Genomic DNA, 224498 nt, shown 5'->3' with positions numbered 1-224498 from the left:
ATGACACGTGCCATGGATGCAGGCCGTGCGGCAGGGCGCGGGATAGGCCGCATCGGCCACCGTTTGGCAGACGTTGCCCAGCCACAAATCCCTTGGGAGCAGGTCTTGCGCCGCCTGCTGACCCAAGCAGTGATGCAGGCACCCCAGCCCAGCCCACACCGGCCCGCACGCCGTTGGATCGCAGCGACCGCGCAGGCCCAGCATGCGGGCACGCCTGAGCCGGGATTTGAGGCGGGCTGGCGGCCACGCACGGATGTGCCGCTGATCGCGATTGCAATGGATGCCTCCAGCAGTATCGACGATGCCCGCCTCGCGCTATTCTGGGCCGAGGTGACGGGCATCGCGCGGCGGATGCGGGCGCAGCTTTATCTGATGGTCTTTGATGATGAAATTCGGCACCGCGAAAGCCTTGATGCATCGGCCACCCGTTTGTCACTGCCCGAATTGCCGCGCGGCGGAGGGACCGCATTTATTCCGGTTATCCAAGAGGCGCAGCGCATCGGAGCATCGGCGTTATTGGTGTTCACCGATCTTGAGGGTGAGGCAGGGCCGCCGCCGCGCGGATTGCCTGTGATCTGGGCCTTGCCCGACGGCGGCGCCATTCAGCCACCTTTCGGGCGGTTGATTGATCTTTCACGCTAGGGCTGCGGCCAGTCGAGCATGGGCAGAAACGCCGCGCGCATCAAAGGTAATATCGCGTAGGAACACACCTGTGGCCTGATTGATCCGCTGGAGTTTCTTTTCCGTCAGTGGCGGTTGAAACAGCGTCTGCTCGATCATTTCGCGCTCTTGCGCGCTGAGTTTCACCACCTCTGGTCCATCGTCTGACTGCACTGTGACATAGGTGAGCGGGGGAAGACGCCACAGCTCGGACTGCTCAACCACCAGATGCAGGCTGCCTTGTTTCATATCGCGCGCAGCGGCGATTTTGGTAAGGGCTGCACGCGCCTGTACGCGTAGCAAATCAAGGCCCCTCTCTGCTTCGGCCCCTTCGATCAGGCGATGGCGGCGCGATTGGGGGACGCGCAGAAAACGCATTTCCACCCACCAGATCATCGCGATCATCAAGATTGGCGCTTGGGCCATGGGTAGGGCAAGCGCGTTCCAGTTCATCCCGATCAGGATGAGGGGTAATAGTGAGAGCGTATAGCGGATGGCCTGAAATTCGATTATCAGCCGCAAAAAGCCGCTAAATCCCATTTGCCCGCGTGGCCATACCGCGACGCGACCAAAGAACTTGCGTGGCAATTGGCGCACCTTGAGAATTGCAGGATTGCGCAGAGTGTTATGGGTAAGGATCAACATTGGGACTTAACATAACCTGACAAGCCAGCCTTCACAGGGTAAATGCGACCCGCGTGATCATTTGGCGCGCTTTGGGTCACGACCAACCCAATTATGGGCTGCTGCTAGAAAGTGGCGTTTGCCTGCATTGCGAGTGTCCCTTGGGGCGTTGCCGCAACCAGATCAATGCCACCCGCTACTTCGCGCGCGTGCAGAGTGAAGGCAGCGGTATCAAACAGCGGGCTTGCGGCGCGAAATTCGAACGCTTTGGGCGCGGCCCCGTTCCTTAGGCGCTGTGCCATGCCCATCAACAGTGTTGCGATCAGCGGGCCATGCACGACCAGACCCGCGTGGCCTTCCACGTCCCGCGCATAGTCGCGATCATAGTGGATGCGATGGCCGTTGAACGTTAGCGCAGAATAGCGAAACAACATCACTTCGCTGGGCGTCACGGTTTCGCTATGCTGCCAATCCGCGCCGATGTCTCGTGTCTGAAGAGGTGGCGCATTTTTGGTAGGGTCTTCGCGGTAGACGATATCGTGTTCTTCCCAAAATGCGGGTGACGCGCCTGCCTCGCCCACTTCGTGCCGCACGGTGACAAAACATAATGCACCCGAGCGTCCAGTCTTTGAGGCCACATTTTTGATCTCGGAATATTTGACCACATCGCGTCCCAGATGTAGCGGGCGTGCAAAGCCAAATCGCCCGCCTGCCCACATGCGGCGCGGTAGGGCGACGGGTGGCAAAAAGCCACCCCTTGCGGGATGCCCGTCCCGACCCAGCGCGCCCAACGGGGCGGATTGCAGGAAATAAAGCCAATGCCAAAGTGGCGGCAGAACATCCCCTGCCTGCAAGCTGGCGGTGCGATCCAGCGTCATCTGCATCAGATTGGCAGGGCCTGCGTGCAACGTGTCTGTATGCGTTTCCTTGCGGCCAATCCATTGGCGCAGAATATCGGGGTCTTGCGTGGGCTGCATCGGGCCTCCTGCTGTCACAAGCCATGAGTGTCAGGCGGTGATGGTACAACGTCAAGCAGTGCCAGAGAAAATTTGCCCTAAGTCGCTGCCCTTCGCTTCAATTCGTCCTACGTTGGACGACAGATGCACAAGACGGAACAACGCAATAATGACACCACATAGCGACCCGATTGATGCCGTGATAACTTGGGTTGATGGTGCTGATCCTGTACATCGCGCCAAACGGGCGCAATACATGGCAAAAGCGGGTGTGTTGAACGAAAATGCGCGCAATCCGCATCGCTGGGTATCAAGCGACGAGATTTATTTCTGCCTCTTTTCCATTTACAAGCACGCGCCTTGGATACGAACAATCTGGATTGTTACGGACGGGCAAACACCTGAAGTGTCACACCTGCCCGATGCACTGCGGGTCAAGATATGCATCGTGAACCACACAGAGATTTTCCGCGGCTCCGCGCATGTTTTGCCCACCTTTAACTCCCTCGCGATAGAGAGCATGATCTGGCGGATCGAAGGACTGGCCGAGCGGTTTTTGTACTTTAACGATGATGTGTTTCTGACAGCGCCCTTGCAGCCGAGTGATGTATTTACATCCAATGGTCCAGTTCTGCGGGGTCGTTGGGTGGACTATGCGGCGATGCTGTCCGGACCCACTGCGCGGGATGATCCGGCGCTGTTCAACCATTTCATGCATGTCAACGCGGCGGCGATGGTCGGGGTCGCGGCTACGCGTTTGTATGCGTGCGCCCATGTGGTGCATCCGTTTCTGCGCAGTGTCATGGCGCGGTTATCGCAGCAGCATTCCGATGCTTTTGCAAACAACATCACCCATCGTTTCCGTGATCTGAGCCAGTTTTTGCCCCAAGGGCTGCATACCCATGCTTGCATTGCTGATGGATTGGGCGAGGTCACCACTGCTAAAGATAATCTGCATATCACCAGCGGGCAGGGCAATCATCAGCCCCCTGACATCACCCGCACCTTGCTCACTCCCGAGGCACTATCGGACGTGAAATTTCTTTGCATAAACGATCTGCCCCAACTGGAGCGGTTGATCCCTGACGTACGCGGGTTGATCAGCGCGGCAGTAGGGGGCGGGGTTAGCTGGTGAATTCGTCAAAAGCCTCAAGCGCCTTGGCACTGTAAGCAATCGACGGGCCACCACCCATATAACCGATCATTTCCAGCGCCTCGCACAGCTCTTCGCGGGTGGAACCAAGGCGGACCAGCGATTTCACGTGAAAGCCGATGCAACTGTCACAGCGCGTCGAGATGCCGATGCCGAGGGCGATGAATTCCTTGGTTTTTTCGTCAAGCGCGCCTGATTTTTTGGCCGCTTTACCCATCGTGTTAAAGCCCTCGAACATCTTGGGCGTTTGCTGTTGCAATGTACCGATACGGCCCATCGTTTCATCCAGAAATTTGGTCCAGCTCATAGGTTTCTCCTGTTTTAGCGGCTCTCGTCAGCGCCCATTTTGCGTTCCAGCCAGCGCACGAAAAAGCTGATGATAAGCACAAGCACGAGGTATTCGAGGATCAGCAGAGTGTAGATCTCCAGCGGGCGATACTCTGTCACCACCAACTCGTTTGCGCGACGGGTCAATTCCTGCATCCCGATGACGGATGCAAAGGCGCTCATCTTTACGATGTAGATGAACTGGTTGGCCAAGGGCGGCAAAATGCGCCGGATCGCTTGCGGCAGGATCACATAGCGCATCGTCTGGCTGTAGGTCAGCCCGATGGTCTTCGCAGCCTCCGTCTGACCGCGCGCGATGCTCTGGATGCCAGAGCGATAAATTTCGGCAGTGAAGGCGGAATCTGATATGGCGAGCGTGATGATCGCGCCCCAAAAGGCATCAATACTGACCGATATGCCCATGGACTTCAGCACCACAGGCAGGCCGTAGAACACCCAGAACAGCATGGGCAGCAGGGGGATAGCGCGGACAAATTCAATGTAGATACGGCTTGGCAGTCTGATCCAACGGTTGTCGGACATGCCGGGTAAGGCGACCAAGAGGCCAATCACCATCGACATCACCGCCGCAATCACAGACAGCAGGATCGTCGCCCCAAAACCATTGAGCAGGAAGGTAATATTGTTCCAGCCCTGCGTTGTCGTCGGGTCGATCACATACCACCCCCACGTGCCGGACGTGCCACAGCCTGACAGGGCCAGCAGACTAAAAAGAGCTAGAAATTTTTTCATGGATGCGTTCAGTGCTTGAGGATCTGGTTGAGGAAGGTGCGGCAACGCTCGGTCTTTGGGTTCTCGAAAAACTCTTGTGGTGTGCCTGTCTCGACAATGGCACCGTGGTCCATGAACACCATGCGGTCGGCGGCACGGCGGGCAAAACCCATCTCGTGTGTGACCACGATCATCGTCATACCGCTTGCGGCAAGATCAACGATCACGTCCAGCACCTCCGAGATCATCTCAGGGTCCAGCGCCGAAGTCGGCTCGTCAAAAAGCATGATCTTGGGCTCCATGCACAGCGAGCGTGCGATGGCCACGCGCTGCTGTTGGCCGCCCGAGAGCGCACCGGGTTTTTTGTCGGCCTGTTCGGGGATTTGCACGCGCTCCAGATATTTCATCGCACGCGCTTCGGCCTCGTCACGGGTCAGGCCACGGGCCTTCATGGGGCCTAGGGTCAGGTTTTGCAGGATGGTCAGGTGTGGAAACAGATTGAACTGCTGGAAAACCATGCCAACTCGACCGCGGATAGCCTCGATCGAGGCGGCATCGACCATGCGCGTTCCGTCGACTGTGATCTGCCCGCTGTCATGCGCTTCCAGCGAGTTGATGCAGCGGATCAAAGTGGATTTGCCCGACCCCGAAGGCCCGCAAACCACAATCCGCTCGCCATGGGCGACATTCAGATCTACCGACTTTAATGCCTGATAGTCGCCATACCATTTGTTCAGGCCCTTGATCTCGATCGCGTTTGCGTGATCGTCCCCGCTTTGATCTGTCATGGACCTCTCCCTTTCGGAGTGTATACTAAAGTAGACAGTTGCCCAAAGCGCAACCGGCATTAGGTTTGCACTTATTACAAACTGCTGATCGGGCGGTCATAGAACACTCTACAGGGAAATACACATGAAACTATTGAAGAACATCAGCCTCGCTGCGGGCTTTGCGGCAAGCCTGCTGGCGGCACCGGTATCGGCGCAATCCGCGCTTAACGAGATACTGAGCGAAGGCGTGCTGAAAGTCGGTACAACGGGCGACTGGAACCCAATGTCGGTCCGCGATCCTGCGACCAACGCTTATAAAGGATATGACATCGACATCATGACACAGCTTGCTGCCGATATGGGTGTCGAGCTTGAGATGGTGCCGACCGATTGGAAAACGCTGGTGAACGGTGTTGTTGCGGGCAACTATCACATGACAGGTTCCGCCTCTATCAGCCCTGCGCGCCTCAAGGCGGCGGGATATTCGCACAGCTATATCGCGGTCGAGATGTTTCCGTTTACCACAGATGACAAGCTGGCCAATTTTGACGGCTGGGATAGCATCAACCAAAACGGGGTGAAGGTTGCAACCACGCTGGGCACTTCGTTCGAGAAGATGGTCAAGGAATGGTTCCCTGACGCAGAGATCGTTGTGGTCGAAGCGCCTGCGCGCGGTTTCCAAGAAGTGCTGTCAGGGCGCGCTGACGTATTCGTGACGTCCAACATCGAAGGCTCTACTCTGTTGGAGAAGTTCCCGAACGTCCGTCAGGTAGAAGTATCCGAGCCGCGTGCGCCGACACCCATTGCGATGCTGTTGCCGCAGACCGATCAGGTCTGGATCAACTATATCAACAGCTGGATCGAGTTGAAAAAGACCCAAGGCTTCTTCGAAGAAGTTGCCTTGAAATGGGGTCTGTGACATCCTTCTGATATCGATCAAAAGGGCGCCTTCTAGAGGGCGCCCTTTTTCCTTGCCCCTGAAAGCTCTGTCATGATTGAACACGACCTCACCACAGGCCCGTTGAGTGGTCATTTCCGCCGCCTTGCGATTCCTGCCGCCATCGGCATGTTGTTCAGTACCCTGTATAATGTCGTCGATACGTTTTACGCAGGCTTTTTCGGAACGCAGGCGCAGGCAGGCCTGGCTGTGGGGTTTCAGGCGTTCTTTATCCTTGTTGCCATCGGTTTCGGCCTCAGTTCCGCGATGAGTGCGCTGGTGGGCAATGCCAAGGGCCGCAAGGACGACGCAGAGGCGCGGCATCTGGCGGCCCAGGGCATTGGTCTGGCGGGTGTTGCAACGCTGATAATGATCGCGATTGCCGCATTTGCAGGCCCCTCGCTGATCGCCATTGTGTCCGAGCCGGGGGCCTACCGCGATGCGGGGCTGGGGTATTTCAATTGGCTCATCTTCGCGCTGCCCGGTTTTGTCATCGGGCCGGCGGCGAACGGCATTTTGCAAGCGCGCGGCGATACGGTGACCATGCAGCGCGCATTGGTCGTGGCGTTCTTTTTGAATATCGGCCTGAACCCGCTGCTGATGTTCGGAATTCCGGGTGTTATTGGTGGAATGGGATTTAACGGTATCGCCTTGGCCACTATCATCAGCCAGACGGGCGTGGCTCTGTTCATCCTCACGCGGGTGTTCGGACGCGCGATGATGAAAGACCTCAAGCTGGCCGAATTCGTGCCAGTCCTGTCCAAATACTATGAAATCATTGCGCAGGCCTTTCCTGCGGGTTTTGCCCTGCTGGTGACCTTTTCTAGCGGGTTCATCGTGCAATACGCGCTGAAAGACTATGGTGAGGCAGCACTGGCGGCTTATGGCATTACAATGCGGGTCGAGCAGCTGTTTTTGCTGCCCGCGCTTGGCATCACAATCTCGCTGGTGCCGATTGTAGCGCAGAATTATGGCGCGGAAAACAATGCGCGGGTGCGCGCGGCTTTTCACCGGTGCTGGATGATTGGCGTTGTCATGACCACCATCGCATTTCCGTTTTTGTGGTTCGGCGGCGCTGCTGCGACGCGTGTTTTCTCGGACGATCCGGAAGTCATCCGCATCGCGGCGCTGTTCCTCAAGGTCGAGGCTGTGATCCTGCCGCTCTATGTCATTCTGTTTTCAATTAACTCCCTGCTGCAAGCACTGAAAAAAGCGGCATGGACCATGTGGATCGGGATCTACCGTCAATGGATCGGGATCGCGTTCTTTATCTGGCTGTTTGCCTATGTGATTGATGGCGGTCTGACGGGCGTTCGGTTGGGCATCGCCTTTGGTGTGGGAACAGGCCTTTTGCTGTCGCTCTGGATCGCGGTGCGGGTGGCCAACCAGCGAATTGGTGGTTTGGGCTGGCCGGCGCTGAAGGATGAAGCGGCGCGATAATTCGCGCTGCTTTGCGATAAGCGGTTCTAGGCCAAACCAAATGGGGCTAGGCTGTTGTCTGCTGTGATCCTGACGCGAGACATGCTGCTATGCCCAGTCTGCCCATTCCGATGATAAGCGCCCTCGTGTTGGGTTTCTTGCTGATACGCCTTTGGGTGGTGGACCGCAGGCATGGCCCGCTTGCCATGCTTCTGGCGCTATGTGCCGTGCAAGGGCTGGTGATCTCGCTGGCGCAACACTATCAGGTGCCGTTGGCGCGGTTGGTGCAGCCTGTGACGGCCACTATGATCGCGCCTATGGCATGGGTTGCGTTTCAGGCGACTGCGGTGCGCAGGCTCGCCCCTATGGATATGATCCATCTGGCTGTTCCTTGCGTGGTTGCAGTGCTTTTGGCCGTGCAACCGCAGATGTTGGAAGGGGTCATCCCTGCATCGTTCATCGCTTATGGTGTCGCAATTATCTGGAGCAGCCGTTCCAGCGCCGATGCCTTGCCCCGCATGCGATTGGAAGCGGGCAACATGCCTGCCCGCATCTGGCAGATCATCGGTTGGTGCCTGATCGCGTCGGCACTGAGCGACGGGCTGATCGTCGCAGCACAAATCATGGGTATGGGTCATCTGCAGCCATGGATTATCAGCATATCGTCCAGCACCACACTGATCCTGATCGGGGCGCTGACCCTTTCGGGTGCATTGGGGCAGGGCGCAGCAGATGCCGATCAGGAACCGCAGGCACAGACCAGCACAGTCCGCAGCGCCGATCCACAGGATGCAGAGATCATGGCGCAGCTCGAGGCTTATATGGCGGACGCGCAGCCCTATCTAAATCCCGATTTGACCCTGTCGCAACTCTCGCGGCGGCTGCTGGTGCCGGCGAAACAACTGTCGGGGGCAATCAATCGGACCACAGGTGCCAATGTCTCGCGCTACATAAATGCCGCGCGGATCGCGCAGGCGCAGCGCGCTTTGCAGAGCGGCGAAAGTGTCACGTCAGCGATGTTGGGTGCAGGGTTCAACACCAAATCGAACTTTAATCGTGAGTTTTTGCGCATTGCAGGGACCAGCCCCAGTGACTGGCTGGACCGTGCACAATCTGTCCCGCGCTAAAGACCCAAGACATCACCCTCCCGCATTACAGCTGGGTCATAGGCTTTTCGCGCAAACACCTCACGCACCATTGGCGCAAAATGGGACAGGGGCTGTGTAGGATACTCAGGGTCGAACGAGGCCTGATCCCATCGCTCACAAAACGTGGCACAGGTGTCAAAGCAGGGGTGATCACGAAATTGGTCACGGGCGTTTCGGTCCCATCCGTAGTGGTGGCCGTAATAGAGCATCTGGAAAATGCCGTGATGCTCGACGGTCCAAGTTACTTCCCAGCGCACAAAAGGTCTGATGATCTCGGCCGAGAAACGGTCGTGGTTCTGCGGGGCCAGCCCGTCGCCTACATCATGCAGCAATGCGCCTACAATCCAGTCAATATCAGCCCCGTCATTCTCGGCACGTGTGGCCGATTGCAAGCCGTGTTGCAGGCGGGTGATCTTGTAGCCGTCCAGTGTCGCCTGACCTTGCAGGGCCAGCGCGTGCAGAATTCTGTCCGCGGTCTGGGACAAATACGATTTCTCCAATTCCTCCAGCAGCGCGTAATCCTCTGCGGTCCCGTCTTTCATCTGGTTGAAGCTGACTGTCTTTGTCATCTGGTGCTCTCTTTCAACGGGCTAAGGTTTGCGCTGCTGCTTCGCGCAGGGCGGTCTTGATGATCTTTCCATTGGCGTTACGCGGCAGCGGATCATCGCGCAGCGTGACGAAATCTGGCGTTTTGTAATCGGCCAGATGCGCGCGCACAAAACCCTTTACCGCACTTTCGTCAAAGGCAGGGTCGCTTGTTTGCACAAACACATGCAGCTTTTCGCCCAGCACAGGGTCGGGCCGTCCGATGGCAGCACACTCAATTACACTGGGGTGGGCGGTCAGCGCGTTCTCGACCTCGGCGGAGTAGATGTTATAGCCACCGCGGATGATCATATCCTTGCTACGGTCATGCAGACGGATAAAGCCCTCGGCGTCGCGCGATCCGACATCACCGCTTTTCCAGTAGCCTTCTGTGAACTCCGAAGCTGTCTTGTCGGGGTTATCCCAATAGCCTGGCACGACCATCGGGCCTTTGATCCAAAGCTCGCCATGGGTGTCATCGGGCACATCTATGCCTTGCGCATCCACGACCCTGATCTCACCACAAGGCACGGCAATGCCAATGCTGTCCGATCGTGTGGTTCCATATCCGCGCGGCAGAATGGTAGCAGGCGAGGTCAATTCCGTGGCGCCATAGGCGTTCATCAGCGTCAGGTCGGGCAGTTTTTCTCCCAACTCCTCAATCGTGGATTGTGGCATGGGTGAGCCACCGTAGCCTCCGATCCGCCAGTGGCGCAGGTCGTAGTCAGCCACATTGCAGCGCAGCAAGAACAAGTTGTACATCGCGGGCACCATCAACGTCTGCGTGACCTTCTCGGCAGCGGTGAGGGCCAGAAAATCATCCGCCTTGAACGTCTCCATCATCACGGTGCAGCCAGCGGTTTGCAGCATCGTAAAGATCGTCGCGACAAGGCCGGTTACGTGACTGGCAGGCACACAAAGCAACGATCGCTCGCCAGAGCCAAGGCCCATACACATCTCGAAATGCATGGCGGAATGCACAATGTTAAAATGGGTAAGTATGGCGCCCTTGGGGCGACCTGTTGTGCCAGAGGTATAAAGGATCACCGCGGCGTCCTCCTCTGCGACGGGGACCGGACTGGCATGGGTAGCGGTAGACATCGCCGTAAAGGCGGGTGTGTCGACATGAATAATAGTGGTGAGCGCAGGGGTGCTGGCGCTGTCCGGCAAACGCTCGGCCACATCTGCGCCATGGATCAGCAGGCGCGCGCCACAGTGGTTGAGAATAAAAGCCAGCTCTGGCGTGCCTTCGCGGATATTGATCGGCACAGCGATTGCACCTATGCGCAGACAGGCCAGCAGCACAGTCAGAAACTCGGTGCAGTTGCTCAGCAGCAGGGCCACACGGTCACGCTTTGACACACCTTGCGCGGCCATCCCGCCTGCCAGTTGGGCGATACGGGTATCCAGCTGGGCATAGGTCAGGCGGGTCTGACCACTGACCAAGGCCTCACCCTGCGGTGCATGGGCAAGAGCAGCATCGAACATCGCATTCAGATCAGCGGGACGGTCGGCAAAACACTTGATACGGCGGCCGTCGAAATGGGTTTCCTCTCGAATGCCATCCGTGATCTGCGCGGGCCAGTGGGTCATGTTGCGTCCTCCATGACGGGGCAGGTTAGGGAAAACCCGAGGCCGCGCAAGCGGTTTGCAGTCGCTGGCGTGGGGGATCATTTGTTATGTAGAGGCAACCGAGGGAAAACACTTGACTAAACGCCCGTGTCTGAGCCATTGGTTTCTTATAGGAAACACACAGGAGCCTGCGGGAATCATTCCCGCGTAAACACACAGGATCGCTCGGGAGAGCACAGCGTATCTGTCGCCGAAGGAGCAACCGCCCCGGTAAACTCTCAGGCACAAGGGACCGACGATCCTTAAAACTCCGAAGAGTGGCGTTAGGTCGCCCGCCGAAGGAGCAAACCTTTGATCGCTCAAAGGTGAATCTCTCAGGCAAATGACGGAGGGGGCATGATCAGGGAGAGGATATCCCCATGCCTACTATTGCCGTTATCGGTGCCGGTATCACCGGTGTTACTACAGCTTTTGAACTCAACCGTCTCGGGATGGACGTGACTGTCTATGACAGGAACCGGTATGCCGCGATGGAGACATCGTTTGCCAATGGCGGACAGCTCAGCGCGTCCAATGCCGAAGTATGGAACCAGACCAGCACAATTCTTAAAGGGTTGAAGTGGATGATGCGGCGGGATGCGCCGCTGCTGGTGAACATGCGCCCCAGTTGGCACAAGGCCAGCTGGATGGCGGAGTTTGTCGGTGCCATTCCACAATACCGCAACAATACAATTCAGACCACGCGCATGGCTATCGCCGCACGGGACGGCCTTCGCGAGATGGCTCAGATCGCGCAGTTGGATTTCGATTTGTTGCCTGCAGGTATCCTGCATTTCTACACCAAAACCAAAGACCTTGAGCATGCGCGAGAGGTTACCAAGCTGCTCGCTCAAGGCGGACTATCGCGTCAAGAGCTGACGCCAGATGAGGTTAAAGAGCATTGCCCGCAGTTGCACGGCGATCTTGTGGGGGGCTTCTGGACACAAAGCGATATGACGGGCGATATTCACAAGTTCACCAAAGGCCTGGCTGGCTGGCTTGTCACCCAAGGTGTGAAATTCCAGATGGGCCACGGGGTGCAGCGGTTGACCCGCAAAGACAAGGGCATCGACGTGGATGGCACGCATTTTGATGCAGTTGTGATCTGCGCTGGCGTTGCATCGCGCGGGTTTGCGGCACAATTGGGCGAGCGTCTGAACGTCTATCCTGTCAAAGGCTATTCGATCACCGTTAATCTGCACGACGAGACATCGCAGCGCGCGGCACCTACCGTGTCCTTGTTGGATGACGCCGCAAAGATTGTGACCTCGCGTTTGGGTGACGGTCGGTTCCGCATTGCGGGAACCGCCGAGTTCAACGGCGAGAACCGCGATATCCGTGCCGACCGTATTCGCCCGCTTGTCGCGTGGTGCGAGCGGTATTTCCCGCAAGTGGACACAGACAGTGTTGTACCGTGGGCGGGTTTGCGCCCGATGATGCCTAACATGATGCCAAGGGTCGGTGCTGCGCGTAGCGCTGGCGTGTATTTCAACACAGGCCACGGCCATCTGGGCTGGACCCTTAGTGCGGCAACCGCGCGGCTACTGGCAGCCGAGGTAGGGCGCACGATGATCCAGCCTGTGAAGGCCGCTGCATAGGTCGCGAGATGGGGCGTTAACGGCAGATTCATTCAACGGGTCTAGGCAGGCAGGGTGATATTTCATTGCCGAGGCTAGTCTATGTATTCGTTTTTGCGCCTCATTCTTGCAACTTGCGTGTTGTTTGCAGCCTCCCTGTCGGGCTGCATACTATCAGCGCAGGACATGCCTGATCGACCGATCCTGCGGAGCGTTTATGGTGATTTCTACCCCTATAGCTATACAGCAACAGACGGCCGCGCCGAGGGCTATAATATTGATCTGACGCGACAACTGGCCGATCAGGCAGGCTATGACGTCGTGTTCACCCCTGCCAGTAACCCCAAAGAGTTCTTCGCATTGCTAGAACGGGGCGAGATCGACCTGACCCCCTTGCTGGCACTCACACCCGAGCGTGAGGAGATGGGTTTAGCCACGTCTGCCTTGGGGCAATATGATCTGTCTGTATACGTACGCAGTGACAGTGACATCTCCACGATCAATGCGTTGTCAGGCCGTATTGTGGGCGTTGTGACAGGGTCCTTGGTGCAGACGGCGGCGGCCATGATCCCCTTTGTCGAGGTGCGCGAGTTCCAGACCTCCGATGCGCTTATCCTGCCGCTGCTCAGCGGACAGATCGATGCAGTTGTCGCTGTGGTTGAGCCGTTTGAAGCACTGTTGCGGCGCAACTTTGTCAAAGACAAAATGCAACAGCTTGAACCCTCCTTGACGATCTTGCCATACGGGCTTTTTGTGCGCCGCGACTTGCCGCAAGTGCACGCCGAGCTGGAGCGCGTGATCGTGCAATATGCAGACCCCCAGACCCTTGGCCCCTTGCGGAACCGTTGGTTCGGGAAAGATCGCGGTATCGTGGAGCACCCGTGGTTCGAGCGGGTTGCGATGATCGTCGGTGGGATAGGTCTGGCAACAGTTTCTTTGGGTATTTATGCAGTGCGCTTGCGGCGCCGTTCCGCGCGGCTGCTCGCAGAAAATGACGAAAACCAGCTTTTGATTGATGCGCTGGACCAAATTCGTGCAGGTGTTGTCATATTTGACCGTGAGATGCTGGCGGTTCATTGGAACAACGGGTTCGAGAACCAGTTTCCCGATATGGTACCTCTTTTGAGGGAAGGCGTTAATATCGAGGGCATCAGCCTGTATGTTTATGACAGAAATCTGGCAAGATCCGGGGTCACCAAGCAGGAGAATATAGCCGCAGCAGCGAAACTCGCGCGGCAACTGCGCAAAGGTATTACCGAGCAAGGCATTGTTACGACACCTTTGGGCGATACCTTTGATTTGAGCATGTTCAGGCTTGGCACGGGTCATTATGCGGCGATCTGGATGGATGTGACACAGCTGCAACGTCAGCAGGAACATATCGCTAATCAAAGCGTCGAATTGGAGCGCAAAAACAGCCAGCTGCTGGCCTTTTCTGCGATGGCTGCGCATGACCTCAAGGCCCCGCTCTTGCAGCAGGCGGCCTTGATGGAGTTTATTCTGGAGGATGTGGCAGACGCGGATATTGCACTCCCTGCCGAGGTGCAGCGGCATTTTGGAATGCTCTCCGATTTATCGGGCCGCATGAACGCATTGGTGCGGGATCTGTTGGAGTATGCCAAGGCAGATAATGTACAGGCCAAGACACTGTGCTTTCTACCCGAAACACGTCTTGAAGCGGTGCTAAAGCTGTCGGGGGGCAATCGGAATATCAAGATAACAGTCGTGCGCGGGATGCCCGCTGTTCAGGTGGAGCCGAACGCCTTTGACATGGTCATGCGCAACCTTGTCTCAAACGCGATCAAGCATCACGACAAGCCTCTGGGGCAGATCACCCTGAGCGCGAAACGCGTCGATGATATGGTGTTAATCGACGTTGAGGATGACGGCCCCGGTATCGCAACGCAGCATAGAAACAGTGTTTTTGACCCGTTTTGCCGCCTGACGAATGTTGAAGGAACGGGTTTGGGTCTGGCTTTTGTGAAAAAGACTGTTTTGGCATGGGGTGGGCAAGTCACGCTGAGGCCTGCGGCCGAACGAGGTTGTATTTTTCGCGTAACGCTTCCCGCTGCGCCTGATAACGTGATCGCATTGACTGCCCAGCAGGGAGAAGACGGAATGCCCTTTGATCAGCAAAAGGCCATAGGCACTTCGTAGCTGCTTAGGGTGGGGCGTGCTGCGGGGTAAGACACTGGCAGCTCTGTATCAAACAGCTCTGGGAACAGGACGTATAACTCTGCGCGCGGCCCATCCTCCAGACCGGACAAAGTACGCTCTCCCGGCTGGAAACTTTCGCTCCATGCGCCGTCGGACAGGACGAGTTGATGGTGGTCAAACAGAATATGATAGTAAGTCACTTCAGACTGCATATTGGTTTCTATGCCGTTGAGGCATTGCATATGCTTTGCCGTCCCCAGCGCGCCTTCCACGCCGAAATTCAATTGGACTTGCACATTGTCTAGCAAAAAGCGGTGTTGCGGGCTGACGGTCATGTCGCGCAGCGGAACACCGTTGCCCAATGCACCTTTGCGCAACAGAACAGGCCTGAGCGAAGGTTGCGCACGCAGCGCATCTGCATTTAGAGTTTTGGTGCCAATCCAGCGAATTGGCTGCAATCCATTGTCACGGGTCTTGACCATATCCCCGACCTGCAAATTCTCTACTGCGATCCCGCCACGTTGGGTCGCGATGCGGGTGCCTGTGGTAAAGCAGGGCACGATCGCTTCGATGTTGGTAAAGGTTAGCGTCCCCTCCAGAACACCACCTGCGTCAAAGAAATTTACCTGCCCGTCCGTACCATTGCCGTCGCTGTCTGGCCCTGTCGTGACCAGCGTATAAGTGCCACCCGGTGACAGGGTGCCGCTCAGGTCCAGAGTGTCGTTGTCTGTGCCGCCATCTCCGCCATCAATACTGTCGCCATAAGCATCGGCTGGCGTATCAAACGTGAACGTATCCGCATCATCCCCACCAGCGAGGGTATCTGCCCCAGCACCGCTGGCAAAAATATCGTTCCCCGCACCGCCATCGACATTGGTGCCAAGGCTATCGGCAGTTGCGTCAATGGTATCTGCACCTGAGCCGAGCTGGAAATTCTCGATCTCGCTAAACCCCGCAGCGCCGCCCGAGTGGGTGAGGGTGCCTGCTTCATCGGCGCTAAATGTCAGCGTTGAGGCCTGGGTCATGGTGGTGGCGTCGATGCGATCACCCGCAGTCTCTCCTGCTTCGCCGCCAGTGATGGTGTCTGTGCCGTGACCATCGGCCAGAACAAAACTATCGTCGCCGTCCATGCCCAGCATGGTGTCATTACCTGTGCCGCCAATCAGTGTATCGGCGGTATCGCCTGCCGCGACGATCGCAGTGGCATCCCCTGTCAGGGGCGCATCATTCGGGCCTGCAATATCATCCAATGCTGTCCCATCCGCGGAGGGCAACCAGTCTGAAATCAAATCGGGATTGGCCAGCTCTACACCAAGGGGGCCTGCTTCAAACTCTGCAATCTCGTCTGCTGTGCGCACATCCCCCCAAAGTCGGGCCTCTTCGAACTGTCCTTCGAACAGTTGCGCTGTGGAAAACCCGCCGCCGGGGCTGTCTTGCTCTTGCCCGAACACAAGTGTTCCGCCTGATGCGATGGTCGCACCTTGCTGGAATGTGTCTGTGCTGGTCTCGACCCCGTCAACATAAGTGGTCAGCGCGCCGCTGGCACTGTCCCATGTAACGCCGAAACTATGGGTGGTCCCGTCGAACAGGCTGCTGGCAGAAACGCCTGTGTCGATGGTCGCGTCGTTGATATAGATGCGAACGGTGCCGCCCGCCATAAAGACGAGGAAGGCATTGTTGTTTGCCGGCGTCGCATAAGAGACAAGGGGGCTGCTGTTCTGTGTCCCCGGATCACCGCTAAAGCGCAACTCGAAGCTGAGCGCATCATCGGGAAAGTCGCTGATCGGGCCTGCATTGGCCAGCCCGTCGTTGCCGCTTTGGTTGAAGCTGACGCTTTCATATGTGCCGCCTGTCAGCACATCATCGCCAGCGCCGCCTGTCAGGCTGTCGGAATCTGCGCCGCCCAGCAGCGTATCAGCACCCGCGCCGCCCTCTAGGGTATCGTCGCCATCGCCGCCAAAGTGCAAATCATCGCCGGTGCCCGAGGCGACAGAATCCGCGCCCGTGCCTGCATCAACCACATCGCCGCCATCACCTGTGGTAACGGTGTCATTGCCGCTGCCAGTATCAAAAACATCTGCGCCATCACCTGCCTGAACGACGTCAGCGCCTGCGCCTGTATCGGCCACGGTGCCATTGGTTGCTGCTGTTGCGACAACAGTGTCATCGCCAGACCCTGTAAAGAACTGCTCAATCTCTTCGAAGTCGGAGATATCGGTAAACTCGTTATAGATCTCGCCGCCTTCGTCGGAATCGAGGATCAGTCGCACGCGTTGTGTCATCGCGCTGGCATCCAGACTATCGCCGTCTGTCTCGCCGCTCTCGCCGCCGAGGATAAAATCCTGCCCAAAGCCGTCTTCCAGCACGATACGGTCATCGCCGCCTTCGCCGAAAATCTGATCGTTGCCTGCGCCACCCGCCAGCACGTCATCGCCGGAGCCAGTGTTCAGGGCAGGGTTGATGATGGCGGGATAGGTTGCCAGATCTACGGCAGTGCCGCCTGTGTCGGGGCCGCTGATGGTGCTGGTCAGCTGGTTGCCACCATCATTTTCAAAGTAGATGATTTCGACCAAATGCACACCGGGCGTCAGCCCGATGAATCCGGTCTGGGTCTCCAATGCGTGCAGCCCATCGTTATCTACAATTTCAACGCCGTCAATAAACAGCTTTGATCCATCATCCGAGGAGGTTGAAAAGGTATATAGCCCAGCCTGATCCACCACCAGTTCGGTCGTGAATTTGAGCGCAAAGTCGTCTGCTGTGTCATAATCCGCAGGGGTGATTGTGCTGGCAGCACCGGTGCTGGTCGGCGTGCCGGAATGGTCGCGCCCGCCATTCAGCGTGAACCCAGCGTTTGCGAGGTTGCTCGGATTGCCCGTCGGGTCCAGATCGTAATACTCGAACTGCCACGGATCGGTTGTACCCGTGCCGCCGCTGCCATCGGGATTGGCTGGGGCCTGTTGCCTGTCTCCAAAGATGACATCATCACCCGCAGCCGCGATGACGGTATCATCGCCATCACCCGCAAGAACGATATCATCATCCGGCGCTTCGCCTGCAAATACCGCGTCGCCATTGTCGATCTGGTCCAGCTCGGGGTCCGAAAGGTAGCCTGCATCAATCAGATCGTCGGCGGTGGTGCCCTCAACGTAGCCGTCAGCGGCGGGCAGGGCGATTGTCTCGATGTTGCTGAATTGCAGGGTTGAGCCATCGTTAAATGTGACAACGCCGTTCTCTGTCGGGCCTGCAACATTTGCGCCAGCGCCGTTCTGGTACTGGATCGAAGCGACATTACTGAGGTTCAGAATGTCGATATCGCTGCCGTCTAGATCTTCGCCACCGTCCACAGTGTCAGACCCGTTGGCATAGATGACATCGCTGCCTTCGTTGCCCTCGATCACATCGCCAAAATTGGGGTCGCTCGCACCTGCAGCGCCGCCCGTGGCATCATCATCTGCCAAGATCGTGTCATTGCCTGCGCCACCGCGCATCCTGTCGGCACCGCTGCCGCCGATCAGACGATCATTGCCCGCCTCGCCTGACAAATCGTCATTGCCCGCGCCACCCTGAAGGGCGTCTTCGCCATCGCCGCCATTCAGCACATCGTCGCCGCGTTCGCCGTATAGCACGTCATCACCCGCGCCACCGTCGAGCGTGTCGTCACCTACCGTCAGGTTCGCACCTGTCGGATCGGCCTGATCACCCCAGATCGTGTCGTTTTCGGTGCCGCCAAAGATACTGTCGTCGCCGCTGCCGCCGATCAGCTGGTCTGCACCACCATTGCCGACCAGCGTGTCATCACCGGCGTCGCCATTCAGCGTGTCATCGCCTTGCTCGAACAGCACCGTTGTGGCGTTGTCGATGACATCGCCGTTCAGCGTAAAGCCCGAGTTAGCCCCGCGTGTGGTGATTGTGAACTCTAGCTCTGACTGATCTTCAAACAGTCCTGTGAACCATGCGGTCTGATCACTGGGGTCCAGGTTCGTGCCACCCGATGCGCCTGTGGCAGTGTATTCGCCGTTTGTCTGGCTCAGCGCCAATTGGTTCACGGCAGCGGTTTCATAGCCCAGAAACTGCTCGTCACTGATGGTGATCGCTTCTGCGCCACCTACTGCTTCGTCGATGTCGCCCCATGTGGCGCGGCCTGTCAGCACAATGGGTGCATCGGTTGCGCTGTTTAGAAACTCGATTCCAAAGCTGGCTTTTTCACCTTCCATCGCAGGATCGTTGGTGCGGTTGGTGATAATCTCGGCACCAGATAGCCCCACCAGATCAACGGTCAGGTTTTCATTGGTACGGCTGAGAAGCGTAATGCGGGCCGAAACAGCGGTGCCGTCATCCAGAAAACCCACGTTGTCGTATATGACGCTATCGCCCTCAACGGCGGCATCAGGCGCACCTGTTTGGGTGCCTGCGCGTACATCCGCGATGTTGAGCTGTAGGGACGTGACACTCAACCCCTCCATCCCGCTGGAGATCACATCCCCGAACAGCATGTCATTGCCCGCACCGCCATCAACGCTGTCGTCATCAAGGCCGGCGTTTACGGTATCGCTGTCTGCACCTGAACTAACGGTATCATTGCCCGAGCCTGATTTGATGATGTCCTGATCGCCAGTCGTAGCAAAAATGCCGTCACCGTTATCGACTTGCTCTGCATCTGGATCGCCCAGATAGGCTGCATCGATCAGGTCATCGCCACCAGTTCCCGACACGACACCGTCCCCGCCCAGACCCGATGTTGCAAAAGTCTCGGTCGTGTCATGCAGCGAGACATAGTCGATGGTGCCGTTGAAATACTGTTGCAGATTGTCTGCGATGTTATCGCCCGACTGGTTCTGGTTTGCGCCGATTGTGATCGGTTCGTTGAACGTGTTCTGGTCCCACGTGACAATCGCAGGGACGCTGGTGGAAAAGCTGGTCGCCTGTGTGAGGTTCTCGACCGAGAATGTGCCACCAGTGCCTTCGTCCCAGCTGTAGACAGCGCGTATGGTATCGCCTGCAGCATAGAAATTGGTGCCTGTGTTCAGCACTGTGTTCGTGCCGTCACCTGCTTGTGCGCGGGTCTCGACACGCCCGTCCCCTGTCACACGCAGATAGAAATGGCCGCCGTCATCGTTGTTCAGGCTGTCGCGGGAGAAGACTGCGCCCGTGTGCTGTGTTGCGGCAGTGAATTCGGTAATCAGCGTGCCGCTCGACAACTGGAACGCTGTGTCAGGGGCCACTTCGACGTATTGGGTGCTGCCATCCAGCTCCAGCGCGCCAAAGGTGGCGGATGCCCCGTTCTGAAACGCACCGTCCTGCGCGCCATTCGCGGCTGAGGTATCGTCGGCTGTGCCGTTGTCGAACCCCCAAAAACTGATTTGTGCCATGTCTGCCCCTGTCTTGCCGCACACTTCTGGGAGTGTTCGCGGATTTCCTCGGGGTTTCTAATACTGGCGATATTGGGCGGGATTGCGCGGAGTTAGGGATGAATTGTGTCGAATTAGAGAACAATTGTGGCGATTGGCACAAAATGCTCAACCCACGCGCGCATTTGCACGCAAGGCGGGAAATGCATACAGTATCGGCGCGTGAGGGCGTTTTGTGTTTAGCTGAACAAGCTGTCCATGATCTGCGTGGCTTCCGGCATTACCGCCAGCTGGTCAATCCACTGGTGGGGAATGCCGTGATCACCGCCGATCCCGTGTGCGGCCCCCATAACAGCCCCCACCAGAATGGCACGGCCACAGGTATCGCCGCCGCCGTAGATGTTGCGCCTGATCGCATCGGAGAAGGAGGTGGCCGTGGCGATGTTATGTACAGCAGAGGGTACGCCATAGGGCAAATCGCAAGCCATGCCAAAATGCTTGGTCACTGCGGCATTGTCCGTTTCAGGCATATCCAGCGCTTTCGCCAGTAAGGTGCGCGCATCGCCTGTTGCATCCGCCAGCCCGGCCTGAACAGCAGCCTTTGCACTGCCTTGGGTCACAGCAGCCGCCATCATTCGCGCCGAGATTGCTCCGTAGCTTGCCGCAACTGCATGGTCACTCGTGACGCGGACTGCCGATGCTGTGGCGGTGTCAAACACCGCGCCCTGTGCCGCCTCTTGGGCGCAGAGCATGGCCACCAATGCAGGTAGTTTTGCGATAGCGGGCAGTTGCAGGTCGTGGGCGCCTGCGGGTCTTGGAACGGTGCCCAAAGCCTCTATCAGGCGCGGTGCAAATGCGAGCGTTGCTGCATCGCTGTTTGCATCTCGCAGCGATTGCATGAACCGCTTGTTCAGCTCGGTACCTGTATAGCGGACCAGAAGGGGGAGTGCCTTGGCGACCAACCCTTTGAGCTGCTTTGCATCGCCGTCAAAGGGCAGGGCAGTGGCGGCAGCATGGGCTGCATCCTCATATCTGCGAAAATTGTCTAGCGTGTCGCGTGTGGCGTGATCGATATACCCGACATAAGCGCCGCCATAGCCAAAGTGGCTGCGAAAATGCTCGGCGTAGATCGCTTCATCGTATGTACCACCGTTTGTTGCCAGCGCGCGCAACATAACCATTGCTTGTTCGCCATATTGGGACTGCGCGCCCGCAACCCGTTTCGGGTGCGCAAAGAACGCCATCACACCGTCATAGTCCGCTGCCATTGGCGTGCGAAATTCGGGCTCTTTTGGCGCGATTTTACGGATGTGGTCCTGATCGTAGATCCAGTGCAAGCCCATTGCTGCAGCGTCGGCCACCAGTGCGCCTGTGATCATGTTCTTGCATCGGTCGGTTAGGGGATATTGCATGGGTGGCCTTTCTGGCTGCAGGTTCTGAATTGATCCTAACGCAACCGCGCAGGAATGGCAGCCTCGGCAAATGTTGGTTTCGGGATTTACGGATGTTCACGCCGCTGATTTGAGCATGGGGAGTGGCGGTTTTTTACGTGTTCACGACCTAAATCGCGTTTCAGGACGTCCTGAAACCGGTCCAAGGACGCGGCACACCGCAACAACGCCCAGTCTTATGGCATCACAAGGCATGAAAGGAATGCAGGATGTCCAAGATCAGAAAACTCGCAAAAGCAACAGTATTGGCCACCGCAATGGGACTGGTGGCATGGGCAGGATACGAGGTATTCCGCCCTGCATACGAAGGGACAGCCGGCATAAAGTATGGCACGGCCTATGCGCCGGTGCGGGACCGTAATGTGGACTTCCATATCTGGTATCCAGCGCAAGACGGGGGCAAGCGGGTCACGGTCGGCGGCAACGGCGTTTTTTACGGCACCCCCGCAGGGCGCCGCGCGCCACATCAGCAGGGGCGGTTTCCGATGGTGGTTCTATCCCATGGCGCGGGGGGCAATGCAGGGCAGTTCGGCTGGATTGCGTCTGCCCTCGCCCAATCGGGCTTTGTGGTTGTTCTGCCCAATCATCCCGGCACGACAACGGGCAATGCATCAGCCGAAGCTGCCGTGCGGGTGTGGGAGCGTCCGCAGGATGTTACGGCTGTCTTGGACGAGATCACGGGCAATCCAACGGCCTATCCCTATATCGATACAGGCCGCATTGGCGTTCTGGGTTTCTCGGCGGGGGGGTATACCGCCATGGCGCTGTCAGGTGCGCGGGTTGATCCTGATCGTCTGCAGCGGTTTTGCGACGATGGCGATCATGGCATGTCCGATTGCGCCTTTCTTGCTCATTTCGGGATTGATTTGCACCGCTTTGATCTGTCCCCCGCGGCCCAGGATTTGCGTGATCCGCGTATCACGGCTGCGGTTGTGGTTGATCCGGGTATCGTGAGCACGCTGACGGATGAAAGCCTGCGCCAGATCGAAACGCCCATGATGCTAATTAATCTGGGTGATGAGGGCGCAGTTCCAGCAGGTGTCTACGCCAAGGATGCGGCGGCAAAGATACCAGATGCGGCTTACCAGACAGTGCAGGAGGCGACCCATTTCAGCTTCCTCGCGCAATGTAAGCCGCGCGGCGCAGCAATTCTTGAGGCCGAGAGGGAGTTGGACCCACTGTGCGAAGATGGCGGCACGCGCACACGCGACGCGCTGCACGCCGAGCTTGCACAGATGATCGTAGCGCGTTTGCGCGGTGGCCTGTGACGTCACCTATAATCGGGTCGCCCGCATCGTCAGGTGCGGGCGGTCGCCCTAGGCCATATCTGCAGGCAGATACTTTCGGATGGAACTTTCCTTGCGGCTCAGCTCGGCATCGATATCGCGCATCTCTAATGACAGCATAAAGGGCGCGCTGGCCATGTGATCTGCGGTAAACGCTTGCGCGGCTCCAAAGATCGCATCAGTAGCTGCTGATTTCGCCTCTGCCGTGCGGCCAGCGCGCAGGCGCATCGATATGTCGATAAATCCGTGCTTTGGGTCCCCGTCGGCAATAACACTGTGGGTGCAGCGGATTGCCCGCACGCGGATACCAGCGGGGGGGAAGACACCTGTTGCCGCGGCTGCATCTTTCACAACAACACATAGCGCGTGCATATCCAGCGCCTCATCCATGTTGGCCGAGTATTCGAGCGTGATGTGGGGCATGATCGATTGCTTTCTGTTCGGGCTGAGATTTCAGGTTTTGCGGTGATCCTGACGCATCGGGCCACGGTATTTTTCTGTCAGTTCGGGTGCGACTTCGCTGCCATCATACAGGAAGGGCAAGATGCCTTTGCGCATGGATTTACCACCCATCGCTTTGATCTGGTCTTCTGACATGGTGACCCGCTGCGACAGGCGCCGCCCCCACTGGGCAAGCATACCGTACAAACGGTCAATCTCGGCATTATGGGTTTCACCTTTGGCAAGGTCGTAGAATTCATCCGGATCGGTTTCAAGGTCAAACAGCATCGGGCGGAATCCGCCTTCGGCGTGCATCAGTTTGTAGCGACCGTCAAACACCATAAACAGACGTGCATCGCGCGGCTCAAGCCCCAGTTTGACGCGTTGCCCCGTTGGGGAATAGTCGAACTCTGAGATCACGAACTCACGCCATTGCGGTGTTTCACCGTGCAGCCACGGCAGCAGGGAACGCCCTTCGATAATATGATCAGGCACCTGCGCGCCAGCGGCCTCGACGAATGTTGCGGCCAGATCAATGCTTTCGACCAAAGCATCGCAGGTCGTGCCGCGTGTTGCATCGGCGGCATTACGCGGATCAAAGATAATCAGCGGCACCTTCACCGATTGCTCGTGAAAAAGGTCTTTCTCGCCCAGCCAGTGATCGCCCAGATAATCGCCGTGATCCGAGGTCAGCACGATCATCGTGTCCTTTAAGGTGTCTGTCGCTTCCAAATGGTCAAGCAGCCGGCCCAATTGGTCGTCGCATTGCTTGATCAGGCCCATATAGGCGGGGATGACTTTGTTGCGCACCTCTTCCCGCTGGAAGGCTTGTGCGATCTTGTTGCCCTGATATGCACCGAAAACGGGATGCGCGTCCTCACGCTCGACCTCGTTGCGGCGTGCGGGGGGCACATGTTCGGGGCCATACATGTCGTGATAGGGGGCAGGCACGATGTAGGGCCAGTGCGGCTTGATAAAGCTGACATGCGCGCACCACGGCCCCTCGGTCTGGTCCATGAAGTCGATTGTCTGGCTGGTGAGCCACGGTGTCTCGCTGTCTTGCTCCGCGATATTTGCGGGCTGGTCGGCATTGCGAAACATCCAGCCCGAGGCGATCTGTTCGTCGGTCACACCTGCGTTCGCATAATCGGCCCAAGGGTTTTCGCCGTCATAGCCTTTGGATTTCAGGTATTCGTTATAGGGCGAGCGTTTTTCGTCATAGTACCCGTCAGGGCCGTATCCCCAAAGCCCGTCATCACGCACCCATGCGTCAAAACCACATTCGGCCTGACGCGCACCGATTGTGCTGTCAGGTGAAAGGCCCAGCCGTGCCATACCTTCCGCATCGGCTTTCATGTGTGTCTTGCCCAGCAGCCAGCAAGCCATACCAGCCTTGCGCAGATGATCGCCCAAGGTCTGTTCGCCCACGCGCAGGGGAAAACCGTTCCATTGCGCGCCATGGCTGGAGGCATAGCGCCCTGTGTAATAGCACATGCGGCTTGCCCCGCAGATTGGCGATTGCACGTAAACATTGGTAAACCGCACACCCATCGCGGCGACACGGTCAAAATGGGGGGTGTCCAGATGCGGATGACCCGCACAACCTAGATAGTCAAAACGCAGTTGGTCATACATGATGAACAGAATATTCATGGTTTGATCCTCCCCCTTTGGTCGCGTGCAACTAATCACAAAGCTGCGGGAATAATCCAGTGCGGATGCGTGGCAACTATGACGCAATTGCGCGGGGATATTTAAAACAGCGCCTACACCCTTGGCACGAAGCGCGATCCTGTTTTATGTCGTCCTTCACTGCGGGGGCGGTTTCGATAGGATGACCAGATGTATCGATCAGTGGCGGCAACGCTTTTCGCTTTTGCCCTTTGCCTTGTTTTCATCGGGCAATCAGCCCACGCCGAAGGGCGCACGTACCTAGGCTATGGCCGTCTGATTACAAACGATTATATCGGTGACGGCCAAGACAGATGGCGCTCGGGCTCTTGGACATCGTCGCGGGTCTGGGGCAGTGAATGGAACGGCCAGGCACCTACCTCCTTTGGTGACGTGATTGAGCTGCGTCTGTCTGCCGAAATTTTTGCACCCGACAACCTTAACCGTGCCGCAACAGGGGATCGGCCCTATGCCGGCGCTTTGTCGGTTGGTGCGCATACGCATTTTACATGGCAAGGGTTCGAGGCCGCTTTGGGTGCGGACCTTGTCATGACAGGCTCTGGCACGGGTTTGGGCAGTTTCCAGCGCGGTCTGCACAAAGTTCTCGGGGTGGAGCTGCCCTCTGACGCGACTTTGGACAATCAGATTTCGGGGGGCTTTCACCCGACCGTTGTTGGCGAACTTGCCCGTGATTTGACACTGGCACCCGGCGTTTATGCGCGCCCGTTTCTGGAAGGGCGCGCAGGTGCCGAGACGATGCTGCGCGGCGGCGTTGATCTGACGTTTGGTCGTATTGGTCGCGGTACTCTTTCGGTACGTGAAGGGGTGACAGGCCAGCGGTACCGTGTGGTGCCAGCAAACGATCCGATTGCAGGGTTTTCATTTTTGCTCGGGGCAGATGTGGCACATGTGGCCGACAGCATCTTTCTGCCCGAGGATCGGGGTTATACTCTGACCGACAGCCGCGAGCGTGTGCGCGCAGGTGTCCATTGGCAGGGCAAGGACGCCTCGGCGTTTTATGGTCTGACCTATCTGGGGGAAGAATTTGACGCCCAGACTGAAGGCCAGATTGTAGGGTCTATCCGCATCAATCTGAGTTTCTGACTGGCGCAATCGCAACAGGTGACGGCAATATTGCATCGCCTCTTTCCAGAGCCCCTCTAGTTTGTTAACCAGAAGTTAATAAAAAAATAATGAGGCAGGCGAGACAGTAAATGGGAACGGGCTTTCGAGGCACGTTCGTCATCTCCTGGTCGCAAACAGAAATTGATGGTCTTGATGCTGCACCGGTGCAAGCGTTGAGCGTTGGGGCAGCATGGGCATGGCGTGGTGACGCTGTGCGTGTGGACGGGCCATCAGATGTGTTGCGACTGGACGAGGCGGACGGAGCAGAAAATTTGCGCAAACGCGCGGCACGTATGGTTCACAGGTTGGTTGGTGCGGCGCTGGAACGCGAGGCAGGACCGCGCGCACAAGCAGGTGCGGACGATACTTCGCCACTTATGGACAACAGCTTTGTCGTCACAGACGGCGGAAAAAGCTATAGTGTCACACTGATTGAAGTGGGTGGCGGCAGCCAGCCATTGCTGATGTTTCTTGACGAAATGCCGCCGCGCAATTGTGATTTATGGATCGTGCACCATACGTTGGGCACGGTCGGCACAGCCGATCCTGACCAGCAGCAAAGCGGCGTGATCTGCTTTACGCCAGGGACGCGCATACGAACCGAAGACGGCACGCGGCTGATCGAGGATTTGCGCGAAGGTGATGTGGTCCAGACCAAGGACAATGGCCTGCAACCCCTGCGCTGGATCGGCAAACGGCGGATGTCCGGTGCTCGCCTGTTTGCAATGCCCAAATTGCGCCCTGTGCGCATCGCAGGTGGCGCTTTGGGGCTGGATCAGCCTGACCATGATTTGCTTGTCTCGCCCGAGCATCGGATGTTGATCAGGGGAGCCGCTGCGCAAAGCCTGTTCAACACGTCCGAGGTGTTGGTGACGGCCAAAGACCTGATTAATGGCAAAACGATCACAGTTGATATGCAGGTACGCGAGGTCACTTATATCCATGTGTTGCTAGAGCAACATCAGGTGCTCTGGGCCAACGGGTTGGAAACAGAAAGCTTCCATCCTGCATCAGCGGCCTTTGCCACACTGGATCATGCTGATCGGCAACGTCTGTTGGCTGAATGCCCCGAGTTGGAATATGATCCGCATACCTACGGCAGTTTTGCGCGGCGGACTTTGTCAGCTTCAGAAGCTGCCATTCTCAACCACGCGGCCTGAGTGCATCCGCCAGTGGCGGGTGCAGAATTTTTAAAGGTTCTGATTGGAGTTTTCTAAAACTCCGGGCAACTCAACTATCGTTTTTCTGTGCAATCAGGGCTCTGATGATGTTTTTGGCGCTGTCGCTGGCCCAATCCGCATCTCCGCGCAGGCGTGCGATCTCGCGGCCCTGCGGGTCGACCAATACGGTGATAGGCAACCCGAATATGCCCATCTGGCTGGCCAATGCCTGCTTGGGGTCCTGATGGCGCGGCAAGTTACTGATGCCCGTTTCCTTGAAGAACTTTGAAATCCCTGCGGGAGAGTTACGCCCCGTTGCGATTGTCAGGACTTCAAAGTCGTCGCCGCCCAGCTCGGACTGCAATTCCGACAGATGTGGCATCTCTTTGCGGCAGGGCGCGCACCATGTGGCCCAGAAATTTACGAGCACATATTTGCCTTCGTAATCCGCCAGCGTGGCGCGGCCTGCATCATCTGCCAGATCGAAAGGAGCCGAGGAGGTTGCCTTTGGCACGCTATGCACTGCGAGTTTTTTCATATCCCCCGCCACCAAAGGCGCGATGATGTCTGCATCCGCAGCAAGAGCAGGGTTTGCACCCGCCGTGAGGGCCGTATAGACGAGGGCGAGCAAGAGTTTCTTCATGGATTCCTCCGGAGAATAGGCAAATGACAGACAAGACTTCCAACAAGATGTGGGGCGGCCGTTTTGCCGCTGGTCCTGATGCGATCATGGAGGCAATTAATGCCTCGATCAGCTTTGACAAGCGGATGGCTGCCCAGGATATTGAAGGCTCTCGTGCCCATGCAGCGATGCTGGCCGCACAGGGTATCATCCAGACTAGCGACGCGGAGGCCATTCGGGAAGGGCTGCTCACGGTCTTGTCAGAAATTGAGGACGGTACATTCACCTATTCCACAGCTCTTGAGGACATCCACATGAATGTGGAAGCGCGCCTTAAGGAAGTGATCGGAGAACCAGCGGGCCGTTTGCACACTGGCCGTTCACGCAACGATCAGGTGGCGACAGATTTCAAACTCTGGGTGCGCGACCAGCTTGATGCGACCGAGGGCGCGCTCCTCGCTCTTATTCGGGCGCTTCTCGCACAGGCTGACGCGGGTGCGGATTGGGTGATGCCCGGATTTACGCATTTGCAGACTGCCCAGCCCGTCACATGGGGGCATCACATGATGGCCTATGTGGAGATGTTTGGCCGCGATCTGAGCCGTGTGCGCGATGCGCGCGCGCGCATGAACGAAAGCCCGCTAGGGGCTGCCGCACTGGCTGGCACATCCTTTCCCATTGACCGCGAAATGACGGCCAAGGCGCTGGGCTTTGACCGCCCTGCGGCAAATAGTCTGGATGCGGTGAGCGACCGTGATTTCGCGCTGGAGTTTCTGGGCACAGCCAGCATCTGTGCCATGCACCTGAGCCGCTTTGCCGAAGAGCTGGTGATCTGGTCCTCCGCCCAGTTCCGCTTTGTGACCCTGTCGGATCGTTTCTCGACGGGTTCCAGCATCATGCCGCAAAAGAAGAACCCCGACGCAGCAGAGTTGATCCGTGCCAAAGTCGGTCGCATTTTTGGAGCAAATGTGGCGTTGATGATGGTCATGAAGGGGCTGCCGCTGGCCTATTCCAAAGACATGCAAGAAGATAAAGAGCAGGTTTTTGACGCCGCCGATAACCTCATGCTGGCGCTGGCGGCGATGGAAGGCATGGTGCGCGATATGAACGCCAACCGTCCCCAGCTTGCCGCGGCAGCAGGCAGCGGATTCTCCACGGCGACTGATCTTGCTGATTGGTTGGTGCGCGTGTTGGGCCTGCCGTTTCGTGACGCCCACCACATTACGGGAACTCTTGTAGGAATTGCCGAAAAACAGGAATGTGACTTGCCTGATCTGACACTTGCGCAGATGCAATCGGTGCATGCTGGGATAACGCAGGACGTTTTCACCGTTCTTGGGGTGGAAAATTCTGTAAACTCGCGCATCTCATATGGCGGGACAGCGCCCGCGCAGGTGCGCGTGCAGGTCGCCCGCTGGAAGGAGTTGACCGAATGAGAAAGTTGATGATTGCTTCGGTGCTAGCGCTTGCCGCTTGCGGAGTAGACGGCGAGCCTGTTCAGCCCACGGGCGGTGTGAATGTATCGCTCTCGCCTTCCGGTGTGGGGCTGGGCGCGAATGTTGGCCTGAAGAAAGGGCCACTGCGGATCGGGTTGGGGTTGTGAGGGTTCTGTTCGCAGCCATGCTTGTGGTGGCGGTGGCTGCCTGTGGCCCGCCAGAGGCACCGCGCAACGATACTGTATCGCCACGCCAGCAGCCCAGCACGACCACACCGGGAGTAACGGTGTCGGGCTCGGTCGAGTTTGGCGTGAAGCGGGGGCTATAATGTCGGTACTGCGTTTGATCTATCTCGCTCTGGCCATCTGGGGCGCTATCCATCCGATGTATTATTTTATCCAGTGGTTTCAGGTCAACGGCTGGGACATCATGGCGATGGTTGATGCGTGGCACGTAAATACAGCCACCAGCGGTCTGGTCTGGGATCTGACAATTGCGGCGGTCGCCTTGACCGTGTGGATCGTGGCCGAGGTTGCCACGCGCCGCAACTGGGGAGCGCTGATCGCGATCCCCGCGACCTTTTGCATCGGGGTAAGCTGCGGCCTGCCGCTCTATCTATTTTTACGGTCAGCACCTGTTCGCTAGGGCGGAATTGAGTTTAAGGGAAAAATAAAGAAAATGGACCACTTCCTGTACCGCGATGGCGCATTGTTTGCCGAAGATGTGCCTGTGGCCGAGATTGCGGCCGCGGTTGGCACACCGTTCTATGTCTATTCGACAGCCACTTTGCTGCGACACTTCAATGCCTTTGATGAGGCGTTGAAAGGTATGGACCATCTGGTGTGCTATGCAATGAAGGCCAATTCCAATCAGGCCGTTCTGCGTACGCTTGCGCAAGCGGGCGCAGGGATGGACGTGGTCAGTCAAGGCGAATATTTGCGCGCCAAGGCTGCTGGCGTACCTGGCGACAGGATTGTATTTTCGGGCGTGGGCAAGACCGAAGAAGAAATTCGCGTAGCACTTGAGGGGGGGATCCGGCAATTCAACGTCGAGAGCGAACCTGAGATGGAAGTGCTCAACGCTGTAGCTGTGGAACTGGGTAAAATAGCGCCTATCACAGTGCGGGTGAATCCAGATGTGGATGCCAAGACCCATGCGAAGATCGCCACGGGCAAGTCAGAGAACAAGTTCGGCATTCCGATTTCGCGTGCACGCGAAGTCTATGCGATGGCCGCTGCGATGCCTGGTCTGGACGTGATCGGAATAGACGTGCACATCGGCTCACAGCTGACAGACCTTGCACCGTTCGAGCAGGCCTATCTGAAAGTCGCCGAGCTGACCGAGCAGTTGCGCAGCGACGGGCACAGAATCACGCGGCTTGATCTGGGTGGCGGTCTGGGTATTCCTTATGCGACCAGCAACGAGGCGCCGCCGCTGCCTGCCGATTACGGTGCGATGGTGCAGCGTACATTGGGCCATCTGGGTTGTGAAATCGAGATTGAGCCTGGTCGTCTGATTGCAGGAAACGCAGGGCTGATGGTAAGCAAGGTGATTTACGTGAAATCCGGCGAGGGCCGCGATTTTCTGATCCTAGACGGGGCGATGAACGATCTGATCCGTCCCGCGATGTACGAGGCCTATCACGACATTATTCCAGTGATCGAGGCGGCACCCGGCACCGAGAAGCAGCCGTATGACATTGTCGGTCCCGTCTGCGAATCCGGTGATACCTTTGCCAAGCAGCGCGACATGGTGCCGCTGGCTGCTGGCGATCTGGTGGCCTTTCGCAGTGCGGGCGCATACGGTGCAGTTATGTCGAGCGAGTATAATTCGCGGGCACTTATCCCCGAAGTGTTGGTGCATGGGGATCAATTTGCGGTTATCCGCCCACGTCCGACCTTTGACGAAATGATAAATCGCGATACCATCCCTGAGTGGCTAGAGACGCATCCCGCATCTTGAGGCCCGCCTGACAAGAGGTCGCCATGGTTCAGTTCACCCCGAATGATCTAAAGCGCACGCTGGACGGACTGCGCAGGCCCTTGTGGCTGACGCGTATGGGTATGGTTGCCGAAGTTGCCGTGCGCAGCCTATGGCCTCTGCTGACGGTCGTGTTGCTGGCGCTGGCGGCAGCGATGTTGGGCCTGCACGAAGTGGCAGCGATTGAAGGTATCTGGGCGGCAGTCGGACTGGCCGTCGCGGCAGGACTTTGGGCAATTGGTTATGCCGTGCGGCGATGGTCGTGGCCCAGTCAGGCAGATGCCATGATGCGCCTCGACGGCAGCCTTGCAGGGCGTCCTTTGACGGCGCTTTTGGATGATCAGGCGATCGGCGGCGGCGACGATGCTTCGGCTGCGGTCTGGCGGGCGCACAAACGGCGCATGGCCGAGCGTGCGGCGGCGGCCCAGGCTGTGCCTGCTGATCTACGGGTTGCATCGCGCGATCCGTATGCTTTGCGGTTTGTGGCTGTGCTGGCCTTTGCGGTTGCTCTTTTGTTTGGCTCTGTCTGGCGGGTTGGAACAGTGGCGCAGATGGCAGGCGGCGGCGCAAGCACCCTTGCTGCCGGTCCTGTCTGGGAAGGTTGGGCAGAACCGCCGCGTTATACTGGAAAGCCGACACTCTATCTCAACGATTTGGCCGAAGGGCCGCTGGAGTTACCTGTTGGCACACTGATCACCATGCGCCTTTATGGTGAGGTGGGCGCGTTGGGGGTAAATGAGAGCGTATCGGGAACGGCCATAGCTGCCGAGCGCGATACCGATGCTGCAACACCGCCGCAAATGGCCTTTGATTTCAAAGTGAACCAGAGCGGTAGCATTGCCGTTGAGGGACCGGGCGGGCGGACATGGGATGTGACCATGCGGGCCGATGCGGCCCCCGAAGTTGTCATACTGGGTGCCCCCGAGGTTTCTGCGATGGGCGAGATGCGCCTGCCCTTTGCGGCCAAGGATGACTACGGTGTCGAGGCGGGCGAAGCGCGGATCATGCTTGACCTTGCATCGGTTGAGCGCCGGTATGGTCTGGTGGTCGCACCCGATGCGCGCCCCGAGATTACCCTGCCTCTGCCGATGCCCATCGCGGGGGACCGTGCCGCGTTTGAAGAAAATCTTGTCGATGACTTCTCCCAGCACCCTTGGGCGAACCTGCCTGTCACCATAGCGATGACTGCGCTTGATGCCGCAGAGCAACAGGCACAAACGGCCCCGATGCAGATGGTTTTACCGGGTCGACGCTTTTTTGATCCAACCGCGGCAGCCGTGATTGAAATGCGCCGTGACATTTTGTGGAGCCGTGAAAACACCAAACGTACGGCACAGGTGCTGCGCGCAGTCAGCCATTTGCCACAAGATGCGTTCCGCTCGGAAACGACAGCCCTGCGGTTGCGTAAATTGATCGGGCGAATGGAGACATATGCCCGCTTTGGTCTGGGTGAAGAAAACCGCGATGCCCTTGCGCAGGATTTGTGGGATTTGGCACTGGAGCTGGAAGAGGGCGATCTGGAGGACGCGCGGGAACGTATGCGCCGTGCACAGGAACGGTTGAACGAAGCGATGAAGAACGGTGCTTCGGACGAGGAAATCGCCGAGTTGATACAGGAATTGCGCCGCGCCACCGAGGAATTCATGCAGCAGCTGCAGCGCGAGCAGGCTGAGCGGCAAGATGGTCAGCGAGAAGGCCAGCAGCAACAACAAGGCGAAAGCATGCAGATGACGCAGGACGATCTGCAGCGCATGATGGACCGTATTCAAGAGCTGATGGAGCAGGGCCGGATGGCCGAAGCCGAGCAGGCCTTACGCGAATTGCAGGAAATGATGGAGAATATGCAGGTCACGCAGGGCCAGCAGGGCGAAGGCGGCCAATCTCCGGGTGAGCAGGCAATGGAAGGCCTCGCCGAGACCTTGCGCGAGCAACAGGGCTTGAGCGATCAGGCGTTCCGCGATCTGCAAGAGCAGTTCAACCCGAATGCACAGGCTGGCGAAAACCAAGGCAACGAGGGCCGCAATGGCGGGCAGGGGCGCGGTGAGAGCCATGAGGGCCAAGGCAACGGTGAGCAAAACCCCCAAAGTGGCGAACAAGGCGGCGGTGGAGAGCAGCGCCCGGGTGATACTCAGCATGGGCAAGGCCAAGGCCAAGCGCAGGATCTGGCCCAGAGGCAGCAGCAGCTGCGAGATGAGTTACGCCGTCAAGAAGGCCGGATACCCGGCCAAGGCACGCCAGAGGGGGACGCGGCGCGCGATGCTTTGGGTCGCGCGGGCGAAGCTATGGACGACGCCGAGCAAAACCTGCGGGAGGGCCAGCTGGCCGAAGCGATCGACAACCAGTCCCAAGCCATGGAAGCCCTGCGCGATAGCATGCGGTCGCTGGGTGAAGCGATGGCGCAAGAAGAGCGCAACCAGCAGCCCGGTCAGGGCAGTCAGGAAAGTGACCGCCGCGCCGACAACCGTGATCCCTTGGGCCGCGAACAGGGAAGCAATGGTGCCACAGGCAGCGACAACGAGGCCGATCTCAATGATGATGCCTACGGGCGTGCGCGCGAGTTGCTGGATGAAATCCGCCGCCGCTCGGGCGAGGCGGCGCGCCCCGAGGTTGAGCGCGACTACCTCAACCGCTTGTTGGACAGGTTCTAAAGGCGCGGTGCTTGTTGCCGCGCCGCGTGTATTATCATTGGACTGAAGGGGATTAGCTGCCGCTCACCTCGGCCGCTGAATCAAGTGATTTCAACATACCCTGCACTTTTCCGTCCAGCCAAACGCGGCCTTGGTCAATCAGCGCGACGTAGCTCTGTAGTGGACCTTCCAGCGCGGGAACGGCAGCGGACAAGCGCGGTGCCAGAACGTAAATTACGACCAGCACAATGAAAATGAGCAGGACAGTCATAAATCCCGTGCGAAACCCGCGCCGCTTTCGCTGGCGTGTGGGCGCTTCGATTTCGGGTTCAATATCGGCGGCACCTGCGCCCGTACGCGCGCTGCCTGACCGCAAGGTAGAGTTTATTTCTTCGATGTCTGGCAACAGATCACGGCGTGATCCCAGTGCGGCTGCGGCTGCTGCCGCTGTTTCCACTTCGCCAGAACCTCCTGCGGCCTGGACTTCGGCTGTGTCGGCACCACGCAGCCGGGCCATCCGGTCACGGGCCTGCCTTGCACGGCGCTCGGCTTCATCCTCGGGCGGGGTATCTTCAAGGTCCATACCAAGATCGGGTTGGCTTTCCAGCCCGCTTGACTGCACAGCACGGCGCGCTGCTTGCTCTGCCTCGGCCTCTTGGCGCAATATATCTGCCACAGCAGGATCGAGTTGCTTGCGTTCGGGCTGTACCGGAGCGGCAGGCGGGGGCGGCGGCGGGGCCACTTCCTCATCTGGTGCAGGCGTGCTTTCTGCCGTGTTTTCTGTGTCAGGTGTATGATCGGGATGGTGCTGAAACCATGTCTGACCGCAGTTGGAACATTGGACATCGCGACCTGCAGTCGGCATGACATCATCAGGCACTTCGTATTGTGCATCGCAATTTGGACAGATTAGTCTCATGAAACGCCCCGAAACATCGGTCTTTGACCTGTTAACCACTCATTAACGCTACCATAGGAGGTATACTGCGGCGCGAAAAGTGCAATCTGGCAGGTTTGGTCTTTGCGGATGGATTGAAACCCATGCGATGCTCAGGCACAACAGGCTAACTGGAAAGGGTGCTGCGTGATTGACCTTGAAAATGTAGCCTACAGCTATAGCGGTGGCGAGCTGTTGTCGGACATATCGCTCAGGCTTGCGCCCGGCTCGTTCCATTTTCTGACGGGGCCATCGGGATCTGGTAAAACCACCTTGATGAAGCTGTGCTACGGCGCATTGCTCCCCACGGCGGGGCATGTGCGTCTGTTTGACACCGATGTCCGCGCGTTGACCCGCGATGATGTGGCCATGTTGCGCCGACGCGTGGGGGTCGTGCATCAGGATTGCCAGTTTCTGGACCACTTGCCTGTTTCCGAGAACATTGCCCTGCCGCTCCACGTCTCTGGCCGCAGTGCCGAGGCGGGCGGCGAAGACCTGAATGACCTGCTCCATTGGGTTGGCCTGACTGAACGTGCCAATGCGCTGCCTGCCGAGCTATCGGGCGGGGAACGGCAGCGCGCGGCACTTGCCCGTGCTGTAATCATGTCGCCTGATGTTGTGCTGGCCGACGAGCCGACTGGCAACGTCGATTGGGACATGTCCCAACGTCTGCTACGCTTGCTGATCGAATTGAACAAAATGGGTAAAACAGTGCTGATTGCCACCCACGACCTGAGCTTGATCCGCGCGACAAAGGCCCACGTTCAAGCGCGCGTGTTGCGGATTGCCAACCGCAGAATACAGCTGGCGGGAGCGGACCTGTGAAGGCGCTGCGCGAGATATTGCGCCGCGCGCTTCATTCGGATGCGCAGGCGGACCGCGTTGTGCCACCATCTGGATTTACCGCGCAGCTAACGCTGTTTGCAGCGGGAGCGATGGCGTTTCTGGCGGTGTTTGCGCTGGCTTTATCATTGGCGGCAGGGCGACTGGCCGAGCAGTGGGGCGAAGAGCTGGCCCGTTCGGCCACCATCCGCATCGCGGCCCCTGCGGATCAACAACAGGCGCAGACCGATGCGGCCCTGAGGATATTGCAGACCACACGCGGCGTGGCGCAGGCCCGTGCGCTGAGTGACGCGGAGCAAGCTGATCTGTTGGCCCCGTGGTTTGGTGCCGATCTGGCGCTGGACGCGTTGCCCGTGCCACGCCTGATCGAAGTGATCGAGACATCCGAGGGCATGGACGCTGCGGGATTGCGTCTGCGGCTTGCCGCCGAGGTGCCGGGTGCTGTGCTGGATGATCACAGTCGCTGGCGCGCGCCCTTGGTCAAGGCCGCTGCGCGGCTGCGGTTGCTGGGGTGGACGTCTATTGCGCTGATTGCCGCTGTAACTGCCGCGATGGTGACGCTGGCCGCCAATGCGGCGCTCGCGGCTAACGCCCAAGTGATTGCTGTGCTGCGTCTGGTGGGGGCAACGGATGACTACATTGGCCAAGCCTTCATCCGCCGCTTTACGCTGCGGGCGCTGATCGGTGCTGTGGGGGGTATGGTCTTGGGGATGATTGCGGTGGCCTTCATGCCACGGGGCGGCGACGAGACGGCCAGCTTTCTGACAGGACTGGGTTTTCAGGGTGCGCATTGGCTGGTGCCTTTGTTGATACCGCCGCTGGCGGCTGGGGTGGCATTTGTTGCCACGCGTCTGGCCGCACGGCGCACATTGGAGGGACTTTCATGAACCTGTTGCAGTGGGTGCGTTCGATCATCTTTATCGTTCAGGCCACAGTAATGCTGCCCGTTATCGGGCTGCTGTGGGCACCATGGGCGATGGTGTCAAAAAGGGGTGCCTATGCGGGTTGTCATGCCTATGCGGGCTGGGTGATCTGGACAGCAGGCTGGATGATTAACTTGCGTTGCGAAGTGCGTGGCACACCGCCGGATATGGCCGCTTTGGTCCCAGCCAAGCATCAGTCTTTTCTTGATATTCTAATGATCTACCATGCGCTGCCCTCGGCCAAGTTCGTGATGAAAAACCAATTGCGCTGGTCCCCAATTCTGGGCCAGTACGCGACCAAAATGCAGATGGTATTCGTAGACCGTGGCAAGCGTGGTGCCGCGATTACCAAGATGCTGGCGGATGTAGAGGCGGGCCAGCGGGAGCCGGGCCAATTGGTGATCTACCCACAAGGCACACGGTCGCCTCCCGGAACGAAGATGCCCTACAAGGTCGGCACCGCCGTTCTGTATGAACAGCTACAGCAACCGTGCTATCCGGTTGCAACGAACGCGGGGGTCTTTTGGCCCCGTCGCGGACTGTACCGGCGCCCCGGTGTGGCGGTGGTCGATTTTTTGGAGCCGATTGCCCCTGGTCTGTCGCGTGATGCCTTTGTTGCAGAACTAGAGAAGCGGATCGAGGCGGCGTCGGACGCGCTGTTGAAAGAGACTGGGGTGGCGCATCTCTATGAAAAGAATTGAGAATATTGCGGCGCTCGAGGCGCTCTATGGCACACCGGGAGCGGCATCCCTGCGCAAGGTGGCGGACCATCTGACACCGCTTTATGCCAAATGGATCATGGCCTCGCGCCTGTGTGTTTTGAGCACGGTGGGGCCTGCGGGCACCGATGGCAGCCCACGCGGGGATGATGGCCCCGTGGTGATGCCGCTGGATGCGAAGCGGCTGGCCCTGCCTGATTGGCGGGGCAATCAGAGGCTGGATACGCTGCGTAATATTGTCGAGGACGGGCGGGTATCCTGTATGTTTATAGTGCCGGGTTCGAACAATGTAATCCGCGTGAACGGCACGGCTTGGTTGACAGATGATGCAGACCTGCGCGCACAGTTCGACAAGCGGGGACGCCAGCCCGCGACAGTTATTATTATAGAAATTGCAGAGGTTTACAGCCAATGCGCACGCGCCTTGATGCGGGCGAAAACGTGGTCCGGCGTCGATGAGAGCGAGGGCCTGCCGAGCATGGGCGAGATACTCGCAGAGGTATCTGGCGGGGCCGAGGGCGGCGCTGACTATGATGCCGCGTGGGCACCGCGCGCGGCCAAAACCATGTGGTAGGCCGCGCGGGTTAACAAAGGGTTAATCCAACCTCTTATGCGTGAATAGCCCCGTCGCCGCAGGCCAGTGCCGCCTCGCGCACCGCTTCGGAGTAGGTAGGATGCGCGTGGCATGTCATGGCGAGATCTTGGGCAGATGCACCAAATTCCATCGCGACGCAGACTTCGTGGATCAGATCGCCCGCTGCGGGGCCGATGATGTGACAGCCCAGAATACGATCCGTTTCCTTATCGGCCAGCAGCTTTACAAAGCCATCGCCCGCGAAGTTTGCCTTGGCGCGGGCGTTGCCCATAAAGCTGAACTTGCCCACTTTATACGCGCGCCCAGCGGCCTTCAGGCTTTCCTCGGTCTCGCCCACATTTGCGACCTCGGGGTGCGTGTATATCACACCAGGAATGACGGAGTAGTTAACGTGGCCGTGCTGGCCTGCGATATGCTCGGCGGCGGCCATACCTTCGTCTTCTGCCTTATGGGCCAGCATCGGGCCTTCGATCACGTCGCCGAGGGCATAGATGCCTTTGACCGATGTTTCCCAGTGGTCGTTCACTGCGATCTGGCCGCGTTCCGTCATCTGGACGCCCAGCCCGTCAAGGCCGAGGCCATCGACGTAAGGACGGCGGCCCGTGGCAAGCAGAACGGCATCTGCATCCAGCACATGTTCGCTGTCGTCGCTGCGCAATTTATAGGTGACTTTGGCCTTTGATTTGCTGGCCTCGGTGCTTTGCACGGCGGCCCCCATGATAAAGGTAAGCCCCTGTTTCGTCAGCATCTTCTGGAACTGGCGGCTGATCTCGGCGTCCATGCCCGGGGTGATGTGATCCAAAAACTCGACCACGGTCACTTCGGACCCGAGACGTGCATAGACCGACCCAAGCTCAAGCCCGATCACGCCTGCGCCGATAACGACCAGCTTTTTCGGGACCTTGCCCAGCGTCAGCGCACCGGTGGAAGTGACGACCACTTTCTCATCCACCTCGACGCCTTTGAGCGGCGCAGGCTCGGACCCTGACGCGATGATGATGTTCTTGGCGGTGTGGGTGTCGTCGCCCACCTGCACCTTGCCCGCCTCGGGGATGGTGGCCCAGCCTTTGATCCAGTCGACCTTGTTCTTTTTGAACAGGAATTCGATACCTTTGGTATTGGTGTCGATGGTGGATTGTTTGTACTTTTGCATCTGTGGCCAGTCGACAGAGGGGCTTTTGCCCTTCAGTCCCATCTCGGCAAAGTTATGCTCGGCCTCATGCAGCATATGCGAGGCGTGCAGCAAAGCCTTGGACGGGATGCAGCCCACGTTGAGGCAGGTGCCGCCCAGCGTGTCGCGCCCCTCGACGCAGGCGGTTTTCAGACCCAGTTGGGCGCAGCGGATTGCAGCGACATAGCCGCCCGGGCCAGAACCGATGATGATAACGTCATAGTCGGACATGAGAGTCTCCTTGGATAAAATAGGGGGGTGCGGGGCGTACACCGTCTGTACACCCCCTGTGCACCGTCATGGTGTATGTGTTGGTGCAGCGCAGATCACAGCAGCGCCGCGATGAGCATGATAAGTGTCGCGACAAAGCCTGCGAACCAGATGAAAGAGCGCCATGGATTCCAGCCCAATGCATAGGCTGGCACATAGGCGATGCGGGAGAACAGGTAGACCCAAGCGCAAACGGCCGTGAGGCCGGTGTTCTGGCCTGACATCTGGAGGACGCCCACAGCGATGGCAAACAGGATCAGTCCTTCGAAGTGGTTGGACATGGCGCGACCAAGGCGCGCGGTTTTATCCGACATCGTTCTGGATGGTTCGCGGTCGCGTGCGGACATGGTATAGCCTGTGCCCAGCTCAAGGTTCGCGGGCACGGCGTAAAGCGCAAATTGCACATATTGCAACAGTGCGGCGAGGGTCAGGGCAGTGAGTTCGGGTGTCATCTGATATCCTCAGGGGCAGGATGTATGGGCGGTGAAAATTCCCAGCAAGCCATCGGTGGCATTGGCGCGGGGATGATTGACGCGGTAGGCGTCCGAAGTGGACCATCGTTCAGTCCATCCACCGCGTTTGTCGCGGACGGTATCGTTGAACCAAGGGCGGTATCTTGTGACGATCTCTGTCAAAAGAATCCCGTTTTCTGCGACTTTATCGACGTGCAGGCAGATGTCTTGCCTCGCTTGGGGTGTTTCAGACACAAATTGATCGTTGTCGCTGTCATAGCGGGCGGTCAGGGTCAGGTACTGGCCCGCCACAAATGCCTCGACCTGCGCCGCGAGGGGCAGGGGTGCGAGAAGAAATGCGAGGGCGGAAAGCTGTTTCATGCGGTCTGGATGAAGAAGTGGCTGGCGTGGGTAACGGTGGAATTGTCGTCGGAGGTGAGTGCATTGGAACGGGTGATCCACTGCTCTGCACGGGGGCGGTCATTGACCGAGAGCAGCACAAAGGCATGCGTCGTGCTATCTGCATCGCGCCAGATTTGCAGCACACCAAGACCCGCATCGCGGCGGGCTTCGTCATCGGCGGTGAAGGCGGTTTGCCAGTTGTCAAAATCGGTGACGTTGAAGTGGCAGATCATTTGCATGTTCATGGTCGCTCCTTAGGGTGTGCGGCTGCGGCGCGTTGCCTCGGCCTGACAGGACGGGCAGGTGATGATTGTCTCGGCTTGTGTTTGCTCAACCATCCAGTCGCCTTTTCGTTGCACCTTAACATATCCTGTGTCGCTTCCCTGTGGGCCTTGCAGGGGCCGCCCCGTGACCCAAGTGAGCGGGCCTGTATGGCCGCACGCAGGGCAGGTGAGCGTTTTGGGAGAGAGAAACGCCATTGCTACCCCAAAGACATCCGTCGGCCCGTAGCCAGTAACGTACCGCACGGAGTCCACTCGCCCTCCACCTGTATATAGATGTCAGCGGATCCGACGCAGGTGGTTTTGCCTGTCTGGCGGCAGTGGCCCACAGCGCGCAGACGCGTTCCGCGGGCAGTGCCCAGCATTTTCACAGTGAAATCCATAGTCGACATGGCATTTCCAGCGGGCAGAGCAGAAGTGACAGACATCATCGCAGCCATATCGCCCAATGCCCGGACAGAGCTGGCGGCGAATTGCCCCGGTGGTGCTTCGAACGCAGGGGTCAATGGGGCTTCTAGTGTGACGGTGCCATGGGCCGCGCTCACCACTTCCACCCCCAAAGCGGGGGCGAAAGGCATCGCCGACAGCATGGCTGACAGCATTTCGGCGAGCGCGGGATCATGGCTTGTTGACACTTACAGGTCCATCAACAAACGACGTGGATCCTCAAGCGCCTCTTTGACGCGGACGAGGAAGGTTACGGCGCCTTTGCCGTCTACGATGCGGTGATCGTAGCTCAGCGCGAGGTACATCATCGGGCGAATGACGACTTGGCCGTTGATCGCCATTGGGCGGTCCTGGATTTTGTGCATGCCGAGGATGCCTGACTGTGGCGGGTTCAGGATGGGCGAGGACATGAGCGAGCCGTAGACACCCCCGTTGGAGATGGTGAAGGTGCCGCCCTGCATTTCGGCCATGCTCAGCTTGCCATCACGTGCGCGCGCGCCTTTTTCGGCGATTGCTTTTTCGATGGCTGCAAAAGACATTGCATCGGCATCACGGATGACGGGCACTACGAGGCCCGTGGGCGTGCCTGCGGCGATGCCCATGTGAACGAAGTTTTTGTAGACCACATCGGTTCCGTCGATCTCGGCATTTACCTCTGGTACTTCATTCAGAGCGTGTACGCAGGCCTTGGTGAAGAAGGACATAAAGCCCAGTTTCACGCCATGTTTCTTGAGGAACAGGTCTTTGTATTCGTTGCGCAGCGCCATCACCTCGGTCATGTCGACCTCGTTATAGGTGGTGAGCATGGCTGCGGTATTCTGGCTGTCCTTGAGACGGCGCGCGATGGTCTGGCGCAGGCGGGTCATTTTCACGCGCTCTTCGCGGGAGGCATCATCGGCACTGGAAGGCGCGCGTGGGGCCGCTGCGGCAGGAGCAGGTGCGGATTTTGCGGCGGCAAGTGCTTTTGCCACATCATCTTTCATCACACGGCCATCACGGCCTGTGCCTGTCACCTGATCGCGGCTGACGCCTGCTTCGGCCATTGCTTTCTTGGCCGATGGGGCGTCTTCGACGTCTTTGCCACCAGAAGATTTCGCGGCGGCGGGCGCCGGAGCGGCCTCTGACGCGGGTGCGCTGGCTGCGGCACCTTCACCAGACGAAATTACAGCGAGTTTCGCAGAGGCATCGACGGTATCGCCTTCGACGGCGACGATTTCGGTCAGGGTGCCAGCGGCGGGGCTGGGCACTTCGACAGAGACTTTGTCAGTCTCAAGCTCGCAGAGCATTTCGTCTTGGGCGACTGTATCGCCCACTTTTTTGAACCATGTGCTGACGGTCGCCTCTGTGACGCTTTCGCCCAAAGTGGGGACCATAACATCGACGGAGGCACCTGATGCTGCTGCTGGCGATTGGGCAGCAGCGCCGTCGGTTTCAGCGGCTTCTTTGGCTTTGGGCGCAGCTGTCGAGCCTGAATCGCCTTCGGATACCATGGCCAGCAGGGCGTCAACGCCGACAGTCTCGCCTTCGGCGGCGACGATTTCGGACAGGGTGCCAGCAACGGGGCTGGGCACTTCGACGGTGACTTTGTCGGTTTCCAGCTCGCAGAGCATTTCATCAACCGCCACGGTATCACCCGGTTTTTTGAACCATGTGGCAACGGTGGCTTCGGTTACGGATTCGCCCAAGGTCGGGACGCGGACTTCATTGCTCATGGCTCAGGATCCTTTGACTGTCAGCGCATCGTTCACGAGGGCTGCTTGTTGTGCTTTGTGTTGTGAGGCGAGGCCCGTTGCAGGCGATGCTGCGGTGGCGCGGCCTGCGTATTGCGGGCGGGTGTGTGTGGCTTTGATGCGGCCCAAGACCCATTCGATGTTGGGTTCGATGAAAGACCAAGCGCCTTGGTTCTTGGGCTCTTCCTGACACCAGACCATTTCGGCGTTCTTGAAACGCTCCAGTTCTTTCACCGCGGATTGGGCGGGGAAAGGGTAGAACTGCTCGAACCGCAGCAGGTAGATGTCGTCGATGCCGCGTGCGTCGCGTTCCTCCAGCAGGTCGTAGTAGACCTTGCCCGAGCACATGACGACGCGCTTGATCTTGTCGTCAGCCACCAGTTTGGTGTCGGAGTTGCCTTGTTGGGCATCGTCCCACAGCACGCGGTGGAAGGAACTGCCGGTTGTGAACTCTTCGGCTTTGCTGACCGCGAGTTTGTGGCGCAGCAAGGATTTTGGGGTCATCAACATCAGCGGTTTGCGGTAGCTGCGGTGCAACTGGCGGCGCAGGATGTGGAAGTAGTTGGCTGGTGTCGTGCAGTTCGCCACAATCCAGTTGTCGCCGCCGCACATGGTCAGAAAACGCTCTAGCCGCGCGGAGGAGTGTTCGGGGCCTTGGCCCTCATAGCCGTGTGGCATGAGGCAGACGAGGCCTGACATGCGCAACCATTTGCTCTCGCCTGACGAGATGAACTGGTCAAACATGATCTGCGCGCCGTTAGCGAAATCGCCGAATTGTGCTTCCCAGAGGGTGAGGGCGTTTGGCTCGGCCAGCGAATAGCCGTATTCAAAGCCCAGAACCGCATATTCTGACAGCATCGAGTCGATGACTTCGTATTCGGCCTGACCCTTGCGGATATTGTTGAGCGGATAGTAGCGATCTTCGGTTTCCTGATTGATCAGGGCCGAGTGGCGCTGGCTGAATGTGCCGCGCGTGCTGTCCTGACCTGCAAGGCGCACTTTGTAGCCTTCGGTGAGAAGGGAGCCAAAGGCGAGCGCCTCGGCGGTGGCCCAGTCGAACCCTTCGCCTTTTTCCAGCATATTGGCCTTGGCCTCCATCAGGCGGGCCACGGTTTTATGCACGGGATAGCCATCGGGGATGGTGCTGACGGCTTTGCCCACTTCGGCCAGTGTCTCAGGCGCTACGGCAGTTTTGCCGCGCTGGTATTTCTTGTCCTTGGATTTTTCGAGGTTGGCCCATTTGCCATCCAGCCAGTCGGCCTTGTTGGGGCGGTATTCCTTGCCTGCCTCGAACTCGTCATTCATGCGGGCCTGAAACTGGGCCTTCATATCCTCGATCTCGCCCTCGGGGATCAAGCCGTCCTTGACCAGACGGTCGGTATAAAGGGTGAGCGTGGTTTTCTGCTTTTTGATCTTTTTGTACATGACGGGGTTTGTGAACATCGGTTCGTCCCCCTCATTGTGGCCAAAGCGGCGGTAGCAGATCATGTCGATGACCACGTCCTTGTGGAACTTCTGGCGGAACTCGGTCGCCACGCGTGCGGCGTGCACGACAGCCTCCGGATCATCGCCGTTGACGTGGAAAATCGGTGCCTCGACCACCAGCGCATTGTCGGTGGGGTAGGGAGAGGAGCGCGAGAAGTGCGGCGCGGTGGTAAAGCCGATCTGGTTGTTGACCACGATATGCATGGTGCCGCCCGTGCGGTGGCCGCGCAGGCCTGACAATGCGAAACATTCGGCCACAACGCCTTGGCCCGCAAATGCGGCATCGCCGTGCAGCAGGATGGGCATGACGGAGGTGCGGTCTTTGTCGCCCAGCTGGTCCTGCTTGGCACGGACCTTGCCGATAACGACGGGGTTCACCGCCTCTAGGTGCGAGGGGTTGGCCGTCAGGGACAGGTGGACGGTATTGCCGTCAAATTCGCGGTCGCTGGAAGCGCCGAGGTGGTATTTCACATCGCCCGAGCCGTCGACTTCCTCGGGTTTGAAGCTGCCCCCTTGAAATTCGTTGAAAATAGCGCGGTAGGGTTTTTGCATCACGTTTGCCAACACCGACAAACGACCACGGTGGGGCATACCGATCACGATATCGCGCACACCGAGGTTGCCGCCGCGTTTGATGATCTGCTCCATCGCGGGGATCAGGCTCTCGCCGCCATCAAGGCCGAAACGCTTGGTGCCCATGTATTTGACGTGCAGGAATTTCTCAAAGCCTTCGGCCTCGACCAGCTTGTTCAGGATCGCTTTGCGGCCCTGTTTGGTGAATTGGATTTCCTTGCCATAGCCCTCGATCCGCTCTTTGAGCCACGCGGCCTCTTCGGGGTTGGAGATGTGCATGTATTGCAGCGCGAAAGTGCCGCAATAGGTGGCCTTCAGAATGCCCGTGATCTGGCGCATGGTCGCGATTTGCAGGCCCAGCACGTTGTCGATGAAAATCGGGCGGTCCAGATCGGCCTCGGAAAAACCGTAGGATTTCGGCTCAAGCTCGGGGTGGGGGGTCTGGTCACGCATGCCCAGCGGATCAAGATCGGCCACAAGGTGACCACGGATGCGGTAGGCGCGGATGATCATCAGCGCACGGATGGAATCGAGCACAGCGCGCTGGATTTGATCGTCGGTGACTTCGACGTTTTGCGCGCGTGCCTTTTCGGCGATTTTGGTGCCCGCGGCCTTCGCCTCGACGGGCCATTCCCCTGTGAGGGCGGCGGTCAGGTCATCATGGGGCATCGGCGGCCAATCGGCGCGCGCCCATGACGGGCCGGAGGCTTCGGCCTCGACGGCTTGGCCATCATCGCCCAATGCTTTGAAAAACGCCTGCCAGCTTTCGTCCACCGCGTTGGGGTCGTTGGCATAGCGGGCATACATCTGCTCCAGATACTCGGCATTGTGGCCTTGCATGAAGGAGGAGGCGTGGAATTGGTCGTTGGCTGGATGGTCGGTCATTGGGGCACCTCGTTTGGAATGGCAGGATCAGTTAAACGCGCTGCGTAGAGCACTAGGTTCAGAATAAGCGTGGTTGGAACCGCCATCAGCAAAACCAAAGCAGTACCGAAACCCCTACCGTCATCGCTAACACCTTCATTGGGACCAATCGTGACCTGCCAGTAAGCTGGAAGAACAAGAACCATTAATGTGCTGAGAACGATAGGTGAGAACAATAGGGTCAAAGCGGCTTGAAAGCGGATTGCCTTGGGATGCCGGGCAACCAAAAGCGCGCATGCGAATAAGGCAAGGATGTATACAAAAGAAACACCCATCACTTACCTCCTGCCAAGCGGGTTTGCTTGGCATCCCCATCCGTCAAGACGAGTACGATGGGGATGCCTTCAGTTTTTATGAACCTCTTTTGCTGCATTAACCTTTGCTGATCGCTTCTTGGACTGCTTCGCCCAATGTCGCTGGGCTGTCTGCAACCACAATACCTGCTTCGCGCATCGCGTTGATCTTGCTTTCCGCGTCACCTTTGCCGCCCGCAACGATTGCGCCTGCGTGGCCCATGCGGCGGCCGGGAGGGGCTGTGCGGCCTGCGATGAAGCCGGCGGTGGGTTTCCAGCGGCCTTTTTTCTTCTCATCGGCGAGGAACTGTGCCGCTTCCTCTTCGGCGGTGCCGCCGATTTCACCGATCATGATGATCGAGGTCGTCTCGGGATCGGCAAGGAACATTTCCAGCACGTCGATATGCTCGGTTCCCTTGATGGGGTCGCCGCCGATGCCTACGGCGGAGGACTGGCCGAGGCCCAGATCGGTGGTCTGCTTGACCGCCTCATAGGTCAGCGTGCCGGAGCGGGACACAACACCGCAGGAGCCGCGCATGTGGATGTGGCCGGGCATGATGCCGATCTTGCAGGCATCGGGCGTAATCACACCGGGGCAGTTGGGGCCGATCAGGCGGGATTTGGAGCCATCCAGCGCGCGCTGAACGCGCATCATGTCCAGAACAGGAATACCTTCGGTGATGCAGACAATCAGCTCCATCTCGGCGTCGATCGCCTCAAGAATACTGTCGGCGGCGAAGGGGGGCGGCACGTAGATCACGGAGGCATTGGCCTCGGTCACGTGCTTTGCCTCATGGACGGAGTTGAACACTGGCAGGTCAAGGTGGCTCTGGCCGCCTTTGCCCGGTGTCACGCCGCCGACCATCTTGGTGCCATAAGCAATCGCCTGCTCGGTGTGGAACGTACCTTGTGAGCCGGTGAGGCCCTGACAGATTACGCGTGTGTTTTCATCAATTAGTACGGCCATGGAAAGCTCCAGTTCTGGGAAATCGAGTAGGGTGACAAAGATGCGGGGCACCTTGGGGTGTGAGGGCGCGCGGCATTGCGGCGGCGCGGGTTAAGGGGGGCGGTCATGTCTGATGCTCCGCTTGGGCATCTTTGGCAAACGCGACCGTGCGCAGGCGGGCCTGACGGGTCAGCCATTTGATGTAGGTGGAGGCCGGATAGGCCAGCTCGTAATATAGCCGCTTCAGCTTTTGCCGGACCAGCGCCATGCCTTTGGGGCGTTTGCGTTCGCCCATATAAAAGGGGCTTCCCTCAGGCTCGTTGCCTTGCAGGATCATGGCGGGGGAAATCTGGTAGATGTTCATGCCACGTGTGGCGCGGGAGGCGTTGATGTTGAACAGGATGTGGTCGATCACCATGTCAAACGGCTGCGCCGCCAGCAGTTTACGGGCCGCATCGCGGCTGAGCATATAGCCCGCAGCCCCCATGTGGCGCGACAGCAAACGCTGCACCTTGCGGCCACGATGCATGATCGCGTGCTCTTCCAGCAGGATTTTGGTGCTTTTGGAGCGCCAGCGCTCAAGCTTCATGATGTCGGCATCATCGGGCCACCAGCTAAGATCGGCCAGCCATGCGCCCAGTTCGGGGGCGATGAAGATATCGTCCTCCATCACCAGACAATGTGTGGCGTTGGTGGCGAGGAACCGCTCCCACGCTTGGGCGTGACTGATGGTGGCGGCCATGTTGGGGGTGTGGAACGTGCCCCATGGCCCCTCACGTTTGCAGCGGGCAAGGATATCGGCCTCGTCATGTTCGGTGAAATCAAACGCAGGATGGAAGGTGAGATCAAGGCCTGCGCGCTCCAGCTCGGGGCGCATGTGAATGCGGCGATCCTCGGCGCGGGCAAGGTTGGTCATCTCGATGTGTACGCTCATCGCTGCACCCCTTGCATGGCAGCACGCCCAGCGGCCCCTGACGGGGCGCGGGAGTGGCTGTTGGCGAAGAGTGTCGCGTCGAACATGTAATCGGTCTTTCAGCGCGTAGGCGCGGGCGGGGCTAGCCGCCGTATTTCTGGTTTAATCGGGTGCGGCTTACGAGTTCGATCTCGAAGGTGCCGGTGGGTTTGGATTTGGCAGTGCCTGTGTAGGAGACGCCGCCCGAGATTTTGTCGGACTGGAAGTAAAGGCCACCGTGCCAGTAGGTGCGGGCCGTGGAGAACTGCGATTTGTCGATTTTGGAAAACGGGCGCGCAAGGACGAGCGTTTTGTCGAAGGCTTTGAGATAGGCAAGCGCCGTTGGCAGCAGCTTGGCCTCGTCGCGCGGATTGATCCCCATAATGGTGATTTCGCACTTGATGCTGTTGGTGTTCACGTCGATCGAGGGATCAACGGGGACCATGCGCGCCTGCTGGTCGTCGGGCATGCCGCGATTGACCCAATGGGCGCGGTAGTGACCAAAGGATTTGTCGCGCTTGCGGCGGCTGTCAAAGCGGGATTTCAGCATGCGGTCGGTGGAGCGGGAGAAACCCGCCCGCTTGGCCGCGCGGTCTGGCGCGGTGCGACGTGCGATGGTGTCATAGCAAAAGCCTACAGCCTTTTCCATGATCCCGTTGTCGCGGAAGACAAGGGCAGTGCGGTCAATGCTTTGCGCGCTGGCGGGCAGTGCCAATGCCACTGTCAGAGCTGCTGCGGTAACGGCTGTGCGGATCATTGGCTGCCCTCCTCGTTCAACGGCGTCAGGCGTTCGACACTCATAAAGGTTTCGGGGGCGTTTGCGGGACCGCGCACGCCGATTTGTACCACGGCAATGCGGTTGGGGTTCAGCTGGGCTGCTGCAATGAAGGACGTGCCGTCTTGTGGCGTGAAACCATCGGGCACTTGTGCCTTTTTGTTCAGTAGCCCTTCCTCGATCAGACCTTTTTCGAGCCAGTTAAACGCAAGTGCGGGGTCGTAGCCGTCAAAGGCTACTTCGCAACGGCGGTCGGTGCCTGCTGTCGCGGCACGCCCCGTTACCGGCGAAGGCGCTGCACTGGAGAACGGGCGCAGATCGTAGAAGTCAAACCGCGCGCCAGAAGGGGCGAGATTGGCCTGCGCTGTTGCGGCTGTGAGATAGGGGCTAAAGCAATGATCGGCGAATGCTTTGCCAGCCGCATCTGCGTTTTGTGCTGCCACAGCGCTGCCCGCCGCCACAAAGGCAGTTAGGCAGAGGGATGCTGTGAGAGGACGGTGCATTGCGATTAACCCAACCCGTTGAGAAATTTAGCAGCGCTGTTTCGCAGGCTGAGGGCAAAGGCGAGCTTTGATCGAGCTGCGCCAGATATTGAAGCGCCAAAAGGCACGGAAGACTTCGAACGGAGGGTTTGGGTTTTGATCGTCCGCCCATCTGCTGTGCGCAGAGTGAATTCTAATAATGCGTTAGCAGTCATGGTGGTCGCGCCCGTGGGGTTTCCCGGTTCGGCCAGCCGTACTGAGAGGATATAGCGGTTGCCCGGTCCGTACCCTGTGTCGCGCATCAAACCTGTCAGCGCCCTGCGCGTTTCATCGTCGGTGACGGGTGAAAACTGCCCCGGAAAAACCCCCGGCGAGACGAAACCCGTCACCTCGCCGATTGCAATGGCGCCTTTATACCGCGCCGATGGGGCCTTTATCGGGATGCTCTGGCTTGCAACTACCTCGCGCGCGGAAGAGGCATTTGCGGCAGATGCATTGGCGTTTTGCGCGGCCCCGTCAGCTGTTGCGACGGTTTCCGAGCAAGCGGCAAGCAGCCCGGCGATAACCAGGCTGCATGTCAGGGAGCGAAGCGCATGCATCAGTTTAACCCTTAACGGCTTTCACGATTTTCTGTGCGCCGTCTTTGAGATCGTCGGCAGCAATCACGTCGAGACCTGAATTGTTGATGATGGCTTTGCCCTCTGCAACATTGGTCCCTTCGAGACGCACAACAAGCGGCACTTTGAGGCCGACCTCTTTTACAGCAGCGACAACGCCCTCGGCGATCACATCGCAGCGCATGATGCCGCCAAAGATGTTGACGAGGATGCCTTTGACCTGCGGATCGGAGGTGATGATCTTGAAGGCTTCGGTCACTTTCTCTTTGGTCGCACCGCCGCCAACGTCGAGGAAGTTTGCAGGCTCTGCGCCGTAGAGCTTGATGATGTCCATTGTGGCCATCGCAAGACCCGCGCCGTTAACCATACAGCCGATTTCGCCGTCGAGGGCGATGTAGTTGAGATCGTATTTGGAGGCCTCAAGCTCTTTCGCGTCTTCTTCGGTGGTGTCGCGCAGCTCGGATACTTCGGCCTGACGGTACATGGCATTGCCGTCAAAGGACACTTTGGCGTCCAGCACTTTGAGATCGCCGGTGTCAGTGACGATCAGCGGGTTGATCTCCAGCATCTCCATGTCGCGCTCGAGAAACGCTTTGTAGAGCAGACCCATCAGGGCAACGCATTGCTTGACTGCTTTGCCTTCCAGACCCAGCGCGAATGCGATGCGGCGGCCATGAAACGGCTGAAAGCCTGTGGCGGGATCAACGGAAAAGTTGATGATTTTTTCTGGCGTGTTTGCGGCGACTTCTTCGATGTCCATGCCGCCCTCGGTGGAGCAGACAAAACCGACGCGGGATGTTTCGCGGTCGACCAGCAGGGCGAGATAGAGTTCGGTTTCGATGCCCGAGCCGTCCTCAATGTAGATGCGGTTGACCTGTTTGCCTACGGGGCCTGTCTGGTGTGTGACCAGCGTGCGGCCCAGCATTTTCTTGGCTTCCTCGGCTGCTTCGGCCACGGATTTCGTCAGGCGTACGCCGCCTGCCTCGCCTGCGTCTGCTTCCTTGAATTTACCTTTGCCGCGACCACCAGCGTGGATTTGCGCTTTGACCACCCACAATGGGCCGTCAAGTTCGGCTGCTGCGGATTTGGCGTCTTCCGCCTTGAGCACAACGCGCCCGTCGGAAACTGGTGCGCCGTAGCTGCGCAGAAGGGCTTTGGCCTGATATTCGTGGATGTTCATGTGAGACGGTCCCGTTTGGTTCTAATCCCGCGTGGTATACGCGAGAACTCTAACAATTCCTCAACAGCATTTCGTAGGAAGAACGATAAATCCAGCGTAAAGCGACATTTGTGATCACACGCCAAAACAGTGTGATCACAAAATGGGGTAAACTGCGTGTTTTCGATGGGATCGCGGGGGAATCGCCGAATAGTGCGCACAATACTACGCAAATTGGCTAAATCTTTTGGAGATTTTTCGGCCACATTTGGCAAAGATGCGGCTGGATCATGCAGGTAGGTTGCCGCCCGATGCGATGTTCGGGCGGCGCAGATGGCTAGAGGGGAATAAGCGCCCAATAGTCGAGATCAAGAAGTACGGAAGGCAGGTATTTACCGTCTTCGCCGCGCAGATCGAAGGGGGCGCCGCCTTTGGTGGCTACAAGGCGCAGACGAATGGAACCGACACCGGGGGCGGATGTTTCGGCCTTATCGAGGACTTCGGACCAAGCGCGCACTGTATCGCCTGCAAGGCAGGGGTTGGCGTGCGCGCCGCCGTTGAGGCCCACAACCATCTGTGCGTTCGCCAAACCATTAAATGACAGCGCGCGCGCCATGGAGATGACGTGGCCGCCATAAATCAGGCGGGAGCCATCGGGGCGGGCGGAGGTGTCAAAATGCACTTTTGCTGTGTTCTGCCACAGGCGGGTGGCCATCATGTGTTCGGCTTCTTCGATGGTCACACCGTCGACGTGGTCGATTTTCTCGCCGATGTCGTAGTCGCCCCAGCGGTGTGGTTCTCCGGCCAGATCGAAGTTGTAGTTGGTAAAATCGAGGCCCTTTGGGATCACCAGATCGCCCGCCTTAATGGCGGCGGGCAGATCGGGGACTGTGGTTTCGGGCGCGGGGGCGCTTGCGTTGCGTTTGCGCACCATGACCCAGCGGACATATTCCATCACCGCTTCGTCATGCTGGTTCAGGCCTGTTGTGCGTACATAGACCACGCCCGTTTTGCCGTTTGAGTTCTGTTTGAGGCCGATGACTTCGGACTGACTGCGCAGGGTGTCGCCCGGCCAGACGGGCAGCAGCCAGCGGCCTTGGGCATAGCCCAGATTGGCGACAGCGTTCAGGGACACATCCGGCACGGATTTCCCAAACACCACATGGAAGGCGATCATATCGTCCAGCGGGCTGAACGGCAGGCCGCAGTCTTGGGCGAATTGGTCGGATGAATAGAGCGCGTGGCGCGCGGGGTAGAGCGCGTGATAGAGCGCGCGTTCGCCCATCTTGACCGTGCGGGGCACGGCGTGGGTCAGGATTTGGCCCACGGAATAGTCTTCAAAGAAGTTGCCCGCGTTGGTTTTGGTGGTGGGTGTGGGTGTGGTCAGCATTCTAGTGTGCTCCCAGTTTCGTGTCGGGTGTATAGGTGCCTTCGACCTCTTTTACGACCGACTGGCCGCAGCGCATGACGCCTGCGGCGTGGTCCCATGTCTGGGTGGGAGAGCCATAGAGCTCCCAGCCTTTGTTGAGGGCATCGGTGACTTTGTGGCAAAAGGCGGAGGTGTCTTCCTCCGACAGGAAACGGTAGAGTTTCATGGGAATGTCCGTAGGTTCAGGAAAAAGGTGAGACGCCGAGCGCGTAGTGGATGCCGCTGATGACGACCAGCATGACAAAGGTAATCACGGCGAGGCGGGTATAGGTGCTGCGGCCTGCGGGGGCGGGTGGTGTCCAGTCGGGCTCAGCACGGTTGATCAGGATCACAGAGCCTACAGCCCACGCCAGCATCCCGCCGAACAGGATGATCGAGGCCAGATCGCCATTCACCAGCAGGTGTGCCGCTGCCCAGATCTTTACGGCGAGCAGTTGCGGGTGGCGGGTTTTGTATGCGGGCCACGCTTTGGCCCCTTTGGCCGCAGAAGAGCCATAGACCCAAAGCGCCAGCAGCATGGCGAGGTTGTTGATGCCTGTCAGGAAGGCTGGCGGGTTCCAGACGGGAATAAAGTCTGCGCCACGGTAGCCGATAATGATGAGGATCAGCGAGGCGACGATGGCTGCCGCGACGATCCCTTTGCCTGCGTTGCCCATCGCCTCGCGCTGGGCGGGCAGGAAGCGTTTGAAATAGTGGGCGGCGATCCAGAGGATCATGCCGAGGATAAGAAGGGTCATGGGGCTACTCCGTAGCGAGGGCTGCGATTGCATCCAGCTTTGCCAGTGTTTCGCGGGCAGTTGCAACGTGTAGATTCTCTACGATCTTGCCATCGACAACCGCGACGCCTTGGCCTGTGGCCTCGCATTCCTCGAATGCGGCGATCTGGCGGCGGGCCAGCTCGACCTCGGCCTCGGAAGGCGAAAAGGCATCGTTGGCCACATCCAGCTGGGCGGGGTGGATCAGGGTTTTGCCGTCAAAGCCCATGTCGCGGCCTTGGTCACATTCGTGGCGCAGCCCCTCATCATCTTTGAACGCGTTATAGACGCCGTCGATGAGTGCCACACCATGCGCCTTGCCTGCCAGCAAGCAAAGGCCCAGCCCTGCCATCATCGGCAGCCGGTCGGCGCGAAAGCGTGTTTGCAGGTCTTTGGCCAGATCATTGGTGCCCATGACCATGCCTTGCAGCAACGGGTGGGCCGCAATTTGGGCCGCACCCAGCATCCCCAGCGGCGTTTCCATCATCGCCCAGAGCGGGGTATCGCCTGTGATGGCGGCCAGCGCGTCCAGATCTGCGGGGCTGTTGACCTTGGGCAGCAAGATCGCGTCTGCGCCCATTTCTTTGGCGGCTTTTGCATCATCGGCGCCCCATTGGGTGTCTAGACCATTGATGCGGATGATTTTCATGCGGCTGCCATAGCCACCAGTGGCCAAGGCTTCGGCCAGTGTGGCGCGCGCGGTCTCTTTTTCCTCGGGGATTACGGCGTCTTCGAGATCGAAGATGATCGCATCTGCGGGCAGGCCGCGGGCCTTGTCCAAGGCGCGGGGTTTGGAGCCGGGGATATAAAGAACGGACCGCAGGGGACGGGCGAGAGATGGCATGGGCAGGCTCCTGAACACAGTTTGACGCAATAATGTTGCGCGCACAGGGCCATTTTTGGCGGTAAACTTCAACCCCAATCGCGCCGCAGTGCAGCAAAAATTGCCACGCAACGGGCAACGGACGCGGCGTTAACGCCGTTTTCAGCCCTTATGCGGCAGGATCAAGAGGAGTTGCAGATGTCGCGAAAAGATCGCCCGGGCCTGATCAGGCCCCCGTGATGAGGCTGCTGCGGCGTTATGGATCAGGGGGCAGTCCGGTGGCTGTATACCTCTTACACGAAGGGCTTTGATATGACACGTACAGCAAAATTTCTTCACCTTGCCGCACTGACCGCAGCGGCGGTGGTTTATCTGGCGACAACGTCGCAAGTGGCCGCGCAATCGCAGCGCAACTGCGGCCCGCGCGACGCAGTGGTAGAGCGTCTGGCCGAAGGGTATGGCGAGACGCGGCAATCGGTTGGCATCGGGTCCAACAACGCGATGGTCGAGGTGTTTGCGAGCGAAGAGACGGGCAGCTGGACCATTCTGGTGACAATGCCCACGGGCGTGAGCTGCCTTGTTGCGTCGGGCCAGTCGTTCGAGGAAGTGGCCGAGGCCCTGCCGACAAAGGGCAATGACGCCTGAGTCTGCTGGCTATGTCAGCCCGTCCCATATCAGCTTGAACCCTGTTACTGTGAGCAGAACATAGGTGAGGGCGAAAAACGCGCGCTCGGGCACAAGGTTGTGGGCGCGCACGCCAAGCCATGCGCCTGCCAGCGCAAAAGGTGCGAGCAAAAGGTTGGCTTGGGCTGTTTCGAGCGTGAACATGCCGAGAAAGGCATAAGGAATAAACTTGGCGATGTTGATCGCCCAGAAGATCAGCACTGACGTGGCCTGATACCCCGTCTTGCCCAATCCGCGCGACAGCAGAAACACTGCAGCAGGCGGGCCTCCGGCGTGACTGACAAAGCTGGTGAACCCGACGGCCAAACCGGCAACCAGCCCTGCGCCATCAGGCATTTTGCGCGCCCCGATCCGCAGCCAGCCGCGTCTGAGCGATATTTGCCAAACCACAAACCCTACTGACACAAGCCCGATCAACAGGCGCAACAGATCGGGAGAGGCCACACGGTAGAGTGCGGCACCAAGCGCCACACCAGGCAGGCCGCCTGCGATGATTAGCAGCGCCTCGCGCAGATGCCAGCGGCCCCAATAGGGTCTGAGCGATGCGACATCTATCAACATCAAAAGCGGCAGCATGACTCCCAGTGCCAACCCTGGATCGACCACAAGTGCAAGCACAGAGGCAGAAGCAAAAGCAGCACCCGAGCCGAAACCGCCCTTGGACACGCCAGCGAATAAAACCGCCGGTCCGGCAATGGCAAAGAACCAAAGATCGAGAATGAGCATCGGTGCCTCTTGAAATTGCCGTACAATGTTTACGTCTACATCAGACAGAACGCCTATCACAGGCTTTCCCCTGAATTTACAATGCCAAAGGACACGCCCGATGAAAACACTGCTCGCCGCCTCCGCTTTGATGATCTCACTTGGCGGGGCTGTGGCTGCGCAATCCATGCAAACGCAGGTGGGTGTCGTTAAAATGAGCGAGGCCAGCCTGCTGGTGCGTGATATGATCGGGGAGCCTGTCTATAATTTCCGTGGCCGTCCGAACACGGACACGCCCATGGCGCTGGCGGGGGCCAACCGTTTCGAGAGGATTGCGCGGATCAAGGACGTAATGATCAACACGGACGGCACCGTTGAGGCGATTGTAATGAGTGTGGGCGGTTTCTGGGGGCTGGCAGACCGTGAAGTGACTGCGGATATGGACGGCCTGTCTGTGGTGACGGATGTGCGCGGCGACAAATATTTTGTCATCTATACCTACGAGGAAACTCTGGATGATGCGCGCAGATTCAACAAGTTCGATATTGAATAGCGATCCGTGCGCGCGAGGGTGCGGCCAAGTTGAGCCAACTGCAACTTGCATGAATGTGCGGATGGGTTTAAGCCGCCGCCAACGCAAACCTCATGGAGTACTGCAAAATGGCACGAGCCAAAATTGCGCTGATCGGCGCGGGTAACATTGGTGGCACGCTGGCCCATCTCGCCGCTGTCAAAGAACTGGGTGATGTCGTGATGTTCGACATCGCGGATGGTCTGCCGCAGGGCAAAGCCCTTGATATCGCCGAATCCGGCCCCTCCGAGGGGTTTGACGTCGCGATGTCCGGCACCTCCGATTACGCCGATATCGCTGGTGCGGACGTCTGCATCGTGACTGCCGGTGTCGCGCGCAAGCCGGGGATGAGCCGTGATGACCTGCTGGGCATCAACCTCAAGGTTATGAAATCTGTCGGCGAGGGCATTGCCGCCCATGCGCCTGACGCATTCGTCATCTGCATCACCAACCCGCTTGACGCGATGGTTTGGGCGCTGCGCGAATTCTCGGGGCTGCCCCACGAGAAAGTCTGCGGCATGGCGGGTGTGCTTGATTCGGCACGCTTCCGTCACTTCCTCGCGGAAGAGTTCAACGTATCCATGCGCGATGTGACGGCATTCGTGCTAGGCGGTCATGGTGATACGATGGTACCCCTGACGCGCTATTCTACCGTTGCGGGTATCCCGCTGCCCGACATGGTGAAAATGGGCTGGACCAGCCAAGAAAAACTGGACGCGATCGTGCAGCGCACCCGTGATGGCGGTGCCGAGATCGTTGGTCTGTTGAAAACAGGTTCTGCCTTTTATGCGCCTGCGACCTCGGCGATCGAGATGGCAGAAGCCTATCTGAAAGACCAAAAGCGTGTGCTGCCCTGTGCGGCCTATGTTGACGGCGCCTACGGCCTGAACGGTTTTTACGTCGGTGTGCCGACAGTGATCGGTGCGGGCGGCGTTGAAAAGGTTGTCGAGATTTCGATGAACAAAGACGAGCAGGCGATGTTTGACAGCTCGGTCAACGCGGTCAAAGGCCTTGTTGATGCGTGCAAAGGTATCGACGATTCGCTGACCTGAATTGGTTGCGATAAAATTAGAGAAGGGCGCGTCAGGAATGGCGCGCCCTTTTTCGTTCAGCGCCGCGCTTGCGTGACGCAGACGTGAGGTGGCATTTGCAATTTGAGGCTGTAGTCTTTGGCTTATGCGTGTTTTGCCCACCCTTTTCATGGCCCTCTGGCCTGTTGCTGCACCTGCCTGTGATCTGGCGCTGGTGTTGGCGGTGGATGTGTCCGGTTCGGTTGATCCGGCGGAATACCGCGTGCAGATGGACGGGTTGGCGGCGGCCTTGCGCGATGGCACGGTTGTGGACGCGCTGATAGATCAGCGGGCGCAGGTCACATTGATCCAGTGGTCGGGCAGCACGCGACAGCGCCAGACCGTGCCGTGGCACGGGATTGGCAGTGCAGCGGATGTGGCTGGATTGGCGGATAAGATTGCGGCCGATCCGCGGGTATGGCGCAATTTTTCAACTGCGATTGGGGAGGCGCTGGATTTGTCTTTACAGGCGCTGGAGGCCGTGCCGCACTGCCGCCGTAAGGTGATTGACGTTTCGGGGGACGGGATTTCAAATGAAGGGGCCGCACCGCAGACATTTCGCACGGCGTTGAAAGCGGCGGAGGTTACAGTGAACGCGCTGGCCATTGAAACCGATGAGACGGACCTGACAGCGTGGTTTTTTGAGCATCTGATTACAGGGGAGGGTGCATTTGTGATCACTGCGAATGGATTCGAGGATTACCCCGCACAGATCCGTCGAAAATTGCAGCGTGAGACGACGCGGCAGGTCAGTTTGGGCATCCCGTGATCACAGGCTGGTCTGCTGTGATCACAAAATTGCTACTATCGGTCTTTTCTCGCTAATTTTGATCAAACTGCGCCGCTTATCCTGTCTTGTCCCCGTGACAGACCTGAAAAATTTGCTATGGGTATACACAAGTAGCCAAGAAGGAGCCTGATATGGCCGATGTGAACCGGGGCAACCGTCCCCTGTCGCCTCATTTGACGATCTACCGCCCGCAGCTGACCTCTATGACTTCGATCCTGACGCGGATCACGGGCAACGCGATGCTGATCACGGCCTTGCTGGTGGTGTGGTGGTTTCTGGCCGCAGCCAGTGGCGAGAGCTATTTTGCGATTGTGAATGGTCTGCTGACCAGTTGGTTCGGCGATCTGGTCATGTTCTTTTCGGTGCTGGGTTTGTGGTATCACACGCTGGCTGGTGTGCGGCATCTGATCTGGGACAATGCAGTAATGATGGACATCCAGACAGCTGAAAAGTTGGGCTGGGCCTGCATCGGTGGCTCTGTGCTGCTGACGCTGATCACAGTTATCGCGGTTTAAGGAGAGCATCATGGCATTTATGACAGACCGCAAGCGCGCGATGGGTCTTGGCTCGGCCAAGAGCGGCACAGCGCACCATTGGTCAATGACAGTAAGCTCGGTCGCTTTGCTGATCTTGTTGCCTTTGTTTGTGTTCACCTTTGGTGCAGCATTGGGCGGTACATACGAAGAGATCGTTGCCTACTACAGCCGTCCGTTCCCTGCTATCATTGCAGGGCTTACGATACTGATCAGCTTTAAGCACTTCAACGACGGGGTGCGGACGCTGTTGGAAGACTATGTGCACGGGCTGAGCCAGAAGGTGGCGATCATCGTGATGACCTGCATCAGCTATGGCGCTGCTGCGGTAGGTATTTTTGCGATTGCGCGGCTGGCGCTGTAAGGTGCATGCGACAAATGGCGTGGCAATTTTGACTGTGCGATGCTGCCGCCCATGCTAGTTAGTGTATCAAAGGCGGGTTGCTCTGCCGATAGGGAATTCCAAATCCGGCGCAGTTGCGTCGCGTGAAAAAGACAGGGTCCAGTACGATTGCCGGACAGACCCCAAGCATGAAGAGGGCACGATATGGCTGCTTATGACTATGAAACCCATGAATACGACGTTGTTGTTGTAGGCGCGGGCGGCGCGGGTTTACGCGCCACGCTCGGCATGGCGGAGCAGGGGCTGCGCACGGCCTGTATCTCCAAGGTGTTTCCAACACGCTCGCACACCGTTGCGGCGCAGGGTGGCATCGCCGCGAGCCTGAGCAACATGGGCCCTGATAACTGGCAGTGGCATATGTATGACACGGTCAAAGGCTCTGACTGGTTGGGCGACACGGACGCGATGGAATACCTCGCCCGCGAGGCGCCCAAAGCGGTGTACGAGCTGGAGCACTACGGTGTACCTTTCTCGCGCACCGAAGAGGGCAAGATTTACCAGCGCCCCTTTGGCGGTCACACGACAGAATTCGGTGAAGGCCCCCCTGTGCAGCGTACCTGTGCTGCCGCTGACCGCACGGGCCACGCGATCCTGCACACGTTGTACGGCCAGTCGCTGAAGCATAACGCGGAATTCTACATCGAATATTTCGCCATTGATCTGATCATGTCTGATGACGGCGTCTGTGAGGGCGTGCTGTGCTGGAAGCTGGATGACGGCACGATGCACTTGTTCAGTGCCAAGATGGTTGTTCTGGCCACAGGCGGTTATGGCCGCGCGTATTTCAGCGCGACGTCGGCCCACACCTGTACGGGTGATGGCGGCGGCATGACCGCACGCGCAGGCCTGCCGTTGCAGGATATGGAATTTGTCCAGTTTCACCCGACAGGCATTTACGGCGCAGGCTGTTTGATTACCGAAGGTGCGCGCGGCGAAGGTGGCTATCTCACCAACTCCGAAGGCGAGCGGTTTATGGAGCGTTATGCGCCGACCTATAAAGACCTTGCCAGCCGTGACGTTGTCAGCCGCTGCATGACCATGGAAATCCGCGAAGGGCGCGGCGTGGGCGAGAAGGGGGATCACATCCACCTGCACCTCAACCACCTGCCACCCGAAACGCTGGACCTGCGTTTGCCCGGCATTTCCGAATCCGCGCGCATCTTTGCGGGCGTCGATCTGACGAAAGAGCCGATCCCTGTTCTGCCGACAGTGCATTACAATATGGGCGGTATTCCGACGAACTATTGGGGCGAAGTGCTGGCACCAACCAAGGACAACCCTGACAATGTCTCACCTGGCCTGATGGCTGTGGGCGAGGCGGGCTGTGCCTCGGTGCATGGTGCGAACCGTCTCGGCTCCAACTCGCTGATCGATCTGGTGGTGTTTGGCCGTGCTGCGGCCATCCGCGCCGCCGAGATCGTGGACCCCAAATCGGCCGTGCCGACACCCAGCAAACGCTCGATCGAGGCTGCGTTCAGCCGGTTTGACGGATTGCGCTATTCCAAAGGCCACGTGCCAACAGCCGAGCTGCGCCTTGAGATGCAGCAGACCATGCAGGCGGATGCTGCGGTGTTCCGCACCGACAAAACGCTGGCTGAAGGCGAAGAGAAGATGAAGGGCGTGTCTGCCAAGATGTCGGACGTGAAAGTCACTGATACTTCGCTGGTCTGGAATTCGGACCTGATGGAAACGCTGGAGCTGACGAACCTGATGCCGAACGCGGTGGCAACCATCACTGCAGCGGCGGCGCGCAAGGAAAGCCGTGGTGCCCACGCGCATGAGGATTACCCTGATCGTGATGACGAGAACTGGCGCAAGCACAGCCTGATCTGGTTCAAAGGCAACGAGGCGAGCCTCGGCTTCCGCGGGGTGCACACGCAGCCGCTGACCAGCCATAACGAAGGTGGCATCGACCTGAAGAAAATCGCGCCGAAGGCACGGGTTTACTAAGCATGGGCCAAGCGGCGCAGAGCCTTGATACGTGGCCGCAGGCGGGGTTTTCCCCTGTCTGCGCGCTTCAGGTATTCGGGATGCGCCGTTCGGGCAATCACGCGATCATTGACTGGCTGATGCGCAACGCGCCTGACGCGGCCAGTGGCGGCGTGTTTTATAACAACTGCAAATTCGGCAAAAACCCGCTGCGGGCCTATGGCTCTCTGGATGTTTATGATGCTGCGCGGGACGTGACCCCGCATGTGGGCGTCGCTGAGGCCGAACGGATTTCGCAGGCCGGTGGGACGCCCATGGCAATCGTGTCTTACGAAGACCGTATGCCACAGCCCGACGGGCAGCCGCAGAAGGCCAGTAATTATCTGAAAGACGGTGATTTCACCCATCAGGTTATCATTTATCGCAGCTTTTTGAACTGGTCCGCCTCGTTGCTGGCCAAGATCAAAAAGAACACAGGTTTTGGCGCGACGGACCGGATGCGGATTATGACGCTGGCCTTTGCGACCTATATTCAGGGGCTGGACCGTGTGGGCAGCCCCAAGGACGTTGTGCCGATCTGTTATGACGACTGGATGCTTTCCGAGGCGTATCGCGCAGGTATTTTGCGCAAACTGGGCCTGCCGCAGCGCGATCTGGGCCGCGGCAAGGTACAGCGTTACGGTGGTGGATCGTCCTTTCAGAAAAAGGTCAAATCCGCCGATGATCTGGACAGTGTCGCGCGTGACGCGGCCATGGCGGATGATCCCGAATATCAGGTGCTGCTGTGGACTGCTGCGCATGACCTGCGCTTTATGGAACGTCTGATCCCCCATTTTGAACAAGACGCAGAGCGTTTGGCCACTTTGGCCGAGGGCGCAAAGCTGTGCATGACCCTACCGCCGAGAGAGGCAACACAATGATACGAGTAGCGATTTTAACGGCCCTGTTGGCCCTGACCGCCTGTGCCGAGGTGCAGACCGCAGCCGACCGCACCGGACGGCAAGCGGCAACATCAGCCGTGACCGAAGTTATTGCAATCAACTTCCCGCAGGTGCCCAAGCCGCTGATCGAAGCCTTCACCGGCTGTGTGGTGGACAATGCCCAAGCCGTCGAAGTGCGCGAGCTGGCCAAGGCATCGCTGGTGGGTATTGACGATGATACAGTCGCAGTGGTGCGCAACATTCTGTCACGCCCCGCAACACAGACCTGCCTGCGCGACCGCGCACCGCTCACCCTGTAGAGATTAACGAGACATACGCGCCCCTGCGCGCCCGACCCGATAGAGAAGGAACAGCTCATGGTACAACTGACGCTCCCCAAAAACTCCCGAATGACCAGCGGCAAAACGTGGCCCAAGCCAGAGGGTGCGACGAACCTCAAGGAGTTCCACATCTATCGCTGGAACCCTGATGACGGAAAAAACCCGTCGGTAGATACGTATTTTGTCGATCTGGACGATTGTGGCCCGATGATTCTGGACGCGATCATCAAAATCAAGAACGAGATCGACCCAACCCTGACCTTCCGCCGCTCGTGCCGCGAGGGGATTTGCGGATCCTGCGCGATGAACATCGACGGGATCAACACGCTGGCATGCACCTACGGCATGGCCGAGGTCAAAGGTGTGGTGAAGATTTATCCGCTGCCGCACATGCCCGTGATCAAGGATTTGATCCCCGATCTCACGCATTTTTACGCGCAGCATGCCTCGATCAAGCCATGGCTCGAAACGGATACGCCTGCGCCAGCAAAAGAGTGGAAGCAGAGCATTGATGACCGTGAAAAGCTGGATGGTCTTTATGAGTGCATCATGTGCGCATGCTGCTCGACCTCTTGCCCAAGCTATTGGTGGAATGGCGACCGTTACCTCGGGCCAGCAGCCCTGCTGCACGCCTACCGCTGGATCATCGACAGTCGTGACGAGGGCACGGGGGAGCGTTTGGACGAGCTTGAAGATCCCTTCAAGTTGTACCGTTGCCATACCATTATGAACTGCGCCAAGACATGCCCCAAGGGCCTGAACCCTGCGCTGGCAATCAGTCAGATCAAAAAACTGATGGTCGAGCGGACCGTCTAAGCAGCCGCCATGTTCGGCTGGTTCAAAAAGAAGAAAAGCAGCGGCGCGGCCCAGCAAAGGGTCGCGCCGCCGCTGCTTAGGCCCCAAGGTGTCTTGGGCGAAGAGGTGCTGAGAAGGGCGCTGCACCGCCCCTGCGCGCCGCTGATTTTTGACAAGCCTGCAAATATTGACCCGTTCGAGACGATGTTTGGCGCAGTGCGTTTGGCCTACAAAGATGAGCCGTGGCCTGAATATTCCGGTGTGCCGATGTGGCCGCTGTGCCAAATCAATCTCAAAGCTGCGCCAATGGTGCCCAAAGCTCTGCGTGATCTTGCGCTGATTACGATCTTTATCGCGCCTGAGACATCGCATACCCCCACGCGTATTATCAACGCGGCTGATCCCGAGGTGGATGCCACATGGGCGCTGCGCAGTTACCCCTCGCTCAAGGGGCTTACGATCCCTCGGGTGAACGGCGACAGAAGCCCATTGTCCCCGCGATTGGGGGAATGGAGTAGCACCGCGCCGGACTATGCCAATCATGACACTGCGGGCGCGGTTGTTGATACCCAAGTCAATGATGTCTACGCTTATGACTGGGCGCATGGGGTGTATCAGACCAAACTTGGCGGCTGGCCCAGCACCACACAGTCTGAACCGTGGTGGGACTATACCAAAACCGACCACACATGGGACTACGCGCTTCAGATCGCGAATGAGCCTCAGGCGGGTTGGCAGGGCTGGGGCGACAATGGCTCTGCGTTTCTGGCGCGTTCGCGGGAGAATCCGCATTTGTGGGCGATAGAGGTGCAGGGTATCTGATGGTCTTGTTGCTTGCCCCGATCATCATTGGCGTTGTTGCCTATCTGGCTTGGCGAAACCGTGCTGTGCGGGGATGCCGCTGGCGGGCGGATACACAGGGGAACAAGGGCGCGTTACGCATGTACCGCTGTGCTGCTTGCGGGGCAGAGGCGTTCACGGCCAGCAAGGGGCCGCCAGACAGCTGTAAGAAGGGGCTGGGCAAGTCATCGCTATAGACCTTGCGTAACGCTCGACAGGTCCGACATGCTGCGTGTAGCGTGATGGATAGCCACTGAGGGGATGCGCGGATGACCGATTTTTCACCGGATATTATCATTGTTGGGGCCGGTCTGGCGGGTATGACCGCCGCACACGAGGCCATTCTGCGCGGACGCCGTGTTTTGTTGTTGGATCAAGAAGCACAACAGAGCCTTGGCGGTCAGGCCTTCTGGTCGCTCGGTGGCTTGTTTCTGGTGGACAGTCCCGAACAGCGGCGCCTTGGCATCAAGGACAGTGCCGAACTGGCATGGAGTGACTGGCAAGGATCGGCCCAGTTCGACCGCGAAGAGGATGCGAACCCGCGCGCTTGGGCCGAGAAATTTGTTGAATTTGCCGCCGGTGACATGCGCAGCTGGCTGCACGGTCTTGGCATGCGCTGGTTTCCCGTCGTGGGCTGGGCCGAACGGGGTGGTGAACTGGCGGGTGGGCACGGCAATTCGGTCCCGCGTTTTCACATCACATGGGGCACGGGCACAGGCGTGGTTAAACCCTTTGCCGATCTGATGGTGCGTTATGCGGCTGATGGGCGGCTGAAAATGGGCTTTCGCCACCGTGTAAACAGCCTGATCGTGGAGCATGGTACGGTCAAAGGCGTGAGCGGCGATATTCTGGAAGATACCCGCGCGGCGCGGGGGCAATCGACCTCTCGCAAGGCGGTAGGCGCGTTCGAGCAACGCGCCGAAGCGGTGATTGTGACGACCGGTGGGATCGGGGGCAATCATTCGATGGTGCGCAAACACTGGCCTGCGCGGCTGGGCCGCGCGCCTAAAGTAATGGTTGCAGGTGTGCCGGACTATGTCGATGGGCGGATGCATGGCATTGCTGCAAAAGCAGGTGCTGGCCTGATCAACGAGGACCGCATGTGGCACTATTGCGAGGGGCTACAAAATTGGGACCCCATCTGGCCCAATCATGGCATCCGCGTGCTGCCTGGCCCGTCATCCATGTGGTTTGATGCCAAGGGTGACCGAATGGAAGCGCCGTTCATGCCTGGTTTTGACACGCTTGGCACGCTGAAGCGTATCTTGAGCGCGGGCGAGCATAGCTGGTTCATCCTCACGCAAAAGATCATCGAAAAGGAATTTGCTCTGTCAGGGTCCGAGCAAAACGCCGACCTGACCGACGGCGGCTGGCGCGAAGTGCTGAGCGCGCGTCTGGGCAAAGGGGCCACACCCGCTGTAGAGGCATTCAAGGAAAAGGGTGCGGACTTCATTGTTGCCGATGATCTGGAAACGCTTGTCGCCCGCATGAACGACCTCACACCGCATGCGCCTGTAGGGCTGGACCATATCCGCGCCCAGATCCGTGCCCGCGATCTGCAACTGGACAATCCATTCTGTAAGGACGCACAAATCACTGCCATTCGGGGCGCGCGCAATTACAAGGGTGACAAGCTGATCCGCACGGCCAAGCCCCATGCGATACTGGACAAGACCAATGGGCCGCTGATCGCGGTGCGCCTGAACGTGATTACCCGTAAATCTCTGGGTGGTTTGCATACCGACCTTCAGTCGCGTGTGCTGACTTCCGAGGGCGCCGTTCTGGAGGGGCTTTACGCCGCTGGAGAGGCCGCAGGGTTTGGCGGCGGTGGCTATCACGGCTATAACGCGCTTGAAGGTACTTTTTTGGGCGGGTGCCTGTTTTCTGGTCGAATCGCGGGGCAAAACGCATGACACTTCCAATTGATGCGGATGCGCGTCGCAGCATCCCTCCCGTGATCTGCTATCCGGTAGAGACCCTGCCAAATCCCGATATGGCGATGCTGGACGCGGCGCGTGCGACCTTGCAAAAAACGGGCGAGGTAATTGTTCCTGCACGCGATGCAGCCACTTTTACGGTGCCGGCGGGGCACTTCTTTTCGATCACCAGTATCGAAGGATCGCAAGTCGGTGATCTGAACCTGTGGAACGCCAATGATCTGAGCGAGCGTTTCTACTCTGGCAAGACGCGCGCCTTGCACGGCACCCATATCACACGCGGCCAGCGGATGTGGTCCGGTTTTCCCGCGCTGCGGCCCATGGCAACAATCACGTATGATAGCCTCGAATGGTACGGGATCGACGGTTTTGGCGGCTCGGTCCATGATGTGATCGGGACACGCTGCGATCCCTATACGCACAGTCTTCTGTCGGGCGGGCAATACCACCATTGCTGCCATTCCAACCTAACCCGCGCTTTGGCGGATCATCTCGGTGTGTCTCTGGCTAAGGCAGAGCCGCATGTGCATGATGTGCTCAACGTCTTTATGTGCACAGGCTTTACCCGCGACACGGGACAATATTTCATGAAAGCCAGCCCCGTGCGCCCCGGTGACAGGCTGGAATTTTTCGCCGAGATTGATCTGCTGGGCGCGCTGAGTGCTTGTCCTGGTGGCGATTGCAGTACGGTACACTCCTCGGACCACGCCCAATGCCACCCGCTATTGGTCGAGGTCTACGCACCAGACCCTAAGAGCATCAAAGCATGGCAAAGCCCGCCGCCAAACGGATATGATCGCAGCCACGGAGGATAAGCGGCTTCTTTATTTTTCCCTTAAACTCAATCCCGTCCTGACGGCACGCTCAGCCTTCATTAAAAGCCGCTTCCAGTGCAATTTCGACCATTTCCCCGAACGAGCGTTCGCGCTCGTCCGATGGGAGCGCCTCGCCCGTTTGTAGATGATCTGAAACTGTCAGAACGGCCAGCGCGCGGCAGTTGTGGCGGGCTGCAAGGGCATAGAGTTCGGCTGCTTCCATCTCAACGGCAAGGATGCCGTGGCGCACCATCTGTTCATCCAGATCCGGACGTTCGGCATAAAAGACATCTGACGAATAAATGCCGCCTACATGGGTTGTGGTACCCTTGGCCTCTGCGGCGGCAACGGCGGCACGCAGCAGGCCCCAATCGGCGCAGGGGGCAAAGTTCATTTCGCGCAGAATGGCGGAGGAGGGCGAAGTGATCGTGGTTGCTGTCATGGCGATAATCACATCGCGAATACCGACGTGGGGTTGCATGCCCCCGCACGAGCCGATGCGGATCAGAGTTTGGGCGTCATAGTTGGAGATCAACTCATTCGCGTAGATCGAGAGGGAGGGCATGCCCATGCCTGATCCTTGAATCGTGACACGGTGGCCGCGCCATGTGCCCGTAAACCCCAGCATCCCGCGCACTTCGTTCACCAGTTCCGCACCCTCCAGAAAGGTCTCGGCGGCCCAGCGGGCGCGATATGGATCGCCCGGCATCAGAACTGTTTGTGCGATCTGGTCAGGGGTAGCGCCAATATGAATGGTCATGAGGAAAATCCTTTTGCTCGGTTTGTCCCAAGATGCCCAGCCTGTGCAGTGGGGGCAAGTTCCAATGGCGGTTTCCCTTACTCGCGTCTTTACGCGCAATAGGTTTTTGGTGAATTAGAAAAAACGAAAAGGTAATACGATGCGATTAATGAGTTTTATTATGGCTGGTGTCATGGGTGTATTGGCGGCATGCGACGTCAGCCATCCGGTAGCAGTCGTTGGTCCGGGCAATACGGTATTCAAAGGCACGGCCAATGCGACATTTCTGGAAGGTGGCTGGTTTCAGGCAACAAACGGCAAGACGACGTGTCAGGGGCGCTACCGCCCTGCATCACAGTCGCGGATGGTCACATTTCCTGTGACATGTTCGAACGGTCTGACGGGTGTAGGCACAGCAAAATATGAAACACCGCGTGCCGGAGGCGGTGAGATCGTGATGAAGGATGGCAGCCGCTGGAAATTTATTTTTGGGCGTGCTGCACTGGCTGTTTGAGAGTACTCGCGGGAATAGCGGAATTCCGCCGCTTTTCCCGCGTGAATAGAATGGTGATTAAATCTCCAGCGTTGCGGGATCGATTCCTTTTTCTACCGCTGCGCGAAACCAATTTGGCTGGCGACCTTTTCCTGTCCATGTGCGGGCAGGATCGGCGGGGTCTGCATATTTTGGTTTGGACGGTTTAGCGGGCTTTTTCGGGCCTTTGACCTTGGCTTTTTTCGCGGGCTTTTCATCGTCCAACTCATTGAGAGTAAAGCCAAATTCTGCCGCTGCGCGCTCTGCCGCCTTAAGTGCATTCCGTCTGTCGCGGGCCTGTGCCGCTTGCAGTGCTTTTTTCACATCCGCCAAGAGTTTTTCCAGCTCTTTGCGGCTCATTGATTTAAGATCATTATTCATCGGATAAAGGCTCCTTGATTCTACTAATTTGCCTTTATCCGAACTAAATATGAATTACAGCCTTATTTTTATGGGCCGGAAGCTTACTCTGCGGCAACTGCCTCAGGGTCAGCGAGGGTGACAATATCGGCCATGATTGTATTCAGCTCGAAATCCTTGGGCGTATAGACCCGCGCGACACCCATTGCCAAAAGCCGTTTTGCATCATCGTCGGGAATAATGCCGCCGACAATTACGGGGATATGACCAAGGCCAGCTTCTCGCATCTGGCCCATCAGATCTTCGACCAGCGGGATATGCGAGCCAGAGAGAATGGACAGGCCGACAACATGTGCATCGTCGTTCTGCGCGGCAGCGACAATTTCGGAAGGGGTCAGGCGGATGCCTTCATAGGCGATGTCCATGCCGCAATCACGTGCACGAACGGCGATTTGCTCGGCTCCGTTTGAGTGGCCGTCCAGACCGGGTTTACCCACAAGGAATTTCAGGCGGCGGCCTAAACGGTCGCTGACCGCATCGACGGACATGCGCAGATCGTCAAGGCCTTCGGTTTTGTTGCTGCGGCCTTTGCCGACACCAGTGGGGCCACGGTATTCGCCGTGTACAGCGCGCATTTGTTCGGCCCACTCGCCTGTGGTGACGCCCGCTTTGGCCGCGACGATGGAGGCTGGCATGATGTTGCGCCCTTCGGCAGCAGCGGCGCGCAGATCTTTGAGCGCGGCGTTGACTTCGCCCTCGTTGCGCTGGGCACGCCATGCATTCAGGCTGGCGATCTGCTCGGCTTCGACAGCGGGATCGACGGTCATGATGCCGCCATCGCCTGTCATCAGGGGTGATGCTTCGCCCTTTTGCCATTTATTCACACCGACGACGATGGTCTCACCCGCTTCAATGCGGCCCAGACGCTCGGCGTTGCTGTCGACGAGGCGGGATTTCATGTAGTCGATGCCGTCAATGGCGCCGCCCATGCTGTCGATATGGGCAAGCTCGGCGCGTGCGCCTTCCTTCAGCGCTTCGACCTTTGCATCGACGGCAGGGTTGCCATCGAACAGATCATCAAATTCCAGCAGATCGGTTTCATAGGCAAGGATCTGTTGCATCCGCATGGACCATTGCTGGTCCCATGGGCGCGGCAGGCCGAGGGCCTCGTTCCATGCGGGCAATTGCACGGCGCGCGCGCGGGCCTTTTTGCTGAGCGTCACTGCCAGCATTTCGATCAGGATGCGGTAGACGTTGTTTTCGGGCTGCTGTTCCGTGAGGCCGAGGGAGTTTACCTGCACGCCATAGCGGAAGCGGCGGTATTTGGGGTCGGTCACGCCATAGCGGGTTTCGCAAATCTCGTCCCACAGATCGACGAAGGCGCGCATTTTGCACATTTCGGTCACGAAACGGATGCCGGCATTTACAAAGAACGAGATGCGGCCAACGAGCGCGGGAAAATCTTCCTCTGCCACGCGGGGGCGCAACTGGTCCAGAACGGCAGTGGCGGTGGCAAGGGCAAAGGACAGCTCCTGCTCGGGCGTCGCGCCCGCTTCCTGCAGGTGGTAGGAACAGACATTCATCGGGTTCCACTTAGGCACGGAGGTATAGCAATACTCGGCCACGTCCGCGATCATCTTGAGAGAGGGCGCAGGGGGGCAGATGTAGGTGCCGCGTGACAGGTATTCCTTGATCAGGTCATTTTGCACGGTGCCTTGCAGTTTGGACACATCCGCGCCTTGCTCTTCGGCCACTGCGATATAAAGCGACAGCAGCCAAGGCGCTGTTGCGTTGATCGTCATGGAGGTGTTCATCTGCTCAAGCGGGATATTGTCAAAGAGCGCGCGCATGTCGCCCAAGTGCCCCACGGGTACGCCCACCTTGCCCACTTCGCCGCGCGACAGAATGTGGTCACTGTCATAGCCTGTCTGGGTTGGCAGATCGAAAGCAACGGAAAGGCCTGTCTGACCTTTGGCAAGGTTATTGCGATAAAGCTCATTGCTGGCTTTGGCGGTGGAGTGGCCCGCATAGGTGCGAATGAGCCAAGGGCGGTCTTTGGTCTGGGCATCTGTCATGGCGGGCCTCTCTGAATCGTTTTTGCAATATTGTTGCGTTACGGGGTAGATATAAGAAACTTTTGGCAAGTGTCAATTCGCTGCGTTGCGGCATCCTCAGGGTGTTGCGGCCCACGTCATTGGTGTGGCTGTGGAAAAGCCGAACAGATACCGTAGCGGGCCAAGGTGCTGGGGTGGCCCCGCGACAAAGCCTTCGCGGGTATAGAGTGCGCGGGCGCGGGTGTTGATGTCGATCACGTCGAGGCGCACTTGGGTCAGCTTGCGGCTGCGTGCCTCGTCTTTGATGCTGTGCAGCAGCGCGGTCCCGACGCCCATGCCCCGCGCGCTGGCATCGACGCAGATGCCGTCCATCAACAGGGTATCAGCCTCCATATCACGCTCCAGCATGGCCAGTAGGGGGCCACGCCACAAGGCACCAAGCCAGCCGTAGTGCCTTGCGATATCGCGCATCCCGCCACCCGTCAGCGCGCCTTGGGCGGTTTTGAAGCCTGCAACGCCGATCACGCCCCCGCTGCCATTGCGGGCGACAAGGGCGTAATCGGGCGATACGAGGTCGGCAAAGAACGCCAGCGCGCGCGCATCGGGGCCGAGGATTTTGCCCAGTTTTGACGAAAAGGCGTTCCAATAGAGACGGGCGACATCCGCGCGATCTGAATCGCTGAATCCTGTCGAGATGGTGAATTCCGGCATCATGTCCCTTTCGTCTTGTGATTTGGTTATTGTCCTTGGGCGGCTGCACTGCAAGGGTGCGCGCTATGACGCAGACCGTGCAGCTTCCGCTCTGGCTTTTTGTATTGATCGTGCTGTTTGCCGCAGTAACGGCCCTTAGCCATTTTCTGCTGCCTTCGGTGCGCTGGTTTTTCCGCCGCCGGTTCGAGCGGGCGGTTGATCGCCTGAACAAGCGCCTCAAACGCCCTATTCAGCCGTTCAAGCTGGCGCAGCGTTATGACATGATTCAGCGGCTGATCTATGATCCCGAAGTGTCGCGTGAGATTGCGCTTTATGCGGAGAAGAACAACGTCCCCGAGAACGTGGCCTTTCAGAAAGCGCAGGAATATGCGCGCGAGATTGTTCCAAGTTTTAGCGCCTTTGCCTATTTCAGTTTTGCCATGCGGGTTGCCAAGTTTTTGGCCGAAGCTGTGTACCGTATCCGAACGGCGCCGCAGAATGATGTGGTGTTTGCCAATATCCCCGACGATGCCACTGCGGTTTTTGTGATGAACCATCGCAGCAACATGGATTATGTGCTGGTGACGTATCTGGCGTCCAAGACCTCGACCCTTAGCTATGCGGTGGGGGAATGGGCGCGGGTTTGGCCGTTGTCATCGCTGATCCGGTTGTGGGGTGCATATTTCATTCGCCGCCGCTCGCGCGGTGCGCTCTACCGCAAAGTGTTGTCGCGTTATGTGCAGATGGCAACGCTGGGGGGGGACACGCAGGCGTTCTACCCCGAAGGCGGGTTGAGCCTGACGGGCCGTTTGCAGCCGCCCAAAGTCGGATTGCTGAGCTATCTGGTGGACGGGTTCGATCCGGATGGACCACGCGATATCGTGTTTGTTCCTGTGGCGATCAACTATGACCGCGTGTTGGAAGACCGCGTGCTGATGGCAGCCCATGCGCGCGGGGATCGCCGTTTTGGCGCGCGTATTTCGGTTGTGGTGGCGTTTATTCTGCGCAAATTCTGGCAGCGGCTGCGCGGGCATGACACGCGGTTTGGCACTGCTGCTGTGGCTTTTGGCGATCCCGTCAGCCTGCGCGCGTACGGCAAGGTTGAGGATGTGGACGCGCTGTCGACCAATCTGATGGCGCGGATTGAGGCGGTGATGCCGATCCTTGGCGTGCCTTTGGTGGCGACCGCCTTGGGGGCCAAAGGGCCGTTGGGTGTCATGGAACTGGAGGCGGAGGTTGCCTTGCTGCTGGCGCAGATGCCTGCGCAGAGCGTGGCCGTTGCGCAAGATGATCTGTCTGTAGAGGTGGCGCGCGCCTGCCGTCATATGCAGCAGCACGGACTTATTGCCCAATCCGAGGGGGTCTGGGCCGTGATGGAGGGGCAGCAGACGGCTGTGTCTTTTTACGCCAATTCAATTGCGCATTATCTTGCAGATGACGGTATGCCGTTGAATGCTGCGGATGCAAAGGAAATTTCTGCACCTGCTGGGTCATAAAATTACAAAAATGGCGCTCTAGAGGTTGCAATGTTGCGCAGGCGGGCTTAATCACTCTTCAGAGCGCGCGGTACTGCACTGCGGCATCCTTATTCCCGCAGGAGGGCGACATGGCACTGGACACAACAATCGCGCAATATGATGCACCCGAGAAAGACCTGTATGATATGGGGGAAATCCCCCCAATGGGCTATGTGCCCAAGCAGATGTACGCATGGGCGATCCGCCGCGAACGTCACGGCGACCCCGACACTGCGATGCTGGAAGAAGTTGTAGATGTGCCGGAGCTCGACAGTCAGGACGTGCTGGTGCTGGTGATGGCCGCAGGCGTCAACTATAATGGTGTCTGGGCTGCGCTTGGTACGCCAATCAGTCCGTTTGACGGCCACAAGCAGCCCTACCATATCGCGGGCTCTGATGCTGCCGGTATCGTCTGGGCGGTCGGTGATCGCGTGACCCGCTGGAAAGTGGGCGACGAAGTGGTGGTGCACTGCAACCAAGACGATGGGGACGACGAAGAGTGTAACGGTGGTGATCCGATGTATTCGCCGACCCAGCGGATTTGGGGTTATGAAACACCGGATGGCTCGTTCTCGCAGTTTACCCGTGTGCAAAGCCAGCAGTTGATGCCACGGCCCAAGCACCTGACATGGGAAGAGAGTGCGTGCTACACGCTGACGCTGGCCACTGCTTACCGCATGTTGTTCGGTCACGAGCCTCATGACCTGAAGCCCGGCCAGAACGTTCTTGTCTGGGGCGCATCCGGTGGTCTGGGCTCCTATGCGATCCAGTTGATTAATACGGCGGGGGCGAATGCCATCGGTGTTATCAGTGACGAGAGTAAACGCCAGTTTGTGATGGATCTGGGCGCCAAGGGCGTAATCAATCGCAGGGATTTCACCTGCTGGGGCCAGATGCCCACCGTGAACACGGAAGAATATAACGTCTGGCTCAAAGAAGCGCGGCGTTTTGGCAAGGCGATCTGGGAGATCACAGGCAAGGGTGTGAGCGTCGACATGGTGTTCGAGCATCCGGGTGAGAGCACTTTCCCTGTCTCCTCTCTGGTGGTGAAAAAGGGCGGTATGGTTGTGATCTGTGCGGGGACAACAGGTTTTAACTGCACATTTGACGTCCGGTACATGTGGATGCACCAAAAGCGTTTGCAGGGCAGCCACTTTGCCCACCTCAAGCAGGCAGCGGCGGCAAACAAGCTGATGCTGGAGCGCCGTCTCGATCCTTGTATGTCCGAGGTTTTCTCTTGGAATGATCTGCCCGAAGCGCACATGAAGATGCTGCGCAACGAGCATAAACCCGGCAACATGTCTGTGCTTGTCCAAGCGCCGAAAACGGGTCTGCGCACGCTGGAAGACGCACTGGAAGCGCGAAAGTAACGCGCACTCCGCCATTTGGCCCAAATCAACGCCCCGCGAATCACCTAATGGTTCGCGGGGCGTTTACGTTTTGGAAACCGAACTAATGTGATCAATAGATTGGGATTGTTGACCTCACCATTTCTGGGGAGGGGGAATTCGTGACTATAGGTCGAGAATGAATACATGTTATGGTTGTATTAATCCTTTGTTAACGGTTTAGTGAGGAACATCGAAGTGCGAAATGACTGGATTTTAGACGTTCTTGCCGATTTGCGCAGTTTTGCCCAAGCCAATGATCTGCCGCAGTTGGCAGAGCAACTTGACGACGCTGCGCTGATAGCCACGGCCGAGTTCGCCACAAGGGACGAGAGGTCTGCAAAACGCGGACATGCTGGGGACACAGACCAAACTGGAAGCCATCCTGTCCGACTTGGAACAGGCGGCAACGCTTGACGGGATGCAACGCGTCTCCGAGGCGCTGAGAGAGTACTATCGCGTGGACCATCTGGTGTATCACTGGGTGGATTCGAGCGGTGACCAATACGGCTGCGGAACTTATTCGGATGAGTGGCAGCAAAAGTACCTGCAAGAAAACTATCTGCGGATCGACCCTGTTATTCAGGGCTGCTACCAGCGTTTCCACCCTGTAGATTGGAAGCGGCTGGACTGGTCGAGTAAGGCTGCGCGGGAGTTTCTGCGTGTCTCGGGCGAATATGGTGTGGGCAATCAGGGGTTTTCGGTGCCAGTGCGCGGGCCGCGCGGGCAATTCGCCTTGTTCACAATAAACCACAGTTGCGATGATGAAGAATGGGCGGTCTTCACCCAAGACAACCGCCGCGATTTGATCTTGATTGCGCATTACTTCAACGAAAAGGCGCTGGAGTTTGAGCCTGATCGCCAACCGGAGCAGCAGCAGGCCCTTTCGCCGCGTGAAGTGGATGCAATGACGCTGCTGGCCATCGGATATAGCCGCGCACAGGTCGCCAACAAGCTGTCGATCTCCGAGCATACCCTGCGTGTGTACATCGAGAGCGCGCGTTTCAAGCTGGGGGCGCTCAACACCACACATGCGGTTGCGCGCGCCATGAGCCGTGGCTTGATCGTCGTCTAGCGGATTGTCGGTGTTGCGTGGGCTGACCGTTGCCTTCAGCGTTCGTTAACTATGCCGGCGCTACTCCTGACGTATCAAGACATCTACGGGGAGCCATCATATGTTGCGCTATATTTATGCCGATCAACTTCACCAGTATCCACGCCTTGCAGAAGAGATGTTCACGCACCGTGCGGACCAGTTCCGCACCCGTCTGGGGTGGGACGTGTCGGTGGATTCAAAGGGGCATGAGCGGGACGCGTATGACGATCTGAACCCGCTGTACGTGATTTGGGAGACGGCGGAGGGCGGACACGGCGGCTCGACCCGCTTTTTGCCTACAACGGGGCCTGTGATGGTCAATGACCATTTCTCCCATCTGACCTCTGCGCCGATCCGAAGCCCCCATATCTGGGAATGCACACGGTTCTGCATGGCACGCGGGCAGGGGCCGAATGTTGCGGCTGCCCTGATGCTCGGCGGTGGCGAGTTGATGAACGGATTTGGTGTGCGTCATTTCGTCGGCGTGTTTGATGCACGCATGGTGAGGATTTACAAACGCGTAGGATCATCACCCGAGGTTATGGGGACAACAGGTACAGGGCGGGATGCGATCAGCGTCGGCCTCTGGGCGTTCGAGCCGGACGCACAAACCCGTGTTGCCGCCCGCGCTGGCATCACTCCTGCTCAGAGCCTTTCGTGGTTCAACAGGGCCTTTGGCGCTTCGCCCGTGATTGAATTTGCAGCCAGCGCCTGAAGGGTACTGGCCCCCGCGCGCGCAGGGTCGTAGTGTCGCGCGCATGACAACAGACATAACATATTCGGACGATCAGGCTGCTGCGCACGATGCGGTGGCTGAAATGCTGCAATCGGCGGGTATTGGTCTGGATGATGCCCTGTTGATGCCGCCCAAGGGCAATAAATCGCAAGTTATGGCGGTAACGGGCAAGGCGGGGTCGGGCAAGACGCTGCTGCTGGCCGAACTGTACCGCGCGCTGGAAGAGGCGGGCGTGGACATCGTTTCGGGTGATTACGAGGGCAAAAAGCGTAAGGACAAGCGCACGCTGGCCATTCTGGCCCCTACCAACAAGGCTGCCAGCGTTTTGCGTCTGCGCGGGGTCCCTGCGACCACAATTCACCGCATTCTCTATACCCCTGTGTACGACCCTGAATATGAGCGGATTGCCGAGTGGCTGGCGGGCAACGGGGAGCGGCCCGTGGACGTAGAAGGGCTGACCGAGATCGCGCTGGACCGCGCGCAGGCCTTCTACGAGGGGAACAAATCTATCCCCGGTGCGCTCGCGGCAGCCGGTCTGCGCGGCAGTGATTTTATCACAGGCTGGAAACGGCGGGAGGAGCCGTTGGACATCGGGTTTGTGGACGAATCCTCCATGCTTGATGACAAGCAATTCGAAGACCTGAAAGAGATTTTCCCGACACTGCTGTTGTTCGGTGATCCAGCGCAGTTGGCCCCTGTGGGGCAATCTGGCACGATGGTGTTTGAAAAGCTGCCTGAAAAGCGTGTGATGAACCTGAACCGGATTTTCCGGCAAGAAGCAGATAATCCGATCCTTGATCTGGCCCATGCGCTGGCCGACCCCGATGTGGGGTTTGAGCAGTTCGAGAGGATGGTGGAGGACGCGAGCAAGCGTGATCCGCGCGTGGTCTGGGGCCAGCGGGTGGAAGTTGACCTCATGGCGCGCAGCCCTGTGCTGGTTTGGCGCAATGCCACGCGCATCCGTTTGATCAACGCGTTCCGCCGCGTTCATGGCGCCCCCGAGGACGCGCTGTTGGAAGGTGAGCCGCTTATCTGTGACGGGATTGAACTGCCGCTCAAACATCGCAAAAAGCGGCTGGACCTAGAGGCGCGTGGCCTGATCAAAGGCGCGCAGGTGGTCTATCTGGGGGCAGGGCGCAAACCCGGGTTTTCGCGCCTGCATGTGATGGGTGCAGAGGACCCGCAAGTGAGCGCGGCGAGCATTGTTAAGATTGAAAAGCCGGATGAGGAAGAGCCGTTCATCCCGTTCGCCGCACGTATGGGTGCAACATTTTTGCATGGTGCCGCGGTCACAATCCATAAGGCGCAGGGCAGCCAATGGGACACGGTACAGGTGTTTGCACCCGATCTGTATGCCGCCGCCCGTATGGGGCGCATGGAGGCGGGGCAGCCCTTGTGGAAGCGGTTGGCCTATGTGGCGATCACCCGTGCGCAGGATCGCCTGATCTGGGTGGTACGCAACCGTCTTGCCACACCGTCCTATGCGTTGAACGTAGATGATCTGCGCGCAGCCCCTGCTGCCGCGCTGACGCTGGATGCGGTAGAAGACGGGATAGGGTAATTAGCGGCGCAGCAGGCTGAACACAGCTGATGCACCCCAACCCGCTGCTATTGCTATTGCAAGTGACAGCAAGCCGTAGAGAAAAGCGTTTTCGCGGCTAAGCGTGTACAACCACCGCTCCATTCCCACTTTTCGCACGTAAATGCTTGTCTCGTACTGCGACACGACTGCCCCGCCGCGTGTCAGAAAGATGCGGGTGACATAATCGCCCTCGATAAGTGCTGCAGGCAGAGCGATGGAGGTGCGGAACAGGGTTTGATCATCGAGGCTCACCGTGCCTTCGTTCAGCTGATACTGGTTGGATTTCGATTTGATGCGGATCAGTGCTTGGCTGAAGGTTTCGCTGTTCGAGATCGTGTCTGGCGCGCCAATAGAGCGGATTGCACGGGGGATCGAAACACGGTGCCGCACGTCTTCTGTTTCGCTCAGCGATAGGCCCAGCAGGGTGCTGGTCGAGATGGCGTAAAAGCTGGGCGCGCTGTCGATCTCGACTGCGTCTGTGTTAATCCAGATGCCGAATTTCTTTTCCTTGCGGCGCACTGTCTTGGTTTCGGAGGGACCAGCGACAGTGACGATTACTTGCAGGGGCGGGTTCTCGGGTGCGGGGGCGTCTCGTTTGACCGCACCAAATACCAGTATCTCCGAGCCGTCGAAATTTGTGTTGATCGAGACTGTATCGCTGCTGAGGCCAAGCACGATTTCTTCGGCCGTGGCTGGCAGGGTCACCGCGCATAGTGCCAGTACAAACAACAACGCGCGCATTAGTGGCCTCCTGCCGCGATTGAGTAGAGTTCGGCAGGCTGCAGCAAAAGTTCCAGCGCGAGTTTGCCACAGACAGCGAGAACCATAATCGCAAGAAGGATGCGCAACTGTTCGGCCTTCATCTTGACGCCGATTCGCGTGCCGATCTGCGCACCGATCACGCCGCCGATCAGCAGCAGCACGGCCAGCACGATATCGACGGTAAAGTTGGTGGTGGCGTGCAGCATGGTGGTAAACGCAGTCACAAAGATAATCTGGAACAGCGATGTGCCCACGACAACTTTGGTTGGCATGCCAAGCAGATAGATCATTGCAGGCACCATGATAAAGCCGCCGCCCACACCCATAATAGCTGCCAGAATACCCACTGCCACTCCGACAACCAGTGGCGGGATCACAGAAATATAAAGCCCCGAAACGCGAAAACGCATCTTGAGCGGCAGGCCGTGAATCCAGTTGTGTTTCTTGCGTTTGGGCGCTTTGCCCTTCTTGACGTTGCGGATGGCGTTGAGGCTCTCGAAGAACATCAGGCCACCGATCACGCCGAGGAACACAACATAGCAAAGCTTGACCAGCAAATCGACCTGACCCTGCGCCTTGAGAATGTTAAAGACGTAGACACCCAGTGCTGCACCGACCAGACCGCCGATCAGCAGCACCGTGCCCATCCTGAGATCCACCGTCTTTCGTTTGAAATGCGCAAGAACGCCCGAGAAAGAAGAGGCAACAATCTGGTTGGCCTCTGTGGCGACGGCGACAGCGGGGGGGATGCCGATAAAGAACAGCAAAGGCGTCATCAAAAAGCCGCCACCAACCCCGAACATGCCAGACAAAATGCCCACAATCCCGCCCAGCCCCAAAAGCAGGAACGCGTTGACCGATACTTCGGCGATGGGCAGATAGATTTGCATGGTTTTCCTTAGGCCCACCCGCATTCAAAATCAATGATCTAAGCCCAGATGCGGTTGGCAGGACTTAAAGGATCATGCGATCTGGCCTTATCGCTCTTTCACGTATGGCTCGCCCCCCGCGCGGGGCGGGATGGCTTTGCCAACGAAACCGGCAAGGATAATCACTGTCATCAGGTAAGGCAGCGCGGCCAGCAACTGGCCCTGTACACGCATGCCAGTGATGGACGTAATAATGTCGGGACGTGTTTCTAATGCGCCGAACAGACCAAAAAGCAGTGTTGCATACAGCGCGTGCCAAGGGCGCCATTTTGCAAAGATGAGGGCCGCCAGCGCGATAAACCCGCGCCCCGCTGACATATCTTTGACAAAGCCCGCCTGCAGCGCCGTGCTGAGGTATGCACCCGCAATACCGCATAGAACGCCGCAGATTGCCACTGCCGCAAACCGTAAACCCACGACAGAAACGCCAGCTGTGTCTACGGCTGCGGGGTTTTCGCCGACAGCGCGCAGGCGCAGGCCAAACCGTGTGCGGAACAACAACCACCATGTGAATGGCACAGCGGCGAAAGCCATGTAGACCAGGATTGAATGACCTGAAATCAGTTCATAATACAGCGGGCCGAGGACAGGTATGTTTTGCAGGCTTTCGGCGAATGGCAGGGTGATGGGTTCAAAACGCGCGCCACCCATCAGTGAAGGGGTGCGCCCGCCCTGTTTGAACCACGCTTGCGCGATCAGGACCGTAAGGCCTGCCGCCAGAAAGTTAATCGCGACGCCCGAGATAAGCTGGTTGCCACGAAATGTGATAGAGGCGACGCCATGAATGGCGCTGAGCACAAGTGAGGCGCCGATCCCTGCCAGCAGACCCACCCAGACCGAGCCTGTGATCGCAGCGATGGCGGCAGAGAAAAACGCGGCAGCGAGCATTTTGCCCTCCAGCCCGATATCAAAGATGCCCGCCCGCTCTGAATACAGCCCGGCAAGGCAGGCCAGCAGCAATGGCGTGGCAAGGCGCACTGTTGAATCGAGGAGTTGGATCAGGGTGAGGTACATATCCATGGCTCAGGCTCCCCGTTTGCCTAGGGCGAGGAAAATCCGCTCCAGCGGCATCCGCACCATGTTATCCAGCGCGCCTGTGAACAGGATCACAAGTGCCTGGATAACGACGATGAGTTCACGCGGGATGGACGTCCATAGCGCCAGCTCGGCGCCGCCTTGATAGAGAAAACCGAAGAGGATCGCGGCGACAAAGACGCCGAAAGGGTGTGAGCGGCCCATCAGCGCCACAGCGATACCGATAAAGCCCGCGCCTTCGACGGAGTTGAGAACCAGCCGCTCGGCTTCGCCCATGACGTTGTTGATCGCCATCATACCGGCAAGCGCACCAGATATAATCATCGAGACCATGATGATTTTATAAGGCGGCATGCCTGCGTATTTGGCCGCCGATTCCGATTGTCCGAACGATCGGATTTCATACCCCAGTCGCGTGCGCCAAATGAGGAACCACAAAAACACGCAAGCCGCGATTGCGACCAGCAGCGAAACATTTGCAGGGGCTGATTTGGAAAAGGCAATGCCGAAAGGGGCCAGCAACTCGTGCAAGGTGGGCAGGTGAACTGTTTCGGGAAAGCGCGCGCTGGCGGGGTCCATCGCGCCCTTTGGACGCATCAGATTGACCAGCACATAGTTGAGCAGAGAGGCTGCGATAAAGTTGAACATGATTGTGGTGATTACGATATGGCTGCCGCGTTTGGCCTGTAGCCATGCAGGCACAGCGGCCCAGGCGGCCCCGAACAGCCCCGCTGCCACAGCGGCGCCAATCAGTGCCAGCGACCAATGGGGCCAAGGGATATAGAGGCATGCCAGTGCCACGCCCAACCCGCCCAAGGCCGCCTGACCCTCACCGCCGATGTTGAACAGGCGGGCATGAAAAGCAATCGCAACTGCCAGACCTGTGAACATGAAATTGGTCGCGTAATACAGCGTGTATCCCCAGCCATAGCTGGAGCCGAGCGCGCCCGTAACCATCAGTTTGGCCGCCGCGACGGGGTCTTCTCCGATTGCAAGGATCACAAGCGCCGACAGGATACCCGCCAGCAGCAGCGAAATCAGCGGCACAAGGACGACTTCGGCCCATTTTGGCATCACATCCATCTATTTCGCCTCCCCTTCGCCCGCATGAGCGAGGTTTTCCTGTATCTCGGTCACACTATGGGGGCTGTCTGTATCGGTGATCCCCGCCATGAGCAGACCCAAGTCTTTCTCATCTGTCTCTGCCGGCAAGCGTTCACCCATGATATGACCGTCGAACATGACGGCGATGCGGTCTGACAATGCCATGATCTCGTCCAGCTCTACGCTGACCAGCAGAACGGCCTTGCCCTTGTCGCGCAGCGCGACGATCTGTTCGTGGATAAATTCGATCGCGCCGATATCTACGCCACGCGTGGGCTGACCGATCAGCAGCAGGTCTGGATTTCGCTCAATCTCGCGGGCGAGGACGATTTTTTGCTGGTTGCCGCCAGAGAAGTTTTTGGCGGCCAGTCTCGGGTCGGGCGGGCGTACGTCGAAGCGGGCCATTTTCGCCTCTGTGTCTTCGCGGATCGCGGCATTGTTCATCAGGATGCCGGAGCGGTAGGCAGCATCGTGGTGATAACCGAAAGCCACATTCTCCCATGCGGCGAAATCCATGATCAGTCCTTCGCGCTGGCGGTCTTCTGGTACATGGGCGATGCCACGCGCGCGGCGCGATTGCCCGTCTGAGTATTTACCCGTCAGATCAAGCTCTTGACCGTTTATCGTGATGTTCCCTGTGCCTTCGGCATAGCCACCCAGCACTTCCAGCAATTCGGACTGGCCGTTGCCTGCAACACCTGCGATTCCCACGATCTCGCCTGCGCGGACCTGTAGGTTGATGCCTTTCAAACGCTCGACACCCTTGTCGTCGTTCACGTGTAACCCCTTTACATCCAATACAATGTCACCGGGGGTGGCGGGCGTTTTATCAACGCGGAGCAATACCTTGCGGCCCACCATCAGCTCTGCCAGCTCGGCAGGCGAGGTCTGAGACGTTTTAACTGTTGCTGTCATCTCGCCACGGCGCATCACGCTGACGGTATCGGTAATGTCCATAATCTCGCGCAGCTTGTGGGTGATGAGGATGATGGTTTTACCCTCGGCACGAAGCCGGTCCAGTATGCGGAAAAGCTGGTCAGCCTCGGCGGGGGTCAACACGCCTGTCGGTTCGTCCAGAATCAGGATATCGGCCTGACGGTACAGCGCCTTGAGGATTTCGACGCGTTGCTGCATGCCCACACCGATGTCCTGTATCAGTGCGTCAGGCTCGACATGCAGGCCGTAGTCTTCGGCCAGCTCGATCAGGGTACGGCGGGCCTTGGCGATGGAGGGTTTGAGCCAGCGCCCATCCTCCGCGCCCAGAATGATGTTTTCCAGAACGGTGAAATTCTCAACCAACTTGAAGTGCTGGAAAACCATACCGATGCCGGCAGCGATGGCGGCTTGGCTGTCGGGGATTTGTGTCTTGTTGCCCTTGATGAAAATCTCGCCCTTATCGGCTTTGTAAAAGCCGTAAAGAATGGACATCAACGTGGATTTCCCTGCGCCGTTTTCGCCGATAATCCCGTGGATTGTTCCAGGCATCACGCGGATCGAAATATCCTTGTTGGCCTGCACAGGGCCGAAGGCCTTAGAGATGCCTTTAAGCTCGATGGCGGGGGCGGCTGTCATGGGCTTTGCCTTCGTCTGGGGGCGCAGAATAAATGTAAACAGGGCCGCGCTGGTTGTCCAACGCGGCCCTCTATTTTGCTTGTGCTACGCTTAGAAGTCCAGCGCGGGGCAGCTATCGTTTGTATAGTAGCTGGCCACTTTTGTTTCGCCGCTGATGATGCTGGCGCGTGCCGCTTCAACTGCGGCGGTCATGTCCGCGCTGACCAGCGGCGCGTTGTTGTCATCCATTGCAACGCCGACACCGTCATCGGCCAGACCGAGGCTGACCACGGTACCAGTTTCCAGTGCATCGCCTGCTTTCATGGCGTCATAGACGGCCACATCAACACGCTTGAGCATGGAGGTCAGCACTTTGCCCGGGTGCAGGTGGTTCTGGTTGCTGTCCACACCGATTGACAGGATGCCTTCGTCAGCGGCAGTTTGCAGAACACCTACGCCTGTGCCGCCCGCAGCGGCATATACCACGTCAGCGCCTTGGCTGATCTGCGCTTTTGTGATCTCGGAACCTTTTACGGGATCATTCCACGCAGCGGGTGTGGTGCCTGTCATGTTTGCGATGATTTTGGCATCGGGGTTCACCGCTTTTACGCCTTGGGCATAGCCGCAGCCAAAGTGACGGATCAGAGGAACATCCATGCCACCTACGAAACCGACAGTGCCGGATTTGGATGCCATCGCGGCCATCATACCGACGAGGTAGGAGCCTTCATGCTCGGCGAAACCCACCTGACGGACGTTGGGCAGGTCGAGCCATGTGACATCGATCACAGCGAATTTTGTGTCAGGGTAATCGGGCGCGACGGAGGACAGCGGATCGGCCATGCCGAAACCCATGGTTACAATCGGGTTTGCCCCTGCTTCGGCAAAGCGGCGCAGCGCCTGCTCGCGCTGGGCTTCGGACTGAAGCTCGATCTCGCGGAAAGTGCCGCCTGTTTCTTCGGCCCAACGGGTGGCGCCGTTGAACGCGGCCTCGTTGAAGGATTTGTCGAATTTGCCGCCCAGATCGAAAATCAGGGCAGGTTCGGCCAATGCGGCACCGGCGCTGAGCGCGGTGGCGGCAGTTGCGCCGAGGAATTTTTTCATGAGGGTCATAGGTCTCTCCCAGGGGTTTGGTTTTGGGGCAAGTATTGCACTGCCCGATCCCGCGCGCTTGCGCGACGCTGGTCCAAATTGTCTGTCCGGATGGAAGTGGGGTCAACCTGATTCGGGGGATTCCAGCGGTAGATGCAGTGATTAACCCAGCGTTAACGCCTATGTCAGAGGCTAGGTAAGTCGCGTGCCATCACAATTGCATCAATTGGTGCTGCATCCGCGCGGGTGTAATAGCCCTTGCGCAGCCCAGTGGGGGCAAAGGCCAGTCCGGAGTAGAGGGCGAGCGCGGCGGAATTGTCTGCGGCCACTTCTAAAAACGCGCTGTCTGCTTGTGGTGCGATCTGTGCAAGCCAGCGTTGCAAAAGCGATTTTGCGATGCCTTTTCGCTGATGGTCGGGAGCTACCGCAAGTGTCAAAAGCTCTGATTCGCCTGCGAGAGTGCGTGTAATGGCAAAGCCGCCCGTTCGGTGGAAGAGGTCTGTGTGGGGCTGGGCCAGCAGGTCTGCGATCTCTGCCGCGTGCCAGCCGCGTGAGTGGGCAAATGCCGCAGCATGGATTTCCGCCAGCGCCTCCGGTGTCACGCGACGATCCGTGGGGGAGTATCGCGCGCAGGTGCTGCGTCTGGCGGTTTGACGTAATTTGGTGCAGGTGGTGGTGGGAAGGCTGCGGCCTCAAGATACTTGGTCTGAGCAATATCAGCCATGCGCGCGGGATCTGGTTTGTAAGCGTCGTCATAGCCAGCAGCATTAAAATGCACGGCGATCTCGCTTGCGCGGTGGCCGCGTATTTCCATTTCAAATGGCAGCTGCAGATCGCGCGGGGGGTGTGCGGGATCAATGATCTGTGGCTGGCCTATAATTACACCAGTGCCAAACCCTTGAACATAGGCAAGGTCGCGCGGTGCAGGCACGCTGACAAGCGTGCCGTGGGGGACGGGTAAATGGCCATAGGCCAGCTCAAACTGGGTGATGCCAAACACAGGTATCCCGAGCGCCAGCCCCAAACCACGCGCGGCCGAGACGGAAATGCGGATGCCGGTAAAATTGCCCGGGCCGGTCGCAACTCCGATGACGTCGATGTCTGCAAGGGTCCAGCCGCTGTCTGTCAGAAAACCCTCTATCGTCGGAAACAGGGTTTCGGCCTGACCTTTCGCCATGTCGAGCACTCTGCCGCCAAAAGACCCATTCGTGCCACCGCCGACAGCGACAAAAGGCCCTGATGTGTCAAACACCAGGACCTTGGGTAGCTGTTTCCGGTTTTCGGGAAAGCGCGTGTCAGGCAACAGGACGCACTTCTGTCACTTCGGGGATGTAGTGGCGCAGCAGGTTTTCGATGCCCATCTTCAACGTCAGCGTCGAAGAGGGGCAGCCCGCGCAGGCACCCTGCATATGCAGATAGACGATGCCACGCTCAAACCCGTGGAAAGTGATGTCGCCGCCATCTTGTGCCACAGCAGGGCGCACGCGGCTGTCCAGCAGCTCTTTGATCTGGCCCACGATCACACCGTCTTCACCAGTGTGCTCGGCGTGGCCTGATGTGGCTGTGTGGTCTTCGCCCATAACAGGCTGGCCCGACTGGAAATGCTCCATGATCGCGCCCAGAAGGCTGGGTTTCAGGTGATCCCATTCGGCGCTGTCGGCCTTGGTTACGGTTACAAAATCTGTGCCAAAGAACACGCCAGTTACGCCATCGACGCCAAACAAGCGGGTGGCAAGCGGCGAGGTCGTTGCCGTGTCTGGCGCAGGGAAATCAGCGGTGCCCAGCTCCAGCACAGTCTGACCAGGTAAAAACTTTAGGGTGGCGGGATTCGGGGTGGATTCGGTCTGAATAAACATCTTGCGGGTCTCCGTCAGGGTTGCACTAGATATGCGGATGCGGGGCGCCAATGTCAAGGCGCTTGGAATCATTCTAAACTGGCTACGCCAGTCTATGCTGGGCTCAGGTGATCGCTTCCAGTCGCTCTTTGGTCATATCACCGGGAACAATTGTAATGGGGACAGACAGGCTGCCTGAATTGCGCGACAGCTGTGTCACCAGCGGACCGGGGCCTTTGCCATCCGTCCCTGCGCCCAGAACCAGAATACCGATGTCGTTGTTTTCCGATATTTGGGCGATGATTTCGTCTACCGCCTGTCCTTCGCGTATTACAAGTGTCGGTTCCACACCTTGGCGGTCGCGCATCCACTTTGCAAAGACCTCGTAGTGGACCTCGATCCGCTCGCGGGCTTCTTCACGCATGATGTCGCCAACGCCAATCCAGTGGTTGAATTCCTCCGGCGGAATAACGGCGAGTACCTCTACGCCGCCGCCCGTCTTTGATGCGCGCATTGCGGCGAACCGCATGGCGTTCAAACATTCGCGGCTGTCATCGAGGACCACAAGAAACTTGCGCATGATATTCTCCCTACATCGGGAGGATCATGGCGTGCAGCACCAATTCATGCAATTGGCTTTTATAAGTCCAGACCGCTGCAACAGGCCGTTGGCCGAAATTTTTCAAGAATTCCGCATGAATTTTCGCAAAAGTCGTAGTCGCGATGCGCCCTATACTTTTTGTGAAGCGGCCCAATCCCAATACATCGCGCGCACGCGCTGGGTGACGGGGTTGCCGTTGCCGCCCACCGCATAGTTTGTTTCGTCAAAGGCGCTGACAGGAGTGACTTTCATCATGTTGCCAGACAGGAAAATCTCGTCTGCGGCGTGAAAGTCGTCAAAGCTCAGGACCGCCTCATGTACCTGCATCCCGTCATTGCGCATGTTGTCCATGTGCCGCGCGCGCGTGATCCCCGCAAGGAATGTGCCATTGGGCACCGGCGTAAACACCTCGCCGTCTTTGACCATGAATACATTAGCCGATGCGGTTTCGGCCACGTTTCCGATCGCATCAGCCACAAGAGCATTGCCAAAGCCTTTGCTGCGCGCCTCTGCCATCATGCGGGCGTTGTTGGGATAGAGACAGCCTGCTTTGGCGTTGACCACGTTGTCTTCCAGTACGGGGCGGCGAAAGCGGGTGCGTGTCAGCGTTGTCGATGCTTGAGGAGCGGCCATGGGGATTTCTTCCAGCGAGATGGCAAAGCCTGTTGCCCCCTGACGTGGTACGATGCCCAGCTCATCACCTTCAAGCGCCCAATACATCGGCCTGATATAGACACAAGCGCGCGCCGGGTATTGCGCCAGCCCTTCGCGTACAATCGTCACCATGTCGTCCGATGTCACGGTGGGCGTAATCATCAGCGCACGGGCCGAGCGGTTGATGCGGGCGCAATGGGCCTCAAGATCGGGGGCGGTTCCATCAAACAGGCGTGCGCCGTCAAAAACAGTCGTGCCGAGCCACGCGCCATGATCGGCGGCTTTCATTACGCTAAGATCGCTGTTGTGCCACGTGCCCTCAAAATAGGTACGGATGTTTGTGCCAGTTGCCATTGCTAAAGTCCTGTGGGTGAGGCGCCTAAGGCGCGCTATGGTATATGCCTTCGGGCAGATTGAGGGCGGCGGCCAGATCGCGTAGCTGGTTTGGCGACAAAGTGATTGTATGGATTTTGTCTGTACGCGGATCCCATTGCTCTATCGTGATCTGGTGGGCAAAAGCGTTCAGGGTCACATCCTCGCACAAAGGTGTTTCGCCTTCGTCCACAAGGGTGATTACAGTCGCGTCAAATTCATGCTCTATGGTAAACATAAAGTCAGAGTACCCGATCATAGGTTGCGCGCAAGGGCGCGCGATTGGGCGTATCCTTGCTTTTGCGGTTGGGCAGCGGCTCTTCGTGCTGGAACAGAGATACGGGCGTGCTAGAACAAGAGGAAACTCTGCCGAGAACCAGCCATAGGCAAGACTGCCGAGAATAAGGATGCCCCTGTTATGATTTTGCGCGCTTTTGTGGCTTTATCGTTTGTACTGGCGCTGGCCGCCTGCGAAGTACCGCCAACAGGCTCGTCGGGCCCGACACCCACGGCAGCGGTTCAGGCCGCACCCGCCCCATCGGTCCGCACCAGCGCCCGCAGTTTTGTGCGTGTTGTGAACACGCTGGAGCCCGTGGCGGAGCGCGAGTGCCGTGCGCGCACAACCAATGTGAACTGTGATTTCAACATCGTTGTCGATGACCGCCCCGGCCAGCCTGCCAACGCCTATCAAACACTGGACCGACAGGGCCGACCCATCATTGCTTTCACACTTGCACTGATTGCAGATGCCCGCAACGAAGACGAGCTGGCTTTTGTCTTGGGCCATGAGGCGGCGCACCATATTGCGGGTCACATCGGGCGACAGCAGCAAAACGCCGTCGCAGGCGCAGTTATTTTTGCAGGCCTGGCCACGCTGAGTGGTGGCGATGCCAGTGCCGTGCGCAACGCGCAAGAATTGGGTGCGCAAGTGGGCGCACGCAGCTATTCCAAGGCCTTTGAGCTGGAGGCGGATGCGCTGGGCACTGTGATTACACAAAAAGCGGGTTATGATCCGGTTCGTGGTGCCGCATTTTTCACGCGCATACCCGATCCCGGTGACAAGTTTCTGGGAACACATCCGCCCAACGCCGCGCGTATTGAAACAGTGCGCCGCACCGCAGCTGGGCTCTAACGGGGGGTGCTACGCGTCAGTTGTAGCGTAATGCCAATTGTCGACATCGTGATCCAGAAGATCTGGATCATTGCCGAAGCAAGATTGAAACTGGCGATCAGGCCGATCAGCACACAAACAGCCGCCATAAGGTTCAGGCCAAAGTATGCGACGGAATTGCCACTGACGAACCGAAAGGTCAGCATCGCATAGGTCAGCACATAAAGGCCAAACCCCGCGACACCAACCATTTCGGCCACAGGTAATAGATTGCCGCTTAAATACATTCGCGATACTCCGATAAAATTATGTGGTTTGAAAAAGCAGTCTTTGAAATGAATGGTCTTGGTCTAGAACCAGAGGTAAATTCTCTGGTGTGGTACAGTGATACGCGTGGACGTTCGACGGGCCAAGTCAGGTATTCCTGACCATGCGTAAACTAGGGCAGATACTGAACGATCGCGGCAGCAAATATGCGGTTTCAGGGTGTGTTGTGACGGACCGCGCCGCTGTGGATGCTGTGCTCAAGGTGCTGAAACGCGAAAAATCCTATGCCAAGGCGACCCACAATACATGGGGGGTGGTGTTGGAAGACGGGGGGCCTCTCAAATCCGACGATGGAGAGAGTGGCGCAGGTATGGTCATCTTGCGCATGTTGGAGCGCGCCGAGCTGACCGATCATTTGGTCATCGTGACGCGCTGGTATGGTGGTAAACACTTGGGCGGCGACCGTTTTCGCCATGTCCAGACCTGCGTGAATGCCTATTTGGATGCGCTGTCGACTGAGGTCTGATTACGGGTTAATGCGGCGTTGACGGCGTTTGTGAAAAGCAAAGAGAAGCGGTGCGAGGATGTAATCGTATAGTTTACACGCGGCCCAATGCACTCCGGGCAGACCGATGATACGCGCCAGCCAGCGCGTCTGGGGTATGTCGCGCCACAGCACGACGAAAGCGGGAATACCCGAGATCACCTCGCCATCCTTACGCACATGAAAGCGTTTTGCAGCTTGATCAGCCGTGACGCCCCAATCGGCCAGTTTGCCAGATTCGGTCAGATCGTCGTACCGGATGGGCAGAGCCTGCTTTTCACTTAAACGCGCGTAGTGGTTCACTTCGCGGCTGCAAATCGGGCACTCGCCATTGTAGAGGACTTCGGTTTTTTGTGTCATGGGCGAGAGATAGCCGCGACGGGCATGCCGACCACCCCTAGCGCGGCTTATTCCCGTCAATCCACCGCGACATGAGGCCACGGTCGCGGAAACACTCGGGCGGCACCTGCGTGCGTTTGAGCCGTGCGATCCGCTCGGCAAAGCCGACCTGCTTGGACGAGGGGTAATCGTTGAACTGCGATGGCGCGGGCTTGTGTGCGTCGATCCATTTGGACATGCGCGCACGGTCTTGAGTGATGCCCACAGGCAGCTCTGAGTTGGTCTTTTCCGCCAGCGATTTGGCGTATTCGATCTGCTTTTCCGTTGCAGGTGTAGGCGTGGGTAAAGGCAGCTCAGCCTGTGTGGCAGGCGTGGCTGTGTCAAAGAGATCGGTAAACGTAGTTTGATACGACATGGGATGCTCCCTGTTCTTGTTCTGTACATATATAGAACATAGAGAGAACATTGTCAAGATTTGGGTGCTTGTACTGTTTCTCATAGATGTTGAAAGCCGATCATGCGCCGTGCAGGGCCAGACCGCGGGAAGGTGCTCAAGACATCTCAGTGGAGCGATTTATGGCGGACACATGGCTTTGCCGAATTTGCGTAGCGCCTGCATCTGCTAAAGCACCAGCCCGATGGGGCGGTCTGGCGCTGCACGGCGGCTACGCTTTGATTCCGTGCGAGCTTTGCAAAAAGGGCGAGTAAGAATCTTGGTGATAACAAAGGCTGCTCAGGTTGATTGATTTGGTAGTCTTCTCGCGCAATCGGAATTATTGTTAGATTCTAATTTGATAGTGAGATTTAAGATGGTCGACTTTTTCAAGGAGCTTGCAGATGCGGCAAATGCTCGAATTCGCAGCCCGTTTCTTGGCTCCATATTCATTGTTTTTTTGACCCTGAATTGGAAAGCAATAGCAATCCTAATTTTTTCGAATAGTTCAATTGAACTGAGAGCCCTTACCTTTGAGGGAATGACTAGTCTTACCGGTCTTGTTGTCTACCCAGTTGTACTTGGTGTCATAGTCGCATTGGTTTTACCTTGGTTAAAGTTGCTGGGAGCTTGGATTGCAAAAAGACCTTCTGGCATGTTGTTACGCCTGCAGCATGACGAGTCACAACAATTTAGAATTTACAAACTAAATAGTGACGCTGCTGAAGCGGAAGCTCAAGCGCGCTTGGACGAAGCTACGGAACGAGCAAAAATTGATGCTGCGAAGCGGTTGGAAGATGCTAGGCAAGTCGCCCCCGATTTAGAAGACGAAATAAAAGAGGAGAGGGCTGAATCTGCCGGTAAGGATGGAGTATTGCCAAAGTCAGAAATATGGAAACGGGAAGTCCTGAAACTGGCTTCCAATACTTCGAATGGTCAAGTGGTGAATGGTGATGACGGTTTTGCTAATATAGACGGAACAAAGCTCAAACTCTCTGATTGGTCGGGGTCTCACGAAGATCACAAGATTTTATCGGAGTTACTATCTGATATGTACATAAGTAATCTACTGGAAACGAAGGGCAAACTTCGTGGTACTGGTTTTGAAGTCTATGAAATTTCCGCCGATGGATATAACTACCTCGCTGGTTTGTAACCTCAAACAACCCGCCCCCACAGATCATACTCGCCCGCTTCCTCAACCTCGACCGTGACGATATCGCCTACGGTCAGCTTCTCATGCCCCTCGTCGATAAACAGGTTTCCGTCGATCTCGGGCGCGTCGGCTTTGGTGCGGCAGGTGGCGGCGTCCTCGTCGATTTCGTCAATGATCACGTCCATGCGCTTGCCCACCTTGGCCTGTAGCTTGGCCTCCGAGATGGCTTGGGCCTTTTCCATAAAGCGGTTCCAGCGGTCCTGTTTGACCTCCGCATCCACATGATCGGGCAGCGCGTTTGAGCGCGCGCCGTCGACGTTTTCGTATTGAAAGCAGCCGACACGGTCGAGTTGGGCTTCGTCCATCCAGTCGAGCAGGGTTTGGAACTCGGCTTCTGTCTCGCCCGGATAGCCGACGATGAAGGTCGAGCGCAGGGTGATGTCGGGGCAGACCTCGCGCCATGCGGCGATTTCGTCTAGGGTTTTGGACGCAGCGGCGGGGCGGGCCATGCGTTTGAGCACATCGGGGTGGGCGTGTTGGAACGGAATGTCGAGGTAGGGCAGAACCAGACCTTCGGCCATGAGCGGTATCAATTTGCGCACATGGGGGTAGGGGTAGACGTAGTGCAGGCGCACCCAAGCGCCCAAGCTGCCAAGATCGCGGGCCAGATCGGTGATATGGGCGCGGTGACCGCGATCTTCGGCGTGTTTGATGTCGACCCCGTAGGCAGAGGTGTCTTGGGAGATAACCAGTAGTTCCTTGACGCCGCTCTCGACCAGCCTCGAAGCCTCGCGGATCACCGCATGAGCGGGGCGCGATTGCAGTTTGCCACGCATGTCGGGGATGATGCAGAATTTGCACTTGTGATTGCAGCCTTCCGAGATTTTCAGATAGCTGAAGTGGCGCGGGGTCAGCGATACGCCTGACGCTGGCAGCAGGTCGATAAACGGATCAGGCGAGGGCGGCACGGCGAGGTGTACGGCGTCCAAGACCTGTTCGTACTGGTGCGGGCCTGTCACAGCAAGGATACGGGGGTGGTGTTCGCGGATATAGTCAGGCTCCGCGCCCAAGCAGCCTGTCACGATCACGCGGCCATTCTCTGTCAGGGCTTCGCCGATGGCATCAAGGCTCTCGGCTTTGGCGCTGTCCAGAAATCCGCATGTGTTCACGATTACAGCGTCTGCACCCGAATAATCGGGCGAAATGGCGTAGCCTTCGGCGCGCAGGCGCGTGAGGATGCGTTCAGAATCAACCAGCGCCTTGGGGCAACCGAGGCTGACCATGCCGATGGTAGGCTGGCCTGTGCGTTTGGGTTCATTGAACGTCGCACGCGGCGCTAGATCGGGGCGGAGGCTTGGGGGATTTGTGCTCATCCCAGCGCTATAATGTACGGCGCTGGTTTGGGCAATTGCTCAGAGTTTGGTAACAGGCAGCCCAGAGGCGATCCAACCTGGCCCGGCACCAGAGCCGAGCATACCTTCGGGAACGTCGATGACATTGGTAAAGCCAAGCTCTTGCATCCTGTTGGCCAGCCCGCGCGAGCGCACGCCGCGCGCGCAGATGAGCGCAACAGGTGCGGATTTGTCTGGCACAAGGTCCAGCATTTTGCGTGTGAAGTCGGGATCGCGCATATCGAGCGGGACAGCGCCGTCAGGCACACCTGTGCGCGCCCATTCATCGGGGCGACGAATGTCGATCAGGGTAAAATCGCCGTTTCGGGCGCCAAGATAAGCGGCATGAACGCTGAGTGCAGTCCCCTCAACGCTGGCGCCAATATTGTACCAATAGGCAGCAGCCGCCCCGCCCAGACCCAAACTACCGATCAGCAAAGTGCGGCGGTTGAGAAGTGTTGTGGCGACGGGGCGACTGTTGCTCATGGGTTAGCCTTTCGGTGCGGCAGACGACCACTGGGGAATGGTGCGGTCAGAAGCGGGCTTCGGGTCAAGGCTTGGCCAGTTGGCAGTGGACAGGTTCAGATTGCCCGGGATGTCCTCTTCCCAAAAGCCTACTACATTTGTTGTGATGTTGAGGTAGAGTTTGTCGTCCACAATCCGCCACAGGGTCGGGTTGCCTGGTACTTTGCCGCCTTTGGCGACGCCGTAGGCGCAGTGGCCGTCATATTGCGGCGCGTATTTGGCTGGGTCGGCAAGAAACGTATCGCGGTTGGCATCGGAAGAGAACGCAAAGGTCGCGCCGTTATATTTGGCTGTGATAGCCTTGTTGCCCTCCACTGGCGCGGGCTGGGTTTGGCCGACCGGGTTCTGGGGCAGCGAGAAATAGGCGACCACATCATAACCTGATGCGGCAAAGCCAGTCTCGTCGATATACTGGTCGCCTGCAAAGGCGGCACTGGCAAAGCTGATTGCCGTGGCGGCGGCGGCGAGGGTGAGGGCGAAGCGGGTCATTGTACTCTCCTGATTAGCGGCGCTGTTGGCCTGTGCACTGGAAGTTAGGGACCAAACGAAACGATTGCATCTCGCAACTGCGTGACCTCGCGGGCGCGTGATGCGGACAGGGGCAATCGGGCGGAATTATTTCAGAACAGGGGGGGCATCGGGATCACTACCGGGCAAACGGGGCGTGTTTTGTAACGTCTCCATCTGTGGCAGGTCAAAGCGCAGGCCCACCTTCATCAGCTTTGTTACAGTGGGATCGGTGTGATTGAAAAAGCCGACATCCATCGCGCCCGCCTCGATCCCTGAAAATGTGAGTGCTTCGGAGGCCGCCCGCACGAGGGCGTCCTGCGCGCGGGGGATCGCGTCAACGAACGCCAGCAAATGCCCGCGCCCGCCGCCGCTGTATTCCACGCCGACCAGCCATGCGTTGGCCGCCATACCTGTTGCGGTAGCCAATTTTTCGTCAATGGCAGTGATCAGGGTTTCGGGCAGACCTTTGGGGGGCAACACGGTTTCGATCTTGGCCTCTACTTCGGCTGCTGCGTGGGTCAGCGTTTCGCGCAGCCAAGCGACAGCGGTGTCAGGCAGAAGGATTGCCGAAGGGGCCACATCGACGTTCAGCGCGATGCCCAAGGGCTGGCCCTCTAGCATCGCGGCGACATTTCGTCCGGACAGGGCCACGTAAGACGCGGCATCGCCTGCATATTGCGCAAGGCGCTGGGCGCGGTCAAAGGCCAGCAGGTACTGCGCACGCTCGGCCTCCAGCACTTTTGGGTTGATCTGATCGCCCTGCGGTTCTTCCTCCAGCAGCAGATACAATTCTGCATCTGCCATACGTTCATAAAACCGCAGGCGGGCGGTATCGTCATCCGGTGCGGCGCTCATTGCGGCATGGGCGATGTCCAGCGGTGTGGGATCCATTCAGAGTACCTCGGCTACGGCGGCTTGCAGGCGGGGGAGAACCTCTGCCTCGAACCACGGATTTTTCTTGAGCCAACCCGTATTGCGCCATGAAGGATGTGGCAAGGCGAAGGTGCCTGTGGGATGGCTTTCCCAGTCGCGCACGGCCTGTGTGACGGTTTTGAACTGTGGCAGATGATAGCGCATAGCATGGCCGCCGATCAGAACGGTCAGGTGCACATCGGGGACCATTGCCAGTGCATCGGCGCGCCACGTCTTTGCGCAGAGGGGAGGCGGGGGCAGATCGCTGCCTTTGGCATCATATCCCGGAAAGCAGAATGCCATGGGAATGATCGCGATGCGGCTGCGGTCATAAAACGTCTCTTCATCCAGACCAAGCCATGCGCGCAACCGAACGCCTGACGCGTCCCAGAAGGGGGTATTGGCCTTGTGAACCTTCATTCCCGGCGCTTGGGATGCGATCAACACGCGCGCGCCGGTCTGAAACCAGACCACAGGATTGGGGCGATGGGCCGTCGCGGTTGCCGCAAATCTGTCGGCGCACAGGGTACAGGCGCGCAGGTCTTGGTGGATATCTTTCATGGAACATTAGGTAGTCGAGGCACTGCGATTGCCAAGGGATTATCCAAAGTGCACATCTTGTGGTGTTTCCCCGCAGGCTGCGTTGTACATTTGTTTCCTAATCGGACATAATATGGTCAAATTCCATTGATAGATGGAGCTATATCCTCCGAAAGAGAGGACATAAATTCACCCGCAAGCCGAACCGGAGCAGGCGCGCAATGCTGGAATTTCGTAACGTTTCCAAGTCCTTTTGGACTGGCACACAGCACAAGGTCATTCTTGATCAGGTGTCTTTTCGTGTGGAGCTGGGAAATTCGATGGGTATTCTGGCACCCAACGGCACAGGCAAAACCACGCTGATCAACATGATGGCCGGTCTGGAAAAGCCTGACGACGGCGAAATCGTGCGCGCGTGCAACATCTCATTCCCCCTTGGTTTTATGGGGGGGGTTGTGGGCAAAGTATCCGCGATGGAGAACGCGCGCTATATTGCGCGGCTCTATGGTCTGGACCCGGACTACGTCGAGAGTTTCTGTCGTTGGCTGTGTGGGTTGGGGGAATATTTCGACCAACCGCTCGGCACTTATTCCGCTGGCATGAGGGCGCGATTCTCTTTTGCGCTGATGCTGGCGCTCGATTTTGATATGTATCTGATTGACGAAGGCATGCCGTCCACGACGGATGTTGAATTCAACCGAAAAGCAGGTGAAATCCTGCAAGAACGCCTGCGCACGACGACGATTATCATCGTCTCGCATCAGGCGGAAACGCTAGAAAAATTCGCGCGTACTGCCGCGGTCCTTGTGGACGGGCAGCTGAACGTTTTTGACAGCTTGGAAGAAGCGAAACAGTTGTATGACTACCAAACCCAAAGCTAGAAAATTTCGCATAAAGCGCAGCCCGAGTGCTGCGACAGAGGCCGCAACGCCGCAGCCCAAGGCCGCAGCAGACGCTGGTCCTGTTCCCATGCCCGAGCCACCGCGCCCGACGCCTGCGCCCGATGCGGCAATGGCGGGGGAGGTGTCTTCGTCGGCGCAAGTAAATGGCGAGACAGACATCGAAGCGATCCGCCGCGAAGGTCTGACAGGACGTCAGTTGCGCATGGCACGCCGTGTCGCACAAAAACATGCGTTGCCTGCCACGTCTGATTTTGATGCAGTCCGGTTGCTGCGTGAAAAAGGTATAGATCCGTTTCAGCGATCCAACATGCTAGAGCTTGTCGTGCCCCAAGCGGGGGGCGCCCAGCACGAAGGCGGGCCCGGCAATGCGCTGGCGGCGCTGCCTGCGCAGCAAGGTGGTGCAGGCGCGGGCCGCGTGCAATTGCCACAGACTGTGCCTGTCGGGCGGGAAACCCTGCCATCGACCGAAACCGCGAACCCGATGGAGCGCAGAATGCGCGAAATCTCGGACATTCAGCGCGACATCACCGCACGGCGGCGCAAAAAGATGGGCCTGCTGTTGGTCCGTTTGGCGTTTTTTGTGATTATCCCGACGTTCTTTGCAGGCTATTATTTCTACAAAGTGGCCACCCCCATGTATGCCACCGACAGCCAGTTTCTGATTATTCAGAACGAAGGCACCGGCGGGGCCAGCCCCTTTGGTGGTTTGCTCCCCACGCAGTTTGCAAACTCTGCCGATAGCATCGCGACGCAAGGCTATCTTCAATCCAAGGATGCGATGCTGCGGCTGGACGAGGATGCGGGGTTCAAAGACCACTTTGCCAATTCCAGCATTGATCCGATCCAGCGCCTTACAGAAGATCCGACCAATGAAGAAGCCTACAAGCTCTACAAAAAGAATATCAAGATCGGGTATGATCCGACCGAAGGCATGATCCGTATGGAAGTGATCGCCGCTGACCCGCAGGTTGCGACAACCTTTTCCGAGCGTTTGTTGAAATACGCAGAGGAACGTGTGAACAGTCTGAGCCAAGCCAAGCGTGACAGTGGCATGAATGACGCCGAAATCGGCTATGAGAAGGCTGTACAACAGCGCCGCGAAGCGCAACAGCGCCTGATTGAGCTACAGGTAGAAAATGGCGTGGATCCCGAAGCTGTGATTGCAGCGATCCGTACCCAGATCACCAACTACGAAACACTGTTGATTGAAAAACAGCTGGAGCTTGCTGCCCTTCTCGACAACGCGCGGCCCAACCGTGCCAAGGTAGAGGGTGCGCAAGGCGATGTACGCCGTCTGGAAGGGGCGCTGGCGCAACTGAATGACAGGATGAACAACGCAACCGAGGGCAATAATTCCCTCGCCCAGCAGGCCGTGTCGTTGCAACTGGCACAGGCTGATCTGGTAAACGCAGATACAAACCTGCAATTGGCCCAGACAGGACTGGAGCAGGCCCGTACAGAGGCCAGCCGTCAGGTGCGCTATCTCACTGTTGCCGTTCGCCCTGTCCCCAGCGAAGAGCCAAGCTATCCGCGCAAGTTCGAGAATACCATTCTGGCGTTCCTGATCTTTGGTGGCATCTATCTGATGATCTCTCTCACCGCTTCGATCCTGAGAGAGCAGGTCACATCCTGACCGACGCCACCTTCTAACACACAAAAAAACACCCGCCTGAGTGATCCGGCGGGTGTTTTGCGTTGAGCCTGCGAGGAGTGCCCGACGGGCAGCGAGGAGCTTACTCGGCGGGTAGTTTTGCGGCTGCCAATGCCGCCTGCAAGCGCGTCCGCTCCAGTGCGGCGCGTTTCACGATAGCTGGTTCGCGCAGGGAGTTCGGGCTATCAAGACGCAGCGGCGCAGGGGCATGCGGTGACACCCGAACGCCCGACATGGCCGAGAGCGGCACCGCCAGCAAAAGGCTCAGCATAATAGGCACCAGCCAGAGCGAAATTAGTCCAGCGACCAGGCCAGACAGCAGGATTGTGCCGAGCACTGTCTCGATCCAGTGGAATTTGAGCAGCGTTGCCCAGCTGTGGCGGCGCGCATCGCGGGCTTGGGGCGCCCAGGCTTCGTGACTGGTGCTCAGTGCGCGCGCGACGGCTTTGCTTTGCTGGATCATCATGATGGGCGCATAGGCAACCGACAGGGCGACCTCCACCAGAAAGCTGCCCAAAAACGCGCGCGGTCCGCCGAACAGGCGCGCAGCGCGGGGTGTTGCTGCGATGATACCCGCGCCCGCGATTTTCGGGGTCAGCAGCATGGCATACATGATCACCAGAAATACGGCGCTGTCGATGTGGCTCATCGCGGGGGGCCAGTCGGGGAACAGCGGGTTCGCTTCGTTGAAATAGCGGATGACGTTTGTATCCGCGTCTTTCCCGAGCAGCGCCCAGACCACCAGCAAGAAAAACCACGCAGGGCTGAGCAGATAGGCAACAGCTCCGTGAAAGAGGTGAAAGCGCGATACAGGATGCAGGCCACGTGTGCCCAGCAAAGACAGATGTTGCAGGTTGCCACGGCACCAACGGCGGTCACGGATAACATAATCGATCAGGGTGGCTGGTGTTTCTTCAAAGCTGCCGGTCACACGTGGTAGAAAGCGGACAGACCAGCCAGCGCGGCGCAACAGGCCAGCCTCGACAAAATCATGGCTCAGGATCAAGGCATCGCGCCCACCGCGTCCGCGCAGATGGGGCAGCATGGCACATTCGGCAAAGGCACGGGTTCGAAGGATCGCGTTATGTCCCCAATAATTCCCTTCCGAACGCGCCCAAGTGGCCAGCCCTTCGGCCAGCAGCCAGCCATAGGCAATGTTGGAGAATTGCTGCATCCGCGCAAAGACTGTCTGCGCGCCGATGAGCATGGGGAAAGTCTGGATCAGCCCTGCATCGGGATCACCGGACAACTCGGAGGCCAAACGCTCGATCGCGCCTCCACTCATCAGGCTGTCAGCGTCCAGCACAACCATGCCTTCATAGGCAGCGCCCCAGCCGCGGGTCCATTCGGCTATATTGCCGACCTTTTTGTCGAGGTTTGTCTCGCGGCGGCGGTAATACACGCTGAACCCGTCTGGCGCATTGTGGCGTAAATCCTCAAACGCCTGCCATTCCTGCGCAGCGATCGCATCGTCACGGGTGTCCGAAAGGATAAACAACGCATACCGGTGCGGGCCGTGCCGCGTTGCCAGATCATTCAGCATCGCAGTTGCATTGCCAAAAACGCTTGCTGCGGCCTCGTTATAGACCGGCACCAGAAGGGCCACATCAATACCCTCTATATTTTCCTTGGGGCGTGCATCGGCGCGTGCGCGCGCCAAAAGCCCTGCAATCGCCACGCCAACCGTGCTGACCGATAGCGTGACCCAGACAAATGTTGCCCCGATCATGCTGAGCAAGATCCACTCAAGCCCGCTCATCCCGCCGCTGGCGAACCAACCATAAAGGCCCCACATCAAAAGGGCAGTTCCCATTACTGCTGGTACGAAAGTCGCAGTACGCCAGATGTTGCGCGGGTGCGTCGGCGTACCGTCCCGCTGTGCGGGCGCTATGCCAAGTGCCTGTTCGCGCGCGGGCAAGCTGGCCTTTGGCGGCATGTGAGAGGGAATATGCAGTTCGCTCATGCAGTTTTTGTCCAACGGTAAAGCCATACTTCGCTTAGAGGGGCGCCGCCTGTGCGCAATTGAACGCGGAATTCGGCGAATGTTGCGTCTTGGGGTTCAAAGGTGAACGCCAGACGGGGGCCATTGGTTTCGGGATTACGCTGCAAAATGCCGGGCGTTGTGGTGCCATGACTGCTGCGCAGTATAATATCTACGGCACTCAGATCTTCGGGCAAGGCGGAGCCATTGGCGAAATCAATGACCATAACCATTCCGCCCTCGGGCCTTCCCCCCATGGCGGTTCCGCGCACTGAGAGCAGATCATCCATCGGTGGTGAGGGGTCTGCGCCCCAGTGCAGTCCATAGCGCAAATTTTGCTCTGTTCCTGCCGCAATCGGTTGGGCAGGGCGCCAGTAGGCTACGATATTGTCGTAAATCTCCAGATCGGCGGGAATTTCCACCAGCGTTACGGCTCCTGCACCCCAATCGCCGCGTGGTGTGATCCAGACGGAAGGGCGCTTGTGATAGAGTGCTTCAAGGTCGTTATAATCGCTAAAATCGCGCTTGCGCTGCATCAGGCCAAAACCGCGTGGATTTTTGTCGCCAAAGGCGCTGATTTGAAGCGTGGTCGGGTTGGCCAGTGGCCGCCAGATCACTTCGCCGGCGCCGTTGTGGATCAGCAGGCCGTCGCTGTCATGTACATTGGGGCGGAAGTCAGAAAACCGCGCGCGGTCGGTTGCGTCGAACAGAAACATCGAGGTGAGCGGGGCGATCCCCACATGGCTCATGTCGGTGCGCGCAAAGATAGTCGCGTCCACTTCCATCTCCAGTACCGCGCCATGGGTGATGTCAAAGCGGAACGCGCCCGTGCAGCTTGGGCTGTCCAGCAGCGCATGCAGGGTAACAGAGGCATCGCCACTGTCTGGTGTCTCGATCCAGAAGGCAATGAAATCGGGAAATTCCTCACCCATAGGATCGCCGGTCTTGAGCGCGAGGCCGCGCGCCGAGAGGCCGTAAATCTCGCCTGTGCCAATGCCGCGGAAATAGCTGGCGCCTTGGAATACCGAATATTCCGTATGGACACCCGAGTTGAGCAGATCGGCGCGCAACCGCAGGCCTGAATAGCCCATGTGATCGTTGAGCGGCAGATCAGGGAATTTGTCGGTGCGGTCGAAGACATCCAGATCAAAGACCAACGGGCTGGCAGCACCATCCTCAACGATGTTGATTTCGACTGCTTGAGGGAAATAGAGACCCGGCGGAAAGACATCAACGCGCTGCGGGCGGGGTGTATCTTCCCAAAGAGCATTGCGGGTATCGAACCAGATTTTGCGGTACTGGTCATAGCTGATATCCTGCCATTCCTGCGGAATGGTCGGGCGCGGCGTGTATTCGGTTGCGGCCAAGGTGCGGGCGCGGTTTTTGATTGTTTGGTCGTTGAAAGGGGTGGGTGCACCCGTGCGCAAAGGCGCATCTGCTGCCAGTGCCGCCGCAGGCACAGCAGCAAGAGCGGCGAGTGCTTTGAGGATGTCGCGACGCAGCATCATGATGTTTTCCGCCAAGGTTGGGATTTGAACCAGCCCGCGCCATATGCCGTTGCCACCAGCACACAGGCACCGCCCAGATTGACCAGTAAAGTCGTGCCCGTGTCGCGGCCCGCGAGATCCATCACAAAGCCCATCACCCGCGCGGTAAACATGGATACGACGAACACGGCCAACGACTGCTGGCCGACCTTCAGGATGATCGCCAGCATCACGCTCCATATCCGAGCGGAAATGCCCGCACCACGTGCCAGCAGATTGTTGCCTTTGTCGCCCGCCAAAACCCATGCGAGATAGGCCAGCGACAAGAAGTGCACAAAGCGGAGGACGCCAAAATCGCTTTTGTCGATCAGCGGCTTTAAAGCGATCCGCGCGTCAATTACTGGGTTGCCGGTTTCGGTGACAAAGAACCAGTCGCGCGCAATGGCACGCACGCCGATGTTGCTTAGTGGGATGTTGGCGATGACGATGAAGGCTGCAAGGGCGATCAGCGCGGTATGAACGGGCGGCTTGGGTATCCAGCCGCGCATGAATGCAAAGCCCGTAAAGAAAATAAGCTGCCATCCAAAAGGGTTGAAATACCAGTCCCGCTCGGACCATGGCTCGGCCCCGAAGGCCAGATGGGATGCACCCCAGACCGATTCCTGTGCGCCCAGCCAGACAAGGCCCATAAAGGCGAACACCAGCCCTGTATGGACGCGCTGGAGCGCCATGACGATCGGCATCATCGCCAGCACGACCATATACATGGGCAAAATGTCAAAATAGTTCGGCACATAGGTGAGTGTGACCAATCCGACCAGCGGCACGGCAGGATCGGCAAAAAACTTCCATAAATTCAGAGAGCCGATGTATTGTTTGTCGTAGCCGCCAAAGTAATCAATGCCTGCCAGCATGGCCGCGATAGCGATAAACAGCCCGATGTGCGCCCAATAGACCTGCCAGATGCGAAAACCAACACGCGCGCTGCCCAGCACCCAGCCTGCACGCTGGAAAGCGCCGCCAAATGCAATGGCCGAAGCCATGCCGGAGCAGAACACAAACATCTCTGTTGCGTCCGAAAAACCCCAGCGTGCGGGAATCCATGAGGTGAGGAAATTACCCGGTGTATGGGCGATCAGGATGATGAACATCGCAATGCCGCGAAAAAAATCCAGCCGAAGGTCGCGCACGCGCGGTGTTGCGGCGGCAGCGGCCGCTGCGGCAGAAAGTGTTTGGCCAGTCGGGCGCGGCGCATCAGTAGCAGCAAGCGTCATGTCTTTGTGAGTTCCGATTTATTCCGCCGCGATGCCGCGGGCCTTGTTGAGTTTATCCAGCCGTAGTGCTGCAAAGCGGTCGAGGTGACCGCCGCGAAGGCTTTGACGTTCGCGCAGGATGGTTTCGGTTGCTTCATAGCGCCCTGCACGCAATCCCGCATCAATCGTCATACGCTCGAATACATCACGTTGGGCGTGGCTGCCACCGATTGTCTGCATGGCAGGCCGTGCGGCGACAAGGCTGTGGAAAGCCAGATCATAATGGCCTTCGGAAAAGGCATTCAGCCCCGCAAGAGCGGCAACACCTGGATCGGCGACAATGTCGGGCATCTGTCCTGTTTTGGTGGCATCGCGTGCAAAACGCGCTGTCATCGCCTCGCGGGCTTCACCGCGATCGGCCCCTGCGAGGGCCAGCAAGTAGTGCAGATCGGCAAACACAAGGCACCCATCCTCGACCCGTGCGGCGCTGAAATCGGCAAGTTCTTCCCAGCGGGGTCCGACATCCATGCCTTCCAGTTCCAACCGCATGAGCAAGGATGTAGCGTTGGAAATGTCGCGGTAGTCATCTGTCTTATCCGCGCGAATTTGCGCGTCATAGAGGCCCAGCGCCACATCCATCTCACCCCGCTCCATATGCAGCAAGGCCTTGTGCCACCAGACGTGATAGCGAAAGTTGTTCGAGCCACTCCATGCGGCGGTGTTGCCCTCGATCAAGGCGATACCGTTGTCGGGGCGCGCTGTCATGTCATGGACATGTGCTACTGCGTGCAGTCCCCATGCATCATCGGGTGCATAATCCAGTCCGCGCAGGCCTGTCGCCTCGGCACGGGCGTAATCGCCCGTTTCTTCCAAGGTAAACGCATGGCACCCCAGCAGATAGCCATAGCATGGATGATCCGCGCCATGCGCGGCCAACACACGCTCGACCGAGGCGCGCATACCTGAGCTATCGCCCAGCATGAAACGTATGCCGTGGCTGAGTTTGGCAGATAGCGTGTCGTGGGGCAGGGCGCGCAACACGTCCTCGACTGCGGCGATCGCAGCTGTAGGGCGTCCGTCGAGCCAATGGCCAAGCGCTGTGATCCACCCTAGCTCGCGCGCGGTGATCGGGTTGTTTGCAGCGGCGGCCTTGGCGCTGGCGAGAGCGGCATGCGCAGGGGCGATCACCTCTGCACGGCCTGTCATCAGGCAAAACAATCCGCGTGCCGCGTGGCCCATCGCAAAGTTTGGCTCGGCCTCCATCAGGCGGCCTAGGTGGACAGGTGTTTGTGTGCCGTGCGACAGCAGCCCGTGGATCACGCCGTTCCAATCCTCCATAGAGGCGGGAGAGGAAAGGGAAACGGGACAAGCACACATGTCGATCTGGGTCACAGCAACACACCTTTAGGTTGGACAGTCTGCGCGATGGGCGGCGCAGCTTTCACGGAGGTTTACCCGATTTACCCACCGCGCGGCAGGGCTGGTTGTGCTGTCACACGGCAACGTGAAGCTGTCGACAGGTTTCGTGAGGTGCGTTTCAGATGGCGTGATTGTTGCTGCTGTTTTGGGCGTATTTCTGCCAAACCTTCACGCAATAAGCAGATTATGGCGCAGGCTTCTTACCAAGCCATGTTTCAAGCACCTCGTCAGTGTCCTGACCAAAGCGGGGGGGCGCGCGGCGATATTTCACCGGTGTGGCCGAGAATTTGAGCGGATTGCCCAAGACCTGCACGCGCCCGTCTTTGATGCCTTCTAGAGGTATGTCGCGTACGGTGCCGCGCGCCGCCGCTTGATCAGAGTTCAGCGCCTCGCCAATTGTATTGATGGGGCCTGCGGGCACTTTGACAGCGCGCAAGGCGGCTAGAATATCTTCTTTGGTCCAGCGTTTAAGGGCTGGCTTAATATGCTCCATCAGTGCGTCACGGTTTGTGATGCGACCCAGATTGGTTTTGAAGTTGGGGTCGGTGGCGACATGGGCAAGCTCCAGCACATCGCAGAACCGCGCAAACTGCGCATCATTTCCAACGGCCAAGAGGAAATGGCCGTCTGACACCTCGAACGCATCATAGGGTACGATATTTGGGTGGGCGTTGCCGCGCCGCTGAGGCAATTCGCCGGAGGTGAGATAGTTCATGCCTTCGTTGATCAGCCACGCCATCTGCGTGTCGATCAAGGCCAGCTCGACATGCTGGCCCTCGCCCGTCTTGTCGCGGTGCCGCAGGGCGGTGAGGATGCCAATAGTTGCATACATCCCGCACATCACATCGGCGATGCCGACGCCGACCTTGGTGGGCGCACCGTCAGGATCCCCCGTGATTGACATGATGCCGCCAAAGCCTTGGGCCATCAGATCATACCCCGGCTTTTCGCGGTTGGGCCCCGTCTGGCCGTACCCCGAGATCGAGCAGTAGACCAATCCGGGGTGCGCCGCACAAAGCGTTGTGTGATCCAGCCCGTATTTCACCAGCCCGTCAGGTTTGAAATTTTCAATCACCACATCGGCGCGCGCGGCGAGGCGGCGGATAATGTCCTGCCCCTCTGGCGTGGCGATATCCACTGCGATGGATTGCTTGTTCCGGTTGGAGGACATGAAATAGGCGGACAGGTCAGAGGCGCTGCCGTCGGCGTTGCGAGCGTAATGCGGCCCCCAGCCGCGGGTATCATCGCCACCCGTTTTGGGGTTTTCAACCTTGATTACGGTCGCGCCCATATCACCCAACATCTGTGTGGCAGTAGGCCCTGCAAGAATGCGGGTCAGGTCAAGGACAAACAGCCCGTCCAGCGCGCCGTGTGTTTCAGATGCGTCCGTCATAGGACCCCCGCTCGATGATACAGGCAATTACGGTAAAGGTATCGGCCAATTGGGCGGTAGCCAATGCTGTTTCAAGTTCGGCGCGCGATGTGGCCGTGTGGCCCGCGCCACCAAAGGCACGGCCCATGGCGGCAAAGTCATGCTTGCCGAAATCAACGGCTGCATTGCGCATCTGGCGCTGGCGCTGTTTCAGTTCGATCAACGCCAGCGAGGCGTCCACAAAGACAACAAAGATCGGCTTGATTGCCAGCTCGGATGCCGTGGCAAGCTCGCCTGCGATCATCAAGAACCCCGCATCGCCCGAGAAAGAAACGACTGTGCGTTCCGGCATGCACAGCGCGGACCCCATGGCCAACGGGATAGCACAGCCCATCGTGCACAGCGCCGAGGATTGTAGCAACCCGCGCGGACGGTCGCATGTCCACATCTGGCTGAGCAAGATGCGGTGCGCGCCGCTGTCTGCGGTGGCGATGGTGTCTGGCGGCAGGTGCGTGCGGCAGGTGTCGATGATCGCGGCAGGCCCCCAAGGCTCATCCGTCGGAAAACCTGCTCTGAGGGCTGATTTGACTTGGGCAATTTCGCCTTGCGGCCATGTCTCGGGCTGCGGGGGCAGGTCATGGCCCAGCGCATGGAGGCTGGCCGCGCAGTCGGCTATAAAGTTCACGCTGGCCTGATGCATGTAGTGGTGGTTTGGCTCGGCTGTGATGTCGATCACATCTGTGGTGCGCGCATCCCAGATGTCGCGCCAGCCCGGCCGCATTTCGATAGGGTCATAGCCTACACAAATCACCAGATCGGATTGCTGGACAAAAGGGACGAGATGACTGTCGGCCAATGGCGACAAGCCCGCAGCGCCCAAGGCCAGATCATGCGATTCGTCCAGCAGGCCTTTGGCCTTGTAGGTTGTGATGACGGGGATATGGAAACGCATGGCAAATTCCGCAACAGCGTTGCCTGCGTTCTGGTTCATGGCATCGACGCCAACAATCATTACAGGGCGCTGGGCCGATTTCAGCCATGCGCGGGCTGTGTGCAATGCCGCACCTGTTGGGGCCAAGGGTGATGCCAGCGCACGCCGCGCGGGATGTGTGGCGGGGATACGCGTATCTGCGGCTGAGATGGGCACGTCTATATGCACAGGACCTGGTCGTCCTTCCAGCGCGATGGACACAGCCTTGTCTGCCATGACATGGGCAACATCTGGGGCGAGGCGAAAACTGGCCTTGGTGATGGGCTGCAAAACGGCTTGTTGGTCAAGAACCTGATGGGTGTATGTCTGCGCTTCGGCGGCATCTACGCAGCCTGACAGCACGATCAGCGGCACGCGGTCCTGCAGCGCATTGGCGATGGAATTTACGCCGTTGAGTACACCCGGCCCGATGGTTGCGACCATAACGCCCGGTGCTCCGGTCTGGTGCCATGCAGCCTCTGCCATGAATCCGGCAGCATTTTCGTGTTTGCACAAGACAAATGTGATTCCGGCAGCCTCCAACGCATCAACGATGGTGAGGACCTCTCCCCCCGGCATTCCAAAAGCATGACGGCAACCTGCATCATAGAGACGGCGGGCAATGGCGTCAGCGGCGCGTATCGTATCGGGAGTGGACATGGCATACCTTGTGTTAGCGGTTTCAAAGCCACTGACCACGCATAGCACGCCACATCAAATCAATACGCCGTGGGGTTCATTTCAAACCCGTAAGATGCCCCGAATTCTGGCATCCAGTCACAGGGTGCGATCAGCGACGGCGGTCGCGCCGCGCGCTCATCGGTTGGAAGGCGACGCCGACATGTGCCTCGCAATAGGGCTTGCCCTGTTTTACGGGCAAGCCGCAAAACCAGAAATCTTCGGTTGCGGGGTCGCCAACAGGCCATTTGCAGGTCCGCTCGGTCAGCTCCATCAGGCTCAGTTTCTTTGCCTTCTTTTCGATCTCGTTCACCTTGGCAAGCGCCTCGGGGCTGATTTCATTGGCGCTGGGCTGTGGTGGCAGGGGCTGGCCTGCGGGAATGATCTGGTTGCGCGCAGGGCGCGTGGCATTGGGCGAGATTGCAGGCTCGGTCTTGAGATCGGGCTTGGAGGACGCTGGCGTGGGCTCCGGCTCGGGCACGGGTTTGGGCGCTGCTTTTGCCTTGGGGGCGGGCTTGGCCTTGGGCTCGGCCTTGGCAGCAGCACCTGCTGTCGTACGATTGGACAATCCCAAGCGGTGCACCTTGCCAATCACGGCATTGCGGGTCACACCGCCCAGCTCTTTTGCGATCTGGCTTGCGGACTGGCCTTCGCCCCACATTTTCTTCAAAATCTCAACGCGGTCATCGGTCCAGGACATGGAAGCTTCCCTAGTGTAAAAAGCGGCCCTGATCGGACCGCTTTGGCAAATTCAGTGTCCTATACTAATGGCTGTGGCGTCAGGTGCAAGGGATCACACGGATGTACGCACTGGCACAGGCTGCTTTTTCAGCCGCGCCTCACGCAAAGCCAGCCATAAAGCCCCTGTGAGAATGATCGCTGCACCCAGATATGTGATGCCGTCAGGGCACGTGCCATAGAAAATACTATCATAGAGAGCCGCAAAAATAAGGGTGGCATAGCTGAAGGGCGCAACAAAGCTGGCATCCGCACGCGCCATCGCATTGACGAAACAGGCCTGCGCCACCGCCATGCAAGTGCCAATCCCGGCCAGAACACCCCACTGTGCGGGTGTTGGCATCTGCCAAACCGGCAATACTGCACAGGTCGCAATCCCCAGCCCGATCATATTATTGACGAGCAAAATCTGGAACGGGTTTTCGCGCCCTGCAAGTTTCTTAATGAAAATCAGCTCCAGCCCCATCACCATTGCAGCCCCCAATGCCAATAATGCAGCGGGCTGAAAGCTGTCAGGTGTGGGACGCAGCAAGATCAGCGCACCGATCAGGGCAAGCACAGCTGCCGACCAGCGCACGCGGCCCACCGCCTCACCCAGTAGCGGAATGGCCAACATCATACCGAACACCGGATTGAGAAAGGAAATAGCAGTTGCATCTGCCAGAGGGATATATGCGACAGAGGCAAACATCAGCGTAACCCCCGCCCAGCCAAAACTGGTGCGTGCGAGGTGGAGCCGCCAATGGGGGCGAGACAGGGTAGGCCGCAAGAAAGCCGCGACAGTGGTCAGGGCGATGAAAGCAAACAAGAATCGCCCGTGGCTGATCTGTAGCGCAGGCAAAGGTGCACCCAGTGTTTGCGTGCCCAGCGCCTTGGCCATCAGCGTTGTTCCGGCGATGAAAGCGGCGGCAACAATAATCAGGCTGGCGGCAATCGCATTGCTCTGGGGTTTTGCTTGGAACATGTCATCTGCTATGGCGGCCATGCGGCGGCACTGCAAGGGCGCAGATCATCGGGCTTGCAATATGTCGCGCAGGCGTTAAACAAACCGCATGATCACTGACCAACATACCGTGTCCCGACGACGCCGCAGCTAATCCGCTGCGCCGTGTTCTGCCGTTCTGGCAGAATTGATCCTTGCTGCATATCGCAGCTTTCCCCGAGCAAACCCACTTGACCCGCCGCAAACACCATGCCCTTTTGGGCTTTTCGCGGCTTGTATTCCTGAAAGGATGACCCAGATGATCGCTTCTGTTCTGCCGACCTATTCCCGCGCACCGCTGAGCTTTGTTAAAGGCAGCGGCGCTTGGTTGATCGAGGCGGATGGCCGACGTTTTCTGGACCTCGGTGCAGGGATTGCGGTGAATGCTCTGGGTCACGCGCATCCGGCACTGACCGAGGCGCTGACCCAACAAGCAGGCGCGCTTTGGCATACGTCGAACCTCTACCAGATACCGCAACAGCAGGCACTGGCAGACAAGCTGGTGGCCCATACATTTGCCGATACGGTATTTTTTACCAATTCGGGCACCGAATCATGCGAACTGGCCGTGAAAATGGCGCGAAAATACTATCACGACAAAGGCCAGCCAGAGCGGGTGGAGATCATCACATTCTCCGGCTCTTTCCATGGCCGTTCTTCAGCGGGCATCGCCGCTGCGGGTTCCGAAAAAATGACCAAAGGCTTTGGTCCGTTACTGGGTGGCTTTACGCATCTGGATTTTGGCGACCATGACGCGCTGACGGCTGCAATAACGGAAAAAACCTGCGCCGTGCTCGTAGAACCAGTGCAGGGTGAAGGGGGTATTCGCCCGCTGCCGGATGCTTGCCTGAAAGGCCTGCGGGACCTGTGCGACGAGCATGGTGTGCTGATGATCTTGGATGAAGTTCAATGTGGCGTGGGACGCACGGGGAAACTCTTTGCCCACGAGTGGTCAGGAATTGCGCCCGATATCATGATGGTGGCCAAAGGCATCGGCGGGGGCTTTCCCCTTGGTGCGGTATTGGCAACCGAGAATGCGGCCAGTGGCATGACTGCGGGTACCCACGGCTCTACCTATGGCGGCAATCCGTTGGGATGTGCCGTGGGCTGCGCTGTGCTTGATATCGTGGCCGAGCCGGAATTTCTGGCGGATGTGAACCGCAAAGCGGGGACGCTGCGCCAGAAACTCGAAGGGTTGGTTGCGGCACATCCCACTGTTTTCGAGGGCGTACGCGGGGCAGGCCTGATGCTGGGCCTGAAATGCAAGGTAGCTCCGGCTGATCTGGTCAATGCAGGCTATGCCGAGGAGGTCATTACCGTGCCGGCTGCTGATAATGTGGTGCGTTTGCTGCCACCGCTCAACATCACAGACGAAGAGATTGCCGAGGCTGTCGCCCGTCTAGACCGCGCAGCCAGTACTCTGGGCGCTGCCTGATCTTCATTTTTCCACTAAACTCATCATCGGGGGCATGCCCCCGATCTGCACCTTTTCCAGTAAAGAAATGCATATGAAACATTTTCTCGACATCCACCAAACAGACCAATCCGAACTGCGCGGCATTCTTGACGGTGCCAACGCGATGAAAACTGCGCGCAGCGGCCGTCCGCGCGGTGCGCTGGATGATGATCAACCGCTAAAAGACCACATGGTCGCCCTGATCTTTGAAAAACCATCTACCCGCACGCGGATATCTTTTGACGTGGGCGTGCGGCAGATGGGGGGGCAGACGATGGTGCTGTCGGGCACTGATATGCAGCTGGGTCACGGCGAGACGATCGCCGACACCGCCCGCGTGCTGTCACGCTACGTTGACCTGATCATGATCCGCACATTTGAAGAGCAGACGCTGCTGGAGATGGCCGAATATGCGACTGTGCCCGTGATCAATGGCCTGACCAACCGCAGCCACCCTTGTCAAATCATGGCTGACATCATGACTTTCGAGGAACACAACGGCCCTATCAAAGGCAAGCGTGTGGTCTGGTCGGGCGACGGCAATAATGTTTTTGCCAGCTTTGCCCATGCCGCCAAACAGTTCGATTTTGAATTGGTATTCACGGGCCCTGAAACCCTCGACCCCGAGCCAGCGTTAAGCGGTCTCTATTCCACGGTGCGCAACCCCGACGAGGCCGTAAGGGGCGCTGATCTGGTGGTAACGGATACATGGGTATCGATGCACGACCCACAGTCCGCCCGCGAGCGCCGCCACAACCAGCTGCGCGGCTATCAGGTGAACGAGGCGCTTATGGCGCAAGCCAAGCCTGACGCATTGTTTATGCATTGTCTGCCCGCCCACCGCGATGATGAGGCGACAAGCGCGGTAATGGATGGCCCGCATTCGGTCATCTTTGACGAGGCAGAGAACCGTCTGCACGCGCAAAAAGCGATCATGCGGTACTGCCTTGGGAAATAACCCGCCACCCGCGCCGCGGATTGTAATTGCAGGCGCGGGTGCGATTGGCTGCTATGTGGGCGGAATGTTGGCCCATGCAGGCCTTGATGTCAGATTCTTAGGCCGTGCCCGCATGTTGGATATGCTGCGCAACGACGGTTTGCATCTGACGGATTATGAAGGCGCGCGCATTTCATGCGCACCCGATGATCTTGTGCTGACCGATGATCCGCGCGTTCTGCGTGAGGCGGATATCGTTTTGGTTTGTGTGAAATCGGCTGGGACTGCACAAATGGCAGCCCTGCTCGGAGATAATGCGCCCGACGGTGCTGTGATTGTCAGTTTGCAAAACGGGATGGGTCATGCAGCCACGCTGGCGGCCGCACTCCCCGATCATGATATCCGCCCTGCGATGGTGCCGTTCAACATTGTGCCGATGGGGCAGGGGCGGTTTCATCGCGCCACCAGCGGCGATATTGTGATTGGTGACGGACCGATGGCGCTGGACCGGATCCTTGGCGTTGCTGGCATGTCCGTGACCCAAAGCGCCGAGATCGAAGCGATCCAGTGGGGCAAATTCCTGCTTAACCTTAACAACGCCCCGAATGCCCTATCGGGGCTGACGCTGCATGCGCAGTTGCTCAGCCGTCCGTGGCGGCGCCTGATGGCAGACCAGATCGCCGAAGCGTTGGTAGTGTTGCGTGCCCATCGGTGCACGATCCGTGCGACCACGCCCGTGCCTGTCGGGTTGATGCCACATGTCTTGCGGCTGCCTACGCCGCTGTTCAGGCGGGTGGCGGCCAAGACGCTGACGATTGATCCGCAGGCCCGCACTTCTATGGCACACGATCTGATCAGCGGGCGGCCAACAGAGATCGACGCGCTGCAAGGCCTGATAATTGAAATGGGTCAGCAAAAATCGCTGGCAACACCCCTATGCGGCGCGATGTACAAGGCTGTGAAGCGGGCCGAGCGCGACGGGTTTGTGCCGCAACCGCCAGAGGCACTGCGCGGCTGATCCTGCTTGCGCCCCTCAGGCAAAACCATCACCCTGTAGGCAACACCTGTAAGCGCAAAAGGGGCGGATGTGACCAACGACAAAGCAGATATCGGTGTCTACGGATTGGGAACCATGGGCAGCGCGCTGGCGCTTAACCTTGCGGAAAAGGGTTTCCAAGTTGCCGTGACCAACCGCGAGACAGAGTGGATCGACGACTTTGTCAAAGAGGCAGGCGCACTGGGCGATCATTTAACCCCTGCGCGCACGTTGGAGGAATTCGTAGAAGCGCTGAGCACGCCGCGCACGATCTTGTTCATGATTCCCTCTGGTGCGCCGATGGACGCGATGATCGACACTGTGTTGCCGCTGTTGACGGCAGGCGACACCATCATTGATGGCGGCAATGCTGATTTCAACGACACGAGGCGGCGGTTTGAGCAGCTAAGCGGCACAGGCGCGCATTTTGTCGGCATGGGTGTTTCTGGCGGCGAAAAGGGCGCGCGACACGGCCCGTCGATGATGGTGGGCGGGACCGCGCATAGCTGGACCCAACTGCGGCCCATGGCCGAAGCGATCGCAGCCAAATTTGAGGGCGCCCCCTGTGTGGCCCACCTGGGCCCTGACGGGGCGGGGCATTTTGTGAAAACTGTGCACAACGGGATTGAATATGCCGATATGCAAATGATCGCGGAGGTCTATGGCGTCCTGCGAGATGGTGCGCGGTGGGATGCGCCGCGCATTGGTCAGCTGTTCGACGGGTGGCGGCAGGGGCCGCTAAGCTCTTACCTGATTGAAGTGAGTGCTGCGGCCCTGCAAACGATGGACCCAGAGACAGGCCAGCCGATGGTCGATGTGATCGAAGATCGCGCGGGCCAAAAAGGTACCGGCCGCTGGACCGTGATCGAGGCGCTGAAGATGGGCCAATCCGCCAGCGCAATCGAGGGGGCTATGGGCGCGCGGGCATGGTCATCGCAAAAGCCTGCCCGCGTGGCGGCTGAAACGATACTGGCGGCAGGCGCGGTTCAGGGAGAGGTTCCGTCGCAGGATGATTTGGCCGATGCGTTGTTGGCGGGGCGGATACTGGCGCATGCACAAGGGTTCGCCGTGCTGGCCGCTGCATCCGAGGAGTTTGACTGGGCGCTGGACATGGCGCGTATTTCGGAAATATGGCGTGCGGGGTGTATCATCCGCTCGGCGCTTTTGGATGACTTTGCCCAAGCGTTTCGGGGTGAGTTGCCACACGGCCAACTTATTCTTTCGCCGCAAATAGCCGCAACATTGGCGCGCACGATTGCGCCCTTGCGGCGGTGTGTCGGGGCAGCTGTTGCGCTGGGCGTACCGGTGCCAGCGCTCTCTGCATCGCTGGCGTGGTATGATAGTATGCGCCATGCGCGCGGCACCGCGAACCTTATTCAGGCACAGCGTGATTTCTTTGGTGCGCACGGATTTTCACGCACCGACAAAGAGGGGCACTTTAATGTCAATTGGCCTGATCTGAATAGCCCCAACAGTTGATCCTAGGTGCCACGTGGTTTGGCGCGAAGTGTTGGATCGGCGGTACGCGGATCGTCAGGCCAAGGGTGGCGCGGATAGCGTGCGCGCATGTCTTTGCGCACATCCGCATATGAGCCATCCCAAAAGCCTGGCAAATCCATCGTGACTTGAACGGGGCGCTGCGCCGGAGACAGCAATGTAACCTGCACAGGCTGCCCGCCGATCATCGGGTGGCGCGTGACGCCGAACATCTCTTGCAGGCGTACCGCGATCTGGGGGGTGTCCCCGTCATAATCAATGGCAATTTGCCTGCCCAAGGGGGTGGTAAGATGCGGGGGGGCGGTACGGTCAAGCAGTTGCTGCTGGTCCCAATTCAGGCGCGCGCGCAAGGGAGGCAGCAAATCAAAGCTCTTCCAGTCGGATGTGCTGCGGGTTTTGCCGAGATGCGGTAGCAGCCAATCCGCGAGCGTTTCCATTAGATGTGGTTCAGAAAAATCGGGAAAGTCGGGGTTGTTTGTCACCAATGCTGCACGGCGCAGAAAACGTGCGGCAGGTTTGTCAGGGCGCAAGCCCAGCTGTATGATCCCCTCCAGCATGGCTCGGGCAACAAGATCGTCCGGCGCGTCCGACCATGTTCGGTCATCCAGCACCAAGGCGCCGAACCGTTCTTGTCGGCGAGTGAGAACGCGGCCTTCGCGGCGTGACCAGACGCAATGATCGTGCCACGAGATCTGCTGCGGAAAGGTGGCGCGGAGTGCGCTTTCGGACAGGGCTGTGGCCTGTCGCACGCGGGCCTCGCGCGGATCGCCGTCCAGATCGGTGGCGACGATCAGGCGTTGCCCTGCCAAAGGATCGCCGTCAGGCACCACGGCCCCTTTGCCCCCCGACAGCACAAACCGCGCAGCATCGCCCGTGCGGCGCAGGCCGATGCGGTCAGGATAAGCGAGGGCGGCAAGGGTACCGATGTCTTCGGGCCCATCGGTGCGGGTAGATTTTGCGAGGCGCTTGGCCTCTTGGCGGATGCGGGCCAGTGTCGCGTGGTGCACCTCACCCGCCGTACGCTCGCCCGCGACGGCGCGCATACGGTGGGTAAGGTCCAGCGGACCACCACGGACAGGGTCACGTTCGGCCAATATCGCAGCGAGGGGGGCCGCTGCACGCCCGCCACGGGCAACCATATGGGCCAGACGCGGGTGTAGGGGCAGTTGCGCCAGTTTGCGACCATGGGATGTTATGCGCCCTTGAGCATCCAGCGCGTCCAGCATGTGCAGCAGCGCCTTGGCTTCTTGCAAGCGGCCTGCATGGGGCGGGGTGACAAATGCCAGATCCTCTGCCTGTGCCCCCCACAAGGCCAGTTCCAGTGCGAATGCGCTCAGATCGCCGCTCTCTATTTCTGCGGGCGGGTAGGCGGCCAGTGCGCCGTCTTCGCCCCGCGTCCACAATTTGTAAGCGGCCCCTGCGTTGATGCGCCCTGCGCGGCCTGCGCGTTGTGTCGCCTCGGCTTGGGTCACTCGCGTTGTGACAAGGCGCGACATGCCCGAGGAGGGGTTGAACTCGGCCCGTCTGGCGCGGCCCCCGTCCACCACGATGCGGATGCCCTCGATGGTCAGTGATGTCTCGGCGATTGAGGTGGCCAGCACGATTTTGCGCCCTGACGATGCAGGGTTGATCGCTGAACGCTGGGCTTTGAAATCCATCGCTCCAAACAGGGGCGCGATTGTGCAGTCAGACGGCACCATGCGTGACAGTAAGGTTTGCACACGCCTGATCTCGCCCTCGCCGGGTAGGAATACGAGGGCGGAGCCTTCTTCACGTGACAGTGCGTGCACGACCAGATCTGCTACGGCTTGTTCGTAACGGGTGGTTTTGGGCAGGGGGTTGTCCAGCCAGTTTGGTGTTACGGGGTGGCTGCGCCCTTCGCTTGTGACAATAGGCGCTTGCATCAGGGCCGCCACAGGTGCTGCATCCAGTGTGGCGGACATGGCCACCAACATCAAATCATCGCGCAGCGCGCCCGCGATTTCGAGGCACAAGGCCAGCCCGAGATCAGCGTTGAGAGAGCGTTCGTGAAATTCGTCGAATATTACAGCACTAATTCCCGGCAGCTCTGCATTTTCCTGTATCATCCGCGTGAGGATGCCTTCGGTGACGACTTCGATTTTTGTGTCGTTTGAGACGGCAGAGGCCCCGCGCACGCGATAGCCTACGGTTTGCCCCACACTCTCCCCCAAGGTCTGGGCCATCCGCTCTGCTGCGGCGCGCGCAGCCAGACGGCGCGGCTCCAACATCAAAATACGGCCCTTTGCCAAATTTGCGTCTATCATGGCGAGGGGGACGCGGGTTGTTTTGCCCGCACCAGGTGGTGCTTGCAGCACCAGACGGCCTTGCGTGCGCAAAGCTGTGATCACTTGGGGCATTACGTCATCAATGGGCAGGTCCATGGGCATGGCAGCTTTATCCGTGTTGCGCAGGCGGGGGGCAAGGCTGGACATTCATGGCGCTGGGCGTGAAAACCACATGAAACCGCGTGGAGGCATTTTATGGATATCACCGATATGGCGAAACGCATCCGCGCAGGAGAGCGCCGCGCGTTGGCGCGGGGCATCACGCTGGTGGAGAGCGGTCGGGAGGACCACCGCGCACAGGCCACAGAGTTGCTTGCAGCGCTGGGCCAAGACCGCGAGGCATTGCGCATCGGGCTTTCAGGCACACCGGGTGTGGGCAAATCGACCTTTATCGAGAGCTTTGGTTTGATGCTGACGGGGCAGGGCCTGCGTGTGGCCGTGCTTGCGGTTGATCCCAGCTCGTCGCGCTCGGGGGGCTCGATTCTTGGCGATAAAACGCGGATGGATTTACTGAGTCGCGATCCAAACGCCTTTATTCGCCCCAGCCCCAGCCAGACGCATTTGGGTGGTGTGGCACGCCGTACGCGTGAAGCGGTGGCGCTTTGCGAGGCGGCGGGATTTGATGTGGTGCTGATCGAGACTGTAGGCGTGGGGCAATCGGAGACTGTTGTGGCACAAATGTCCGACCTGTTCTTGTTGCTGCTTGCGCCTGCGGGCGGGGACGAGTTGCAGGGCGTCAAGCGCGGCATCATGGAGATGGCGGACCTGATCGTGATCAACAAAGCCGACGGCGATCTGAAAGCCACGGCTATTCGCACGCAGGCTGACTACGCAGGCGCGTTGCGTTTGCTGCGCAAACGCCCGCAAGACCCCGAGGGATATCCGCGTGCCATGACTGTGTCTGCGCTGGAGCAGCGCGGATTGCCCGAGGTTTGGGAGACGTTGAAAACGCTGTCCGATTGGCGGCGCGAGACAGGGTTCTGGGACCAGACGCGTGCAGATCAGGCGCGCTATTGGTTTGAAGATGCGGTGAAAACGGCCCTGCTTGCACAGCTGGACCAACCCCACGCCCGTAAGGCGCTGGCCACCTTGAGCGATGCCGTGGCCGCAGGTTGGCAAGAGCCTGCTGCCGCTGCCGCTGCGTTTGTGCGCGAATTGCGCGGGGATCGCTGAGAAAGCGGGGTTCGCGGGTTGACCTGTGCTGCGATTCCTCCTAATGCCTACGAACCAATTTACGGGTCGCTGATCGCGCGGCCTGATTAGCTGTGGTACTGCATACAGAGTGCCGCGCCGAACCAAGAGGATGAACCCATGTCGCGCCGTTGCGAATTGACCGGAAAAGGCCCGATGTCGGGCAACAACGTATCCCACGCCAAGAACCGCACACGCCGCCGGTTCCTGCCAAACCTCAACGACACAACGCTCCAGTCCGAATCGCTGGGTCGCGGTTTCAAATTGCGTATCTCTGCTGCCGCGCTGCGCAGCGTTGATCACCGCGGTGGTTTGGACAAGTTTTTGGCCAAAGCCAAAGACACCGAGCTGTCCGACAACGCGCTGAAGATCAAAAAAGCGATTGCCAAGTCCAGCGCGCAGGCAGAAGCCCTGTCCTAAGCGATACTGGACGATGAAATTGCCGACCCCGTCCTGACCGCAGGGCGGGGTCGTTTTCGTTTTGACCCGTTGGCCACGCATCAACTGCGTTGATATGTGGATTGCGGCACAGAGGAGCTTTGTTATGAAACACTCAAAACCTGTTATCGGGCTGGTTGTTCTGTTTGCCTTGATGGCTGTGGTCATGGCGGCGGTTTCGGTGAAAATGTCGCCGCTGGATCAAAGTGATGCGGCTTTTGTGATTGAAGAGCCTTATCTGCGCAGCAGCTTGCCAACCTCCACTTCAGCGGCGGCGTTTTTGGGGCTAGTCAACAATACAGGACGTGATGATCGGCTTGTCGCGGTACGTTCAGACTTGTCCGGGCGGGTTGAGCTGCACACCCACACTCAGGACGCCGATGGTGTGATGCGCATGGGCGCGATTGAGGGCGGCGTTGCTGTGCCTGATGGGGCGCGCCATTCCTTTGCCCGTGGTGGAGATCATTTGATGTTCATGGGGCTGGATGCACCTTTGGTGCAAGGCCAATTGGTGCCTGTCACACTGGTGTTTGAAGAGGCGGGCGAGATCGAAATCACGGTTCCTGTGGATTTGACCCGCTAACCACGGGAGCGATCTTTTGTCAAAAACCGGCTGGAATTTTTGAAAATTCCGATCATCCCTAGCCACGTTTGAGAATATCATTGACCCAAGCAGGAACGGTCTGCGTTGCAGGACCCAGCAGTGCGTCGTCAAATTGCGATCCCACAGCCGAAGGTTCGAGATTGATCTCAAGTGTTGCCGCGCCTGCGCGCGCAGCCTCCGCTACGAATCCTGCGGCGGGATACACATTGCCGGATGTGCCGATTGCGACGAACAGACCAGCGCGGCTGATCGCCTCGAAAATACGCTCCATCTGATAGGGGATTTCGCCAAACCAGACGATATCAGGGCGCGCAGCAGGCGCCGTACAGGCCGGGCAGGTTTGGCCCACATGCATTTGCATGGGCGCCTCCCAGCGATTGTCACACTGGCCACACAATGCGGAATTAAGCGCGCCATGCATGTGGATCAAATTTCGCGAGCCACCACGTTCGTGCAGGTCATCGACATTCTGCGTGACTACCAATACCTCGCCTTGATGTTCAGCCTCCAGCCGGGCCAGTGCTTTGTGCGCCGCGTTTGGCTGGGCATCTGCAGCCTGTGCGCGCCGGCCATTATAGAAGGTCACCACAAGCTGTGGATCGCGCGCAAAGCCTTCGGGTGTTGCAACATCCTCTACGCGGTGCTGCGCCCAAAGCCCTGTTTCGGCACGAAAAGTCTCGATGCCGCTTTCTGCGGAAATGCCTGCTCCGGTGAGGATGACGATGTTGCCCATTTGAATACTCCAGCTGCGCGGACTGGCTCTGTTGTGCAGTTGCAGCGATGATGCGTCAAGCAGGCCATGTACGCGCATGAGTAGAAGGATGGCGCCCAGCTGGCGATGTTCCCGCCAACAATAGCCAAGCTGGCATGACCTGGGGCGTAAATTATGCGTCTATGGCGTATCTCCCCTTGAAAAACTGCTCGGATGCGCTCATTTAGGCGCGTGCCCCTGCATTAGGGGCGAACTTACAGGAGAGACCATGGCCAAGGAAGATACGCTCGAATTCCCCGGTGTCGTTAAGGAACTCCTGCCGAATGCGACGTTCCGGGTCGAGCTTGAAAACGGCCATGAGATCATCGCACATACGGCAGGCAAAATGCGCAAGAACCGAATCCGCGTTCTGGCAGGTGATAAGGTACAGGTCGAAATGACCCCTTATGATCTGACCAAAGGCCGGATCAACTACCGTTTCAAGTAAACTGACCCCCGCCTGCCTGCCGAGACGGGCGAGGAGCCGCTCATGAAATTTATCCTCGGATCAGGATCACCGCGCCGCAAGGAATTGTTGGCGCAAATCGGCGTTGTAGCGGATGACATCCGTGCGCCCGACATCGACGAGAGCCCGATCAAAGCCGAACTGCCGAGGCCGTATTGCGCACGCATGGCCCGTGAGAAAGTGGCAGCGGTTCCAGCAGACGCGGACGACATTGTTCTATGCGCCGACACTACGGTATCGCTGGGCCGCCGTATTCTGGGCAAACCTGCTGATCGGGCCGAGGCCGAGCGATTTCTTCGCGCTTTGTCAGGGCGTCGGCACAAAGTTATTACCGCCGTCGCCGTGAGACGTGGCGAAAAGCTGTGGGAGCGTGATGTGGTCAGTACGGTGCGGATGAAAAATCTGGCCGAAGACGAACTGCGGACCTATCTCGACACAGGTGATTGGGACGGCAAGGCTGGCGGCTATGGTATTCAGGGGCCTGCAGGTGTGCTGATCCCTTGGATATCAGGCTCGTTTACTGGCATTGTTGGTCTACCCCTTGCCGAAACTGCAAATCTGCTGCGCGCAGCAGGATACCCCTTGTACGGAGAAAGCTCATGAAGGGCCGCACTATTATTCTGGACCATCTGGGCGAAATCGAAGCCGCCGCTTTAATGGTGGATGGTACGCTCGATGATCTGCTTGTTGATACGCCTGACGTGCCGCGCAGTGGAACGATCTACCGCGCGATTGCGGATCGACCTGTAAAAGGGCAGGGAGGCATGTTCCTCAAAACGCCCGATGGGTCTGCGTTTTTGCGCCAGATCAAAGGATTGGCACCAGGTCAGCCAATACTTGTGCAGGTCAGCGGATTTGCCGAAGATGGCAAGGCAATCCCCGTCACTTCAAAGCTCCTGTTCAAAAGCCGCTATGCGATTATCACGCCAGAGGCTCCGGGCCTGAACATTTCCCGCTCCATCCGTGACGAGGAAGAGCGGGACCGCCTACTCGAAATCGCGCATGACGCGATGGATGGCGCAGCTTATGGTCTGATTTTGCGGTCTTGCTGTGCGGGGGGCGATGCGGATGCCATTTCCGAGGATATCGAAGCAATGCTGGAGCTTGCGCAAAATGTGCTGGGTGACGAAAGCACAGAGATGGAAACACTCGCCGAAGGGGACGGACCCCACGTACTGGCATGGCGTGACTGGGTAGCCCCTGCCGAAGTTGTGACACAGGCCGGTGGGTTCGAAGACCACGGCGTACTCGATGCCCTCGATAGTCTGGCACAGGACCGTGTAGCGCTGTCAGGGGGCGCCTCTATGTATGTGGAGCCGACACGCGCCTTGGTCGCTGTGGATGTGAACACAGGCGCTGACGTATCGCTTGCTGCGGGTATCAAGGCCAATATGGCCTGTGCACGGGCGTTGCCGCGTGCTTTGCGTCTGCGGGGCTTGGGGGGGCAGATCGTGTTGGACCTCGCACCAATGCCCAAAAAGGACCGCCGCCCATTCGAGACAGCTTTGCGATCTGCGTTTAAGGCGGATGAGGTGGAGACAACGCTGGTCGGATGGACCCCGCTGGGCCATTATGAATTACAGCGTAAACGTGCCCGCGCCCCGTTGGCCGAGCTTTTGGCATGAGTTGTCCGATCTGCGCTGGTGAGGTGGACAAAAAATACCGCCCCTTTTGCTCAAGACGTTGCGCGGACGTTGATCTGGCCAAGTGGTTTTCAGGCGCCTACGCGGCACCTTCAGAAGATCCCGAAGATATTGAAAAGGCAATCGAGGCGGTTGAGACACTACCTGCACAAAAGCCACACTAAGAAGCGCAAGCACCTTGTTGCGAAGGTTTGTAAAAATGGGCTGGACACCTGTTAGCAGAGACCCTAGAACGCGCACACCCGACCAGTTCACTGGTCCCGGTGCCCGGGTAGCTCAGGGGTAGAGCAGTGGATTGAAAATCCTCGTGTCGGTGGTTCGATTCCGCCCCTGGGCACCATTTTATATATACAAAACAATGGCTTGCGAAATACCCAACATCTGTCTGTTGGCGCGATTCCGGCTTTCACATAACTTGCACACTCTGACACATGTTTGAGGGTGAGTTTTACGATGGCTGAAAAACACCAAATTTTGGGTGGCAAAGTCCACGTCTACAAAAGACCGCGTAGTGCGGTTTGGCAGTGTTCGACCTATATCGAAGGCAAGAACCGGCGGGTTAGTACGAAAGAAGAAAGCTTGGCAAAGGCCAAGGAATTCGCTGAGGACTGGTATCTCGATCTGAGGGGCAAGAAGGCCCGAGGCGAACTGGTTGCGGAAACAACATTCAAACAAGCCGCTGCGCGATTTGTAAAAGAGTACGAGGTCATCACCGCTGGTGAGCGCAACGAGATTTATGTGCGTGGCCACAAGGCGCGATTGCGGAACCACTTGATCCCCTTCTTTGGGGAAATGGGCTTGTCACAGATCACGCCAGGATCGGTGCAAGACTACCGCATCTTTCGTCTGCAGGATGACCCTGATTTTAAGCCTCCGTCTCGTTCCACGATGCACCACGAAGTGGTCACACTTAGGCAGGTGCTAAAACTGTCCATTCGGCACGGCTGGCTGGCCGCGTTGCCGGATCTGTCTGAACCTTACCGTGCATCAGCAAAAGTCACGCACAGGGCTTGGTTCTCGCCAGAGGAATACAAACGGCTCTACACAGCGACCCGCGCAAATATCAAACGCGCCGAGGGCAAGGCATGGCATCACAGTGCCCAGCAATTGCATGACTTGATCTTGTTCATGGCCAATACTGGCCTGCGCCCTGATGAAGTGAACCGTTTGGAATATCGCGATGTGTCGATTGTGGACGACGAAGGCACCTCTGAGACGATCCTCGAGATCGAAGTGCGTGGTAAACGCGGTACTGGTTACTGCAAGAGCATGACAGGGGCTGTGATGCCCTTCCAGCGGATGGTTGCAAGGAACGACCCCAAGCAGACCGACCTGCTGTTCCCCGCCGACCACAAGAAACAGTTCAATCGCATCCTTGCCGAGATCGAGCTCAAGATCGACCGCGAAGGCAATCGGCGGTCGCTCTATTCCCTTCGGCACAGCTACATCTCTTTTCGCCTTCTGGAAGGCGCGGACATCTATCAGATTGCCAAAAACTGTCGGACGTCCGTCGAGATGATTGAACGGCACTATGCCGTGCATCTGAAGAACAGCATCGACGCGTCTGCAATCAACGTGCGGAAGGGGCGGCTTTGATTGGCCTTGTCTCGAACCTCCCTATTCCTTTTTAAAATCGAAAATCTGAGTGCTGCTGACATATATCTTCTTAAGTGAGTATTCTTCTATAGAGGGAAGTGCCAAATTGGCGTCACAAGGGTGACCGCTTGGCGTGTCCAGAAGTGCCATTTTGGCACTCCTAGTTTTTCGCTTTGCGAGCCGTTAGGTTCAACTCGTACAGATTTGATTTCCCCAAGCCGCGTCTTTTGACGATCAGGAAGTCAGCTTCCTCGAGTTCCTTGATCCATCTGACAACAGATCGCTTCCCCGCTCCCATGTCCTCGGCCAAGGTTTCCTGTCCTGGAAAACAGTGATCATTCTGCCAAGCGTATTTGAGCAGCATCGCATATGTCAGCTTTGCCCCCACGCTGACCTTTTTACTCACAAGAATGAAATTGGGCACCTGTGTAAAACCACCGCCATTGGTGATGACGTCTCCACCTTTGAGGATGATGTTTCTGTCCCGAAGGAGCTGTCCGATGCTTTGCGCTTCCATATCGTCAAATTATATCATGTGGTCGCGCTCTTGGTGCATGGACTAATGCACACCGTCGAAGGGTCGCTGATCACGATTGATTGGAACGTGCGGCACTGGCGCTTGAAGAAATGCTTGATCGGGCTGACCGCCCAGGCGCATCACTTGGGTTTCCAAGTGCCCGATATACCGGCTTTGGCTTAGAAGGCTCGTCTGCCCTTCTTGGTTTTGCTTTGTGAAAAACTCGATCTGCTTGTCACGCACGGCCTTATCGATCTCCAACGACCGGACTTGCGTCTCAAGCTGCCGCTCCCGTTCCGATGGGTTAACGTGGGCATGTTCCGTTTCGCGGTCGTGCGAACGCGTCTGCGCGTGTTCGTACTGGTCTGCACCCGTGTGAACGGGTTCGGGCTGTGTCTGTACAGGTTCAGACAGGTTCGCACCTGTTTGGTTAACCGCCTTTTGTGTCTGAAATTCTAACTCAGAGCGGATCTTAACCGATAGAGAACTTTCCTCTACCATCCACCTCTCACCGGTTGGCGTAGTTTGCTTTTGGGCGTTAACATGCTCATTGCGTGCCCAAGATCGAATGGTTTTCTTGGTGCGGTCAAGACCGGCTTGCTGGCTCACGGCGAAGGCTTGATCAACTGTTAGCCATTTGCGCGATTGGGTGTGTTCTCGTGTGTTCATACCTGAATCGTAACAGGGAAGTGGCGACATCAGTTATTAGTTGTCCACAAGGGCGGAAAGTAGTCATTACTTGCAGCAGCTTGCAGTGCCTACGATTACGAAGCCAAAGCCGACATTTAGTCGAGCGAGCCAATGCAGAAGATCTGCGATTCAACTTCGATTGTGGTTGCCAACTTTTCACTAGAATAGATTGAGAAGCGTGCTTGAAATCGCTTGCCAAGGTATTAATGGGACGTTCATCAGCAAAGTGCCGAACAGCGTTCGATAGCTGGAACTCTTATTATTGTAAGAGAAATCTCAAAATCTGGGAAAACGGTGACAGAAGACACGCTCATGTGTGTAGTATGCCGCGATGTTGAGATTGTCTAACTGCTCCCGAAGGTTAAGAAATTCGCACTCAGCAAAGTGACTCAGTGTAGGCCGACAAGTCGGTTTTCACTATCTAGCGCAAGAAATCTGCCACCGCCTCGAACTTATGCTTCAAAATAAACGGGCTGCAACCTTTTAATCAGTAATTCGAACTCGTGCCCCGGACCTTTCCAGTTAGTGTGGCGTAGCTGTAACATTAGCTCTTCGAATTTCTCTTTTGAAAGCGGCTGCCCACCCAATTTCTTGTTGAAGGTCTCCCATCGCAAAGTCTGATCTATTGCCGGGCATGACAGGAAATCACAGAAAATTAGGTAATCTTCCGCATTGATTTTGGGTTCACATTCTTGGTCGATGAGGAAGTTTGCAGTTTCAGCGCTAAAGCCCTGTCGCATATCTAATTCAATGGATATGTCATGAGGTTCAATTGAAAGTGGTGTAACACCATTGATGTAATGAAGGGCGCACAGAACTGCGAAGTATCCTTTGTGTTTCCCGCCCAAAACGTTTTCAATCACTTCGCGAACGCGATCCTGCACGCAAAATGAAACTGGATCTACCATCAAGCCAAGCAAGAACGTATTTGTAACTTCAAGAGAGAGTGGTCCGGTGTTCTCGATATAGTTATTTCCAAGAAGTTGGCTAAGTTCGTAGGCAAGGAGAGCTTTGATAGATCTTCTTTGGGAAGATGGTAATCGTTTTGAAAGATATACAATTTGTTTCAGAATAAACGCTGACCGAATTAATGGAGGAACTCTAAAATCTACGGACAACAGGTAGAAGAGAATTCTGATAGTCAGCTTCAGGCGACCGAGAAGCTCGTCCAAAACGACTTCTTCGTGCTCATTTCCCAAATCTAATTCGATTAACTTTTGAATGACCCGTCCAATCGCCGAGAAAACCTCTGAGAAGGAATTAACGAAAGAATTGCGCTCTGAGCCTCCCAAGAAGCGAAGTGCATCGAGTGATTTCCGAGCAATTTTTTGTGCGTCGGAGACAACTACTAGTTTGATAAGATCGACAGCTATTGGTTGCGCGAGGGCGTTCTCGAGAACTTCGCAAACTTGGCTTACCTCGTGCTTTACTCGAGAAATTTTTGTGACGAATGGCCTTTGGAGTTCTTCACGTTTCTCAACATTCAGAAAAAGTTTGTACTCTTCCAGTCCGTCAGCAAGAAGATCTTCAAGTGTATTTAATGTGTCCAAGTTCTTTGCAAACAGATGGAAGTCATCCACGTATCGGCGAACTACGTAATCTTTCTCTGGCACAAGCCCTTTTTCTGATGCGCGACGTTCCAATTCAAGGTCTATCTTTTGGAAAATGACTTCTGCAAAAATACGAGAGACTTCAGGACCGACAAGGATACCAGCCGTCTCATTGTAGTTTGCTTTTTGCATGACTGTGTCGAATTGCTGCTCGAATGAGTAATGCTTTGCGTTTTTTTTAGAGAAATCTTTATCTTTTTGCGCCCATGTAATTGAGTGAGTGTAGATATTAAAGAAACACCTAGAGACATCGAGTGTTCTCAGGTGGCTGAAGCGACTTTCAAGTCTAACCAACTCGTTTGATGAAAAGAAAAGATTGAGAAGGAGATACTTCTGGTAAGCAAAAAACGAGGGCGAATATGGAGTGTTTATAACTTCGCCGAGTTGCTGATCAGGCAATCCGAGCGACCAGCGCTTTCTGACGTCTGCAGTACTGCCATTTTGATAGATCCGTAATGTTCCCGCAGGGCGCCTCAGCGAGAATGTACTTCTCGAGCAAGATTGAACGATTGTCTTTTCGAAATCTGATAGAAATTTGGCAATCTTCAACTGATGTGAAGGGTGAATGATCGCCAGTGTGTTCCGAGATCGAAGTGATCTATTAACTTTGTATAAAAAGGGCTTTGTGAAGTCGGAGTTTTCATGACGTAGCCAATCGACTGCCTTCCTTTGTTGATGGTCCAGGGTATCAATTTTAAGTTCCGAAAGGAAAAGGTTATCATTTGTGAAGCCGAAAGGGAGTTCATACGGCAAAGTTTCAGTTAGGATTGCGCGAAGTTCACGCATGCGTTTGTCTAGCTCACTCATGTCCCCACACCTTGCAAATTTGCGACACACGTTGCCTTGTGAAGCGTTTCATTAGTTTTTTCTTAAAGCCCTGAGCAAATGAGATGCGTCTTAACTCATCTTGAAGATGTGTGGGAAGCGACGCAAATCTTGTAGAAAATTCGCTTTGTGGGCCCCAAAGAGCATTCTTCAGCACAACATCGATCGCAATCAACTCATGAGCATTATGATCTTGTTGAATACGCCCTTTCTTGGACGCTGGATAATGACCGCAGTGGGGGTAGTTGTAGTGGATGCCTGTTCTAATCTTTTGCCTTTTTGCCCCACGTGTGTGGCTTGTTTTGTAGACTGATTGGTTGGTACTCAGGTAATTGAGCCGGTTAATCAATAATTTGGTATTTCCATCGTTCATAAACGCATGTAGCGCAAGGAATAATCTGGTTTTTCGTTTGGTGAGTTTTGTCTCGGAAATAGAAATATCGAACTGCCGGGAAGTGAAACTCGATACCTTTTCATGGGCAGAAATTTCGTAACCGAGATAGGTGTATTTTGAGATTGGCAGAGGGTCAGAAGATGTTAACTTTCCAACTGCCCGAACTAAACTCACTTCTGTTTTCTCGTTGAGTTGTAGATTGAGTTTTTTGAGTTCGCTTTCGATAACTGGCAGTACTTCCACCTCTGGTAAGGAGAAAACAATGATGTCATCGGCATATCTGAAGTATCGGTGAACTCCGTATGTTTTTCGAACAAGTCGATCAAAATCTCGCAACGCAATCTCTGCAAAAATTGCACTGATAGCTAGGCCGCGTGGAGCTACAGACTTGGCAACCGCTGGGTCGGAGTAAATTTGTCTTAATACTGCTTTAAGGTTCGAGTCCGTTCTCGTGTCGATTAACAAATTTCGAACGATTGGTTCGGCATCTAAGCTCTCATAAAATGACTTGATGTCACATTTAGTTACACGGTAAGGGCAGGCTTCGCTCGTAGCTTCGACAATTCCATTTACGATGTCTTCTCGGCTAGGGAGGCGAATTCCGCACTGCTTAGAGAGGCATCGGTAGGTTGCGCGTAAGATCAAATCTGTTTCGATGTCTCCAGCGAAGAAGATTTTTTTCCCTGACTTATCAAGTTTAGACTTGATAACTAGGTTGGGCCGGTTGGACATTGCCCGCCCGGCGGCAGAACTGACTATGGAATCGATGTCTTTTTCGAGATCAACCTTCCATTTTCCGGAGTCGCCTACACGAAAGTGCTGCGCTAGGGCTTTTTCGACGTACGGAGATTGAAGCATATCGAACTACTAACGTAAATTGAGGAGGTATTTTGAGAAAATCTTGATTTCCTCTATTATCAGGATGCCGATCATTTTCTTAAAAGTCCATTCCAATATCGGAAATTTTCAATCCTTAATCCAGTTCTACCCATCGAAGCGCGGAATAGCTTGACCAAGGTCTGCTTCGACGGGTCGCAGCGCAGCATCGGTTTCGGCTATAGAAAGTCTAGCTGAGAAAAGTGTCGCCCCTACAGGATCAAGGAATAGCGGAAAGGAGAACCGCAGGTTTTTCGCCGTAACGCACCTCTGCATCGACGCTATGAGCAGATGAAGGGACATTGGCCAGCACACCAGAATAAAGTTTAAGGGGTGCGCATCACACATGGTCCTGCTTTGCGATCCATTCCTCTGCCTCAGCTTGGGTCGGAAAAGTCACATCTGCATTTCTGTGGCGTTTCTCGACGCCGTCTATATTGACCAAAGTATGAATTTCATAAAAGATAGCTTCGCCATCTTTTGATGGCTTCAGAAGTGCTACACGTTGAACCAAATGCTTTTGGGTCATTACCTACTCTTCCTTTTTTTCAATTAACTAAGATCGGTTGGATAGGCGCTTCGTCGTCTAAGATTTTTTTCATGAATGGTGCATCGCTCAGGCGCTTGTGTAGGTTCATCATTCGCTTTTCAGCTTGTCCAACAAATGTATTGTAGAGCATTGGGCGAATGACCGTGCGATCACCATGAGTGCTTGGCTCTCCTTCTTGTGGTGCGATGCTATCGCCCAAAAGGAAACCAGTCACACGAGTATTTGTTGAGATCAGACCTTTTCCGCGCAGTTCTTTGATATACTCCCAGACTTGAGTTTTTTCATCGTTCCCCAACGGAACTCCCGGCTTTTTCAACTCAACAATTATGAGTGTGTCGACGCCGTCTTGATTGTGTTCGCTGTCAAAAGCGGGACGATCATAAAACCCGACGGTACTATCCGGTAAGACTGCAAAATCAGGGCGCTTTCGTGATCCTGTGTCGTCAACTTTAAATAACTCACGGATGACTTTTGTCATTCCCTTGTTTGAAGTGAACTCTATGCTTTCGAATTGTGGCCCAAAAATCCATAATGCTTCACCAAACAGTGGCTGCAACTCTTGTACTTCTTTAGTGTCGCTAGATGCAGCTTTTTGCCGGATTTCTTCGATCAGCTTCAAGCGATTTGATACTTCATCTAGAGCCTCTTTCGCAGATTTCAGAGTCCATTCTTCTAAAAGGCCATTCCAAGAATCAAGATCATTTGGGGTCAACTTATGCAGCTTTTCTAAAAGGCTATATTGGGATTCAGACATTTCAAGATTAGCCAAAACCCCCATGACTTGCTCTAATTGAGTTTCGCTGAAAGTAGGACAGCGTTCAACAAGCTGGTTTAACATGCCATTCCAGCGGTCTTGGCTTAACCGCGGAAGCGTCTGGAGCATAGCTGCATGTTTTTTTGCTATGTTGGTTCGAGTTTGAATGCGCTTTGTTTTAAGAAGCGTCGCAAGCTCATCTCGTATCTGATCATGGACAGCGGCTTTTGTTGTTGTCCACTTTAACTGATCCTCGCGAAAGGCTGACCAGTCCGGCGTTATTTCCGCAGGTGTCAAAAAATCAGCTTCGACTACAAAGGAATATCTCTTTGCTTCTTCAGTACGTCCATCGATCAACTTATCCGAAAAGCTATTCCAGCCCGCTTCGCCTACAAGGCGTCTATTAACCCACCAAGCAATTCCGTGTTGTTTGCTCGTTCGGTCGGCACGAGCTGAGTCCATAATACGTAGAGTTGCCATCCCATAATCAGCGACGGGAACTGATAGCTCTTTGATCAAGTCATTTGGCACATCATCGAAAGTGACCGATACGCCGTTCACATCAACTTTAAAGCTGGGGTCAAGTAAAAAGCGAGTACTCAGAACAGAACGCACTTCGTCTGGTTCGAGTGAGCTTCCTAGCGCCTCAAGTGCTAAGATTTCAGTGCCGTTGGGAAAAGTCCCTTGAATTTCTTCGACAAGCGCAATTTCAATTGGGTGAACCCGACCTTGTGAAACATCAAATACGCAACGCGTCCCACCTTTGCATGTAATTACTCGATACGGTGAAGAGAAATGAAAAGCTGCATGGCGTCCTCTTCCATTATGCCCATAAACACGACGTGGCCGTGCATTTTGGAGGGTCTCAGGTGGCGCAGCGGTATCGCCTTGATGTAACGTTCTATCGTAATCCAACGTCCTCCATCGGGTCGAGAATTCCTTTTTTGTCATTCCCGAGCCGTTGTCTCGGATTGTGAACGGTGTTTTGCTGCTAAGTTCAGGCCACTGAATATTCACTTCAGTCGCAAAACAATCCCACGCATTAGCAACCAACTCCACCAAAGCTGTTGTCGGGTCTGACATAATCGACCCTGCATATTTTCCTAAAAATCGTTCGTCGAATAGAGTTCCCTGAGAGTCGCTCACAACATCGGCCCAATCCATTGAATTTGAATGATTTATGGGATCATATGTCATCGGGCTAGCCGTGCCAATCTCTTTCTGGTTGAATCAATTTCTACACCTCCCATTTAGTGAGTTCATTTTTTGTTCCCAAGGTCGAAATTGCCAAGTCGTCGAGCTTTATTTCGCTTCGCAAGCGCCCGAAAGTGCCACACAAACTATCCAAGGGCTGCCTTACCGAAGCTATAAACTGCAGTGACCGGCTAGATGGATGTCCGCTTTGGGCAGTTAATCGTAGTAAGTGCCGGACAATTGATCACTTAATGGATGCAGCCGAGATACATTGACCCGAAGCGATTGTGGGCGGCTTCAGTAACCTCAGAAGATGCACTTGAATCAACATACAAACCATACGGCTCGACCAGTACAACGGCAAAGTCTTCGTCGTCGATGTCTCCACCGTTGCCCACGCTCAGAAACGCGTAGCGTATGCCTGCCCACATCTCGAACCCCAATTCAATTTCCAAACCATGGTAAACACTGTCGTTCGGTTCATCGACAACGATCGTTTTTGAGATACGTCCGAGTGCATCAACAAGCATCGTTCCGCAGGTGTGAGCTATCAGATCAGCAATCTGGATGCCCGAGACGCGCCGTGAGTCTTGTTCGAAGTGTATCGCGCAATCGTCTAGGCCGCCAATCTCTGCGGCGGTCCTAATCGCTGCCTGCTCAGACGAAAACAAACCCTCATCAAAGAACACCTGATGGCGCTGCTCTCTTAAGGTCGGGTGCAATGTGGCTTTCTTTAAAAGCGCTAGGGACGCGGGGCCGATGTTCTTGTCTCCATCAACGACGCAGACCGCGATCTTACACTTGGATCTTACAAAACCTCTCAGGGTGTCGCGCAGGCGTTGCAAATTTGGATTGTCGCTCATTGTTGTGGAGGATTTGTATTCATACGTCGTGAGATCAAAGCCACACTTGGCAAAGAGCGCTTCCAGTTCGTCATGTGGGTCTTCGTCACAGATCGCGAAAGCCGCGAGGGAAAAGCCATGTGGGTGATGTTTGCTATCGTCTAAGTAGAAATATGCCATGGTCGGGATGTAGTCGCTTGGTCTTCTCCAGAAAAGCCCCGCCAATAAAAAAACCTCCCCTCGAGAGGGAAGGCCCTGTTGTTTTCCATGGTGTTAGAGATCGAAGAGATCGCCTTGGCGGCTGCGTTCTTCGCGAGCTTGCCAGTCTTTGACTTGGGCGGCTGCATCAAGCCAGTCGCGGACGAATTGCTCGAGCGCCTCTTGGGTCATTTCTTCGCCTGCTGGCAGGAAATGCGACCTGTATCCTGTTTCAGTAACAGGCAGAGGACGGATTGAGCGCAGCTCAAGATGTTGGGCGATACCTGCACACCAGTTTGGGATGTAGGTAACCTGGATCTCGCGTCCTTGCCAGATGATGGTGATATGCATCCGAGCGCCCCTAGTATTCTTGGGGCAGCATGATGGTCAGTACCCGCCGCGTTGTATCTAAGTTGGTGGGCTCTTCAGATCCGTATTGGAAATTGAGGTCATAGAGATCAATTTTCCAAAACAGGCGTTCGCCCTCAAAGGTCAGACTGCCAAAGTCATGCTCGCCGTGTGGATCATTGTCGGTGTTGAAGGCGTCAAAGGATTTGATCGCCTCCATCAGGGCACCAAGACCGCCACTGTTTTTATCTTCAAACAGTTGCTGCACGCCAGAGGTCACCAAGACCCGACCTGGAATGGCCGGATCAAGCGCCCGAAACCTGTCGTTCTGACCGGCAATGGTTTTTTTGATACTGGCGGCTGACAGCGGTTGCGCCGCTTCTTCTTTCTGGCCTGTTCCTCCTTTTGGGTCAGTTGCTCCCAGCGAGGCATCTCGCCCCTGCTGGCCGTCTGTCTGTGCTTGGTTGGTTTCATCTAAAGGTTTGGTCATGGTCTTCCTCTCTCGCGGGGCACGTCCGAAGGGTTCGGGCGCATCCAACGGGGGAGGAAAAACGCGCAAGACTTGATGTCCTGCGCGTCCCAATGGTCAGTCTTGTGGGTTCCAAATGAGGGCAAAGTCGTCTTCATTTTGCGACCCTGCAGCGCGGCCAAGATTAGCGTAGAGCGTGCGATTGCCAAATTCAGGGGCGGCAAGTGAAACGCTGAGGTAGTCATTGCCACTCAGTGATTTGCGCCACCATGCGGCTCCGATTTCAACTTCACTTGCCATGACCAGATAGTCGGGCTGGGCCTCGGTTGATTTTTGCTTTTTGACGAACTGGATATTTTGACGAATTGTCATTGTTGCCAGACGCCCTTCATAAGTGCCGTCGGGCTTGCGCGTCACGTGACCGATTGCGGGCATGATGCGTCTCCTTTTGATTGTGATGGGAAAACCGGAATGATCGGCTTGTCTCATCCTACCACGGGTGCGCAGATCGCGCGAATAGGGCAAAACCCTGTGGCATTGCTGCCCAGCCTCAAGCGAGAGGCAGCTCACGGGATGTTTGGGTCAATGCTGGTGCGTTGAGGGCTGAGAGCAGTTCCAGTTGATTGCGCAGCTCGAAGCGCCCGTAGAGCTCGCAAAATGCCTCGCGGATGGTCTGCGGCCGCAAGCCGAGCGATTGGGCAATCTCTGCCAGGGACAGACCTTCTGTGAACAGCTCCAACAGATGCAATTGGCGGGCAGTGAGATCAAACGGGTTGGAGAGATGCGACAGATCAATGCGGCGCGGGGCAAGCGGCTGAAAGCTGACGAGACAGATGCGGTCGCAACGCCAAGGGGATACCTGCAAGGCAAGAGGCGCTCCCATGCAACCATCGTCTGCACGCAATGTCATTGCGTCCTGACCTGAGAGGACAGCGCGCAAGGCCACGCGAAACAGCCCAGATTGTTTGTGAGACAAAAGGCCAAGGCGCTTGGTTGAATTGATCAAGGCGGGATGGGCCTGCACAATCTTCTCCGTCTCGGATGCAAGCCTGTGAACATTCGCGTGCATATCGACAAGGGCCACTGCGAGGTTGAACTTCTCGGCCAGTAAAAAGTCGCCGTCCTGCGCGTCCCTTGATTTGAATTGATTGGTCTCTGTGTGGTGTCGGGCTGCCTGTGATGCCATGTGATCCTCCATCCGTAAAAGGTATGGGGGCTCCCACACTCTGGAGTTCACAATCAGCAAGAGGGAAGGGGTGGTCTAACGGTGCAACCGAAGCCTCGCCGAAATTTTCAAGATTAACTATTGATAATAATGGGAAAGTTTCAGTTGCCGGAGAACGCGCCATCGGGTTGTACAAAGAAGGCTTGGGTGAAAACCTCGCCATTCACTACAATCCTGACCACATATTGACCAACGTCGAGCACGCCAGGACGCCAATACGTGTAGCCAGGCCATGCGTCATCATTGAAGCTGCTACGCCCTGCCACGCGCTCACCGTTCAAAATCCACCACCGCTCAAACGGAGTGCCATCGGGCACGCCGTTAAAGTCAAAGCTGAGGAAGACCTCGTCGACGCCGTGCACAAAGACCGAGACATGCTGGGTGCAGTCTTTGATCTCGGCATCAAAATAGTGGGTGTCACAAATGCGCATATCCGTGATCGCGGGCGGTACGTTTGCGTTCCAAGTCACCCATCCAAAACCGACGAGCCCAACTGCTGCAATCGCCCCAAAGATCCATTTGAGATTGGTGGTCGGTTTTGAGCTTTGAGCTATGGTTTCACTCAAGCTTGCCAGATGCATTTCTGGCGCTGATTTCATGCGGGCCTGCTCGACGCGCCGCGCATGAAGCCGCGCTCCGATCAAAGCTTCATACCAGCTGCGCCGTGCGTGCTCATCATCTCCCGCAATGGCCCAGCTGAGTTTACGGATGTTTTCAGGGGAGGGCATGTTGCTTTGGCTTTGCCAATTCTCAATCGAGCGTTTGTCAGGCGTGCCGTCAAAGGCCAACTCCAACGCAGTCGCTGTCCACGGAATCAAGGTGCCGTCTGGATGTGGGGCGTTGCCCAAACCTCGGGCCCAGAAATAGTCAAAGAGCTCCCAAAAGCTTAAACCTTCGGGTGGCAAGTTACTTGGCCTTGGGGAGCCGGAAGTAGCGTCTTTAAGGGCCATAGTATCAGTTCAAAATTGGATCGAAGGTGGTGTTCACAACCTTGGCGCGAAATGTCTCTCAAATCAATTATGAAATTTGCGCGGTCAATTCATCCCCACACCTGTCGGTTCCGCAAAAGTCGCGCCTGTTTGATGCTGTCCTGAATGCAAAACACAAAAGGGCATAAGACATGAGATTTGAAGTGACCGATAAACGCGAAGAGCGCACCGGCTTGGTATTCAAAAAGCCTGTCTATCTGGCGCGGACAGAGATCCATCTAACGGATGACGAATTTGACGCGCTCAAATCGATGGCGACCTCCAAGGAATGGAAATTGTACCCGCTTGGTGAAATCACAATTACCGACAATCACCGCCGTGAAGTCTCTATGGAGATGTTCTATTCTTGGGCCAAAAAGACCAAGACCTTCAGCAAGAATATCCGAACATCTTTGCCAGAAGGGCGTGAGATGCAAATTACTGAAGCCAAAGAAGTAGCGTCGACACTCAAGCAAGTGCTCGAGGCGAGATTGTCAGCGCTGCAAACGACTGATGATGACATTGCTATCGAGATTTGACCTGTGACCGATGCAGAGGTGAATCTGAAGCTGGCTGTGATCGGGGCCAGTGTCTTGGGTGTGATCGCAGTAGGGTTCTTGATGCTCTATGTGATCATCCCCGTCTTTCTTGTGGCGGCTGTGATCGATTTCACCATGCGGCAAAGTTACAATAGCAAGCTCGCCATTGCCAAGTCAGGAAAGGATCTGGTCACCGCTCCCGATATCCGTAGTTTTGAAGCGCGCCTCATGGACGGTGAGGTTCTATTGGCTTGGATGGTTGACCTGCCTGGTGATGGGCGTCTCGATATCTACCGCGTCACCGGACACGGCGGTGGCTCGATAGATGAATTGGAAATGCGGGGCTCTTGCATCCACTCAACAGGCTTGGAGTGCACAAGCGATATGGATAGTTTGTTCCGCGATGTGGGGCTTGCCGATGACACCTATTATTACGTCCCCGTTGTGTCGGGGGCGGTCGTAGAAAAAACACCGCTGGATTATCATTTCTTCGATTTTGCCAAAGAGGTGCAATACCGCACGCGGCGCACGCGTAGAGTGATGCGCGGGGAAGCTGTGCCTGTTGTTGTGGCCCCTGAAGTGATCGAGCAAATCCCAGACTTGCGCGACGAGCCAAGCCGGATTGCTGACGATGTCGTGGCCCATATCCGCTCGCGGCGTCAGTTTGACAATGACCTTGATGCAGCCATTGCGCGGATCAGCAGCAATGAGGATCTGACAGAGGCAGAGAAACAAGAAGCCATCGAGCTCTTGGAGACGCGGGCCAGCCCCATATGAAAAGGCCCTGTGATCAAATCACGGGGCCTTTTGTACGCTCATGCGGTGCGGGTCTGATCCTTCAGACTTTGCAACGCATCTGCGAGATACTCCAAGGTCAATTGTTGCCGGTCTGGCGCGTGGTGCAAAACTGCCGTCCAGGCTTCATCAAGCACTTTCATAATGTCCCACAGAATAGCGCGGGCGTTAGGATGGGCCGCCCATCGTGCACGGCCTTGATCAGCGGTGATGATGTCGCGCATCAGATGCGCAAAATCTGTGCTGCTGCGCAATCCTGTGATGCGAGACCGCACCCATGGCAAATCGACTTTCCAGTCGGCTGCAAATTGCAACAACAGATGGATGTAGCTGTAGCGTCCGGACGGGGCAAAGCCTTTTGCTTTGTCTTTGGAACGGGTTGGAGAAAGAACAGTCATGGTAAGCTCCCTTGTGTCATGAACAGACGGAACCGGATCGATGATCAGGCTCCGTTCTGGCCACAAGACCCTCTTTGGGAGATGCCGTGATGTCTCAAATCATACCGCAAAAGAGCAAATTTGGCCAATTGGAACTGGTGCTGGGTACGGTCGCTGAAGATGTGATGAACGGCATAGGCCAGGTGATCGAGACGCCTGATATTGTTGCTCCAGAAAAAGCCCGTCAACGCCACATGCATATCGTTGGTTCAAATGGTTCTGGCAAAAGCCGGTTCATGCGCACCTTGATCCAACAAGATATCCGTGAGGGGCGGGGGCTTTGTTTGATCGATCCGCACGGCACTCAGTGCCAAGATATTTTGAAATGGTTGGCAAACAGGCCGCGCCTTCTGAAACACCGTAAGGTGCGATACTTCCAGATCGGGAGAGGGGAGAGCACAGTCGCGTTTAACCCACTTGCGATCAGTGATGTCCGCCATGCACATGCCACGGCCACGCGGGTGGCGGATGCGATTGGCAGGCTCTTTAGCGAAGAGGAATTGCGACACCAGCCCCGCACCCATGAGGTGCTGGTGCTCTTGCTTATGACACTTGCGGAAGCAGGGCTGACACTTGCGGACTATCCGCTGCTTTTGAACCCGCGCTACCGACCCGATGTGCAGCCTTTGATGGATCAGTTGCAAAACAGGTTGGCCAAAGAGCAATGGGCGCTACTGACGCGCTACAAGGACAATGACTTTCTGGAATATGTCTCCTCGGTTTCAAGACGCTTGTTCACACTGATGGCCAATCCGGTGATCGGGGCCACGTTTTCTCAAGTGGAGACGGCGATAGATCTGCGCGCCTCAATGGATCGTGGCGAGATCTTGCTGTTTGATCTGAAAGACACGGAGATCTTTGACAAGGATGTCGCGCAGTTGTTTGGGCTCTTGTTGATATCCAGCCTGTTTGGGCAATCCAAGCTGCGCGACAACACGCGACCCTATTTCCTCTATCTTGATGAAGCGCATCGCTATCTCTCGGGCAGCAACGTCTCGGAAATGTTCGAGGAGTGCCGCAAGTATGGGCTGCATTTGGTGCTGGCGCATCAAAATTTGGGTCAGCTTAGGGACGCAGGGGAGCGGGTGTTCTCGACTGTGATCAATGAGGCGGAAGTGAAGGCGGTGTTCTCGATAAAAGAGCCCGATGATGCAGCCTATCTGGTGCGATTGATGTATCGAGGCGGCATGATTGATCCCACGCGGGTCAAAGACGTGCTGACCAAACCCACGGTCGTTGGGTATTCAATCGGCTATCTTGAAGGGCAATCACTGTCCGAAAGCTCGGTCAGTGGAACAGGGCAAAACAGCGTGGCTGGCAGTGCAATAAGCCTGACGCCAGATGCAGGCATGCTGATGTCGCCAACAGAGCTGGGGCAGATGACCTCGCAATCCTCCAGTGATGTGCAATCTCGGGCACAGGGTAATGCCAAGACCACCTCAAAGTCGCAGACCTTGATGCCAGTGATTGAGGATCGCGCCTCGGGCACCTGGCCAATTGAGGAGCAGATCTTTGTGCTGGCCGATGATCTTGCGAGCCTGCCGACGCAATACGGCGTGATCAGCATTGGTGGTCGGATCAATATGAAGTTTCGTGCGTTGGATGCGCCAGATGAGGTTGTTTCATCATCCGTGTTCAACTCGTTTCTGGAACGGTTAGTTCAAGAAAACCCTTATCTGGTTGGGCTCGATCAAACCGAAAAGGAAGTGCCCGATTTGCCGAAGCGTGCTCCGCCACGGGAAGTGGATTTTCTAGAGTGAGGTGGGCAGCTTGACAGACTTCCGCTATACGGACCTATCTATATTTGGCTCATTGGTTACCAATGACCGGCCCCAGCCAATATGTGGTGTTTATCCAACGAGTGGTCCGCCATAAATATGAGTTTATCCTGGGTCTAGAACTCACCCCATTTCCGATGAGGGCATACGATAGCTAAATGCGCTGTCCTGCCTGATTGAGTTGTACCGAAGACGCCATTGGCGATCAGAATTTGGGCTTCTTGGAGGCCATGGAATAACTCACCGTCGAGGGGTTGTCGCGGAACCAGGCACTGTAGCATTTCGAACGCCCGTTCTCTCAAGGGGAACCTGAGTCAATTTAAGCCTCTTGAAATATGAAGTCAGACAAGAAAATTATCGATTGCCAACACCAGTCATGGCCGTATCACTTTTCAAGTTTAAATTCGTTTGCATCAATCACAAGTAGAGAATACGTTTGCAATTAGGGAGATAGATTTATGTTGCGGATTTTTCTTGCGTTGCTGTTTTTAGCAGCTTGTGGTCCAACTGGAAACAAGGACATAGTTGCGCAATATCAAAACACAGCCAGAACCGTTGGTATTACTCCTGTATACCCCCCTGAAGAGTGGTTGCAAGTTGGTGATGTTTTCGTTCAATCTATTCCCAAGTCTGACGGAGGGTTGTCGTTGCGGAAAAACCCAAATGACAAAGTTCAATTGTTTTTTGGCGCATCCGACACTTTTCTTAAGGCCACTGAGAAGTTTATGGGAACGCGCATAGCGTTTCTGCGAACTAGCGTTAAGCCAGCTGCGAACGGGACGGTTGCAACCCAATCCGACTTCTTCGGTGGCAGATTTCGAACCCGCGCCGAACTAGACGTAGAGACACTACCGATTGTTGCATTTCCTGAGGTGACAGCGGATGCAGGAACAAACCTTGGGTTTAGTATTGTTCGTTTATTCCACGCTATTGGAATAGGTGCCGGACAGCGGACACAGGTCATTCTAAATTTCAATGACGTTCGCAAATACGGCATCCCGAAGCTAACAGGCTATACTGCAGCAAATGCTGGTGCGCTTGAAATCTACACAGCAGCAGCCACAGACACGCTTGGGGGCGCAATTGACCTGAATAGTGCGGTGACCAATCTTCACGTAGCAGTGAACGAATCTCTTAGACAAGAGCTCCTCAATGAAGCTCAGCGACTCAAGTTGGTGGGAGCTGGTGGATCGAACTCCCTTACTCCAATACCTGATCGCTGCAAACGATTTCTGGTGTTAACGGAAGTTTACGTAACACGAACAATTACATACACTTTCCGCAATGCTCAGATTCTGGCCCTCGCCGCGCAAAGTCTTTCGAAAGAGGATAAGGATGAAACAGCAGTTGGCAGCGATGGGCCCGACGCCATCCAGACGAATATAGTTCTAAATGGAACCTTCCCAAACGCGGCAGACGGAACTTCTAACTCGCCTGTGACGATCGTGAACCCTGAAGCTCTTCAGACGGCGGTCACAAGCAGCCTGGCTCAAGCCAAAGCTGGAGAAGGCCTCGTATTCAATAGATTTACCGCGCGCGGCGCTGAGTTCCGCCAAACTTTTGAGCGCCCAGTGGCGATTGGCTTTGAAGCGATCGGAGTTGGTTTCCCTACCCAAGATTTATTGCTTAATTCACAGTCGAAAGAGAAATTTGAAGATTGTTTGATGTGATGAGCCAAAAGAAGGAACAATAGTTATGAAGGTCGTTGGTATTGCTTGCGTAGTATCCCTTGCCGGAGCTGCAAGCTCACTTGCAGACGGGCCAAAGTTCAAAGTCAATGAAGCGCCACTCTACCAAATGGAAGCCCCGCTTGCTTCTAACGTAGCCGGAAGCGATAGCTTGAACGTTGAAATTCTTCGCGATCCGTCAGGAGATATAACCCAACTCGATCTGCTAGTAAGTAAAGAAACAACGGCGGCCAGACGTTGTCCTTGCGTGACTGTATCGATCAATCCGTTTATTTGTGTGACAGTGCCATGTGGCGGCGGAACATTTTCTGTGCCTGATGTGATTGTGTTTCAGGAAATGGAGCCATCGTCTGACATGCCGCGTTCGATGCGGGTCTCCAGACCAGATACGGGCGAACAGATCATTTTGACTCTTCCTGCCTTAATTGTTGGTGAAGACGGGAGTTTGGAAATGGAGCAATGAAGGCCGCCCTTGCAATCCTGAGTTTAGCATTCGCGCCAATATGCGCGTTTGCTGACGTCGTAGCTCTTGATCAAAAGCCTTTTTCTTGCGATGAAAAGGACTTGATCTGTCAGGAAAACATCGCGGATCTTGCTAAATTGCATTGGCAAAAGCACCTCGTTGAGGCTGAGCTTGCAATCGAAGCCGAAAAACTCAACAAATGGACAGCCATCGCCGCGACAACAGTTAAGAAGGCCGAGGCCGAAGAGAAGCTTCGTGAAGCCATTGAAAAGCAGCGCGCGGCTGCGCTTCTGCGGTCGCAGATGCAGCAGGATGCACGCATCAAAAATTCTCCTGGACTGAAAATCAGTCAAGCAGTTGTTTCCAGCTCAGACCGCGATGTGTTGCCGTGTGATGCACTGCCTTATGTTCGATATGAATGTGCAGTGCGAACTGACTGCTTAGATAATGAAGACAGCGTCTGCCCGAGCAAATTTGATTGTAAGCTAACGCTTTCAGAGGCAGGCATGTGCTATTTGCCTCCAAACTCCAAACCACCTTTCCACCTTACATTGTCATACTCCTGCAACGGGGGTGCAGCTAAACCGATAACAGTTTCGACACGAGCGTCGTTTGCGTTTTTGGTCTGCGACTTACCATAGATCAGCTCGTCAATTATTTCTTCTTTTCTGTCGTCGCCCGCAGAAGCGCGCTTTGCACTTGAGCAAATTGAGGGCTCCGGACACGACGCTCTTGCTCAAATCAACGACCAAGAATATGAAATTCAAACCCGCAAACTCTCGTCATGAATGAGAGAACTTCGGGGGGTAGGTCAACATCTATCCGAAGTGCAGCACCCGAGATATTGGGCTCACAGCTGCCGTCCGCTGCAAAAAGATAATCGTCTGCTAAGCCTACCGATCTGCACGACACCGTCTTCCCCGTTAGTCCATTCAAAAACATTCTTCTGAACCTGTTCCTTGGTCATGAAAAGGAACAACCCCGCTGGCGCTTTGTCAGCAATCTCTGACCGAAACGCTGCTTTCATCGTTTCCACCCGTTCGTCGGAGGTCGTGACGGTCAACACTCGAAAATTCTTGATCCCAAACTGTTTGAGATGCAGCTTGCGCTCGAAGGTGTCCGCGTAGGAATGCAGCTTGCGGGCAAAAGAGCTCTGCCCAATGTCGCGTCGTGTAATAGGCATGGTGCCACGATCAATCTCCACCATGAAGTATGCCTTGTTCTTCCCTTCGGGTTTGTTCGTGTAGTGCAGGCCAAAGATGATGTCGGGCACGATGGCGAGCTCATGCCATTGATCATTCCAGTTGATGCGTGTCTGCCAGCGAAACGGATGGCGCTTGCGGCGGGTGGCCTCGGGGGCGGCAGTGAGCATGTCATCTTTGGTGATGATGCGGGTATTACCTGAGGTGCGGCACGCAATTTCCATTGCCACCATGAAGTCTGAAATTCCAAGCGTGTGTTCGACGAACTTTTCTTTCACGCGGCGGTTCTTCTCTGTCCAGTAAACATCGGGCAGGGGCATCTGAAACCGGTTGGCAAGAAGTGCGGCCCCCTCATTGCCCAAGGCGTAAACCATTGGGCGTTTGTCCGCATAGGACAGGGCCATCATTTGGGCGCGGGGCCGGTCGACATATTTCGCATCATAAAGCTCGCGCAGGCGGCGTGTGATGCCTTGGCGACTGGTGCCATCCGTGAGGGCAAGCAAGTGATCTGTCGTCAGGAAGCGGTGCTGTTCCAATGCCAAGAAGATCGTGATGTCTCGCTCGGTTAATTGAATGGTTGATGATGTGCTGCGCCTGAACCGGGATTTCTTCGTTGTCATTAGATTATTGTACCCTAGGGAGATGCACTGTTGCCCCACAGGTGTTGGTAACCCTGCGCTCTAATAGAGCGGGCTTTGTCCAAAGCGCGTGCGGGTGTTGCGTATCACACGGTCACGACTGTTCGTGGTGACATGGCCGTAAGGCACTGTGATTTTTTCAGGCTGACGACGTTCTCCATTGGACAAGGTGACAGCAAGCGCCTCTCCCCTGCCTGTGGCACGAAGGCTGCTGGCAGTGTGCGGGTGGGTTTCAACCGCGAGCTCTTCGGCGTCTTTACCCGAAAGCGCAAATAGCAACATCGATCCGACATTGCCCAAGATCGCCTGTTTGATGCGTGGCGGCAGCTGATCCAGGTATTGGTGTGCGACCACCAGTGAAAGCCGATATTTTCGCGCTTCAGAGACAATGTTGTCAAAGGCATCTGTCGTGAAATTCTGAAACTCATCGATATAGAGATGGAAGTCTTCCCTCTCATTCTCGGGCACATCTGCGCGTTCCATCGCGGCCTGATAGATCGCAGTAGTGAGCAATGACCCAAGCAAGTTTGTCATGTCTTCCCCCAATCGGCCCTTTGACAGATTCACGATCAGGATCTTGCGATTGTCCATCATGTAGCGCAGATCAAAGCCTTTCTTGGTTTGCCCTAGGATATTGCGCATGATCGGATTGCGCATGAACGCGCCAACCTTGTTGAGCACAGGTGAGATGATTTCAGCGCGAAGGCGTGGATCATATCCTGCAAATTCAACCAGCCAAAAGTCCCGTACTATTGGGTCCGTCACGTGCTCCAAAACACGACCGCGAAACTTCGGATCAGTCAGCATCGGTGGAATGGCAAGCATCGTCATGGGCTTCCCTTCCGGTGCCTCCATCAATGCAGCCAAGGTGTTCGCCAGGACGTGCTCCATTCTGGGCCCCCAACTTTCGCGCCAGATCGAGCGCAAGCTGGCGACGATGTTTGATGTGGCTACAGCGCGGAGGTGCGGCGGCACACGCCCCAGCGGATTGAAGGCCAATGGAAAAGCAAAATCCGACGGGTTGAAAAAAACAACGTCACGTATTCGGTCACGCGGGATCGCATCTGCAATGGCGTCGGCCAAATCACCATGAGGATCGATAAGCCCAACACCTTTCCCAACGAGCAGATCTTGCAGAATGCACGACTTGAGAAACGTTGTTTTCCCGCTGCCCGTTTGACCGATGACATAGATATGCCTGCATCGATCTTCTTGGGACAGCGACAAAAGCTCATCGTCCGTGCTGGATGAGCGGGTACCAAAATGCAGTTGTGGGTTTGTTTCGTTCATACGCCGAAAGCAGCGCAGGGTTCGTACCGCCGACGGATTATCGGTGAACTGCGACAGGCAGATAGCCTGCGCTGGTTTCGAGTATTTAAACTCCAATTATATCATATACTGGTGGGGGTTTGAACTTTCCATGTCCGCTAAGAGTGACCTATGACAGTTGCAGCTCTAAAAATGAGATGAATACAACATTTTTCATTACGGGTCGGTGCTCTATGCATTAAGTAGTTGTCTTAAACCAGAACGGATTCGGTTAGAGGCTAATCGTTGATATTCAATCAATTATAGAATAGAGGTTAAGTAGGTTGTCGTGCTGGGCTTCGACTGGCGACATAAGGAAAATGGTATGGCAAGAAGCGTTACATTGGTCTCCGTGGAGTATTCGGAGTTAGGGCAAAATTTGAGAGCCACCTGGAAGTACATTTCCGATCTCTTGAAAATGTGGCTCGTTTTTCAAATTGGTACCATAATTTTTGTGCTTATTTGTATGAAGTTACATGAAGAACTGAAGCTGGTGCCTGAACAGTTTTCAAAATATTTGGTTGCCTTGTGCGTTTTTACACTGCTCGCATTTATCCTTAGTGTTTGCGCGGGAGCGCAAAACGCAAGATTGTTTGGTAGCGTCCAAGCCTTTGTAGTTAGGGCGAAACACCTCGAATTTGAGGAAGGCTTTTTCAGCTCATCCCCAAACGCAGCTCATCATCAGCCAATTTCTCAGTATGAGTATATGAGGCAGGCATTGTACCACCCAGATAATTGGAATTTGTCAAAGTTGTTGTCTTGGATTTACTATTTGACTGCTTCGATTTGGTTTGTTTTTTCGCTGTACATTCTATGGCCTATAATCAAACCATTTCTACCTTGAAGTAATGGATATTTCATGTACGCAGACGCCCAAGCTCCTTTTTTATCTATTTAACTGAAAATATTCATCATACAGATTATTGAAATGGCAAGGGGAACTGCTAAGTCAACGAGGAGCTTATTGCGCTCTTCAGCTTGAAAAATCTTGTAATTCCTATGTGCGGCAGCTCTTTCGCGCTCAGAGGCCCCATCTGCGGTATCAATTTTTTCCCAGTCTTCGCGAGCTTTAGATATTAGCAAATTCCGTTTGGCTAGCCGATTTATGAGCAATAGCGTAAATATCACCCCAAAGTAAAGAAATACCGGCACTGCGACGGCCCTTAATTGATCCGATGTTGTGCTAATTTTCAAGCCGAACAATGCTATTTGATCGTTTTCAACCGTGGTTCTGAAGGCAATCGTTGTAAGGACGCCAGCCGTAATGAATGCTTTTTTCGCCTTTTGGAAGTCATTGTGATCCATATCGATTAACATGATTCGCACTCCCGTTTCCGATGCAGCTCTAGTGGTCTATACTTATTTGGATAACTGAAAATAGCAATAAGCGAATCGGGTCGTGTCCGACATGCCGAAAAACTATTGACTCCATTGGGGGCAGCATAGGGCTAGGTCATGAGCTAGAACACGCGCAAACGTTTTTTGCTGGTCTTCGGTTTGTGGCTCTGGTCTTCGGTTTGAGGCTTAAGATACTCTTTTGCCTTTTACAGTTCGGATTTTCCACTGTTGCATCGACAGTTCAGCTAGCCTGACAGACCCCATTGAAGCGGACAGTGGACGTCTTGATGTGATCTGATGGTAAGTCGGTGAACTCTTCGTTCAATTTGAAATTGCAGTTCTTGCCTGAGTATGATGTTGTGGTCATATTGCTTTGGACAAGCTTGCAGTGAACTGAACTCAGGTTGATGTGGTATGATACCGAATATGGAATTTGTAGGACTAACAGGTCTAGCTCTAATGGTCGGGGTGTCCGCCTTATGTATTGTGGGTGGGTATCAGGCTTATTTTTGGCCCCAAAACTCGCCCCTCCGAGAGTGTAGAACTGGTAAAGTAGGTCGCCTAGATCACCTAGTAAAGTTTACACCGGAATGGGTTTGGATTTACTCACTTCTCTACTACCCGTTTATGTTGACGCCAGTTTTATGGATCGACAATCCGTCTGAATTTATTTGGGTTTGCACTAGTTATTTCGCATTGCTGGCTGCTCATGTCTTGATCTCACAATTGGTGCCAATGAAAACCCCCGACGAATGGCGTCAGTATGACAAGGATAAGAACGTCTCAACTCGATTCCTGGCCTTCATTCAATCCATTGATAAGGGAGGCAACTGTTTTCCTTCCATGCATGTTGCGGTAGCAACCCTTACTGCTCTCCACTTAACTTCGTACACTGGTGGCGAGAGCTTTGTTGTTATTTCACTTGTTTGGCTATCAGTTGCCGCAATTTCATTGAGCGCTGTTTTCACGAAACAACACTTCGTTTCTGATATTGTTTGGGGTAAAATTTTCGCTCTCGTAGTGTACTTTTCATTTACGGCTCTTTTGCCGCTCGAACTTTTCGAGGGATGGTTTGTTTAGCGCTGTTCACTGTTCGAGGTTGCCGCAACAGTCTTGACTGTCATGTTTCTTGCCATTCATTGAACTGGAATTATAGTCATGCGCGGCCCACCGTCAAACCATAGACAATCTGGGGGTTCGTCAGATACTTGGACAGTATATTCTGACAAACAGCGTAGATCCTTCCTACTCATTCTTTTCTTGGTATCGACATCAAACGTAGTCGATCGGCAGATTTTGACGGTGCTGTTAGAGCCAATTAAGGTTGAATTTGGCGTCACAGATACGATGCTAGGGCTACTGAGCGGATTAACTTTTGCTGTATTTTACGTTACTTTGGGTTTGCCAATCGCGCGACTTGCGGACTACGCAAATCGGAAGCTAATTATCGGCATATCCTTAACGGTATGGAGCGTCATGACTGTCCTTTGCGGTGGAGCGCATACATTTTTCCAGCTTGTACTAGCGCGCGCTGGCGTAGGGGCAGGCGAAGCAGGTGCAATACCGCCGTCACAAAGTTTATTGGTCGACTATTTCCCTCCAGATCGTCGTTCGTTCGCCCTTGGTGTTTTCTTTCTTTCAGCGGCGGCAGGCAATGTGCTTGGTTTGGTGATTGGCGGCCAAGTTGCTGATGCATTTGGCTGGCGCTGGACTTTCGTAATTTTCGGGATCCCTGGGGTGTTTTTGGCATTTCTAGTTTGGTTTGTGCTTGATGAGCCGCGAAGATTGCCTCAATTTTCTGTCAACAAGTTCAAGATGGAGACCTTTTCTAGAGCGGCGACGGTCCTTGTAAAGAAAAAGTCCTTTGTCAACTCGGTTATTGGCTTAGTGTTGTATTACACCTTGATTTACGGGGCTCAGACGTTCTCCATTTCGTTTGTAATTCGCACTCAAGAACTAAGTCTTGCGTTAGCTTCGGCCTATGTGGGTGGGGTAGGGCTTGTAGCTGCCATTTTGGGGAATCTGTTCGGAGGTTGGTTGGCCGACAAATTGAGTGCACGGAATGAAGCGTGGTTGGCGCGTATTCCTGCGTACGGATTTTTGATTGCTATGCCGCTTTTTCTAGCTTCATATATGCCACAATCTCTAACGACGTTTCTCATACTGCTCTCATTAGGCCTTTTTGTACTGATGATGGCTGCTCCGCCTCTATTTTCGTGCCTACACGCAGTTTGCGGGTCGTCTCGCCGTGCTACTGCGATAGCCTTAGCGTATTTTTTTGCAAATCTTTTTGGATTGGGCCTCGGCCCCGTAATAGCTGGCGTGTTAAGTGACTACTTCGCTAAAACGATGGGCGAAGCGGAAGGTCTGAGATATGCATTGGCGACGTTAACGATTCTTTTTATTCCGTCCGCAGTTTTCATGCTCAAGGCGTCAAAGACGATCGCCAACGAGCTCGAGGACTAACTTGTGCAAGTGTCACTGTCTTTAGGTGAAAACGGCTGGACGTTGAAAATACGCTGAAGAGAATGGTGACTTCTGCAATTTGACTTGGTGGTTTTTGTTGCACCGAGTACACTGAGATCATACGTGACGAACCTATTTAAGAATTTTATGAGGCCGTCCGACGCTGTCGGCCTATTTGCCGAAACGTTCCTCATCAATTCAGATAATATGTTACAATTGCTTGCCACCATCACATATGGAGCACCCAGCAATGACATGGATAAACTTTCAAACCGTCCGCGAAAGCTTGGACGTATCCGAAGTGCTTACGCACTACGGTTTTGACGTGAAACCGAACGGGCAAGATCAGGTGAAAATCTGCTGTCCTTTTCACGATGACCACAAGCCGTCTTGTGGGCTCAATCTGACAAAGGGCGTGTTCAACTGTTTCTCATGCCAGACAAAAGGCAACATTTTGGATTTTGTCGCGCGGATGGAAGGGTTCGATCCCGACCAGCCACGCGATCTTCGTAAGGCCGCGGTTCTGGCCTGTGAGGTATTCGAAATTGATGGTGGGTCGAAAGAAACGCCAGCGGATGACCAACCCAAAGCGAAGACCAAGGGTGAGCAGGCTGTGAAGGCCGCAAAACGCGCCGACACGGCTGGTATTGGCAATGTGAGCCCAACTCCCAGCGCTAAGGTTGATGCGACCTCTACAGCGCCGATTTTGGAACCTGACGTGGAAGCGGTAAATCCCCCGCTCACATTTGAGTTAAAGCTCGAACCTGAACACCCATTCTTAAGTGATCGTAAGATTGCGAAAGAGCTTGTTCAGGAATTTGGACTTGGCTGTGCCAAGCGTGGTTCCATGGCTGGGCGGGTTTGTTTTCCGATCCACGATGAGGAGGGGGCATTGATCGCCTATGCTGGCCGGTGGGCGTCGGATGACCAAGCCGACGACAAGCCGCGCTATCTCTTGCCCAAAGGGTTTGAAAAATCCCGGGTGCTCTACAACTTGAACCGTGTGATCGCAAAGCGGGAACAATTGATCAAAAAAGGAGAAGTTGTCGACGATGCCATTGTCATCGTCGAAGGGTATTGGTCGGTGTTGCGACTGCACGCAGTAAGCGTGCCTGTCGTCGCAAGTTTCGGGGCCAGTTTGTCCCTGCAACAAGTCAGCCTGATTGTTCAAGCAGGCTTCCGAAAAGCAGTGTTGATCTTTGATGGCGACGAAGGTGGTCGCAAAGGAAGTGAGCAGGCACTGCCAGTTCTGGCATCGCGCTTGTTCGCAAAAATGGTGTCGCTTGAGGATGGCGTTAAGCCAGATGAGATGAGCGACGAATTCGTGGCAGGACTGCCCCGATATGTGCGCTAGCCATATCGCTGGTCAGCAGTGCAACGAGGGGTCTCCAGGTGGAGACCCCTTTCTTTTGTCCCGCGTTAGCGGGGGTCGTTGGGTGCGCCGAGGTTCCTCGGCAAGGACACCCAACTAATTCGCCACCGATTGTCGAAGGTGCCAAAACCGCCCAGAATTTGCCGCGCCTCAGCGCGGTCAAAATTCTGGTTTGCGGTTTTGTGTCACCGCGACCCAATAGCTGCGACGGTGCGCTGGCGTTAGACCGCAACCGGAATTTTATGGAGGTAGTCAGCAGCTATTGGGTCGCGGTGTAAACACGCGGCAATCGGTGGCGAATAGGTCTCGCAGTTTCAACGTGATAGCTTGAAACAGAGGGGGTACTTACTAGGGAGTATGGTCTCCATACCCCCTAGAACGGTCGAAATCGGGTGAGATTTCGCACATATTCTCGGCATGGCGAGAATCATGCGAGAGTTACACACTTTAGTGCACACTTTGGCATGCTCTCTATTTTAATTGTTTTAATTCAATGTGTTGAGTGTGGCGCTGAAGGATTGAAAATCCTCGTGTCGGTGGTTCGATTCCGCCCCTGGGCACCATTTTATTCTGTGATATGATTTGGTTTACTGTTCAGATTTGATCTTTGATTTGGTCAGATTGGACGCTTTGCAGCTAAGGTTTGACAATCGTCGCGTACCGTTCATTTTCTTTTTCCATTGTCGCCATGGCTTCGCGGTTCTTTTCGGCAATGTTTGCCGAGCGGGAATAGTACCTCGCCATGGAAGGTGCTCTTTCGCCCGGAAGGTCGACGATAGGGCGTTCACCGAGCTCGGCTTCGTATGAGGTGGTAGCTACCGTCTGCCGGAGGTCCTTGGGCGTTAGGCCCGGTGCGATGAGGCCTTCTTCGTCGAGCTTGATCTTGAAACGGTGCCAAGCCGGTGAAACGCAATTGTAAGTCCACGCTTCACGTAATGAACTCGCAAGAACCGTTTCGGCTCCGTGATCGGGAAGCAAGTGCAATGTTGCCTGCAAGGTTGGGCTGATTGGGGTCACGACCTCTTCGCCCGTGTTGCCCCGCACGCTTCCCGAAATTTTGAAACTGACGGAAGCTGCGATTTGTCATTTTCTGGCCTTCCATACGAATGAGGTCAGGAATCTCGAAACGGAAGCAGCATCACCCAGAATTCAAAGCCAAGGTGGCTTTGCGAGCGCTGAAAGGCGAAGAGATTGTCAGCGAACTGGCCAGTCGGTTTGGGGTTCACCTATTAACGTCAGTGCATGTGTGCCTGCACGAAAGGCACCTATGATCTATCGATGGAAAGGTGCATTGCTTGGCGGCGAACCACCTGCTTTGGTTTATTGGCAGCGAATTGAGCCAACCAAATCCGATCAGCAAATGCAAAGAATAGCTTGAACTACGCAAGATCCTGTGCAGCAAATGGGGACTACCTCTGATTGGAACGGATGCGGCGGTCTACAAATAGACCTGAAACAAATTCGCTATCTGTTCGCAGAGTGCTTGGGCAGCTTCGCGGAGCAAAGGGTCCCTGATAGTTTACAGTTTGCTTTTATGTCTGCAGATTTTCCTCTCACGCGTCTGACGTATGCCTTGAAATTAGGCAAATTGCCCAGGCCATCCGCGATCAAGCGCTTACCGTCTGTGTCCGGTATTGCTGTGTTGGTCCATATTACTTTATAAAATAACAAGTTTCTTAGTTGGAAAGAGATTAGGCATGCGCAAGCAAGCGGCGACCCGGCAATCAGATGTTTTAAAGGTGCTTGAGCGGCACGCCAAACCGATGACGGCCTATGCCATTCTGGACCAGATGAAACGTGATGAGCCCGCGCTTGCAGCGCCTACGATTTACAGAACCTTGACTGCCCTCACGGAGCAAGGGCGCGCGCATAAACTGGAATCGATGAAAGCTTTCGTTCCGTGCCGTTGTGATCATGACGCCTCAGTGCCTGTGCTCGCCGTTTGTGAAGCCTGCGGTATTGTTGAAGAACATGATGGCACCGAGGTTTTGCCGCAGCTCAAGGCGCTGTCGGCGCAATCGTCGTTTTACGCCACCCGCCATATCATCGAAATCCACGGCCGCTGCCAGAGCTGCGCGACGTAAACCCCTTCTTATCTGCATAAAGGATAAAGATCATGATCAGAACTGTCTCCGCTGTTTTCCTCCTCCTGACGACCAGCGCCGTCATGGCTGAGGAGGCGCGCCAGTTGGACGCCCACGAACACGGTGTTGGTCAGCTGGACATCGCTTTTGAACAGGGCAAGATCGCCATGGTGCTGCATGCCCCAGGTGCCGATATTGTAGGATTCGAATATGCAGCCCAAAGCAGCGAGGACCGCGCAAAAGTGGATGCCGCTGTAGCAACTTTGGCGCGGCCACTTGATCTGTTCTCCCTGCCTGCTTCTGCAGGATGTAGCGTGGTTGAGGCCAGCGCATCGTTAGAAAGCGAAGCAGCACAGGACGACCATGATCAGGCAGCCCATAAGGATGAAGGTCATGCGCACGACCATGCGGAGGCAGATCACAAAGAAGAAGATCAAAGTCATGCCAAAGAGCACGGCCATGAGGACCACGCCGAACAGGCTGGCCATACGGAATTCCACGCAGAGTATCTGCTGGAATGCGCTGACCCCACACAGGCGACCCTAATTTCCTTTGGCTATTTCGAGGCATTTGCGAATGCACGTGAATTGGAAGTGCAGGTGATCTCCGAGCGCGGGGCGAGCGCTTTTGAGGTGGAACGAGACGCGCCTACGCTTGATCTGCGTAGCTTGTTCTAAGGCTAGATCGCAAGATGAATGCAGACCCTCCCATATTGTCACTTGCGGGTGTCCGGTATCAATGGTCGGGTCGCACCTCATTTGCGCTGAATGTCCCTGATTTCCAGCTCGCACAGGCTGAAAGTGTTTTGCTGTTGGGGGAAAGTGGCTCGGGTAAGTCGACGCTGCTATCGCTGATTTGCGGCACGATCACGGCGGATGAGGGTGCTGTTACGGTTGCAGGCACAGATATTGCGGCTCTTTCAGCAGGCAAACGGGACAGGTTTCGTGCAGAGCATATCGGGCTCATATTCCAGCAGTTTAACTTGCTGCCCTATGCCAGCGTTTTGGACAATATATTGCTGCCGCTGCGCTTTGCGCCTCTTCGCAGGGGGCGTGTGCCGTCCCCTTTTGACACGGCGCGGACACTTTGTCTGGATTTGGGTTTGCCCGAGAATGCTCTTTCTGCACAGGCGGGAACGCTCAGCGTGGGCCAGCAACAGCGTGTTGCTGCCGCGCGTGCGCTGATCGGAGCACCGCCGTTGATTGTTGCGGATGAGCCTACATCAGCGTTGGACGCGTCAACGCAAGCAACATTTCTGAAGCTTCTATTCGCGCAGGCCAATGCCGCGCGCAGCACGTTGCTGATGGTGAGCCATGATGAGCGCCTCGGGGTATATTTTGACAGGGTGGTTCAGATGTCAGACGTCACACAGACAGCACAGGCCGCCCAGTGATCTTGCGGCTCGCGCTTGGATCATTGATCGCCCGTGCTTTGACGGTTGGCATGACGATTCTCGCGATCGCCCTGTCGGTTGCGCTATTTCTAGGGGTTGAAAAGGTCCGCACAGGTGCAAAAGCCAGCTTTGCCGATACGATTTCAGGAACTGACCTGATTGTAGGTGCGCGGTCAGGGTCCGTGCAGCTATTGCTCTACTCGGTTTTTCGCATTGGGAACGCGACCAACAATCTGACATGGGACAGCTACAATGCCATCGCGGCCCGTCCGGAAATTGACTGGATCGTGCCTATCTCGCTGGGCGATAGCCACCGCCAGTTTCGGGTCATGGGCACAACAACAGCATTTTTTGAACGGTACAAATATCGTGCGGGGCAATCTCTTGCTGTTACAGACGGCGCGGTGATGGAGGACATCTTTGATGCCGTCATCGGCGCGGATGTTGCGGCGACACTGGGTTACAGCATTGATGACCCCATTGTCGTGGCGCATGGGCTCGCCTCTTTTGTCGAACACAAGAACCAGCCGTTCCGCGTGTCGGGCATTTTGGAGAAAACGGGTACTCCGGTGGACCGCACCGTTATCGTAAGCTTGGAGGCAATAGAGGCTATTCATGTGGACTGGCAAAGCGGTGCAGCGATCCCCGGTCAATCTACGCCCGCAGATGCGATCCGGCAAATGCAGCTAGAGCCGAAAGCCGTGACAGCTGCACTGATCGGTGTGAAAAGCCGCCTACAGGTGTTTGGCCTGCAACGCAGCATCAATGAATACGCCCAAGAGCCGCTGCTTGCGATCTTGCCAGGTGTGGCTTTGCAAGAGCTTTGGCAGATCGTCGGGATCGCGGAAACTGCTTTGATCGCTGTTTCGGGCATGGTTGTCGTCACCGCACTCATTGGCATGATGGCAACAATCTTTTCCAGCTTGAACGAGCGTCGGCGCGAGATGGCGATTTTTCGCGCGATGGGTGCGCGCCCTCGTGTAATTCTGGGCCTGCTGGTGATCGAAGCTGCGGTGATGGCCGCGATTGGGGCAGTGCTTGGACTAGGCCTTCTGTATCTGGGGCTGCTGGTTGCACAGCCTGTGATCGACAGTGCCTTTGGCCTTTGGTTGCCGATAGAGCGACCCTCCCTGCGTGAGCTTTGGGTATTGTTGGGGGTTGTGGCTGCTGGCGCAATCGTGAGCATGGTGCCAGCCCTCAGAGCCTATCGTATGTCGCTCGCTGATGGTATGATGGTCAGGATTTAGCATAGGAATTTGATACGATGGACAGATCACGTCGAATTTTGCCACGCCGCACATTGCTTGCTGCTGCGGCTGCGTTTGCTGCTGGCCCGCGAAACAGTTGGGCCGCCACTCCCCGTGTGCTCGCATGGGAAGATCTTATTCCTCCCGGCGTTCCCATGGCGCAAATCATCGGTGAAGGTACAATTGATGTGTTCAAGGACACATGGCTGCCTGTATTTGATGAAAACGCCACCAAACTTCACAAAGACCTGGACGGCGCCTATGTCAAAATGCCGGGCTACATGCTGCCATTTGATATTTCCGCTGCAGGTGTGACCAGTTTTCTCATGGTGCCGTATGCCGGGGCTTGCATTCATACCCCGCCTCCGCCCGCCAACCAGCTGGTTTTTGTCGAAACCAAAAAACCTTGGCAGACAGACAGAATGTGGGATCCGGTCTGGGTTACAGGGCGGATGCGTCATGAAATCCAGTCCACAACACTTGCCGATATCGGCTATGCGATGGATGCCGAAGTGATCGAGGCATATGAATGGTAAGCGCAAACAGTAATCGCAGAGCCTTCTTGACCTCTCTTGGCGTCTCCATGGCCATGCCCTCGCTGGTTCTGGCAAAGGACTATATTGATCTCAACTGGACCGACTTGATCCCCGAGGGGCAACCCAAAGTCCCTCCCGGCATCCAGAGCATGATCCAACATGATACCTTGGGCATGTCGGCCCAGCAGCCTCCATCGCATGGTGTGCGCACGGAATGGAGCGGCGAGACGGTTCGCTTGCCTGGATACATTGTGCCGATCGATTACTCAGGTACTGGCGTGACCGCCTTTATTCTGGTGCCGTTTGTCGGCGCTTGTGTTCATGTGCCGCCACCTCCTGCAAACCAGTTGGTCTTTGTCACAACTCAGGAGCCTTACGAAAGCTCTGGTTTGTTTGAGGCCGTCAACGTCATTGGCATGTTCGGCACAGCGTCGACTTCTACGCAGTTGGCTGACATCGCCTATGCCCTGTCGGCAGATCACATTGAGCCTTTTTGACCAACGTCAAAGACGTCATTGACGGGTAAGGTGTTGCGGGGTGCATAGATGTCGGTCCAATCCGCCAGCCTCACGGTGCTAACGTTGCTCGGCCATCCGCCAAGCCGTCGGCCTGCTCCATAAACGAGGGAAAATCACTTCAAGCACTTGCCCGGCTTTCTTCGGCCTGACCTATTTGGCAAGGGGGCGCGACTGTCGGGGGGTGTTCGCGAACTTCTTTCGAGGGAAGGGGGCGCATTGGTGATGACGCCCTGCGTGGTTTTGCCCCAATAGCGAATGTTCACACGCGACTCTGTAGCGAAATCCTGCGGGCATTGCTTATTCTAGCCATGCGCTATTTCGTACTTTAGCGGGAGATATATTGTGAGAATTCTTGGAGCGATAGCGTTGCTGGCGGCCGTTACACTGGCCCAAACCGCCCTTGCTCAGGGCAGGGCAGCTGCGGTGGGTGTTCAAGCCGTGCAACAGCAGGTGTTTGCAGAAACGGTGCCTGTCTTTGCCCAAGTGGTTACCGCGCGTGACGGTGCAGTGGCAGGGCGCATTTCGGGAAATGTTGAGAATGTAGCCGTTCTGGCGGGCGACAGGGTCGAAAAGGGCGCGTTGATTATTGAGCTTAACGCCGAGCTATTGTCGATCCGCCTCGATCAATCCAAAGCGCAAATTGCCGAAGCTCAGGCAGGCACGCGGACGGCGGGCGCGCGTGTAGCGCGGGCGCAAGTGACGTTTGACAGGATTGCAGCGCTATCTGATACCGCATCATTCAGCCGGGGACGTTTCGAAGATCTCGAAGCGGAGCTGCTGGAGGCACGCTCACAATTTGCAGAGGCGCAGGCACGCGAGAAGACCGCGCAGGCACGGCTTGCAGAAACCGAGTACCAACTGGAGCGCAGCATAGTCGCGGCACCTTTTTCGGGCGTGATCCTCGAGGTATTGACCATCCCCGGTGCGTTCATTCAAGCGGGGACCCCTGTTGTGCGAATGGTGGACACGGACGCATTCGAAGTGCGCGCAAACGTGCCCGCACGCTACGCGGATGCACTTAGCGCCGGTACGGTCGTGTCTGCGCAAACAGAAGGCGGGCGCGAGATCGACCTTACTCTGCGTGCTGTTTTGCCTATCGAGGATCCGTCGACGCGCACCCGCAGTGTCTTGTTCCGGACGGTGGCGCCGGCTACGGGGGCGCTGGTTGCAGTGGGGCAATCGCTGACACTTGATATCCCCATCGGCGAGCCGCGTGAGATGCTGTCAGTACCAAAGGATGCGTTGGTGCAGGCGCAAGGCGGTTGGACCGTTTTTGTGGCCGTCGACGGCAAGGCGCAGCCGCGTTTTGTGACCATCGGTGTACCTGTCGGGGATCGCTATGAGGTCGTGAGCGGGCTGAGTGTCGGTGATCTGGTTGTCGTGCGCGGGAACGAGCGATTGCGCCCCATGCAAGATATCAATGCCACGGTGCAAGAGGTCACGCAGTGAACCTGATCCGCGCTTCGATTGACCGCCCTGTCGCTGTTGTGGCGGCTGTGCTGATTGCAGTTTTGTTTGGTACTTTGGCGCTTTCGCGCATTCCGATCCAGCTTGCACCGGATGTGCGCAAGCCGATCGTCGTGATTGAAACGACATGGCCGGGCGCAGCGCCTTCGGAGATCGAGCGCGAGATCGTCAACCTGCAAGAAGAAACTCTGCGCGGACTGGACGGGCTGGAGATTATGACCTCGCGCTCGCGCACGGGGCAGGCCTCGGTTACCCTTGAATTTGCGGTCGGGACGGACATGAGCCAATCACTTTTGCTGGTGTCCAACAGGCTGGATCGTGTTGGGGGATACCCCGACGAGGCGAGCGAACCCACCCTGAATACATCCGGTTCCGACGATAGCCCGATTGCATGGGTCTTGATCACTGCAAAAGACGGCAATACGCGACCAATGCCGACGTATGGCGACTTTCTCGAAGATGTCATCAAGGACCGAGTAGAGCGTATCGAAGGCGTCTCTGCAGTCAATGTGTTTGGCGGCACACAGCGTGAATTGCAGGTCATCATCAACCCGCAGCGTCTGTCGCGTTTTGGCCTTACGGTGCCAGAGGTTGTGCGCGTCCTGCGGTCCGAGAATATATCGATCAGCGCGGGCGATGTGGATGAGGGCAAGCGCCGGTACGTTGTGCGCACCGAAAGCAGCCTGAACACCGAAGAAGCTATCCGCAATGTGGTCTTGCGCTCTGGTGTGGCAAGCGGGGGCGTCGGGCGCGTTCGCGTCATGGACGTGGCCGAAGTGTCGTTTCAGTATCAGGATGCCACAACCCGCCTGCGCTTCAAAGGAGAGCCGGGGCTTGCGTTCAATGTGGTGCGCGAATCCGGTGCCAATGTCATTAGCGTGATGGAAGAATTTCGAAGTGTTCTGGAAGAGTTGAAAGCCGGTCCTCTTAACGAGGCCGGTCTTGTTGCAGAGCAAACCTATGACGAAACAATCTATATTCAGGGCGCAATTGACCTTGTGATCCAGAACATCTGGATCGGGGCCGCTTTGGCTGCCTTTATTCTTTTGCTGTTCCTGCGCAGCCCCCGCGCCACTTTGATCGTGTCGTTGGCGATACCTGTATCGATTGTGGCGACTTTTGTTGTCATGGCGCTAACGGGGCGCACGCTTAACGTGATCTCGCTTGCGGGAATTGCGTTTGCCATAGGGATGATCGTTGATGCGGCGATCGTGGTGCTGGAAAATATTTTTCGATTGCGCGAGGCGGGCCATAGCCGCCGCGAGGCGGCCTATCTGGGGGCAAAGCAGGTATGGGGGGCGATCCTTGTCTCGGCGCTCACCACAGTGCTGGTGTTTATTCCCATCCTCATCATGCAGCTGGAGGCAGGCCAGCTGTTCCGGGATATTGCGGTAGCGATATCGGTCTCCGTTGTCTTGTCTTTGCTGGTGGCTGTCACGGTTATCCCTGCGCTCTCCAGCAGGTTGCTGCGCGCTGGCGATCAAACACCGATGCGCATTTGGGGCGTTGACCACCTCGCCTCGGGGTTTCGCTGGATGGTCATGGCCTATGTGCGCATCACCGTACGCTCGAGGATGATTGGCATCGTCATGGTCGCGCTTATTGCAGGTGGCGCAGGTGTGGCCAGCTGGACCTTCCTGCCAAAGCTGGAATACCTGCCCGAGGGTAATCGCAACCTCGTATTCGGCCTCATCATCCCGCCGCCGGGTTATAATTTGGAAACGACGGAAACCATCGCCCAGCGGATAGAAAATGTCGCCAAACCCCTATGGGAGGCTGCACCCGAAGCGCAGACCGAGGACGGTATTCCCTCTATCGACAGTTTCTTTTTTGTGGCCACACCGGGCAATTCGTTTGTCGGGGCAGGGGCGGTTGACGGCACCCGCGTAGGAGAGCTGATCCCTGTGCTGAGCCGTCCTATTTTTGCAGAACCTGGCACATTCGGGTTTATGACCCAGCCATCGTTGTTCGGGCGTGGCGTGGGCGGGGGGCGCACGATTGAGCTGAATGTGTCTGGTCAGGATCTGAATGCAATCCTGAACGTCGCAGGACAGGCAGCAGGTATCGTATCGCGCATCTTGCCCCGCAGTGAGGGGCATCAGTTTCGCCCTATTCCGGGGCTTGAGCTGGGCGCACCAGAGGTGCGCCTGATCCCCGATAGATTGCGCTTGGCTGATGCAGGGTTGGACAGTACCGCACTTGCCGCCACAGTTGATGCGTTCAACGACGGGTTGCGTGTCGCGCAGGTGACGATTGGATCGGACCGCGTCAATCTGGTGCTCAAGGGCGATCCGTCGGTAACTGATGCCGCGCGCACGCAGGATGTCGGCAACTACCCCGTTGTCACGCCGGGCGGTCAGATCGTGCCGGTTTCGGCGCTGGTTGATGTAGTGCTGACTGCAGGACCAACCGAAATCCGCCACCGCGAGCGCCTGCGCACCGTGACGCTTGAAGTTCGTCCGTCCAATGATCTGCCCTTGGAGCAAGCCGTTGAGCTGTTGGAGGCGGAAGTCGTCGCTGTTCTGGAGCAACAAGGCCTCCCCAATGACATTCAACTGAGTGTCTCTGGCACCGCCGATCAGCTGAGCCAGACATGGAATGCCATTCAGATCAACCTGATCGTAGCCTTGATTATTGTGTTTCTGGTGATGGCGATCCTGTTCGAGAGTTTCGTTCTGCCACTTGTCATCATGATAGCCGTACCCGTGGCCGCGGCAGGTGGGGTCGGGGGACTGGCGCTGCTGAATACCTATCAGACCCAACCACTGGATATGTTGACGTTATTGGGCTTTATCATTCTGGTTGGCATTGTGGTGAACAACGCGATCCTGATCGTGCACCAGACGCTTTTTCATCTGCGTGACGACGGGATGGAGCCTGTAGACGCGATCGAGGAAGCGACCCGTAACCGCATCCGCCCCATTTTTATGTCCACGCTCACGTCTGTTATGGGAATGCTGCCGCTGATCGTTTTCCCTGGTGAGGGGTCCGAGCTGTATCGCGGGCTTGGCGCTGTGGTGGTCGGAGGTTTGTCGCTATCCGCTTTTCTGACGCTGCTGACGGTCCCCCCACTCCTGCGCTTGTGTATTCGTAAACCTGTCGAGGATTCAGAGGCAAGTCGCATGGTACAAAGTGCTTAATGAAAGGCCAGCGCCCCAAGGCAAGCCAAAGCGCCAAAGATCGCAGACCCAAATCCTGAACAAACCTACCGCATACGGTTAGGATATTCTCGCACAGCAGGGCTGAATATTGGATGCGTCGGTGGTGTTTTATGATACCGGTTGTTTTGCGCTAGGCGCCTGCTGCGAGATTGCTCCGTTCAGCAAACTGGCGATGCAGTGCGCTCTCTCTTATCCCAAAGGTCGATCCATGACAGACACAGATCAAAACGCCCCTCGACTGCATTACATATGTCAAACCTATGTGGAGGAGAGCACGGGAAAGAACAGCCCACCCGCGCTCAAAATCGACAAGCAGTTCGAATATACCACCGCCTCTGAGGCGCAAAACAGGGCCGAACGCGAGGCCCAAGCCGAGACGTGCGCAGGGGCCGATGCCTATATGATTAGCGAGGATCCAAACAGTGGCGAGGTAGACCCACCTGAATTTCTTGTCAGGATTGGCAATGTTCCCGAATTTGATGCATTCTGATCCCGAGCTGCCTGTTCGTTTATCGGGGGCCCATCGCCCCAATCTTAAATCGGAATTCTGATCGTTCCTCGATAAAGGGATGTCTAATGAAGAGCCTTTTCCTACCCGTTGTTTTCTCACTCCTCTTTGCCCAGCCACTCTTGTCGCAAGAGATGGCAACAATAGAGACCTTTGGTGGTGCATGGGATACCAGCTGGGGAGAGGTTTGGGTAACGCCCACGCAGGATGGTTATGAGGGGACCTATACCGAAGACAACGGCTTTTTCGGGCTGGAATTTGACGGTCACGTTTTTGCAGGCTTTTGGCTGGAGGATAAGTCAGACCAGCCTTGCGATGTACCGTTTGAGGGTAGCTATCATTGGGGGCGGTTAGAATTGTCCAACAGTGATACCTATCCGGGGATCGAGATGTACTGGGGCTATTGCGGCGAGGGCCGCATAGACAAAGTCTGGAAATTTTATGATCGTTTGCCCGACGGCCTGTAGGGCAGCCCAGTTCCACTCGGCCCAATCGCTATGCTCGGTTGTGATGTGAAAAGGGAGCTTGTGCGCATCGGGTTACAGCTTGCTGCCAAGCCTGCTCAGCATTGTCAGGCAGCCCTCCAGCTGATCGACAGATAGGAATTCGTCTGCCTTATGGGCCTGTTCGATAGAGCCTGGCCCGCAGACAACCACGTCCATGCCCAATGATTGAAATATGCCTGCTTCCGTTCCAAATGATACAAGCTGCACATCATTGGCACCCGTCAGTTCGGACACAATGCGCCGCGCCTCGTTTTCATCCGCAGGCACAAGGCCCGCCACCTCTGCAATGACTTCGGTTTCGATTGCCGCGTCTGGATAGACCGCGCGCATGGCGGGCAGCAGCACGCTCTCACAATAGGTTTGCAGCGTGTCTTTGACATACGCGGCATCGCTGGCCTGTACCGGCCGCATCTCCCAATCCACTCTCGCTTTGGAAGGGATCACATTATGAACCTGGCCGCCATTGAGTGCGCCAAGGTTCACTGTGCTCCATGGTGGATCAAAGCGACTGTTAGGCGGGGCGCGGGTTTTCAAATCATCGCGCAGCGCTAGCAGCCGCGAGACATAGCGTACGGCGAATTCCACCGCGTTCACGCCAAGGTCAGGGGCTGATCCGTGGCCTGCAAGCCCTTCAAAACGCGTGGTGTATTCAAAGCATCCCTTATGCCCTTCGACAATCTGCATGCTTGTCGGTTCTCCGATAATCGCAAGGGCAGGTTTGAGGGAGCGTGCAACGAGGGCTTGCGCCAGATGGCTTGCGCCGATGCAGCCTGTTTCTTCGTCATAGGTGAAGGCAAGATGCAGGGGTCTGTCGCGCACTACCTCGGCATATTGCGGGGCCATTGCGATGGTTGCCGCAATAAACCCCTTCATGTCGCAGGTGCCACGCCCGAACAATCGTCCCTCCCGCTCAACCATCTTGAACGGATCGGTCGTCCAGTCCTGATCGGCTACGGGAACAACATCGCTGTGGCCCGACAAGACGATGCCCCCGTCGCGAAGGGGGCCAAAGGTGGCAAATAGGTTCGCTTTCGCCCCTGTGTCATCCGCCAGAATATCGACCTGCGCGCCGCAGTCTTCCAAACGATTGGCAAGATAGGCAATCATGTCGCGGTTGCTGTCAGCCGAGACTGTTGGAAAGGCCACAAGGTCTGACAGGATGCGCTTGGTCTGCTCGATCATGGGATCAATTCTTCACAAATAGCTTCCGCTCGATATCGCACAGCGGTTGGGCGGGGCCGTTTTGAGGGATCAGGATCGTCTCGGTTGTCTCCAGCCCCCAATCCTCCATCCAGAGCGCGGGCATGAAGTGGAAGGTCATGCCTGGCTCAAGCACCGTCTGGTCTTCACTGCGGATAGAGGCCGTCCGCTCGCCCCAGTCCGGAGGATAGCTGAGACCAATAGCATAGCCCATGCGACCAGAGCGTTCGATCCCGTGCTTGCCCATCACGGCCATAAACGCATTGGCGATATCGCAGGTTCGGTTACCTGCGCGCGCGGCCTCCAACCCTGCGGCGATCCCTTCGATCTGGGCGGCTTCGGTGCGGCGCATTTCGTCTGACGGGGTGCCGAGAAACACAGTGCGGCACAGCGGGGCATGATATCGGCGGTAACATCCCGACAGCTCGAAAAATGTGGCCTCGCCCGCGCGCATTGGCGCGCCGTCCCATGTCAGATGGGCCGCCGTGGCGTCCAGCCCCGATGGGGTAAGCGGTACAATGGCAGGATAATCCCCCCAATCATCGCCAATGCCGGTGATGCCCGCATGTATGATATCGGCCACCAGATCGTTTTTGCGTACGCCCACATCCGCGCGCTCTATCGCTGTGCGAATTACTTTCTCGGAAATACGTGCGGCTTTGCGGATAAATCCAATCTCCGCCTCTGACTTAACCAGACGTTGCCAGTTCACCAAGGCAGTTGCATCGTGCAAAACCGCCTCGGGGAGTTCCTCCACCAGCGTGGCATGCGCTTTGGCGGAGTAATAATAGTTCTCCATCTCCACCCCGATCCGCGCCTTTTCCAGCCCCCGCTCTTTCAGCCGCTCTGCGAGGTCTTGCATGGGATGGATTTCGGTGGATTGCACAAAGTGGTCGCCGTACCCGACAATGTTCTCGTGCTGCATCCAGCACGTGCGCCTGCCGCCCATCATATCCATGTAGCGGCCCCACCATATCGGCTCTCCTTCCATGGTGAGGATGACGCCTTGATGCACATAGAATGACCAGCCGTCATAGCCCGTCAGCCATGCCTGATTGGACGGGTCCGTGACAAATATCGCGTCGAGGCCCGCGTGGGCCATAGCGGCGCGGGTTTTGGCAATTCGGCGGTCATATTCCGCGGTTTCAAATGCTGCGTTATGCGCGTTCATAGCAATGCCCCTTTCTGGTGTCAGCCTAGAACCGTAGACACAGCCCTGTGTGTCGCGGCGACAACTTCATCCGCTTCGGCGTGGGTCAGGCAGAAGGGCGGCGCAAATCCCAGAATATCGCCTTGCGGCATGGCACGGGCGATCACGCTGCTTTGCTCCAGCAGCTTGGCCGCGATCTGCGGCCCGATCTTGTCGTTTGCGTCATAGAACTGTCTGCTGTCCTTATCGGCTACAAATTCGACTGCGCACATCATGCCGGTTCCGCGGATGTCGCCCACATGGGGATGGTCGCCAAGTGCGGCGCGCATCTGTGTGTTCAGATAGGCGCCCACATCGGCTGCGTTGTCGATCAGCCCCAGCTTGTCGATCAGCGCAAGATTGGCAACGCCCGCAGCCGCCCCGATGGGGTGGGCCGAATAGGTCCAGCCATGACCGATGGGTCCGTTCTCGTCTGTGCCTTGTTCCAGCACGGCCCACATCTTTTCAGAAACAATAGAGCCTGACAGCGGCGCATAGGCAGATGTGAGGCCCTTTGCGATGGTAATCAGGTCTGGCCGCATGCCGTAGTGATCCGAGCCGAACATCGTGCCCAAGCGGCCGAAACCCGTTACCACCTCGTCTGCGACCAGCAGAATATCGTGACGCTCCAGCACAGCTTGTATCGCGGGCCAGTATCCTTCGGGGGGCGGCACCAGACCACCCGTGCCAAGCACCGGCTCGCCTATAAAGGCCGCGATGGTGTCGGCCCCTTCACGCGCAATCATCGCCTCCAGCTCTGCGACGCAATGCGCGACAAAATCACCCTCGCCCTGATCCATATCGGTGCGGCGGAAATAGTAAGGCGCCTGCGTGTGAATGACCTGCGCCAGAGGCAGATCGAACTTCTTGTGAAACAGCTCCAGCCCCGTCAGCGACCCTGTCATCAGGCCAGAGCCGTGATAGCCCCGCCAGCGCGAGATGATTTTCTTTTTCTGCGGGCGGCCCAGAATGTTATTGTAGTACCAGATCAGCTTGATGTTCGTCTCGTTCGCGTCCGATCCGGACAGGCCGAAATACACCTTCGACATCGTGTCGGGCGCGCGATCCAGCACCATTTTTGCAAGGGTAATAGATGCTTCGGTTCCGTGGCCCACATAGGAATGGTAATAGGCCAGCTCTTTGGCCTGCTCGGCTATGGCCTCGGCGATCTCCGCGCGGCCATAGCCTACGTTTACACAATATAGGCCTGCGAACGCATCAAGCATCCGGTTGCCATCGCGATCCTCTATATGACAGCCCGAGCCGCCTGTAATCACGCGCTGTGGCGCATTTCCGCGTGCGAATTCAGCAAGATGCGTTGACGGGTGAAAGAAATTTTCCCGATCCCATTGTTCGAGTTTGTCGTTGTGCAGCATGGCTGTCCCTCTGGCTAAGGCGGCGCGCCGCCTGTTGATTTGTGAAGGGAACATGCGCGGCACAGCTGGCCGATTGGCCGAAGTTGCGCGCGGACACGCTCCGCTCGCCCCGAGCAGCAGCGCGCAATGCCTTTATTGCCAAGGTGGTGAGGGAATTGAACCATGCTTAATCATTCCAGATCAACTGAAATTTCAGCAATCCTTTGACGCGGTAGGCATAGGCACGGCGGCTTTGTGTTATGTCCTATGGTTTTACGTGCGAAACGGTGTAGACAGCGGTGCAGTGATGACACAGCGAGATTGAGCGCGGCATGACGCAGGATTCTACTAAACTACGGGTCGATTTTGCCGAAGGCGCTGTTGCGCACAGGCTGCGGTTTGGCGGCGGGCGCGGGCAGGACATCGCCAAGGCGATGGGTCTACGCGCAGGTAAAACCCCCACAATCGTCGATGCAACGGCGGGTCTGGGGCGTGATGCGTTCTTGCTGGCCTCGCTGGGGGCTCAGGTCACATTGATCGAGCGGTCCGAGGTCATGCATGCGCTGCTCCAGGATGGCATGGCCCGCGCGCTGCTCGAGGGCGCCCCGTTCACTGAAATCATCGGGCGGATGACCTTGCTGAAAGGTGATGCCAAAGATCTGCTGCCACAGCTGGAGGCTGAAGCGGTTTTGATTGATCCCATGCACCCTCCGCGCAAAAAATCTGCTTTGGTAAAGCGCGAGCTGCGCCAAATTCGCGAGATTGTGGGCACGGATGAAGACGCTGCCGATCTGTTGCGCACTGCTTTGAAATACGCCCGAAACCGCGTTGTTCTGAAATGGCCTGCCAAGGCTGATCCGATCGCAGGGGTCGGCCCCTGTACCTATCAGATCAAAGGTAAATCAACACGTTACGACGTTTTTATGACTGTCTGATTGGTGCGGGGCCATGTGACATCACTGCGCCGCATCATACCCCGTCATCTCCAGATAACCGATGCCTTTATGTGAGCCGCTGACAGTTACCGGCCCCTCCCAATAAGGAACCGACAGGTCCATCCACGCATCCGTATTGATCGCTGCGACTGTTATGTCGACGTTGTGGTCTGGCACGCGGACCTGCCAGCGGGTCGGCACGTCGCGCCAGTCTAAATCCGACACCTCCAGCGGGGTCGCATCAAAGCTGCCGTTGGGCAAAGCCGTAGTCACCCCCTCTGTGGTGATCCATGTGCCAGAGGTATAATAACTGCCGTCCGACTGACGCAGGCGAAAGCCCATCAGCTTGTCGCCTGTATCAAAGGAAAGCGAGAACCAGTCCCAACCGGTTTGATCAGATGCCAGCGGCTGGGACGACCACTCGCGATCCAGCCACGCAGCGCCCGTCACGGGGACGTCCCCGTCGGGGAGTGTCAGGGTGCCGCTCAGCCTGAAAAACGGCTGCGAATAGTAATAGCTGGCTTGTCCCTGCTCGGATTTGACCGAATACCCACGCGTCCCGTGAAAAATCAGGGGGCCCTGTGCATCAAGCGTCACATCATAAGCAAAGCTGGACCCCGCAGCGCGCAGATTGAGCGTATCAAAGTCGGGGCCGCGCATGTGCCACTCATCAATCCACGCATCAAAAGGCGCTGCGGTCACGCCAGCTTGGCCCGTGCCGCCACGGGCAAACCGCTCGGATGTGTAGTGGGCTTGCGGTGTAGTGACGGCCGCGTGTCCAAGCCAGATTTGCGGGCTGTCCCAACCTTCGGTGGCATAAGGCGCCAATGCAGACCGGAACAATGTCCATTGCAGGCCGTAGGGTGTGCCGTCCGGCCCTTGCATATTGGCGGTCAGATACCACCACTCTATCCGGTATTCGGGGTGCGGCCCGTGATCTGTAGGAAAGTCAAACTGTGGATCAGGTGTAGGGTTGGCAAAGCCTGCGGCCTCGCTGCCCATACCAGCAAACCCCTGGGCGACGACAGTGCCTGGCAAGGCCCAGGCGAACAGGAGGGCAAACAGGATGGACCTAACGTTCATTGGCAAAAACCTTCAGCAAATCAGCGGGTGGGGTGCGGGCCAGTTTGCGCGCTGGCCATGCGGCTGCCAATGCGGCAGCGACCAAGGCAAACAGCCCTAGCACCGCATAGTCCCGTGGAAAAACATACATGGGCAAGCGCCAGCCAAACGCCTCTACGTTCACGACAGCCAGCAAGACCCACGCCAGCGCCAGCCCCAGCGGCAGCGCAAAAGCGGTGGTCAGGACGGCCAGCACCACCGCACGCATCAGTTCAAGCTGGCCCAGACGCGCACGTGTGATCCCCAGCGCCCAAGCAGGGGCCAGTTGTGGCATGCGCATTCCCGCAAGGGTTAGAAGGCTCATGAATATGGCAAATCCCGCCACAGTGAGCGTCAGGACATTAAGAGCCGCTGTAACGGTAAAAGTCCGCTCGAACACGGCAAGGGAAAACGCTTTGATCTGCGCTTGGTCTGTGATCGCTTGGGCAGGTAAGCCGAAAGCGGTCTGTAACGCGTTGCGGAGGGCGCTGGGATCGTCTGTGCGCAGACCAAATCTGGTCGCACGCACTTGGGGGTGAAGCTGCGCAAAAAGAGGCTCAGCGATGATTGCCTGACCTATCGGGTTGCCATAATCGCCAAAAACCCCTGCGATGGGTAAAACCGTATCAGGGGCAATAGCCAGATCATCACCCACCCAAAGCCCTGCACGGCGCGCCAATTGTTCGTTCACCAGCACAGCTTGACCTTCGGCAATACGGTCCCAAACCTTCGGACCTTCGTCAAGCAAGCCCCAGTTGTCGCGGTAGGTTGCGCCGATGCGCGCTCCATAAAGCTCGGCTGGCAAGCCTGCTAACTCGGTCTCTATTGACAAAAGCGGCAGTATTTCGCGCGCCAGCGGCGCTGCATAGGCTTCGAACGCGCGGGCCTGCTCGGTGCTTTCTGTGCTTATATAGAGTTCTGAGGCAAGGCGCTGATCCAGAAACCCTGTAAAGGTCAGCCGAAAACTGGACACCATTGTCGAGACACCGACATTGGCAGCCATGGCCAAAAGCAGCGCCATGAGTGCAAGGCTTAGCCCCGGTAGCTGTTGACGTGTGTCGGCCCAGAACCATTGGGCAGTGACCCCTTGTGCCGCCTTGGCTGCCATATGCAGCGCACCGTCCAGCAGCAGCGGCAGGGCCAGTGCCGCGCCGATCAGCAGGCAGGCAAGTAGCGCAAAGCCCATAAGCAACCCCTGACCAAAGATACTAAACACGAGCGCCAGTAAAAGAAGCATCACGCTGATTGCCATCTGCGCGCGCCGCATCCGGCCACGCGCCATGCCCCACGCGCGCGGTTGTGCGCTGGCCAGCAGCGGCATCCGCGCAACTGACACAAGCGCCCCTGTGGCTGCAATGGCAGCGCCCAACACCGATATGGCTAGCCCTGACAGCCACCATGCAGGCCGCAACTGCAACGTGCCCGACACCTGTGCGCCGTAGAGCCCTTTGAGCGTGGCAGCCACATCAGGCAACAGGGTCGCCGCTACAAAATATCCTAGTAAAACGCCCAAGACGCCGCCTGCCAGCGCCAATACCAGCAGTTCTGCCGCCATCAGCACGATCAGACGGCGCAACGGCATTCCCAAGGCGCGCAACGTCCGCACCATTGCGCGACGCTGCTCGAACGCGAGGCCGATTGCACCGTGCACAATGAAAATCCCCACGGCAAAGCTGAGCAGTCCAAAGGCGGTAAGGTTGAGGTGAAAGCTGTCTGTCAGCCGTGCCACATCCGATCCACCCTGTGCGGTGCGGCGCATGAGTTCTGGTGCGATACTGGCCAAAGGCGGCCGACCGATTGGTTGCTCTGCGGCCACGATCAACCGGCTTAGCTTGCCTTGCGCATCCAGCAGACGCTGGGCGACAAAAATATCTGTGATCGCTGTGTCGGGGGCGATGGTGGGTTCGATCACAACAGGCGCGTCGATGAACCCCTCCAGCTTTGCCGCCGTCTCGGCATTGGCGAAAACAGGGCGCTCGGACAGAAAATCGGGCAGGCTCATCCCGCCGCCACCGCCTAGTGGCCCCATGCCTCCGGGTGCGGTCAGCGGATCAATCCCCACCAGACGTACCTGCGCAAGCGGTCCGCCGACCTGTCCTTCAATCACTGGCCCTACCAGCCAGCCAGCACGGCGCAGGGCAACAAAGCTGGCCTCGTCAATCTGCGCGCCAGAGGACGGGAGCAGTTGGTCGTATTGCCCTTCGCCCAAGGTCGCGGCCGCGGCATCATAGCTTGCGCGCGCCTCTGCATTTACGGCTTGCACGCCAGACCAAAGCGCAGTGGCCAGCGCCAACCCAGCGATCAGCGTAAACAGCTGCAACGGATTGCGCCGCCAATGCGACCAAAGTGCGCAAAGCCCTGCGTGTGTCACGCAAGCACCCCCTGACGCAGGTGCAAACGCCGCTCCATACGATCTGCCAGCCGCGGGGAATGTGTGACCATGACCAGCGCGGCCCCTGTCTGGGTGACCAGCGCAAGCATCTCGTCCATCACTTGCGCCGCCGTTTCTTCGTCGAGATTGCCAGTCGGCTCATCAGCAAGGATCAGCTTGGGCTTGGCTGCCAGCGCCCGCGCTATTGCGACCCGCTGCTGTTGGCCGCCTGACAGTTGATCGGGATATTTCTTCAGGTGCGCTGTCAGCCCCAAAGCATCACAGAGCGTTTCGGCTGCCCCCTTGTCATAAGCACCTGCCAATCTGGCCTGAAAAGCAATATTCGCTGCCACATCAAGCGACGGAATCAGATTGAACTGCTGAAAGACAATCCCGACACAGTGGCGGCGCAACGCCGCACGACCCGTATCGTCCAGTTGTGTCACGTCTTGTCCGTCCAATATCACGCTGCCCGCATCTGCGGTATCCAATCCTCCGATCAGGTGCAGCAAGGTGCTTTTGCCTGATCCGCTCTCGCCGGTCAGGGCCAATGTGTCGCCTGCGGCCACATGCATGTCGATGCCGCGCAGAACTGGCACCTTCCCTGTAGCGGTTTCATAGGATTTCTCGACAGCCTTCACTTCTAACAGCATCGCAAACTCCGTTGTTGTTCCAAACCTATCGCACACAAGCGCGATGACCAGCGGCATCTGGCATTTGGAACGGGCCATTTGTCGCGCCAATGCTGGTCAGCGCGGCAATTGCGGCTAGATCATCAAGCACGCAAAAGAAGGGGGCAGCATGGGATTGCTCAGAAACGCAAGTCTGGCCGCTGCTCTGGTGGCAGGCCCGCTCGCCGCGCAAGGAAATATGATGAAATTATCGCCTGACTGGGAATACGTAGCCGATACCGTGATGGGCGGCGTCTCGGAGGGACAGCTGAGCGTTATGGAAGTTGAAAGTGGCACTGTTACGCGGCTGCACGGCACGGTTTCGCTGGACAACAATGGCGGGTTTATCCAGATGGCGTTTGATCTGGCCGATGGTGCTGTTTTTGACGCCTCAGAATGGCAGGGTATTGAGCTGACCTTTCAGGGCAACAGCAACACGTATGAAATCCGCTTGCGCACAGATCAATTGCAGCGACCCTGGCAGTCCTACCGTGCCATAATCGAGACAACTTCCGAATGGCAAACCCTGCGGCTGCCATGGACTTCTTTTGCCCCGCACAGAACGGAAGCGCCTTTTGATCCGGCGCGGCTGCGGCGCATTGGTGTGCTGGCAATCGGAGCCGAGATGGTTGCGGATGTATCGGTAGCTGAAATTGGCTTCTACCGTTGAGTATCTCAAGCAAGCCAGCAGGCCTTAAACCCGAGGCAATCAGTGACATCATCCAGATGGCGCTCAGCGATCACGTGCCGTTTGCAACGATCAAGGCTGAATATGGCCTGTCTGAAAAAGAGGTCCAAGCCCTGATGCGTCGCGAATTGAAGGCTGGCAGTTACCGTGCATGGCGCAAACGTGTGCACGCTTTTGGCACCCGCCGCGAGCAATACAAATGAGCGATCCGCGTGAGAAGGGTCTTTCCGTTCCGGCAAGCCGCTTGGGCAGGCTGACGCGGCTCGGTTCTATGACCGCGGGGGTTGCGGGCAACATGGCGCTGGGCGGTATGGCGCAGCTGGGGCGGGGGCAACGGCCTGATTGGCGCGGCCTGCTGTTGACCCCTGCCAATGTCACACGGATCGCTGATCAGCTGGCCAAGATGCGGGGTGCGGCGATGAAGATCGGGCAGCTTGTTTCGATGGATACGGGCGATGTGTTGCCGCCCGAACTGGCACAGATCATGGGGCGGCTGCGTGATGACGCACATTTCATGCCGCCTTCACAGCTCAAGAAACTGCTTGGCAGCCAGTGGCCCGATGGGTGGCTGCGCCAGTTTGCGCGCTTTGATGTGCGCCCCATCGCTGCTGCCTCTATCGGTCAGGTGCACCGCGCCCAGTTGCGCGACGGGCGCGATTTGGCGATCAAGGTGCAGTACCCCGGCGTTGCGCAAAGCATCGACAGCGATGTGGCAAATGTGGGCAGTCTGATCAAGATGTCGGGGATGCTGCCCAAGGGGTTTCTGATCGACCCATATCTGGCAGAAGCGACCCAGCAGCTGCATGAGGAAACCGACTATCTGCGCGAAGCCGATTGCCTGAACCGTTTCCGTAAACTGCTGGCGGGGGTCGAAGGATTCGTGTTGCCCGCTGTCCACGAGGACTGGAGCACGCAGACAATTCTGGCGATGGATTTCATCGAGGGCCGCCCGATTGAAGAGGCCGTTGAGCAAGATCAAACACAACGCGATCTGATTATGCGGCGCCTCGTTGATTTGACGCTAAAAGAATTGTTTGATTTCAAGTTAATGCAGAGCGATCCTAATTTCGCAAATTATCGTTATGATCCGATCAGTAGCGAGATTATCTTGCTTGATTTCGGCGCAACGAGAGAGATTTCTGATGATATATCAGAGCTTTATCGCCTGATGTTTGGAGCGGGATTGCAGCAGGATCATAAATCACTTGAAGAACTATGTGTAACCATAGGATTCATAAATAAAAATACACCAAAAAACCATCGAGAACAGGTGATGGAAATGATCCACCTCGCCTTTGAGGGATTGCGTGTGCCTATGTTCGATTTCGCGGATACCACGCTGACCCAGCGAATACAGGCGATGGGGGAAACGCTGGCCCGCGACGGGTTTGTCCCGCCTGCTGTGCCGATGGATGTCTTATATCTCCAACGCAAATTCGGGGGCATGTTCCTGCTTGGCGCACGGTTGCGCGCCAAGCTTCCTGTGGCGGATATGCTGGCCCCTTACATCGAGGGTTAAGGCGCTATCTAGCTCTTTTTCGTGTCGTCGATCACGTTCATTCCAGCCAGTCCCGAGTTGCCCAGATCAACGCCGGCAAAGGGGCCGCCGTGGCACATATGGTTGGGGTCGTGCGGGTCCATCTGCGGCTCATTGGCCAGAACCTCCTCCGCGAATTGCTCGGCGTTGTCTTTGGGCCGATAGCCCAGAAAGCTGGCCTTGGAGTTATCAACAGGCGCACGGTCATTATTGCTGACGCCATAGATGATAGCAAAGCCCGTGACAGGCGTCTCGATGCAGCGTGTCACGAGCTGGATCAAATCATCATAGCTGAGCCATGAGCCAAGCGCGCGGGCGTTGTTGACCTGTGCGCAAGACAGAATCCGCATGTGCACACTCTCCAACCCGCGCTTTTCCCAATACATCCTGCCCAGATCTTCGGTAAAGCACTTTGCCAGCCCGTAGAACGTATCGGGGCGATGGGCCACCTCTGTGTCGATGAACTCGTTCTTGGGGTACATGCCGACCGCATGGATGGATGAGCCATAGACCACGCGCCGCACCCCGTGGCGTGAGGCGGCCTCCCAGACATTGTAGGAACCGACAAAGTTCGGGCCCAGCAGTTGCTCGAACGGGCCTTCGTCCACAAACGCGCCCATGTGGATCACCATCTCGGCGCCCTCAATCACGCTGTTCATCGCGTCAAAATCCGCCAGATCCGCCTGCACATACGCCTCTCCCGGATACAGCTTGTCGGGGGCTTCTTTGATATCGGTGGAAACAAGCGTGTCGCACAGTTTTGTGAGCGGTTCGCGAAGGTATGAGCCGAGGCGGCCTGCAGCCCCTGTCAGAACGATTTTACCAAGTTTTTTTGCCATGTGGCGGCGCCTTTCTATGGGGGTTATGTGAGGTTTGTTTTGACGTCACTCAGCAGGGCGTCTGCGGCGCGGGCCAAAAGCGTTGTATCAGTGCCGCAGGCGACAAATGTAAATCCATCGTTGAGAAGTTGTGTCGCAAATCCGGCGTCGTTGACCAAAGTGCCAACGGCAACTCCTTGCGCAATGAGCCGCGCAGCACACGGGCGGATCAGGTTCCAGACTTCATCGTCCAAGGGTTTGCCCAGCCTGCCGATGTCTGCCGCGATATCGGCAGGGCCAAAGAACACCCCATGCACGCCATCTACGTTTGCGATTGCTTCGGCATTTTCGATAGCTTGGCGGGATTCGAGTTGTAGGAGTACCGTTGTCTCGCCCTCGACGCGGCTGATGTAATCGGGAATGCGGCCAAAGCGGTTGGCGCGGGTAGCACCGGAAAATCCGCGCACACCGTGCGGCGGATATCGGGTGGCGGCCACGGCGGCTTGTGCTTCTTCAACAGTGTTGATCATAGGGAAAAGCAACCCGCGCGCGCCCAGATCCAACAAGCGCTTGACGCAGACAGGGTCATTCCATTCGGGCCGCACAATGGCAGTGGTCTGCGTCGCGGCAAAGGCCTGTAGCTGGCCTAGAACTGTGAAGTAATCGTTGGGGGTATGCTCCATGTCGACCAGCGCCCAATCATACCCCGCAGGTGCGGTTACTTCGGCAGCAAAGGGACTGGACAGGCTGATCCATAGGCCGACTTGCTTTTGCTTTTTGCGCAGGGCATGGGTGAATTGGTTGTCAGGATATTCCATTCAGTGCCTCTTCGTTGGGTTTCTGGATTGTCTTTATGTGATTTAATTTGGCGCTTTACTGTGCAAAACTGCTCAATAGTTATCCGATTCCAATATTTCCGGGTGTTTATCCATAAGTCTCATGTATCTACAGCTGGATGTCATAAGTGATCCAGCCAGTCCGCGTCGCGACGCGGTCATAGAGGCTGCGTGCGCGGTAATTGTCATCGGCCGTGATCCAGCGAATAACTGCCCATCCTTTGGCGCGGCCCTCTGCACTGACAGCATCTATCAGACCTTGCGCGGCTCCGCTGCCACGGGCAGCCGGATCAACAAAGAGATCGTCGAGAAAGCCTTTCACATTCGCGCTGAGCGGGGAGTAGAAGGGGCGGTAATGAGTAAAGCCGATCAATGTGCCGTCCTGCTCGGCGACAAAGCCGTTCACCTCGTTTTCCGCATCATGCAGCCAGCCCCACACCCGCGCGCGCATTTCGGCGGTCTGCTCTACCTGATAGAATTTGGCGTAACCCTGATAGAGTGCCTCCCACGCGGGGCGGTCGTCGGGCGAAACGGGGCGGATTGTAAGGGGCATATAGGTGTCCTATTCTGTGTATTTCAGATAACGGCAGTTTCGACAAAAGTTGCGTCTCGCTCGACGCGGTTCACGTCGAACACGCTCAGATCGAGCGAGCGGTACATATCATAAGCAATTAGTTCGGCCACGCCGCGGCCCATGGCGGGGGACTGTTGCAAGCCGTGGCCGGAAAACCCGTTGACGAAGATAAAGTTCGGACAGCTCTGGGCGCGGCCGACCAGCGCGTTCTGGTCGAAGGTGTTATAGGCATAGTGGCCGACCCACTCGTTGATGACTTTGATCGCCTCGAACTGGGGAATGCGGGCGGCAATAGTCGGCCATACCTTTTCCTCCCACAGGGAGTGGTCAAAGGCAAAGTCGTCATAGGCCACATCCACATCATGATCTGGCGGACAACCTGCCAGATAGTATTTGCCTTCACTGCGAAAATGTACGCCCGACGGGTCAATCGTCAGCGGCAGATCGCGGTCCAGTGGATGCGCGGCGTCAAAGACGTATGTATAGCGTTTGCGCGGCACCACGGGCAGGTCAAGCCCCGCCATCGCCGCCGTTGCCTTCGCCCGCGGGCCGCTGGCGTTGACGACAGTGCCGCAGGCAATTTGGGTGCCACAGGCCAGTGTCACGCTTTGTACAGTATCACCTGTACGGGTCATTGCGGTGACTTCGTTGTGTACATATTCGGCCCCGTTGGCGCGCGCACTGCGTTTGAACCAGTCAAACATCGTACCCCCGTCAAAATACCCCTCGTCCACCAGATTGTGATTGCCGGCGATGATGTCGTCCAGTTGGTAGAACGGATAGCTTTGTGCAATCTCGTCGCGGCTCATGTGTTTGGTTGCGGCCCCGAGGCTGTGCTGGATTTTTTGGGCTTGTCGCAAATCTTCGGTGAATTCAGGTGTGTCGGCCAGATACATGTAGCCATAGCTTTGCAGCGTCAGGTGCGGGACTGTTTCATCTCCGCCCATGAAGTCACGGAAATTGTGAATGTACTCTGCGCCAAACTGGCTTACGGCGATGTTCGTCGGGTTGCTGAACTGCTGGCGGATGCAGCTGTTGGTATGGGATGTCGAGGCGAAACTGTAGGTCGGGTCACGCTCGACGACCAAAACCGTGCCATCAAAGCCTGTTATCTGGCTCAGCCACCAAGCAACGGCCGAGCCATAGATGGCACCACCGACAATCACTACATCATAGCTGGCGCGGGAAGGGGTCTGCATGTGCTGTCTCTCTGCTGAAAAATCTCGGCGTACGATAATCACAGCGCCTGCGCCTTGCCCAGAGGCTTGTCGCGCAAGGGCGGGTTGCGTGGAAAGGGTTAGGGCGCAAAGGGTTGGGCAATGGCGCGGGCCACCATTTCCAACCTGTCTTGGCCATAAAACATATCCCCGCGTATAAAGTATGCGGGCGAGCCAAAGACATTGCGGTCAATCGCTTCTTGGGTGTTGGCGTCATGTTGCCGCTGAACGCTGTCCGACAAAGCCGCCTCAATCAACTCGGGGCCGTTTTCGCTGCATGCCGTGGCAAGCGCCAGCAACGTGTCAGGGTCCGCGATATCCGCATCATCGCGCCAATGCGCCTGCAAAATGGCAAAGCTGATGCGGTCGGGATCACTTGCCGCGATGATCATGCCATTGGCCAAGGCAAGCGGATTGTCGTGAAAGGTGGGGCGGAAATCGAGGATCGGCAGGTCACGCCATTGCGCCCAGCGGCTGAGCTCACGGCCAAAAAAGTAGTCGATATGGGCGGCGCTGCGTTTCTTGAAACCCGTAGCACCAGCGGCGTTGATAACAGGGTGGAAATCAAACGGGCGATGCACGATGCGCCATCCTGTGGCTTGGGAAATCCGCGCCAGTTCTTTCGCGCCCAGATAGGCATAGGCCGAATGGGCCGAGTAAAAATATTCGATCACTTTATCGGACATACGGTTTCCTTTGATGACTGTTCAAGTTTGTCTGGACCGGTCTGCGGGTTTGCGGCATCGTCGCCCTATGAAATCACCACTTATAGACAATCTGCAATACGCCCGTTTCTCGCCCCGCATTTTTGAACAGATGCGTGAGGGTGGTGTGGACGCGGTTCATGTCACTATCGCCTACCACGAGAGCTTTCGTGAAATGGTCCTGAACCTTGAGCAATGGAACCGGTGGTTCGAGGCGCATCCGGACCTGATCTTCAAAGGAACGACCGCCGCTTGTGTGCAGCGCGCCCAAGAGACAGGGCGCACTGCGATCTTTTTCGGCTTTCAAAACCCGAGCCCGATTGAGGATGACATCGGGCTGGTCGAGATTTGCCACCAGCTTGGCATCCGCTTCATGCAGCTGACGTATAACAACCAATCCTTGCTCGCGACGGGCTGCTATGAGGATTACGATGCGGGCCTCACCCGTATGGGCCGTCAAGTCGTGGCCGAGATGAACCGCGTGGGGTTGGTGGTGGATATGTCCCACTCCGGCGATCGTTCTACGTTGGACGCGATCGAACATTCGACCCGCCCCATCGCCATCACCCACGCCAACCCCGCGTGGTGGCACAAGGCCCTGCGCAACAAATCCGATGAGGTGCTGGGCGCGCTGACCGCCAGCGGCGGTATGCTTGGGTTTTCCATCTACCCACATCATCTTGAGGGTGGCCCATCTTGCACGGTTGATAGCTTTTGCCAGATGATCGAAGAGGCCGCGCGGCGTTACGGTGCGCACAACCTGGGGATCGGCACGGACCTGTGTCAGGACCAGCCTGACAGCATTGTGGAATGGATGCGCGTGGGTCGGTGGTCCAAGGTGATCGACTATGGCGAGGGATCAGCCAGCAATGCAGGTTTCCCGCCGATGCCAACTTGGTTCAATGATAACCGTGATTTCGGCAATATCCGCTCAGGGCTGGAGGCGACAAGCCTGACGCCGGAAGAGATTGACGGTATCATGGGCGCCAACTGGCTGCGGTTCTACGAGACAAGTTTTGGAGCAGCGCCATGAAGGATTTCCCTGACCTGCCAGCGCAAATGCCCCTGCGCACGCCTGATGAGGTGATGCGCCTGTCGCGCATGGGTTCGATGTTTCCGACCCGCCTGTCATTCCTGCGAAGTCTGGTGCGCCGCCTTGCGGGTGAGAGGGCCAGTGTGACGCGACACATTTGGCAGATGTGCGATGACGGCTTCGGCCATGGCGTGTTTAGCGTTGATCTTGGTGGTCATACTTATTCACTGGTTGCAGTCTCTACCGATCTGCCGCCAGAGTTGCGCACAGACCGCGTGATCGCCACCGCGTGGGATAGCGCCTATGTTTTGTTTGACGGTATCCCCGACGCAGATGACATCGCGCGCATTGTTGCCAATGTCCCGCTGCAAGAGGCGGGGCGCTTTGGTCCGCGTGATCTGGTGCTGAGCCGTGCCAACAAGTCTGTGCGCCTTTTTGCCCATGTGGTCGAGGCGTTGCGCGCAGGGCGTCAGCCTGATGCGGATATGGTGCGCGATGTAGGCTATCTGATGCGCACAACGGCTGTTTACGGGAACGGCAAATTCGGGATCGCGGACCGTTCGACATATGTTCAGCGCCCCGGACTGGAGGGGCCGTTTGCGGCTGAAATGCTCACGGTCTGGCTCATTCGGCACTTTACCCATGCGCTAGCCGAACATGTGGGCGGCGCACAACTTGACCGCACACTCAAGCGGCATTTGGGCATCGGGAATTCGACGGGTCTGGGCATGGCCCCGTTTCTGGTGACGCATCCGGTGCTGCTGAACAATTGGATGATGGCGCGGGAAACAGCGATTGCACGGGTACGTGCTGTCCCGGCTCTTTCAGATGACCAGATCGCACGGTTGCGCGCATTGGCGGAGCGCGCCACAGAGCATCTGGCACAATGGCATGTCCCTGACACAGCCCACCAAGCCCGCATCGACAAGCTGCGCGCCGATTGGGCCAAGGCCCGCGCGTTACTGGACCTTCAGGCATTGAGCGGGGACAGGCCACTGGACCGCGTCCTGCATGAAACCGCCACGATGAGCGAGGACATACAAGAACTGATGGTTGCGCTGTTGATCGAGCCGTTTGGCGATCTTGTGGATGGGCTGACCGACTGCATGTCCGACCCTTTCGGTGCCTTTGTGCCGCCTTTGTGCGATACAGATGCGCTGCGCGACCAGATCGAACATTCATTCGGCTGGGCTTTGGATACGGACTATGCTGATCCCGATCATTGCGGCCAGTTCTGGTACATCTCTCAGGCCAAGATGGAGCCGCGCCTTGGCCTGCGGTTTGAAGAGGAGGGGGCGGCATTGGAATCGCCGCTGGATATTGCCCGCCGCGTGGCCGCCGCGTTTGCCGATCTACCCGAAACACGTGAGCCGGTGTCAGCGTATCTTGCGCGTTATCCCGAACACGCAATGGCGGTTGAACGTGTAGCCTTGGCGGCGCGCTACCCTTATGCTGAAATCCGCGACAACCTGATCGCGCAAAGCTGTCTGCCGATTGATATGCTGCGCTGTAAGCTGTCGTTCTTTGGTGCATCAAAGTTTGATCCCAAGTCGGACCGTTGGACCCGTATTACCCTATGCCAAGGGGCGCCATTGGCGGATGAGTTGGACGCCAAGGCCGACGATTGGTGGCTGCCGGTTTTTGCCGCATGACACGCTCGGCCAACGAAGTGATGGGACTGGCCACCAAAGCTGCACGCGGGGCAGGGGCTCCGCCCGCGCAAGCGGCCCAGTTCGGTGCCGCTGTTGTTGTATATCTGAACGCAGCACACCCGCTTGACGTATTGAACAGTGCCCTTGCCGCCTTGCCCGCTGGGCCGATCATGGATATCCCCCTCGCGCTTGCGCGTCTTGCCGAACAGGCTGATGACGGCCGCGCTTCAGGGATGATCACAGGTTTTGATGCGTCGCTTTTACAAAGCTATGTTGGTGCCTTGCCCTTTGCCGCCGAATTTGATGCGGCAGGCGTGACGCGCATTGATCTGAACCAACCTTCTGCACGCGGGCATCCGCACCGCATTGATCTGCCCGATGGCTGCTATGCACATTGGTCGGATCTGGGCGCGCGTTTGCTGGTGCCTGAAAGTGATGCCTCGCGTCTGGCAGGGGCGGGTGCGGGCCTTAGCGATAACGACTAGCCGAAAGGGGGCGTGTCGTATCCGACCTGTGCCAGATATAGGCCATGGGGTGGGCTGACAGGGCCACATGCTGCACGGTCGCGCGCATCCAGTGCTGTTTTCACATCGTCAGGTGCAAGCGATCCTGTTCCGACCCGCTCCAGCGTGCCGATAAAACTGCGCACCTGATTGTGCAGAAATGACTGCGCGCGCACATCGAAATGCACCTCGGTGCCATAGTCTGTCTCGACCTGCGCGATGTCCAACCGATCCAGCGTTTTCACGGGGGTCATGGACTGGCAGATGGTGGAGCGGAACGTGGTGAAGTCATGCTTGCCCAGCAGGTGCGCCGCTCCTGCGCGCATGGCGTCCACGTCCAGCGGCTGTTTGACCTGCCAGACGTAGCCGCGCGAATGGGTGGCGGGCGCGCGGCGGCACAGGATGCGGAACAGATAGCGGCGGTGTGTGGCCGAGAAGCGTGCGTGAAAGGTATCGGGGACGGGGGCGCAATCGACAATCGCTATGGGCGCGGGTTTGACATGATAATTCAGCGCCTCTGACAAACGAAACGGCGTCCAGTCGCGGCTCATGTCGCAATGTGCAACCTGGCCCAGACCGTGCACACCTTTGTCTGTACGGCCCGCCGCGGCAATCGTGTGTGGCCCCGGTTCCAGCTTGGCCAGCGCAGCCTCTATCGCCCCTTGCACCGAGGGCAGGTCAGTCTGGCGTTGCCATCCGAAGAAGGGCGCGCCGTCATATTCAACTTTCAGGGCGTAGCGTGGCATAAAAGGGGCTTTATCGCGGGCGCTGGGCGGTGGCAATCCCTGCACTGTGGCCCTATGTAGGGTGGATCAATCAAGGCAGGGCGCGCGTGGTACTATCTCAAATCGCTGACGGCATCTGGCGGCAGGTCGAGGCCGTACAGGACACCGTATCAGAGACATTGTTCGAGCCGGTGATCCGGCTGGGCGTTACAGGGCTGGCGCGGTCGGGCAAGACTGTGTTCATCACATCACTTGTTGCCAACCTGATCGACCGCGGGCGTATGCCGGGCCTTGTGGCTGCCAGCGAAGGGCGGATCGAAGCGGCCTTTTTGCAACCCCAGCCAGACGACACCATTCCGCGGTTCGAATACGAGGCGCATTTGGGGGCGCTCACGGCCACGACACCCCACTGGCCGGATAGCACACGCGCCGTATCCGAACTGCGGCTAAGCCTTCGGGTGCGGCCCAAGGGTCTGTTGTCAGGGCTGCAAGGACCGCGCACGGTGCATCTAGATATCGTCGATTACCCTGGTGAATGGTTGCTCGACCTTGCTTTGCTTGACCTCAGCTATGACGACTGGAGCACGCAAACGCTTGCACGGATAGCGCCGCGCGCGCAGGCGCAGGGCTATCTTGCCATGGTTGCGGCCACTGACACGCAATCCGCGCTGGACGAACCGCAGGCCAAAACACTGGCCGAAAGCTTTGCCGCGTATCTTACGCAGGCGCGATTGGACGGCTTTTCAGACTGCACGCCGGGGCGGTTTCTGCTGCCAGGTGATCTGGCAGGCTCTCCTGTGCTGACCTTTGCACCATTGCCCGAAACCCAAGGCGGAGATGCCCGCAAAAGCCTGCGCCGCGAGATGGCCCGCCGCTTTGAGGCCTACAAGCGCGAAGTCGTCAAACCTTTCTTTCGCAACCATTTTGCCCGCATCGACCGTCAGGTTGTATTGGTGGATGCGCTGGGCGCAATCAACGCAGGCCCGCCTGCAGTTGAAGATTTACGCGCCGCGATGAGCGAGACACTCAGCGCCTTTCGCCCCGGGCGCAACAGTTTCCTCTCTGGCCTGTTGGGCGGCAAACGGGTTGAGAAAATTCTCTTTGCCGCGACCAAAGCGGATCATCTGCACCATAGCCAACACGCCCAGCTGACCGCGATCATGGAGGCATTGACCCGCGAGGCCCGTGAACGGGCGCGTTTTGCAGGTGCAAAGACTCAGGCGCTGGCGCTGGCCTCGCTGCGCGCCACAACCGAAGACACGATGACCCATGAAGGCACTGCTTTGGATGTGGTGCGTGGCACTTTACTGGAAAGCGGCAAGCAGGCGGCCTTCTATCCGGGTGCGTTGCCTGACGATCCTGCGCATCTTCTGACCCCCGCGCGGGCAGGGGCTGACAAATGGCTTGACGCCGATTACCAGATCATGCGTTTTGCGCCTGCACCCCTTACCCTGCGCCCCGGAGACGGGCCGCCGCATATCCGGCTGGACCGCGCAGCAGAATTCCTGATCGGAGACAGGTTATGAGCGTTATCATGATCCGCCCCGCCCGCACATTGGACGCGGGCAAACTGGCAGATATGATGGGGGCTGCCAATGCGCAGCTCGAATGGTTGCCCAAGCTCTATTCAGGAGCAGAGGAAATCATGCTGGTTGGCGATATGATCGGGGCAGGCTGGGTGCGCACCGCCTATCTGGATGATGTGCTGGCAGGCTTCATTGCGCGCAAAGGCACCGAAATCCACGGTCTGTGTGTGCAGCCGCAGTTGCAAGGCCGCGGCATCGCCCGTCGCTTGATGGTCGACGCACAGCGCAACGCCAAAAAGTTGGGGCTATGGAGTTATCAGGCGAACGATCGTGCGACGGATTTTTATCTCAAAGCAGGTTTCGCTGAAGTTATCCGCACCGAAGGCGATGATAATGACGCCAAGCTGCCCGATATCCGCTTTGAATGGCACAGGGACACAGAGTAATGGCCAAAGGCCCCATTCTGTTTGATCTAGAGGGGGAGCAAACGCCGCGCCCTTCGGTGGCTGACGCACCCGCTGTCGTTGACCAGCCCGATGCGGAGGCGCCGCGCGGCCAAGCAATGCAGATCGCCGCACGGCTTGCAGCGCGCAAACCGTCGCGCCTGATGCGACTGTTCTGGGGGCTGGCTGCTGCGCTGATCGGTGCGTTGGTGTCGATTGCCGCCTATACTTTTGTAACCGATCTGATGGCGCGCTATCCCGTGCTGGGCCTTGGTCTCAGCGCCTTGATGGTGGCCTTTCTGGCTGTGTTGGCTTTGGTTGCGCTGCGTGAAATGGCGGCCTTTGGCCGTCTGGGCCGCCTTGACGGTTTGCGCCACAGTGCGACCCAAGCCCTGGCCCATGATGACCTGTCCATCGCGCGCGATGCCGCAGACCGCCTGTTGCGCCTTTATAAAGGGCGTGAGGATACCCGCTGGGGCCGCGAGCGGTTTGGCGAGTTGCGCGCAGACCAGCTTGATGCCTCGGCTCTTCTGGGTGTGGCAGAAACCGAAATTTTGGCCCCCTTGGATATCGCAGCCCAGCGTGAAGTAGAAGCTGCGGCACGGCAGGTGGCAACTGTCACCGCCCTTGTGCCGCTGGCCTTGGCCGATGTCGCCGCAGCACTTACGGCCAACCTACGCATGATCCGTCGTATCGCCGAAATTTATGGCGGGCGCTCGGGCTTTTTCGGCAGCTGGCGGCTGACCCGTGCGGTGCTGTCCCATCTGGTGGCGACAGGGGCGGTTGCAGTGGGCGACGATATGTTGGAGCCTATCTTGGGTGGATCACTGCTGGGCAAGCTCAGTCGCCGTTTCGGTGAAGGACTGGTCAACGGGGCGCTGACGGCCCGCGTGGGTGTCGCTGCGATGGAGGTTTGCCGCCCACTGCCCTTCTCTGCCACGGCCCGTCCGAAGGTTCGCAGCATTATCGCAAACAGCCTTGGCGGGCTGTTCGGCAAGGCGGATCGCGGCAGTTAAGGTTTCCCTTACTGTGAACTGTCCGACAGCGCCGCTAGGGTCGCCCGAAGACTATAAACATGACGGGATACGATTCTATGGAAGCTATGTTGGTGCTGCTCGCCTTGGTTGTGCTGGCCATACCCGTGGCCGTTATTGCCCTTATCTTTGGCTATTCCGGTTTGCGCCGCAGGCTGGAGCAGGCAGAGCGCGAAATCACCGCACTGAAAGAAGGTCAAACTGCGCCGCTGAATGCGCGACAGACAGAGGTAGCTTCCAAACCCCTCGCACCCCCGTCTGCGGATGCCAAGACGCAAGAGGCCGTTGCGCCAACGCCCCCCGCACAGGTGGCCAAACCACCACAGCCGCGCGCCGCTGTGCCGCCCCCCCCACCACCGCAACCCCGTCCGCCATCGCCTGTTGCACAGGCCCTTGCGGATTTGGGGCCTTGGCTGCAACAAAACTGGTTTTATGCTGTCTCTGCAGCCTCGCTCGCGTTGGCGGGTATTTTCCTTGTGCAATATGGCATGGAAAACGGCCTGCTACCGCCCCGTGCACGGGTTGCCGCTGCGCTGGCTTTTGGCGCCGCGCTGATCGGCGTGGGAGAGTTCATCCGCCGGCGTTTCGGAGATGGAGTGCAATCGGCCACCGCCTATCTGCCTTCGGTGTTTTCGGGTGCGGGCATTGTCACCTTGTTCGGGGCGATCCTGTCTGCACGGATGCTGTATGATCTGATTGGCGGCGGTGCCGCCATGAGCGGCATGGTGATTGTCGCACTTGTGGCCATGGTGCTTGGCTGGATGCACGGGCCTTTGTTGGTAGCCGTTGGTGTGATCGGCGCTTATGGCGCGCCTGTTGTGCTAGAGAGTTCGAACTCCGACGCAAGTCCGCTGTTTGCCTTCTTTGTGATCATCGCTGTGCTGGGTTTGGGCGTGGATACGATCCGCCGCTGGGGCTGGATTTCGGCGCTGACGCTGCTGCTGGCGTATTTCATGGGCTTTGTTCTTGTGCTGGACGGGGGCGGTGCTGTGGCGTGGACGGGCCAGCTATACTTTGCTGTATTGCCAGTTCTGGCGATCTTGATCCCCGCGCGCGCGCTCCAGCCTGATCACGCAGGCCCGCCTGCGCTGTTGGGTGTTCTGGCGCGTCTGACGCTCGGCACGCGGCAGCGTGGCGCGTCTTGGCCTACCTTTCCAACACTGCTGGCATTTGCCAGCGTGGCCGCCAGCACTGCTATACTTTTGATGATGTGGAAACCGGGTACCAGCGAAATCTGGTTGAGTGTCGGGCTGCTCACCGTGCTGAGTGCGGTGCTTATCAGTTGGTCGCACCGTGCCCCTGCGCTGCAAGACGCCGCTCTTTTGCCGCCACTTGCGCTGCTGCTGTCGGTCTTTGCCCAGTCCGAGAACCGGCGCGTGACCTATACGACATTCACCCAAACCTATGCCGATAATGCCGAGGCAGCATTCCCTTGGGCGATCACGGTGCTGGTGGGCATCGGCGCAGTGATTTCACTGCTGGCCGTGTGGCGCGCACTGCGTGGTGGGCAATTCGCGGTCATATGGGCCGTTGTCGCGGCGGTCTATGCACCTGCCATGGCGTTTATGCTGGAAATGGGGTGGCAACCCGCAGCCGTGATCGGCAGCTATCCTTGGGCATTACATGCGGCCATGCTGGCCGTGCTGATGGCGCTGTTCGCCGAACGCTTTGCGCGGCAGGACGGGGCGGCGCGCCTGCGCGTCAGCTTTGCGGTTATGTCGGCGCTGGCCTGTATGGCCTTTGCCTTTGTGATTGTTCTTAGTGCTGTTGCCCTGACAGTCGCTTTGGCTGTTACAGTGCTTGCCGCTGCTGCGCTGGATGCCAAGTGGAACCTTAAACCGCTGGGCTGGTTCATCGCAGCAGGCGTGATCACGCTGGGCTACCGTCTGGTGGTTGATCCGGGGCTGGATTATGCGGAAAACGGACCTCTGGCTGGCGTTCTACTCGCCTATGGCGGCACCCTGGCGGCTTTTGTCGCATCCCTTTGGTTTTTGCGTTCGTTTGAGCGGCCGACAGCGAAAGTTATGCTTGATTCAGCCGCATGGTCTACTGCTGGCCTGTTGGTAAGCATCCTGTTGCTGCGCTGGATCACAAGCAGCGTTGGGCAGGATCTGGTGCAGACCCATTGGACCTTCGGTTTGACTGCGGCAATCTGGCTGGGGCTTGCCCTCGCGCAGATCCAGCGCAGTGAAGGGCGTACGGTAGGCTTGCTGGACAAGGCACGCTGGGCCTTGGCAGCGGTGTTCGGTCTGATTGGTGCCGCGGCCCTTGTGACCGCAACAGTCGAGGCGAATCCGCTGTTGGCTAGCACCTATAACTGGACATCAGGCACCGAGATATCTGATTCCACGGCGCGGCGTATGGCGCGGGCGCAGGTCTACGGCCCTGTCTTGGTGAACACGCTGGCGGCGGCCTATCTGATGCCAGCGTTGGTGCTGTTGCTTGGTGCGCTGCGCCTCGGGGCGATTGATAAACGCATACGCCTCACGCTGGCGGGCGTGGGTAGTGCGCTGGTCGCCCTCTGGGGATTTACCGTGATCCGGCATTTCTGGCAGGGGGGCGAGGCGATGCCGCTTTCGCTGGGTATTTCGCAACCCGAGCAATACACCTATACCATCGTCCTTTTGGGCTTCGGTGCGCTGTTGTTTTATCAGTCGCTCGCCCGCCGCTCTGCCCTGATCCGCAAGGCGGGGCTGGTGGTGATCGGGTTGGCGGTGGCCAAAGTGTTCCTTATAGACGTGACCGATCTGGACGGGCTGACGCGCGTGTTCTCGCTGCTGGTGCTGGGTCTTGCACTGGCAGTACTTGCATGGCTGAACCGCTGGGCGCAGGAGCGTGACCGCGTAAGTGATGCACAACCGCCGACCGAGCCGCCCGCGTTGCCGCCGTCCTGAGGCCAAGACGCGCTTGCCCCCTGATGGGTGTGCGCTTATAAGCGCGGCAATATGACAGTATATTCGATCATACAGCGAATTACTTCCCCGGCGCTCAGCATATCCTGAGCCGCCGGGCAAAGGTGTTTGAGCCGCTCGCACCGCCCCTCATATCCCTGATAAATCTGACGACAAAAGGACGCCCCTTATGTGCGCCGACACACCACAGACACCTGAGTATAAATCCACACTGAATCTGCCACGCACCGATTTTCCAATGCGTGCGGGCCTGCCCAAGCGGGAGCCGAACTGGCTGGCGCGTTGGGAAAAGATGGGCATCTATGACCGCTTGCGCGAAAAGGCCAAGGCAGACACGCGCGAGCCGTTCACATTGCATGACGGCCCTCCCTACGCTAACGGGCATTTGCACATCGGTCACGCGCTGAACAAAACCATCAAGGACATGATCGTGCGCAGCCACCAGATGATGGGCCGTGATGCGCGCTATATCCCCGGATGGGACTGCCACGGCCTGCCGATCGAGTGGAAGATCGAAGAGCAGTACCGCAAGAAAGGCCGCGACAAGGACCAAGTGCCGATCAACGAGTTCCGCAAGGAATGCCGAGACTTTGCCGCAGGCTGGGTCGATATCCAGCGCGACGAGTTCAAGCGCCTTGGTATTCAGGGCAATTGGGCTGCGCCATATCTGACCATGGATTTCCACGCCGAGCGGGTAATTGCAGAGGAATTCATGAAATTCCTCATGAACGGCACCCTGTATCAGGGCTCCAAACCCGTGATGTGGTCGCCGGTAGAGCAGACCGCACTGGCCGAGGCCGAGGTCGAGTATCACGACAAGGACAGCTTTACTGTCTGGGTCAAGTTCAGGGTTACAGGTACGGGCGATGCCACACTCGACAGTGCGCAGGTGGTGATCTGGACCACGACGCCATGGACCATGCCCAGCAACAAGGCGGTCGTCTACGGCGCGGGCATCTCTTACGGCCTGTACGAGATCACAGGCCGCCCCGAGGAATCGTGGGTCAAGATCGGTGATCGTTATCTGCTGGCAGATAACCTTGCCCAAGGTGTTCTGACCGCTGCGCGGCTGGACGAAACGATGTATCGCCGCCTGTGTGACGTCTCCCAGGACGATCTGGCCAAGATCAAATTGCAACACCCGCTGGCAGGTGCCGAAGGCGCAAATGGCGAATGGGACGATCTGCGCGATTTCCGCGCCGCCGAGTTTGTGACGGACACGGAAGGAACAGGATTTGTGCATTGCGCGCCCTCACACGGTCTGGAGGAATACGACCTCTACCGCGAGCTGGGGATGCTGGAACAGGTCATCACCTATAACGTGAACCCCGATGGCCGTTACCGCGACGATCTGCCGTTCTTTGGCGGCAAGGCGATCCTCAAGCCCAATGGCAAGGAGGGCAATGCCAACGCCGCCGTAATCGACAAGCTGGTCGAGGTTGGTGGCTTGTTGGCCCGCGGCAAGATCAAGCACAGCTATCCGCACAGCTGGCGCTCCAAAGCGCCTGTGATCTACCGCAACACGCCACAGTGGTTTGCCGCCATCGACAAACCCGTTGGCGACGGGCAGGACACCCACGGAAAAACGATCCGCGAACGCGCGCTGACCGAGATCGATAACGTCAACTGGACGCCCAAATCAGGCCGCAACCGCCTGCATGCGATGATGGAGGCGCGCCCCGATTGGGTGCTTTCGCGTCAGCGTGCATGGGGCGTGCCGCTGACCTGCTTTACCAAAAAGGGCGCACTTCCAACCGACCCCGATTTCCTGCTGCGCAACGCACAGGTCAACCGCCGCATCACCTCTGCGTTCGAGGCCGAGGGCGCGGATGCGTGGTATGAAGAGGGTGCCAAGCAGCGTTTCCTTGAAGGGATCGTAAACCCTGACGAATACGAGCAGGTAATGGACATTCTGGATGTCTGGTTCGATTCCGGCTCAACCCATGCGTTCACCCTGCGCGACCGCGAAGATGGCTCGGAAGATGGGATCGCTGATGTGTACATGGAAGGCACCGACCAGCACCGTGGCTGGTTCCACTCGTCCTTGTTGCAATCCTGCGGCACGTACGGGCGTGCGCCTTATCGCAACGTGGTGACGCATGGCTTTACGCTGGATGCCAAGGGCATGAAGATGTCCAAATCCATCGGCAATACCATCGTGCCACAGAAAATCGTCGATCAATACGGTGCGGATATCTTGCGCCTATGGGTGGCCCAGACCGACTATACCAATGACCAGCGCATCGGGGACGAAATCCTGAAAGGGACCGCCGACAGCTACCGCCGTTTGCGCAATACAATGCGCTACATGCTCGGCTCGCTGCCTGATTTCGACGCTTCCAAAGCCGTCGAGCGTGATGATATGCCCGAGCTGGAGCAGCTGATGCTGCACAAGCTGGCGGTGCTGGATGATGTCGTGCGTAGCGGCTATGCACGGTTCGATTTCCAAGGCGTATTCCGTGCGATCTTTGATTTTGCCACGCTGGATTTGTCGTCCTTCTACTTCGATATCCGCAAGGACGCGCTCTATTGCGATGGCGACACACCGCGCCGACTGGCAGCGCTTACCGTGCTGGATCACCTGTACGCGCGGCTGACAACTTGGCTGGCCCCGATCTTGCCCTTCACTATGGAGGAGGTCTGGCTGGAGCGGAATGGTGCGGAGACATCGGTGCATCTGGTGGACTTCTCCGAGACACCAGGCGATTGGCGCGATGATGCGCTGGCCGCACGATCTGAGACTGTGCGTGCGGTCCGCCGTGTGGTCACTGGCGCGCTGGAAGAACAGCGCACCGCCAAGGTCATCGGCTCTTCCCTTGAGGCAGGGCCGACCGTGTATCTGTCGTCCGAGCTGGCGGCCGTTATCACCAACCCCGAAACATTTGCCGATTTGTGCATCACCAGCCAGATCACGATTTTAGAAGGTGAAGCACCAGCAGATGCGTTTAACTTGGATGATGTGGCAGGTGTTGGTGTGGTGTTTGCAAAGGCCGATGGTGCAAAATGCGCGCGCTGTTGGAAAGTGCTGCCCGATGTCGGCACGCACAGCCATGATGCGGTCTGCGGGCGCTGTGACGCAGCCCTCTGAGGCGATGATCAAGACCGAGATCACCCGACAGGTGATCGCCAGAGGGGCAGGTAAGACGATCTGCCCCTCTGAAGTGGCCCGAGCGCTCGCGCAGGATTGGCGTGTGCTGATGCCTGAAATTCGCGCCGTCGCGGATCGGATGGCGGCGCAAGGCAAGGTTGTCATCACACAAAAAGGCCAACCCATCGTAGCAGCCGAGGCCAGAGGCCCGATCCGTCTGGGCCTTGCGCATCAATCGGATTGAGGCGCGGGACGCTTGCGCGCATAGTATCGCCATGAACAGCTGCACCATACCCACCACATTCGGCGATCTGATCCTGACGGAAGATAATGGCCACATCACCGCCCTCAATTGGGGCTGCGCCTCGCGTGAGGACCGCTCTGATGTACTGGACGAGGCGCGGGGGCAGCTGCTTGCGTATGATGCGGGTGCGCTTGAGGCGTTTGACCTGCCGCTGCGGGTGAATGGCTCTGATTTCCAGCGGGCCGTTTGTGCGGCGATGTCCGCGATCCCCTTCGGGCATACCTGCACCTATGGCGATATCGCCAAACAGCTTGGTGTTCCAGCGCAGGCAGTCGGGCAGGCCTGTGGTGGCAATCCGATCCCTGTGATCATTCCGTGTCACCGCGTGATGGGGGCCAAAGGGCTGACAGGCTTTTCAGGGGCAGGCGGGGTCGAAACAAAGGTCGCACTGCTGCGCCATGAGGGGGCAGGCGGTTTTCTGATTTAACGGGCGCTAGATGTCACGGCCGTCAAACATGATCTGCTGCACAATGCCCGCAAACAGCAAATAGAGCGACGTGATCACCAACCCCCAAGCAGCCCAGCTATCGGGATCGAAATTCACCAATGCAGCCCAGCCCGCAAAGAAGGTCCATGCAAGCGCCATGGGCAAGGTTACAGCGCGCCAGCGTTCGGTGCGTACAGGATGCACGAATTTCAGCGGTATAAACATGGTGATAGCAAGGAAAGTCACCAACACAAGGCTAATGTACCACGGGATATTCAGCGCAAAAATCACCAGCACCAGCATGTTCCAGCAGCCCGGAAAGCCGGAGAATGAATTATCTTTGGTTTTCATCCGCGTATCGGCAAAATACATCGCACTTGCAAAGGTAACGATGATGATCATCAGCCACCCGCTCCACCCGTCCATCAGGCCTGATTTGAACAGGGCAAAGGCAGGGATAAAGACATAGGTAAGATAGTCGATGATCAGGTCCAGCAGCACGCCGTCAAATTCGGGTGCGTTGGTTTTCACATCGTATTTGCGGGCCAGTGGGCCGTCGATACCGTCCACAAAAAAGGCGACGACCAGCCAGAAAAACATCATGTCGTAATGTGCCTGCACGGCTTCCAGCATTGCCAGCATGGCAAATACGGCGCCCGAAGCGGTCAGCAGATGAACAGAGAGAGCTTTTTGTTTGATGGTCATGTGGTTATGTCGCAAATCAAGAGAAGGGATGCAAAAGGAAAAGGTGTCAGGCGCGGGGATGGGCGCGGTTGTAAACTTCCATCAGGCGCAAGGTGTCTACCGCTGTGTAAGCCTGCGTAGTGGAGAGCGACGCATGGCCGAGCAATTCTTGTATCGCGCGCAAATCACCGCCCGCATCTAGCAGATGGGTGGCAAAGCTGTGGCGCATGGCGTGGGGTGTCGCGCTAGAGGGCAGGCCTAGCTGCATGCGCGCACTGGCCATCACCTTTTGGATCGCACCCGCTGACAGTGCGCCACCGCGAACACCGCGAAACAAGGCGCCGGACGCTTCTTGTGGGTGGGGGCAGGCGTGCAGATAGTTTGCTACCGCATCGCGCGCTGCGGGCAGCACGGGCACGACACGTTCTTTGCCGCCCTTACCCGTGATCCGCAGCACATCTGGCAGAGGCGCATCGGCACCGCGCAGGCCCAGAGCCTCGGATATCCGCAACCCGCAGCCCCAAAGCAGGGTCAGCACAGCCACGTCACGCGCGGCAACCCAAGGCTCACGGGCCTGAACCTCGACACAGTCAATCAGTTCCTTTGCGGCATTAACGGCCAGCGGGCGGGGCAGCTTTTTGGTGAATTTTGGCGCGCGGGTGGCTAAAACGGCTGTTGGCTCAAACCCCTCACGCTCGGCCAGCCAGCGGTAGAAGGCTTTGACTGCCGAAAGTTTGCGCGCAAGGCTGCGCGGCCCGACACCTGCGCCACGTGTCTGGGCCATCCACGCGCGCATGTCGCTGACGGTGATTTTGGCCAAAGCGCCGAGGCCCTGCATCGCACCATGATGTACGCTGATGAATGCCAGAAACTCGGTCACATCGCCGCGATAAGCGGTAATTGTATTTTCAGCCGCGCCGTTCAGGGCGCGCTGATGGTCCAGCCATGTTTGTAGGGCGTCCCGCGCTGCGGCACTGATGGCTAATGTATCTTGTGGATCGCTCAAGACAGCCAGCGGCGCATTGTACGCTCGAACACACCTGTGAAAAATCCAAGCAAATCCGTGCCTTGTTGTGGCCCGAACATATGTGGATCTTCGGCGCCCAGCACCAGCATACCGGGCAGACGGCCTGCGCCGAAATCCAGCTTGAGACATGCTTCGGAGCGGATCCACTCCGCATTGGGGCCATAAATGCTTTCGGCGGCATCCTGCACCGAGCGCAGCGTGACCTGCCGCACATTGCCACCGCGCCCTTGGCTTAGATAGCTGTCGATGAAACCCGGCTCGGCGACGCTGAGAACATCGCCAAGGCGTTGCACGGCGGGGTCGTTGTCGTTCTGGACCGATTCCAGTACCAGCTTTACAGCATCCACACGCAAAATCTCGGCCACTTCCCCGCCCAGATCACGCAGAAATGTCTCGAATTCGACAGGGTCAAGCATCCGCAGGATCGCACGGTGAATCTGGTTTGTACCCGCAAGGTTTTCATAGGCGGCGGCGATAACGCTGCGGTGCGTGTCCTCGAGACGGTCAAGCCGTGTCTCCAAACGCTCCATCGCGATGCCGCGCAGATCGACGATATTACCGCCCATCGCCTTTTCATTGGCCGCAATCAGCGCCTGCATGACATCGCTGTCATCCAGGATCACGTCGGGCTGCGATATGATCGCTTCGCGCAGGGCGTCTTCGATTTTTGGGCTGCTGCTCATGCTGCTCTCGTCTTGTTTGAGTATCTCTTAGCACGGCAGTTTCTGGTTTTCTGCTCTTTTTTGCCTTTAAGTTAGGCAATCGTGCCAAAAATGCCGTGATGGGGGAGGGCCAGTAGCCCATTCCCCTGAATTTTATGACCGTTGTTTGCTAATGTATCGCTATGGATCAGACACAAACAAATCAGCCTACACCTCTTTTCCCGCTTAGCCCCGAGCGCCTGCGCGCCTTGTTGGGTGCGCAAAGCTAAGCACTGGCGCAAGGGCGGCTCTTACAGGATGTTCTGGCCCGTTTTGGCCCAATCCTTCATGAACTGCTCCAAGCCTTTGTCGGTCAGCGGGTGGGTCGCCAGCTTGCGGATCACCTCTGGTGGTGCTGTCATCACATCGGCACCGACCAGCGCACATTCACGCACATGGCCCACGTGGCGGATGGAGGCCGCGAGGATTTGTGTCTCATAGCCGTAGTTGTCATAGATGGTGCGGATATCCTCGATCAGGTCCATGCCGTCCAGATCGATGTCATCCAGACGCCCGATAAACGGAGAGATAAACGTCGCGCCCACTTTGGCCGCCAGCAGCGCCTGATTGGCCGAGAAACATAGCGTGACGTTGATCATGTTTCCTTCATCCGACAGGACTTTGCACGCCTTGAGGCCGTCCCATGTGAGGGGCAGTTTGATGGTGACGTTGTCGGCGATCTTGGCCAGCTTGCGGCCTTCGGCGATCATCGCGTCCGCTTCCATCGCGACGACTTCGGCGCTGACGGGGCCGTCGACCAGATCACAGATCTCTTTGGTCACTTCGAGGATATCGCGACCTGATTTCAGGATCAGTGAGGGGTTGGTTGTCACCCCGTCGACCATGCCCAGATCGTTCAGCTCGGCGATGTCTTTGATTTCGGCGGTATCTACAAAAAACTTCATATCGGTTCCTATCGACTTGGAATGGGGCGCGGGGTTGTTATGTTGGGATCATGCGCGCGCAGTATCATTGCCACGCTGATAGCCCCCGTTTCTCTCAGGTGCAAGGAAGCCTCGGTTGAGCCAGCAGATGTTCTTTGACGAAGGTGCGCTGGTCGCGGTGTTGACCACGCAACCGCTGGACCGTGCGCTGGACTATAAAGCGCCCGAAGGCGGCTGCCATCTGGGTGCCTTCGTTGAAGTGCCGCTGGGCCCGCGTAAGGTGATTGGTGTGGTCTGGGGTGCAGGGCAGGGGGATTATGATTACAGCAAGATCCGCTCGGTCATTCGGGTGCTGGATGCGGCCCCGATGCGCACCGAGATGGTTCAATTCCTCGAAAAATCAGCAGCCTATACGTTGACACCACTGACCGCGATGCTGCGCCTGACCACGCGCGCGCCGGGCCTTGGCGATCCGCCGTCGATGCAAAAGATATACAGGCGCGGCAGCGGAGAGCCTGACCGCGTTACTGCCGCACGTACCAAGGTGCTTGAGGCGTTGGCCGAATACGGTGATTTGTCCTTTACCCTGCGCGAGCTGGCCGAGATGGCGGGTGTGACCACATCCGTTATCAAGGGGCTGGTCAAACAAGGCGTGGTGCTTGAGCATGACAGTCCGCGTGATCTGCCCTTTGCGCGACTGGACCCTGACCTGCCCAGCAAAGAACTTACGGCGGATCAGGCCGCAGGGGCCAAGGCGCTGGCAGCGGGTGTGACGAGCGGCGATTATGGAACGACACTGTTGCGCGGTGTGACAGGGTCGGGCAAGACTGAAGTCTATCTGGAGGCGGTCGCCGCTGCCTTGCGCGCGGGGCGTCAGGCGCTGGTGCTGTTGCCGGAAATTGCCCTGACAGCCGAATTTCTGACACGGGTCGAGGCGCGGTTCGGGGCCAAGCCCGCCGAGTGGCACTCAGGCGCGACGATGACCGAACGGCGTCGCATCTGGCGCATGGTGGGGCAGGGACAGGCGCAACTGGTGATTGGTGCGCGCTCAGCGCTGTTTCTGCCATACCAGAACCTTGGCTTGATCGTTGTCGATGAGGAGCATGATACCTCATATAAACAAGAGGATGGCGTGCTGTATAACGCGCGGGATATGGCGGTGCTGCGCGCCTCTATCTGCGGGGCGCATGTGGTGCTGGCCTCGGCCACGCCATCGTTGGAATCATGGGCAAATGCGCAAGCGGGCAAGTATACCAAGCTGGAGCTGACATCGCGGTTCGGCCCTGCGGTCATGCCGAAGATGGGCACGATTGATATGCGCGCCGAGGGGTTGGCATCGGACAAGTGGGTATCGCCAAAGCTGAAGGCAGAGGTGGATGCGCGGCTGGAGCGGGGCGAGCAGGCGATGTTGTTCATCAACCGCCGTGGCTATGCGCCCGTTACGCTGTGCCGTGCCTGCGGGCATCAGATCGGCTGTGACGACTGTGATGCCCGCATGGTCGAGCATCGTTTTCTCAAGCGATTGATCTGCCACCAATGTGGCGAGAGTAAACCGATGCCCACCGTCTGTCCCAGCTGCGAGGCAGAGGACAAGCTGGCCCCTGTCGGCCCCGGTGTGGAGCGGTTGGGCGAGGAGGCGCATGCGCTGTGGCCCGATGCACGGATCGCCACATTGAGCTCTGACATGTATGGTTCGGCCCGTGCGCTCAAGGCCGAGATTGCGGGTATCGCCGAAGGCTCGGCGGATGTTATCATTGGAACGCAACTGGTTGCGAAGGGCCACAACTTTCCAAAGTTGACCTTGGTGGGCGTGATTGATGCCGATCTGGGCTTGACGGGTAGTGACCTGCGCGCGGCCGAGCGAACATTCCAGCTGATGCGACAAGTGGCGGGGCGTGCGGGGCGTGCAGAGGCACCGGGCACCGCACTTTTGCAGACCTATCAACCCGACCATCCTGTGATTCGCGCCATTCTGGCGGGCGACGAGGAGGGATTCTGGCAAGCCGAAGCGACAGAGCGGCAGCACGCCGGTATGCCGCCCTATGGCCGGTTGGCCGGGATCATCCTGAGCGGCCCTGACGTGGCGGCGGTGTTTGATGCGGGCAACCAGCTGGCGCGCAATGACCGCGCGCTGCGCGAGGTGGGCGCGCAGGTCTACGGGCCGGCACCTGCACCCATTGCGCGGGTGCGCGGGCGGCATCGTGTGCGGCTGCTGGTCAAGGCGGACAAGAATGTGGCCTTGCAGCGCGCCTTGTCCGTCTGGGTGTCGCAGATCAGGCTCAAGGGGGATTTGCGGCTGGCTGTCGATATCGATCCGCAGAGCTTTTATTAAGTGTGGCTGATCTGGCCCGAGGGCCAGATGTTGAGTTTATTGGAAAAATGAAGGGGGGTGGCATGCTGATATACGGGAGGTGCCATCTGTACACCGGCTGTACACCCCCTGTGCACCGTCAGTCAGCCGCTGATGGACCGCCGCTGAGTGCGTTTGTGATGTAGGACGCTGCACACCGTATGTGCGCGAAATTGCCATAGCGTTTGCGCGACGGCGGGCGTATTGCTGGTGAATGATAGATTTCCTGACCCTTGATGACGCCAAGGACCAGCCCCTGTGGCGGCGGCCCATTGCATTGTTGTTTTTGATGGCGCTTGCCATGCCGATTGCATTTTTCACATGGTATGCGCTGCTCAATAACTTTGTGAAGGAAGTGGCGGATTTTGACGGGGCGGACATTGGCCTGTTGCATACGGTGCGCGAGATACCAGGATTTCTGGCGTTTCTGGTGATCTTTCTCATTATCGTCATGCGTGAGCAGGTGCTTGGTCTGGTTTCGCTCATTTTGCTGGGGGCGGCGACGGCCGTGACGGCGTGGTATCCGCAATTGACAGGCATCATGATCCTGACTTTCATCAGCTCGGTCGGGTTTCACTATTACGAGACTGTGAACCAGTCGTTGCAGTTGCAATGGCTGCCCAAAGACAAAGCGCCGCAAATTCTGGGCTGGCTGATGGCTGTGGGGTCGGGGGCCACGTTTTGTGTGTACTTCGTGATTATGATCCTGTGGGAGCCATTGGGCCTGACCTATAACATCGTGTTTATGGCGGGTGGGGGCATTACCATGGCGCTGGCCCTGTTTGCGCTGCTGGCCTATCCACAATACGAGAGCCCGCATCCGCAGATCAAAAAGCTCGTGCTGCGCCGCCGCTATTGGCTGTACTATGCGCTGCAATTCATGTCGGGTGCGCGCCGGCAGATATTTATGGTTTTTGCGGGTTTCATGATGGTCGAGAAGTTCGGCTTTCAGGTTTATGAGGTGGCGGGCCTTTATCTGATCAATCTGGTGCTGAACATGCTGATCGCGCCAATGCTGGGCAGGATCGTTGCGCGGTTTGGAGAGCGCAATGCGCTGATGTTCGAATACACGGGCCTTGTCTGTGTGTTTCTTGCCTATGGTGGTGTCTACTTTTTTGACTGGGGGTTTCAGATCGCGGCTGTCTTGTATGTGCTGGACCACATGTTCTTTGGCCTCGCGCTTGCGCTCAAGACGTATTTCCAGAAGATCGGTGCGCCAGGGGATATGGCGCCTACGGCGGCGGTGGCCTTTACCATCAATCACATCGCGGCGGTGTTTTTACCCGTGCTGTTGGGGCTGCTCTGGCTGGTGTCACCTGCAGCGGTGTTCCTGCTGGCAGCGGGGATGGCATTTGTGTCGTTCTTGCTGGCCACGCTGATCCCGCGCCACCCTGATGCAGGCAATGAGACGATATTTGTAGCGCGTGCGCTAAAGGCGGCAGAGTGAGCGCACAGGGGCGGTTCCTTACAGGGTCGACCCTTGGGCATGTGATCCGCATGACGGCGACGGGCGCGCTGGGTATCACCTTTGTTTTTGTCGTTGATGCGGCCAACCTGCTGTGGGTGAGCCAGCTGGGGGACAAGCAGTTGGTGGCGGCCATCGGTTTTGCCTACGCGGTGCAGTTCTTTTCGGTCTCGGTGTCGGTGGGGTTGATGATTGCGGCGACGGCTGTTGTGTCGCGCACCATAGGCGGCGGGGACCGTGAAAAGGCGCGGCGACAGGCGGGGGCTGCGGTGGTGATCGCGGCCAGTGTGTTGGTGGTGGTGTCGGCTGTGATTGTCGCTCTCAGGCATCAGTTGGTGGGATATGCGGGGGCGGAGGGCGAGACGGCGCGTCTGGCGGCGCGCTATCTGGCGATTACCATTCCGTCGCTGGTGCCGATGTCGGCAGCACTTGTTATGTCGGGGACGTTGCGCGCGGATGGATACGGGGCCAAGGCGATGTATATCACTTTGATCGCGGGTACGGTGCTGTTGGTGATTGATCCGGTTCTCATTTTCTATCTGGGTTGGGGGCTGGACGGGGCGGCGATCGGGCTGGTGCTGTTTCGCTTTGCGCTGCTGGCGCTGGCGGTGCGGTTTGCGGTTTATGAGCTGAACCTCATCGACCGGCCACGCCTGCGTACGCTGCGCAACATCGGCGCGCCTTTTGTCGCTGTGGCGATCCCCGCGATTGCCACGCAGATGAGCACTCCTGTGGGGAACTACCTGCTGACCCGCGTGATGGCGCCATTCGGCGATGATGCAGTGGCAGCATGGGCCGTGGTGGGGCGGCTGACGGTGGTGGTGTTTGGCGGGATTTTTGCGCTGAGCGGGGCGATTGGTGGTATCTTTGGCCAGAACTATGGCGCAGGTCAGCTGGACCGCGTGCGCAGCACCTACCGTGATGCGCTGATATTTTGCCTGCTATATACGCTTGTTGCTTGGGGGTTGTTTGTGGCGCTGGTGCCTTACGTCATCACCGCCTTTGATCTGAGCGGGCAGGGTGCGGACGTGCTGAATGCCTTTGCGGTGATCGGGGTGGGCGGCTTTATCTTTTTCGGGGCGCTTTTTGTGTCCAATGCGGCGTTCAACAATCTAGGTAAGCCCGGGCGCTCGACCCTTGTGAACTGGATCAAGGATGGTCTGCTGGCGATGCCTGCGGCGCTGTGGTTTTCGGGGATCTTCGGTGCGGCGGGGGTGATTTACGGCCAAGCGGCGGCTGGCATCATTGTGGGCGCGGGTTCGGCGCTGTGGGGATGGTATTATGTCAAAGGGTTGCGTGTGGCATCACCTGTGGCCCTTGACGCGGACAGGCCCGCCCCCTACCCGAACCCTGACAGACACAGGAGCAGATAGATGCCAACATTCACCGCGCTGACCACATTGCAGGGCCGCGACGCCGCCTATCGTTTGGGCGAGGCGATGGAGGCGCTAAGCCCCGAGCCGACAGGCGTAGGGGTGTTCGAGATGGAAGACGGATCGGGCCTGTGGGAAGTGGGGGGCTATTTCGAAGAGCATCCCGACGAAACCGCACTTGCCGTATTGGCTGCTGCGATGGAGGCCAAGGACTTTGTGATATCGGAATTGCCCGAGACGGATTGGGTGGCCCATGTGCGGCGTGAGCTGGCGCCTGTGGAGGCGGGCCGCTTTTTCGTTTACGGCAGCCACGATGCGGACAAGGTGCCCGCGCGCTGCGAACCGCTGTTGATTGAGGCAGCGATGGCCTTTGGCACAGGGCACCACGGCACCACGCTGGGATGTCTGCGCGCGCTGGACCGTCTGGCGCTGGATGGTTTCGTGGGGCACCGTGTGGTTGACATCGGCTGTGGGACGGCTGTGCTGGCGATGGGGGCTGCGCGTATCTGGCCTGATCGGGTTCTGGCATCGGATATTGACGAGGTTGCGGTGGATGTGGCGCGCGCCAATGTAACAGCCAACGGACTTGACGGCCGCGTTGACTGCGTTGAGGCGGCCGGGTTCGATCATCCGGCGCTGGCCGAGGCTGCGCCCTTTGATCTGGTCTTTGCCAATATCCTCAAAGGGCCATTGATTGCGTTGGCGCCTGACACGGCGGGGGCGATGGCCCCACTGGGATATGCGATTCTATCAGGCATCCTGAACGAGCAGGCGGACGAGGTGATCGAGGTTTATGCACAAAACGGCATCAATCTACACCACCGCGAGAGCATTGGTGACTGGACGACGATAACGCTTCGGAAAATGAACTAGAATTAACCCTATTTACGTTCGTTTCGCCGCATTTGCCCAATTTTCGCCACATTCTTTGACTAAAACTTTATTCAACAACGGTGGGGGCTGTTGCTGAGAGAGACCACTGTCATGGTTTATACCAAAGAAGACTTTCAAGCCCGCGTAGGTCACGTAGACAAAAAGCAGTCTCGCCTTGTGCGCCGTGGCTATACGACACGCATCGACCGGAATGGCGTTATCGTTGCCAAGCCGAAAGCCATGCGCCTGCGTCTGCCTGTGAAAGGCGCGTTCCTGCTGATCGTCGGGTTTTTCTGCCTGAAAGCGTTGATCCTGTCCGCCAATGGTCCTGACACCTACAACGACCGACTGACTTCGTTGAGCAATGGCAACGCGATTGAAGTTATGGGTGCGCGGGTTCTGGCGATTGATCCTGCAACGCAGTTTCTGGCCGACCAGATGGGCCCCTTGTTCCGTTAATTTTTGAGTACCGCTGCGGCAGGCCCTCCGGGGGGAGGGGTGGCTGCGGCGGGTTTGCGTGCGTTTCGTATGCGCAATAAAAAAGGCCGCGCCCGTTTTCTAACGGTGCGGCCTTTTCATGTCTGCATTCTGTTGGCTAGGCGGTGCGCGGCGCAAAGATACGCCGCAGCACAGTTCAGCGGATCAGGTTGCTGCGTGCAACGCTGTCGATGTCGCCGCGGACAAGACCGATATCGGCCAGTTCGCGATCTGTCAGATCGGAAAGTGCATTGTTGGTAATGCGTGCATCGTTCCAAGCGGCGATGGAAGTTGCCAGATCGGCAACAAGAGCGAATGCGCGGTTTGCGAATGTTGCTACGCCGTAGGTTGTGCGGGTGGTGTCAAAAGCAGCCATTGGAGCCGTCCTTCTATTTGTAGGGTTGTGCCGATTTCTTCGGCGGTATGAGGGGCAAATAGGCAAAGTGAAAACTTTCCACAAGCCATGCAAACGCACTGCTGATATGCGTTTGCTGCATAGCAGCGAGTTTGCGCGCAAACTCCATAAAATATGGCGAAATCCGGGCTGTTCCCTTGTCGGTTTTGGCGTGGTTTGCGACGCATTTTGCTGCGCTGCGGCATGAATTGCTGTTTTGCGACCAGATCGGTGTCGCAAACGGATGCTTTGATTTAATTTGTAGGCAATGTTCGCGTTTCGTGCTACTGCACCAAAAAAGCAACAAGATTGAGGGAATGAAGCAGGATGATACGTGTAATCGGCATTGATCCGGGCTTGCGCAACATGGGATGGGGCGTGATCGACGTGGCGGGGAGCAAATTGAGCCATGTGGCAAACGGTATCTGCCATTCCTCGACGGGTGTTGAGCTGGCCGAGCGGCTGTTGAGCCTGCATGCGCAACTGACCCGCGTGTTCACCACATATCGCCCGCAGACGGCAGCAGTGGAGCATACGTTTGTGAACAAGGACGGGGTCGCTACCCTGAAACTGGGTCAGGCGCGTGGTATCGCGCTGTTGGTGCCCGCGCAGATGGGTTTGAGCGTGGGGGAATACGCGCCCAACAATGTGAAAAAGACAGTTGTGGGCGTAGGCCATGCCGATAAGGGCCAAGTGGCGCATATGGTGCGCATGCAGTTGCCCGGTGTGGAGTTTGAAGGTCCTGATGCGGCGGATGCCTTGGCGATTGCGATAACCCATGCGCACCACGGGGGCGCCTCGAACTATGCTGCGGCTATCGCGAAGGCCAGCGCATGATTGGCAAGATTACAGGCCGCATCGAGTACCGCGCCACGGATCATGTGCTGATCGACGTGCGCGGTGTGGGCTATCTGGTGTATTGTTCGGAGCGGACATTGGCGGGACTGCCAGGGGTGGGCGAGGTTGCAGCGGTCTACACGGATATGCTGGTGCAGGAGACAAACCTGCAGCTGTTCGGCTTTACCACATTGGCGGAAAAGGAATGGCACAAGTTGCTGACGAGCGTTCAGGGCGTCGGTGCAAAGGCGTCGCTTGCGATTCTGGGGGCGCTGGGGCCTGACGGGATCGGCCGCGCAATTGCGCTGGGCGACTGGAACGCGGTGAAGGTAGCCAAGGGCATCGGCCCAAAGATCGCGCAGCGTGTTGTGCTGGACCTCAAAGACAAAGCGCCTGCGATGATGGCGATGGGGGGAACGGTGGCCGAAGCTTTGGGCGATCACGAGGCTGAAGTGATCGAAGCCCCCGTAAAGCGCCGTGCGCCCGCAGCTGCGCCCAATGCCAGCGCGCAGTCAGAGGCTTTGTCGGCGCTGTCAAACCTCGGGTACAGTCCAGGCGATGCGGCGGGCGCTGTTGCGCAAGCGGCAGGCGAGGCACCTGACGCAGATACGCCCGCGCTGATCCGTGCGGCGTTGAAACTTCTGGCACCGAGAGAGTAAGGTGCGCGTGACGCCTGATGCGGGCGGCTCATCGCTGCCCTTTGGGCGCTCTTCGTTGGGGATGACATGATAGATAGCGACCCGATTGTGCGCCCTGAGGGCATGCCCGAAGATTTTGACCGTGCGCTGCGTCCACAAATGCTGGACGAGTTTGTCGGGCAAGCGGAGGCGCGGGCGAACCTCAAGGTATTTATACAATCCGCAAAGCAGCGCGAAGAAGCGATGGATCACACACTGTTCCACGGTCCGCCCGGTTTGGGGAAAACCACACTCGCGCAGATTATGGCACGCGAACTGGGGGTTGGCTTTCGGATGACATCCGGCCCCGTGCTGGCCAAGGCCGGTGATTTGGCGGCGATCCTGACCAATCTGGAAAAGCGCGATGTCTTGTTCATCGACGAGATTCACAGGCTGAACCCTGCTGTAGAAGAAGTGCTGTATCCTGCGCTGGAGGATTTCGAGCTGGATCTGGTGATTGGCGAGGGGCCTGCGGCGCGCACGGTGCGGATCGAATTGCAGCCCTTTACTCTGGTTGGTGCGACCACGCGCATGGGCTTGTTGACGACGCCGCTGCGGGACCGTTTCGGCATCCCCACGCGGTTGCAGTTCTATACCGAGGACGAGTTGTTCATCATTGTGGAGCGCAATGCGCGCAAGCTGGGGGCGCCTGCGGAAGAGGGCGGCGCGCGCGAGATCGCCAAGCGCGCACGGGGCACGCCGCGTATTGCGGGGCGTCTGTTGCGCCGCGTGGTGGATTTTGCCGTCGTCGAGGGCAATGGCCGTGTCACGCGGGAGCTGGCGGATATGGCGCTGACGCGTCTGGGCGTTGATCATCTGGGGCTGGATGGTGCTGACAGGCGATATCTGCGTCTGATTGCGGAGAATTATCAAGGAGGGCCTGTGGGCATCGAGACGATGTCTGCGGCATTGTCAGAATCGCGGGATGCCCTGGAAGAAGTGATCGAGCCGTTCTTGCTGCAGCAAGGATTGATCCAGCGCACCCCGCGCGGACGGATGTTGGCGCAAAAAGCATGGGTGCATCTGGGGATGGAGCCGCCCAAGCGCGATGTCGATCTGTTTGGCTGAGGGGCGGATCGAGTTTATGGGAAAAATAAAGAAGCGGGCGGAACCGCTGGTGTGAGGTGAATATGGAACCCCAAGAGATTGAAGCGTTGTTTACCCGCACGGACGGGCAGTTTGTTTTTGCACGTTGGGGGCGGCCAATCGCGCCTATCGTTTTTGGCGTGGAAGAGGCGAGTTTGCAGGTTGTAAAAGGCGCGCTGGAGGCTGTGACGGCGCTGGCGGGCCATAAGATGGCCGAGACGGATATGGAGCTTGGCTCCAATTTGATGGTGTTTTTTTTCTCGGAATGGGCGGAATTGCTGGAGGTGCCGGGGATGGACCGTCTGGTGCCTGATCTGGGGCCATTGGTGGACCGACTGCAGGGGGTGGACGCGAACCAGTATCGGTTCTTTCGCTTCGATGAAGCTGGCGCAATCAAGGCGTGTTTTGTGTTCTTGCGGATGGATCAGCATCTGGCAGCGGTGCCTGCACAGACGTTGGCGCTGAGCCAGATCGTGCAGTCTTATCTGCTTTGGTCGGATGAGGCGTTCAAGGACCGGTCGCCTCTTGCTGTCGCGGGGGAGAATACGATCTTGCGCCCTGATGTGGCGGGATTGATCCGTGCGGCCTATGATCCGGTCTTGCCACCTGCGGCGACGGATGCGTCGCATGCGCTGCGACTTTATGCGCGGATGCAGGCAGGGGCGGGGGACGTCCAATGAATAAAGAGGACGTTCAATGAATGGGGAAGCGTCAGTGAGTGACGGCGCGACAGGGGTGCACCGCAAGGAAATTCGTGTCTATTACGAAGACACCGATATGGCGGGGATCGTGTATTACGCCAATTATCTGCGCTTTATCGAGCGTGCGCGCAGTGACTGGGTGCGTGAGGTGGGCATCGACCAGCTGGCGATGAAGCAAGCTGGTGTCGTTTTTGCTGTACGCCGTGTGGAGGCGGATTACATCGCGCCTGCGCGCTATGGCGATGTGTTGGAAGTGCGCACCACGCTGGACAGCTTGAGTGCTGCCAGAATGGTCATGGGCCAGCAGGTATGGTGTGGAGATACTCTGATCTTTACTGCATCGGTGCTGATTGTGTGCATCGGGGAGAGCGGTAAACCCGTGCGTCTTCCAGCGGAATGTCGCCTGCTGAACGGGTGATTGGGCGCTGCCGCGCTTGGCCCTCGCTTTTTGTCTTGTGCTGCGTTAGATTTGGCGCAAATGGAGCCTGATAACAGGCCCGCACGTAGGCAGTAGAGTAGAGCAACACACATGCAGACAGCATTGATCGCGGCCGAAGTCGGCGGCAGCATTACCGTATGGGGCATGTTTGCCCAAGCGACAATTACCGTAAAGCTGGTGATGATCGCCCTTGTGGTGGCAAGTTTCTGGACTTGGTCCATCATCGTCCAGAAAATCATCCAGTACCGTGCGGCCCGCGCGGAAGCCGAAGAGTTTGACCGCGCCTTTTGGTCGGGAGAGCCGTTGGACGGGTTGTTCGACCAGATCGGGCCAGAGCCTGCAGGGGCTGCGCAAAAGATTTTTGCGGCTGGAATGACCGAATGGCGGCGTTCGCACCGCGAGGATGGTGGACTGATCCCCGGTGCCACGGCGCGGATTGACCGCAGCATGGATGTGGCAATCGCCAAAGAGGCGGAGCGTTTGCAAAAGGGTCTGCCCGTGTTGGCGACCACAGGGTCGACCGCGCCTTTTGTCGGGCTGTTCGGGACGGTGTTCGGAATCATGAATGCGTTTATCGAGATTGCAGAGCAGCAAAACACCAATCTGGCCGTTGTTGCACCCGGTATTGCCGAGGCCTTGCTGGCCACGGGATTGGGACTGATGGCTGCGATCCCTGCGGTGGTTTATTACAACAAGTTCAACGCAGACAGCGACCGTATTCTTGGTGGATACGAGGCCTTTGCGGATGAATTTGCCACGATCCTCAGCCGCCAGTTGGACACCTGAGCCATGGCGGGTGGTGTGATGCAAAAAAGTGGTGGCGGCGGGCGGCGCAGGCGGCGCGGCGGTGCGCAGCCGATGTCGGAGATCAACATCACTCCCTTTGTTGATGTCATGCTGGTGCTGTTGATTATCTTTATGGTGGCGGCACCGCTTTTGACGGTGGGTGTGCCTGTGGAGTTGCCCAAAACGGCAGCCTCGGCGCTGCCTGCAGAGCAGGAGGAGCCGCTGACGGTGACGATCACAGCAGAAGGCACTGTGCAGATTTTGACAACCGAAACGCCGCGCGGCGAGTTGGTGGCGAAGTTGCGCGCGGTGGCCGCAGAGCGGGAAGGCGACCGCGTGTTTTTGCGCGCGGATGGTGCGGTGCCCTATAGCACTGTGATGGAGATTATGGGCGCGCTGAATGCGGGCGGGTTTTCCAACATTGGTCTGGTGACGGATATCGGCGGGCCAACGCTGGACGGATCTGGAAACTAGGCGATGTCGCGCGCGCGCAGAACAGGTAATATTGTCTCGGCGGTGGGCCATGCGGGCTTCATCGGCTGGGTGCTGTTTGGCGGATTGTTCACGTCAAGGCCTGACCCTGTGGAGGTGCAGGAGGTCGCTATGATCTCGGGCGAGGAATTTGCCGCATTGGTCGAAGCATCGCGCCAGCCGGTCGAGCTGGCCGAGACGCCAACGCCTGCTGCGCCCGAAGTAACAGCGGATGCGCCCGAAGTGGACGCAGCGATTGAGGCGCCTGCGGCGGCACCGATCCCCGAAGTTGCAGAGCCTGCCGAGGAACCTGTCGAAGAAATAGCGCCTGCCGTTTCAGAGGCCGCACCAGAACTGCCGCAGCCGCCTGCCGAAGTGACGGTAGAGGATGCGCCCGTAGACGACGCACCCGCTGAGCGGCCTGCCGAAGTGATCGCACCCGAGCCGGCACCGCGCCCTGAGCCGGAGGCGGTACAAGAACCTACACCGCAAGAGGCGGTGATCCCCGTTGAGACGGGCGAGACGGTGGAGCAGCCGCAAGAGGCGACCCAGACCCCCGAAGCGACAGACCGGATTGTGACCGAAGCGGCAGAAGCCCCCGCGGCGGCGCCCACAGCCTCTATGCGCCCGCCTGCGCGCAGACCCTCTGCGCCGCGCCCGACCCAAACAGCCGAGGCACCTGCAACGCCGAGCCAACAGGAAACGGTCGTGGATGATGCTGCCGTGCAAGCCGCACTTGAAGCGGCGCTGAGTTCGGCGGAGGCAGACGTACCGACAGGGCCGCCCATGTCATCGGGAGAGAAAGACGCGCTGCGGCTTGCTGTGCAAAACTGCTGGAATGTGGACCCGGGCGCGCGCTGGGCGCAGACCACGGTGACGATTGCCATGAGCATGACGCAGGACGGCAAGGTTGTCGGCAATTCGCTGCGGATGATCGCGAGCGAGGGGGGTGATGGATCGACGGCCAATGCAGCCTTTGGCGCGGCGCGGCGTGCGATACTGTTGTGCCAGAAAGACGGCTACCCCTTGCCGGCAGAAAAATATGGCCAGTGGAAAGAGATCGAGATGACGTTCAATCCAGAGCGGATGCGGATTCGATGAAAGTTGTCGCTGGCATAACGCTTTGCCTGTGTATGGCGGCACCCTTGTTTGCACAGGTGGTAACGCGCCCACAGGCGCGCCCGGCGACCCCTGCTGTTTTGGTGCCGCAGATGCAGGGGCCTGACCGCCCCATAATGGCCTCGTCGCGTGATGGTCTGACAGCGGCGGAGGCGGCAGAGTTTCGCCGTGAAGTGCGGGCGTGCTGGCTGGCAGATGCGAATGCCCCAGCGGTTACTCTGGGCTTTTCGTTGGACCGCAGCGGGCGGCCTGGTGCGGGCTCTGTGCGCGAAGTGCGCCATGGCGCTGGTGGGAACCAAGCGGTGTCACAGGCGTTTGCTGCTGCAAAACGGGCGGTTTTGCGCTGTGGGAGAGATGGATACACTCTCCCCGTTGAGAAATACGATCAATGGCGGGATATTGAGCTGACGTTCAGCCCTGAAAGGATGAATTGAGATGAAGTTTTTGAGCATCTGTCTGGCGGTTATCTGTGCGCTGGGGCTAACGCATGCCGCCCAAGCGCAGCAAGGCCCGCTGCGCATCACCATTGAGGAAGGCATCATTCAGCCGTTGCCTTTTGCGGTGCCTGATTTTCAGGCCGAGACAGGCGAAGCAGGCCAGCTGGCCGCTGATCTGGCCCGCGTGATTGCCGCTGATTTGCAAGGTACGGGTGTGTTTCGGGAAATCCCGAGTTCGGCCTTTATCGCGCAATACAGTGATTTCAACGCGCCCATCCAGTTTGCGGATTGGAAGGCGATCAATGCGCAGGCGCTGGTGACAGGGGCGGTATCTGTCTCGGGTAACAGTGTGAACGTCAAATTCCGTGTTTACGATGTGGTGTCTGGCACGAACCTTGGCGAGGGGTTGCAGTTTTCGGGCACAACAGAGGGCTGGCGGCGCATGGCGCACAAAGTCGCCGACGAGGTGTACAGCCGCATCACAGGTGAGGGCGGCTATTTCGACAGCCGCGTGGTTTATGTGAGCGAGACAGGCCCCAAGGACGACCGCAAGAAGCGTCTGGCGATCATGGATTATGACGGAGCCAATGTGCGCTATCTGACTGACAGCAGTGCGATTGTGCTGGCACCGCGTTTCTCGCCCACGGGTGACCGTGTGCTGTACACCAGCTATGAGACAGGCTTTCCACGTATCTATGTTCTTGACGTAGGTTCGGTCCAGCGGCGGGTTTTGCAGAGCGGTGATGGCACGATGAGCTTTGCGCCGCGTTTCTCGCCTTCGGGCAATACGGTGGTGTTTTCTATTGCACAGGGCGGCAACACCGACATTTACACGATGGATATCGCATCCGGCCAGTCGGTGCGCCTGACCAACACGCCCGCGATCGAGACAGCGCCCAGCTATAGCCCCGATGGCAGCCAGATCGTGTTTGAAAGTGACCGCTCAGGCTCCCCCCAGCTATATGTTATGTCTGCCACAGGCGGAGAGGCGCGGCGGATATCGTTTGGCGAGGGGCGTTATGGCACGCCTGTCTGGTCGCCGCGTGGTGATCTGGTGGCCTTTACCAAACAGAATGCGGGGCGTTTCCACATCGGTGTTATGCGCACGGATGGATCAGAAGAACGCCTGCTTACCGCTTCGTTTCTGGACGAGGGGCCGACATGGTCGCCCAATGGCCGCGTGATCATGTTTACCCGTGAAACGCAGGGTGAGGGGGGCGCGTCCTCACTTTATTCCGTGGACATCACAGGGCGCGTGTTGCGGCAGGTGAACACCCCCGAAGGCGGATCAGACCCCAGCTGGTCACCGTTGCAGCAGTAATCCTTTCCCCGATGTGCCGCAGTGTGGTAGATCGGGGGTAACAATAAAAAACCGATAAGAGGTCGAGACAGATGAAATTCCTACCAATGAGCCTTCTGGTCGCAGCTGTGGCGCTGTCGGCCTGTACCAATCCCAACCGTTTTGGCGGTGATGAAGGCATCGCAAATCCGCCTGCCACCACAGGCACACCACTGAACGGCGTGGTCCCGGGCAGTGCTAATGACCCTACTTCAACGGCTTATTTCAACCAGACAGTCGGCGACCGTGTGTTGTTTGAGGTGGATCAGTCCACGCTTACTGCCGCAGGTCGTGCCACGCTGGATGGGCAGGCAGGCTGGCTGATGACCAATGCCGACTATCAGGCCGTGATCGAGGGCCACGCAGACGAGCAGGGCACGCGCGAATACAACCTCGCATTGGGCGCGCGCCGCGCCAATGCTGCGCGCGAGTATCTCTTGTCCAAAGGTGTGCCTGGTGCGCGCCTGCGTGTTGTCAGCTATGGCAAGGAACGCCCGATCGAGATTTGCTCGAACGAGGCCTGTTATGCCAAGAACCGCCGCGCTGTGACTGTGCTGGCGGGTGGGCAGACCAGCTAGTAATATCTTAACGGGGGGCAGCGTGATGCGCTTTGCTTTTATCTTTGCGATTGTTCTGGGCGGGGTCGGCATGGCCGCGGTGCCGACCGGGCTGCGCGCGCAGGATGCGCAGACGCTGGCCGATATCCGGCAGGAACTGACCGTGTTGAATGTGGAGATGACCAAGCTCAAACGGGAGTTGGCAACCACTGGCACGGCGGGCGGTATCCAGCTGCCGCAATCTGTGCTTGAGCGTGTGAACGCGATGGAGAGCGAGCTGTCGCGCGTAACGGCGAAAACCGAAGAGTTGGAGTTCCGCATCAACCGCATTGTGGATGACGGCACGCGGCGCATCGCCGATCTGGAGTTCCGTCTGGTGGAGCTGGAGGGTGGCGATATTTCCACCCTTGGCGAAACGACAACCCTTGGCGGGGCGGATCAGGCGACAGCACCTGCACCTGCGGTTGCCCCTCAAACCAACACAAGCCAGCTCGCCGTGGGCGAGCAAGACGACTTCAAGCGGGCGCAGGAGGCGCTCGCATCCGGTGACTTTCGAGCCGCCGCAGAGCAGCTTGCGACCTTCAATGAGACCTACCCGGGCTCTCCAATAGCGGCAGAGGTGGACCTGTTGCGCGGTGATGCGTTGGACGGAATGGGTGATATCCGTGAGGCGGCGCGTGCCTATCTGGCCAGTTTTGGCGCCGCACCCACAGGCCCGATCGCGCCTGAGGCCCTGTATAAGCTGGGATCGTCCCTTGGCGCGCTGGGCCAGAACTCCGAGGCGTGTGTGACGCTGGGCGAAGTGCCGCTACGCTTTGCCGACAGCCCTTTTGCGGCCTCGGCGCAATCGGAGCGGGCCAAGCTGGGATGCAGCTAGACCAGAACTGGCTGACGCAGCAGGGCGAGGATGCCATGCTGTTGCATGTTGTTGATACGGCCTTTTTTATCCCTGTTCCTGCCTGTATCGGGATTGCCGTGTCAGGCGGTGGCGACAGCGTGGCCTTATTGCATTTGTTTGCGCGGTGGTCGGCGCAGACCGGTCATCCGATTGCTGCGGTGACGGTGGATCACGGGCTAAGACCCGAAAGCGGCGCAGAGGCCGAGACCGTCACCGCCCTGTGCCAGACCCTTGGGGTGGCGCATGACACACTGCACTGGCACGCCCCAAAGGGCGCGGGCAACCTGCCCGCCGCGGCCCGCGACGGGCGTTATGCCCTGATGGCCGACTGGGCAAAGGCCAAGGGCATTGGCGGGATTGTTTTGGGCCATACGATTGATGACAGCGCCGAGAATTTTCTGATCCGTCTGGGCCGTGCGTCCGGTGTGGACGGGCTGGCAGAGATGGAGAGCCGTTTTGAGCGGGACGGTATCGCATGGTCGCGCCCGTTATGGCAGCAAACGCGGGCTGACCTGCGCGCCTATTTGCAGCGCCACAATATCGTCTGGTCCGAAGACCCGAGCAATGATGACCCCCGTTACCTGCGCACAAAAGTGCGACGGATTTTGCCGCAGTTGGCAGATCTGGGGATCACTGCGGACAGTATCCACCAGTCAGCCTTTGCACTGCGCCAAGCGCAGGCGGCGCTGGCGCATTACGCTCGGCAAGAGGCCGAAGCCCATGTGACGCAAGACAGCGGTGATCTGGTTTTTCCGTTGCGCATCCACCCGCCGATGCCCGCTGATATCGAGCGGCGTCTGGTTGTGGCGGCGCTGCAATGGGTGGGATCAAACCCCTATCCGCCGCGCAAGGTATTTGCCGGCGTTCTTGCCCATGAACTGGCCCACCAACAGCGCATGACGATTGGCGGATGTCTTGTCATGAAGCGAAAAGGCCAACTCCGCATCACGCGCGAGTACAACGCGGTCAAAGACCTGCGCGGCCCGACGGAGGCGATCTGGGATACACGCTGGAGGCTGGATGGCCCCCATGCGCGCGATCTGGAAGTGCGCGCATTGGGCAACGGGGTGGCGCTGTTGCCGGATTGGCGCAAAACGGGGGTGCCGCGGCCCACGCTGATGGCCTCTCCGGCGGTGTGGCGGGGGGATAAGCTGGTGGCGGCACCTCTTGCGGGATACAATCCCGACTGGTCTGTACAGATCGTCGCAGATTTTACCTCTTTCCTCGTTTCGCATTGAACAAACTGCGCCAGCCTCTATCTTAGGGTGGTGGCGCAGAGAGTCTCTCTGGGCCGTTAGGTATTCAGGAGAGTTTCCTTGGGCAATTTCCGTAATCTTGCATTCTGGGCTGTTTTGCTTGTTCTCGTCTTTTCGTTGTTCAATCTGTTCAACGGCGGCAGTGGCGGCGGCGGGATGCAAAACCGCGAGATCAGCTATTCCGATTTTGTGACATCGGTAGAGAATGGCAACGTGAGCAATGTCACCCTCGACGGCGAGCAAGTGCGCTTTCGCCAGTCGGACGGCAATGACTACATCGCGATCAAGCCGATGGACGCCGAAGTGACCAAGCTGTTGACAGATAACAGCATTCCTTTCCGCGCGGAGAGCCAGCAGGAAAGCGGTTTGCAGACATTCCTTGTCTCGCTGCTGCCCATTTTGTTGCTGATCGGCGTGTGGATCTACTTTATGAACCGTATGCAGGGTGGCGGCAAAGGCGGCGCCATGGGGTTTGGGAAATCCAAGGCCAAGATGCTGACGGAAAAGCACGGTCGTGTGACGTTTGACGACGTTGCAGGCATCGACGAGGCCAAAGAAGAGTTGGAAGAGATCGTCGAATTCCTGCGCAACCCGCAGAAATTCAGTCGCCTCGGCGGCAAGATTCCCAAAGGTGCGTTGCTTGAGGGCCCTCCCGGTACGGGTAAAACACTGCTGGCCCGCGCTATTGCGGGTGAGGCCGGTGTGCCGTTCTTCACCATCTCTGGTTCCGACTTTGTCGAGATGTTTGTGGGCGTTGGTGCGTCCCGTGTGCGCGATATGTTCGAGCAGGCGAAGAAAAACGCGCCTTGTATCGTGTTCATCGACGAAATCGACGCAGTAGGCCGCCACCGTGGCGCGGGCTATGGCGGCGGGAACGACGAGCGTGAGCAGACGCTTAACCAGCTGCTGGTCGAGATGGACGGTTTTGAAGCCAACGAAGGTGTTATCATCATCGCGGCGACCAACCGTAAAGATGTTCTGGACCCTGCATTGCTGCGTCCGGGCCGCTTTGACCGTCAAGTGACAGTCGGTAATCCCGACATCAAAGGCCGTGAGAAAATCCTTGGTGTGCATGCACGCAAGACGCCACTTGGCCCTGACGTTGATCTGCGGATCATCGCCCGCGGTACACCTGGTTTCTCTGGTGCGGACCTTGCCAACCTTGTGAACGAGGCGGCGTTGACAGCCGCGCGTGTGGGCCGCCGCTTTGTGGCCATGCTGGACTTCGAATCTGCCAAAGACAAGATCATGATGGGGGCCGAGCGCCGCTCGATGGTGTTGACGCAGGACCAGAAGGAAAAGACAGCCTATCACGAGGCAGGCCATGCGATTGTCGGTATCAAGCTGCCGAAATGTGACCCTGTCTATAAGGCAACGATCATTCCGCGCGGCGGTGCATTGGGGATGGTGATGAGCCTGCCCGAGATGGACAAACTGCAGATGTTCAAGGACGAAGCCGAAGAGCGGATTGCCATGACCATGGCGGGCAAAGCGGCCGAAATCTTCAAATACGGTGCTGAGTCTGTTTCGTCTGGCCCTGTGGGCGATATCATGCAGGCCAGTGCCTTGGCCCGTGCGATGGTAATGCGGTATGGTATGTCCGACAAAGTGGGCAACATCGACTATCAGGAAGCGGCTGCTGGCTATCAGGCCAATGGTGGCGCGGGGGGCTTTAGTGTCTCGGCAGCGACCAAAGAGCTGATCGAATCAGAGGTGAAAAAGATCATCGATGATGGATACGCGCTGGCCTATAAGCTGATCGAAGATCACGCAGACGAGTTTGAGCGTCTGGCGCAGGGTCTGCTTGAGTATGAAACGCTGACAGGTGAAGAGATCAAGCGCGTGATGGCGGGCAACCCACCGACTGAGCCCGAGGATGACGACAAGCCTGACAGTGGCTCAGCCCCGAGCATCACTGCGATTCCCAAGGCGAAGGGCAAAAAGACCCCTCCGTCTGGCGGGATGGAGCCTGAACCTTCTGTCTGATCACTTCTTGTGAAACCGACAGGACAAAAGATAATGGCCCCGCTGCGTGCGGGGCCTTTTCTTTTTGTCGCGATACGCTCAGGTTCATCGCCAAAGGAGAGCCGCCATGCCCGCACTTGTTCCGACAGATTACTACGGCACCATCACTTGGTTAGGCGTTGTGCCTGAACGTGCGGCAGGTTTGAAAGCTGTGGCGCGGGACCAACTGCCGCTGGGGTTTGCTGGCCCAGAGGGAGAGGACCACGGCGGATTGACGCGGCCATCGTGCAGTCGGGTTCTGTCGCAATATCCGCGCGATACGGAAATCCGCAACACCCGTCAGCTGTGCGTAATGAGTGCGGAAGAACTGGCGCAGATTGCAGCCACGATGGGGATTGAGGTGCTCGACCCTAGCTATATGGGGGCGACGCTGGTGCTGGCGGGTATCCCCGATTTCACACACCTACCGCCCTCGGCACGGCTGCAATCAGAATCAGGCGCGACGATTGTGGTGGATATGGAAAACCGCCCCTGCATGCTGCCCGCCCGCGAGATTGAGGCGGATATGCCCGGTGTGGGTAAGGCTATCAAAGGGGCGGCGAAAGATATCCGCGGTGTGACAGCGTGGGTCGAGCGCGAAGGCGTGTTGACCCTCGGCGAGAAGATGCGCCTGCATATCCCCGCCCAACGGGGCTGGGCGCCTGCGATGATCTAAAGCTTCAGCCCCCTGGTTTGGTAAAACGGGCAGCACTTGTGCTGCGCTGCCCGACCTTTATGCGCTTTGCGCCACCGATGGCTGGGGCTGCCGCGCGGTTGTTGCGCAGTGTGTTCATCAGGGCTGGCACATGTTTGCTCAGCTCGACGGCGCCTGTTTCGGCGTCGGCACGGTCACCGTTCACGCGGACGGCAACGACCGCAAAGATGCGCGTGCGCCCTTGGTCATGCACAAACACAGGCGCGCCAGAAGAACCGAAGGTCGCATCGCAATCCAGACCCACCACATCGCCACGATAGCGTTTCTGGAGGATACACCCCCGCTCCAGCGTGAGCGCGCCCATGCGCCCGCGGCCATATGAGGCGACGGTAAGGGCACTGCCTTTGCGTGCTTGTGATGTGATCTCGTAGGGGTTGATGCCGACCTCGAACATCGGGCTGTCGAGGCGGATCAGTGCCACGTCGTTTTTGATTGCGGAGGGACGATCGCCTGCTTTGCGTGCCGCAGTATATCCCGGTGCGATCACGACATCGACGGCGGCGCGTGCAGCGATTTCGGTGCCGTCACGGTATCCGGCCCGAAAGGTGAATTCCTCGCCCTGTTCGTAGACACAATGTGCTGCAGTCAGGATGACGTCACGGGTGATCAGGGCGGCGGTGCAACTGCCTGTGGCGCTTTGCAGCAGGCCGACTGATTCAAACCCCAGCAATTTATCGCGCCGGTCCAGCCTGTCCTTTGTCTGGGCCACGGCACCGCTGGTGGCTGTGAGGCACAGCACAATCGCAAGAGAGATATATCGAAGGCCCATTTAACTATCCTGTCTTGGTGTTCGGTACCTGCTTAGCCCGCAAAAGCAGTACGATTGTGACCAGAATGGAGCGGGGTAAAGGCTTGTCTGTTGATGGACCAAGAGGTGTGGCGCCTGCTGTTCAGGTTTCTTAAACGAAACCCGACTGCGACGTGACGCCGCATCGCGTGCTGGAAATGTCGTTATCCAGACCTGTGTCAGCAGCATGCCCTTGTATGCATTTCGCAGAACCTGCCGAAGTGGCACAGAATGGGGATTACCATGGCTTTTAAGACTGACATTGAAATTGCGCGCGAAGCGAACAAGAAACCCATTCAGGAGATTGGTGCCAAGCTGGGCATCTCTTCGGACGATCTGCTGCCCTACGGCCATGACAAAGCAAAGGTGAGCCAGACGTTCATCAATTCGGTTCAGGACCGCAAAGACGGCAAGCTGATCCTTGTTACTGCGATCAACCCGACCCCTGCGGGTGAGGGCAAGACGACCACAACAGTGGGTCTGGGCGATGGTCTGAACCGTATTGGCAAGAACGCCTGTGTGTGTATCCGCGAAGCCTCGCTTGGGCCGAACTTTGGTATGAAGGGCGGGGCTGCTGGTGGTGGCTATGCGCAGGTTGTGCCGATGGAAGAGATGAACCTGCATTTTACGGGTGATTTCCACGCCATCACGAGCGCCCATAACCTGTTGAGCGCGATGATCGACAACCACATTTACTGGGGCAATTCACTTGAGATCGACACGCGCCGTGTTGTCTGGCGCCGTGTGGTCGACATGAACGACCGCGCGCTGCGCACGATTACCGCGTCTTTGGGCGGTGTCTCCAACGGTTTCCCGCGTGAGGCGGGTTTTGACATCACGGTGGCCTCCGAAGTGATGGCGATCCTGTGTCTGGCTAAGAACCTTGAGGATCTGCAAGAGCGTCTCGGCTCCATGATCGTGGCGCACCGCCGCGACCGCTCGCCCGTTTATTGCCGCGATATCAAGGCGGATGGCGCGATGACTGTACTGCTGAAAGACGCAATGCAGCCCAATATCGTGCAAACACTCGAGAATAATCCTGCGTTCGTACATGGCGGCCCGTTCGCCAATATCGCGCATGGCTGTAACTCGGTCATTGCCACCACAACGGCGCTGAAGCTGGCCGATTATGTGGTGACCGAAGCCGGTTTCGGTGCCGATCTGGGTGCTGAGAAATTCATGAACATCAAATGCCGCAAAGCGGGTCTTGCACCGAGCGTTGTGGTGGTTGTCGCAACGGTGCGTGCAATGAAGATGAACGGTGGTGTCGCCAAGGCCGATCTTGGTACAGAGAACGTAGATGCGGTGCAAAAAGGCTGTGCCAACCTTGGCCGTCACGTGGAAAACGTGAAATCCTTTGGCGTGCCTGTGGTTGTTGCGATCAACCACTTTGTCACCGACACGGATGCCGAAGTGCAGGCGATCAAGGATTATGTTGCAGCACAGGGCGCCGAAGCCATCCTGTCGCGTCACTGGGAACTGGGCTCTGAAGGGTCGGCAGACCTTGCCACCCGTGTGGCCGAGATTGCCGACGCAGGAGAGGCGAATTTTGCGCCGATCTATCCCGACGACATGCCGCTGTTCCAGAAAATCGAGGCGGTTGCCAAGAAAATCTACCGTGCGGACGAAGTGCTGGCAGACCAGAAGATCCGCAACCAGTTGAAGGATTGGGAAGCGCAGGGCTATGGCAACTTGCCCGTTTGTATGGCGAAAACGCAATACAGCTTTACCACTGATCCTGATCGCCGCGGCGCACCTGTCGGGTTCTCTGTTCCGGTGCGCGAAGTGCGTCTGTCGGCGGGGGCGGGTTTTGTCGTGGTAATCTGCGGTGAGATTATGACCATGCCAGGCCTGCCGCGCGTGCCATCGGCAGAGAATATCAAGCTGAATGCAGACGGTGATGTTGAGGGCCTGTTCTGATTAGAACGGGCGGATAAAATCAGGGGGCGGGGGTGGACCCCGCCCCCTGATTTGGCCTTTGGCCATGAGTTTACAGGAAAAATAAAGAAGAAGGTGCTAGGGCATATGGCTGCGACGATTATTGACGGTAAGGAATTTGCGGCACGGGTGCGCGCGCAGGTCGGCACCCATGTGGCGCGTTTGAAAGCAGATCACGGGATCACGCCTGGATTGGCTGTGGTGTTGGTGGGGGAAGACCCTGCAAGTCAGGTTTATGTCCGCTCCAAGGGGAAGATGACTGTCGAAGTGGGCATGAAATCGGTCGAGCATAAGCTGGATGTGGATACGTCAGAGGCAGATTTGTTGAAGGTAATCGAGGATCTGAACAATGATCCTGAAATCCACGGCATTCTGTGTCAGTTGCCATTGCCCAAGCATCTGGACGAGGATTTGATCATCAACTCGATCTCGCCTGCCAAGGATGTGGACGGGTTCCATATCTCTAATGTGGGTCTGTTGGGAACGGGGCAGAAAAGCATGGTGCCTTGCACGCCATTGGGCTGTTTGATGATGTTGCGCGACCATCACGGTTCCATCTCGGGGATGGATGCGGTTGTGATCGGACGGAGTAACATTGTGGGCAAACCGATGGCGCAGTTGTTGCTGAATGACAGTGCGACTGTGACGATTGCCCATAGCCGGACAAAAGATCTGGCGGATGTGGTGCGGCGTGCAGATATTGTCGTCGCGGCTGTAGGCCGTCCCGAAATGGTGCCCGGTGACTGGATTAAACCCGGTGCTACGGTGATTGACGTAGGTATTAACCGTCTGGACGCGCCCGAGAAGGGCGAGGGCAAGACCAAGCTGGTGGGCGATGTACACTTCGAGAGCTGTGCAGCTGTTGCCGGTGCGATTACGCCTGTTCCAGGTGGCGTGGGCCCCATGACCATTGCTTGCCTCTTGGCCAATACCGTTACAGCCTGTTGTCGCGCAAACGGTCTGGACGAGCCTGAAGGCTTAACCGCCTAAGACAATCGAGTGCATTACGCGGCCGGGGAGGAGAGTGAACGCTCCGGCCACGAGCAGCGCAGAGAAGGCCATGGTTTTCATGGTGCGCTGGTGCTGGGCTATATCCCCTGCGCGCGCCGAACGGATGCCGCTGACCAGATTCCAAAGTACATAGAGCGAAAGCAGGTGGATCGGGCTGAACGGGCCGATCATGCGCAGCTCGTGTATAAAGAAGCTGCTGAGGGCGATCCCTGCCATCGTCGCGACCCACATGCGGCCCATGAGGCGGTGATAGCCGCTGCCTTTCGGCAACATCAATATGGCGATGGTCAGCGCGATTGCGGCCAGCGCCAGCAGGATGTGGAACTGGATGATCGGGGCGGCTGAGGTAAAGGGTGTGAGGGTCATGCAAGGCTCCATTGTGTTGGTGTGCCTTGTCATGGCAATCTGGGCGTACCCCCGCCAGCGCAACTGCGCAGGCGGCGCAGATGATACGTGAATGACAAGGATGATACAGCGGATGCAATTCGCGCTTCGTGAAATGGAACGGTACCGCGTGCCGCTTTTGGTCTGGCTGACGTTGAGCGTTGTTGCAGGGATCGCGGGTCCATTCGGGACATCAGGGGCAGTGGCTGCGCCGGTATTGTTTGCTTATTGGACCGGTGTTGTCGGTGTAAGCATTCTGCTGAGTCTGATCGCGTTTCGCTATGCTGAAGGGTTTGGCCGAACGGGGGCAGTGCTGATTTGGGTGCTGTTTGTTTTGGGTCTGTCCGGCGTGTTACACGCTATAAACTCTGCCGCGTTCCCAAGCTGGGGCGGCGTGGTTGACTGGGCCACGCTTACGGGAAATGTGGCGGTTGTGACTGCTGCGGTAAAGCTGGTTATCTGGGGGATTGGCACACCTGCGGCAACCGGACTGGCAGAGCCTGCGCGGCCTGATCCGTTTATGGCGCGCGTTCCCATCGGTGTACGCGGCCCGTTGGTGCGGATCGAGGCGCAGGACCACTACTTGAATGTTGTCACCACGCGGGGCGAGGCTTTGATCCTGATGCGCCTGAGCGATGCAATCGCGGAACTGTCGGGGCGCGGATTGCAAGTGCACCGCTCGCATTGGGTGGCGCTGGATGCGGTCAAGGCGCACCGCCGAGACAAGGGCCGCGATCTGTTGGTCATGTCGGATACGCGCGAAGTTCCGGTGAGCCGCAGTTTTCGCGCCGCCGCACAGGACGCTGCACTGTTCTAGGGTCAGACAGGGACAGGCACCATCGTGCCTTGCAAAAGTGCGATCAGGGTTTGTGTGCCGTCCGCGGCTTGTGCGTGTACCTCGGATGTGACCACGCACAGTCGCTTGCCGGGTTTGATGACGCGGCCCGTGGCGATCAGCAATGTGCCGCGCGCAGGCGCCATCAGATTGATTTTGATCTCGGCTGTGACGACTTCGCTGTCCAGCGGCAGCATGGTGAGCGCGGCATAGCCAGCGGCACTGTCGCCGATGGAGAAGGTGAGGCCCGCATGGCCAAAACCCTGCTGTTGGCGCGCGCCTTCCAGAATGGGGGCGGTGATGCGCACCATTCCTTCCTCTATGTGGTCCATCCGCGCGCCAAGTGTTGCCATCATGGATTGCGCATCAAAGCTGCGGTGGATGCGTTGTATTTGTTCTGGGGTCATGGGTTATCTCGGCATGGGAACTGCGGTGGGGGTCGGGCCGGTGAGTACGGCAATCGCCTCCGCGCGCATGAGGTCTGAAAGGATAGGTGTCTGCGCGCGCAGGCCCCCTGTGTAGGTGCCATAGGCGGGTAGGATGACGCGGTTGGTGTCGATCAGAAACGCAGGCCGCGTGATGGCCCGGCCGCGCGCGTTTACGGTGGCTTTAGGGTGATAGTGGCCTGATATTTCGCCGCTGGCGCTGTCTTGGGCGATGTGGCGAAAGGTAAGCGGCGGCAGAGGCAATTCAGCCAGATGCGCGCCGCCAAATTCGACCGGACCGGGGTCGTGGTTGCCTTCGATCCAGACCCAGCGGCGGCCTGCTTGCAGGCGCAAAATCCAGTGGCGCTCTTCCTCTGGTAAAGATTCGGCGGCGGGCAGGTCATCAAAGCAGTCGCCCAGACAGACCACATTGCGCGCATGGGTCAGGGCCAGATCGGCGGCCAGACGGTTGAGCGTGTCACGGGTGTCATAGGGCGGCAGGGAAGTGCCGCCGCGCCGCGCAATACGCTCGGATTTGCCCAGATGCAGGTCACTGACCACCAGCAGGCTTTCTTCGGGCCACCACAGAGCACCGGACCCCAAGGCTTTGAGCGGTGCGCCTGACAAGGTGAATTCATATCCATTCATGTGCAAAACAGTGTCGCACATCGGGGGTGGCTGCAAGAGGGAGGAATGCGGCACGCCGTAGGTATAGCGGGCAGGGGGCCAGCCCCCTTTGCCTCAAGAGGCAAATTCCCCCGGAGGATTTAGGGCCAAGAAAAATAGAGTGTATTGAAGGGACGGTTTTTGATCTGGGGAGGTACAGAAAAGCCGACTGTCAAAAGCCCACACGCCAGCGCGGTTTATCTGCGGGGGGCGGGGTGATCTGGGCGAGGCCTGAATGCTCCATCAGGCGGCGTGATTCCTCGGCCAGCAGGCGCTCTTCTGCGTCGCCTTTGACGGGGACGCGGCCCATTTCCAGGAACAAGGGCGCGGCCAGCGGGGTGACGAGGGGCAGTGTCAGGTGGTCTATGCGGCCGCGGGTACGGTCCAGCATTTCCTCGATGCGGCCAAAATCGACGAGACCGCGCAGGGCCTCTTCGCGGGTGATGTCCAGCATCAGGTGGTCGGGGTCGTATTTGGCAAGTGTGTCATACAGGATGTCGGAACTAAATGTGGCCTGACGGCCTGATTTACGCGCTTGGGGGCTGTTCCGTTCAATCAGCCCCGCGATGGTGGCAGAGGCACGGAAGGTGCGTTTCATCACGGCATTGCCAGCGAGCCATGTCTCCATCCCGTTTTGCAGCGCGTGGGCGTCCAGCAGTGGCGCGGCATCGGTAACGGGATCAAGGCTCCAGATCAGGGTGGCATAGTCTGTCGCGACAAAGCCCAAGGGGCTGAGGCCTAACTCTTCCATCCGTTTTGTGAGCAGCAGGCCAAGCGTTTGCTGGCCGTTGCGCCCCGCAAACCCGTAAAAGACGGTTTGTGCGCGGCCATCGTGGGGGAAACTCTCGATCAGCAGGCGACCGGGTTGGGGCAGCTGGCTGCGGGTGCGTTGCAGGCTGAGCCAGTCTGCGGTGTGTGGGGGCAGTTCGGGCCAGCTGTCTTGGTTGAACATGCGCTGGACGCGGGCGGACAATTGGGTTGAGGTGGCGAATTTGGTGCCCATAAATGTGGCCACCTTTGGTTTTTTGCCTTTGTCGCGCGAGACTTCTACAGTCATTTCGCGCAGGCCTTCGTATTTCACGATTTGGCCGCCGATGAGGAATGTATCGCCCGGCGTGAGGGTGGCGGCGAATCCTTCCTCGATTTCGCCCAGTGGTTTGCCGCCACGGTTGCGCTTCATGCGGACTTTGAGTGTGTCGGTGTCCTGAATGGTGCCGATGTTCATGCGGATGTTGCGCGTGGCGCGCGGATCGCGGAGTTGCCACAGGCCATCGGGGCGCTGGATCAGGCGTTGCCATTTGTCATAGCGGCGCAGTGCGTAGCCGCCCGTGGCGCAAAAATCGAGACATTCATCGAATTGGGCGCGGCTGAGGGTGCTATAGGCGCCAGCGGAGGTAACTTCGCCATAGAGCGCATCGGCCTCGAAAGGGCCTGCACAAGCGGTGATCAGGATATGTTGGCACAGGACGTCCCGTGGGCCTGCGCCGCGTGGATCACCGTCCAACTCGCCGTCAAGGACGGCCTCCAAGGCTGCGACACACTCGACCACTTCAAAACGGTTGGCGGGGACAAGCAGTGCCTTGGAGGGCGCGTTGTAGCGGTGGTTGGCCCGGCCGATGCGCTGGACGAGGCGTTTGACGTTTTTGGGCGCGCCGATTTGGATCACAAGGTCCACATCGCCCCAGTCGATGCCAAGATCGAGACTTCCTGTGCAGACGATGGCGCGCAGCTCGCCACGCACCATGGCCCCCTCGACACGGGCGCGCTGGGTGCGGTCAAGGCTGCCGTGGTGAATGCCGATGGGCAGGCTGTCTTCGTTGGCGAGCCAGAGGTTGTGGAAAAATATTTCGGCCTGCGCGCGGGTATTGTGGAAAATAAGCGTTGTATTGTGCTGTTTGACTTGCTCCAGCACGGCGGGGATCGCATAGGCCGCGCCGCCGCCTGACCACGGGGGCGCTTCTTCGGTACGCAGCATCCGGATGTCGGGCGCGGGGCCAGGATCGGCCAGCAGGATATCGCATGGGTCGGGGTGACGGGCCATAATATGGGCGATGGCGGCGGGGTCCTCGACCGTCGCCGAGAGCCCGACGCGCTTGAGATCGGGGCAGATCGCGTTGAGGCGGGCCAGCGCCAGCATCATCTGGTCGCCGCGTTTGGATTCCGCAAGCGCGTGGATTTCGTCGATGACCACACGCTTGAGCCCAGCGAACATGCGCGGCGCGTCCTCGTAACTGACGAGCAAAGCGAGGCTTTCGGGGGTGGTCAGGAAAATATGCGGTGGATCTGCGCGCTGGCGTTTGCGCAGGGTGGCGGTGGTGTCGCCTGTGCGTTCTTCAATGCGGATATCGAGGCCCATCTCCTCGACGGGTGTGGTCAGGTTACGTTTGATGTCGGCAGCGAGTGCTTTGAGCGGGGAGATATAGAGTGTGTGCATGCCCTCGTGCGGCGCAGAATGCAGGTCAATGAGGGTGGGCAGGAACCCCGAGAGTGTTTTGCCGCCGCCCGTTGGTGCGATAAGCAGCAAGGAGGGATCATCGGCGCGGTCCAGCATGGTTTGCTGGTGCGGGTGGATGGACCAGCCTTTGGAGGCGAACCAGTCTTGGAAGGTGGAGGGGAGTTTGCGCATGCAGTGCTAGATAGCATGGCGAAGCGAGGGGGCCAGCCCCCATCGGCCCAAGGGCCGCTTCCCCCGGAGGATTTAGGGCCAAGAAAAATAGGATTTATTTCAGGCGCGGTTTCAGGTTTCTGATTTGGGTTTGTATGGTTTGGGGGAGGGTCGTGTCAGCGCCCTCGGGGGCGTCGTCCAACGCGCTGGCGATGTCTTTGACCAAAATGGCGATTGTATTGTCTTCGGTATAGCCGTCGCGGGCAAATTCGATTGAGTTGAAGCCCGAGGCGAGCCAGTTCTGGCCTGAAGAGGTGTGGATGAGGTCGAGCAGGGCGCTGATATCGAGGCCCGCGTCATCGGCCCAATCCAGTACCAGCCGCGTCATAGCGGTATTGGAGGCGGCGAGCAGGTTGTTGAGTACTTTGGCCTGCATGCCCGACCCGTAGTCGCCCATGCGGTGGAAGTGTTTGCCCATAGCTGCAAAGAGCGGCATGGCGCCGTCGATATCTGCTGCATCGCCACCGATCATAAAGCTGAGGCGGGCTTCCTCTGCGGCGATTTGTGCGCCCGACATGGGCGCGTCGATGAGGGCGATATGGGAGGGGATGCGCGCGCGCAAGTCGCGTACATAGCGTGGCGACAGGGTAGAGCAGATGATGATGCGGATCAGCGTGGGGATGGCGGCGAGGTTCTGATCGCCAAACAGGACGGCATCGGTCTGGTCGATGTCGCGGACAACAGTGATGAGTGTATCGAGGTCTTCGGAAAAGACGGCGATATCATCGGTGATGTGCGGTGTGTCCATAGGCACCACATCATAGCCGCGCGCGGGAAGACCTGCGGCGCGCAGGGCGGCCAGCATTGGTGCGCCCATCCGTCCGCAGCCTGCGATACCTGTCCGTGAGCGCATGGCGCTATTTCACGATATGTTCGTCTTTGACGAACATGTTGGCCCACGCGCGGTCCATCAACTCGGGGCTCATTTGATAGGGGATGCCTTCGAATTCGCAGATGGCGATCACCTGATCGATCAGAAAGATCGGCTGGTAGTTGGCATAGACGTTGTCGATGGTGGGGTATTTGTTTTTCAACAGGTGAATCAGCGTCGCTTCATCCAGCGGCATTTTGCGTTTTTTGGCCATCATGGCAAAGATTTTCAGGAAATTCGCCTGATCCGGCCCGTCGATTTTGATTTTGAAAAAGATACGGCGCAAAGCGGCTGTATCGAAAATCTCGTTCGGGTGGAAGTTGGTAGAGAAGATCACCAGCGTGTCGAAGGGAACCTCGAATTTCTCACCGGACTGAAGCGCGAGGATATCCTTGCTTTCTTCCAGCGGAACAATCCAGCGGTTCACGATGCTTTGAGGTGGCTCTTTTTGGCGGCCAAGGTCGTCGACGATAAAGATGCCGCCGGTCGATTTCAGCTGGAGCGGGGCCTGATAGGTTTTGGCGGTGGGGTTGTAGACCAGATCGAGCATGTCGATGGTCAATTCACCACCCGTAATGACCGCAGGACGGGTACAGCGAACGTAGCGGGCATCATAGCGGGTGATGCGGCGCAGCGAATTGGGGTCTTGTGTCTCTTCCTCGATCTTGTTGTGCACGATGGGGTCATAGACAGTGATGACCTGCGATGCGTATTCAATCGCGTGGGGTACATAGACGTGATCGCCAAGAGCGTCGCGGATGCCGTTGGAAATACTGGATTTTCCGTTTCCGGGTGGGCCGTACATGAGGATAGAGCGACCCGCGGAGACCGCAGGGCCAAGGTTGCCAAGCAGCGCGTCCGGTAGAATGAGATGGCCCATAGCACCTGTCAGCTGGGCGCGGGTGATCTGCATATTGCGCACGGATTGCCGCTTGACCTGCTCGCGATAGACCTCAAGCGGGACGGGCATCGGGCCGAAATATTCGGACTGGGCCAAGGCATCAAGCGCGCGGGCCTTGCCGCCATCGGTGAGCTGGTATCCCATCTCGCCTGCGCCCTCAGAGGTGATGGAGCCTGTGGCCTCGATCAGACGTTGGGTGCGGCACATATCCACCAGTTCTTGCACAACCGGGATTGGCAGGCAAACAGCCTTGGACAGATCGCTGACCAGATCAAGGTTTTTGCGGAAGATGGTTTTGATCAGGATATCGCGCATCATCACAATTGGCAGACGCATGTCTGACAGTGTTTTTGGCGCGGGTGGGGCCATGACGGTGGTGTTGGGCGCGTTCATAATCTTTGTGTCCCTGCTCTTGGGTGGGTTTTGAGATACCCATAGGGGATAAAAATGGCGTTATTCAGGCACCATAAAGGAGGCCGAGAACCAGATAGAGGATAAGCGATGTGCCAAGGGCGAGGCCCATGGGAAATTTCTTGCCTTGCTCCCAGCTGGTCCAATGGGGGGCCAGACGGCGCAGGGGTGTCATGCGGGCGATGCGGTGGGTGACGAAAGAGGCCAGAAGCACGGCCATAAATAACACCAACACCAGCCGCAGATCCCCGATGGCCACATAAGGCGCGGCAGCGGCGAGGAATTTACTGTCGCCCGCGCCCATGACACCAGCGGCGTTAAGCACAATGCCGACAACCAAAACGATGCCAAGACTGGCGAGCCGCCACAGGTAAACATCAAAGGGCAGGGCGATCAGCCCTACCACCACAAATACCGCAGCCAACGCCAGATTGGCGACATTCGTGATCTTCATGCGCGACACATCTGTGTAGACGACATAAAGGCAGATCGGCACCACGAAGGGTAGAAACCATGCAGCGGCGTAGGCAGTGATCGCCATGGGTCAGGCTTCGAGTGCGGCGAGGGAGCGTGCGGCGGCCTCGAAGTGCTGGGGATGCGTATCAATTGCCTGACGCAGCAAACCTTTGCCTGTCTCGACATCGCCTTGCTTGATCGCGGAGAGGGCGAGGGTGTGTAGCAACTGCGCGCGCTCGGTCTGGTCCATGGGAACGACGGGCAGGTTGTAATTGCGCTGGGCGCCGCGCGCCAGAACGAGGTTGTTCTTGGCCGTAAACAGCGAGGCATCCTGCGCTACAGCGCTGGTAAACAGACGCTCCGCATCTTTGAAGTCGCCGCGCGTCAGCTTGGAATAGCCCCAGTTGTTTAGCACAGGCGCGGGCGCGGTGGTCAGGCCCACAGCGATCTCGTAAAAGCTGTCTGCTTTTTTCCATTGCTGTTTGCTGTCAGCGACAATCGCCTCAAGCCGGTAGCGTTTGAATGTCTCATGTGTGGGCGGGATGGCTGTCAGGGTCTTTTCCGCACCCGACCAGTTGCCCGAGCGGATCATGGCATCGGCCAGTTCAACGCGGTCATCATCTGTCGCACCCTCAAGCCCAACGGTGCGCTGCCATGCGGCGGCGCCTTCATCGTGGCGTTTTGCACGGATCAGGGATTGTGACAGGCCGCGGTGGAATTCGATGTTTTTGGGTTGCTCTTTGACCACACGCTGGAAATAGCTGACTGCCTCGTTGGGGTCGCCGACTGTCAACATGACGTCATTGAGGTTCGCATCGTCAATGACGTTCACGTCCTGAAACGCGCGCTCGACGGTTTCTTCGGCGTTCTGCTCGGCGCAGGCGGCCAGCATCGTGGCCCCTGCCAACAGGGAAATCAAAACGGAATGGTGGCGCATGTTTGCGTCCTTTACTGCTTCTGCCTCATACAGGTGCATTCGTCGGGGGATATCGCCGTGCCTATTTTTAGGTCACAGCCCCGAGCGGATCAGGTAGTCGGCCGATCCACGGCGCACCAGTTTATAGTCGTTGGTATTACCCGAAGATGTACCAGAATTTTCGGATTTTTCGAGTGCCAATCGCAGATTGTCGCGGATTGAGACACTTTCGCCATTGTCGAGCGCGAAAGCCTTGCGAAATATCTGTGTTGCATCGGCATTTTTGCCACGCTCCATGAGCACAACGCCCAGATTGTTCCAGATTTCGGGACTGGTCGCGTCCCGCTCAACCGCGCGGCGCAGCAGGGTTTCGGCCTGACCCAAGCGGCCCAACCCCAGATTGGCTGTGCCAAGGCCCGATAGAATCTCGGCATCGACGGTGCCACGGTCAATCGCTGCACGGTTGAACGAGCGTATCGCAAGCTCGTACTGGCCCGAGGCGACGAGCCGATGCCCTGTCTCGAGATTATCCGCGCCGTTTGCGCGCAGATCAACGCCCGGTGCATCCAGTTTACTGGTATCACGTGGCGCGAGGATAGATGTGCCAAAGCCGCCCGGTGAACAGGCGGCTAGAGCTGGTATTAGGATCGCGAGGGCAGCAAAGCGCCTCGATCGTGATGTCATTAGTTCGCTCCAGGAGCACCCATTTCGCCCATTTTCGAGATGCCCATGACCGAGGGACCAACAAGGATGATCAGCAACGGCGGCACCGTGAACATCATTGTGGCAAGTGTCATCTTGGTTGGCAACTTGTTTGCGGCTTCTTCTGCGCGCATTACGCGTTTGTCCCGCATCTCGGCTGCATAAACGCGCAGGGCATCTGCGATGGATGTACCAAAGGCGGCCGATTGGACCAATACGGTGACGAAGGAGGAGACATCCTGAACCCCGCATCGCGTCCCCATGTCGTTGAGGACGTTGACCTTGTCTTTACCCGCCTTCATTTCCTGCGCGACGACTTCGAATTCATCCGACAGCGCAGGGTAGGAGGCCTTAAGCTCACGGGCGACGCGAACGATACACTGATCCAGCGACTGACCGG

General features: G+C 57.5%; 225 protein-coding genes, 1 tRNA gene and 1 riboswitch (2 of these 227 running past the window's edge). Of the genes, 114 read left to right on the top strand and 112 right to left on the bottom strand.

Annotated features, from left to right (window positions below; genetic code table 11):
- Positions 1-642: the 3' portion of a VWA-like domain-containing protein gene (locus Q0903_RS12145; protein ID WP_299415606.1), read on the top strand. Its footprint begins 600 nt before the window's first position; the window shows 642 of its 1242 coding nt (coding positions 601-1242); its start codon lies beyond the left edge, outside the window; the stop codon is at positions 640-642.
- Here the strand turns inward: Q0903_RS12145 and Q0903_RS12140 are convergent.
- Together Q0903_RS12140 and Q0903_RS12135 are read right to left on the bottom strand one after the other, a co-directional pair.
- Positions 634-1305, bottom strand: coding sequence for a hypothetical protein (locus Q0903_RS12140; protein WP_299028239.1), 672 nt, complete (start codon positions 1303-1305; stop codon positions 634-636). The two genes, Q0903_RS12145 and Q0903_RS12140, sit on opposite strands and share 9 nt — an antisense overlap.
- A gap of 104 nt (positions 1306-1409) precedes the next feature.
- Positions 1410-2261 (bottom strand): MaoC family dehydratase N-terminal domain-containing protein, encoded by an 852-nt coding sequence (locus Q0903_RS12135; RefSeq protein WP_299415604.1) that lies wholly within the window; start codon positions 2259-2261, stop codon positions 1410-1412.
- Positions 2262-2409: 148 nt separating this feature from the next.
- On the opposite strand from Q0903_RS12135, the gene Q0903_RS12130 reads away from it, so the two are divergent.
- Complete coding sequence (locus Q0903_RS12130; protein WP_299415599.1) at positions 2410-3375, top strand: Stealth CR1 domain-containing protein; 966 nt, start codon at positions 2410-2412, stop codon at positions 3373-3375.
- Here the strand turns inward: Q0903_RS12130 and Q0903_RS12125 are convergent.
- The 3 genes from Q0903_RS12125 to Q0903_RS12115 are packed head-to-tail and all read right to left on the bottom strand — an operon-like array spanning position 3365 to position 5240.
- Positions 3365-3700: a carboxymuconolactone decarboxylase family protein gene (locus tag Q0903_RS12125; protein ID WP_299028246.1), complete on the bottom strand. Its 336-nt coding sequence runs from the start codon at positions 3698-3700 to the stop codon at positions 3365-3367. The genes Q0903_RS12130 and Q0903_RS12125 overlap by 11 nt on opposite strands.
- Before the next feature lie 14 nt (positions 3701-3714).
- Positions 3715-4473, bottom strand: coding sequence for an amino acid ABC transporter permease (locus Q0903_RS12120; RefSeq protein ID WP_299028249.1), 759 nt, complete (start codon positions 4471-4473; stop codon positions 3715-3717).
- Positions 4474-4481: 8 nt separating this feature from the next.
- Entirely contained in the window at positions 4482-5240 is a 759-nt protein-coding gene (locus Q0903_RS12115) for an amino acid ABC transporter ATP-binding protein (protein WP_299028251.1), read from the bottom strand.
- A 124-nt stretch (positions 5241-5364) separates the two neighbouring features.
- Here Q0903_RS12115 and Q0903_RS12110 point away from each other — a divergent pair, with 124 nt between their 5' ends.
- The 3 genes from Q0903_RS12110 to Q0903_RS12100 all read left to right on the top strand — a co-directional run bounded on the left by Q0903_RS12110 (position 5365) and on the right by Q0903_RS12100 (position 8705).
- Complete coding sequence (locus tag Q0903_RS12110) at positions 5365-6141, top strand: transporter substrate-binding domain-containing protein (RefSeq protein WP_299415595.1); 777 nt, start codon at positions 5365-5367, stop codon at positions 6139-6141.
- Positions 6142-6213: 72 nt separating this feature from the next.
- The gene (locus Q0903_RS12105; RefSeq protein WP_299028256.1) at positions 6214-7599 is read left to right on the top strand and encodes an MATE family efflux transporter; all 1386 of its coding nucleotides are present in this window, start codon (positions 6214-6216) and stop codon (positions 7597-7599) included.
- A gap of 89 nt (positions 7600-7688) precedes the next feature.
- Positions 7689-8705, top strand: a complete 1017-nt coding sequence (locus tag Q0903_RS12100; protein WP_299415592.1) for an AraC family transcriptional regulator — start codon at positions 7689-7691, stop codon at positions 8703-8705.
- On the opposite strand, the gene Q0903_RS12095 is transcribed toward Q0903_RS12100, so the two are convergent.
- Complete coding sequence (locus tag Q0903_RS12095; RefSeq protein ID WP_299415589.1) at positions 8702-9295, bottom strand: HD domain-containing protein; 594 nt, start codon at positions 9293-9295, stop codon at positions 8702-8704. The two genes, Q0903_RS12100 and Q0903_RS12095, sit on opposite strands and share 4 nt — an antisense overlap.
- Positions 9296-9308: 13 nt before the next feature.
- Positions 9309-10904, bottom strand: a complete 1596-nt coding sequence (locus Q0903_RS12090; protein ID WP_299415587.1) for a class I adenylate-forming enzyme family protein — start codon at positions 10902-10904, stop codon at positions 9309-9311.
- A gap of 279 nt (positions 10905-11183) precedes the next feature.
- A riboswitch (glycine riboswitch) is annotated at positions 11184-11282 on the top strand.
- A 20-nt stretch (positions 11283-11302) separates the two neighbouring features.
- Between Q0903_RS12090 and Q0903_RS12085 the strand changes: the two genes are divergently transcribed.
- Together Q0903_RS12085 and Q0903_RS12080 are read left to right on the top strand one after the other, a co-directional pair.
- Positions 11303-12520 carry a D-amino acid dehydrogenase gene (locus tag Q0903_RS12085; RefSeq protein WP_299028268.1) on the top strand — a complete coding sequence of 406 codons (1218 nt, stop codon included), beginning with the start codon at positions 11303-11305 and terminating at the stop codon, positions 12518-12520.
- 165 nt (positions 12521-12685) lie between these two features.
- On the top strand, positions 12686-14656 hold the full coding sequence (locus tag Q0903_RS12080; protein ID WP_299415584.1) for a transporter substrate-binding domain-containing protein: 1971 nt from the start codon (positions 12686-12688) through the stop codon (positions 14654-14656).
- Here the strand turns inward: Q0903_RS12080 and Q0903_RS12075 are convergent.
- On the bottom strand, positions 14629-20028 hold the full coding sequence (locus Q0903_RS12075) for a Hint domain-containing protein (protein ID WP_299415582.1): 5400 nt from the start codon (positions 20026-20028) through the stop codon (positions 14629-14631). The genes Q0903_RS12080 and Q0903_RS12075 overlap by 28 nt on opposite strands.
- Positions 20029-20246: 218 nt before the next feature.
- Positions 20247-21419, bottom strand: a complete 1173-nt coding sequence (locus Q0903_RS12070; protein ID WP_299415579.1) for an ADP-ribosylglycohydrolase family protein — start codon at positions 21417-21419, stop codon at positions 20247-20249.
- 248 nt (positions 21420-21667) lie between these two features.
- Between Q0903_RS12070 and Q0903_RS12065 the strand changes: the two genes are divergently transcribed.
- Positions 21668-22726, top strand: coding sequence for a prolyl oligopeptidase family serine peptidase (locus tag Q0903_RS12065; RefSeq protein WP_299415576.1), 1059 nt, complete (start codon positions 21668-21670; stop codon positions 22724-22726).
- Positions 22727-22774: 48 nt separating this feature from the next.
- On the opposite strand, the gene Q0903_RS12060 is transcribed toward Q0903_RS12065, so the two are convergent.
- A complete protein-coding gene (locus Q0903_RS12060; protein WP_299415574.1) occupies positions 22775-23167 on the bottom strand; it encodes a 5-carboxymethyl-2-hydroxymuconate isomerase in 393 nt (130 codons plus the stop codon).
- Positions 23168-23197: 30 nt separating this feature from the next.
- Positions 23198-24838, bottom strand: a complete 1641-nt coding sequence (locus Q0903_RS12055; protein ID WP_299415571.1) for a sulfatase-like hydrolase/transferase — start codon at positions 24836-24838, stop codon at positions 23198-23200.
- Between the two features lie 189 nt (positions 24839-25027).
- Here Q0903_RS12055 and Q0903_RS12050 point away from each other — a divergent pair, with 189 nt between their 5' ends.
- Both Q0903_RS12050 and Q0903_RS12045 read left to right on the top strand, forming a co-directional pair.
- Positions 25028-25960, top strand: coding sequence for a lipid A-modifier LpxR family protein (locus Q0903_RS12050; protein WP_299415569.1), 933 nt, complete (start codon positions 25028-25030; stop codon positions 25958-25960).
- A gap of 110 nt (positions 25961-26070) precedes the next feature.
- Positions 26071-27141 carry a Hint domain-containing protein gene (locus Q0903_RS12045; RefSeq protein WP_299028288.1) on the top strand — a complete coding sequence of 357 codons (1071 nt, stop codon included), beginning with the start codon at positions 26071-26073 and terminating at the stop codon, positions 27139-27141.
- Positions 27142-27211: 70 nt separating this feature from the next.
- On the opposite strand, the gene Q0903_RS12040 is transcribed toward Q0903_RS12045, so the two are convergent.
- Positions 27212-27784, bottom strand: coding sequence for a TlpA disulfide reductase family protein (locus tag Q0903_RS12040; protein ID WP_299415566.1), 573 nt, complete (start codon positions 27782-27784; stop codon positions 27212-27214).
- Between the two features lie 23 nt (positions 27785-27807).
- Between Q0903_RS12040 and argH the strand changes: the two genes are divergently transcribed.
- The 6 genes from argH to Q0903_RS12010 are packed head-to-tail and all read left to right on the top strand — an operon-like array spanning position 27808 to position 33827.
- Complete coding sequence (gene argH / locus Q0903_RS12035) at positions 27808-29199, top strand: argininosuccinate lyase (protein WP_299415563.1); 1392 nt, start codon at positions 27808-27810, stop codon at positions 29197-29199.
- Positions 29196-29366, top strand: coding sequence for a hypothetical protein (locus Q0903_RS12030; protein WP_299415561.1), 171 nt, complete (start codon positions 29196-29198; stop codon positions 29364-29366). The genes argH and Q0903_RS12030 overlap by 4 nt, the downstream gene beginning before the upstream one ends.
- Positions 29363-29527: a hypothetical protein gene (locus tag Q0903_RS12025; RefSeq protein ID WP_299415558.1), complete on the top strand. Its 165-nt coding sequence runs from the start codon at positions 29363-29365 to the stop codon at positions 29525-29527. The genes Q0903_RS12030 and Q0903_RS12025 overlap by 4 nt, the downstream gene beginning before the upstream one ends.
- Positions 29527-29844, top strand: coding sequence for a DUF2834 domain-containing protein (locus Q0903_RS12020; protein WP_299415556.1), 318 nt, complete (start codon positions 29527-29529; stop codon positions 29842-29844). The genes Q0903_RS12025 and Q0903_RS12020 overlap by 1 nt, the downstream gene beginning before the upstream one ends.
- A gap of 33 nt (positions 29845-29877) precedes the next feature.
- Entirely contained in the window at positions 29878-31161 is a 1284-nt protein-coding gene (gene lysA / locus Q0903_RS12015; RefSeq protein ID WP_299028305.1) for a diaminopimelate decarboxylase, read from the top strand.
- Between the two features lie 23 nt (positions 31162-31184).
- Positions 31185-33827, top strand: a complete 2643-nt coding sequence (locus Q0903_RS12010) for a TIGR02302 family protein (protein WP_299415554.1) — start codon at positions 31185-31187, stop codon at positions 33825-33827.
- Positions 33828-33879: 52 nt separating this feature from the next.
- On the opposite strand, the gene Q0903_RS12005 is transcribed toward Q0903_RS12010, so the two are convergent.
- The gene (locus Q0903_RS12005) at positions 33880-34725 is read right to left on the bottom strand and encodes a zinc-ribbon domain-containing protein (RefSeq protein WP_299415551.1); all 846 of its coding nucleotides are present in this window, start codon (positions 34723-34725) and stop codon (positions 33880-33882) included.
- Between the two features lie 165 nt (positions 34726-34890).
- Between Q0903_RS12005 and Q0903_RS12000 the strand changes: the two genes are divergently transcribed.
- From Q0903_RS12000 to Q0903_RS11985, 4 genes are read left to right on the top strand one after another with little or no spacing between them, the layout of a single operon-like run.
- Entirely contained in the window at positions 34891-35568 is a 678-nt protein-coding gene (locus Q0903_RS12000; protein WP_299028314.1) for an ATP-binding cassette domain-containing protein, read from the top strand.
- Positions 35565-36473: an FtsX-like permease family protein gene (locus tag Q0903_RS11995; protein ID WP_299415547.1), complete on the top strand. Its 909-nt coding sequence runs from the start codon at positions 35565-35567 to the stop codon at positions 36471-36473. Before Q0903_RS12000 ends, Q0903_RS11995 begins: the two co-directional genes overlap by 4 nt.
- The gene (locus Q0903_RS11990; protein ID WP_299415544.1) at positions 36470-37210 is read left to right on the top strand and encodes a lysophospholipid acyltransferase family protein; all 741 of its coding nucleotides are present in this window, start codon (positions 36470-36472) and stop codon (positions 37208-37210) included. Before Q0903_RS11995 ends, Q0903_RS11990 begins: the two co-directional genes overlap by 4 nt.
- A complete protein-coding gene (locus tag Q0903_RS11985; protein WP_299415541.1) occupies positions 37197-37802 on the top strand; it encodes a pyridoxamine 5'-phosphate oxidase family protein in 606 nt (201 codons plus the stop codon). The genes Q0903_RS11990 and Q0903_RS11985 overlap by 14 nt, the downstream gene beginning before the upstream one ends.
- Positions 37803-37836: 34 nt before the next feature.
- On the opposite strand, the gene lpdA is transcribed toward Q0903_RS11985, so the two are convergent.
- The 19 genes from lpdA to Q0903_RS11890 all read right to left on the bottom strand — a co-directional run bounded on the left by lpdA (position 37837) and on the right by Q0903_RS11890 (position 53810).
- Positions 37837-39225 carry a dihydrolipoyl dehydrogenase gene (gene lpdA / locus Q0903_RS11980; protein ID WP_299028324.1) on the bottom strand — a complete coding sequence of 463 codons (1389 nt, stop codon included), beginning with the start codon at positions 39223-39225 and terminating at the stop codon, positions 37837-37839.
- A gap of 95 nt (positions 39226-39320) precedes the next feature.
- Positions 39321-39716 carry an MAPEG family protein gene (locus tag Q0903_RS11975; protein ID WP_299028327.1) on the bottom strand — a complete coding sequence of 132 codons (396 nt, stop codon included), beginning with the start codon at positions 39714-39716 and terminating at the stop codon, positions 39321-39323.
- A 9-nt stretch (positions 39717-39725) separates the two neighbouring features.
- Positions 39726-40097 carry a hypothetical protein gene (locus Q0903_RS11970; protein WP_299415537.1) on the bottom strand — a complete coding sequence of 124 codons (372 nt, stop codon included), beginning with the start codon at positions 40095-40097 and terminating at the stop codon, positions 39726-39728.
- A complete protein-coding gene (locus tag Q0903_RS11965) occupies positions 40094-40363 on the bottom strand; it encodes a hypothetical protein (RefSeq protein WP_299028333.1) in 270 nt (89 codons plus the stop codon). Before Q0903_RS11965 ends, Q0903_RS11970 begins: the two co-directional genes overlap by 4 nt.
- A 9-nt stretch (positions 40364-40372) precedes the next feature.
- Positions 40373-40597: a hypothetical protein gene (locus Q0903_RS11960; RefSeq protein WP_299028336.1), complete on the bottom strand. Its 225-nt coding sequence runs from the start codon at positions 40595-40597 to the stop codon at positions 40373-40375.
- A gap of 2 nt (positions 40598-40599) precedes the next feature.
- Complete coding sequence (locus Q0903_RS11955; protein WP_299415534.1) at positions 40600-41034, bottom strand: PaaI family thioesterase; 435 nt, start codon at positions 41032-41034, stop codon at positions 40600-40602.
- Positions 41035-42558: a 2-oxoglutarate dehydrogenase complex dihydrolipoyllysine-residue succinyltransferase gene (gene odhB / locus Q0903_RS11950; protein WP_299415531.1), complete on the bottom strand. Its 1524-nt coding sequence runs from the start codon at positions 42556-42558 to the stop codon at positions 41035-41037.
- Between the two features lie 3 nt (positions 42559-42561).
- Positions 42562-45519, bottom strand: coding sequence for a 2-oxoglutarate dehydrogenase E1 component (locus Q0903_RS11945; protein WP_299415528.1), 2958 nt, complete (start codon positions 45517-45519; stop codon positions 42562-42564).
- A complete protein-coding gene (locus Q0903_RS11940; protein ID WP_299415526.1) occupies positions 45516-45833 on the bottom strand; it encodes a hypothetical protein in 318 nt (105 codons plus the stop codon). The genes Q0903_RS11945 and Q0903_RS11940 overlap by 4 nt, the downstream gene beginning before the upstream one ends.
- 97 nt (positions 45834-45930) lie before the next feature.
- Complete coding sequence (gene sucD, locus Q0903_RS11935) at positions 45931-46818, bottom strand: succinate--CoA ligase subunit alpha (RefSeq protein WP_299415523.1); 888 nt, start codon at positions 46816-46818, stop codon at positions 45931-45933.
- Positions 46819-46921: 103 nt separating this feature from the next.
- Positions 46922-47731, bottom strand: coding sequence for a glycosyltransferase family 25 protein (locus Q0903_RS11930; protein ID WP_299415520.1), 810 nt, complete (start codon positions 47729-47731; stop codon positions 46922-46924).
- A 121-nt stretch (positions 47732-47852) separates the two neighbouring features.
- Positions 47853-48506 carry a hypothetical protein gene (locus Q0903_RS11925; protein ID WP_299415517.1) on the bottom strand — a complete coding sequence of 218 codons (654 nt, stop codon included), beginning with the start codon at positions 48504-48506 and terminating at the stop codon, positions 47853-47855.
- Positions 48503-49027, bottom strand: a complete 525-nt coding sequence (locus Q0903_RS11920; protein WP_299415515.1) for a succinyl-CoA synthetase subunit beta — start codon at positions 49025-49027, stop codon at positions 48503-48505. The genes Q0903_RS11925 and Q0903_RS11920 overlap by 4 nt, the downstream gene beginning before the upstream one ends.
- A 5-nt stretch (positions 49028-49032) precedes the next feature.
- Positions 49033-49605 (bottom strand): hypothetical protein, encoded by a 573-nt coding sequence (locus Q0903_RS11915; RefSeq protein WP_299415512.1) that lies wholly within the window; start codon positions 49603-49605, stop codon positions 49033-49035.
- Between the two features lie 4 nt (positions 49606-49609).
- On the bottom strand, positions 49610-50803 hold the full coding sequence (sucC, locus tag Q0903_RS11910) for an ADP-forming succinate--CoA ligase subunit beta (RefSeq protein ID WP_299028363.1): 1194 nt from the start codon (positions 50801-50803) through the stop codon (positions 49610-49612).
- Between the two features lie 316 nt (positions 50804-51119).
- Positions 51120-52172, bottom strand: coding sequence for a MaoC family dehydratase (locus tag Q0903_RS11905; RefSeq protein ID WP_299415509.1), 1053 nt, complete (start codon positions 52170-52172; stop codon positions 51120-51122).
- 1 nt (position 52173) lies between these two features.
- A complete protein-coding gene (locus Q0903_RS11900; RefSeq protein WP_267167720.1) occupies positions 52174-52377 on the bottom strand; it encodes a DUF1737 domain-containing protein in 204 nt (67 codons plus the stop codon).
- 16 nt (positions 52378-52393) lie between these two features.
- Positions 52394-52948, bottom strand: coding sequence for an NnrU family protein (locus Q0903_RS11895; protein ID WP_299028379.1), 555 nt, complete (start codon positions 52946-52948; stop codon positions 52394-52396).
- 4 nt (positions 52949-52952) lie between these two features.
- Positions 52953-53810 (bottom strand): CoA ester lyase, encoded by an 858-nt coding sequence (locus Q0903_RS11890; protein WP_299415504.1) that lies wholly within the window; start codon positions 53808-53810, stop codon positions 52953-52955.
- 291 nt (positions 53811-54101) lie between these two features.
- Here Q0903_RS11890 and Q0903_RS11885 point away from each other — a divergent pair, with 291 nt between their 5' ends.
- Positions 54102-54434, top strand: a complete 333-nt coding sequence (locus Q0903_RS11885) for a hypothetical protein (protein WP_299028384.1) — start codon at positions 54102-54104, stop codon at positions 54432-54434.
- Positions 54435-54443: 9 nt separating this feature from the next.
- On the opposite strand, the gene Q0903_RS11880 is transcribed toward Q0903_RS11885, so the two are convergent.
- A complete protein-coding gene (locus tag Q0903_RS11880) occupies positions 54444-55199 on the bottom strand; it encodes a sulfite exporter TauE/SafE family protein (RefSeq protein WP_299415500.1) in 756 nt (251 codons plus the stop codon).
- Positions 55200-55299: 100 nt separating this feature from the next.
- Between Q0903_RS11880 and Q0903_RS11875 the strand changes: the two genes are divergently transcribed.
- The 13 genes from Q0903_RS11875 (at position 55300) to Q0903_RS11815 (ending at position 66122) form a co-directional block, all read left to right on the top strand.
- On the top strand, positions 55300-55731 hold the full coding sequence (locus Q0903_RS11875; protein WP_299415498.1) for a PRC-barrel domain-containing protein: 432 nt from the start codon (positions 55300-55302) through the stop codon (positions 55729-55731).
- Positions 55732-55838: 107 nt separating this feature from the next.
- Positions 55839-56801 carry a malate dehydrogenase gene (mdh, locus tag Q0903_RS11870; RefSeq protein WP_299028391.1) on the top strand — a complete coding sequence of 321 codons (963 nt, stop codon included), beginning with the start codon at positions 55839-55841 and terminating at the stop codon, positions 56799-56801.
- A gap of 124 nt (positions 56802-56925) precedes the next feature.
- Positions 56926-57588, top strand: coding sequence for a DUF1194 domain-containing protein (locus tag Q0903_RS11865; protein ID WP_299415495.1), 663 nt, complete (start codon positions 56926-56928; stop codon positions 57586-57588).
- 152 nt (positions 57589-57740) lie between these two features.
- On the top strand, positions 57741-58124 hold the full coding sequence (gene sdhC, locus Q0903_RS11860; protein ID WP_299415492.1) for a succinate dehydrogenase, cytochrome b556 subunit: 384 nt from the start codon (positions 57741-57743) through the stop codon (positions 58122-58124).
- Between the two features lie 10 nt (positions 58125-58134).
- The gene (gene sdhD / locus Q0903_RS11855; protein WP_299028400.1) at positions 58135-58506 is read left to right on the top strand and encodes a succinate dehydrogenase, hydrophobic membrane anchor protein; all 372 of its coding nucleotides are present in this window, start codon (positions 58135-58137) and stop codon (positions 58504-58506) included.
- A 183-nt stretch (positions 58507-58689) separates the two neighbouring features.
- Positions 58690-60495: a succinate dehydrogenase flavoprotein subunit gene (gene sdhA, locus Q0903_RS11850; RefSeq protein WP_299028403.1), complete on the top strand. Its 1806-nt coding sequence runs from the start codon at positions 58690-58692 to the stop codon at positions 60493-60495.
- A 2-nt stretch (positions 60496-60497) separates the two neighbouring features.
- Positions 60498-61394: a hypothetical protein gene (locus Q0903_RS11845; RefSeq protein ID WP_299415489.1), complete on the top strand. Its 897-nt coding sequence runs from the start codon at positions 60498-60500 to the stop codon at positions 61392-61394.
- Positions 61391-61714, top strand: a complete 324-nt coding sequence (locus tag Q0903_RS11840; protein WP_299028409.1) for a hypothetical protein — start codon at positions 61391-61393, stop codon at positions 61712-61714. The genes Q0903_RS11845 and Q0903_RS11840 overlap by 4 nt, the downstream gene beginning before the upstream one ends.
- A 57-nt stretch (positions 61715-61771) precedes the next feature.
- Positions 61772-62551 carry a succinate dehydrogenase iron-sulfur subunit gene (locus Q0903_RS11835; protein ID WP_299028411.1) on the top strand — a complete coding sequence of 260 codons (780 nt, stop codon included), beginning with the start codon at positions 61772-61774 and terminating at the stop codon, positions 62549-62551.
- A gap of 9 nt (positions 62552-62560) precedes the next feature.
- A complete protein-coding gene (locus Q0903_RS11830) occupies positions 62561-63352 on the top strand; it encodes a DUF1963 domain-containing protein (RefSeq protein ID WP_299415486.1) in 792 nt (263 codons plus the stop codon).
- Entirely contained in the window at positions 63352-63567 is a 216-nt protein-coding gene (locus tag Q0903_RS11825; protein ID WP_299415483.1) for a hypothetical protein, read from the top strand. The genes Q0903_RS11830 and Q0903_RS11825 overlap by 1 nt, the downstream gene beginning before the upstream one ends.
- Positions 63568-63639: 72 nt before the next feature.
- Positions 63640-65283 carry an FAD-binding dehydrogenase gene (locus Q0903_RS11820; RefSeq protein ID WP_299415481.1) on the top strand — a complete coding sequence of 548 codons (1644 nt, stop codon included), beginning with the start codon at positions 63640-63642 and terminating at the stop codon, positions 65281-65283.
- Positions 65280-66122, top strand: coding sequence for a DUF1989 domain-containing protein (locus Q0903_RS11815; RefSeq protein WP_299415478.1), 843 nt, complete (start codon positions 65280-65282; stop codon positions 66120-66122). The genes Q0903_RS11820 and Q0903_RS11815 overlap by 4 nt, the downstream gene beginning before the upstream one ends.
- A gap of 49 nt (positions 66123-66171) precedes the next feature.
- On the opposite strand, the gene deoD is transcribed toward Q0903_RS11815, so the two are convergent.
- A complete protein-coding gene (gene deoD, locus Q0903_RS11810) occupies positions 66172-66882 on the bottom strand; it encodes a purine-nucleoside phosphorylase (RefSeq protein ID WP_299415476.1) in 711 nt (236 codons plus the stop codon).
- 160 nt (positions 66883-67042) lie between these two features.
- Here deoD and Q0903_RS11805 point away from each other — a divergent pair, with 160 nt between their 5' ends.
- Positions 67043-67375 (top strand): hypothetical protein, encoded by a 333-nt coding sequence (locus Q0903_RS11805; RefSeq protein ID WP_299415473.1) that lies wholly within the window; start codon positions 67043-67045, stop codon positions 67373-67375.
- Between the two features lie 57 nt (positions 67376-67432).
- Here Q0903_RS11805 and Q0903_RS11800 read toward each other — a convergent pair whose 3' ends face one another.
- The 3 genes from Q0903_RS11800 to Q0903_RS11790 form a co-directional block, all read right to left on the bottom strand.
- Positions 67433-67774 (bottom strand): H-NS histone family protein, encoded by a 342-nt coding sequence (locus tag Q0903_RS11800; RefSeq protein ID WP_299415471.1) that lies wholly within the window; start codon positions 67772-67774, stop codon positions 67433-67435.
- Positions 67775-67857: 83 nt separating this feature from the next.
- Positions 67858-69828 (bottom strand): protein meaA, encoded by a 1971-nt coding sequence (locus Q0903_RS11795; RefSeq protein ID WP_299028429.1) that lies wholly within the window; start codon positions 69826-69828, stop codon positions 67858-67860.
- Positions 69829-69924: 96 nt separating this feature from the next.
- A complete protein-coding gene (locus tag Q0903_RS11790; protein ID WP_366141495.1) occupies positions 69925-70521 on the bottom strand; it encodes a GNAT family N-acetyltransferase in 597 nt (198 codons plus the stop codon).
- Positions 70522-70583: 62 nt separating this feature from the next.
- Here Q0903_RS11790 and Q0903_RS11785 point away from each other — a divergent pair, with 62 nt between their 5' ends.
- The 5 genes from Q0903_RS11785 (at position 70584) to Q0903_RS11765 (ending at position 76795) form a co-directional block, all read left to right on the top strand.
- Positions 70584-71993: a 1-acyl-sn-glycerol-3-phosphate acyltransferase gene (locus Q0903_RS11785; protein ID WP_299415468.1), complete on the top strand. Its 1410-nt coding sequence runs from the start codon at positions 70584-70586 to the stop codon at positions 71991-71993.
- Positions 71994-72103: 110 nt separating this feature from the next.
- Complete coding sequence (gene ccrA, locus Q0903_RS11780; RefSeq protein WP_299028435.1) at positions 72104-73384, top strand: crotonyl-CoA carboxylase/reductase; 1281 nt, start codon at positions 72104-72106, stop codon at positions 73382-73384.
- A gap of 370 nt (positions 73385-73754) precedes the next feature.
- On the top strand, positions 73755-74477 hold the full coding sequence (locus tag Q0903_RS11775) for an autoinducer binding domain-containing protein (RefSeq protein ID WP_299415464.1): 723 nt from the start codon (positions 73755-73757) through the stop codon (positions 74475-74477).
- A 100-nt stretch (positions 74478-74577) separates the two neighbouring features.
- Positions 74578-75213 carry an acyl-homoserine-lactone synthase gene (locus Q0903_RS11770; protein ID WP_299028440.1) on the top strand — a complete coding sequence of 212 codons (636 nt, stop codon included), beginning with the start codon at positions 74578-74580 and terminating at the stop codon, positions 75211-75213.
- Between the two features lie 43 nt (positions 75214-75256).
- On the top strand, positions 75257-76795 hold the full coding sequence (locus Q0903_RS11765) for an AAA family ATPase (protein WP_299415461.1): 1539 nt from the start codon (positions 75257-75259) through the stop codon (positions 76793-76795).
- Here Q0903_RS11765 and Q0903_RS11760 read toward each other — a convergent pair whose 3' ends face one another.
- From Q0903_RS11760 to Q0903_RS11705, 12 genes are all read right to left on the bottom strand, one after another.
- Positions 76796-77557 carry a TIGR02186 family protein gene (locus tag Q0903_RS11760; RefSeq protein WP_299415458.1) on the bottom strand — a complete coding sequence of 254 codons (762 nt, stop codon included), beginning with the start codon at positions 77555-77557 and terminating at the stop codon, positions 76796-76798.
- Positions 77557-78468: a sulfite exporter TauE/SafE family protein gene (locus tag Q0903_RS11755; protein ID WP_299028448.1), complete on the bottom strand. Its 912-nt coding sequence runs from the start codon at positions 78466-78468 to the stop codon at positions 77557-77559. The genes Q0903_RS11760 and Q0903_RS11755 overlap by 1 nt, the downstream gene beginning before the upstream one ends.
- 87 nt (positions 78469-78555) lie before the next feature.
- Positions 78556-79527 carry an ABC transporter permease gene (locus Q0903_RS11750; protein ID WP_299415456.1) on the bottom strand — a complete coding sequence of 324 codons (972 nt, stop codon included), beginning with the start codon at positions 79525-79527 and terminating at the stop codon, positions 78556-78558.
- A 3-nt stretch (positions 79528-79530) separates the two neighbouring features.
- A complete protein-coding gene (locus Q0903_RS11745) occupies positions 79531-80625 on the bottom strand; it encodes an ABC transporter permease (protein WP_299415453.1) in 1095 nt (364 codons plus the stop codon).
- Positions 80626-82218: an ABC transporter ATP-binding protein gene (locus Q0903_RS11740; RefSeq protein ID WP_299415450.1), complete on the bottom strand. Its 1593-nt coding sequence runs from the start codon at positions 82216-82218 to the stop codon at positions 80626-80628. It lies immediately after the preceding gene.
- Positions 82219-82308: 90 nt separating this feature from the next.
- Entirely contained in the window at positions 82309-83310 is a 1002-nt protein-coding gene (locus Q0903_RS11735; protein WP_299415448.1) for a BMP family ABC transporter substrate-binding protein, read from the bottom strand.
- Positions 83311-83474: 164 nt separating this feature from the next.
- The gene (locus Q0903_RS11730) at positions 83475-83891 is read right to left on the bottom strand and encodes a GNAT family N-acetyltransferase (protein ID WP_299415445.1); all 417 of its coding nucleotides are present in this window, start codon (positions 83889-83891) and stop codon (positions 83475-83477) included.
- Complete coding sequence (gene tsaB / locus Q0903_RS11725) at positions 83888-84592, bottom strand: tRNA (adenosine(37)-N6)-threonylcarbamoyltransferase complex dimerization subunit type 1 TsaB (protein WP_299415443.1); 705 nt, start codon at positions 84590-84592, stop codon at positions 83888-83890. Before tsaB ends, Q0903_RS11730 begins: the two co-directional genes overlap by 4 nt.
- A complete protein-coding gene (locus tag Q0903_RS11720) occupies positions 84585-85145 on the bottom strand; it encodes a NifU family protein (protein ID WP_299028469.1) in 561 nt (186 codons plus the stop codon). The genes tsaB and Q0903_RS11720 overlap by 8 nt, the downstream gene beginning before the upstream one ends.
- A gap of 103 nt (positions 85146-85248) precedes the next feature.
- Positions 85249-85704: a universal stress protein gene (locus tag Q0903_RS11715; protein WP_299028472.1), complete on the bottom strand. Its 456-nt coding sequence runs from the start codon at positions 85702-85704 to the stop codon at positions 85249-85251.
- Positions 85705-85854: 150 nt separating this feature from the next.
- Positions 85855-86733: a branched-chain amino acid aminotransferase gene (locus tag Q0903_RS11710; protein WP_299415439.1), complete on the bottom strand. Its 879-nt coding sequence runs from the start codon at positions 86731-86733 to the stop codon at positions 85855-85857.
- Positions 86734-86758: 25 nt separating this feature from the next.
- The gene (locus Q0903_RS11705; RefSeq protein ID WP_299028477.1) at positions 86759-86989 is read right to left on the bottom strand and encodes a hypothetical protein; all 231 of its coding nucleotides are present in this window, start codon (positions 86987-86989) and stop codon (positions 86759-86761) included.
- A gap of 180 nt (positions 86990-87169) precedes the next feature.
- Between Q0903_RS11705 and Q0903_RS11700 the strand changes: the two genes are divergently transcribed.
- Positions 87170-87883: a M48 family metallopeptidase gene (locus Q0903_RS11700; protein WP_299415437.1), complete on the top strand. Its 714-nt coding sequence runs from the start codon at positions 87170-87172 to the stop codon at positions 87881-87883.
- Here the strand turns inward: Q0903_RS11700 and Q0903_RS11695 are convergent.
- A complete protein-coding gene (locus Q0903_RS11695) occupies positions 87880-88149 on the bottom strand; it encodes a hypothetical protein (protein WP_299028480.1) in 270 nt (89 codons plus the stop codon). The two genes, Q0903_RS11700 and Q0903_RS11695, sit on opposite strands and share 4 nt — an antisense overlap.
- 143 nt (positions 88150-88292) lie before the next feature.
- Between Q0903_RS11695 and Q0903_RS11690 the strand changes: the two genes are divergently transcribed.
- The gene (locus tag Q0903_RS11690) at positions 88293-88655 is read left to right on the top strand and encodes a YigZ family protein (protein ID WP_299415434.1); all 363 of its coding nucleotides are present in this window, start codon (positions 88293-88295) and stop codon (positions 88653-88655) included.
- Here the strand turns inward: Q0903_RS11690 and Q0903_RS11685 are convergent, their stop codons facing one another.
- Positions 88656-89033, bottom strand: coding sequence for a thiol-disulfide oxidoreductase DCC family protein (locus Q0903_RS11685; RefSeq protein WP_299415431.1), 378 nt, complete (start codon positions 89031-89033; stop codon positions 88656-88658).
- Positions 89034-89070: 37 nt separating this feature from the next.
- Positions 89071-89427, bottom strand: coding sequence for a hypothetical protein (locus Q0903_RS11680; protein WP_299415429.1), 357 nt, complete (start codon positions 89425-89427; stop codon positions 89071-89073).
- A gap of 394 nt (positions 89428-89821) precedes the next feature.
- On the opposite strand from Q0903_RS11680, the gene Q0903_RS11675 reads away from it, so the two are divergent.
- Entirely contained in the window at positions 89822-90601 is a 780-nt protein-coding gene (locus Q0903_RS11675; RefSeq protein WP_299028491.1) for a hypothetical protein, read from the top strand.
- A gap of 2 nt (positions 90602-90603) precedes the next feature.
- Here the strand turns inward: Q0903_RS11675 and rimO are convergent, their stop codons facing one another.
- The 5 genes from rimO to Q0903_RS11650 all read right to left on the bottom strand — a co-directional run bounded on the left by rimO (position 90604) and on the right by Q0903_RS11650 (position 94500).
- Positions 90604-91974 (bottom strand): 30S ribosomal protein S12 methylthiotransferase RimO, encoded by a 1371-nt coding sequence (rimO, locus tag Q0903_RS11670; protein ID WP_299415426.1) that lies wholly within the window; start codon positions 91972-91974, stop codon positions 90604-90606.
- Positions 91975-92013: 39 nt separating this feature from the next.
- The gene (locus Q0903_RS11665; RefSeq protein WP_299415423.1) at positions 92014-92478 is read right to left on the bottom strand and encodes a rhodanese-like domain-containing protein; all 465 of its coding nucleotides are present in this window, start codon (positions 92476-92478) and stop codon (positions 92014-92016) included.
- A 3-nt stretch (positions 92479-92481) separates the two neighbouring features.
- Positions 92482-93006, bottom strand: coding sequence for a YHS domain-containing (seleno)protein (locus Q0903_RS11660; protein WP_299028500.1), 525 nt, complete (start codon positions 93004-93006; stop codon positions 92482-92484).
- Positions 93007-93132: 126 nt separating this feature from the next.
- A complete protein-coding gene (locus Q0903_RS11655) occupies positions 93133-93918 on the bottom strand; it encodes an SseB family protein (protein ID WP_299415420.1) in 786 nt (261 codons plus the stop codon).
- Entirely contained in the window at positions 93919-94500 is a 582-nt protein-coding gene (locus tag Q0903_RS11650; protein ID WP_299028504.1) for a uracil-DNA glycosylase family protein, read from the bottom strand.
- Positions 94501-94700: 200 nt separating this feature from the next.
- Between Q0903_RS11650 and Q0903_RS11645 the strand changes: the two genes are divergently transcribed.
- Both Q0903_RS11645 and Q0903_RS11640 read left to right on the top strand, forming a co-directional pair.
- Positions 94701-95360 (top strand): ATP-binding cassette domain-containing protein, encoded by a 660-nt coding sequence (locus Q0903_RS11645; protein ID WP_299028507.1) that lies wholly within the window; start codon positions 94701-94703, stop codon positions 95358-95360.
- Positions 95338-97014, top strand: coding sequence for a capsule biosynthesis protein (locus Q0903_RS11640; protein ID WP_299028510.1), 1677 nt, complete (start codon positions 95338-95340; stop codon positions 97012-97014). The genes Q0903_RS11645 and Q0903_RS11640 overlap by 23 nt, the downstream gene beginning before the upstream one ends.
- Before the next feature lie 100 nt (positions 97015-97114).
- Here Q0903_RS11640 and mdoH read toward each other — a convergent pair whose 3' ends face one another.
- From mdoH to Q0903_RS11600, 8 genes are all read right to left on the bottom strand, one after another.
- Positions 97115-98995, bottom strand: a complete 1881-nt coding sequence (gene mdoH, locus Q0903_RS11635) for a glucans biosynthesis glucosyltransferase MdoH (protein WP_299415416.1) — start codon at positions 98993-98995, stop codon at positions 97115-97117.
- Positions 98992-100518, bottom strand: a complete 1527-nt coding sequence (locus tag Q0903_RS11630) for a glucan biosynthesis protein G (RefSeq protein WP_299416073.1) — start codon at positions 100516-100518, stop codon at positions 98992-98994. Before Q0903_RS11630 ends, mdoH begins: the two co-directional genes overlap by 4 nt.
- Positions 100518-101774 carry an OpgC domain-containing protein gene (locus Q0903_RS11625; protein ID WP_299028516.1) on the bottom strand — a complete coding sequence of 419 codons (1257 nt, stop codon included), beginning with the start codon at positions 101772-101774 and terminating at the stop codon, positions 100518-100520. The genes Q0903_RS11630 and Q0903_RS11625 overlap by 1 nt, the downstream gene beginning before the upstream one ends.
- A gap of 18 nt (positions 101775-101792) precedes the next feature.
- Entirely contained in the window at positions 101793-103145 is a 1353-nt protein-coding gene (locus Q0903_RS11620) for a tetratricopeptide repeat protein (RefSeq protein WP_299415413.1), read from the bottom strand.
- A gap of 211 nt (positions 103146-103356) precedes the next feature.
- Positions 103357-104565 carry a CoA transferase gene (locus Q0903_RS11615; RefSeq protein ID WP_299415411.1) on the bottom strand — a complete coding sequence of 403 codons (1209 nt, stop codon included), beginning with the start codon at positions 104563-104565 and terminating at the stop codon, positions 103357-103359.
- A complete protein-coding gene (locus Q0903_RS11610) occupies positions 104549-106174 on the bottom strand; it encodes a thiamine pyrophosphate-binding protein (RefSeq protein ID WP_299415409.1) in 1626 nt (541 codons plus the stop codon). Before Q0903_RS11610 ends, Q0903_RS11615 begins: the two co-directional genes overlap by 17 nt.
- A gap of 130 nt (positions 106175-106304) precedes the next feature.
- A complete protein-coding gene (locus tag Q0903_RS11605; protein WP_299028527.1) occupies positions 106305-106892 on the bottom strand; it encodes a GcrA family cell cycle regulator in 588 nt (195 codons plus the stop codon).
- A gap of 93 nt (positions 106893-106985) precedes the next feature.
- A complete protein-coding gene (locus tag Q0903_RS11600) occupies positions 106986-107894 on the bottom strand; it encodes a DMT family transporter (RefSeq protein WP_299415406.1) in 909 nt (302 codons plus the stop codon).
- 277 nt (positions 107895-108171) lie between these two features.
- Here Q0903_RS11600 and Q0903_RS11595 point away from each other — a divergent pair, with 277 nt between their 5' ends.
- The 4 genes from Q0903_RS11595 (at position 108172) to gndA (ending at position 112820) form a co-directional block, all read left to right on the top strand.
- Entirely contained in the window at positions 108172-109347 is a 1176-nt protein-coding gene (locus tag Q0903_RS11595) for an aspartate aminotransferase family protein (RefSeq protein WP_299415404.1), read from the top strand.
- A gap of 73 nt (positions 109348-109420) precedes the next feature.
- Complete coding sequence (gene argF / locus Q0903_RS11590; RefSeq protein WP_299415401.1) at positions 109421-110326, top strand: ornithine carbamoyltransferase; 906 nt, start codon at positions 109421-109423, stop codon at positions 110324-110326.
- Positions 110316-111323 carry a 2-dehydropantoate 2-reductase gene (locus Q0903_RS11585; RefSeq protein WP_299415398.1) on the top strand — a complete coding sequence of 336 codons (1008 nt, stop codon included), beginning with the start codon at positions 110316-110318 and terminating at the stop codon, positions 111321-111323. The genes argF and Q0903_RS11585 overlap by 11 nt, the downstream gene beginning before the upstream one ends.
- A 69-nt stretch (positions 111324-111392) precedes the next feature.
- Positions 111393-112820, top strand: coding sequence for an NADP-dependent phosphogluconate dehydrogenase (gndA, locus tag Q0903_RS11580; protein WP_299415395.1), 1428 nt, complete (start codon positions 111393-111395; stop codon positions 112818-112820).
- A 2-nt stretch (positions 112821-112822) separates the two neighbouring features.
- Here the strand turns inward: gndA and hrpB are convergent, their stop codons facing one another.
- Positions 112823-115246, bottom strand: a complete 2424-nt coding sequence (gene hrpB / locus Q0903_RS11575) for an ATP-dependent helicase HrpB (protein ID WP_299416070.1) — start codon at positions 115244-115246, stop codon at positions 112823-112825.
- Between the two features lie 93 nt (positions 115247-115339).
- Here hrpB and meaB point away from each other — a divergent pair, with 93 nt between their 5' ends.
- From meaB to Q0903_RS11560, 3 genes are all read left to right on the top strand, one after another.
- Positions 115340-116317: a methylmalonyl Co-A mutase-associated GTPase MeaB gene (gene meaB, locus Q0903_RS11570; RefSeq protein WP_299415393.1), complete on the top strand. Its 978-nt coding sequence runs from the start codon at positions 115340-115342 to the stop codon at positions 116315-116317.
- A gap of 138 nt (positions 116318-116455) precedes the next feature.
- Positions 116456-116755, top strand: coding sequence for a 50S ribosomal protein L28 (gene rpmB, locus Q0903_RS11565; protein WP_299028543.1), 300 nt, complete (start codon positions 116456-116458; stop codon positions 116753-116755).
- A gap of 124 nt (positions 116756-116879) precedes the next feature.
- Positions 116880-117356, top strand: coding sequence for a copper chaperone PCu(A)C (locus Q0903_RS11560; RefSeq protein ID WP_299415390.1), 477 nt, complete (start codon positions 116880-116882; stop codon positions 117354-117356).
- Between the two features lie 58 nt (positions 117357-117414).
- On the opposite strand, the gene Q0903_RS11555 is transcribed toward Q0903_RS11560, so the two are convergent.
- Entirely contained in the window at positions 117415-118110 is a 696-nt protein-coding gene (locus Q0903_RS11555) for an NAD-dependent deacylase (protein WP_299415387.1), read from the bottom strand.
- Positions 118111-118357: 247 nt separating this feature from the next.
- Here Q0903_RS11555 and infA point away from each other — a divergent pair, with 247 nt between their 5' ends.
- The 6 genes from infA (at position 118358) to Q0903_RS11525 (ending at position 121833) form a co-directional block, all read left to right on the top strand.
- Positions 118358-118576, top strand: a complete 219-nt coding sequence (infA, locus tag Q0903_RS11550; protein WP_005978431.1) for a translation initiation factor IF-1 — start codon at positions 118358-118360, stop codon at positions 118574-118576.
- Positions 118577-118618: 42 nt separating this feature from the next.
- Positions 118619-119197 (top strand): Maf family protein, encoded by a 579-nt coding sequence (locus tag Q0903_RS11545; protein ID WP_299415385.1) that lies wholly within the window; start codon positions 118619-118621, stop codon positions 119195-119197.
- A complete protein-coding gene (locus tag Q0903_RS11540) occupies positions 119194-120219 on the top strand; it encodes a ribonuclease E/G (protein ID WP_299415382.1) in 1026 nt (341 codons plus the stop codon). Before Q0903_RS11545 ends, Q0903_RS11540 begins: the two co-directional genes overlap by 4 nt.
- Positions 120216-120401 (top strand): DNA gyrase inhibitor YacG, encoded by a 186-nt coding sequence (gene yacG, locus Q0903_RS11535; protein ID WP_299415379.1) that lies wholly within the window; start codon positions 120216-120218, stop codon positions 120399-120401. The genes Q0903_RS11540 and yacG overlap by 4 nt, the downstream gene beginning before the upstream one ends.
- A 101-nt stretch (positions 120402-120502) precedes the next feature.
- Positions 120503-120577, top strand: a tRNA-Phe gene (locus Q0903_RS11530).
- Between the two features lie 113 nt (positions 120578-120690).
- A complete protein-coding gene (locus Q0903_RS11525; protein ID WP_299415376.1) occupies positions 120691-121833 on the top strand; it encodes a hypothetical protein in 1143 nt (380 codons plus the stop codon).
- 160 nt (positions 121834-121993) lie between these two features.
- Here Q0903_RS11525 and Q0903_RS11520 read toward each other — a convergent pair whose 3' ends face one another.
- From Q0903_RS11520 to Q0903_RS11465, 12 genes are all read right to left on the bottom strand, one after another.
- Positions 121994-122350, bottom strand: a complete 357-nt coding sequence (locus tag Q0903_RS11520; protein WP_299415375.1) for a helix-turn-helix domain-containing protein — start codon at positions 122348-122350, stop codon at positions 121994-121996.
- A 42-nt stretch (positions 122351-122392) separates the two neighbouring features.
- The gene (locus Q0903_RS11515) at positions 122393-123019 is read right to left on the bottom strand and encodes a hypothetical protein (RefSeq protein WP_299415373.1); all 627 of its coding nucleotides are present in this window, start codon (positions 123017-123019) and stop codon (positions 122393-122395) included.
- A 473-nt stretch (positions 123020-123492) separates the two neighbouring features.
- Positions 123493-125457, bottom strand: a complete 1965-nt coding sequence (gene drt3b / locus Q0903_RS11510) for an antiviral reverse transcriptase Drt3b (RefSeq protein WP_299415371.1) — start codon at positions 125455-125457, stop codon at positions 123493-123495.
- Entirely contained in the window at positions 125450-126727 is a 1278-nt protein-coding gene (drt3a, locus tag Q0903_RS11505; RefSeq protein WP_299415370.1) for an antiviral reverse transcriptase Drt3a, read from the bottom strand. The genes drt3b and drt3a overlap by 8 nt, the downstream gene beginning before the upstream one ends.
- Before the next feature lie 358 nt (positions 126728-127085).
- The gene (locus tag Q0903_RS11500; protein WP_299415368.1) at positions 127086-127274 is read right to left on the bottom strand and encodes a hypothetical protein; all 189 of its coding nucleotides are present in this window, start codon (positions 127272-127274) and stop codon (positions 127086-127088) included.
- A 19-nt stretch (positions 127275-127293) separates the two neighbouring features.
- Complete coding sequence (locus Q0903_RS11495; protein ID WP_299415366.1) at positions 127294-129246, bottom strand: ATP-binding protein; 1953 nt, start codon at positions 129244-129246, stop codon at positions 127294-127296.
- Positions 129247-129491: 245 nt separating this feature from the next.
- The gene (locus Q0903_RS11490) at positions 129492-130265 is read right to left on the bottom strand and encodes a DUF3800 domain-containing protein (RefSeq protein ID WP_299415363.1); all 774 of its coding nucleotides are present in this window, start codon (positions 130263-130265) and stop codon (positions 129492-129494) included.
- 93 nt (positions 130266-130358) lie between these two features.
- Entirely contained in the window at positions 130359-130634 is a 276-nt protein-coding gene (locus Q0903_RS11485; RefSeq protein ID WP_299415360.1) for a hypothetical protein, read from the bottom strand.
- Between the two features lie 10 nt (positions 130635-130644).
- A complete protein-coding gene (locus Q0903_RS11480) occupies positions 130645-131121 on the bottom strand; it encodes a DUF3768 domain-containing protein (protein WP_299415357.1) in 477 nt (158 codons plus the stop codon).
- Between the two features lie 96 nt (positions 131122-131217).
- On the bottom strand, positions 131218-131535 hold the full coding sequence (locus tag Q0903_RS11475) for a DUF736 domain-containing protein (RefSeq protein WP_299415355.1): 318 nt from the start codon (positions 131533-131535) through the stop codon (positions 131218-131220).
- Positions 131536-131650: 115 nt separating this feature from the next.
- On the bottom strand, positions 131651-132286 hold the full coding sequence (locus Q0903_RS11470) for a LuxR C-terminal-related transcriptional regulator (protein ID WP_299415353.1): 636 nt from the start codon (positions 132284-132286) through the stop codon (positions 131651-131653).
- Positions 132287-132426: 140 nt separating this feature from the next.
- Complete coding sequence (locus Q0903_RS11465) at positions 132427-133143, bottom strand: hypothetical protein (protein ID WP_299415350.1); 717 nt, start codon at positions 133141-133143, stop codon at positions 132427-132429.
- 302 nt (positions 133144-133445) lie between these two features.
- On the opposite strand from Q0903_RS11465, the gene Q0903_RS11460 reads away from it, so the two are divergent.
- Together Q0903_RS11460 and Q0903_RS11455 are read left to right on the top strand one after the other, a co-directional pair.
- Positions 133446-133832, top strand: coding sequence for a hypothetical protein (locus tag Q0903_RS11460; RefSeq protein WP_299415348.1), 387 nt, complete (start codon positions 133446-133448; stop codon positions 133830-133832).
- A 3-nt stretch (positions 133833-133835) separates the two neighbouring features.
- Positions 133836-134609: a hypothetical protein gene (locus tag Q0903_RS11455; protein WP_299415345.1), complete on the top strand. Its 774-nt coding sequence runs from the start codon at positions 133836-133838 to the stop codon at positions 134607-134609.
- A 38-nt stretch (positions 134610-134647) separates the two neighbouring features.
- Here Q0903_RS11455 and Q0903_RS11450 read toward each other — a convergent pair whose 3' ends face one another.
- Positions 134648-135025: a hypothetical protein gene (locus Q0903_RS11450; protein ID WP_299415343.1), complete on the bottom strand. Its 378-nt coding sequence runs from the start codon at positions 135023-135025 to the stop codon at positions 134648-134650.
- Between the two features lie 89 nt (positions 135026-135114).
- Here Q0903_RS11450 and Q0903_RS11445 point away from each other — a divergent pair, with 89 nt between their 5' ends.
- The 4 genes from Q0903_RS11445 (at position 135115) to Q0903_RS11430 (ending at position 139634) form a co-directional block, all read left to right on the top strand.
- Positions 135115-136824: a TraM recognition domain-containing protein gene (locus tag Q0903_RS11445; protein ID WP_299415340.1), complete on the top strand. Its 1710-nt coding sequence runs from the start codon at positions 135115-135117 to the stop codon at positions 136822-136824.
- Positions 136825-137300: 476 nt separating this feature from the next.
- Entirely contained in the window at positions 137301-138512 is a 1212-nt protein-coding gene (locus Q0903_RS11440) for a hypothetical protein (RefSeq protein ID WP_299415339.1), read from the top strand.
- Positions 138513-138537: 25 nt separating this feature from the next.
- Positions 138538-138993: a hypothetical protein gene (locus Q0903_RS11435; protein ID WP_299415337.1), complete on the top strand. Its 456-nt coding sequence runs from the start codon at positions 138538-138540 to the stop codon at positions 138991-138993.
- Positions 138990-139634, top strand: a complete 645-nt coding sequence (locus Q0903_RS11430; protein ID WP_299415336.1) for a hypothetical protein — start codon at positions 138990-138992, stop codon at positions 139632-139634. Before Q0903_RS11435 ends, Q0903_RS11430 begins: the two co-directional genes overlap by 4 nt.
- 209 nt (positions 139635-139843) lie before the next feature.
- Here Q0903_RS11430 and Q0903_RS11425 read toward each other — a convergent pair whose 3' ends face one another.
- The 3 genes from Q0903_RS11425 to Q0903_RS11415 all read right to left on the bottom strand — a co-directional run bounded on the left by Q0903_RS11425 (position 139844) and on the right by Q0903_RS11415 (position 143458).
- A complete protein-coding gene (locus Q0903_RS11425; RefSeq protein ID WP_299415333.1) occupies positions 139844-140815 on the bottom strand; it encodes a replication-relaxation family protein in 972 nt (323 codons plus the stop codon).
- Between the two features lie 60 nt (positions 140816-140875).
- Positions 140876-142123, bottom strand: coding sequence for a type IV secretory system conjugative DNA transfer family protein (locus tag Q0903_RS11420; protein WP_299415330.1), 1248 nt, complete (start codon positions 142121-142123; stop codon positions 140876-140878).
- A 912-nt stretch (positions 142124-143035) separates the two neighbouring features.
- Positions 143036-143458 (bottom strand): hypothetical protein, encoded by a 423-nt coding sequence (locus Q0903_RS11415; RefSeq protein WP_299415328.1) that lies wholly within the window; start codon positions 143456-143458, stop codon positions 143036-143038.
- A 447-nt stretch (positions 143459-143905) separates the two neighbouring features.
- Here Q0903_RS11415 and Q0903_RS11410 point away from each other — a divergent pair, with 447 nt between their 5' ends.
- From Q0903_RS11410 to Q0903_RS11400, 3 genes are all read left to right on the top strand, one after another.
- Positions 143906-144559: a phosphatase PAP2 family protein gene (locus Q0903_RS11410; protein ID WP_299415325.1), complete on the top strand. Its 654-nt coding sequence runs from the start codon at positions 143906-143908 to the stop codon at positions 144557-144559.
- A gap of 78 nt (positions 144560-144637) precedes the next feature.
- Positions 144638-145945 carry an MFS transporter gene (locus Q0903_RS11405; protein ID WP_299415322.1) on the top strand — a complete coding sequence of 436 codons (1308 nt, stop codon included), beginning with the start codon at positions 144638-144640 and terminating at the stop codon, positions 145943-145945.
- Between the two features lie 235 nt (positions 145946-146180).
- Entirely contained in the window at positions 146181-147299 is a 1119-nt protein-coding gene (locus Q0903_RS11400; protein WP_366141501.1) for a CHC2 zinc finger domain-containing protein, read from the top strand.
- 654 nt (positions 147300-147953) lie between these two features.
- Here the strand turns inward: Q0903_RS11400 and Q0903_RS11395 are convergent.
- Positions 147954-148334, bottom strand: coding sequence for a hypothetical protein (locus tag Q0903_RS11395; RefSeq protein WP_299415319.1), 381 nt, complete (start codon positions 148332-148334; stop codon positions 147954-147956).
- 680 nt (positions 148335-149014) lie between these two features.
- Here Q0903_RS11395 and Q0903_RS11390 point away from each other — a divergent pair.
- The 10 genes from Q0903_RS11390 (at position 149015) to Q0903_RS11345 (ending at position 158698) form a co-directional block, all read left to right on the top strand.
- Positions 149015-149401, top strand: coding sequence for a Fur family transcriptional regulator (locus tag Q0903_RS11390; protein WP_299028563.1), 387 nt, complete (start codon positions 149015-149017; stop codon positions 149399-149401).
- A 32-nt stretch (positions 149402-149433) separates the two neighbouring features.
- Positions 149434-150078 (top strand): DUF2796 domain-containing protein, encoded by a 645-nt coding sequence (locus tag Q0903_RS11385; RefSeq protein WP_299415317.1) that lies wholly within the window; start codon positions 149434-149436, stop codon positions 150076-150078.
- A gap of 14 nt (positions 150079-150092) precedes the next feature.
- Positions 150093-150794: an ABC transporter ATP-binding protein gene (locus Q0903_RS11380; protein WP_299415314.1), complete on the top strand. Its 702-nt coding sequence runs from the start codon at positions 150093-150095 to the stop codon at positions 150792-150794.
- Positions 150791-152041, top strand: a complete 1251-nt coding sequence (locus tag Q0903_RS11375; protein ID WP_299415311.1) for an ABC transporter permease — start codon at positions 150791-150793, stop codon at positions 152039-152041. Before Q0903_RS11380 ends, Q0903_RS11375 begins: the two co-directional genes overlap by 4 nt.
- A 17-nt stretch (positions 152042-152058) precedes the next feature.
- On the top strand, positions 152059-152577 hold the full coding sequence (locus Q0903_RS11370) for a DUF3299 domain-containing protein (protein WP_299415308.1): 519 nt from the start codon (positions 152059-152061) through the stop codon (positions 152575-152577).
- A gap of 47 nt (positions 152578-152624) precedes the next feature.
- Positions 152625-153074: a DUF3299 domain-containing protein gene (locus Q0903_RS11365; protein WP_299028577.1), complete on the top strand. Its 450-nt coding sequence runs from the start codon at positions 152625-152627 to the stop codon at positions 153072-153074.
- A gap of 363 nt (positions 153075-153437) precedes the next feature.
- Positions 153438-154544, top strand: a complete 1107-nt coding sequence (locus Q0903_RS11360) for an efflux RND transporter periplasmic adaptor subunit (RefSeq protein WP_299415305.1) — start codon at positions 153438-153440, stop codon at positions 154542-154544.
- The gene (locus Q0903_RS11355) at positions 154541-157702 is read left to right on the top strand and encodes an efflux RND transporter permease subunit (protein ID WP_299415302.1); all 3162 of its coding nucleotides are present in this window, start codon (positions 154541-154543) and stop codon (positions 157700-157702) included. The genes Q0903_RS11360 and Q0903_RS11355 overlap by 4 nt, the downstream gene beginning before the upstream one ends.
- A 229-nt stretch (positions 157703-157931) precedes the next feature.
- Positions 157932-158213, top strand: coding sequence for a hypothetical protein (locus tag Q0903_RS11350; RefSeq protein WP_299028584.1), 282 nt, complete (start codon positions 157932-157934; stop codon positions 158211-158213).
- An 86-nt stretch (positions 158214-158299) separates the two neighbouring features.
- The gene (locus tag Q0903_RS11345) at positions 158300-158698 is read left to right on the top strand and encodes a hypothetical protein (RefSeq protein WP_299415299.1); all 399 of its coding nucleotides are present in this window, start codon (positions 158300-158302) and stop codon (positions 158696-158698) included.
- Positions 158699-158770: 72 nt separating this feature from the next.
- Here Q0903_RS11345 and argE read toward each other — a convergent pair whose 3' ends face one another.
- Genes argE through Q0903_RS11330 form a run of 3 tightly spaced genes read right to left on the bottom strand, consistent with a single transcriptional unit; the run spans position 158771 to position 162502 of the window.
- Positions 158771-159919 (bottom strand): acetylornithine deacetylase, encoded by a 1149-nt coding sequence (argE, locus tag Q0903_RS11340; RefSeq protein WP_299415297.1) that lies wholly within the window; start codon positions 159917-159919, stop codon positions 158771-158773.
- A gap of 4 nt (positions 159920-159923) precedes the next feature.
- Positions 159924-161108, bottom strand: a complete 1185-nt coding sequence (locus Q0903_RS11335) for a M24 family metallopeptidase (RefSeq protein ID WP_299415295.1) — start codon at positions 161106-161108, stop codon at positions 159924-159926.
- Positions 161109-161128: 20 nt separating this feature from the next.
- Positions 161129-162502 (bottom strand): aspartate aminotransferase family protein, encoded by a 1374-nt coding sequence (locus Q0903_RS11330; RefSeq protein WP_299415292.1) that lies wholly within the window; start codon positions 162500-162502, stop codon positions 161129-161131.
- 311 nt (positions 162503-162813) lie between these two features.
- Here Q0903_RS11330 and Q0903_RS11325 point away from each other — a divergent pair, with 311 nt between their 5' ends.
- Entirely contained in the window at positions 162814-163416 is a 603-nt protein-coding gene (locus Q0903_RS11325) for a class I SAM-dependent methyltransferase (RefSeq protein ID WP_299415289.1), read from the top strand.
- A 21-nt stretch (positions 163417-163437) separates the two neighbouring features.
- On the opposite strand, the gene Q0903_RS11320 is transcribed toward Q0903_RS11325, so the two are convergent.
- From Q0903_RS11320 to Q0903_RS11310, 3 genes are read right to left on the bottom strand one after another with little or no spacing between them, the layout of a single operon-like run.
- On the bottom strand, positions 163438-164499 hold the full coding sequence (locus Q0903_RS11320) for a lipocalin-like domain-containing protein (protein ID WP_299415287.1): 1062 nt from the start codon (positions 164497-164499) through the stop codon (positions 163438-163440).
- Positions 164489-166888: an ABC transporter permease gene (locus Q0903_RS11315; RefSeq protein ID WP_299415284.1), complete on the bottom strand. Its 2400-nt coding sequence runs from the start codon at positions 166886-166888 to the stop codon at positions 164489-164491. The genes Q0903_RS11320 and Q0903_RS11315 overlap by 11 nt, the downstream gene beginning before the upstream one ends.
- Positions 166885-167541 (bottom strand): ABC transporter ATP-binding protein, encoded by a 657-nt coding sequence (locus Q0903_RS11310; RefSeq protein ID WP_299416064.1) that lies wholly within the window; start codon positions 167539-167541, stop codon positions 166885-166887. The genes Q0903_RS11315 and Q0903_RS11310 overlap by 4 nt, the downstream gene beginning before the upstream one ends.
- Positions 167542-167689: 148 nt before the next feature.
- Here Q0903_RS11310 and Q0903_RS11305 point away from each other — a divergent pair, with 148 nt between their 5' ends.
- Genes Q0903_RS11305 through Q0903_RS11295 form a run of 3 tightly spaced genes read left to right on the top strand, consistent with a single transcriptional unit; the run spans position 167690 to position 169766 of the window.
- Entirely contained in the window at positions 167690-168229 is a 540-nt protein-coding gene (locus Q0903_RS11305) for a CIA30 family protein (protein ID WP_366141494.1), read from the top strand.
- Positions 168230-168231: 2 nt separating this feature from the next.
- Complete coding sequence (locus tag Q0903_RS11300) at positions 168232-168450, top strand: TIGR03643 family protein (RefSeq protein ID WP_299416059.1); 219 nt, start codon at positions 168232-168234, stop codon at positions 168448-168450.
- Positions 168447-169766, top strand: a complete 1320-nt coding sequence (locus Q0903_RS11295; RefSeq protein ID WP_299415281.1) for an AarF/ABC1/UbiB kinase family protein — start codon at positions 168447-168449, stop codon at positions 169764-169766. Before Q0903_RS11300 ends, Q0903_RS11295 begins: the two co-directional genes overlap by 4 nt.
- Before the next feature lie 8 nt (positions 169767-169774).
- Here the strand turns inward: Q0903_RS11295 and Q0903_RS11290 are convergent, their stop codons facing one another.
- The 5 genes from Q0903_RS11290 to Q0903_RS11270 form a co-directional block, all read right to left on the bottom strand.
- The gene (locus Q0903_RS11290; protein WP_299415278.1) at positions 169775-170623 is read right to left on the bottom strand and encodes an NAD(P)-dependent oxidoreductase; all 849 of its coding nucleotides are present in this window, start codon (positions 170621-170623) and stop codon (positions 169775-169777) included.
- Positions 170624-170646: 23 nt separating this feature from the next.
- Positions 170647-171420, bottom strand: a complete 774-nt coding sequence (locus Q0903_RS11285; RefSeq protein WP_299415275.1) for an aldolase/citrate lyase family protein — start codon at positions 171418-171420, stop codon at positions 170647-170649.
- Between the two features lie 127 nt (positions 171421-171547).
- A complete protein-coding gene (locus tag Q0903_RS11280; RefSeq protein WP_299028615.1) occupies positions 171548-171991 on the bottom strand; it encodes a GNAT family N-acetyltransferase in 444 nt (147 codons plus the stop codon).
- Between the two features lie 23 nt (positions 171992-172014).
- Complete coding sequence (locus Q0903_RS11275) at positions 172015-173211, bottom strand: FAD-binding oxidoreductase (protein WP_299415272.1); 1197 nt, start codon at positions 173209-173211, stop codon at positions 172015-172017.
- A 98-nt stretch (positions 173212-173309) separates the two neighbouring features.
- Positions 173310-173915 carry a DsbA family protein gene (locus Q0903_RS11270; RefSeq protein ID WP_299415269.1) on the bottom strand — a complete coding sequence of 202 codons (606 nt, stop codon included), beginning with the start codon at positions 173913-173915 and terminating at the stop codon, positions 173310-173312.
- Positions 173916-173982: 67 nt separating this feature from the next.
- On the opposite strand from Q0903_RS11270, the gene Q0903_RS11265 reads away from it, so the two are divergent.
- Genes Q0903_RS11265 through Q0903_RS11255 form a run of 3 tightly spaced genes read left to right on the top strand, consistent with a single transcriptional unit; the run spans position 173983 to position 177103 of the window.
- Positions 173983-174966, top strand: coding sequence for a membrane dipeptidase (locus tag Q0903_RS11265; protein WP_299415267.1), 984 nt, complete (start codon positions 173983-173985; stop codon positions 174964-174966).
- Positions 174963-176618, top strand: a complete 1656-nt coding sequence (locus Q0903_RS11260) for a hypothetical protein (protein WP_299415264.1) — start codon at positions 174963-174965, stop codon at positions 176616-176618. The genes Q0903_RS11265 and Q0903_RS11260 overlap by 4 nt, the downstream gene beginning before the upstream one ends.
- The gene (locus Q0903_RS11255) at positions 176615-177103 is read left to right on the top strand and encodes a hypothetical protein (RefSeq protein WP_299415261.1); all 489 of its coding nucleotides are present in this window, start codon (positions 176615-176617) and stop codon (positions 177101-177103) included. Before Q0903_RS11260 ends, Q0903_RS11255 begins: the two co-directional genes overlap by 4 nt.
- Here the strand turns inward: Q0903_RS11255 and truA are convergent.
- Positions 177100-177867 carry a tRNA pseudouridine(38-40) synthase TruA gene (gene truA, locus Q0903_RS11250; RefSeq protein ID WP_299415258.1) on the bottom strand — a complete coding sequence of 256 codons (768 nt, stop codon included), beginning with the start codon at positions 177865-177867 and terminating at the stop codon, positions 177100-177102. The genes Q0903_RS11255 and truA overlap by 4 nt on opposite strands.
- An 86-nt stretch (positions 177868-177953) precedes the next feature.
- Here truA and Q0903_RS11245 point away from each other — a divergent pair, with 86 nt between their 5' ends.
- The 7 genes from Q0903_RS11245 to Q0903_RS11215 all read left to right on the top strand — a co-directional run bounded on the left by Q0903_RS11245 (position 177954) and on the right by Q0903_RS11215 (position 187580).
- Complete coding sequence (locus tag Q0903_RS11245; protein WP_299028639.1) at positions 177954-179372, top strand: YcjX family protein; 1419 nt, start codon at positions 177954-177956, stop codon at positions 179370-179372.
- Positions 179369-179818: a GNAT family N-acetyltransferase gene (locus Q0903_RS11240; RefSeq protein WP_299028641.1), complete on the top strand. Its 450-nt coding sequence runs from the start codon at positions 179369-179371 to the stop codon at positions 179816-179818. Before Q0903_RS11245 ends, Q0903_RS11240 begins: the two co-directional genes overlap by 4 nt.
- Complete coding sequence (locus Q0903_RS11235) at positions 179818-180831, top strand: TIGR01620 family protein (protein WP_299415255.1); 1014 nt, start codon at positions 179818-179820, stop codon at positions 180829-180831. Before Q0903_RS11240 ends, Q0903_RS11235 begins: the two co-directional genes overlap by 1 nt.
- A gap of 59 nt (positions 180832-180890) precedes the next feature.
- On the top strand, positions 180891-183743 hold the full coding sequence (locus tag Q0903_RS11230; protein WP_299415252.1) for a DUF2339 domain-containing protein: 2853 nt from the start codon (positions 180891-180893) through the stop codon (positions 183741-183743).
- A 187-nt stretch (positions 183744-183930) separates the two neighbouring features.
- On the top strand, positions 183931-186849 hold the full coding sequence (gene ileS / locus Q0903_RS11225) for an isoleucine--tRNA ligase (RefSeq protein WP_299415250.1): 2919 nt from the start codon (positions 183931-183933) through the stop codon (positions 186847-186849).
- A complete protein-coding gene (locus Q0903_RS11220; RefSeq protein ID WP_366141493.1) occupies positions 186794-187093 on the top strand; it encodes a DUF3253 domain-containing protein in 300 nt (99 codons plus the stop codon). Before ileS ends, Q0903_RS11220 begins: the two co-directional genes overlap by 56 nt.
- 31 nt (positions 187094-187124) lie before the next feature.
- Positions 187125-187580: a methylated-DNA--[protein]-cysteine S-methyltransferase gene (locus Q0903_RS11215; RefSeq protein ID WP_299415247.1), complete on the top strand. Its 456-nt coding sequence runs from the start codon at positions 187125-187127 to the stop codon at positions 187578-187580.
- Positions 187581-187586: 6 nt separating this feature from the next.
- Here Q0903_RS11215 and Q0903_RS11210 read toward each other — a convergent pair whose 3' ends face one another.
- From Q0903_RS11210 to fsa, 4 genes are all read right to left on the bottom strand, one after another.
- Positions 187587-188285 (bottom strand): CDP-alcohol phosphatidyltransferase family protein, encoded by a 699-nt coding sequence (locus Q0903_RS11210; RefSeq protein ID WP_299415245.1) that lies wholly within the window; start codon positions 188283-188285, stop codon positions 187587-187589.
- Positions 188286-188331: 46 nt separating this feature from the next.
- A complete protein-coding gene (locus tag Q0903_RS11205; protein ID WP_299028661.1) occupies positions 188332-189270 on the bottom strand; it encodes a tyrosine recombinase XerC in 939 nt (312 codons plus the stop codon).
- Entirely contained in the window at positions 189267-189974 is a 708-nt protein-coding gene (locus Q0903_RS11200) for a DUF484 family protein (RefSeq protein ID WP_299028663.1), read from the bottom strand. The genes Q0903_RS11205 and Q0903_RS11200 overlap by 4 nt, the downstream gene beginning before the upstream one ends.
- 269 nt (positions 189975-190243) lie before the next feature.
- Positions 190244-190897, bottom strand: coding sequence for a fructose-6-phosphate aldolase (gene fsa, locus Q0903_RS11195; protein ID WP_299415241.1), 654 nt, complete (start codon positions 190895-190897; stop codon positions 190244-190246).
- A 127-nt stretch (positions 190898-191024) separates the two neighbouring features.
- On the opposite strand from fsa, the gene Q0903_RS11190 reads away from it, so the two are divergent.
- From Q0903_RS11190 to Q0903_RS11170, 5 genes are all read left to right on the top strand, one after another.
- A complete protein-coding gene (locus Q0903_RS11190; protein WP_299416056.1) occupies positions 191025-193208 on the top strand; it encodes a primosomal protein N' in 2184 nt (727 codons plus the stop codon).
- Between the two features lie 232 nt (positions 193209-193440).
- Positions 193441-194673: an MFS transporter gene (locus Q0903_RS11185; protein ID WP_299028668.1), complete on the top strand. Its 1233-nt coding sequence runs from the start codon at positions 193441-193443 to the stop codon at positions 194671-194673.
- Entirely contained in the window at positions 194670-196064 is a 1395-nt protein-coding gene (locus tag Q0903_RS11180; RefSeq protein WP_299415239.1) for an MATE family efflux transporter, read from the top strand. Before Q0903_RS11185 ends, Q0903_RS11180 begins: the two co-directional genes overlap by 4 nt.
- The gene (locus Q0903_RS11175) at positions 196065-196937 is read left to right on the top strand and encodes a 50S ribosomal protein L11 methyltransferase (RefSeq protein WP_299415237.1); all 873 of its coding nucleotides are present in this window, start codon (positions 196065-196067) and stop codon (positions 196935-196937) included. It abuts the gene before it with no gap.
- A gap of 111 nt (positions 196938-197048) precedes the next feature.
- Complete coding sequence (locus Q0903_RS11170) at positions 197049-197396, top strand: hypothetical protein (RefSeq protein WP_299415235.1); 348 nt, start codon at positions 197049-197051, stop codon at positions 197394-197396.
- 175 nt (positions 197397-197571) lie between these two features.
- Here the strand turns inward: Q0903_RS11170 and Q0903_RS11165 are convergent, their stop codons facing one another.
- Complete coding sequence (locus tag Q0903_RS11165) at positions 197572-197790, bottom strand: DUF1127 domain-containing protein (protein ID WP_299028679.1); 219 nt, start codon at positions 197788-197790, stop codon at positions 197572-197574.
- Positions 197791-198138: 348 nt separating this feature from the next.
- Between Q0903_RS11165 and ruvC the strand changes: the two genes are divergently transcribed.
- The 15 genes from ruvC to Q0903_RS11090 all read left to right on the top strand — a co-directional run bounded on the left by ruvC (position 198139) and on the right by Q0903_RS11090 (position 211091).
- A complete protein-coding gene (gene ruvC / locus Q0903_RS11160; RefSeq protein WP_299029836.1) occupies positions 198139-198645 on the top strand; it encodes a crossover junction endodeoxyribonuclease RuvC in 507 nt (168 codons plus the stop codon).
- A complete protein-coding gene (gene ruvA, locus Q0903_RS11155; protein WP_299415233.1) occupies positions 198642-199304 on the top strand; it encodes a Holliday junction branch migration protein RuvA in 663 nt (220 codons plus the stop codon). The genes ruvC and ruvA overlap by 4 nt, the downstream gene beginning before the upstream one ends.
- 66 nt (positions 199305-199370) lie before the next feature.
- Entirely contained in the window at positions 199371-200390 is a 1020-nt protein-coding gene (ruvB, locus tag Q0903_RS11150) for a Holliday junction branch migration DNA helicase RuvB (protein WP_299028685.1), read from the top strand.
- 62 nt (positions 200391-200452) lie between these two features.
- A complete protein-coding gene (locus tag Q0903_RS11145; protein WP_299415231.1) occupies positions 200453-201088 on the top strand; it encodes a hypothetical protein in 636 nt (211 codons plus the stop codon).
- A gap of 16 nt (positions 201089-201104) precedes the next feature.
- Positions 201105-201527, top strand: a complete 423-nt coding sequence (gene ybgC / locus Q0903_RS11140; RefSeq protein WP_299415229.1) for a tol-pal system-associated acyl-CoA thioesterase — start codon at positions 201105-201107, stop codon at positions 201525-201527.
- 111 nt (positions 201528-201638) lie between these two features.
- Positions 201639-202334 carry a protein TolQ gene (tolQ, locus tag Q0903_RS11135; RefSeq protein WP_299028694.1) on the top strand — a complete coding sequence of 232 codons (696 nt, stop codon included), beginning with the start codon at positions 201639-201641 and terminating at the stop codon, positions 202332-202334.
- Positions 202335-202337: 3 nt separating this feature from the next.
- A complete protein-coding gene (tolR, locus tag Q0903_RS11130; protein WP_299028697.1) occupies positions 202338-202808 on the top strand; it encodes a protein TolR in 471 nt (156 codons plus the stop codon).
- A 3-nt stretch (positions 202809-202811) separates the two neighbouring features.
- A complete protein-coding gene (locus Q0903_RS11125; RefSeq protein ID WP_299415226.1) occupies positions 202812-203906 on the top strand; it encodes an energy transducer TonB in 1095 nt (364 codons plus the stop codon).
- Positions 203903-204358 (top strand): hypothetical protein, encoded by a 456-nt coding sequence (locus Q0903_RS11120; RefSeq protein WP_299415216.1) that lies wholly within the window; start codon positions 203903-203905, stop codon positions 204356-204358. The genes Q0903_RS11125 and Q0903_RS11120 overlap by 4 nt, the downstream gene beginning before the upstream one ends.
- A gap of 1 nt (position 204359) precedes the next feature.
- Positions 204360-205682 (top strand): Tol-Pal system beta propeller repeat protein TolB, encoded by a 1323-nt coding sequence (tolB, locus tag Q0903_RS11115; protein ID WP_299028706.1) that lies wholly within the window; start codon positions 204360-204362, stop codon positions 205680-205682.
- A gap of 71 nt (positions 205683-205753) precedes the next feature.
- Entirely contained in the window at positions 205754-206278 is a 525-nt protein-coding gene (pal, locus tag Q0903_RS11110; protein WP_299415213.1) for a peptidoglycan-associated lipoprotein Pal, read from the top strand.
- Positions 206279-206303: 25 nt separating this feature from the next.
- Entirely contained in the window at positions 206304-207134 is an 831-nt protein-coding gene (locus Q0903_RS11105; protein WP_299415210.1) for a tetratricopeptide repeat protein, read from the top strand.
- Positions 207125-208393, top strand: coding sequence for a tRNA lysidine(34) synthetase TilS (gene tilS, locus Q0903_RS11100; protein ID WP_299415207.1), 1269 nt, complete (start codon positions 207125-207127; stop codon positions 208391-208393). Before Q0903_RS11105 ends, tilS begins: the two co-directional genes overlap by 10 nt.
- A gap of 78 nt (positions 208394-208471) precedes the next feature.
- Positions 208472-210397 carry an ATP-dependent zinc metalloprotease FtsH gene (gene ftsH / locus Q0903_RS11095; RefSeq protein ID WP_299028718.1) on the top strand — a complete coding sequence of 642 codons (1926 nt, stop codon included), beginning with the start codon at positions 208472-208474 and terminating at the stop codon, positions 210395-210397.
- Positions 210398-210503: 106 nt separating this feature from the next.
- The gene (locus Q0903_RS11090) at positions 210504-211091 is read left to right on the top strand and encodes a sulfurase (protein ID WP_299415204.1); all 588 of its coding nucleotides are present in this window, start codon (positions 210504-210506) and stop codon (positions 211089-211091) included.
- 4 nt (positions 211092-211095) lie between these two features.
- Here Q0903_RS11090 and Q0903_RS11085 read toward each other — a convergent pair whose 3' ends face one another.
- Positions 211096-211899, bottom strand: a complete 804-nt coding sequence (locus tag Q0903_RS11085) for a trypsin-like serine protease (protein ID WP_299415201.1) — start codon at positions 211897-211899, stop codon at positions 211096-211098.
- Between the two features lie 261 nt (positions 211900-212160).
- Here Q0903_RS11085 and Q0903_RS11080 point away from each other — a divergent pair, with 261 nt between their 5' ends.
- Positions 212161-213837 (top strand): formate--tetrahydrofolate ligase, encoded by a 1677-nt coding sequence (locus tag Q0903_RS11080; RefSeq protein ID WP_299028727.1) that lies wholly within the window; start codon positions 212161-212163, stop codon positions 213835-213837.
- 105 nt (positions 213838-213942) lie between these two features.
- Positions 213943-214845: a bifunctional methylenetetrahydrofolate dehydrogenase/methenyltetrahydrofolate cyclohydrolase FolD gene (folD, locus tag Q0903_RS11075; protein WP_299415197.1), complete on the top strand. Its 903-nt coding sequence runs from the start codon at positions 213943-213945 to the stop codon at positions 214843-214845.
- On the opposite strand, the gene Q0903_RS11070 is transcribed toward folD, so the two are convergent.
- Positions 214834-215232: a DUF2306 domain-containing protein gene (locus Q0903_RS11070; RefSeq protein ID WP_299415194.1), complete on the bottom strand. Its 399-nt coding sequence runs from the start codon at positions 215230-215232 to the stop codon at positions 214834-214836. The two genes, folD and Q0903_RS11070, sit on opposite strands and share 12 nt — an antisense overlap.
- A gap of 91 nt (positions 215233-215323) precedes the next feature.
- On the opposite strand from Q0903_RS11070, the gene Q0903_RS11065 reads away from it, so the two are divergent.
- Entirely contained in the window at positions 215324-216067 is a 744-nt protein-coding gene (locus Q0903_RS11065) for a LytTR family DNA-binding domain-containing protein (RefSeq protein ID WP_299415191.1), read from the top strand.
- Positions 216068-216069: 2 nt separating this feature from the next.
- On the opposite strand, the gene Q0903_RS11060 is transcribed toward Q0903_RS11065, so the two are convergent.
- The 9 genes from Q0903_RS11060 to Q0903_RS11020 all read right to left on the bottom strand — a co-directional run.
- Positions 216070-216492, bottom strand: a complete 423-nt coding sequence (locus Q0903_RS11060; protein WP_299415188.1) for a PaaI family thioesterase — start codon at positions 216490-216492, stop codon at positions 216070-216072.
- A gap of 3 nt (positions 216493-216495) precedes the next feature.
- A complete protein-coding gene (gene pdeM, locus Q0903_RS11055; protein WP_299415186.1) occupies positions 216496-217158 on the bottom strand; it encodes a ligase-associated DNA damage response endonuclease PdeM in 663 nt (220 codons plus the stop codon).
- 190 nt (positions 217159-217348) lie between these two features.
- The gene (locus Q0903_RS11050; RefSeq protein ID WP_299415183.1) at positions 217349-219802 is read right to left on the bottom strand and encodes a ligase-associated DNA damage response DEXH box helicase; all 2454 of its coding nucleotides are present in this window, start codon (positions 219800-219802) and stop codon (positions 217349-217351) included.
- Between the two features lie 94 nt (positions 219803-219896).
- Positions 219897-220694 carry an NAD(P)-binding domain-containing protein gene (locus tag Q0903_RS11045; protein WP_299415180.1) on the bottom strand — a complete coding sequence of 266 codons (798 nt, stop codon included), beginning with the start codon at positions 220692-220694 and terminating at the stop codon, positions 219897-219899.
- A gap of 4 nt (positions 220695-220698) precedes the next feature.
- Positions 220699-222006, bottom strand: a complete 1308-nt coding sequence (locus Q0903_RS11040; RefSeq protein ID WP_299028748.1) for an ATPase — start codon at positions 222004-222006, stop codon at positions 220699-220701.
- Positions 222007-222070: 64 nt separating this feature from the next.
- A complete protein-coding gene (locus tag Q0903_RS11035) occupies positions 222071-222565 on the bottom strand; it encodes a prepilin peptidase (protein WP_299415177.1) in 495 nt (164 codons plus the stop codon).
- Between the two features lie 3 nt (positions 222566-222568).
- On the bottom strand, positions 222569-223417 hold the full coding sequence (locus tag Q0903_RS11030; protein ID WP_299028754.1) for a tetratricopeptide repeat protein: 849 nt from the start codon (positions 223415-223417) through the stop codon (positions 222569-222571).
- Positions 223418-223489: 72 nt separating this feature from the next.
- A complete protein-coding gene (locus Q0903_RS11025; RefSeq protein WP_299028758.1) occupies positions 223490-224080 on the bottom strand; it encodes a tetratricopeptide repeat protein in 591 nt (196 codons plus the stop codon).
- On the bottom strand, positions 224080-224498 hold the 3' portion of the coding sequence (locus tag Q0903_RS11020) for a type II secretion system F family protein (protein ID WP_299028761.1). Its footprint extends 568 nt past the window's final position; only the last 419 of its 987 coding nucleotides appear in the window; its start codon lies beyond the right edge, outside the window; the stop codon is at positions 224080-224082. Before Q0903_RS11020 ends, Q0903_RS11025 begins: the two co-directional genes overlap by 1 nt.

Source organism: uncultured Sulfitobacter sp., assembly GCF_947502895.1.
Lineage (GTDB): Bacteria > Pseudomonadota > Alphaproteobacteria > Rhodobacterales > Rhodobacteraceae > Sulfitobacter.
Note: the sequence above shows the minus strand (reverse complement) of the source record. Positions and strands in the feature narration are given on the sequence as shown.

What these genes read in the sequence shown, in the direction of transcription:
- Q0903_RS12140 (WP_299028239.1), bottom strand. Translation starts at nt 1,305, where the DNA reads ATGTTGATCCTTACCCATAACACTCTGCGCAATCCTGCAATTCTCAAG.
- Q0903_RS12135 (WP_299415604.1), bottom strand. Translation starts at nt 2,261, where the DNA reads ATGCAGCCCACGCAAGACCCCGATATTCTGCGCCAATGGATTGGCCGC.
- Q0903_RS12130 (WP_299415599.1), top strand. Translation starts at nt 2,410, where the DNA reads ATGACACCACATAGCGACCCGATTGATGCCGTGATAACTTGGGTTGAT.
- Q0903_RS12125 (WP_299028246.1), bottom strand. Translation starts at nt 3,700, where the DNA reads ATGAGCTGGACCAAATTTCTGGATGAAACGATGGGCCGTATCGGTACA.
- Q0903_RS12120 (WP_299028249.1), bottom strand. Translation starts at nt 4,473, where the DNA reads ATGAAAAAATTTCTAGCTCTTTTTAGTCTGCTGGCCCTGTCAGGCTGT.
- Q0903_RS12115 (WP_299028251.1), bottom strand. Translation starts at nt 5,240, where the DNA reads ATGACAGATCAAAGCGGGGACGATCACGCAAACGCGATCGAGATCAAG.
- Q0903_RS12110 (WP_299415595.1), top strand. Translation starts at nt 5,365, where the DNA reads ATGAAACTATTGAAGAACATCAGCCTCGCTGCGGGCTTTGCGGCAAGC.
- Q0903_RS12105 (WP_299028256.1), top strand. Translation starts at nt 6,214, where the DNA reads ATGATTGAACACGACCTCACCACAGGCCCGTTGAGTGGTCATTTCCGC.
- Q0903_RS12100 (WP_299415592.1), top strand. Translation starts at nt 7,689, where the DNA reads ATGCCCAGTCTGCCCATTCCGATGATAAGCGCCCTCGTGTTGGGTTTC.
- Q0903_RS12095 (WP_299415589.1), bottom strand. Translation starts at nt 9,295, where the DNA reads ATGACAAAGACAGTCAGCTTCAACCAGATGAAAGACGGGACCGCAGAG.
- Q0903_RS12090 (WP_299415587.1), bottom strand. Translation starts at nt 10,904, where the DNA reads ATGACCCACTGGCCCGCGCAGATCACGGATGGCATTCGAGAGGAAACC.
- Q0903_RS12085 (WP_299028268.1), top strand. Translation starts at nt 11,303, where the DNA reads ATGCCTACTATTGCCGTTATCGGTGCCGGTATCACCGGTGTTACTACA.
- Q0903_RS12080 (WP_299415584.1), top strand. Translation starts at nt 12,686, where the DNA reads ATGCCTGATCGACCGATCCTGCGGAGCGTTTATGGTGATTTCTACCCC.
- Q0903_RS12075 (WP_299415582.1), bottom strand. Translation starts at nt 20,028, where the DNA reads ATGGCACAAATCAGTTTTTGGGGGTTCGACAACGGCACAGCCGACGAT.
- Q0903_RS12070 (WP_299415579.1), bottom strand. Translation starts at nt 21,419, where the DNA reads ATGCAATATCCCCTAACCGACCGATGCAAGAACATGATCACAGGCGCA.
- Q0903_RS12065 (WP_299415576.1), top strand. Translation starts at nt 21,668, where the DNA reads ATGTCCAAGATCAGAAAACTCGCAAAAGCAACAGTATTGGCCACCGCA.
- Q0903_RS12060 (WP_299415574.1), bottom strand. Translation starts at nt 23,167, where the DNA reads ATGCCCCACATCACGCTCGAATACTCGGCCAACATGGATGAGGCGCTG.
- Q0903_RS12055 (WP_299415571.1), bottom strand. Translation starts at nt 24,838, where the DNA reads ATGAATATTCTGTTCATCATGTATGACCAACTGCGTTTTGACTATCTA.
- Q0903_RS12050 (WP_299415569.1), top strand. Translation starts at nt 25,028, where the DNA reads ATGTATCGATCAGTGGCGGCAACGCTTTTCGCTTTTGCCCTTTGCCTT.
- Q0903_RS12045 (WP_299028288.1), top strand. Translation starts at nt 26,071, where the DNA reads ATGGGAACGGGCTTTCGAGGCACGTTCGTCATCTCCTGGTCGCAAACA.
- Q0903_RS12040 (WP_299415566.1), bottom strand. Translation starts at nt 27,784, where the DNA reads ATGAAGAAACTCTTGCTCGCCCTCGTCTATACGGCCCTCACGGCGGGT.
- argH (WP_299415563.1), top strand. Translation starts at nt 27,808, where the DNA reads ATGACAGACAAGACTTCCAACAAGATGTGGGGCGGCCGTTTTGCCGCT.
- Q0903_RS12030 (WP_299415561.1), top strand. Translation starts at nt 29,196, where the DNA reads ATGAGAAAGTTGATGATTGCTTCGGTGCTAGCGCTTGCCGCTTGCGGA.
- Q0903_RS12020 (WP_299415556.1), top strand. Translation starts at nt 29,527, where the DNA reads ATGTCGGTACTGCGTTTGATCTATCTCGCTCTGGCCATCTGGGGCGCT.
- lysA (WP_299028305.1), top strand. Translation starts at nt 29,878, where the DNA reads ATGGACCACTTCCTGTACCGCGATGGCGCATTGTTTGCCGAAGATGTG.
- Q0903_RS12010 (WP_299415554.1), top strand. Translation starts at nt 31,185, where the DNA reads ATGGTTCAGTTCACCCCGAATGATCTAAAGCGCACGCTGGACGGACTG.
- Q0903_RS12005 (WP_299415551.1), bottom strand. Translation starts at nt 34,725, where the DNA reads ATGAGACTAATCTGTCCAAATTGCGATGCACAATACGAAGTGCCTGAT.
- Q0903_RS11990 (WP_299415544.1), top strand. Translation starts at nt 36,470, where the DNA reads ATGAACCTGTTGCAGTGGGTGCGTTCGATCATCTTTATCGTTCAGGCC.
- Q0903_RS11985 (WP_299415541.1), top strand. Translation starts at nt 37,197, where the DNA reads ATGAAAAGAATTGAGAATATTGCGGCGCTCGAGGCGCTCTATGGCACA.
- lpdA (WP_299028324.1), bottom strand. Translation starts at nt 39,225, where the DNA reads ATGTCCGACTATGACGTTATCATCATCGGTTCTGGCCCGGGCGGCTAT.
- Q0903_RS11975 (WP_299028327.1), bottom strand. Translation starts at nt 39,716, where the DNA reads ATGACACCCGAACTCACTGCCCTGACCCTCGCCGCACTGTTGCAATAT.
- Q0903_RS11970 (WP_299415537.1), bottom strand. Translation starts at nt 40,097, where the DNA reads ATGAAACAGCTTTCCGCCCTCGCATTTCTTCTCGCACCCCTGCCCCTC.
- Q0903_RS11965 (WP_299028333.1), bottom strand. Translation starts at nt 40,363, where the DNA reads ATGAACATGCAAATGATCTGCCACTTCAACGTCACCGATTTTGACAAC.
- Q0903_RS11960 (WP_299028336.1), bottom strand. Translation starts at nt 40,597, where the DNA reads ATGGCGTTTCTCTCTCCCAAAACGCTCACCTGCCCTGCGTGCGGCCAT.
- odhB (WP_299415531.1), bottom strand. Translation starts at nt 42,558, where the DNA reads ATGAGCAATGAAGTCCGCGTCCCGACCTTGGGCGAATCCGTAACCGAA.
- Q0903_RS11945 (WP_299415528.1), bottom strand. Translation starts at nt 45,519, where the DNA reads ATGACCGACCATCCAGCCAACGACCAATTCCACGCCTCCTCCTTCATG.
- Q0903_RS11940 (WP_299415526.1), bottom strand. Translation starts at nt 45,833, where the DNA reads ATGGGTGTTTCTTTTGTATACATCCTTGCCTTATTCGCATGCGCGCTT.
- sucD (WP_299415523.1), bottom strand. Translation starts at nt 46,818, where the DNA reads ATGGCCGTACTAATTGATGAAAACACACGCGTAATCTGTCAGGGCCTC.
- Q0903_RS11930 (WP_299415520.1), bottom strand. Translation starts at nt 47,731, where the DNA reads ATGAGCGTACACATCGAGATGACCAACCTTGCCCGCGCCGAGGATCGC.
- Q0903_RS11925 (WP_299415517.1), bottom strand. Translation starts at nt 48,506, where the DNA reads ATGATCCGCACAGCCGTTACCGCAGCAGCTCTGACAGTGGCATTGGCA.
- Q0903_RS11920 (WP_299415515.1), bottom strand. Translation starts at nt 49,027, where the DNA reads ATGCACCGTCCTCTCACAGCATCCCTCTGCCTAACTGCCTTTGTGGCG.
- Q0903_RS11915 (WP_299415512.1), bottom strand. Translation starts at nt 49,605, where the DNA reads ATGCATGCGCTTCGCTCCCTGACATGCAGCCTGGTTATCGCCGGGCTG.
- sucC (WP_299028363.1), bottom strand. Translation starts at nt 50,803, where the DNA reads ATGAACATCCACGAATATCAGGCCAAAGCCCTTCTGCGCAGCTACGGC.
- Q0903_RS11905 (WP_299415509.1), bottom strand. Translation starts at nt 52,172, where the DNA reads ATGCTGACCACACCCACACCCACCACCAAAACCAACGCGGGCAACTTC.
- Q0903_RS11900 (WP_267167720.1), bottom strand. Translation starts at nt 52,377, where the DNA reads ATGAAACTCTACCGTTTCCTGTCGGAGGAAGACACCTCCGCCTTTTGC.
- Q0903_RS11895 (WP_299028379.1), bottom strand. Translation starts at nt 52,948, where the DNA reads ATGACCCTTCTTATCCTCGGCATGATCCTCTGGATCGCCGCCCACTAT.
- Q0903_RS11890 (WP_299415504.1), bottom strand. Translation starts at nt 53,810, where the DNA reads ATGCCATCTCTCGCCCGTCCCCTGCGGTCCGTTCTTTATATCCCCGGC.
- Q0903_RS11885 (WP_299028384.1), top strand. Translation starts at nt 54,102, where the DNA reads ATGACACGTACAGCAAAATTTCTTCACCTTGCCGCACTGACCGCAGCG.
- Q0903_RS11880 (WP_299415500.1), bottom strand. Translation starts at nt 55,199, where the DNA reads ATGCTCATTCTCGATCTTTGGTTCTTTGCCATTGCCGGACCGGCGGTT.
- Q0903_RS11875 (WP_299415498.1), top strand. Translation starts at nt 55,300, where the DNA reads ATGAAAACACTGCTCGCCGCCTCCGCTTTGATGATCTCACTTGGCGGG.
- mdh (WP_299028391.1), top strand. Translation starts at nt 55,839, where the DNA reads ATGGCACGAGCCAAAATTGCGCTGATCGGCGCGGGTAACATTGGTGGC.
- Q0903_RS11865 (WP_299415495.1), top strand. Translation starts at nt 56,926, where the DNA reads ATGCGTGTTTTGCCCACCCTTTTCATGGCCCTCTGGCCTGTTGCTGCA.
- sdhC (WP_299415492.1), top strand. Translation starts at nt 57,741, where the DNA reads ATGGCCGATGTGAACCGGGGCAACCGTCCCCTGTCGCCTCATTTGACG.
- sdhD (WP_299028400.1), top strand. Translation starts at nt 58,135, where the DNA reads ATGGCATTTATGACAGACCGCAAGCGCGCGATGGGTCTTGGCTCGGCC.
- sdhA (WP_299028403.1), top strand. Translation starts at nt 58,690, where the DNA reads ATGGCTGCTTATGACTATGAAACCCATGAATACGACGTTGTTGTTGTA.
- Q0903_RS11845 (WP_299415489.1), top strand. Translation starts at nt 60,498, where the DNA reads ATGGGCCAAGCGGCGCAGAGCCTTGATACGTGGCCGCAGGCGGGGTTT.
- Q0903_RS11840 (WP_299028409.1), top strand. Translation starts at nt 61,391, where the DNA reads ATGATACGAGTAGCGATTTTAACGGCCCTGTTGGCCCTGACCGCCTGT.
- Q0903_RS11835 (WP_299028411.1), top strand. Translation starts at nt 61,772, where the DNA reads ATGGTACAACTGACGCTCCCCAAAAACTCCCGAATGACCAGCGGCAAA.
- Q0903_RS11830 (WP_299415486.1), top strand. Translation starts at nt 62,561, where the DNA reads ATGTTCGGCTGGTTCAAAAAGAAGAAAAGCAGCGGCGCGGCCCAGCAA.
- Q0903_RS11825 (WP_299415483.1), top strand. Translation starts at nt 63,352, where the DNA reads ATGGTCTTGTTGCTTGCCCCGATCATCATTGGCGTTGTTGCCTATCTG.
- Q0903_RS11820 (WP_299415481.1), top strand. Translation starts at nt 63,640, where the DNA reads ATGACCGATTTTTCACCGGATATTATCATTGTTGGGGCCGGTCTGGCG.
- Q0903_RS11815 (WP_299415478.1), top strand. Translation starts at nt 65,280, where the DNA reads ATGACACTTCCAATTGATGCGGATGCGCGTCGCAGCATCCCTCCCGTG.
- deoD (WP_299415476.1), bottom strand. Translation starts at nt 66,882, where the DNA reads ATGACCATTCATATTGGCGCTACCCCTGACCAGATCGCACAAACAGTT.
- Q0903_RS11805 (WP_299415473.1), top strand. Translation starts at nt 67,043, where the DNA reads ATGGCTGGTGTCATGGGTGTATTGGCGGCATGCGACGTCAGCCATCCG.
- Q0903_RS11800 (WP_299415471.1), bottom strand. Translation starts at nt 67,774, where the DNA reads ATGAATAATGATCTTAAATCAATGAGCCGCAAAGAGCTGGAAAAACTC.
- Q0903_RS11795 (WP_299028429.1), bottom strand. Translation starts at nt 69,828, where the DNA reads ATGACAGATGCCCAGACCAAAGACCGCCCTTGGCTCATTCGCACCTAT.
- Q0903_RS11790 (WP_366141495.1), bottom strand. Translation starts at nt 70,521, where the DNA reads ATGATGCCGGAATTCACCATCTCGACAGGATTCAGCGATTCAGATCGC.
- Q0903_RS11785 (WP_299415468.1), top strand. Translation starts at nt 70,584, where the DNA reads ATGACGCAGACCGTGCAGCTTCCGCTCTGGCTTTTTGTATTGATCGTG.
- ccrA (WP_299028435.1), top strand. Translation starts at nt 72,104, where the DNA reads ATGGCACTGGACACAACAATCGCGCAATATGATGCACCCGAGAAAGAC.
- Q0903_RS11775 (WP_299415464.1), top strand. Translation starts at nt 73,755, where the DNA reads ATGCTGGGGACACAGACCAAACTGGAAGCCATCCTGTCCGACTTGGAA.
- Q0903_RS11770 (WP_299028440.1), top strand. Translation starts at nt 74,578, where the DNA reads ATGTTGCGCTATATTTATGCCGATCAACTTCACCAGTATCCACGCCTT.
- Q0903_RS11765 (WP_299415461.1), top strand. Translation starts at nt 75,257, where the DNA reads ATGACAACAGACATAACATATTCGGACGATCAGGCTGCTGCGCACGAT.
- Q0903_RS11760 (WP_299415458.1), bottom strand. Translation starts at nt 77,557, where the DNA reads ATGCGCGCGTTGTTGTTTGTACTGGCACTATGCGCGGTGACCCTGCCA.
- Q0903_RS11755 (WP_299028448.1), bottom strand. Translation starts at nt 78,468, where the DNA reads ATGCAAATCTATCTGCCCATCGCCGAAGTATCGGTCAACGCGTTCCTG.
- Q0903_RS11750 (WP_299415456.1), bottom strand. Translation starts at nt 79,527, where the DNA reads ATGGATATGTACCTCACCCTGATCCAACTCCTCGATTCAACAGTGCGC.
- Q0903_RS11745 (WP_299415453.1), bottom strand. Translation starts at nt 80,625, where the DNA reads ATGGATGTGATGCCAAAATGGGCCGAAGTCGTCCTTGTGCCGCTGATT.
- Q0903_RS11740 (WP_299415450.1), bottom strand. Translation starts at nt 82,218, where the DNA reads ATGACAGCCGCCCCCGCCATCGAGCTTAAAGGCATCTCTAAGGCCTTC.
- Q0903_RS11735 (WP_299415448.1), bottom strand. Translation starts at nt 83,310, where the DNA reads ATGACCCTCATGAAAAAATTCCTCGGCGCAACTGCCGCCACCGCGCTC.
- Q0903_RS11720 (WP_299028469.1), bottom strand. Translation starts at nt 85,145, where the DNA reads ATGTTTATTCAGACCGAATCCACCCCGAATCCCGCCACCCTAAAGTTT.
- Q0903_RS11715 (WP_299028472.1), bottom strand. Translation starts at nt 85,704, where the DNA reads ATGCGCAAGTTTCTTGTGGTCCTCGATGACAGCCGCGAATGTTTGAAC.
- Q0903_RS11710 (WP_299415439.1), bottom strand. Translation starts at nt 86,733, where the DNA reads ATGGCAACTGGCACAAACATCCGTACCTATTTTGAGGGCACGTGGCAC.
- Q0903_RS11705 (WP_299028477.1), bottom strand. Translation starts at nt 86,989, where the DNA reads ATGTTTACCATAGAGCATGAATTTGACGCGACTGTAATCACCCTTGTG.
- Q0903_RS11700 (WP_299415437.1), top strand. Translation starts at nt 87,170, where the DNA reads ATGATTTTGCGCGCTTTTGTGGCTTTATCGTTTGTACTGGCGCTGGCC.
- Q0903_RS11695 (WP_299028480.1), bottom strand. Translation starts at nt 88,149, where the DNA reads ATGTATTTAAGCGGCAATCTATTACCTGTGGCCGAAATGGTTGGTGTC.
- Q0903_RS11690 (WP_299415434.1), top strand. Translation starts at nt 88,293, where the DNA reads ATGCGTAAACTAGGGCAGATACTGAACGATCGCGGCAGCAAATATGCG.
- Q0903_RS11685 (WP_299415431.1), bottom strand. Translation starts at nt 89,033, where the DNA reads ATGACACAAAAAACCGAAGTCCTCTACAATGGCGAGTGCCCGATTTGC.
- Q0903_RS11680 (WP_299415429.1), bottom strand. Translation starts at nt 89,427, where the DNA reads ATGTCGTATCAAACTACGTTTACCGATCTCTTTGACACAGCCACGCCT.
- Q0903_RS11675 (WP_299028491.1), top strand. Translation starts at nt 89,822, where the DNA reads ATGGTCGACTTTTTCAAGGAGCTTGCAGATGCGGCAAATGCTCGAATT.
- rimO (WP_299415426.1), bottom strand. Translation starts at nt 91,974, where the DNA reads ATGAGCACAAATCCCCCAAGCCTCCGCCCCGATCTAGCGCCGCGTGCG.
- Q0903_RS11665 (WP_299415423.1), bottom strand. Translation starts at nt 92,478, where the DNA reads ATGAGCAACAGTCGCCCCGTCGCCACAACACTTCTCAACCGCCGCACT.
- Q0903_RS11660 (WP_299028500.1), bottom strand. Translation starts at nt 93,006, where the DNA reads ATGACCCGCTTCGCCCTCACCCTCGCCGCCGCCGCCACGGCAATCAGC.
- Q0903_RS11655 (WP_299415420.1), bottom strand. Translation starts at nt 93,918, where the DNA reads ATGGATCCCACACCGCTGGACATCGCCCATGCCGCAATGAGCGCCGCA.
- Q0903_RS11650 (WP_299028504.1), bottom strand. Translation starts at nt 94,500, where the DNA reads ATGAAAGATATCCACCAAGACCTGCGCGCCTGTACCCTGTGCGCCGAC.
- Q0903_RS11645 (WP_299028507.1), top strand. Translation starts at nt 94,701, where the DNA reads ATGCTGGAATTTCGTAACGTTTCCAAGTCCTTTTGGACTGGCACACAG.
- Q0903_RS11640 (WP_299028510.1), top strand. Translation starts at nt 95,338, where the DNA reads ATGACTACCAAACCCAAAGCTAGAAAATTTCGCATAAAGCGCAGCCCG.
- mdoH (WP_299415416.1), bottom strand. Translation starts at nt 98,995, where the DNA reads ATGAGCGAACTGCATATTCCCTCTCACATGCCGCCAAAGGCCAGCTTG.
- Q0903_RS11630 (WP_299416073.1), bottom strand. Translation starts at nt 100,518, where the DNA reads ATGCTGCGTCGCGACATCCTCAAAGCACTCGCCGCTCTTGCTGCTGTG.
- Q0903_RS11625 (WP_299028516.1), bottom strand. Translation starts at nt 101,774, where the DNA reads ATGACGCTTGCTGCTACTGATGCGCCGCGCCCGACTGGCCAAACACTT.
- Q0903_RS11615 (WP_299415411.1), bottom strand. Translation starts at nt 104,565, where the DNA reads ATGACGGACGCATCTGAAACACACGGCGCGCTGGACGGGCTGTTTGTC.
- Q0903_RS11610 (WP_299415409.1), bottom strand. Translation starts at nt 106,174, where the DNA reads ATGTCCACTCCCGATACGATACGCGCCGCTGACGCCATTGCCCGCCGT.
- Q0903_RS11605 (WP_299028527.1), bottom strand. Translation starts at nt 106,892, where the DNA reads ATGTCCTGGACCGATGACCGCGTTGAGATTTTGAAGAAAATGTGGGGC.
- Q0903_RS11600 (WP_299415406.1), bottom strand. Translation starts at nt 107,894, where the DNA reads ATGTTCCAAGCAAAACCCCAGAGCAATGCGATTGCCGCCAGCCTGATT.
- Q0903_RS11595 (WP_299415404.1), top strand. Translation starts at nt 108,172, where the DNA reads ATGATCGCTTCTGTTCTGCCGACCTATTCCCGCGCACCGCTGAGCTTT.
- argF (WP_299415401.1), top strand. Translation starts at nt 109,421, where the DNA reads ATGAAACATTTTCTCGACATCCACCAAACAGACCAATCCGAACTGCGC.
- hrpB (WP_299416070.1), bottom strand. Translation starts at nt 115,246, where the DNA reads ATGCCCATGGACCTGCCCATTGATGACGTAATGCCCCAAGTGATCACA.
- meaB (WP_299415393.1), top strand. Translation starts at nt 115,340, where the DNA reads ATGGATATCACCGATATGGCGAAACGCATCCGCGCAGGAGAGCGCCGC.
- rpmB (WP_299028543.1), top strand. Translation starts at nt 116,456, where the DNA reads ATGTCGCGCCGTTGCGAATTGACCGGAAAAGGCCCGATGTCGGGCAAC.
- Q0903_RS11560 (WP_299415390.1), top strand. Translation starts at nt 116,880, where the DNA reads ATGAAACACTCAAAACCTGTTATCGGGCTGGTTGTTCTGTTTGCCTTG.
- Q0903_RS11555 (WP_299415387.1), bottom strand. Translation starts at nt 118,110, where the DNA reads ATGGGCAACATCGTCATCCTCACCGGAGCAGGCATTTCCGCAGAAAGC.
- infA (WP_005978431.1), top strand. Translation starts at nt 118,358, where the DNA reads ATGGCCAAGGAAGATACGCTCGAATTCCCCGGTGTCGTTAAGGAACTC.
- Q0903_RS11545 (WP_299415385.1), top strand. Translation starts at nt 118,619, where the DNA reads ATGAAATTTATCCTCGGATCAGGATCACCGCGCCGCAAGGAATTGTTG.
- Q0903_RS11540 (WP_299415382.1), top strand. Translation starts at nt 119,194, where the DNA reads ATGAAGGGCCGCACTATTATTCTGGACCATCTGGGCGAAATCGAAGCC.
- yacG (WP_299415379.1), top strand. Translation starts at nt 120,216, where the DNA reads ATGAGTTGTCCGATCTGCGCTGGTGAGGTGGACAAAAAATACCGCCCC.
- Q0903_RS11525 (WP_299415376.1), top strand. Translation starts at nt 120,691, where the DNA reads ATGGCTGAAAAACACCAAATTTTGGGTGGCAAAGTCCACGTCTACAAA.
- Q0903_RS11520 (WP_299415375.1), bottom strand. Translation starts at nt 122,350, where the DNA reads ATGGAAGCGCAAAGCATCGGACAGCTCCTTCGGGACAGAAACATCATC.
- Q0903_RS11515 (WP_299415373.1), bottom strand. Translation starts at nt 123,019, where the DNA reads ATGAACACACGAGAACACACCCAATCGCGCAAATGGCTAACAGTTGAT.
- drt3b (WP_299415371.1), bottom strand. Translation starts at nt 125,457, where the DNA reads ATGAGTGAGCTAGACAAACGCATGCGTGAACTTCGCGCAATCCTAACT.
- drt3a (WP_299415370.1), bottom strand. Translation starts at nt 126,727, where the DNA reads ATGCTTCAATCTCCGTACGTCGAAAAAGCCCTAGCGCAGCACTTTCGT.
- Q0903_RS11500 (WP_299415368.1), bottom strand. Translation starts at nt 127,274, where the DNA reads ATGACCCAAAAGCATTTGGTTCAACGTGTAGCACTTCTGAAGCCATCA.
- Q0903_RS11495 (WP_299415366.1), bottom strand. Translation starts at nt 129,246, where the DNA reads ATGACATATGATCCCATAAATCATTCAAATTCAATGGATTGGGCCGAT.
- Q0903_RS11490 (WP_299415363.1), bottom strand. Translation starts at nt 130,265, where the DNA reads ATGGCATATTTCTACTTAGACGATAGCAAACATCACCCACATGGCTTT.
- Q0903_RS11485 (WP_299415360.1), bottom strand. Translation starts at nt 130,634, where the DNA reads ATGCATATCACCATCATCTGGCAAGGACGCGAGATCCAGGTTACCTAC.
- Q0903_RS11480 (WP_299415357.1), bottom strand. Translation starts at nt 131,121, where the DNA reads ATGACCAAACCTTTAGATGAAACCAACCAAGCACAGACAGACGGCCAG.
- Q0903_RS11475 (WP_299415355.1), bottom strand. Translation starts at nt 131,535, where the DNA reads ATGCCCGCAATCGGTCACGTGACGCGCAAGCCCGACGGCACTTATGAA.
- Q0903_RS11470 (WP_299415353.1), bottom strand. Translation starts at nt 132,286, where the DNA reads ATGGCATCACAGGCAGCCCGACACCACACAGAGACCAATCAATTCAAA.
- Q0903_RS11460 (WP_299415348.1), top strand. Translation starts at nt 133,446, where the DNA reads ATGAGATTTGAAGTGACCGATAAACGCGAAGAGCGCACCGGCTTGGTA.
- Q0903_RS11450 (WP_299415343.1), bottom strand. Translation starts at nt 135,025, where the DNA reads ATGACTGTTCTTTCTCCAACCCGTTCCAAAGACAAAGCAAAAGGCTTT.
- Q0903_RS11445 (WP_299415340.1), top strand. Translation starts at nt 135,115, where the DNA reads ATGTCTCAAATCATACCGCAAAAGAGCAAATTTGGCCAATTGGAACTG.
- Q0903_RS11440 (WP_299415339.1), top strand. Translation starts at nt 137,301, where the DNA reads ATGTTGCGGATTTTTCTTGCGTTGCTGTTTTTAGCAGCTTGTGGTCCA.
- Q0903_RS11435 (WP_299415337.1), top strand. Translation starts at nt 138,538, where the DNA reads ATGAAGGTCGTTGGTATTGCTTGCGTAGTATCCCTTGCCGGAGCTGCA.
- Q0903_RS11430 (WP_299415336.1), top strand. Translation starts at nt 138,990, where the DNA reads ATGAAGGCCGCCCTTGCAATCCTGAGTTTAGCATTCGCGCCAATATGC.
- Q0903_RS11425 (WP_299415333.1), bottom strand. Translation starts at nt 140,815, where the DNA reads ATGACAACGAAGAAATCCCGGTTCAGGCGCAGCACATCATCAACCATT.
- Q0903_RS11420 (WP_299415330.1), bottom strand. Translation starts at nt 142,123, where the DNA reads ATGAACGAAACAAACCCACAACTGCATTTTGGTACCCGCTCATCCAGC.
- Q0903_RS11415 (WP_299415328.1), bottom strand. Translation starts at nt 143,458, where the DNA reads ATGTTAATCGATATGGATCACAATGACTTCCAAAAGGCGAAAAAAGCA.
- Q0903_RS11410 (WP_299415325.1), top strand. Translation starts at nt 143,906, where the DNA reads ATGGAATTTGTAGGACTAACAGGTCTAGCTCTAATGGTCGGGGTGTCC.
- Q0903_RS11405 (WP_299415322.1), top strand. Translation starts at nt 144,638, where the DNA reads ATGCGCGGCCCACCGTCAAACCATAGACAATCTGGGGGTTCGTCAGAT.
- Q0903_RS11400 (WP_366141501.1), top strand. Translation starts at nt 146,181, where the DNA reads ATGGAGCACCCAGCAATGACATGGATAAACTTTCAAACCGTCCGCGAA.
- Q0903_RS11390 (WP_299028563.1), top strand. Translation starts at nt 149,015, where the DNA reads ATGCGCAAGCAAGCGGCGACCCGGCAATCAGATGTTTTAAAGGTGCTT.
- Q0903_RS11385 (WP_299415317.1), top strand. Translation starts at nt 149,434, where the DNA reads ATGATCAGAACTGTCTCCGCTGTTTTCCTCCTCCTGACGACCAGCGCC.
- Q0903_RS11380 (WP_299415314.1), top strand. Translation starts at nt 150,093, where the DNA reads ATGAATGCAGACCCTCCCATATTGTCACTTGCGGGTGTCCGGTATCAA.
- Q0903_RS11370 (WP_299415308.1), top strand. Translation starts at nt 152,059, where the DNA reads ATGGACAGATCACGTCGAATTTTGCCACGCCGCACATTGCTTGCTGCT.
- Q0903_RS11365 (WP_299028577.1), top strand. Translation starts at nt 152,625, where the DNA reads ATGGCCATGCCCTCGCTGGTTCTGGCAAAGGACTATATTGATCTCAAC.
- Q0903_RS11350 (WP_299028584.1), top strand. Translation starts at nt 157,932, where the DNA reads ATGACAGACACAGATCAAAACGCCCCTCGACTGCATTACATATGTCAA.
- Q0903_RS11345 (WP_299415299.1), top strand. Translation starts at nt 158,300, where the DNA reads ATGAAGAGCCTTTTCCTACCCGTTGTTTTCTCACTCCTCTTTGCCCAG.
- argE (WP_299415297.1), bottom strand. Translation starts at nt 159,919, where the DNA reads ATGATCGAGCAGACCAAGCGCATCCTGTCAGACCTTGTGGCCTTTCCA.
- Q0903_RS11335 (WP_299415295.1), bottom strand. Translation starts at nt 161,108, where the DNA reads ATGAACGCGCATAACGCAGCATTTGAAACCGCGGAATATGACCGCCGA.
- Q0903_RS11330 (WP_299415292.1), bottom strand. Translation starts at nt 162,502, where the DNA reads ATGCTGCACAACGACAAACTCGAACAATGGGATCGGGAAAATTTCTTT.
- Q0903_RS11325 (WP_299415289.1), top strand. Translation starts at nt 162,814, where the DNA reads ATGACGCAGGATTCTACTAAACTACGGGTCGATTTTGCCGAAGGCGCT.
- Q0903_RS11320 (WP_299415287.1), bottom strand. Translation starts at nt 164,499, where the DNA reads ATGAACGTTAGGTCCATCCTGTTTGCCCTCCTGTTCGCCTGGGCCTTG.
- Q0903_RS11310 (WP_299416064.1), bottom strand. Translation starts at nt 167,541, where the DNA reads ATGCTGTTAGAAGTGAAGGCTGTCGAGAAATCCTATGAAACCGCTACA.
- Q0903_RS11305 (WP_366141494.1), top strand. Translation starts at nt 167,690, where the DNA reads ATGGGATTGCTCAGAAACGCAAGTCTGGCCGCTGCTCTGGTGGCAGGC.
- Q0903_RS11295 (WP_299415281.1), top strand. Translation starts at nt 168,447, where the DNA reads ATGAGCGATCCGCGTGAGAAGGGTCTTTCCGTTCCGGCAAGCCGCTTG.
- Q0903_RS11290 (WP_299415278.1), bottom strand. Translation starts at nt 170,623, where the DNA reads ATGGCAAAAAAACTTGGTAAAATCGTTCTGACAGGGGCTGCAGGCCGC.
- Q0903_RS11285 (WP_299415275.1), bottom strand. Translation starts at nt 171,420, where the DNA reads ATGGAATATCCTGACAACCAATTCACCCATGCCCTGCGCAAAAAGCAA.
- Q0903_RS11280 (WP_299028615.1), bottom strand. Translation starts at nt 171,991, where the DNA reads ATGCCCCTTACAATCCGCCCCGTTTCGCCCGACGACCGCCCCGCGTGG.
- Q0903_RS11275 (WP_299415272.1), bottom strand. Translation starts at nt 173,211, where the DNA reads ATGCAGACCCCTTCCCGCGCCAGCTATGATGTAGTGATTGTCGGTGGT.
- Q0903_RS11270 (WP_299415269.1), bottom strand. Translation starts at nt 173,915, where the DNA reads ATGTCCGATAAAGTGATCGAATATTTTTACTCGGCCCATTCGGCCTAT.
- Q0903_RS11265 (WP_299415267.1), top strand. Translation starts at nt 173,983, where the DNA reads ATGAAATCACCACTTATAGACAATCTGCAATACGCCCGTTTCTCGCCC.
- Q0903_RS11260 (WP_299415264.1), top strand. Translation starts at nt 174,963, where the DNA reads ATGAAGGATTTCCCTGACCTGCCAGCGCAAATGCCCCTGCGCACGCCT.
- Q0903_RS11255 (WP_299415261.1), top strand. Translation starts at nt 176,615, where the DNA reads ATGACACGCTCGGCCAACGAAGTGATGGGACTGGCCACCAAAGCTGCA.
- truA (WP_299415258.1), bottom strand. Translation starts at nt 177,867, where the DNA reads ATGCCACGCTACGCCCTGAAAGTTGAATATGACGGCGCGCCCTTCTTC.
- Q0903_RS11240 (WP_299028641.1), top strand. Translation starts at nt 179,369, where the DNA reads ATGAGCGTTATCATGATCCGCCCCGCCCGCACATTGGACGCGGGCAAA.
- Q0903_RS11235 (WP_299415255.1), top strand. Translation starts at nt 179,818, where the DNA reads ATGGCCAAAGGCCCCATTCTGTTTGATCTAGAGGGGGAGCAAACGCCG.
- Q0903_RS11230 (WP_299415252.1), top strand. Translation starts at nt 180,891, where the DNA reads ATGACGGGATACGATTCTATGGAAGCTATGTTGGTGCTGCTCGCCTTG.
- ileS (WP_299415250.1), top strand. Translation starts at nt 183,931, where the DNA reads ATGTGCGCCGACACACCACAGACACCTGAGTATAAATCCACACTGAAT.
- Q0903_RS11220 (WP_366141493.1), top strand. Translation starts at nt 186,794, where the DNA reads ATGTCGGCACGCACAGCCATGATGCGGTCTGCGGGCGCTGTGACGCAG.
- Q0903_RS11215 (WP_299415247.1), top strand. Translation starts at nt 187,125, where the DNA reads ATGAACAGCTGCACCATACCCACCACATTCGGCGATCTGATCCTGACG.
- Q0903_RS11210 (WP_299415245.1), bottom strand. Translation starts at nt 188,285, where the DNA reads ATGACCATCAAACAAAAAGCTCTCTCTGTTCATCTGCTGACCGCTTCG.
- Q0903_RS11200 (WP_299028663.1), bottom strand. Translation starts at nt 189,974, where the DNA reads ATGAGCAGCAGCCCAAAAATCGAAGACGCCCTGCGCGAAGCGATCATA.
- fsa (WP_299415241.1), bottom strand. Translation starts at nt 190,897, where the DNA reads ATGAAGTTTTTTGTAGATACCGCCGAAATCAAAGACATCGCCGAGCTG.
- Q0903_RS11190 (WP_299416056.1), top strand. Translation starts at nt 191,025, where the DNA reads ATGTTCTTTGACGAAGGTGCGCTGGTCGCGGTGTTGACCACGCAACCG.
- Q0903_RS11185 (WP_299028668.1), top strand. Translation starts at nt 193,441, where the DNA reads ATGATAGATTTCCTGACCCTTGATGACGCCAAGGACCAGCCCCTGTGG.
- Q0903_RS11175 (WP_299415237.1), top strand. Translation starts at nt 196,065, where the DNA reads ATGCCAACATTCACCGCGCTGACCACATTGCAGGGCCGCGACGCCGCC.
- Q0903_RS11170 (WP_299415235.1), top strand. Translation starts at nt 197,049, where the DNA reads ATGGTTTATACCAAAGAAGACTTTCAAGCCCGCGTAGGTCACGTAGAC.
- Q0903_RS11165 (WP_299028679.1), bottom strand. Translation starts at nt 197,790, where the DNA reads ATGGCTGCTTTTGACACCACCCGCACAACCTACGGCGTAGCAACATTC.
- ruvA (WP_299415233.1), top strand. Translation starts at nt 198,642, where the DNA reads ATGATTGGCAAGATTACAGGCCGCATCGAGTACCGCGCCACGGATCAT.
- ruvB (WP_299028685.1), top strand. Translation starts at nt 199,371, where the DNA reads ATGATAGATAGCGACCCGATTGTGCGCCCTGAGGGCATGCCCGAAGAT.
- Q0903_RS11145 (WP_299415231.1), top strand. Translation starts at nt 200,453, where the DNA reads ATGGAACCCCAAGAGATTGAAGCGTTGTTTACCCGCACGGACGGGCAG.
- ybgC (WP_299415229.1), top strand. Translation starts at nt 201,105, where the DNA reads ATGAATGGGGAAGCGTCAGTGAGTGACGGCGCGACAGGGGTGCACCGC.
- tolQ (WP_299028694.1), top strand. Translation starts at nt 201,639, where the DNA reads ATGCAGACAGCATTGATCGCGGCCGAAGTCGGCGGCAGCATTACCGTA.
- tolR (WP_299028697.1), top strand. Translation starts at nt 202,338, where the DNA reads ATGGCGGGTGGTGTGATGCAAAAAAGTGGTGGCGGCGGGCGGCGCAGG.
- Q0903_RS11125 (WP_299415226.1), top strand. Translation starts at nt 202,812, where the DNA reads ATGTCGCGCGCGCGCAGAACAGGTAATATTGTCTCGGCGGTGGGCCAT.
- Q0903_RS11120 (WP_299415216.1), top strand. Translation starts at nt 203,903, where the DNA reads ATGAAAGTTGTCGCTGGCATAACGCTTTGCCTGTGTATGGCGGCACCC.
- tolB (WP_299028706.1), top strand. Translation starts at nt 204,360, where the DNA reads ATGAAGTTTTTGAGCATCTGTCTGGCGGTTATCTGTGCGCTGGGGCTA.
- pal (WP_299415213.1), top strand. Translation starts at nt 205,754, where the DNA reads ATGAAATTCCTACCAATGAGCCTTCTGGTCGCAGCTGTGGCGCTGTCG.
- Q0903_RS11105 (WP_299415210.1), top strand. Translation starts at nt 206,304, where the DNA reads ATGCGCTTTGCTTTTATCTTTGCGATTGTTCTGGGCGGGGTCGGCATG.
- tilS (WP_299415207.1), top strand. Translation starts at nt 207,125, where the DNA reads ATGCAGCTAGACCAGAACTGGCTGACGCAGCAGGGCGAGGATGCCATG.
- Q0903_RS11090 (WP_299415204.1), top strand. Translation starts at nt 210,504, where the DNA reads ATGCCCGCACTTGTTCCGACAGATTACTACGGCACCATCACTTGGTTA.
- Q0903_RS11085 (WP_299415201.1), bottom strand. Translation starts at nt 211,899, where the DNA reads ATGGGCCTTCGATATATCTCTCTTGCGATTGTGCTGTGCCTCACAGCC.
- Q0903_RS11080 (WP_299028727.1), top strand. Translation starts at nt 212,161, where the DNA reads ATGGCTTTTAAGACTGACATTGAAATTGCGCGCGAAGCGAACAAGAAA.
- folD (WP_299415197.1), top strand. Translation starts at nt 213,943, where the DNA reads ATGGCTGCGACGATTATTGACGGTAAGGAATTTGCGGCACGGGTGCGC.
- Q0903_RS11070 (WP_299415194.1), bottom strand. Translation starts at nt 215,232, where the DNA reads ATGACCCTCACACCCTTTACCTCAGCCGCCCCGATCATCCAGTTCCAC.
- Q0903_RS11065 (WP_299415191.1), top strand. Translation starts at nt 215,324, where the DNA reads ATGACAAGGATGATACAGCGGATGCAATTCGCGCTTCGTGAAATGGAA.
- Q0903_RS11060 (WP_299415188.1), bottom strand. Translation starts at nt 216,492, where the DNA reads ATGACCCCAGAACAAATACAACGCATCCACCGCAGCTTTGATGCGCAA.
- pdeM (WP_299415186.1), bottom strand. Translation starts at nt 217,158, where the DNA reads ATGAATGGATATGAATTCACCTTGTCAGGCGCACCGCTCAAAGCCTTG.
- Q0903_RS11050 (WP_299415183.1), bottom strand. Translation starts at nt 219,802, where the DNA reads ATGCGCAAACTCCCCTCCACCTTCCAAGACTGGTTCGCCTCCAAAGGC.
- Q0903_RS11045 (WP_299415180.1), bottom strand. Translation starts at nt 220,694, where the DNA reads ATGCGCTCACGGACAGGTATCGCAGGCTGCGGACGGATGGGCGCACCA.
- Q0903_RS11040 (WP_299028748.1), bottom strand. Translation starts at nt 222,006, where the DNA reads ATGAACGCGCCCAACACCACCGTCATGGCCCCACCCGCGCCAAAAACA.
- Q0903_RS11035 (WP_299415177.1), bottom strand. Translation starts at nt 222,565, where the DNA reads ATGGCGATCACTGCCTACGCCGCTGCATGGTTTCTACCCTTCGTGGTG.
- Q0903_RS11030 (WP_299028754.1), bottom strand. Translation starts at nt 223,417, where the DNA reads ATGCGCCACCATTCCGTTTTGATTTCCCTGTTGGCAGGGGCCACGATG.
- Q0903_RS11025 (WP_299028758.1), bottom strand. Translation starts at nt 224,080, where the DNA reads ATGACATCACGATCGAGGCGCTTTGCTGCCCTCGCGATCCTAATACCA.